Source organism: Rufibacter sp. DG15C, assembly GCF_001577755.1.
GTDB lineage: Bacteria > Bacteroidota > Bacteroidia > Cytophagales > Hymenobacteraceae > Nibribacter.
Genome location: NZ_CP010776.1, coordinates 3,744,503 through 3,975,188, shown reverse-complemented (window position 1 = coordinate 3,975,188; position 230,686 = coordinate 3,744,503). Strand labels below are relative to the sequence as shown.

The following is a 230,686-nucleotide window of genomic DNA, read 5'->3' as shown; positions in this document are numbered from 1 at the left end:
AATCAAGGGAGAGCCCGGCATGATCATCACCTCGGTGAGGTACGTCTTGATGTTGTATTTGGTGGTGAGGGCCTGAGTCTGACCTTGGGGTAGCATACGCTTGCCAATGGTCATCATGTAGACCACGCCCACCACGAAGATGATAATACCGATGCCAGAGAACTCAAAGAACCCGAACGGCTCATATCCGGCCTTGGCCATGTAGCCACTTACGGCTACGTTGGTGGACGTCCCTATCAACGTACACGTCCCGCCCAGAATGGAAGCGTAGGCCAAAGGCATCAGGAACTTAGAACTGCTGATCTGCATCTTCTTGGCCACGCCCACAATAGGCGTCACAAAGAGGGCCGTCACGGTGGTGTTGTTCATGAAGGCAGACACCAATCCCGGTATCACCATGATGAACAGCAGAAGGGAGTTGGGTTTGTTGCCTACCTTCCTGATGAGCCAATTAACCAGAAAGTCAAGAACACCTGTGTCTTCCAGCGCGGCGCTGATCACGAAAATGGAGGCCAGGATGATGATAAAGTCGCTGCTAAAACCATCAAAGGCTTCTTCTGGACTGATGATCTTGGTGCTGGTGAGGGCAATAAGCAGGAGAAGGGTAATAATATCTACTGACAGCTTTTCTGTGGCAAAGAGAACAATTGCCACCAAAAGCAAAATCAGGACGAAGGCAATCTCCATAAGGGCAGCGCTGGTTAATCTAAGAGAAATGTAAAAAGGAGGGAAGGACTACTCACTAAAAAGAGTGCCTTCCTCAATCCTCGTGTTGTACTCTTGCCAGCCAGAAAAGGTTAGCGGCCTTTCCTAAATACCCGTTTTTGGCCTGTTTTCCGGAAAATAGCCTAAAAATGGACGTGCTCTTCAATGGCCTCTAAGATGATGTCGCAGGCCAAGTCAATCTCTTCAAAGGTGATAGTAAGGGGAGGAGCCAGGCGCATGGAATTGTCACAGAAGAGGAACCAGTCGGTAAGCACTCCTTTTAAGATGGCTGTATCAATCACGGCTTTCAATACCTCAAACGACTCCATCTCAGCGGCCATCATCAAACCCAGGTTCCTGATGCTCTTGATGGCTGGATGCGTGAGGCGTTGCTTAAAGCGTTCAGCCTTGGCGTTGACCTGATTCAGCAGGCCTTCTTCTTGAATAACCTTAAGCGTAGCCAGAGAAGCCGCGCAGGAAACCGGGTGCCCGCCAAACGTGGTAATATGCCCCAGCATCGGGTCATTCTTGAAGCTGTGCATGATTTCTTGTCTTGAGATGAAAGCCCCAATGGGCATGCCGCCGCCCATTCCTTTGGCGCAGGTCAAGATATCTGGGGTAATGCCAAACTGCTCAAATGCCCAAAACGTGCCTGTTCTACCAAAGCCACACTGAATCTCATCTAGGACCAAAAGAGCGCCCACTTCGGTGCATCTGGCCCTCAAAGCTTTCATATAATCTTTGCTGGGAACCCGTACGCCGGCTTCGCCTTGGACAGTTTCTATTACAACGGCTGCAGTTCTGTGGGTGATTTTCTCTAAGTCGGGTAGGTGGTTGTGTTGAAGGTGGTTTACGTCTGGCAGCAGTGGCCGGAAGGACCGTTTAAAGCTCTCGGCGCCGTTCAAGGACAGGGCTCCCTGAGTGGAGCCGTGGTAGGCTTTGTCAAAAGCGATAATCTCCGTGCGGCCTGTAAAGCGCTTGGCCAGTTTCATGGCACCTTCTATGGCCTCACTGCCCGAGGATACAAAATACACGTTATCTAATCCAGCTGGAAGCGTCTGCGCCAAGGCGTGGGCCAACTGCGCCGGCGGGGCCTGCACAATCTCGCCGTACACCATTAAATGCAGGTACTTGCCCAACTGATCTTCAATGGCGGAGATGACCTTCGGGTGCCGGTGGCCCACGTTGCTTACGCCAATCCCCGAAATCAAGTCCAAGTACTTTTCGCCGTTAGGACCATACATGAACACGCCCTCGGCGCGCTCCACTTCTAGGAGTAGCGGAAAGTCTGTGGTTTGGGCTTGGTGTTGCAAAAAGAGTTGACGGGCAGAAAGCATAGCAAACGGATTAAGCCGCAAAGATAGCTTTTATAGTCTTGAGTCTAGAGTCGCGAGTCTTGAGTCTGGTGATTTTTAGAATTCGTTTTTAGCCTGATTCCCAGAAAACAGGCCAAAAACAAAAGGGAGGCCATAGACCTCCCTTTCATAAAACTAAACCAAACGAAATGTTACTTGCTTGCCGTCTGCAGACGCTGTAATAAGAGTTGGGTAAACTCGCGTTCTGCGCGGTAAAATTGAGCCAACTGGCGCGGCGTAATTACTCTAAGGTACCGCTCCATGTATTCTTTTTCGGCGTCTAGTTCCCGCTGGCGGTTGGCTAGGCGGCTTTCCAAACCGGCTTGAATCTGCTCATCGGTCATGGAGCCAATGTTTTCGTCTCTGAACTGCTTAGCCTTGTGACGCAGTTCGCGCTTACGGGACTCGTGCTCAGTATAAATAGGCCAGAACCGCTGCGCCTGCTCCGTAGACATTTTTACATTGTCTGTGATGAAGGCAATCTTGGCGTTGTTGATTTTCTCGTAACGGGCCTTGCGCTCCTCAGGGGTTTCCTTTTTTGTCTGCGCTTGTACCTGCGTGAAAGCCGCCCAGAAAAGCAGGACGCACAGGGTGAGAATACTCTTGAATTTCATTCTTATTGATTAGGGGTTGTTTCCATTTGTTCTTCCAGCATCTCCTGGGTGACTATTTCGCTCACGTCCTCGGTGCGCACGTCCAGGAACTCCAGAGACTGGGAAGGGTTCACGGCGGTCACTTCAGCTAAGTCTGCGGTTTGCAAGTCTTCCTGGTTAACTAAGTACTGGTAAATATCTTTCTGCGACACCTGGGCCATGGCCTCTTGGGTAGAAAGCGTCTGGTCTGTGTACTGCGTGATTAAGAAAGAAGCTGCAAACACCAAGGCCAAGCCCGCACCGGCAAACGCGGTCTTCAACTGCCAGAACCAGGCAGTCTGCGGTTGGGCTACCGGGGCTGCATAGGCCGTTCTTTGCATGATGCGCAGGGGCAACTTGTCAAAGTAGTCCTCTGGCACCTGGTAGCCATGATGCTTAGGTAAGCTATTTAAATCAAACTCTTCTTTCATACTCAAGGGTTTAGATGGGTTTTGGCAGGTAGGGTTTAATCTGCCTTCAAAAACTCTTCAATTTTTTTCACGGCGATGTGGTAGGAGGCCTTTAGTGCGCCCACTGAGGTGCCAAGAATCTCGGAGATTTCCTCGTACTTCAGCTCGTCAAAATACTTCATGTTAAAGACCAGCCGCTGTTTGTCAGGCAGACGCACCAGGGCCTTTTGTAGTTTCAATTGGATCTCATCGCCAGAAAGGGTGTCTGAGTTGTCCAGCTTCTCTGCCAGTTCGGCGGCCACGTCATGGATGGGCAGGAAGAAGCGCTTCTTTTTGGCGTTCAAGAAGTTGAGGCACTCGTTGGTGGCAATGCGGTAAATCCAGGTGTAGAGTTGCGCGTCCTGCCTGAACGTCTCCAGTTTCGTCCAGATTTTCACGAATACCTCTTGGGTCAGGTCATCGGCGTCGTCATGGTCCACCACCATCTTCCGGATATGCCAATACACCTTCTGCTGGTACTTGCGCACCAGTTGGTTGAAGGCCAGGTTCCGGGAGTCCGGATTCTGGAATTTGGAAAGTATCTCGTGGTCTTCCAAGAGGACAGTGAACAGTTAGCAGTAAACAGTTTTCAATAAAAATAAACCGCTTAAAGAAATCATGTAGCAAGTTACTAAGGTTGGCCAGAACTCAGTTTCGTTTTTGGCCTGTTTTACAGAAAACAGCCTAAAAACGAAAAATGGCTGTCCAAAATATGAACAGCCATTCTGTATATTCTATCTGTTAACTATATGTCAATAACAGACTACTGCTTTTTTCTCGAAATTACTTTCTCAACGGCGGCTACGATGGCCTGCTCGGTTAAGCCGTATTTCTCCATCAACTGGTCTGGCGTGCCGCTTTCCCCGAAGGTATCTTGCACGGCCACAAACTCCTGCGGCGTTGGCAACTCCTGGGACAATATGCGGGCTACAGATTCGCCCAGGCCACCGTGGTATTGGTGCTCCTCGGCGGTCACTACACAGCCTGTTTTGCGCACAGACTCCAAGATGGCTCTGGCGTCTAGGGGCTTGATGGTGTGGATGTTGATGATTTCGGCGTTGATGCCTTTCTCTGCCAAGATTTTTCCGGCTAGGATAGACTTCCAAACCAGGTGACCGGTGGCCAGAATGGTCACGTCGGTGCCTTCGTTTAGCATCAAGGCTTTGCCGATTTCAAACTTCTGATCAGCAGGGGTGAAGTTAGGCACTACCGGGCGCCCGAAGCGCAGGTACACCGGACCTTCAAAGTCAGCGATGGCCATGGTGGCGGCTTTGGTCTGGTTGAAGTCGCATGGGTTGATGACCGTCATGTGCGGCAACATCTTCATCATGCCTACGTCTTCCAAAATCTGGTGAGTAGCTCCGTCTTCGCCCAAGGTTAAACCCGCATGGCTAGCACAGATTTTCACGTTCTTGCCAGAATACGCCACAGACTGACGGATCTGGTCATACACGCGGCCGGTAGAGAAGTTAGCGAAGGTACCCGTGAATGGAATCTTTCCGCCAATGGTCATGCCGGCGGCCAGACCAATCATGTTGGCCTCGGCGATGCCTACCTGGAAGAAGCGCTCTGGGAATTCCTTCTGGAAGGCGTCCATTTTCAGGGAACCGGTCAAGTCGGCGCAAAGGGCCACTACGTTCGGGTTGGTACGGCCCAGTTCCAATAGGCCAGCCCCGAAACCGGAGCGAGTATCTTTTGATTCAGTGTATGGGAAATCTTTCATCCTATTAATTGAAAAGTTTAACCGTGGTGGTTTGATTAGATTTAATGGTAAAGTCCTTTACATCTGTGAACTTGCTACTGCTGGCGTTCTTTACTCTGAATACCAGCCGGTAACGGCCCGGTTGTAAAGGTAAATTAATTTTACTGCCCGTCTCGGGGAGGTTTTGAATCCAGCGCTGGCTTCCTTCGGCTTCCAGCACATATAAACTACCGTAGCCAGAAAGGGCCTGGGTCACGCTCATGATGCCGGGCGCCGGAAAGTTGAGCACCGTGGTTTGGCCTTGCTTGATGGTAATTTGCTCTTTGATCCTAGGCAAGGTGAGCATTTCCACGTCATAAGCGCCTGCCAAGTACTTGACCTTGCTAGGGAACGGCTGAGGTTGTAACAAAGCGGTACTGCCTTTCGGCCTAATTAAAGCATCCACTCGTCCGTAGGCCGTAGGCGCAATCTGCTGTAAAAAAAGAGAGCCTTGCGGTGCCTTTACTTTGATGACATTGTTCTGCCCGGGCTTAATGTCCAAGTTGCGCACCATCACTGCCGGAATAGTGTTCACCACCAGGTCATAGCTGAGCAAAGCGTCTACTTCTACCGCGTCAGCCTTGCCGTTTGCGTCCATATAGTGCACAAAGTTGTACTCGGGGTGGTCGGTGACGTTGTTCAAGAAGGTCATGTTCACGTTGGTCTCCACCGGCTTGCCCGCCTCATCGGTTAACTGCACCGTGACGGTAGTTTTCTTGAGCGCGATGGAAATCACGTTGTCCAAGACCTTCCGGAAAGTGCTGATGTCTGAGGCATTGTAGAACTGCCCCATGCAACTGAACGCCTTCATGTACTCAGGGTCGTCGCCTAAGCCAATGATGAACGGCTTTAAAAAGATGCGCTTTTTCTGCAAGGCAATAGACGTGGCACAAGGGTCACCGCCGCAACTCTCCACACCGTCTGTGATGATGATGACCACATTGCGTACGTTGTCGCTCACCGGAAAATCATTAGCCGACTGTTGCAGAGAATACGTGATGGGCGTGTTGCCTTTGGGCGTGATGGTCTGTAACTTCTGCTTGATGGCTTTCGCGTTCTTAGGCGCAAACGGTACCTCCAGCTTAGAGTCCTTGCAGTTCTTCAAGGCCACCGCGCTTTGGTGCCCGTACACCCGCAAGGCAATCTCCAAGTTTCCGTACGAGTCCAGGGAGTCCGCCATCTTAGCGAGCATGGTTTTGGCCACCTGCCAGCGCGTGCTTTCTTCCCATTTGGCTTGCATACTACCCGAGGCATCTAAGAGAAACAGCAGACGCGTTTTCTTGAGAGCCACCGCTTTGTTTTGCGCAGACGTCGGCACCGCCATCCCGCAGAGCAGGAGACAGAGCAGACAACTATACAAAGCGCGCGACAAAGCCATGGGCAGTAAACCTACTTAATAAGAGACTAGTAGTCGTTCAGGGTTTCAGACAGCTGTACCAAGGCTTGCTCTAACTGAGCGTCGTTTGGTGCCACGCCGTGCCATTTGTGTGAACCCATCATGAAGTCCACCCCGAAACCCATTTGCGTGTTCATCAAGATGATAATAGGCTGTTTTTTACCGGTCAAGGCTTTGGCTTGCTCCAAGACAGGAACCAGTTGCACAAAGTCGTTTCCGTTCTCGCAATGCAATACTTTCCACCCGAAGGCTTCCCACTTGGCGCGCAGATTGCCCAGGCTCATTACGGCGTCTACTGGACCATCAATCTGCTGGCCGTTGTAGTCTACGGTGGCAATGAGGTTGTCTACTTTGTGGTGAGCGGCGTACATGGCGGCTTCCCAGATCTGGCCTTCCTCCAATTCACCGTCGCCCATCAACACGTATACCAACTTGTCATCATTGTTCATTTTCTTGGCCTGCGCCGCGCCGGTGGCTACAGATAAGCCTTGACCTAATGAACCAGACGCGATTCTGATGCCGGGCAAACCTTCCTCGGTAGCAGGGTGTCCTTGCAAGCGTGAATTCAGCTTACGGAACGTGGCCAATTCTTTCACGTCAAAGTAACCAGAGCGAGCTAATACGCTGTACCAAACCGGTGAGATGTGACCATTGGACAAGAAGAAAAGGTCCTCGTTGGAGCCGTCCATGTTAAACTCAGACTTGTGGTCCATTACTCTAAAGTACAAAGACACCAAGAACTCAGTACAGCCCAAAGAACCACCCGGGTGACCGGAGTTCACGGCGTGTACCATTCTAACAATGTCTCTTCTTACCTGGTGGGCCACGTCATGCAACTGCTCAGGATTGTAATTGAAAGGGTTCATTTTATAGATTTGAAGATTAGACGATTTGAAAATTTGAAGATGTTCCTTTTAATTTCGTTTTAGGCCTGTTTTCTGGAAAGGAGGCCAAAAACGGGAAAGGCCATCTGCTTCTGGGGCAGATGGCCTTTGGGTTATTTTAGCAATTGGGCGGCGTGGTTTTTGGTGTCCACCTTTTTGATGATGTCCTGGATAATCCCGTCCTCATCTATCACGAAGGTGTAGCGCATGGTGCCCATGTATTTGCGGCCGTACATGCTCTTCTCCTGCCACACACCGTATTTCTCTACTACTTCTTTCTCCGTGTCTGCTAGTAGCGGGAAGGGGAGGTCGTATTTCTGAATGAACTTCTGGTGAGATTTCTCGCTGTCTATGCTCACGCCCAAGACCACGTAGCCTTTGTCCAGCAGAATCTGGTAGTTGTCGCGCAGGTCACAGGCCTGGGCCGTACAGCCCGAGGTGTCATCCTTCGGGTAGAAGTAAAGGGCCACTTTCTTGCCTCTGAATTGGCTCAGCTTCACCAAGTTTCCATCTTGGTCCTTTACCTCAAAATCTGGGGCTACATTCCCGACTTCTAGCATGTGTGTTAGTTAGGAGTTAAAAGTTATGAGTTAAGAGTTATTGTTGTGTAAAAGCATGTGTTTGAAAGTGGAACTCCAAATGCCGTTTTTGGCCTGTTTTCCAGAAACTAAGCTAAAAACGGTTTTTGTTAGACCAACTTTTAACTCATAACTTTTAACTCCTAACACTTAACTTAGATTTTAGTGCGGTACACGGTCTCATTGCCCATGGCGTCTTTGACCGTGAGCACCACGTCTCCAGACAAAGGTACAGTTTTATCTAGACGCTCTGAGGTAAGGGTGGAGTTTTTGTGTTCCCATTTCAATAGGACCCATTGGCCGTTCACCTCGCAGCGCCAGGAAGCCATGCCAGACAGGTTGTCCCAAACTTTAAAACTGATTTGAGAAGGAGATTTCTGCACCAGCTTCACGGTGGGGCCCACGGTATCGCTCAATACCTTGAACTTGCCAAAATCCCGTGCTGAGAAGGTGATGGCATCGCCGTTCCAGGTGCCGCCCAAAAAGCCCGTAGACTTTCCCCAGCCCAAACCATACACCGCCGCCTTGGACTTGTCTGCTGGAATGTTCTTGGGCCTGATGGTTACTTTGGCCGGTTTGAAAAGCGTGGTCAACGGATTGTTGATGCTCACTACGTCTTGGGCATCCTGGCTGGTCTGCAAATAGAGTGTGTCATACAAAGACTCCTTTTGGAAGGTGATGTCCAGGTAGCGGTTAGAGTAAAACAGTTCTGTATTGGGTGGCACTGTTTGCTCAAACTTAAAGCGCGCTTTGGTACCGCCAAGGTCCACTGAATCAGGGAGGCCACCAATCAGGTTATAGAGGTACACAGATCCCGCTGCTGTGGTGTAAGAGGGAATGACCGCGTATTTGTAATTGCCAATGTACAGATCCAGGTTTCTGGCGGTTTTAGCGGTATCAGCCACGGTTACCTTTAAAATGCTTTCCAGCACTTCATAATTAATCTTAGGTACAGTGACTTTGGGCGTGCCGTTGCTGTAATAGCCATTGCTTTCGCCGCGCATCATAAACCGAAGCTGAGCCGTGTTTTTATAGGAATCTGACAGATCAATTAGTACTTCATAGACCTTGCCTTCTTCAATGTTGAATTTGCCTTTGCTTTTGTCCGTTTCATAGAGCGGCAGCACGTTGCCATCTGCCACATACAACCGCTGGAAGGCTTTGTTGCTCAGTTTCAATTCCTGGTAATTTATGTGCGCAGAAACCTGGCGCTGCAAATCAAAAGGAACGCCGTCAATGTTGTGCTTGTAAATTGTCTGACCGTTCACGGTCAACTCCATGGCTTGCACGCCATTTCTATTGGTGGCACCGTCATACTGGTCAATGGCTTGAATCTCCAGCCCAAGTAAGCCTGCCGCCGAGATGGTGTCTGCCAAGGTGTAGACATTACCCTGCTTCACGGGCGTAAACATTTTGCGCTGGTACTGTCCCTGCACCCGTGACTTGATGCCCTGCGGCACCAGCGCGAAGTTATAAACCGTGGGCGCCACGTTGTCTTTTATTTCAGCGAAAGTGTAGCGCAAAGGGTTAAACAGTTTGTCGTTTTTATCACGTACCTCAAAGTGCAAATGTGGGCCACCAGAACCACCCGTGTTTCCAGAATAGGCAATGATGTCGCCTCGTTTCACCGGGAACTGGGTCTCTGGTAAGTTCACTTCCACGTCAAAGGCCTGCTTTTGGTATTGCACCTGCAGCATGTACTGGGCAATGGTAGGAATGAAATGGTTTAAGTGCGCATAGGTAGTGACCAAACCGTTGGGATGCGTGATGTACATCATCCAACCATACCCGTAGCTGGATATCTTAATGCGGGATATGTAGCCATCCTCGGCGGCGTACACGGGTAGGCCAATGCGGGCATCCGTTTTAATGTCTATACCTCCATGAAAGTGGTTGGGACGTATCTCGCCCATGCTCCCGGACAAGTAGTTCTGGGTGCCTGGTTTGATAGGGAAAAACAGCGGACTAACGGCCGGCGTGGGCGCCGTGGTAGCTGGAGCGGCGGCCGGAGCCTGTGCCAAGGCCATGGTGCCACTTCCTACCAGGTAAGCTATAATAAGGGGACGAAATCTATTTAACTTCAAAATTCAATATGGTTTTATCTTCTACAAACGCCTCTAACCGGTCTCCAATTTGAATGGGGCCAACCCCTGCCGGCGTACCGGTAAAAATAAGATCACCTTTTTTAAGCGTGATGAACCGCGACATGTACGCCAGGATAGCCCCAAAGTTATGGATCATCATCCCAGAGTTGCCTTGCTGTTTTAGCTCGCCGTTCACCTTCAAGCCAAAGTTGATGTTGTCCCAAGCCGGGAAATCCTCAATAGGCAGCATGTCAGAAACAGGGGCAGAACCGTTGAATCCTTTGGCCAGCGTCCATGGCAATCCCTTGGCTTTGGCTTTGGACTGCAGGTCACGGGCGGTAAAATCAATCCCAATTCCCAGCCCATCAATGTACTTGTCAGCGAACTTAGCCTGGATGTTCTTGCCTTCCTTGCCCACACGCAGCACCAGCTCTACTTCATAATGGATGTCTGTGCTATAGTCTGGGTAATAGAACGGCTCATTGTGGCGCAGAATTGCCGTGTCTGGTTTAAAAAAGATGACCGGCTCATCTGGCACTTCGTTCTGGAGTTCAGCGATGTGTTCTGCGTAATTGCGTCCTATGGCTAGTATTTTCATATCTTTTTTATTTCCAAAGATAAGGGAAATACCTGTGAGAGGGAATCTTAGAAGTGCAATCTGCCTGATTCTCAAAAATTGGCATGGAATTGTATATAGGATAAAATAGATTTGCGGCTGAATCTTGTGGCAACAACACTTTGTGACCGTACCTACGTATATGGGTACGCTCCTACGTAACGGCTGTGAATGTCGCTGGGAACTCAGCTTTTGTATCACTTAACCCTATACATACTATGAATACCTTAAAAACCGCAATACTTTCCTTGACTGTGTTGCTTACCGTTGGTTGTTCTACTGTTCCAATTACCGGGCGTAGACAATTGTCCCTTGTGAGCGACCAAGAAGTAATTGCTATGTCTTTCCAGGCATATGATGAGACCATAAAACAAAGCAAACTGTCTACCAACGCCTCGCAAACGGCCATGGTGAAACGCGTGGGCCAGCGGGTGCAGCGCGCCGTGGAGCAGTACATGTCGGCTAACGGGTTTTCTGCCCAACTAGAAGGCTACCAGTGGGAGTTCAACCTGATTCAGGATGACAAGCAGCAAAACGCCTTTGCCATGGCGGGAGGTAAAACTGCGGTCTATACTGGTATTCTGCCTATCACACAGGATGAGACAGGCCTGGCTGTAGTAATGGGCCACGAGATTGCCCACGCTATTGCCAAGCACTCTAATGAGCGTATTAGCCAGCAGATGGCCCAGCAGTACGGTGGTGCCGCATTAGGTGCCGTGGTAGGAGCCAAGTCTGGCGCTGCCCAAGAGGTAGCCAACGTGGTGTACGGTATTGGTACCGGCGTAGGGATGTTGAAATACGGACGTGACCAAGAATCTGAGGCCGACCAATTAGGCTTGATCTTCATGGCCATGGCTGGTTACAACCCAGAAGCGGCTCTTTCTTTCTGGCAGCGTATGGCGGCCAACGGCGGCGGCGGCACTCCTGAGTTCTTAAGCACTCACCCTAGCAGCGAGACCCGTATCAGCAACATTCAGAAGCACTTGCCAGAAGCCAAGAAATATTACAAAGGCCGATAAGCCATGAAAGCCCCTAGCAAATGGTTTGTTTTTGGAGCAGTGCTCATGGCCCTGTTGCTAAAATCTGATAAAGCCAAGTAAAAGGCTCTTCTTTAAAAGAAGTCTTGACAAGTTATAAAGCAAGAGAAGCCGCCCGTGTAAAACGGGCGGCTTCTCTTGCTTTATACGTATATACTGATTGTTCCCAGACATAAAATTGGCTGCCAAAAAAGATGGATTGACAAATGCGCACTTAGTATGACCAAGCTTGTTCAAATTTACAAAGATGAGACTATTCTGGCAGAAGAGGACCCAGCCAAACGGTTTATGAAAGTTACATGGCTTAAACATCCAAGAAGTGCGCAGTTTAGGGAAGCCGCCTTGCTCATAGTCCAGTTTGTCATGGAAAGGCAAATCCAATACCTGCTTTCTGACAGCCGTAAAGTCCAGTACTTGGACATCTCTGACCAGAATTTCCTGTTTCAGAAGGTGTATGCTACTATGCCCAAAGACCATGCCCTCTACATCTCCTATATTTTAAACCAAGCCAGTTATAACCTAATGGACATTTACCGCATTGGGGAGATGGTGCAGGCAGACGCATCCCTGAACATGCACTTAAAAACCAATATCTTCTTAGACGAAGCCGCAGCCCATTACTGGTTGTTGGGCTCAGAAGCATGATAAACGCTTCTATGAATCTAGGTGAAAAACACTAAGTCCTTTTGAATATCAAGGTAAAAATTATGGTGAATTAGTAGATTCCATCCAACTCATGAATATAAAAACGAAGAGGCCGCTTCTGGTAGGAAGCTGCCTCTCCATTTTTGTCCTTTTTTCTGGAAAACAGGCCAAAAACAAATTGAATCTAATGTATTGAATCTAAAAAGTGGTTTGCTGCAAGGCACCGCGCAGTTTAATACGGGTAAGTACTTTCTTGGTATAAAGCGGAAAATCGCCTTTCATCATCCAGTCATAGTAGCTAGGCTCTTTTTTAAGCACATCGGCTACAGAGACGTTCTTATGTTTACCGAAGTTGAAGACCTCCACACCTGCGTTGTTAAACACAATGCGACCGGACAAATCTGCGGTTTTTTGGAACGTGAATTGGTGCAGCTGCTGCATGTCATTCTGCACTGGAAATTTGGCCTGGTCCTCGGCCCCGGGAAGGGGAACGCCTTCGTATTTCTCCAGTTGTGACTTTAGGATCTCATAAGTTGCAATGGTGTCTGCCTCTGCAGAGTGGGCATTCTCCAGTGGTTTGTCACAGTAGAACTTGTAAGCGGCAGAGAGGGTGCGCTGCTCCATCTGGTGGAAAATGCGGCAAACATCCACAATAGAGCGGTTCTCAATGTCAAAGTCCATGTCTACGCGCAAGAACTCCTCGGCCAGCAAGGGTATGTCAAATTTAATCAGGTTGAAGCCACCCAAATCACAGCCCTTCAAGAAGTCGTCCAAGCCCCGGGCCAATTGCGCGAAGGTTTGGCAATGAGCCACGTCATCGTCGTAGATCTTGTGGATCATGCTAGACTCAATAGGAATAGGGATGGTAGGGTTCACCCGCTTGGTTTGGAGAATCTCCTCGCCAGACGGCAAAACCTTTAACATGCTTATCTCCACGATGCGGTCCTTGCAGATGTCAACGCCGGTGGTTTCAAGGTCAAAGAAGACAATGGGCTTGCGTAGGTGTAATTTCATAGGCACTGGTTTGAACGCTGATGTTACACAGATTCCCTGGAATTTGCGTCTTCTTGGATAGATATTTTTGAATATTCTCTGGCCCACGTAGTAGTGAGCCTGAGAAATGTTTATGGTCCTAACTTAGGAAGTTGTGATGGTGTCTGCCAGTTGCTGCAGGTCCAGGTTCCCGAAGTTGCCTGACGTCATCATCAACAGGTTTTTGTCCTTCCAGTTGTTGCTCAGTAAGAAGTCCTTCAGTTCCTGGCTGTCAGTGTAGACTTCAATTCCCTCGTCGCCAAACGCTTTCTTCAAGTCTGCGGGGTCCAAAGCCGGCATGCGCTTGTGCTCCAGCGTCTTCGGGTTGAAGTACACAATCTTCACGTCCGGCGACAGGAAAGTGCCGTTGTACTGCGGTAGAAAATCCTTGTTCAAACTACTGAAGGTGTGTAGTTCCAGGCAGGCAATCAATTGGCGTTCTGGGTATTGCTTCTTTAGGGCCTCAGAAGTGGCTTTCAGTTTAGAAGGTGCGTGCGCGAAGTCCTTATACACCAGCGTGTGCTCGTTCTCCCCAATCTTCTCTAGTCTTCTGGCTGCGCCTTTGAACGTGGCCAATGCCTCATAGAAGGCTTGTCCTTTGATGCCTATCTGCTTGCAGACTTCCTTGGCCGCCGAGATGTTGCGTAGGTTGTGCTCCCCGAACAGCTGAATTTCTACGTCGTCCTTCTTGGTCTTCAGGATGGTTTTGCCGCTCTTCTTGATTTTGTGCTCATGAATGGTGTAGCCAATATAATTCACATCAGAATTGTTGGGTACACACACTTCCTGCACCTGCTCGTCATCCTGGTTGTAGATGAGCGTACCAGCCTTGGGCGTCATGTCCACGAATATCTTGAACTGCTCGCGGTAGTTCTCCTCGGTGGGGAACACGTTGATGTGGTCCCAGCTGATGCCAGAAATCACGCCAATGTGGTGGTGGTATTTATGAATTTTGGGTACGCGTTGAAAAGGAGAGGAGAGGTACTCATCGCCTTCAATGATAATGATGGGTGCTTCTTCGGTGAGTTTCACCATCAGGTCAAAGCCTTCCAGCTGGGCGCCTACCGCGTAGTCAAACAAGCGGTTGTGGTACTTGAGCACGTGCAAAATGATGGACGTGATGGACGTTTTGCCGTGGCTGCCCGCTATGACAATGCGTTGTTTGTTCCTGGACTGCTCATAGATAAACTCCGGGAACGAGAAGATGGGAATGTTATGCTCCTGGGCGTACAGCAGCTCGGGGTTATCTGGACGGGCGTGCATGCCCACAATCACAGCATCTGGTTTGTCATGCAGCTTTTCTGGGAACCAGCCCTCGGCCTCGGGCAGGAGTCCGTCGGCGGCCAAGCGGCCTTTGGCAGGTTCAAAAATCTCATCATCAGAACCGGTGACCTTCAGGCCCTTCCGGTGCAATGCCAGCGCCAGGTTGTGCATAATGCTACCGCCAATGGCTATCATGTGAATGTGCTTGTATGCTGTTGTACTCATGCCGTCCAAATTCAAAGAGAGCAAATGTACTAATTTCTGTACACGTGCCACCCCTTGCCACCTTACGGATTTTTGGATATGCAGGCACAAATTTGGGAATAGCAGGACAGTGAGCAATGAACGGTAATAAGTAATATGACATCAGGAAAAGGAACTAAGATTGTCGTTTTTGACCTGATTTCTCAGAAACAGGCCAAAAACGACAATCTTCTGAAATAGAATTACTTCTTCTTGCTACTATAGAAATTGTGAATAAGTGGCCGTTTTTGTGGATTACCTGAGTGCGTTGTTTCCTTACATTTGCTAGTATGGAGGAGATGAAAACGAAAGCGACCAGAGGCAAGGCACCTTGGACCCCCAAGCAAACCATGTCGCCGGGTTTAGGAAAGCTTCCGCCCCAGGCTCTTGAGCTGGAGGAAGCGGTGTTGGGTGCGCTCATGCTGGAAAAAGACGCCCTGACGGCGGTTATTGACCTTTTAAAGCCCCAAAGCTTTTACAAAGACGCGCACCAGCGCATTTTTAAGGCCATTCTGAGCCTCTTTGACAAATCAGAACCCATTGATATCCTAACAGTTACCCAGGAGCTGCGCGAGCAGGGCGAACTGGAGTTTGTAGGCGGTGCCTTTTACGTGACGCAACTCACCACGCGCGTCAACTCGGCGGCCAACATAGAGTTTCACGCCCGAATCATCACAGAGGCGGCCATCAAGCGCGACCTCATCAGCATTTCTTCTGAAGTCCTGGGCCGCGCCTATGAAGACACCACCGACGTGTTTGACCTGTTAGACAGCACTGAGGCAAAGTTGTTTGAGGTGTCTGAGAGCAACATTAGAAAGAACTTTGACGACATGCAGTCCTTGATGCACAAAGCTATCAAGGAACTGGAGGCCAAGAAAAGCCAAAAAGAAGGGTTGACGGGCGTACCAAGTGGTTTCAATGCACTGGATAGAGTGACCTCAGGCTGGCAGCAGTCCGACTTGGTGATTTTGGCAGCACGTCCTGCCATGGGTAAGACGGCGTTCGTGGTAAGTGCCATGCGCAACGCTGCTGTGGACTTTGGTAAAGGTGTGGCTATCTTCTCTCTGGAGATGTCCTCCATTCAGCTGGTGAATCGTTTGATTTCTGCCGAGGCCGAGCTGGAAGGCGAGAAGATCAAAAAAGGAAACCTGGCAGACTACGAGTGGACCCAGCTGAACCATAAAATCACCAAGCTGAGCCAGGCACCTATCTTTATTGATGACACGCCTGGCCTTTCCATCAGGGAGCTCCGGACCAAGTGCCGCCGCTTGAAAGCCCAGCATGACATCCAGATGATCATCATTGACTACTTACAGTTGATGAGCGGCAACACCGAAGGCAAAGGCGGCGGAAACCGTGAACAGGAGATTGCCTCTATCTCACGAGCTCTCAAGCAATTGGCCAAGGAATTGAGCGTGCCGGTGATTGCTCTTTCGCAGTTGAGCCGTGCCGTGGAGACGCGTGGTGGTGATAAGAAACCCATGCTTTCAGATTTACGTGAATCTGGTTCCATTGAGCAGGATGCGGACATGGTATTGTTCTTATACCGCCCTGAGTATTACGGCATCACTGAAGACGAGATGGGCAACCCAACCCAGGGTGTAGGCGAAGTAATCATTGCCAAGCACCGGAATGGTGAGGTGGGTAGCGTAGCCCTCAAATTCATAGGCAAGTACACAAAGTTCGGTAATCTGGAGGACGGCTTTGGCGGTGGTGCTGGTTTTGACAGCGGGCACGGCTTCCCAACCTCAGACTTTGACGGTCCTAGCCCGGCCGGCGGGCCTAACACCATACGCTTAGGCAGTAAAGTGAATGACAACGGCGGCGGCTTCCCACCGTCAGGCTTTGATGACGCGCCTCCTTTCTAAGAACATGATATTTAAAAACACAAGTGCCACTTCCTGCATAAGGGAGTGGCGCTTGTCGTTTTTGGCCTGTTTTACAGAAAACAGCTCAAAAACGATGATTAATAAAGTCCAAAACTAATCAAGATGCTCCTTTATAAATGACTCATTATTGTTTGTTGCGGTGATCATATTCATATGATGTTAGATAAGCTTATAATAGGATGCTCCTAGAACCCCTAGTACACAAGTGTTATAGAAAATTTAGTAAAAAGTACTATCAATTATGCGTAAAATACGTATAAGAAAGAAATGAGACCGCTAGGTACTTCTAGAGATAAATAGCTTTAGTGGTTTCAGCTTTGAAAGGGATTTTATGTCTTTGATGTAAGATCTGGAGTGAAAAGAATGCCAGTGACAGGGAAAATTGCTTTAAGTGCATGAAGGCTGAAAGTAGTTTCCTTGTGAGTTTCAAAAAAGGAGCATTTCCTTTTCTTAACATTGTTCTACCGCTTGTTCTTAGCGCGTAGGTTCCATCCAATCTTTCAATTCCCTTGCCCTAATTGGGTTGATGCGGTAATTGGTCTAACATTCGTCAATTTTTCTAAACTGGCAGTAATTGGGTTGTCTTGCTTGGCCCCAATAGCTGTTCAAAACAGAAGCTTTGATTGAATTGGCAATTGTATCTGTATCCCTGACAGAACGCTTGCTCTTGCTGAATTTTAATGTTCAGTTTATGAATGACATCCTACCTATATCCTATGTAATTTAAAATTTAAAGCCATGAAACGGTCTAAAATTTTAGTTGTGATTGCCACCCTTGCCGCCATTATCTTCGGTTTTCCGTCATTCAGTTATGGACAAATTGTCTTCCCTGAAGTAAAAGTAGGTGCAGTTAATTATAAGTACCTAAGTTCTGTAGATAATAAAGAAGTAGCTGAACCAGTAAGACGTTTACAGCAAGAGGCTGCCGTCTTTGATGTGAAAGATCCTAAATACTTTGAAGACGAATACAACACCTATCTAGTCACATTTGAGCTGCCTGAGGGCAAAATATTAGCGGCCTATGACAGTGAAGGTAAGCTATTGCGCACTGCCGAAAAGTTTAAAAACACCGTCTTGCCAAAAGCAGTTGGACAGTCTGCGTTGCAGAAATATCCCGGTTGGCGCATAGCAGAGGACGTGTACTTAGTAAATTTCCATGATCGGAAAGGTACTACTAAGACTTATAAGCTTTTACTTGAAAAAGGAGACAAGCGCATGAAAGTGAAAATGAATGAAAAGGGTGAAGTAATTTAATAACCAATCCATCCATGTAGTTATGAAAGGCATATACCTACCATATTAGAAAGATGTATGCTTTTTTACCACCTATATAAATCAATAGCGGCTGCCAGTTTTATGAACTGGCAGCCGTTTTTTTACTATGCCGTAAAAGTTAAATGATTCATCGGGTCATACATGTAAAGGATTAATAGTTTAAACCTTTCTATTTAAGCTAAGCCTGTCCACTAAGTTATAGCAATCGCAATGGAGAAGAAGATTCACTTTCCAGCGTTTTTCATTGCCTTGCTATTATTCTGCGCGATCCTATATTTTCCGGTACTGGAGCAGCCCGATGCGCAAAAAGCCTTAGCACTGTTGGTATTTGTAGCCTTGTTATGGATTACGGAGGCTATTCCGCTCTCCCTAACTGCTCTGTTGGTGCCGGTGATAGCGGTATTATTGCAGCTATGTTCTCCTAAAGAGGCATTCAAGGAATTTGCCAACCCGGTGATTTTCTTGTTTATGGGAGGTTTTGTCTTGGCGGGGGCTTTGTCCAGGCACGCTTTAGACAAATTGCTGGCCCAAAAACTTACCAAACTGGCCAAAGGAAATTTTTATAGGTCATCTGTACTCTTAATGCTGGCAACGGCCTTGGTTTCCTGGTGGGTGAGCAATACATCTTGTGCCGCCATAATGCTTCCTTTAGGCTTGGGCATGCTGGTATTGGTAGAAAAGCAGAAAGTGTCACCAGAGTCAAAGTTCTTGATGTTGGGCATTGCCTACTCCGCAAATATTGGAGGCATTACTACCTTGATCGGGAGCCCGCCCAATGCCATTGGAGGGGCTTTGCTCAAGATTTCCTTCTCTGAATGGCTTATGTATGGCGTTCCTGTCTTTCTGTGCACCTTTCCGTTAATGGTCATAGTGCTGACCTTGTATTTTAAGCCAGACAGGACCTTGCGGATGATTGATATGAAGGAACTTCCAGTAAGTAGTAAACCTCTTTATGTTTTGAGTGCCATTTTTAGCGCTGTAGTCCTGCTTTGGTTGCTTGAGGCTAATTTGGCACCTATCTTCCACATTGCAGACAACTTTAGCTCTTTGGTGGCAGTCATCGCTGTTTTCCTGGTGTTTGTGACCGGCACTTTAACGTGGGAGGAAATCCTTAACAGCATTCAATGGGAAGTGCTTTTGCTTTTCGGGGGCGGGCTTACCTTGGGTATGTTGATTGATAAAAGTGGATTGGGTGCGTTAATGGTAGGGCAAGTGTCAGAATTGATCGATTTCATTCCGCTCATCGTGTTTCTTTGGATTATTGTGCTGTTTAGCATTCTGCTAACTGAGTTTATGAGCAATACGGCCAGTGCGGCGCTAATTCTGCCAATTTTGTACACCATGGCCACTCAGATGCAGATCAACCCGATGTTGTTGGTGCTTCCAGCTACCATTGCCGCAACGTATGGTTTTATGATGCCCGTGGGCACGCCCCCCAATGCCTTGGTTTTTTCCTCAGGATATGTGCCGCAGCAGGACATGATGAAAGCAGGACTGGTTTTGAATATCACCTTTTCCATCATTTTGACGGCAATGTTCTATTTTCTATTTAGGTAAGGCTTTAAGAACCAGACTTTAGAGAGAATATCATAAAAAAACGCCTGACTGGATAGTACCCATCAGGCGTTTTTATGAATGTAGACTAAATCTAGTAATCTAATTTGCGGGATTTGCTGCTGTTTTTGCCAGCCATAAAAGCCACAATTCCACCAATCAATAAACCGCCTATCACGGCTTTCTTGATAAGGCCGGCACGGTCGTGTTGTAAATCGGCTTTCATGCCCTTCTCTGCGAAGATGTTAGGCACTTTTCCGTTCTTGAAATCTTCAATGAAGCCTTCCACCACGTTCACGCGGTCTGCCAGCAACAAGGGTAACCAATGCGGGTACACGTTCTCGCTGTATTTAAAGGCCATGCGTCTAATCATACCGCTCAATCCAGAGGGTGGAGTAGACGTTCCAAAAACCGCCGTGAGGTTAGGTCGCTCAATGGATTGCAGAATCTCCACCGTTTCGGCTTGTTGCGTTGGTCGTTTCCAGCTATACCCGCGGTGCTCCTCATTGGTGCGCTTTTTCATGGGGTACGTGGGGTCATTCTTTGGGTCTGCGTCAATGCCCCAGCCATTGATGTGAGAATAATCTCTAGTTGTATTTTCCATAATATGTTATGCTTTAGACATTAGCTCTTGGTGGAATAAGGATTGGTTTTATGCAACCATCCAGTTTCTGAGAGAACATTCGGTACGCCTCAGACACTTCTTCTAACGGAATGCGGTGCGTGATCAAACCTTTAGGGTTTAACCTACCGGCCTGCACGTGCTCAATCAATTTGGGCAACAGTCGTTTCACAGAAGCCTGATTGGCTCTAATGGTCAAGCCCTTGTTCAGCACGTTGCCAATTGGCACTAGGTTATCCGTAGGACCATAAACACCCACAATAGAAACGATACCACCTTTTTTAACCGAGTTGATGGCCCAATGCAAGGCAGTGGCAGAGCCCGCCTGCAAGAGAAGCTTTCTACCGGTAATGGTTTGCAGGGCATTACCAGTGGCCTCAGCCCCAACGGCGTCAATCACCACATCAGCGCCCATCCAATCCGTAGCTTTCTTTATGAATACCACCGGATCGCCTAAGGATTCATAGTTGTAGGCCTCACACTGAGAGTAGTTTTTGGCAAACTCAAGGCGGTACTCTAATTTGTCAATGATCATCACGCGGCCCGCGCCAAATAACCAAGCGCATTTGGCCGCCATAATCCCAATGGGGCCCGCTCCAAATACCACCACTGTGTCGCCTTTTTGAATACCAGCCATCTCGGCGGCTTGATAACCAGTCGGCACTACGTCTGTTAGGAGAACGGCATCATCTGGGTCCATGCCCTCTGGGATGATGGTTGGGCCTACGTTGGCGTAGGGTACGCGCACATACTCTGCCTGTCCGCCGTCATAACCACCCGCCGTATGCGAATAGCCAAAAATGGCGCCCACCGCCGTGGCCATGGAGTTGGATTCATGGCAATTGCCGTACAGTTCCTGTTTACAGAAAGCGCATTCACCACAGGAGATATTGAAGGGCACCAACACGTGGTCACCCACTTTTACTTTGGTCACCTCTGGCCCAACTTCTTCTATGATACCAGTAAACTCATGGCCAAAGGTCATGCCTACGCGGGTATCTGGCACGTTGCCGGTGTAAAGGTGTAAATCTGACCCACAGATACATGAGCGGGTTACCCGAACAATGGCGTCCTGCGGATGCAGGATTTCGGGCATAGGCTTCTCGTCAATCCGGACCCGGAGAGGTCCCCGGTAATTCATAGCTAACATATGTATTCTCCTCTGGTGGCTTTAGTGAAACAAAATGAACTTTGACAAAAACGGGCAAGCCGACGATGATAGGTCAGAAACCGCTGCTATTTGTACTTATCTAATCCTGTAAAGTTTCAAACCAATTTTTAAAGTAAGCTTGGCGCGCTTTAAGAGATGGAGCCTAATCACAAGTGAAAAGATGAACTAGAAATTGAGTTTTAGTATAAATACTGATGCAGAAAACAGGCTTATGGTATAGAAAAGCATACTGGGCTACCGCACGGGAGGGTGCCTGTTATCAAACATTCTATACCTAACTTAGTATAAAAGAAACGGTAGCATCTAGAAATTAGCCTGATAATTGGCCCTTTCTTACTTCTAAAACCCAAATATCTAGATATATGAAAGTTGAAATATGGTCAGATGTGGTTTGTCCCTTCTGTTACATTGGCAAACGTAAATTTGAGAAGGCGCTGGAGCAATTCGGGCCGAAGGATAAAGTAGAAGTGGTTTGGCGAAGCTTCCAGCTGGACCCAGAAATGAAGCATGTGCCCGGCATGAGCGTGCACGAATACTTGGGCAAACGCAAAGGCGGCACCACGGCAGACGGCAAGCGCATGAACGACCAAATGGCCGAGATGGCCAAGGAGGTGGGCCTAACATATGACTTTGACAACGCCGTCATCAACAATACCCTGCTGGCGCACCAGTTGCTACACCTGGCCAAAACCCACCAAAAGCAGGACCAAATGAAAGAGCGCCTGTTTGCCGCCTATTACACCCAAGGTCAAAATATTGGTGACATAGACACGCTAGTTAGATTGGGCGAAGAAATAGGGTTGGATGGCCCAGAAATCAAAGAAGCATTAACCAAACAGACCTACCTACAAGAAGTGCAGGAAGATTTCATTCGGGCACAGCAAGTGGGCGTACGCGGGGTACCTTTTTACGTGTTCAACAACAAATATGCGGTTTCTGGCGCCCAGCCTACCGAGTTGTTCAAAGAAGTATTGGACAAGGTTTGGGAAGAGGAAAAGCCTCCAACCGTTCTAGGCGAGGTGACCGGCGGCACTTGTACCCCAGACGGCGTCTGCGATTAACTAGTATCAACCTTAAAGGCAAAGTATGAAAATAGCAATGGTATTGACCTCGCACAGCGAGTTAGGAAACACCGGCGAGAAAACCGGGTTTTGGATAGAAGAATTTGCAGCCCCCTACTACGTTTTTAAAGAAGCAGGCGCAGATATTACTTTGGCTTCGCCTAAAGGCGGACAGCCTCCCATTGACCCCAAAAGCGACGCCCCTGAAAATCAAACCGAAGCCACTAAACGTTTTAAGCAGGACAAAGAACTACAGCAACTACTGGTCAATACCAGCAAGCTGTCAGATGTACAAGCAGACCAGTTTGATGCCGTCTTCTATCCAGGCGGGCACGGCCCGTTATGGGATTTGCACAGTGATAAAGCTTCTCTTAACCTCATAGAAACCCTCTGGAATAGCAACAAACCGGTAGCCGCCGTGTGCCATGCGCCGGCCGTGTTGCTCAATGCTAAAGATGCCTCTGGCCAAGCGCTGGTGAAGGACAAAAACGTCACTGGTTTCACGAACACCGAAGAAGAAGCAGTGGGCCTAACCCAGGTAGTCCCTTACCTGTTGGAAGATGAGCTGAAGAACAAAGGCGGTAAGTACTCCAAGAAAGAAGACTGGGCCGTGCATGTGGTCAAAGACGGTCTCCTGATTACGGGACAAAACCCAGCCTCCTCAGAAGAAGCCGCCCGTCAATTAATTTCTCTCTTAAAGGAAAATAAGCAAGCCTAAGTTGTAGGGAGCATTGGTGAATAGTCTTCGTTTTTGGCTTACTTTCCAGGAAATAGGCCAAAAACGGAGGCTATTTTCTTGATGGGGACCAGCAGGATTGCTAGGCAAGTAAACGCAACGCAAATTGTTTGTATGCACTTAGAAATGTCTAAGGCCTGAAAGCGAAATGCTCCACGCTCACCCTTAAAGAGGCACCAAAGAAAAGAACAGGAGACGAACAAACGACCCAGACTAAATTGAAGGACGCGTGAACCGTACCGGCATGGTGTTGAAAGCCAGCTTTCTAAACAAAGTATAGATAAGCGCCTATTCCTTCGTCCAGATTTTAAATTAGTCGCTACATATCAATCACATAAAAAGCCCTTTGTTATGACAAAACCTGCAACAGGCTATTCTAACAAAGGGCTTTAGTACTTCTAAGATGGAAGATTAGGTAAGCTTAGTGCTTTTTGCCCTTCTTGCCTTTTCCTTTATTCTTTCCGTTGCCTTGTCCGTTGTGTTTTTTCTTCTGCTGCCCAGGGGCATACGCTTTGGCAGACTTGTCACCGTATACTTTCTTGGCTTGTCCCGGAGGCATGCCTTTGGTAGATGATGTTGAGGAGCCTGGCAGTGGAATAGGGAAGCCGTCTGGATACCGCGAGCTACGCTCAGAGCCTTCTCGTTTTACGCCACCCGGAAAACGGGAAGTGACGCTGCCTGTTTTTCTGCTGCTTGAACACGCCACAGAGGCCACCATCAGGGCCAATAAGAACGTGAGACGAGTAATTGATCTAAGAGTCATGAGTAGGGGTTAAGAATAAGTGACCTATTAAACAGGAAACACTACTGCAAATATAATGCTAAAGCCACTGCCGCTTACAAATTCCTTTTAAACTTAGTTACAAAGCAGTGCCCGTTTTTAGCGTATTTTCCAGAAAATAGGCCAAAAACGGATGCATTTCGCGTTGAAATATTTTTCATCAGAAAGAAAATAATCCAGCAATGGCACTTAATGGTAGATTTGTCGTACAAGCGCGTAATATAGAGTTCGGCTAATGGTTTGTGATCATATTAAGACATTGGCGGGTAGCTGCACGCTAGAATTAATACTGGACCGTTCAAATTATACACGCATTTACGTCTGCTCACCGCCTAGGCCTTTTCCATCCCCATGATACACGCGTACCCTACCAAGATGAGTGCAAGTTTTTCCCTCAAACCCTTAAGAGTGCTTTTTCTATTACTGCTGGGCTTCTGCTTAGTTGGTGTTCACAAAACGCAGGCGCAGGATAGTCTGGAAGTAGACACAGAGAAGCATTTGAATTTTTACCGCATCTGGGGCTTTGTGAAGTATTACCATCCGGCCTCGGCGGAAGGTCGCCTGAAAGCCGATTCCCTGTTTTTTCTGTACCTGCCCAAGGTAGACTCGGCTAAAACAGAGAAGCAGGCCAACGCGGTCTTCAAAGCTATGTTGCAAAGCATTGGACTGCCCGAAGGAGAGAAGATCAAGCCCCAGGAAGACAATCCCAAAGGAGCGTTTTTGTTGAAGAACGTGGAGGATAGCTGGCGGCATAAATCCAAGTACCTGAACAATGATATTAGGAAGCACCTGGAGAAGCTCTTTGAGCGCCGTTATACCGGTGGTAAGCACCATTACACCTATGTGCGTTACAATCCTTATGGCGGTACCGTGCCGCACGAGCTGGAATATGTGCGCAAACCCCATGAGAATCTTAGTTATCCGCTAAGAATGCTGGCCCTGGCCAAGTTCAAGACCTATGTAGATTACCTTTATCCATACAAGTACCTCATGGATGTGCCTTGGGACGATGTCATCCTGCAGGCCATCCCCCTGTTTGCCAAATGCGACAGCCGCCAGGAGTATGAGCGGTTGCTGCTGACCGTGAATGCGCGGCTAGATGACACGCAGGCTTTCTCGTTTTTCAGGCAATTGCACCACCGCGAAAAGCTGTTCAAAAACCATTACTTTCCGCCATTTGACTACCGCATAGCTGAAAAGAAAATCATTGTAACTGCTATCATTGACCCCGTGCTTTGCCGCCAATCCAACATTAAGCGGGGTGATGTGATTGAGGCCCTGGACAGCGTAGCCATTGAGGAATGGGTGAGCGCGCTTAAGTCTGTCTTGGCCGTATCTAACAACCAAGCCTTATGGGCTAGGGTAGGAGAGTGGGGTGATAACCTGTTGTTCCGGTCAGAGGATGACAAAATGCAGGTGCGCCTGACCCGCGGCGAAGAGCAGGTTTCCACCACCCTCAGGCTCATGAACCCCAGTACGCCCGCCAAAGCCAAATTGATAGACATCTTCTTCAAAAAAGAGCATACCACCACGGCCAAGAAGAGCAAGAATCTGGCGTATGCTGCCAAGGGCATTGTGCACTTTAAGATTGATGACACGTATAGGTTTATCAATGATGAGACGCCAGAAGAAGACGCCGTTCTCATGGACTCGTTGCTCAACAAAGCCTCCAGGGCCAAGGGAATAATTTTTGACATGCGCGGCGAGCCAGACAATAGTGACTTTGTGTACCAGTACCTGTATAAGAAGTTCGGGAAGAAGAACCACTACTTTGCGCGCTACTACCAGTTAAACCCATACCAGTTGGGCACCTACCGCTTGCTCACCCAGCCCGAAGTCTATTTCCCGGCTACCCTTACCCCAGAAGAGGCCGTCTACAATGGCAAAGTGATTATACTGGTGAACGGCCGCACGCACAGCATTGGGGAATGGAACATCATGAGCCTGCAGCGTCTCTTCCCCAACAGCATCACCTTGGGAGAACAGACCGCCGGCGCCGACGGGGATGTGAAGAAGTTTCCGTTACCCGGCGGCTATGAAGCCACCTTCTCTGGCAATGCCATCTACTATCCCAACAATACGGCCACCCAGCGCCAAGGCATTAAACTAAACGTACCCGCGCAACCCACCTTAAAAGGCGTACTAGCCAACAAAGACGAATTATTGCAGAAGGCCATTGCCTTGATCAAAGGGGAAGAGCAAGCAGCAGAAACCGAAGAGTAGGCGTAATTAGCTCAGAATCCATAAAGCCGTTTTTGGCCTGTTTTTGAGAATCCAGGCCAAAAACGGCTTTATACGTTATACTAATTTATTCCTTCTTTAATCTTTTGGCTGAATAAGTGAATTACCTGATTTGCTTTGGAATAGCTTTGGATCATCCTTAGGGACTTACCATCTGGCCAAAGAGCTTTACCTTTACTTACCTTAACCGTCTAACCTTATGCAAAGAGAAGCATTCACCGCCCGCGGTGCCGTATCTGTAGGACCTTATTCGCATGCGGTGGCCACCTCAGACCTTCTTTATCTTTCCGGGCAAACACCTATAGCGGCAGAGACCGGTAAATTGATTGAAGGAGACATCAGCGCGCAGACTGAGCAGTGTTTCAAAAACCTGTTCAATGTGCTGGCTGCGGCAGGCTTGACCCCCAATCATGTGGTCAAAGTCAATGTGTTTTTGACGGACATGGCCCATTTTGAGGCCATGAACACAGTGTACGCCCAGCAGTTTTCAGCCCCATATCCGGCGCGCACTACCATTGGCGTGGCGTCTCTGCCGTTGGGTGCCCAGGTTGAATTAGAAATGATTGCCAGAAGAAGCAAGCTACAGGATTTGCTGCCAGTTGCAGGCAGGATAACCATTCAAAAACAAAACTTATCCGCCGGACTTTCATTTCCAGATTATCATTGAAGACAAATAACGTACCTCATGCTTCCTAAAAAGAAAATCCATCCCGAAGAGAAGTTTGAGTTGCATCCCAGAAACAAGCACCGGGCCCGGTATGATTTTAAAAAACTCATCAAAACCAACCCTGAATTGGAGCGCTATGTGCGGTTGAACGAGTACAAAGACGCTTCTATAGATTTCTTTAATCCGGCTGCGGTCAAGGCCCTGAACAAGGCCTTACTCCAACACTTTTACAAACTAGCCTTTTGGGACATACCTGAAGGATATCTATGCCCGCCCATTCCGGGAAGAGCAGACTACCTCCATCACATGGCAGACCTGCTAGCCGAAAGCGCCGCACGTGTTGGTCTAAACCAAAAAATCCCCAAAGGAGATAAAATTACGTGTTTGGATGTGGGCGTGGGCGCCAATTGCGTGTACCCTATCATTGGGCATCAAGAATATGGATGGGGGTTTATAGGCGCAGACATTGACCCGGTATCCCTTTCCTCTGCCCAAAAGATTGTAGCGCAGAACCCAGCCTTAAAAGGGCATGTAGAAATCAGGCGCCAACCCAACCCAAAGGATATTTTCAAAGGCATACTACCCCCAGGGGAATATGTGGATGTGACTGTCTGTAACCCGCCATTCCATGCATCGGCGGCAGAAGCGCAGGCGGGGTCTAAGCGCAAGGTGAGCAACTTGAAACAGCAGCGGGTCTCTAAAGCAGTCCTTAATTTTGGAGGACAGAGCAATGAGCTGTGGTGCGCGGGCGGCGAACCTGCTTTTATTGACAACATGGTCCGTCAGAGCAAGGAGTTTTCCTCTTCCTGTTTTTGGTTTTCTACCTTGGTTTCTAAGCAGGCTAATGTTGCCAGGGTGCATAAAGCGCTACAAGCGGCAGGTGCCTTAGAAGTGAAGACCATTCCTATGAGCCAGGGGAACAAAGCCAGCAGGGTCATTGCCTGGACCTTTTTAACCCCAGCCCAACAAAAAAACTGGATAGAAACCAGATGGAAGTAGAGATTATTATCCTTTGCTAATTTGCTAGGCGATCGCAAGAATCAAACATGCTCTAGGATGGTAAAGCCTAGTTGTAATTCGCTTTTCCCTACTTGTCTGTCAGTTCAATCCATACAGGGGCGTGGTCGCTTGATTTTTCCCAACCCCGGGTATCACGGTCCACGCCGGCGGCTTTCAGTCTGTCTTTTAAATCGGGGCTCAGCAGGAAATGGTCAATGCGAAGCCCGGCGTTTCTGGCAAAAGCATTCCTGAAGTAATCAAAATAGGTATAGATGGTTTCTGTTGGGTGCAAGTACCTAATAGCATCTGTCCAGCCCTGTGCCAGCAACTCTTGAAAAGCGGCCCGGGTCTCTGGTCTAAACAAGGCATCTTCAACCCAGCGCTCAGGTTTGTAGGCGTCTACTTCTGTAGGAATCACGTTGTAGTCGCCGGTTAACACTACGGGTTCTTTTGAGGCCAGAAGAGTGGCGGCGTGCTTGGTAAAATGCTCCATCCAGCGCAACTTGTAGTCAAACTTTGGGCCGGGGGCGGGGTTGCCGTTGGGTAAATACAGACAGGCAATGATGACGCCATTTACCTTCGCTTCTATGTACCGGCTTTGGTCATCCTCATCGTTGCCAGGTAGGCCTTTACGCAGTTCTTCTGGTTTGCCAATCTTAGATAGAATGGCCACTCCGTTCCAGCTTTTTTGTCCGTGCCAGATGGCTTCATACCCAGCATCCTGAATAGCCTGTAAGGGAAACTTTTCTTCGGGTGCTTTAAGCTCCTGCAAGCAGGCCACATCTGGTGCAGTTTCTTGCAACCATCGCAACAAGACGGGCAGGCGGGCACTGATTCCATTCACATTATAGGTAGCAATCTTCATGGCAAGACGTTGGGGTTATGGCAGCTTTTGCAATTTAAAAGAGGCCGTTTCTGAAAACTGTTTTACCATACGCACACCCGTGAAAATGGATAGGCAAGTGAACCCTATTCCATCAAAAAGAAGGCAGGATAAAATAATTACGAGACTATTCTCTAATAACGATACCTTGAAGAAAGACAGCCAAAATTGTTTACATTCGTTTAAGGCCTTACTGTAAGGCAATTAGAAAGCCCAACCAACTATAGAAACTATGAAAAGCAAAATGATGGCCTTGGCCACGTTAAGTGTACTGGCCTTTGGCTGCACTGAGAAGACCGAGAAAAAGGTGAACACCACAGAAACCACCGTCACAGACCAGGCCACCACGGTGGTAGATTCTACCAAAGTGGAAACCACCACCACCGAAATTGAAACCGCCACTGAGGAAGTAGACTCTTTGTTAAACGATTTGTAACCAAGCAACCCTATGAAAACGAACCAAAAAGTAATACTGGGTTTGGCCCTAGGTGCCTGCCTTACAGCGTTTGCTCCGTTTGTTTCTTCTGCCCAGCAGGGGAAAGGCCAGAATAAGAAAGAAGCCAACCAAGGCCATGACGACCAGGACAAGAACTTGAAACAAAAAGGCAAGTCTGACCAAGCCAAGGAGAAAGGCCGCGGTAACAATGCTAATTCCCTTAAAAACAATGGCAATCAAAACAGGGACAAGGCAGGTAACAACAACAACAACAACAACAACCAAAATCGCGACAAGGACAAAGTAGCCCAGGACAACGAAGGCAACGCTTACGGTAAAGACAAAGGCGATTTGTCTGGACGGGAGTTTGGGCAGCAGCGTGCCACGCAAGCCAGACTGACCGGCGAGCAGCGCAGAGAACGCTTGGACAATTCTGTAGTGGAAGGCGATAAGAAAGTTAAGGACGCCAGAACCAAAATAGCCAAAGCCAGAGAGGCCCTTGAAAAAGACCGTTCAGGCAAAAAGCTGACAGATGCGCAGTACAATGAGAAGAAGGCCCGGATTGAACGCACTGAGCGTGCCGTGCAGGTCTTGGAAGAAAAGATAAACGAAGGCAGAGCTTTGGGCGCGTTGCAAGACTAAACCCTTTCAACTACTACAAGAAAGCACAATTGCTTCCATCTACTCCCGCAGCAGCCACATTGATTCTTGTGGCTGCTGCGGGAGTTTTGCGTTTACCATTAATTGTTTAGTAATATCTTAAGCGAAAGGTGAAGCAGCCGGTATATCTTCTTGCTCATATCTACAACAAGATTTTATTTTCTAATCATCTAAAAACATGATTCTTAAAAGCCAAAATTGGATCCTTCTCGTTTAAGTAAGCATGGAAAAACAGCAATGGCCAGAACTGTCTTATGAAGAAGCCAAGGACACCTACCAGACGCTTCACCTTTGGTGCCAGATAGTGGGTAAAATCAAACTGGGGCAGCTGCCTTGGGTAAACCATTCCTGGCACGTGACCCTGCAATTGACCCCTTCGGGTTTTACCACCGGCGACCTGCCCGCAGGCAAAAAGCATTTTCAGATTAACTTTGATTTTAGGGTGCACCAAGTCCAAGTGGTGACCAGTTTGGGAGAACAGCGGGCTTTTGACCTGGCCAACCTGTCTGTGGCTGGTTTCTATGCACTGCTAATGAGCACCTTAGAAGAAGTAGGCATTCCCATCCAGATCAACACCACGCCCAATGAACTAGAAAATGCCATTCCGTTCCCAGAGGATAATATACATGCCACCTATAACCCAGCCCAAACCACACAGTTGCACGCGGCTTTCTTGCTGGCCCAAGAGATTTTAGCAAAATTCAGGGCTGAATTTACCGGCAAATGCAGTCCCGTACATTTGTTCTGGGGAAGTTTTGATTTGGCGGTCACGCGCTTTTCTGGGAAACCGGCGCCAAAGCATCCCGGCGGCGTTCCTAACCTGCCTGACTGGGTGGCCCAAGAGGCGTACTCCCAAGAGGTAAGCAGTTGCGGCTTCTGGCCAGGCAATGAGTCGCTGCCTTTGCCAGCCTTTTACAGCTACCATTACCCAGAGCCAGAGGGTTATAAAACGGCTTCGGTGCAGCCCCAGGAAGCTTATTACCATCCTACCTTAGGTGAATACATTTTGCCCTACCAAGCAGTGCAACAAGCCGAAGACCCAGAACAAATGGTCTGGGACTTTCTGCAAAGCACCTACCGCGCTGGCGCAAAATTGGCCAACTGGGACCGGAAGAATCTGGAACGAGATGAGTCTCTGCTTCCTAAAAAAGTAACTACCAAAGCTTAGAATTACAGATACTTGCATTGCGCTAGCCTTCTTCCATTATCTAATCCACCATTAAAAGCATAAAACACCTATGGGAATTTTCTCCGCAATTTTGGGCAACGCCGGTGCTGTGTCCAAAGAGAATCTGTTAAAGGACTATGGTAAACTTTTAACCCCAGACGAGGACATTGAGCTGGGCTTTAAACTGCTCAGGGATACGTTTGTTTTTACTACCAAACGCCTTATCCTGGTAGACCACCAAGGTCTTACCGGCAGTAAAGTAGAATACCTCTCCATTTCCTATAAAAGCATTTCAAGGTTCAGCGTGGAGACCTCGGGGACGTTTGAGCTGGACGCGGAACTCAAAATCTGGATTTCCAGCGAAGCCAATCCCAGCATCAGGAAGAAGTTTAACAAGAGCGTGAACGTCTATGACGTGCAGAATGTCCTGGCGCACCATGTTTTATAATAAGCGTCACCACTCATCCTCCTTTAAAACAAATGCCGTTTTTGACCTGTTTTCATAGAAATAGGCCAAAAACAGACTAAATCTGCGTTGGTATCTTTCAGGATACGCCCCAAAAGCAACGCCTTTTACCATTCTGCAGTAGTATTGTACAGGAAAACACACGTCATGGAAAACGAAGAAAAGAAATACAACGACCTCACCCCCGAAGAAGAATACGTCATCTTGCGCAAAGGAACGGAACGCCCGTTTACGGGCAAGCTTTACCACGTCAAGGAGCCAGGTACCTATGTCTGCCGAAGATGCAACGCGCCTTTGTACCGCTCAGAGGACAAGTTTGATGCGCATTGCGGCTGGCCCAGCTTTGATGATGAGATACCCGGTGCCGTTACCCGCGTCCCAGACGCCGACGGCAGCCGCACTGAGATTGTTTGCTCCAACTGCGGTGGTCACTTGGGCCACGTCTTTTTAGGAGAGCGCTTCACTGCCAAAAACACCCGCCACTGCGTCAATTCCATCTCCATGGCTTTTGTGCCAGAGAAGAAGGAAGTCTAAAATTGAAAAATTCATCAAAATCACAAAAGCCCCTGGTAAGTATTTGCCAGGGGCTTTTGTGATTTGGCAAGCACTCGTATCAATTCCCTTCTAGGGTATTTATTACCTGGTGGCTTCTAACATTAACGATGGCCAAATTACTCATATACTATGTTTGAGAACCGCATAATAGACTGGGAAAAGCAAGGAAAAGAGCGAGGTATTTATGTGTGCAGTTCTTGCGGTGAAACCCTGTTTTCTGCTGCGCAGAAGTTTGACTCCAAGACAGGGTTTCCTAGCTTCTGGGGACACTTAGAAGATCACGTCCAGCAAAAACTACTTCAAACATATGACCGCGAACGAATTCAATTGCTTTGTCATAGGTGCGGCCAGCACCTGGGCCATTTATTCCCGGACCTCAGAACGCAAAGCCAAGTGAGGTACTGTATCAATGGTGAAGCCATTCAGTTTATGCCTATTGAAACTTTAAAAGTAAAAACTTCAATGGATGAGAATTAATAATCTTTGTTTTTAGGCTGTTTTGGTGGAAATAGGTCAAAAGTAGAGTGTGAGTTTAATATAAATTTCATTGAATATTTGGATTTGAGGAAAGTGTCAATACTTTTGTAGTGTACTAGGTAAGTAATACACTTAATGTTTAGGCATGATACATATAGAAAACCTCAGTTTTGGATATAAGAAAGACAAGCTGCTCTTTCATAACCTCAACCTGATTCTCTCCCGAGGCCATATCTATGGTCTCTTAGGCAAGAATGGGGCGGGAAAATCCTCTCTCCTTAAAAACATGGTCGGGTTAGCCTTTCCCCAACAAGGAACCTGTCTGGTGCAAGGTTATACCTCTTCTGACCGGCTGCCTTCTATGCTAGAAAACGTGTTTTTTCTGCCAGAGGAGTTTCATGTCCCATCGCTGAGCACCAAGAAGTACGTGCATTACACAGCTCCTTTCTACCCAAGCTTTGATTATGATGCTTTCTATTCTTACTTAAAGGAGTTTGAAGTGCCTTCAGAAGCCGTCTTGAGTGATTTGTCTTTTGGACAGCAGAAGAAAATGATGATCGCCTTCGGGTTGGCGGCAAATACAGATTTGCTAGTGTTAGATGAGCCTACCAACGGATTGGATATTCCTTCTAAAGTACAGTTCAGAAAGTTGATTGCGGGAGCGCTCACCTTAGAAAGATGCATTGTCATTTCCACCCACCAGGTGCGGGATCTGGACAGTCTCATAGACACCGTGGTCATCCTGCATGACCGTGAGGTGGTGGTGAACCAGGAGATGGATACCATAGCCGAGAAGCTTCTCTTCACCACCGTGCCCACCAGCCAAGGAGTACAGGTGCTCTATGCCGAAGAATCTGTCAGGGGGATTACCGCTATTCTTCCTAACCCAGAAGGCGCTTACAGCAGAGTGGACTTGGAACTGCTTTTCAATGGCATCATTTCCGGTAATAAAGAAATCACACAAATTTTAAACACGTCGCACTATGCACCAACTATTTAGTTTCAGACGCTTCGGGTTGCTGTTTAGGAAGCATACCGCTGAGCATTACAAGTATTACCTCATGGCCACGCTGGTATTGGTTGGCCTGCTCTTTCTGATTTTGGCATTTTTTGCTAAAACAGTGTCAAGTGCCCCATTAGGTATAAAAGAACAGGAAGGTATTTTTATTTTAACGCTCTTATTTAGCGGTGCCGCCTTTACCAGTACAATTTTTAGTGATTTAGGAGACGGTAAAAAAGCCAGTGGTGCATTGACGTTGCCAGCATCACACGTAGAAAAGTATCTTGTAAATTGGGTCTACTCTTACCTTCTTTTTCAATTGGTTTTTGTAGGGGCGTTTTACTTAGCCCTGTTAATAGTTGGTTTCTCGCAAGAGTATAAAGAAGGGCATGTGTTTGAGGCTATGAGCCTTTCTAATTCCTTTGATTTTAAAAGTGCTAAAAGTGATTTAACAGCCGCCTGGATACTGTATGCCTTTTGGCATGCCATCATGCTTTGGGGGGCCATTACCTTTAAGAAGTGGCATTTTATTAAAACCGGGATGGCCTTCATACTATTTATAATTCTACTGGCCTTCTTAAACTACTTCATACTGGATACCTTATTAGGCTCCTTCGGCCATATTGTTACTTATTTCCCCTTCTCTAATGTCCTCATAGAAGATGGTACAGACTTGGGATTAAATGTGAGATCAGGTAAAGAATGGCGATATTTCCCTTTTTTGGTATTACTGTGCATGGCTAGTTTCTTCTGGGTCATTTCTTATTTCAAACTCAAGGAAAAGCAAATCTGAGGAGCGCGCTATGGAATTTAAAAACAACGAAGCCATTTACCTGCAGATTGCCGCGTACGTGAGTGAGCATATTCTGGTGGGGAAATGGCTGCCAGACCAGAAAATACCCAGCGTGCGAGACTTGGCCATAGAACTGCAGGTGAACCCCAATACCGTCATGCGCACCTATGAGCATTTGCAGAATCGTGAGGTCATTTACAACAAGCGCGGCATTGGATTCTTTGTAGCCCCAGAGGGAGTAGCCAAGGTGAAAGAGCAGCGCCGCGAACGCTTCCTGCAGCAAGAAATGCCTGAGTTCTTCCGGACCATTTTCCTGCTGGGTATTGGCCTGGAAGAATTGCAGGAACGCTACCAACAATTTACCAAAGAACAGACAGAAACTAACCCTAAAACCGTATGAAAACCAGTAATAAGCTTTTTATAGCGGCCATGACCACGCTGATTCTTTTATTGGTCATCTATGATTTTGGGCTCAAGGCAGAATACGTAAAGGGTTCGGCTGTTTACACGGGCAATGATAAAATCCTTTTAGACCACAAAGACTTTGACCGTGTGAGGGTGAACAGCGCAGGCGTCATTAGTGTATTCATTGTTCCCGGAATGCACAGAATAGAGGTGTTAAAAGAATCTGCCATGGATGTAAAGATTACCCAGACAGGTAAACTCCTCACCGTTGATATGAATATTCCTGTAGATATTGACTATTACGGCAACCGAAAGGCAGTTTTCATTTACATGCCCAATCTGAAGGAATTGAGCACAGACGCCCAATACACAGTAAAGAGGGTACACCAATTAAGAAGAAGAGTAAAGGATACTGAAGAATTAGGAGTAAAAGTGCAAGGTTTCACGAAAAACTTTTCTTTAGACAGCCTAACAGTTGTACAAGACAATGGCAGCACGGTAAAGCTGATAGGTAACAAGATAGGCTACCTGAAAACTGTCTCTGGAATGAGTACTGGAAGTAAATCTGCCTTGAACATCAAGGAAGGTAATCAAATACAGGCGGCTCACTTTGAGGTGCGCGGAAGTAGTTTGCTTAGCTTAGAAAATGTAGCCATTCCAATCCTCCGGATTAAAGCCTCTGATAGTGCGCAAATAGCGTTGACAGGTGCATCCTCCCTGTCGCTACTTAAGAAATAGACGCATCGCTTATTTAGTTGAACCACTAAAATTCCTCAGATGTCTTATATAGATGTCTGAGGAATTTTGTTTTCGGGCAGTTTTCCAGAAAACAGCTCAAAAACGAGTTGCAAACCATTTCTCCTTTTTAAATTCCTGAAAGGAAACTGTTTCTAAAACCCTTACCTTTGCACCCCCTTTTTGGTGGGAGTAAAAAATCAGGAGAAAGTTTAGATGTTTAGAGGCGGGTTATTGGTGTTTTTGGGCGCGTGCAGTTTTGGCGTGGTGTCTACGTTTGTGAAGCTGGCTTACAAGCAAGGCTATACTCTGGGTGATGTGACTGGTTCACAGGCCTTCTTCGCCATGTTGATCCTGTGGCCCCTCTATTTCTTGCAAACTAGGTCCAAAGCGTTTAGAGACCAGCAAAAGCCCCAAACCACACCCACCTGGAAACTGCTGCTGGCCGGTACCACCAATGGATTGGTGAGCATGGCGTATTACCAGTGCGTGCAAATGACGCAAGCTTCGGTGGCTATAATTTTACTCATGCAATTCACCTGGATCAGCATTCTCATTGAAGCGATCCTGTTCAAGAAAAAGCCTACGCTCCTGCAAATGTTGGCGGTGGTATTGGTCTTGGGCGGAACGGTCTTGGCCAGCGGCATGCTAGAGACCCAGGTGGAGAACCTAAGCTGGGCTGGTATTGGATTCGGTATGTTAGCAGCCCTGGGCTACAGCATTTTTTTGATTGTAAACGGACGGGTGGGCAATGAACTGTCGCCGGTGAAGAAAAGCGCCTGGATGCTCACAGGTTCTACCATCTTGGTGTTTGTGGTGTTTCCGCCGGTGTTTTTAATCAATGGCAGTTTAATGCAAGGCTTGGGTGCGTTGGGTATTGTGTTTGCCTTGTTTGCCGCCGTGATTCCGCCGGTGCTGTTTGCCAAAGGCATTCCCAGAGCAGGCGTGGTGTTGAGCTCCATCCTGAGTACCGTTGAACTGCCCGTGGCAGTGGCCATGTCGTATTTTATACTGCATGAGCCCGTGACAGCCATGCGTTGGGTTGGAGTGGGCATTATCTTACTAGCACTGGTACTGCCTAACCTCAAACGCAAAAAGCAGCTAGCCACTTTATAACTACAAAGAAAACCACCTAGAAACAGGTGGTTTTTTTATGACCGTTTTTTGACCTGTTTTCGAGAAAATAGGCTGAAAATGGAAGTAGTTGTCTTTAACTGGAAAACTAAATGCAGAAGAGGTAAAGCGATATCAGTTTTTGCGTATACTTGGCAAGAACCAACGTGCACCGCTTCGGGTATGAGCTCCCTGTACATTCCTTTAACCATTACGCGCATCAAAGAAGAGGTGGCGGGCGTGAGAACGTTTGAATTTGCCGGCGAAGAGGCCAAACAGGTGCACTATCAACCTGGACAGTACCTGACCTTGGTATTAACGCAGCAGCATCACCATACAGAGATTAGGCGTTCCTATTCCATCACCTCATCGCCTGTGACAGGAGAGCCATTGGCCATTGGCGTGAAGCGCCAGTCCAACGGAGCCTTCTCCCGGCATTTAGTGGACCTGGCGCAGGTAGGAGACACGTTGCTGACCATTGGAGCGGCGGGTTTCTTCACGCTGCCAGAGGACCTCACGTCTGTTAGGCAGATCTTTTTCTTTGCGGCCGGAAGCGGCATCACGCCCATTTACTCCTTGCTCAAAACAATTTTGATAGGGCACCCCAGGCTACACGCCGTGTTGGTGTATAGCAACCAGTCAGAGCAAACAACTATCTTTAGAGAAGAGCTTTCGGCCCTGCAAAAGGCTTTTCCGGACAGGTTTCACCTGAAGCTCCTTTACAGCGATGCGCCAAAGCTGGACCAGGCCAGGTTGCATAAATCCTTGTTAGAAAAACTGGTGCATGAATGGGCAATTGTGCCCCCTGAGCAAATCTTGGCATACGTCTGCGGACCAGAAAATTACATGCGCATGTGTACCTATGGACTGCGCGGGGCGCATGTTCCCTTTGAGAACATCAAGAAGGAGACGTTCAGTACGCAGAAGGTGCATCTAAAGTCCTTACCGCCAGACCAGGATCCGCATGCCGTAGAGATTTCCATGCTGGGTGATCAGTTCAGCTTTACCGCCCAGTACCCAGACACCATTTTGCAGGCGGCCCAAAAGGCGGGAGTGAACCTGCCCTACAGCTGTGAAGCAGGTAAGTGCGGAAACTGCGCCGCAGTTTGTACCCAGGGCAAGGTTTGGATGTCATATAATGAAGTGCTCACGCAATGGAAACTAGACCAAGGCTATGTTTTAACCTGTGTGGGGCATCCGGTGGGGGGAGATGTGCGGTTAGCGTTATAATTCAAAGTCTTCTACAATCCAATCCATGGCTTCGGACCGCTTCTGAAAGCATTTTATCTCTACCGGGGTGCCATTGGTATTGTGTAGGAGCTGGTCTTCAAAGACGCGATGCAAGGCGTTGGCAGGTTCTACCACGGCCAGTTTTTTGAAGTTGTGCTCCAGAAACTTAGGCAGCCAGGTGTCGGTTACCCATTTTCGGTCTTGGTCACTCAATTCACGCATCTGCACGCGGTTGGCCAGCCAATAGCGCGCATTTTGCTGCACGGCTAGTTCCAGGGCCTGCTCTAAGGTGGGTTTAAAACGGTAAGAACTTACATAGTCCAGCCATTCCATCTCCAGGGTGTTGGTGTCCTCATGAAACCAGATGTTCACGTAGTCTTCACTGTGCAGTTCTTTGGCTTTCGTTAACATTAGCTAAAAGGTTAGAGGTAAACTTACTTTCCGGTTTGCAGAAGCCATTCCAGGGCCGGCTGCTCCTCATCAAACATCTTAATCTCAAATTGGTCACCAATGTGTTGGTGCAATTGGTGGAAGGACATTTTGCCGTAAATACCGGGGGCCAGCACCTGGCTCATGTATTTTAGGCCCAGTTGCATGACCAAAGGCGTCCATGTCTGCACAATCCAGTCATTGGCAATGTCCCAGGGTCCAATCAACTCTTTGTGGTTGTTGAGCAGGCGCGGACAAGGGTTTTCTCTGAGCATGTTAGTATAAAACGTGCCGCCTTCTTTCACTGTTTCAAGGGTTTGGATGCCAATCCAGCGGGCGTGGATGTAAGAGTTGTCTTCGGCGCGTTCTGCTATCAAGAAAGTGTCACCGTTGGGCTTCTTAAATTCTTTTATGATCATGGATGGGGATTCTCCTTTTTTCATTAGCGCTATACCAAAATGGTTGAGCGGTGGTTGTGTAGTTTGTCTGTATCTGCAAAAGTAGTCATTGATTCTACCTTATACCCAACAAAAAAAACGCCCCACTGTTTAGTGAGGCGTTTATTTTGTTTCAAGCCAAGCTGCCTAGCGCATAGTCTGCGGCTGCGGTTTGTTTTTCACGTACTTCTCCAGCCACTGGTCCATTTCCCAGAGCATGTGCATGATAGACTCTTTAGCGGCATAGCCGTGGCTTTCACTTGGCAATACCACGTAACGGGTGGTGGCGCCATGGCCTTTCAAGGCATTGTAGAAACGCTCGCTTTGGATGGGGAAGGTGCCAGAGTTGTTGTCAGCCTCGCCATGTAGCAATAGGATAGGCGTCTTGATCTTGTTGGCGTAGTTGAAGGGTGACATCTTGCCATACACTTCAGGCGCCTGCCAGAACGTGCGCTCCTCTGCCTGAAACCCGAACGGCGTCAAGGTGCGGTTATAGGCCCCGCTGCGCGCAATACCGGCGGCAAACAGATCTGAATGGGCCAGTAAGTTGGCGGTCATGAAGGCGCCGTAGGAATGGCCACCCACAGCCACGCGGTTAGGATCGGCTATGCCCATCTTGGCTACCTCGTCAATGGCGGCTTTGGCACTGGCTACCAGCTGTTCTACATACGTGTCATTGGGCTCTGCATCGCCTTCGCCTACAATCGGAATATCGGTGCGGTCCAAAACGGCATAGCCGCGGGTTACCCAGAACAGGGGAGAGCCCGAACTGATGCGGGTGAACTCATACGGAGAACTCTTCACTTGCCCGGCGGTGGCAGCATCTTTAAACTCGCGCGGGTACGCCCACAAGAGCATAGGAAGGCGGCCTTGCTCTTTCTTATAGCCTTTGGGCGTGTACAATGTAGCCGTTAAGGTCACCCCATCATTGCGTTTGTAGGTGAGCAACTGCTTGTCTACGCCAATCAACTCTGGCGTAGGGTGCGGGAATTTAGTGACGGCGGTTAACTTTTTAGAACCCACTTGGCGCAGGAAGTAGTTGGGCGGATCATTCTCAGACTCACGGCGCGTAATGAAAGTGCCTTTGTCTGCGCTCAACACGCTCACAGGACGCTCATAATACGGGGCCGATGACCTCCACAGGATGTCATTCTTTTTGGTGGTCAGGTTGAATTTGCTCAAGAAGGGACGGTTGCCTTCTGGGGAACCACCTTCACTGATCATGTACAGGTTTTGGCCAGACTTGTCGGTCAGCAGGACGTAGCGGCCGAACTGGTTTTTCTCCATCATCGGCGTGCCTGGGTCTGAGTACAGGTCCTCATAGGAGCGCTCAATCAAGACCACCGGTGCTGCATTTGGTTGGCTGGGTTTTACTTTGATAGTCCGTTCCTGACGGGTTTTCCACCAGCGCTCGGTAACTAAAGCCAAGTCATTGTTGCCCCAGGCAATGCCCGCATATCTTAGTTTGGTGCCTGCCAAAGCTATGGGTTGGGCGCTAAACGGCGCTGGTTGCATGTACACGATGTCGCGCACCGGCACGTCCTTTTTATCATCGCCGCCGTCCTGGGCCTCTATCCAGAACAGGGTAGCGGGTTGGTCTGGTCGCCAGCTTACGCTTCTTGGGCCCGCGGCCACGGCGTTGAACCCAACGGGAATATTCTCTCCTGACGGGATGTCTGCAATCTGCTTCACCACTTTGCCTTGGCGGTCCCAAACCTGCACAACGTACGGGAAGGAGTTGGCCGGTACCAGGTAGGAATAAGGCCGCTTGGTAGTAGCCACCAGAAGGTACTGCCCATCCGGTGAAGTACTAAAACTCCGGATGATGCCTTGCTCGCCTACCTTGGTTTGTTGCCCGTCTAAACTGATTTGCGTCAATTGGCTGGTGAGGTAGTAGTCAAACTGGGCCTCGTCGCTGCGGTTCTTCAGCAAATCCTGATAGGTGCGGGAGGCGGCGGTCTTACCCAGGTTTTCCTGCACAATAGGACCCGCTGGCGTGGTGTTGGTTTTGGGTGCTTCGCCGCGGTTGGGGTTCACCATTTTCACCAGCAGGTTTTTGCTGTCTGGAGTCCAGGTGACGGCGTTGCCATAAGCGTCATTCACCAGGGCGTTGGTAAGCTTGCGGGCCGTGCGGCTGGCCACGTTCATCACCCATAGTGCCACACCATTGCTGGCGGTGTTCAGGAAAGAGACGTGCTGCTCATCTGGCGACCAAGTTACATCCGTTATTTTAGCATTAGCCGGCAAGCCTTGAATGGCAAACTCCTGCCCGCCGTTGATTTTCTTAAGCTTAAGGTTGTTGCTGGAGGAACCACGGCTAGCTCCGTTCACTGCAGGATTGATCCGCAAGCCGCCAATGCGCAGTTCTGGCGCGGCTATCTCTTCAATAGACGGATAGCCCGGGCGCTCCATCACCAGCATCCACTCGCCTTTGGCGTCAAAAGAAACGGTGGGGGTGGCGGGAGCTTCAATGAGTTTCGCGATGGATTCTGCGGGGCGTTGGTAGGACACGTTCAGGTCTTTGTTGCCCTGTGCCATGGCCGATCCGCTCAGGGAGAGGGCCAGCATCCAAACCGCCACTTTGGAACGGCGCGATAGTATGAAGTTGGACATATGTTGTTTGTTAGGTAAGGAAGGATTTTCTGCATTCAATCTACAAAATCCAAGTCAATTATACCTACTGTCGTTTTTGGCCTGTTTTCTAGGAAATAGCCCATTTTCGCACAGTATTGGCAATCCATCAATTGGGCTAGCAGCTTTCTAGTGAATTGGTCATCCGTCTCCAGGCATTCGTTTCTAAAAGTGTTTTGCTGATTTAGTCGCAATTGAAATATTATCGTAGAATAATACCAGGTTCCTGCGCCTCGGGGAAAGGTGAAGCATCATGCCTTTCACAACTGCTTTTTGGGTTTCGTTAGTCTTGCCGCCATCACTACCAATCCGTTATGAAATCGTTTCTGCCTGTTCTGTCTATAAGCTTCTTGCTGTTTGTTGCCGCAGCCTGCACGCCCCAAAAACCAATTCTCTGGAAAGTAACGCCCACTGGCTTAGCAGGCCACTCCACCACAGTGTTAGGCAACCCCTCCCAGGCCGCTGGCCGAGGAACAGCAACCGCAGTGGCCTTTGACGGCGTAGACGACGGACTTGTCACCAGCTTTAATGAAATTGCAAATGTGGACGAATTCACCGTAGAGGTGATTTTTAAACCCAGAGCCACTACAACTGCCACCAACCGGGAGCAACACCTTGTGCACATTGAAGACCCCGCCAATCCCAACAGACGCCTTTCTCTGGAACTCAGGATCACGGACAAAAACCAATGGCAAGCACACTTCTCTGTCAAGTCAGACAACGGCCAACTCAACCTTATGGACGCCTCCAAAACGCACCCGTTAGACAAATGGGCTACCATGACCTTGGTATACAAAGACAAGAAAATGACCGGCTACGTGAACGGCATGCCCGAGGTGAACGGCGAGCTGGAATTTCTGCCGCTGCCAGCCTCGGCTAAAACGTCTATTGGTGCAAGCGTAGACCAGCGCAACTGGTTCAACGGCGAGATTGAAACTGTCCGGTTCTTTAAAACCGCCTTGCTGCCCAAGAAATACTCAGAGGGAATCCCCAGCACCACTAGGTAATCTGTCAAAAAAATAGAAAGCCGTTTTTAGCCTGATTTCTCAAAATCAGGCCAAAAACGGCTTCGTTGGTCTTAAGGCTGAAGTTGGGTTTACAGGGTCATGTACCTTCTTACTTTTTCTACCATGTCAGCGGAGCCAATCACCAGCGGGCAGCGTTCGTGCAGTTCTGTAGGCTGTTTGTCCAAGATGCGCTCCACGCCGTCGGTGGCTTTGCCACCGGCCTGCTCGGCTAAAAAGGCCAAGGGATTGCACTCATAGAGCAACCTGAGTTTGCCACCGGGGTTTTTAGTGGAGCCCGGGTAGAAGTAAATGCCGCCTTTCACCAGATTCCGGTGAAAGTCTGCCACCAGAGATCCAATGTACCTAGATGAGTATTTTTCTGATTTGCAGTAGGCCAGGTAGTTCTGAATGCCCAGCGGGAAAGAACTCACATTGGCCTCATTGCAGGAATATTGGCTGCCCATGTTGGGCGTTTTGATGTCGGGGTGCGAGAGGAAGAATTCGCCCAGCGTGGCCTCATACGTGAAGCCGTTCACGCCGCGGCCGGTTGAGTAGACCAGCATGGTAGACGCGCCATACAAAATATAACCTGCCGCCACCTGCCTGGTGCCTTGCTGCAGACAATCCTCTAAGGTGCCGTCTGCGTTGGCCTCAGAAAGTCTTCTGTAAATAGCGAAGATGGTGCCCACCGGAATGTTCACGTCAATGTTAGAAGAGCCGTCTACGGGGTCCATGGCCACGATGTACTTGGCATGCTGGTTGCCGGTATGGATGAGGTCTTCCTCTTCCTCAGAGACGATGGTGCAAACCTCGCCGCCGTTGCGCAAAGCCCTTATGAACCGGATGTTGGCAATCACGTCCAGTTTCTGCTGCTGCTCGCCCTGTACGTTTTCCGTGCCCATGTGGCCCACCGTCTCCAAGTCAAACCGACTGATGTCCCGGGCTACAATTTTGGCGGCCAGTACAATGTCCCGCAAAAGCTGCGACAACTCCCCGGTAGCGAAGGGGAAGTCCTCCTGTTTTCTCTGTATGAATCTGTCTAAAGTAGTGCCTACCGGCAGGGCTAATGCATCGTTCATGGTAAAGAAATAGTGACGCTCTCCAGCAAGGGGAAAGTGGGTGGAAAAGAGAGGTTGAAATAGCAGAAAATAGTCCGCTTATCAATTCTACCCCAATTACGGAAATTGAAGCCAAAGAGAGACCTTTTTGTATAAGTACTAAGGCAAAGGAATATAAATGACTTGGACTACCAGGTGTTGCTTTCTTAGACATCCTTCGTTTTTCGCCTCTTTTTTGGAAATCAGGTTAAAAACGAGGTTCATGGATTTTAGTCACCGCCTCCTGAAACCCAAGTCCTTTTTAACCCTGCCAGATACCATGCGTAAACATTAGCTCAACTTATACATCTACCACCATGGCTATACAAGACGAAGAGAATACCAACCCCAACCGCGTGAAGAATGTGAACGATTCTCAACACCAGCGGAACGCCCCGGGCAACAAACCAGACCCATCGGCTAAGCGTAACGTGGGCCTAGGCGGCGACTTGGAACGCAACGATCAGAAGGACCGGTTGGAGAACCTGCACATTGGCGGCAATGAAGTGACGGGCATGGGACACTTAGACAGAAACAGCACTGAGTCTCATAACCAAGGCCCCGGCTTTGAAGCAGAAGGCAGTGACACGTTCATGGGCGGGGAAAACAACGGCATCAGGATGAAAGACCAGCCACTGGACGAAGGCCAGGACCAAGCCTCCAACAACCCGGAACCCGGTAAAATTTAACAGTCGTTTTTAGCCTGGTTCTTGGGAAACAGGTCTAAAACGATTCAGTTTAACAGCACCATAGATTTAATAACAGCAACGCCCGTTTCTTCCATGTGGAGGAAACGGGCGTTGCTGTTTTGGTGATTTTTGCAGTGTATTCTTACTCAGTAGGATACCATTTGCGGAGGCGAACGTCAATTTTCTGGTTGCCGGCGTCTACCTTTTTCTTGAAGGCCTGTACATCGCTTAGGCCGCTTTGACCCCGGTAATGATACGGATACACTACTCTGGGTTTGAACTTGAGTACGGCCGCTGCGGCCTGGTCTACGTCCATGGTGAAGGGCAGGTTCATGCAGACAAAAGCTACGTCAATGCCTTTCAGGTTTTCCATTTCTGGAATGTCCTCGGTGTCTCCAGAGATGTAAACGGTTCTGCCTTTAAAGTCCAGGATGTAGCCATTGCCACGTCCTTTGGGATGGCGGGAATCTGGCGTCTCGGGCAGGTTGTACATGGGCACGGCAATGACGCGCACATTCATGGTGGTGGTGTCTTCGCCGTTGGCCAAGTCTATGGCTTTGCTTCTCATGGTTTCAGGCAGCATGTCTACCACCGCCTGCGGGGCAATAATAGTGGCTTTGTGTAGGTTGAGAGTCTCCAGAGTTTTCAGGTCCAGGTGGTCCCCGTGAATGTCTGTGATGAGGACCATGTCTGGAGCCGGGAGGCCTTTGTATAAATCGCCGCCGCCATATGGGTCTACCAGAATGGTTTTGTTGTTCCAGTTCATGGCAAAGGAACCGTGCAAAATGGGTTGAATGGTGATTTCACCTACCCGGGTAGGAATGGCGTCACCGGCGACCTCTTGGGTTTTACACGCAGAAACCCCCAGCAAGGCGGCCAGGGAAAGGAGTAACAAGTTTTTTTTCATAGGAAGAGTTTTTTCAGGTAGAAATGGATATTGCCCATACGCGAATAACCATGAAAAAGTCTGGATGTTTGCCATGGTCATCCAGAGATGCTATTTATTTAGCCACCAATTCTTTGAAGGTCTCTTTGCCCGGGTGCAGGCGCTTTAGATTAGTCACCAACAACAAGGCCCTGTCAATGCGCAACTGGCTGCTTTTTACACCAGCCACGTATTTCAGCACATACCGCTTCATGCCGTCCTTCAATAGATGGAAACGAGCAGCGCCCTCGGGGTCTTGGAGCAGGACCTCCGCTAGTTCTTCGGGCATTGGAGTGCCATAGGTGCTGTAGTCCTTCTCCAGGGTTACTTCCACCTGGTCTTGGTGGGTCAAACCCAAGTCTTGCATGCGTTTCTTTGTGAGCGTAAGGTACCCAGAACCATTGCCCAGCGCAACCAGCCCGCATTGAAAAGTCAGTTTGTTGCTGATGGTACAAAGTAGCCTCACTTTTAAGGTTCCGCCCAATTCCTGGATAACCTTAGGAGGCACCTCCAGGTAATGCGTATTGACGAGGTGGTCCAATCTTTGGATAGAGGTAATGTATGATATGCCGTTTGGAGATGAAGCCAAGGATGCTGTTTGTTAAAGGTGATTTTAATACAAATTTATGTGGAAGGATAAATTTCTATATGCATCTGTTTTATGCCTCTTTCCTAGAAACTAGCCCAAAATTGGAAAGATAATAACTCGTAATGCTCCAAAAAAAGTAGGTTGAATTGATATGGATTCTTGCGCAGCAAAGTTTGGTTGAGTTTAGAAATGCAAAATAGCTTTTCTACTTGATGCGTTTCTATTACTACAGCATTTGTTTAGAACCTAGTATCTGTTTTTGGCCTGCTTTCCAGAAAACCGTCCAAAAACAGATACTAGAAAGGCCCTGCATTTTTAAAATGCAGGGCCTTTTCTGATAGAAATATTTCTATGGAATATCTATTCTGGATCTCTTGAATTGAGAAGGTTCTCGGGGACAAAGAGTTCACCGGTATGCATGTCTAGCAGGCCGTTGCGTTCGTCTTCAATGTTGGTGGCCTGGGTGTAGACATCACCGGCTACGTTGCGCTTGCGCATCTCTTGTTTGAAAAGTTTAATGCGGTTGGCACGCTCCTCTAGGTCATTAGGCCCACCGTAATCTGAGAAGCCAAAGCCACCCCATTCGCTAATGATCAAAGGGGTTTGACCTCTATAGAAATACGGATCACCTACAACCAGCGGGAATGCCGCCACGCCTTCCATCTGGCCGGCCGTGATTTGATCCAGCACGTGGCACCAGCGGTCCACATCTGGCGTGTACACGTGGGCGGTGAGCAAGTCGGACTTCAATTTACCTTCATAAGAAATGTGCTGCCAGCCGTCATTGTCCACTACCAAGAACTGCGGATACCTAATTTTCATGTAATGGTACACGTCCATGATGTATTGCCGCGTCTCTGGATTGGTGGCAATGTCCTGAGCGCCCCAGTCTTCATTGTACAAACTCCAGATCACCACAGAGGGGTTGGTTTCTATGAGGGCCAGCATCCGAAGCAATTCGGCGCGGTGGTTTTCACGGCTGCGCTGCGTGGAGCTGTGCGGACTTGGTACCTCTACCCATAAGAGCAAGCCAATCTCATCTGCCAGGTTGTAGATTCTGGGGTCAACGCCGGCAATGTGCACGCGTACCAGGTTACAGCCCAGCTTTTTCATGGCATACATGTGGCGGCGCATCTCCTCATAGGTAGCCGTGCCTGGCTGGTACAGGATGCCGTCAATGTATATTTCTTTGTTGTTGAGGTACAGGTGACGGCCGCGCGCACCAAATTTTCTTAAGCCAAAATGGGCTTGGATCTCGGCTACGTACCCGTTGCTGTCAATGAGTTGGGCCACCAGCTGGTAGAGTTTAGGGTTTTCTGGCGACCATTCCTGTGCATTATGTAAGTGTGTGGTGACGTATTGATGCTTTTGGCCAATCTCCAACCGTAGTGGGTAATCAGAGACAGACAGTGGTTCGCCATGCAAGTCTTCGCGGTCATAAATCTTCAGCCGAAGCGTGTATTGGCCCGGGTCATGTATGCGCGTAGTAAGCCCAAACCGCACCAAGGAATCCTCAATGATACTTATCACGCCCACCCTTGATCTCAAGCGGTTGCGCTCCACGGTTTCTAGCCAGATACTGCGCACGGCCCCCGTGTAGGTTTGGTACCAGATGCCTCCGCGCTTGTACACATGGGACTCTTGCTTTCCCCGCGGAATTTCGGCGTCCATGGTATCTGCTACGCGCACGGTTAAATGGTTGACGGGCAGCAGGTGTTCTTCATGAAGCTCATAAGAGAAAGAGGTGTATTCTCCGTAATGGACCTCTTCGCCGTCTACGGTGTGCAACAAGCGGCCATTGAGCCAAACGCGGGTCTCATAGCCACAAGCCCCAAAGGTAATCTGGAACATGGTAGGAGCGCCAGGAGCCGATTTTACCGGACGTTCAAATTCGCGCTCATACCACACCACTACTTTGTCTTGCCAGGCCGGTGTTTGCACATGCCCTTTGGCATTGGCCATGTGTTCTTCTACAGACCCGGGCCAGTGGGCAGTGTGTTGATATTTATACCCCAGGTACCAGGCCTCGCGCAGCCCGCGGTCATCTGGGTCTATGGCAAAATCCCATTCGCCGTCCAGGATGTAGTGTGTATTTGGCCGCAGTACCGCGCGGGGCAGGGGGTTTTTATCTTTTCGGTGCGCGATGATCTCATCTTCCTGTATGCTTTCTGTAACACTTAGGTTAGGTTGGTTGGGCTCCATAGTCAAGGCAATTTTTGAAACTGATGTAAAAGGATTTCATCCTATAAACGGGAAATCTCAAATCACAGCCATATCCTTTTTATCCTAAAGACTAGGATGCATTTTCTAATTGGGGATTTCGGCTTACCACGTCAAAGTTTTAAGATTGGCATTCAGAAAGGCTATGCTTGAGGGGTAAATGTTTTTCAGATAACAAGAAAAAGGCGACACCCAATTGATGGAATGTCGCCTTTTGAATAGAGTAGGAGGAGGCTTATTTTAAGAACTCTTCCAGTTGATTGAAAATACCGCTATAGCTTTGGTGCATGGCCGCATGTCCTTCAAAATAGGTTTGTTCTTCTTGCGGCGTGGCATTGATGGGCTTACCCGTCAAGGTGAGAAGTGTTTTGCCATTCTGTTCTTGCAATGTGACTACATTGTACATCTCTACGGGCCAAGCCTCACTAAAGGGAGCGGCTTGTAAATTGCCTTCTTCGTCTGTGAAAGCGTCAATGTACTCCAAGCGGTTGGGGGCTTCTACTTTTTGGTAAGTGCATTTTCCCCACATGGTGGGCATTCCTTCGGCACTCATCCCATACAGAAAGGTGCCGTTGGGAGTAGGGTTAAACTCTTTAACCTGCAAGTCAAAACCAGCAGGGCTCCACCACTGTTTTAGGTTTTCTGCCTGGGTCCAGGCGTGCCATACCTTCTCAACTGGAGCGTTAATCTCCTGAGAAATGACAAAATCTTGATACGATGCCATACTGGATGCTTTTATAGGTTACCTAGTTTTTCTCACCCGGGAAATCATGGTTTATCATCCAGTTGATGCCAAACTTGTCTTGGAACATGCCAAAGTAGGCACCCCAGAAGGTTTTCTGTAAAGGCATGGTGATTTTGCCACCTTGTGACAGGCCATTGAACAGCTTGTCTGCCTCTTCCTGGCTTTCAGCGTTGATAGACAAATGAATATTGTCCCCCATAGCTACGCTGTTTTTCATAGACTCTACCGTGTCTGAACCCATCAAGACAGAATGGCTGTCAATGGGCAGAGAAACGTGCATGATTTTTTCCTGGTCTGCTGCTGGCATCTGGTCCTGGCCGGGAATATCTTTAAAACGCTGGAAAGTAGCGAACTCCCCACCAAATACTGATTTATAAAAATTAAATACCTCTTCTGTGTTGCCGTTGAAGTTAAGATAAGCGTGAATAGATGCCATTAAAGTGAAAGGTTTAGTGAATGATGGTTTGAGCAAGTAAGGTACAGAGATTTTAAAGGTTTAGCCAACCAGCCATATTAGATTTTATCCACGTACTCCATCCTGTAAAGGTCAAAGCCAGGCGCCCAGTAGTCTTTGACCACCTCCACCAATTGAAAGCCATTCTTCTCGTAAAATCTATACACCACTTGGGAGGTGCGCACGGTAATATGCGTCACTTGGTGCACCTCCAGGAGCCTGGCAATTCTGTAAGTAAGCAGCGCCCGCCCTAAACCCTGGCCTTGGAAATCTGGGTGCAGGATGTCCCAGCTTATTTTGCCGGTCTGCCCGTCCTCAGAGAAGTTAACGCCCCCGCAGCCCACTACCCGGCCTTGGCGCTCTAATACAAAGTACTCCTCTGTTTCATGTTGCAGGTATTGTAGGAAATCTGGTTCTTCTTCTGGCGCAAAATAGCGGGGCGTATTCAGCTGGAGCAACTGAAGGAGCGCTTCCTGGTCTGTCGGTGTGTATGGCCTTATAGTAAGGTTTTCCAAGGGTGATGAGTATGATGAACCGGTAAACCTACAAAAGGGAGATCAAATAGTGGCTGTCTCTTGCTGAGAGACAGCCACTAGGGTTCACCATAAAGGTTCAGTCATGATGCCTGCAGGTGGATTAATACTTCTCTACTACTATGAATTTATGCTTTTTGGAAGGCTTTTTACTGGTGGTGTTCAGGATGTACATTTCTTCTGGAAGGGCAGAAGTGTTGAGGGAAGCGTTTCCTTTTAGGGTTTGGGTTAACAAAACCCTACCCGCCATGTCTGTCACGAAGACCTCAACAGGTTCCGGCCAGGCGGAGTTGATAATTAGGTTTGTCCCCCTTTGCACAGGATTAGGGTAAACCTGCAAGGGTTCACCTCCCAAGTTTAAAGAAGTGCTGCTGCTTGACGCGATGGCTTCAACGTCCACAGAGAATACGTCTGTTAGGCAATTTCTGGGGTCTATGACTTGATACGTGGATGACGTGAAAGGGTTGACTGTAATACTTCTGGTTATTTCTCCGGTGGACCATAGATATTCCCCTACCCATGACGCCGACAATGTGACGGGTTGGCTGGAGGTTGCGGCCACGGTCTTAGATGTATTCACGTCCTTCATGATGGTAAACTGGTCAAAGACGGTTCCATCTTTCCGGAGCATTTTAGAGTCCAGCCTGTTGTCTTCTACCTCCAGGTACACCATGCCCCCATCATTGACCGCAAAGGGCAAGGCATTGTGCGGGTAGCCAGGCTCCACGGTACCGGAGTTACCCGCCGAACCAGCCACTACGTAGACGGTTCCGTGGTTTCCAGTGCCTGAGGTGGTGACGTATGGACAAGAATTCGCGCTTCCATCATATTGGGCGCTGGACGTGCTCTTGGTATGCACGGCAGGGTCAAACGTAAGTTCTGGCCCGTAGAAACGGTCTAAGAGGTATGACCTTTCATAGTCATGGCTATGCCCAGTAAATACCAGGTCTACGCCGTATCGCTCTATGATTCTTATGAAATTATCCCGCAGCCTGCGCATGTCTCCCTCTGTGTCTGAGTTATGACTTCCCATGGAATGGGGTGGGTGGTGCCAATACAGGATGGTCCACTTCTTAGTGTTTGCCTCCAAATCTCGTTTCAGCCATTGCACCTGTACGCCCGTGGTGTCATAGAGCTTGGTATTGTCAGCAGGTTCTATGCCGTACGAGTCAAGGCTTACAAAGTGAATGTTGCCCCAGTCGAAAGAATAATAGGCCTTTGTGTTGGAGGGGATACCCCCAGATTCTCCTTGGGTGGGCATGGAGAAACTGGTGTAATACCCGCTTTGGTCACGGGAGGTAAGCGGCACCAGATGGTAGTCATGGTTACCTGGGGCCGGAAAAAGCACGTGGTTTCTAAGGATGTTGCCACCGTACGGAGCAAAGAACTCCTTCTGGTAATCTGCCTCTGTGCCGTCTTCATAGGCGTTATCACCTAACAGCAGGAGCAGTTCTGCGGGGTTATTGCCCGTGTAATTTAGGTAGGAGTTTAGGGTGCCCGTTCTGTTGCCATTGCTGTCTTTGCCACAATCCCCAAAAATGGCGACCCGTATCTTTGCCTTGCTGGTGTCTGCTGGGGCGGTATGAAAGAAATTGCTTGCGCCGGTCTGTAAAATATGCGTGGTGTTGCCTATTCTGTAATAGTATTTAGTTTGCGGCAAGAGGCCCTCTACCCGCACCTCATGGTCCGTTGTTTTGGCTGTACTGCTCTTCTCTATGGGGTAGTTTCCCAGCAGGGTGCCAACTTCCACCTTTGATTCTGTGGCTATGTCCGTGCGCCATTTTACACTCATAGCCGTTTGGCTTCCCTTTTGCAAAAACGGGCCTCTCACAAGGACTGGGACTTGGGGGGTAGTGGTGCCGCCGCTGCCAATCACCTCCAGGTCAAAGGAGATATCTGAGCTGCTGGCATAATTTTGATGCACCTCCACGGCAATGACGTTGACACCGGCCCTGAAAGCGGTGGCCGGCAAGGTAAAGGATATGGTGGCCTCATTACTGGTAGCGGCTAAGGTGGTATAGGACACGGTGCCTGTGGGCATGTTGCTCCTGAACACCTCAGTCCCATTAACATACACAACAGCTCCGTCGTCACGAACTAACTTTAGGTTATAGGAGGTATAGGCTACGTCGGTTGGGATAGTGATTGATTTCCTGAAGTAGTAGGTGATGTATTTGCTGCTAGTATTGGGGCCATAATTCAAAATGGTGCTTTCATCGCCGTCCCCATAACCAAATTGCCCATTGCCAGATTTCCATTGGCTATCATCAAAAGTGCTGGTCCGCCAGGCTGTGCCCTGGTCCGTACCATTGTCTAAATACTTCCAGGTAGATTTTAAGGTAACGGGCAAGCCGGGCAATGGCGTTACTGGCGGGGGAGAAACAGAGTAGGTTTGCCCACCTGAAAAGCCGTTAGCAATAGGATTGCCAGCTGCGTCATTGACGCTTGCCCCTTCTTTAAGATCCAATCTGAGTACCCCGGTGCCGGTGATGGAGCTGAAGGTAATATCATACAGTGCGCCCTGGGTGCCCACAGCTGCCACCGCATTTGACCCAAATGATCCATTCACCGTTCCAGAAGTGGTAGTGACAGAGAAATCTGATATGTCCACCCCTGTAACCGGTTCTGAGAACGAAGCCCTAAAAGTAAGGGAAGTAGCGTTTGTTGTTTCCGTTAAAGGATTCTGGCGGCTTATACTCAATACCGTTGGCGGGGTAGTATCCACCGGGAGAGCCGACTGGATGGTATAGGATTGACCTGACGTGAATCCTGCAGCTAGGGCATTTCCTGCTATATCATTTATTCCCGTGCCGGTGCCTTTCAAGTCTAGCCTAAGGGTGCCTTCGCCTGTAGTATTAACAGAAATGTCATACGTTGAGCCAGATAAGGGTAGCACGCTGCTTACTGTACCCGTAGTTGAGTTGGTAGTGGTGGTGAGGAAGTCATCTACAGTGACACCTGTCACAGGTTCATTGAAAGTGGCCCTAAAGGTTACAAGCCCAAACGGAGCGGTAAGGGTTAGAGGAGCCTGCCTATTGATACTTACCACAGAAGGAGGTGTAACGTCACCAGATGAGGTCTTTAGGGTGGCTATAAGCGCCAGGTCAAACGCCATATCTGAGGTATTGGCCTTTTGCTGGTGCACCTCCACGGCAATAACATTGGTTCCATTTACGAAAGCGGTGGGTGAAACAGGGAAAGTGGCAATGGCCGTACCGTTATCACTTGCTCCGGCGGCCAAGGTGGTGTAGGAGATGGCCCCAGTGGGCATGTTGTTGCGGTAGACCTCGGTGCCGTTCACATACACCACTACCCCGTCATCCCTTTTCACTTGCCCCGTGAAGGAGGCATACTGTGTAGGGTCTTGGACAGAGATGGTTTTTCTGAAGTACGTAGTGATGAATTTTCTTTTGGCGCTTGTCCCAAAGCTTATAGGCGTAGTTGCATCCAATATGCCGTACCCAAATTTCCCGACACCGGTTTTCCAATTAGTTTCAGCAAAGGATACCGCCCGCCAGGCGGTACCTTGGTTAGAGCCGTTGTCTAGGTATTTCCAACTTGAGTTAAAGGAGAATACGGGGGTTTGAGCTACCGCTGTGCTCGTCAGCGCCATCAAATAAAAGAGGATAATAAATTTAACCATGGCCAACCGTTATAAACTTTTGAATTTTTAAATCGAAGGCAGAACCGGCAAAGATTAACCTGCAACCTTGCCGCTGTAATAAGACCTAAACCAGAAAAGAGTCCATCTGGAAGAGGGGAGAATCAATCCTTTTTTGGCCTATTTTCCAGGAAATAGGCCAAAAAAGGAAACGTGGAGACAAAGCGCCGGGAGGCTTGTCTGCTCATGACGCAGTCAGGTTGTATTAACAGCGCTCATTCCTTCCCGCTGTCTTTTGTCAGCACAAGGCTGAGTTACTGCTGTTCTTAATTGGTGATGATAAATTTCTGTTTTGCAGTGGAACGCTTCCCAATAGAGCTCACCACGTACAAGCCGCTAGCCAGATTTTTTGTCTCCAGAGCAGTGGTGCCCATGAATGCAGACCTGTAGACAATGTGGCCAGACATGTCTGAGACCATGATCTCGTTGATAGAATTGTCGCTAGCCTGTACTGTCACCAAAGAGCCTCTCTTTACGGGGTTGGGGTATATTTTTAATGCATCAAAGGGCGGCTCCTCCATCAGAAGGACTTGCGTGCTGGTGGCTTGCCCACCGGGGACCGGGAGGTTGGTGGCCGGCTTCATGCTTTCATAGGTGTTGGCCGCATTGCCAATCTTCACCTCGTCCACAAACCACACCCGCTTTTTAGATTGGGTGACGCCTTTATTGTTCCAATCACTCTTGTAGAGGCCCATTTTATATTTCCCGAAGGGTCCGTTGTACATGGTAGTCAGGCCCTTGATGTCCAGCCGCAGGTCGCCGTTGATCCATACTTGCATGAAGCCGTCAGTGAGGTGCTGCTTTATGTGAATCACCACTGAGATCCATTGGTCATAAATGATAGGGCCCAGCACATGGATGTTCAAAACAGTGCCGTCTGCGGACCGCCGGCGTACCTCAAACCGGCCGTCCTGGGTTCTCAAAGTGAGCAGGGGAGAGCCGAACTCGCCACCCTGGTGCCATTGGTTAAACGCCTCGTCATCTGAGTCCAGCAAATAGTTCGCCGACGGGAAGTAGCCCGCAAAGGAATGCCAAGTCTCCTCCTGGGCAACTTCATCAGAGAAAAGCACCTCGGCCCGGGTGCCGTCCGCCGCCGGAGGGTCCCCGGCGCGCAGTTCCCATCTTCCGGCCTTTTTGCCGCTGTACACGGTGTCACTCTCTACCGTAAAGCCGTAGGCGGTGCTGGTCTGCATGTGCAGGCCGGCAAAACCGGTGCCGCTCTCAAAGCCTTCATAGTATAGCACCACTGGGCTCTTGTGCGAGGAGCCTATTTGCAGGTCAAAGGCCAGGTCATTGCTATTGGCAGCTTGCTGATGGATTTCAACGGCTATGACATTTTTACCTTTCACAAAGGCAGAATTATGAATAAAGAAGGTCAAGGTCTTACTGCCGTCACCACTGGAACTCACCGAAGCCAAGGTCCTATAGCCTATATTCCCGGTGGGCATGTTATATCTGTATTTTTCCACCCCGTTTACATACAGCACCGCGCCGTCATCCATTTTTATGTTAAAGGAAAAGGTACCATAGTCAGCGGGTTCTGATAAGGAGATGGATTTCCTGAAGTAGGTGGTAATGTACTTGGAAGTGGTGGATGGGCCGTACTGGAGGACGGTGGCGGCGTCTGGAATGCCGTAGCCAAATTTCCCGTTGCCTGTCTTCCAAGTACTTTCGTCAAAATCCACCGCTCTCCAAGCCGTCCCCTGGTCCGTACCGTTGTCCAGGTATTTCCAGGAGGAGCCAAAGCTGAAAAGGTCAGGATACTGGGGTTCTGGCGGACTGATGACGGGTTGTACGGTATAGGTCTGGCCACCTGGGAAACCCTCTTTCAGGGTGTTGCCAGCGGCGTCTTGGATGTTAGTGTCAGCGTCTTTCACATCCAACCGGAGGGTTCCAGACCCGGCGGCGGTAAGTGAAACATCATAGGCAGTAGCACTGATGGCATTTACCCCGGTTACCTCTCCAGACGCAGAGTCAGTGGCAATTAGCTGGAAGTCCTCCAGAGAGACACCCGTGACAGGCTCAGAGAGTGTGGCCCTGAACGTAGCATTGCCCGGCGGAATGGTGGAGGTAGCAGGGCTCTGCCGGTTTATGCTTACCACAGTTGGAGAGGTCACATCTGGCGGGGGTGGGGAGACATAATAGCTCTGCCCGCTGGAGAACCCGTCTACCAAAGCGTTGCCGGCGGCGTCAAGGATGCCTGTATTGGAAGGGTTTAGGTCCAGCCGCAGTTCGCCCTGTCCAGAGACGTTAGTGACCACCACGTCATAGATTGAAGTTGACACAGATTGGATAGAACCTATTTCCCCGGTGGCACTTCCTAGGGTGGCCAGGCTGAAATCTGGACCATCAACTCCCGTAACTGCCTCTGAGAAGGTAGCTCTGAAGGAAATGGTGGTGGCGTGGGTAGAGTCAGAGAGTGGAAGCTGTCTATTGATGCTCAAGGCCGAGGGCGGGGTTTGGTCTGGCGGCGGGGGCAGCTGCAGGGTGTAGCTCTGTCCAGCGGTATAGCCCGTAGTGATGGCGTTTCCGCTGGCATCAGTGATACCCGTCCCCGTGTTTTTCAGATCCAGGCGCAGATCGCCTTCGCCGGAAGGCAGCACCGTCACATCATAGATAAAAGCAGACACAGCTACCAAGTCCGTTACTTGACCGGTGGCCGAGCCGGTGGAAAAGAGTGTAAAATCATCTATGCCCACTCCGGTGACGGGCTCACTAAAAGTGGCTCTGTAGGTGACATTGCCAGACGCCACAATAGCGGTAGCGGGGTTCTGCCGGCTAATGCTGGAGACGGTGGGCGGGGTTACGTCTGCCGGGGGAAGCTGGCCTGTCAGTTCCAGGTCAAAGGCCATGTCTGGGGTGCTCACTTTCTGTTGGTGCACCTCCACGGCCACTAGGTTGGTCCCTTCCACAAACCGATTGCTGCTAAGGCTGAACGTTTGCGCGGTGCCGCCGTTGTCTTTGGCCTCACTGGCCAGGGTGGTATAGCTAATGGTGCCGGTGGGCATGTTGTTGCGGTAGACCTCGGTGCCGTTCACATACACTACTACCCCGTCATCCCTTTTCACCTTGCCAGAGAAGGAAATGTAAGCTGTTAGATTAGTAATGGTGATGGTTTTCCTGAAATAAGTGGTGATGTACTTCTTCTTGGCTGATGACCCGTAGCTGATCACAGTCTTAGCGTCACTGATGCCGTACCCGAACTTCCCATCCCCGGTTTTCCAGCCTGTTTCAGAGAAGGGGGAGGTGCGCCAGGCGGTGCCTTGGTTGGTGCCGTTGTCCAGGTATTTCCAGGTAGAGCCGAAGGGAACAATACTAGTCTGGGCGGCAACGGTACAAGAAAGCAGCATGAAGTACAGGAGCAAAATAAATTTTCCCATGGCTACCTGCGGTAATAATGAAGAACTTTTGCGCGGAATTGAGAATAGACAAGCAGTAGGATGAGGCTTTGTCGCAAAGAACCAGGCCCATTGGGGGGAATTGGATGCCTAGAGAGATTGTGGAGTCATTCTAAAAACACCTAGCTCCTCCTCTGAGTTCTTTAAATTGTGTTTTTAAACTTTATATTATAAAATTTTATATATAAAAATCGAATATTTTACTGAAAAAATCTTATTTAACTTTCTTGTAATTTGTACTGGACTGGTTGTGTCTTGGTGAAATGAAATATTGTTAGACCTAAAAATATTTTGTAATAATCCGTTTTTGGCCTATTTATTAGAAAACAAGCCAAAAATAAAAAGCCTTCCGGGGCTTAACACCGGAAGGCTTTCAAGAATTAGGATAGTAGAGTACCGAACTGTTAAAGCGGGACTTCCTTCTGGCCGCCGTCCACTCCTTTGATGAATTTGATCAATCCCTTAAAATAAGTCTCCTGGTCGTCATACAAGCTCATGTGACTTCCCTTTGGGCAGTACAGGTACGTGCCGTTCTGCACTTTGGCGGCCATCATCTTCATGTGCTCGGGGTCCATGGTGTCAAACTGCGCGCCCACCGTGAGGGTAGGAACCGTTACTTTAGGTAGGTCGGCGGTGCGGTCCCAGGTTTCCAGCTTGCCAGAGATGCCAAACTCGCTGGGGCCCTGCATGGTCACGTACAAGGACTGGTTCATTTTGGAAAAGGAGCGGTTCACGGGCTCTGGCCACTGGTCCAGCGGTAGGCGCAGGATGTGCTTGGTGTAGAAATGGGGCATCAGGAGCTCCATGTAGCGGGGATTGGTGAAGTCTTTGCGGTCTTCAATAGCGCGCACCTCAGCTAGTACTTTAGGGTCCAGTTGCTTGGCCAAAACCTCATCGGCGTATTTGCCATAATCTGGGGCGCTGGCCATCATGTTGGAGATGATGAGGCCTTTGAGGTTGTCCTGGTACTTGAGTGCATATTCCAAGGCCAGGATGCCGCCCCAGGAATGGCCCAAGATGTAGAAATTGTCTTTGGTTAAATTCAGGGCTCTGCGTACCTGCTCTACCTCTTCCACAAAGCGGGGAAGATCCCACATGGACGCATCCTTGGGGTCCTGTGAGTTGCCGCAGCCCAGTTGGTCATAGTAGATGAACTCAATGCCCTCTGCCGGTAAGAAATTCTCAAACGCCTCAAAGTATTCATGGGTAGCACCGGGGCCGCCATTCAGCAAGAGGACCTTCATCTTGGGGTTGTTCCCGAAGCGCTTGGTCCAGACTTTAAACTCGCCTTTGGGAGTCTTGATGGGAATCATCTGCACGCCACCATCCTGCACGCCAGCTTCCGTCTTCTGGAAATAGGCGGCGGTTAAACCCGGTGCAACGGTAGGCAGGGTATCTTCGGTGGTTCGGTCTCGTTGGCAGGAAAAGGAAAGCAAGCCTGCCGCCGCTAGACTCATGGTTAAAATTTGTTTGCAGTTCATAGTGGTTAGTTAGGTAAGGTAGCGCGAATTAGAGGTTTAAGATATTGATAAAAAGCAGAATAGAAAGAGTTTCCCCTTTCTATTCTGCTTTTTAAATACATGGTGTGCTTAGTTCAAAAGAACCGGTTTGCCGTAGCCCAAGTCCTCTAGTTTCTTAAGCTGGGTGGCCGCGTCTCCTACAATCAGGTAGTACATCTTGTCTGGGTTTACATACTGGTTGGCTAGCGTCTTGATCTTGTCTACGGTCATGCCTTTCACCAGTGCTTCGCGCTGTTTGGCGTAGTCATACGGCCAGTTGTAGGCGCTAATGTTTTGCAGCATGTTCAGCTTGGCGCCCATGGTCTCAAAGGCACGGGCGGTGCTTTTCACCAAGAATCCCTTGGTCACGTCCAGATCCTGCGGAGAGAAAGTGGGACCGTAGTTCTTTAGGATCTCGCGCACCAGGCTGGTGGACTCATAGGTCACATTAGAACGAACGCCGCTCTGGATCATGAACGGGCCCGGCAGGGTAGTCCCCGAAAAAGAGGAGCTGATGCCGTACGTGTAGCCCTTGCCCTCGCGGAGCTGCTGGGTTAACTGAGAGGCAAAGCTACCGCCGCCCAAGATGTAGTTCATCACCTGTACCGGGTAATAGTCTGGATGCGTGGCCGGCAAGGCCAGATACCCAAAGCGCAGCACACTCTGCTTGGCGCCCGGCACGTCATAGAAGTAAATCTTAGAAGCGGTTGGCGCAGCCGGAGTAGCAACCGTAGGCATGAACACTTCCTTCGCTTTCCAGTTCTGATTCAAGCCGTTCAAGGCGGTTACAGCCTGGTCTTTCTCCAAAGCACCCACTACATGGAAGGCCGCTAAAGTTGGGGAGAAGTTAGCGTTATAATAGCTCTGCAGGTCTTGTAGGGTGATGGCTTTCAAGGAAGACTCGGTACCCAGGATGTTATTGGCCAGGATATGGTCCTTGCCGTACAGAATCTGCTTGAACTGGTTGCTGGCAATGGAGTTGGGGTTGGCTTTCTGGCCTTTGATCTGGCTCTCAGTCTTCTGCTTGCTCAGGTCAAACTCCTTGGCGTCCCAGCGCGGCTCCGATAGCATCTCCTTCACCAGGGCCATGGTGGCGGCATAGTTGCGGGCCAAGGTTCTACCGTTCACGCTGATCTCCTCATCATCTGCGGAGATGGTGATGGTGGCGCCCAGCGCGTCTATGGCTTCCTCAAGTTGGGCGGTGGTTTTGTTCTTAGTGCCTTTGGTCAGACTTTCGGCTAGAAGATTGGCTACTCCCACTTTGGCAGGATTCTCTAGCAACAAACCCCCTTTGATGCGCAGGTTGAATTGCACCAAGGGCACCTCGCGGTTTTCAATGCCCAGCACGCGCATGCCATTGTCTAACTTGGTCTCCCAGACGGCGGGCACGCTGATCTCAGGGCTTTTGCCATACGCCGGCTCTACCGTTCTGTCAAACTTGGAAGGTGTGCGCTCATAGGTGGTCTTGGCGTTCAGGTCGAATTTCTCTTCGGCGCCTTCTACAATCTTCTCTTCTACCACGCTGGCCTTTTTAGAACCGGCTAGGATCAGGTTGGTCTGGCCTTTAGGCACGAAGCTGGTGGCTACGTAGTGTTTACCTTTGATGTACTGGTTGTACACGCGCTTCACATCGGCTACGCTCACGGCCATCATGTTGGCAATGTCCTTGGTCACAAAGCCCGGGTCTCCTGCAAAAATCTGATATTGCGCCAACTGAAAGCCCTTGCCCTGCACGCTGGCCAGGCCGTTGTAAAAGGCTACTTCCTGACCGGCCTTGATGCGGCTCAAGTCCGCCTCGGTGATACCCTCCTTTTCAAACTTCGCGAAGGACTCTTGGATGGCGCTGTGGATTTTGTTCAAGTCCACTTTGTCATAACCGCGCACGCTCAGCATCAGCTGGCCGGCAATCTCAGAGTTGTTGTTGTAGATGCTCACGCGCGGCGCCAGTTGCTTCTCGTCTACAATCACCTGGTTGAAAGGGGCCTTCTTGCCTTCAGACAAATAGGTAGACAGCACGCGCAGGGCGTAGGAATCTGGATGATAGGTATACACCGTCGGCCAAGCTAGGGTCAGCTCGGGCAGACGCGCGAAGTTGTCTTCATGGTACAGTTTCTTGGTCTCAGAGAGCACGGCGGGGCGCTTCTCCATCTTCGGGATGCTCTCGCCCTTCTTGATCTCCCCGAAGTATTTCTCCACCCACTCCTTGGCCTGACCCGGCTCAAAGTCGCCGCTCACCACCAGGGTCACGTTGTTGGGCGCGTACCAGCGGCGGTAGAATTCCTTCACGTCTGCCAGTGTTGCGTTCTGCAAATCCTCCAGAGACCCGATCACCTGCCAGTGGTAGGGGTGGTTGGCCGGGTAGAGGTTCTGGTCAATCACGTAGGAAGTATGGCCGTAGGGAGCGTTGTCATAGCTCTGGCGCTTCTCGTTTTTTACCACCTGCTTTTCTTTGTTCACCACTTCCTCAGTCACGGTATTGATGAACCAGCCCAGCTTGTCGGCCTCGGCCCAGAGCATTTTCTCCAGGGCGTCATTGGGCACGGTCTGGTAGTAGTTGGTGCGGTCGCGGCTGGTGGAGCCATTGGCCCCAGATCCGCCAATGCGGGCGCTCATTTTGTCCAAACCGCCTTTGCCCAGGTTCTCAGACTCTAAAAACAACAAATGCTCAAACAAGTGGGCAAAACCGGTGCGTCCTTCCTTCTCGCGGGCGGAGCCTACGTGGCTGGTCAGGGCCACGGCCACCACGGGATCAGACTTGTCTACATGGAAGACCACCTGCAGGCCGTTGTCCAGCGTGAATTTCTCATAATCCACCTTGAATTCGGTTTTGTCTGCATTAGACTTGCTCAGCTTCTGGCAGGCAATCAATACCACCGTGAATAACAGGAGATAGCTTAGTTTTTGGATATGTTTCATTCTGACTTCGTTTGTTAAAAAGAGCTGTGTATGAAGAGTAGCCTCCATGGAGACTTGATGATGTGAATATAAGCGATCTGGATTTCCAATATCCTATATGCTTAAAGGAAATGTCCATTCGTTTTTGGCCTGTTTCCTAGAAATCAGGCCAAAAACGAATGGACATCTTATGGGGAATCATTCCCTGCCAATATTCAGCGTTTACACTTTGTTTGTTTAGCTGACTGGCCTTTTACTAAAATCTACTTTAAATACTTAGACACCGGCACCACGGTAAAGTTGGGATCATTGGCTATAATCTTAGGCAAGGCGGCGCCGTGTCTTTGTCCCATAATGACTAAGAGTCGCTTGCCTTTGTTGGCAAGTTGCGTGGTAACAATGTTGGAATAAATCTTCACTTCGCGCTCATAAAACAAAGAAATAAACTCTGCGCCTATGTATTGCTTGCTCACGTGTACTGAGTCATTGTATTGGGCGGGGGCGTTTACAAAGACACTGTTCCTAACCTTAGCCGGGGTTACGTAAAAAAGGTCATAGGCCAAATTGTTTACCTGTGGCGAGTTTAGAAAAATGAGGTAGTCTTTTAAGGATAAGGTCCCTGCTTTAAATGCCTCTGTGGACGCGCTCCCAATGCCATTGAAGGTTTTAAGGGCATCATTGTAGTACTCAATATTCTGCCCCGAAGCCAGAATACGGTTAGACACGCTCTCATAATGGTCTACCCCAAAAATGCGGTCATGGTGCAGTTGCTTGGCCAAATTATAGCCAAACTGATAACGCTCGGCTCGGCCGTAGTTAATATCTTTTAATTCAATTTTACCCGTCTTGAACAAGGTATAAAGACTGTCCACAGAAGCTTGCTCTTCTGGGTTATTCTCTATCATGATCATGTCAGGTTTGTATTGCAGCAACAGCTTGTTGATTTCTGCCACCTCCTTCTGTCTTTCTGCTGTGAATAAGTCTGCCTTGGGAGAGTTTTTGTATAAGTTCTCTTGACCAAAATGGTTGCTGCCCAACACCATGATCTGCACCTTGTCTTTTTCAGGGACAGTAGGTACTTTCTTTAACAGGGACTTGAGGTCTTGTCCATTTAAGTGCATGATGACGCATAGGAACGAACAGGCAAGGAGGAAAATCTTTTTCATGCAATAGGGAGGGAAAAGGGTATTTTTTAATAGGTATTGTCTCATGAACGCTCAACATGCGTTACAAATTACCTTCGGCGAAGATATGGTTTAAATCTGATTCGATTGGTTTTTTAGGAAAATGAGAACTTCTGATTTTTGGCCTGATTTCCAGAAAATAGCCCGAAAATGAAAATCCCTACCTGCTCAATAAGCAAGTAGGGATTTGAAACTGTGAATAAGGTTAATCTAAATTTTAGTCTCCTTATTGTTTGATGAACTTCACCGTCTGTGACATGCTACTATTGGTTACCTGAATAATGTACTGGCCAACTGCCATTTGTTGAACATCCAAAACATGAGACGCCCCCCCCATGAATTTTGCTTGTTTCACCAGCTGCCCGTTCATGTTGTAGATAGTCACTACAAACGTTTCTGCCGGAAGGCTGCTGAGGTTTAAGGTTGGGTTGGCCGCAGATGGGTTCGGGAATACATTTACTTTAACGGTGGCAGGTTGTTTGGCTTTCTGTTGGACGGCAATTACTTTGCTATCCTCAAAGGCTCCGTCAAAATCTACCTGATGCAGTCTGTAATACACTACACCCGTTGGAGCAGTGGTATCTAAGAACTGGTAGCTCACCAGTTGACTGCTGTTGCCCGCTGAAGTTACCTTGCCGATGCTAGTAAAAATTTTGCCATCTGTACTTCTTTGTACTGCAAAATAGGCACTGTTCTTTTCTGATGCCGTGGCCCAATTTAACAATATTCCTTGCGTCTGCGCTTTCCCGGTGAAGATAGTAAGCGTAACCGGCAGCAAGGATGGTTTCGCTTCTGCTTGACCTGAGGCTAGGGCACTGTTGTTGCCGCTGGACGTATTGCCGCCGTTGCTATCAAACTCATTGCCACCAGTTTTGTAAGCGGAATTTGAGAAGAAGCCAATTTCTAACGGAGAAACCACCAGCGTTAAGGTCGCTTTGTTGGAATCGCCAGAAGTCAAATCATTAATGGTCCAGGTTCTGGTAGCCAAGTCATAAGTTCCACCCGCCGAAGGCGTCGCAGACCATTGTTTTAAGCCGGTCAAATCATGAGCAATCTTCACCAAGGTGGCATTGTCTGGGCCTAAGTTAGTTGCTTCTATCACCAGCGTAAACGTCTCTGTAGCATAGTAAGGACCAGAAGGTAAAACGCTGGTCACCACCACGTCTGCCGCTTTACTGGCCATTCCACCTGCCGTGGCTGAATTGTTAGCGGCTATCTGGTCATACTCTGTGGCTGGCTCCAGGATAGAAGCTGTGGTAGAGAAAGCACCAGAACCGTTGATTTTAGCAGTCAACGTCATGGTTTGGGCATGCGAGGCTCCAGATAAAAGGTCAGTGCCTAAAGTCCAAATGCCAGAGGTTGCATCATAAGCACCTGAAGAAGTCTCTGAACTTACATAGGTTAAACCCGCTGGCAAAACATCCTGCACCTTTACCGCAGTGGCTGCATCAGGACCATTGTTCAACACTTTAACCGTGAAGGTGGCAGTACCGCCATTGTAAGGAGAAACGGTCTCTAAGGTGTTGGTAACCGCTACTTCAGCAACGGGTAAAACGTTTAGGAGGGTGACGGTAGAGTTGTTTTCAACAGTGGGGTCATACTGGTCTACGCCAGTGATTCTACCGCCCAAGTTCATGCGTCCAGTGGTGTTAGGAATACCCCTTAACGTAAGGGTGACAGAGTCTCCTGGTTGCAGAGTGCCAATGGTCCAGATGCCGTCTGCATACGAATAGGTTCCTTGTGATAAGCTCAAACCCACAGGGTTGATGTTACCCGTACGGGTGTCTCTTCCTACTAAGTTGGTTACCACGTCTGGCCCGTTGTTCACTACTGTCATGTAGAAAGTGGCAATGGTCTGGTTGTGGTAGAATTTACCATCTGGTCTTTCACTGGTAACCTTCATTTTGGTCACTATATCAGCTTGCTTCTTCACCGTCACATTGACAGAAGAAGTGTTATTCTCAGTGGCGTTGTCTGCTTGTGCAAACGTGCCGGTACGGGCAGCCGTGAAAGTGTAGTTGATATCTGCCGTGGAACTGGTGCTTGTATTCACATTTGGTTTGCCTACCAAGGTTAACTCTGTGAAGTCTCCAGAGGCGAGAGAGGCAACAGTCCAGATGCCATTGCTATAGTTGCCAGAAGCACTCACAAACGTGAAGCCCGCTGGCAGCGGTGCGTTAAAGCTTAGGTTGGTGCCTGCGTCTGGCCCGTTGTTGGTGGCTCTTACCGTAAAGGTAATGGGGCTTTGGGTATAGTAGGTGCCTGCCCCAACCGATGCAGTTACCGCAATATCAGCGGTGATAGTGCCGGTGCCAGCCTGGATAGTGTTGGAGGCACTGTTGTTGCTGGTCACATTGTCAAACTGGTCTAAAGACACCAATGAAGCCGAGGTATTGATAACGGCGCTTTCCTTTACTTTGGCGTTCAGCAATAGGGTGGTTGTAGATCCGCTTGTTAGTGAAGTGATCAACCACTCACCTGAAGTAGCAGAGTAGGTAGACCCACTAGGAGCAGTAAAGGTTATATCTTTCAACGTTGAAGGCAGCAAGTCTTTCACCTTCACATTGGTGGCGGAGCTAGGTCCATTGTTGGTCACGTTTACCTGGTAGGTAACCACCTCATCATTGCTGTATTTTCCTGCTACCACCGGAGTTGAAGTAACTAGGTTTTCAACCTTAATGTCTGCGGTAGGGGCAACGTTGATGGTTTGTGAGGCGCTGTTGTTACCAGTATTGCTGTCATACTCTGTATGTGTCTGAGACATAGAATAAGTGATGGCGCCCACCGTATTGGAAATTGCCGTCAGCACCAAGGTCTGCGTTGTATTTTTCAAGATGAGGCCTGCATTCCATGAAATGGTACCAGCCCCAATGGTGGCACTACCAGAAGTTGGCGTAGCTCCAGAGAAAGTAAGACCAGCCGGAACAGTACCCGATATTACAACATTAGAGGCGTTGTTCGGGCCGTTATTGGTAGCCTTAATGGTATAAGTGAAAGTGGCACCCTGGGTAGGAGTAGTTGTAGACACTGCATTAGTGATGGCAATGTCTGCAGCTGGGCTTATGGTGATGGTGGTAGAAGATGTGTTGTTGTTGGTGTTCAAGTCGGCTTCATTGGTTCCTCTGTCAAGGAGGGTAGCGGTAGAGGTAAAAGAACCCAGGTTAGAAGCAGCTTGTCTCGCTTTTAATATTAGCGTTTTGGTCTCATTCAACGCCAACGTTCCTACTGTCCAGTTTCCAGACAAGGAGTCATAGCCAGACGGCACGGTACCCGAAATGTACAGATTGGTAGGTAGCTTGCTTTGCACCACCACGTTGTTGGCCACGTTTGGTCCCAAGTTTTTAGCAGAGATGGTGAACTCCACCACTTCGCCGCTGTAATACACTGCCTTTGAGGCAACGTTTTTCACCTCAATGTCCGCAGAAGGAACAACTGTGATAGAAGCTGTTTGGCTGTCATTGGTAGTATTCAAATCTACTTCGGCATGGGCCTGTTTGGCCAAGATGGAAATAGTGCCTGTGGCCAATGGTTGGGCTGTGATGGTTAACGTCTTAGAGGCATTGGCTACCAATGAGCCAACATTCCAGGTTCGGTTTGCAGCATCATAGGTAGGATCAGTTGAGGTGATGTTTTGAAACTTGGCAGGGTCTAATAAATCTTTAACCGTAATACCTGAGGCAGCATTAGGTCCAGAGTTGGTCACCATTACGGTGAACGTGAGCGTCTTCCCAACGGTATAGGGACCGCCAGAGGTGGAAAGGGTCACGCCTACATCAGCTTTCGGAGATGCCTGCTGTGAATAGAAGGTCATGTTGCTATTCCATTCGCCTAAGGCCAAGTCTAAAAGCCCATCTCCGTTGATGTCTGTGAAAGCGGGCGTTACCAAGTCACCTATGTCTCCAATCAGCGTTGCGCCTCCGTCAAAAGTCAAGGCATTGGCGGCAGTTTGCTCAAAGTAATAAGTGAATCCATTATACCCGCCAATCACCAAGTCCAGCAGGCCGTCCCCATCAAGATCTAAGACTTTGGGCTGGGCATTGCCGTGCGTACGGTTAATGTCAATGTTGCTAAAGGTACCGGTGGCAGCCGTCCTTCTGGTAAAAGTCAAGCCATTGGCGGCATCCTGCTCAAAGTGCTGCAAGCTACCGTCTTGCATCCCAATCAGGAAATCCAACAAACCATCCCCGTCCAAGTCAGAGACGGTTGGGGCAGCGTATTTGCCAAAACTTGTATTTAAAAAGTCTCCAGCTTGTAGAGTAAAAGCTAGGCTGTTTGAGGCATTCTGTTTATAGTGTTTTAAAAATCCGTCTCCATTCCCTACAATGATATCAAACAACCCATCGCCGTCAAGGTCTGTGATGGTGGGAGAGGTATTTCTTACGCCTGTAGAAGGGATGAATAATTTGTTTACAATGGCAAAAGTACCTGAGTTAACCGCATTTTGCTCGTGTAACTCAATGTTTCCGTCATAGGTACCAATGATTAAATCTATGAGGCCATCTCTGTCAATGTCTGTGAAAGTAGGCGTAGAGTAGATCTGGTTACCATTATAAGCCTGTTGGCTATATGTAAAGGTATTGTTAGCGGTAAACGTGTAGGAATTTGTGGTACGCTGCACCGTGAAAGGGGCGCTCAAGGCAGTTCCGGAAGGCGTAGTCACTCTTATTGGACCTGTAAAGGCGGCACTAGGTACCTTCACTGTGATTTGCGTACCTGAGTTAACGGTGAATCTGGTTGAAATCCCAGAAAACATGACAGAGGTAGCACCAGTAAAGTTAGTACCGGTTAGAACTACATCCGTATTGGGTTGTCCTAAAAGTGGCGCAACCGCAGAGATGGTTGGCCCTGTCTGCGCCCAAGCAGAAAAAGCGAAAGAAATAGTAAAAAATAATAATAAACTAAGGTTGGTAAAAATTCTTGCCATGCTTATTTAACTTTTTCAAGAATTGCCTTGTTCAATTCTGATGGCATCAAGAAGCACAAATTTAAGCGGATAGAAAACTCTATTCGATGAATGAATTCATTTACTCGTTGAATAGAGAAACCCTTGATATATAGGTAAAACCTATATATTTAAACATAAATACTGATGGTTTAGGGCTATAGGATAAATCAAGTGTTAAGTATTAGAAAGTAGACATAGGATTTAAATAATTATATAAAAATTGATATGATGTTAATTTAATAGTATCAAAAAATGTATTTTGTTCAATTAATGGAATCAGGTAAAATTGTATAAAAATTTATAGTGCCTTGTGAGTTATATATAATCTATTAGTAGGTTAATGGCTTATTTAGTGCAAAGCGTTTTTGGTCTGTTTTCCAGAAAATAGGCTAAAAACAAAAATTCCCTCTGAAGTAGAACCTCAGAGGGAATTTTAGATGATACTACTTAGGGTAGCTTATCTCAATTTTAGGTCAGTAATCACCGCGTCTATCTTCTGCTCCAGTTGCTGGCTCACCTTGTCAAAATCATTGGCAGAGGCCAAGGGCTCTTTGACACTAAAGTAGAACTTGATCTTAGGTTCAGTGCCTGAAGGGCGGGCAGATACTTTGGTCCCGTCTTCGGTGAGGTATTGTAGCACATTTGAGCTTTCCAGGCCAGTGGCATGTTCTTCCCTTGTCAATAAATTGCGTCTGAACCCAGTTTTATAGTCACTTATCTCCACCACTTTTGATCCAGCAATGGTCTTAGGTGGGTTCTCCCGCAGTTCCTGCATCATCTCTTGTATCTCCAAGGCTCCTCGGTGGCCCTTTTTGGTGATAGAGATAAGATCTTCTTTGTAGAAGCCAAACTCCTGGTACATCTGGATCATGAGCTCAAATAAAGTCTTGCCTTGGTCTTTAGCCGATGCCGCCATCTCCGCGATCATGGCGCAGGAAGACACAGCATCCTTGTCGCGTACAAAATCACCCACCAAGAATCCGTAGCTTTCCTCGCCGCCGCATATGTATTGGGCCTGGCCCTCTTTCTCGCGCATGATGGTGGCAATGTACTTAAAGCCGGTCAAGGTCTCATAACAGTCTACGCCAAAGCCTTCGGCGATGCGGTTGATGAGGTCTGTGGTCACAATGGTGCTCACAATATACTCGTTGCCCGTCAGTTTACCTGCTTTCTTCCAAGCGCTCAAGACATAGTAGGTCAACAAGGCTGCGGTCTGGTTTCCGTTGATTAAAACGAATTCGCCTTTGTGGTTTTTCACGGCAATACCCACGCGGTCAGCGTCAGGGTCGGTGGCCAACACCAAGTCAGCGTCCAGTTCGCGGGCTTTGTTCATGGCCAGGGTCATGGCCTCTTTCTCCTCGGGGTTAGGATATACCACCGTTGGGAAGTTGCCGTCGGGCGTGGCCTGCTCCTCTACTACGTGCACGTTGGTGAAACCGAAGCGCTCCAAGGCACGCGGAACCAAAGTAATGCCCGTGCCATGAATAGGCGTGTAGACGATTTTCAAGTCCTTCTGGCGCTCAATCACGGCTGGATCCACAGATAGGCGGGCGACTTTGTCCAGATAGGCTTCATCCACTTCCTCCAGAATGTACTCAATCTTAGAAGCATCGCGGGTAAATTTCACCTGGCTCAAATCCTGGATCTTGTTTACCTCTGCTATGATGTTTTTGTCATGAGGGGCCGTTACCTGGCCGCCGTCGTTCCAGTAGGCCTTGTAGCCGTTGTACTCTTTCGGGTTGTGTGAGGCGGTTAAAACCACCCCGCTTTGGCAACCTAGGTGCCGGATGGCGAAGGACAGCTCTGGCGTAGGGCGCAACTCTTTGAAGAAGTACACCTTGATACCGTTGCCCGAGAAGACATCAGCCACCACGTTGGCAAACACATCTGAGTTGTTGCGACTGTCATGCGCAATGGCCACAGAGACTTCCTGGTCTGGAAATGATTTTAACAAGTAGTTGCTTAAGCCCTGGGTAGCCATGCCCACAGTGTAGCGGTTCATGCGGTTGCTGCCTATGCCCATGATGCCGCGCAGACCGCCCGTCCCAAATTCAAGGTCCTTGTAAAAGCAATCGGTGAGGGTGTCTGTGTCCTGGCTAGCCATTAATTGCTGCAGGTGTGCTTTGGTTTCCTGGTCATAGCCACCTTGCAGCCACGTATCAAGTTTGGCCTGTACGGCCGCGTCTAATGACAAATTATTCTCCATAGTAAAAGTGTAAAGGATAGGGCAGGCGTTTTTGGCCTGTTTTTACGAAAACAAGCTAAAAACAGCCGTGTTTAATTTGAAGATTTGGAGATGTGAAAATGTGGAGATGGCAACGTTTAAAACATTTTCACATCTCCAAATCTTCACATCTCCAAATTATTAAAGATTTCCGCGCAGGGCTTGCTCGCGCTCAATAGACTCAAACAGGGCCTTGAAGTTTCCTTTCCCGAAAGATTTGGCTCCCTTGCGCTGTATGATTTCAAAAAAGACGGTAGGTCTGTCCTGGGCGGGCTTGGTGAAGATTTGCAAAAGATAGCCTTCATTGTCACGGTCCACCAGAATGTTGAGGTCCTGCAATGGCTTCATGTCTTCGTCAATCTTGCCTACCCGGTCCGCTAGGTCTGTATAGTAGGATGCTGGCACAGAAAGGAATTCTATGCCGCGTCTGCGCAATTCACCTACAGTGCTCACAATGTCATCCGTAGCAATGGCGATGTGCTGCACGCCCGGGCTATGATAGAAATCCAGGTACTCTTCAATCTGCGACTTTTTCTTGCCTTCAGCGGGCTCGTTGATCGGGAATTTCACGTAGCCGTTGCCGTTGCTCATTACCTTAGACATTAGAGCAGAATACTCGGTAGAGATGTCCTCATCGTCAAAGGTCAAGAGCAACTGGAAGCCCATTACTTCCTCATAAAACTTCACCCAGGTGTTCATTTCGCCCCAGCCCACGTTGCCTACGCAGTGGTCTACGTGCTTTAAGCCAATTGGAGAAACGGGCACTGAGCTTTTCTTGGCCACGAACCCCGGCATGAAAGCACCGGTGTAGTTCTTGCGCTCCACAAAGGTGTGGATGGTCTCGCCGTACGTATAGATGGAAGCCATTTTCACTTCGCCGAACTCATCTGATAAAGTCTGTGGCTCACCCGCCGACTTGGCGCCGCGCTTAGTGGTTTCCTCATAAGACTTATAAGCATCATCCACCCACAGGGCCATAACTTTCACGCCGTCACCATGCAAGCGCACGTGCTCAGAGATAGGGGACTCTGGCACCAAAGACGTTGTTAATACAAAACGTATCTTGCCTTGTTGCAAGACATAGCTCACGCGGTCACGTAAACCTGTTTCTGGACCCGCGTAGGCTACCTGCTCAAACCCGAAGGCGCTTTGATAAAAGTAGGCGGCTTGCTTGGCGTTACCTACATAGAACTCAATATAATCTGTGCCGTTGAGAGGAAGGAAATCTGTGGCCATGGTCATTTTATGTTCTTTAATTAGATGAAATTGTCAGAAAACCGTGTTTTCTAGGTAAAAATAGGAGAAATTGGCAGGAAAGAAAACTAGTATTGGTACGGGAGATTTAGAGCAACGCTTGGAATTAGCCGTAGATGTTATAAAATTTGTAAAAAAACCGACAGACGGCATGAATAATGAAGAACTGAACAACTCGCTGGTAACGCTTATCCAAAAGAAGCAAGAACTCAGCAAGCTTTCCTATAATGATGAGCGCTACGATGACGTAGAAGAAGAACTGCACGACCTGGAAGACGAGTTCAACGACAACTTCGGGGAGTTCCTGGAGGACGTACTAGGTGATGTGCACGCCCAGGTTTGCCCAGACACGGACGTCCTACTGCCCACCGCTTACCTGCCAGATAGCATGAATGGTGATGGCCAGGTGGAGATTACCGGCAAAGAAGGCGTATGGGTAGAGGCAGACGCTTATCCTAACAAAGAGGCCCGTTTGCTATTGGTACCCAACCCTATGCGCATCTTCTTAAGCGTAGGCAAAAACGTACGCCAAGAAGTCTGGAAGTCTGAGTAGTCTGTAAGGACGCTAGAAATTAAATTTTAGATTTTAATTGGAAGCGGCTTTTGTGCGGATTTATTCTGCGCAGGAGCCGTTTTCGTTTTCGGCCTGTTTTGGTGAAAATAGGCCGAAAACGATTTTAATTAGGTAGCATAAATTGTGTTGGCTAAAATCTCTTTAAACAGAGAAGCCGAGACATCTTGCCTCGGCTTCTCTGTTTATCAAAAGTCTAAAATCTAATATCCAACCACCAGCGTCTTTCCTAAAACCCCAACTTTTCCCGCACACGCTTCAACACGGGAGCGCCAATGGCGCGGGCTTTGGCGGCGCCTTCGGCTAGTTTGGCGTCTATCTCTGGCAGGTTGTTCATGTAGTACTGGAAGCGTTCTCTTGGCTCAGCGTATTTGGTGATAATCAAATCATACAGCGCCTGCTTGGCGTGGCCGTACCCGAAACCGCCGTTCAGGTAGTTCTGGCGCATGGTCTCCAATTCCTCCTCAGAGGCCAACAAGGCGTACAGCTTGAAGGTCGTGTCTGTGGCTGGGTCTTTTGGTTCTTCCAGGCTCTTGCTGTCAGAGACTATGCTCTTCACGCGTTTCAACAATTCTTTGTCTGGCAGGAAGATGTCAATGGTATTGCCGTAGGACTTGCTCATCTTCTCACCGTTAATGCCGGGCACGGTCATCACGCTCTCGTCCACTTTCACCTCCGGAATGACAAAGGTCTCGCCGTAGAGGTGGTTGAAGGAAGAGGCCACGTCGCGGGTGATTTCCAGGTGCTGCACCTGGTCTTTGCCCACGGGCACGAAGTTGGCATCATACAACAGAATGTCGGCGGCCATGAGGATAGGGTAGGTGAACAAACCTGCGTTCACGTCTGCCAACCCGCGGCGTGCGGATTTATCCTTGAACGAGTGCGCGTTGGCCAGCATGGGAAACGGCGCGAAGCAGCTCAGGTACCATGTCAACTCGGTCACCTCTGGAACGTCACTCTGTCTATAGAAGATGTTGTTGTCTGTGTCAAACCCGAAGGCCAGCCAAGCCGCCGCCACTGCGTACGTATTCATGCGGCGCTCCTCGGCGTCTCTAATGGAGGTGAGCGAATGCAAGTCTGCGATGAAATACAACGAGTCATTGCCGGCTTTCTTGGAAAGCTCAATAGCGGGAAGGATGGCGCCCAGCAGGTTGCCCAAATGCGGGCGGCCACTGCTCTGGATACCGGTAAGAATACGTGCCATGGAGTATAGGTAATTACCCTGCAAAGTAAGCGATTGACGGGCAAACGAGAAAGGGATTCCGTTTTTAACCTGATTTCTAGAAAACAGGCCAAAAACAGACTAGTCCAGGTATTGGTTTATCAAAGCACTCACCTCTTCGGCCCGGTTTAAGACCACCAGATGCTCGCCGCCTTTGAGCACGTGGACGTTGGGGTGCTGGGGCACGGGCAACACTTTGTCAGCGTCTCCGTGGATGACCACCATCTCAAAGCCTTTGGCCTGGTGCTTCCATTTCAGAATCTGGGTGAGGGACCAGCGCAGGAAGTGGATATCGGTATCCTGGACTATGGAGTTGAACAGCTTCCGTTCCTCTGGGTCATCCACCCCAAACAGCCAATACCCTGGCACCGGCCATTTCTTGGCCAGGTTAAATGGAAGCCACTCCTGTAATTTCAAAAAACCGCCTAACCTGAAGTGCCACGGCAAGGCATTGGTATCTGCCAGGCTGGAAAGCAAAATGACCCGCTTGACCGGAATGAGTTTGGCTATCTCCTGGGCCACCATGCCGCCAAAACTCAGCCCAACCAAGATAGGCGGTTGGTCAGACGGCTCCATCTGGGGCAGGAGGCGCTGCGCGTAATGGCTTAAGGACTCGGCAGGTTCTGGCTTAATCCATTTTATCACCTTCGGGGAGGGGTGCTTCAGTTTCAAGTTATGAAACAAGCGCTCATCGGCGCCCAACCCACTCAATAAATACACCGGTGCCTGCTGACTCATGGTCTGTAAACTGAATTAGCGTGAAGTAGGTTTTGCCCGAAGGACTGCGGTTTGAATACCGTTTTTGGCCTGTTATCCAGAATATAGGCTAAAAACGAACTCAGTCGTTGGAGATGAACGTGTCCATGGGAACGTCGTGGTGGTCGCCGGCCAGGTAGCGGTCAATGATGGGATGCACCAGATACAACAACGGGGTTAAAATGATGGCCACCGTGAATTTGTATAGGTAATTAATGACCGATACTGAGAGCACCGTCTTCAAATCCCAGTTCCCGAAGACATAGAATGCAATAAACAGCACCACCACCGTGTCTACCAACTGGGAGATGAGCGTGGAGCCTGTGGCGCGCAGCCAAAGCTTCTTGCTGCCGGTCAAATGCTTGAGTTTATGGAACACGTAGGCGTCCAGCAACTGCCCCACCAAAAACGCTACCAAAGAACCGATGATGATGCCCAATCCCTGTCTGAACACGCGGTTAAAGGCGAAGTCCATGTCAAAGGCGCTTCCGTTGGGGCCTTGGTTGTTCACATCCAGCCAGAACTGCGCCGGAGGCAAGCCTGTGGCCGCCACAATCACCAGAAAGCCGTAGGCAATGAGAATGGCGGTAAGCACGCTAATCTTCTTCACGCCGTCCCGCCCGAAGTACTCATTGATGATGTCTGTGGTCACAAACACAATGGGCCAGATGATGACCCCCGCGGTCAAATTGAAATCAAGGGCGGCCCCCAACACCGGAATCTGCGCACCGGGTAGACCAAAAAGCGCCTCGCCTGAGAAAATCTTGACGCCAATCAGTTCTGCCAGCAAGGCATTGGTCAAAAAGATGCCGCTCAACACCATGAAGAGCTGTCTTTTTCTATAGCCCATGGACTGGGCAGCGGTGGCAATGGACATGGGCTTTGTTTGTTAAATAGTGTCGCAAAGATAGTGCTTATGCGATATTGTTAGTTAATTAACTGCCAGACTTGTAATTGGTTGGTGATGTCTCGTTTTGGACAGTTTTCAGGAAATGAGGCCAAAAGCGAAATATGGTTCATGCCTGATTGTCAATTGTCTCAATGTTCTAATTCTACTAATGTCAACACCCCTCTACGCTCCCCTCAAGGGGAGAATCTGCGAGTAGTAGAAGTCCTTACTACTAGCACCAAAACCAGTCTTCCCGACGAGCCGCCTAAGCAGATTGCTGTGTCTGACTAGCCGGCGGTCCCGACAATTCAAGGAAGTGTAAAGAACCGGAGGTGGTACTATGCAAAAGAGGCAAGCTGGTACAGCGCGAGGCGGGAAGACGGGGCCCCGCGGCCGCGAGCGCTTGGCGGAGACAATGCAACGAAGGAGCATAAGGGCACCGGAATAGAAGACTTTCTTAGGAACAGCCAATGGGAAGGCACAAAATCTTGCTTGCAGAAAGGCAGTCATGGTCGTTGTTGATAACATCAGCAACGGCAAGCAAATTTATGGGCGATAAGGCAGTTTCTGTTTTTGATTATAACAACCAAAGATATAGGTGACTACTCCAAGACATTAATAGTCTTTCCTTCAACTGCCAGATTCGTATTCGGAAATACGGCCTGCGCCTCTGCTAGAAGCGGGGTTAAGTCCTTGTAGCGGGCCGAGAAATGGCCGATGAGCAGACGCTTTACCTGAGCCTTCAACGCCAGTGTAGCCGCCTGCTGAGCCGTACTATGAAAGGTGTAGTCCGCGCGCTGGGTCATGTCACTCAGGAACGTAGACTCATGGTAGAGCAGATCCACTCCTTTAATCAGGGGCAGAATATCTTCTTTGTACTTGGTGTCTGAGCAGTAGGCGTAACTGCGGCTATGCTTGGGATTGGTGGTTACATCTGCGTTCCGCACCAATATCTTACCGGCTTCATCCAAAACATCCTCACCCCATTTCAAGCGCACCAGCTGAGGCGGCGTCAAGAAGGCGGGAAGTTTGCTTTTAAGCAGGTGGCGGGGCTTTTGCTTTTCCTTGAACAGGTAGCCACAGCAGTTGATGCGGTGTTGCATGGGCAAGGTGTGCACCGTGATGGTTTTGTCCTCAAAAATCTTCCGGGAGACGGTGGTGTCTACTTCATGGAAGTTGATCTTGTAAGGAAGCTGGGTGCCGGCGTACTTAAACTGGAGAGATAGAATCTCAGCTAAGCCTTTAGGTCCAAAGAGGTTGAGGGAGGCGGTGCGCTGCTGCAAATGCATGGTAGACAGCAAACCGGGTAAGCCAAAATAATGGTCACCGTGGAGGTGACTAATGAAGATGTTACAAATGCGCTGATGCTTTACTTTGTAACGCATCAGCTGCATTTGTGTACCTTCTCCGCAATCAATCAGGTTTAATTGATTGCCAATTGCCAAAAGTTGGGCGGTATGATGTCGGTCAAAAGAGGGCGTAGCAGAAGAACTGCCAAGGATTTTTAACTCAAAGTCCAAACCGACGCCCTTTTAGACTATTCTTCTTTCTTGGTAAGATCGCTCTCAATCTCGTGTAAGAACACACGGTCAATACCTTCTTCTACCGTAGGCAAGATGTTCAACACAGACTCTAACTTAGAGATAGTGATCAACTTCATTACGTGCTCCTGCAAGCCAGTCAAGATCAATACTCCTCCAGAAGAGTTGCAAAGACGGTTAGCAATCAGGATAGAAGAAAGCCCTGATGAATCTGTATATTTTACGTTGGTAAGATCTAGGATCAAATTAGTTATACCTTCTGCGTTCAATTTCACAAACTCTGACTTCAGATCTGGCGCGATCGTGGTGTCAAGCTTCTTTTCATCTATCGTGATGACGGTATAATTCTCTTTTTTATCAATTGTGTACTTCATAAGTAACAGCAAAAAGGTTTAGAGTGCGAATCTACCAAAAATTGGTGGAATATCTGTAACAAACTAGGTTAAAAAATGTTGGCGGCAATGCTCTTCTGCAAAGCTTCCAGGTCCTGGGCGTAGGGCTGGGGGGAGAACGTTTCGCCTAGGACTTGCTCGTATAATTCAATGTAACGCTGGGATATTTCGGACACCTTCTCATCGGTCATCTCGGGCACCTGCTGGCCGTCCTTCCCTTGGAAACCTTGTTCTATCAGCCATTGACGTACAAATTCTTTAGAAAGTTGCCGTTGCGGCTGGTTGGCATCTTGTCTCTCTTGGTAACCCTCTGAGTAAAAGAACCTTGAAGAATCTGGGGTGTGTATTTCATCTATCACATAGATGACCCCGTCTGCCTTCCCGAACTCATATTTAGTGTCCACCAAAATCAAGCCTCGCTCAGCCGCCAACTCGGTGCCTTTTTGAAATAGCGCCCTGGTGTAAACTTCCAATTGTTGGTACTCTTCTTCAGAGACTATGCCTTGGCGGATGATTTCCTCTCTAGAGATGTCCTCGTCGTGGCCTTCGGCAGCTTTGGTAGTGGGGGTGATGATGGGCGCAGGCAGTCTGTCGTTCTCTTTCAAGCCTTCGGGCATAGAAACGCCGCACACCGTACGCTTGCCGGCGCTGTACTCGCGCCAGGCATGGCCGGCCAGATACCCGCGTATTACCATCTCCACTTTATAAGTCTCACATTGCTTGCCAATGGTCACGTTGGGTGCCGGATGACTGATGACCCAGTTGGGCACTACGTCTTTGGTAGCTTCCAGGAATTTGGCGGCAATCTGATTTAAGACCTGTCCTTTATAAGGAATGGCTCTGGGCAGAACCACGTCAAAGGCAGAGATGCGGTCGGTGGCCACCAGGGCCAGCTTGTCTTGAAAGTAATAGACGTCCCGCACCTTGCCCCGGTAGAAGCCGGTCTGCTGCGGAAAATGGAAATTGGTTTCTTTGAGCGCTTGCATGGCGTGGGCTTAAGGAGGCAAAGTTAGAAAAGGATGCGAAGGGGGCAAGCAGAAAAAGCGGTTTCCGTTTTTGGCCTGTTTTCCAGAAAAGAAGCCGAAAACGAAAGTGCACAAACCTGCGTAGAGAAAAAAAGAAAAAAATAGACGAATTTTTGTTTTTGTCCAATTCGTCTATACATTTGCGTCATCAAGTCAATTATTCCGGTAGTTGATTTATAAAGAAGAGTGGAGAGACAGGCTCTGTGAAGCTCTAGCAACCTACCTTGGTGTAAGGTGCTAATTCCTGAACCCAACCGCATAGTGCGCTGGGGAATATAAATTGATACAATGATGGAAAAGCAATTCCAAACCATTCGTCAAATCACAGCAGAGCACTTTCAAGTGTCCACCCAGACCCTTGTGTCTGCAATCCTCACTTTCTTGCCTAATCAGCAGCGAATGCCCGTGCTGGGTTATTGTTGCTGTTGTTGCCGCTAATCCAGCTTTTTCTCCTTCTTGTTTTCAGGGCTAACCGCGCGTAGCCAACTGGTTCTGCGCGTCCATATTTAGCCTCCTGTCTTGTTTTTGTTCAATTTTAAATTGTAACCTGGAATTCCCATGTCCTTATCCTACCATTTTGATACCCTTCAGCTACACGCTGGCCAAGAAATAGACGCTACCACCCGCTCCAGAGCGGTTCCTATCTATCAGACTACCTCTTACGTGTTTGAGAACGCGGCCCACGGCGCTAATTTGTTCGCCTTAAAGGAGTTTGGCAATATCTACACCCGCATCATGAACCCCACCACCGATGTGTTTGAGAAACGCATTGCTGCACTGGAAGGGGGCGTGGCTGCTGTAGCAGTCGGGTCTGGTCAGGCGGCCCAGTTCATTGCATTAACCAACATCCTGCAGGCCGGCGACAACTTTATTGCCTCCAGCAACCTGTACGGCGGTTCTTACAACCAATTCAAGGTGGCTTTCAAACGCCTGGGCATAGAGGTGCGCTTTACTAAAAATGACGAGCCAGCCTCTTTTGCCAAACTGGTGGATGAAAATACCAAGGCCTTCTACCTGGAGACCATTGGTAACCCGCGCTTTAACGTTCCAGACTTTGAGGCTATTGCTGCGGTGGCTCTAGGGCACAAGCTTCCATTAGTAGTTGACAACACCTTCGGCGCGGGCGGTTACCTGTTTAGGCCGCTGGAGCACGGCGCCAACGTGGTCGTGGCTTCGGCTACCAAATGGATTGGCGGGCACGGCACCAGCGTGGGCGGCGTGATTGTAGACGGTGGAAACTTCAACTGGGGTAACGGCAAGTTTCCGCAGTTCAGTGAGCCGTCAGAAGGTTACCACGGACTCAACTTCTGGGAGGTGTTCGGTGCCGACGGCCCGTTTGGGAACATTGCCTTCGCCATCAGGGCCAGAGTAGAAGGTTTGCGAGATTTCGGTCCAGCCATCAGCCCGTTTAACTCCTTCCAATTACTGCAAGGCCTGGAGACGCTCTCCCTGCGCGTGGACCGGACGGTGCAGAACGCCCTGGCCCTGGCCCAGTGGCTGGAAGAACACCCGGCCGTGGAAAGCGTGAACTATCCGGGCCTGTCTTCCAGCCCTTACCACCACTTGGCCAAACGCTACCTCAAACGCGGCTTTGGCGGGGTCTTGAGCTTCAATTTGAAGGGCGGCAAGGAAGAGGCTGAAATCTTCGTGAACAACCTGGAACTGGTGAGCCATCTGGCCAACGTAGGCGATGCCAAGACGCTCATCATCCATCCCGCCTCTACCACCCATCAACAGCTCTCAGAAGAGGAGCAACTATCTGCGGGAGTGAACCCAACGCTCTTGCGCGTGTCAGTGGGCATTGAGCACATTGATGACATTCAAGCAGATTTTGAACAGGCGTTTGCCAAGGTGAAATTGGCTCGTCCGGTCGCCGAGGCGCTTAATTAAGAGAACCATGTTGAAAGGAAGAGTTTTTGAATACAAGGAACCCTTTGAGTTGGAGTCTGGGCGGCATCTGCCCGGCTTCCAACTTTTCTATACGACCTGGGGCACGCTCAATGAGTCCCGTGACAACGTCATCTGGGTATGCCATGCCTTCAGTGGCAACACATTTGTAAAAGATTGGTGGGGCGGCCTCTTCGGCGAAGGCAAAACCTTTGACCCAGCCAAACATTTCATTGTCTGCGCCAACACCTTGGGCGGTTGCTACGGTTCTACGGGACCCTTGTCCGTGAACCCAGAAACAGGTCGGCCTTATTATCACCAGTTCCCAGCGCTCACCAACCGGGATGTGGTGAAAGCCTTCCATCTACTGCGCGAGCACCTGGAATTGGACACCATCCAAGTGCTGATAGGCGGTTCTTTGGGCGGACAGCAGGCCTTGGAATGGGCGATTGCATACCCGGAGGTAATTCAGCGCTTGGTGTTAGTGGCTTCCAACGCGGTACAGTCACCGTACGCCATTGCCCTGAACGAGACCCAGCGGATGGCCATAGAGCTGGACGTGACCTGGCAGTTGAACACAGACGGCGCCGGCGCGCAGGGTTTGCAGACGGCGCGGGCCATGGCCATGCTGTCATATAGAAGCTATCAGGCGTATCATCTGGGACAGCGCGAGCAAAGCTCAAAGTCTTTGGAAAAGTACAGAGCCGCTTCTTACCAGCGCTACCATGGAGATAAGCTTGCCCAGCGGTTCAACGCCTTAACGTATTGGCACCTTACTAAAATGCTAGACTCGCATAATGTAGGCCGGGGAAGAGGCAGCGTGGAAGAAGCCTTGAACCAAGTGCAGGCGCAGACCTTAGTGGTGGGCGTAGATTCAGATGCCTTGTTTCCCTTGAAGGAGCAGAAGTTTGTGGCCCGCTACATCCCAAATGCTACTTTTCAAACCATACAGTCTGAACTAGGCCACGACGGATTTCTGCTGGAAACCGATCAGCTAGAACAAATTATCACCTCCTTTCTGGAGCAAAAACCGCAGAGAAAGACATGGATACCAACCGTATTTTAAAGATAGGCTTGTTTGGGTTTGGGTGCGTAGGGCAGGGGCTCTACGATATTCTGCAACGGCAGCCCGGTTTTCCGGCGCAAATAGTGAACATCTGTGTGAAGGACCCTTTGAAAGAGCGCTCATTGCCTGCCGACTGTTTCACCTTTGATGCCCAGGAGCTTCTCAATGACGACAGCTTGGACATTCTGGTGGAAGCCATCAGTGACGCCCATGACGCCTATGACATTGTCACCTCGGCGCTTCGCCAAGGCAAGCGGGTGGTGACCGCCAACAAGAAAATGGTGGCCCATCACCTGGAGAAGCTGTTGCAGTTGCAGGCCGAATATGGCGGCGTGCTATTGTATGAGGCGGCAGTGGCCGGGGGCATTCCCATTGTGAGAACCGTGGAAGAATACTTTGGTCAGGAGCCGGTGAGCAGAATCTCCGGAATCTTGAACGGGTCTTCTAATTACATCCTCAGTCAAATTTTCAAGGAGCAGAAACCCTATTCAGAGGCCTTGCAGGAGGCCAAGGACAAAGGCTTTGCTGAATTAGACCCTTGGTTAGACGTGAGCGGAGCTGACTCCCGGCACAAACTCTGCATTTTGGCGGCCCATGCCTTCGGTAGAGTCCTCGCGCCGGAAGAAGTGCCGTTTATCGGCATCAATGCCTTGGCCAAAGCAGACTGGGAGTTTGCCAAACGCCGAGGGGCGGTCATTAAATTGGTGGCTTCCCTTCATAACACCGAGGAAGGCAATCTGGTGCCCTTGGTGTTGCCCACCCTGGTCAACCCCATAGACGACCTGTACACGGTGGAGCAGGAATTCAACGGCATTGTGGTGGAAGGGGCCTACGCAGGCGCACAGCTGTTCAAAGGAAGAGGAGCAGGCGGTCACCCAACAGGTGCGGCGGTATTGTCAGACATCACGGGTCTTTTGAAGAGCTATCAATATCAGTACAAGAAACTGCATGAGCAGTTGGAAGAAGCCGGGTTAGATACTGATTTTGAATTAGAGGTGTATGTACGCACCGAGAATGTCGCCTTGTTGGGAGCACTCGGCCTAACTCAAATAAAACTTCTTCAACGGCAGGGAGAGTCCATCATCCTGGTAGGGAACGTGACGCTGGGTGCGCTGGTCAAATACCAGGAGAAACTCAGGGAAACAGGCTCAATTGTGATGGCCACCTCTTTGCACTACATTGCCGCTCAAGAAAAGAAAAAAGCCACGCCAGAGTTGGCAGTGGCCTTGTAAGATAATGCTTGTTAATAGTTCGTTTAATCACGTAAAGCGCCCGACATCTAAGTTGGGCGTCTTCGTTTAAAAACTATTTTAATAAAATCGTTTTCGGGCTGTTTCTTGGAAAACAGCCCGAAAACGGAAGTTAATTTACATACACCGCTTGTACACGGTTGCGCAGGTTGTATTGGTTGGCCATCACCTCGCCGTAGGCACCGGCGGTTCTAATGGCCATTAAGTCGCCGCGTTTGGTTTCTGGCAGCTGGATGGCTTTAGAGAAACTGTCTGTAGACTCGCAGATGGGTCCTACCACGTCATAGGTCTGGGCGGGCAACGTGCTGCTCAGGTTGTCTATGTGATGATAGGCCTGATACAAGGCAGGGCGCATCAATTCTGTCATGCCGGCGTCTAGAATCACAAAGTTGGTTTTTTGGCCGTGCTTCATGTAGAGCACCTTAGAAACCAAGGTTCCGCTGGCGGCTACCAGCGCACGGCCCAATTCAAAATGCACCTGCTGGCCTTCGCGCTTTTCCAGCAACCTGTGGAAGATGGCAAAGTAATTGGCAAAGTCTGCAATGGTGTTGGTGTCTGGGTTCTTATAATCCACGCCCAGGCCACCGCCCACATTCAAATGCGGAAACGTATAGCCCTTGTCCTCAAACCACTGCTGTATCTCATTCACGCGCGTGCACAGGTTCTCAAAGGCCCGCAAATCTGTAATCTGCGACCCGATGTGGAAGTGCAGGCCAATCAGTTTCAAGTTGGTCCATTGGGCAAGCTGCGGTAATAAGGCGTCCAGTTCCCAGGCGTTTATCCCGAACTTGTTTTCTTCCAGACCGGTGGTAATGTTCTTGTGCGTATAGGCGTCTACGTTCGGGTTAATGCGCAGGGCCACCTGGGCCACTTTGCCTTTGGCGGCCGCCAATTCATTAATGACTTCCAGCTCCTGGCTAGACTCGCAGTTAAAGCAAAAGATATTGTTGTCAAGCGCCAGGTTGATTTCAACGTCAGACTTGCCCACTCCGGCAAACACCACATGCTCCGGCGTGAAGCCGGCATCCAAGGCACGTTGCACTTCGTTGCCGCTCACGCAGTCGGCCCCGAAACCGTGGGCAAGCACTTCTGCCAGAATAGGCGCGTTGGCATTGGCTTTGAGGGCGTAGTGCACCTGGTACCCGTATTTCTGGGCTTCAAACTGCGCCGAGGCCAAGGTTTGGCGCAACAGGCCAAGGTCATACAAGTAAAAAGGCGTAGGGTGCTGGCTTATCTCAGAAAGATGGTTCTGCAACATTAGTTTAAACTCCTTTCTAAAAACACGCCCTCGTTGATAGCCAGCAAGGCATCGTTCTTCTGACTGGTGTTCACCAGCAGGCTGATGTTGTTCTTGCTTCCGCCGTAGGATATCATGCGCAACGGAATCTCCTTCAAGGACTGAATCACGCGCAGGGCATCCCCAGGCTTGTCTTCCATGAAATCTCCCACCACGCAAATGATGCTCAGGTCTGTGTCAATTTCTACATTCCCGAAGCCTTGCAATGCATCTATTATGCTGGACAGGTTAGTATCATTGTCAATGGTCAGAGACACCGCCACCTCAGACGTGGTAATCATGTCAATGGGCGTCTTGAAACGCTCAAATACCTCAAACACGCTGCGCAGGAAACCATAAGCCAACAGCATACGGCTGGACTTGATTTTGATGGCCGTGATGCCGTCTTTGGCCGCCACCGCTTTAATGGTGTTGCCTGTTTTCTTAGACGAAATCAAGGTACCCGGCGCTTCTGGCTGCATAGTGTTCAACAGCCTTACCGGAATGTTGAACTGCTGGGCCGGCAGTATGCTGGACGGGTGCAGAATCTTCGCGCCAAAATAAGCTAACTCCGCGGCCTCGTCAAAAGACAGCTCGGCAATAGGGTAGGTGTTCTTGACAATGCGCGGGTCGTTGTTGTGCATGCCGTCAATGTCGGTCCAAATCTGGATTTCCTGGGCACGCACCGCCGCACCAATAATGGAGGCTGAATAGTCACTGCCGCCGCGCTTCAGGTTGTCAATCTGGCCCTGGGCATTGCGGCAGATGTAGCCTTGGGTGATGAACAGTTGGTTGTCTGGGTATTGGGCCAACTGCTGTTGCAGGTGCTCCCGGATGTAGGCCTGGTCTGGCTCTTCATCCTGGGTGATGCGCATAAACTCCAAGGCTGGCAACAAAACAGACTGCTTGCCCTGCTCTTCCATGTAAATCTGGAAAAGTTGGGTAGACAGCAATTCGCCCTGCGCCAGAATGATTTTCTCAGAGGCAGGAGAGAACGAAGAAGTGAACGTACTTCTGATGTCCTGGAACGTGGTGTCTATGACCTGTTTGGCCTTGTGTTTAGAAGCGTCCTGTTTATATAACTCAGAAATCACCTGTTTATAGCGATTTTCCAGTTGACTTGTGAAACGTTCAGCCTGCGCCACGTCTTGTTGCGCCAGCTGCTGCCCAATCTGAACCAGGCTGTTGGTAGTGCCAGACATCGCTGACAAGACGACCATCACCGGCTCCTGTGTGGGGAGGAGTTGTGAGACGGCACCCATGCGTTCTGCTGAACCCACAGACGTGCCCCCAAATTTCATGATTTTCATAAAACGTAAATAAAACCTGCGAATTTACTAAACAAAGTCTAGATACCGGTAAGCCAGAGTGGATTAGACAAGATTTATTCCTCTTTTTATGCAGGGCGTTTTTGGGCTGTTTTCTGGAATTAAGGCTAAAATCGACATTGCATTTGCTATTAGGCATTGTTTACTTCTAACAGTATTCTTTTTCCCTATTGTCATCCTGAAAGGACCTTGTGGGCATGCTGTAGACACGCTTACTAAAGAAGAAATACCTTAGATTGAAAAGGAACGAGCACTTTGTTTCAATGCCTTTGCCTACTTAGTTCGCCCACAAGGTCCTTTCAGGATGACAAAGGTGGCTATGGGCTTTATGTAAGTACTATTTCCTGCTGATCTAAAATCCTGCAAAACCTAAGAAGGATTTTAAAGGGTTCGCAAAATCACGCTGGCCGAGTTACCGCCAAACCCAGCGGCATTGACCATCACCGCTGTAGGAGCTAGAGGAGCACTAGAAGCATAAGAAAGTTGAAGCCGTTTTGAGATGGATTGCTTCTGCAAGAGCGCCAAGGCCAGAGAGAGACTCAAGGCCCCAGAGGCTCCCAAAGTATGGCCTATCTGATTCTTATTGGTGAATAGGGAAGGTTGATGTTCACCAAAAACACTGGAAACCGCTGCTACTTCGGCGGCGTCACCTGCCTTGGTGCCGGGGGCATGCAAGACAAGGGCGTCAATTTGCTCAGGAGAAAGTTGCGCCTGTTGAAGCGCTTCTCGCATGGACCTTTGAAAATGCTGACCGTCCTTGGAAACCCCGGTTTTTGAGGGCGTCTGCTCCAACCCCATGCCCACGCCCGCCACTATTATCCGCTGGTGGGTGGGCAGTAGGGAAATCTCTGCTCCGGTCATGCGCTCCAAGGCAAAAATTGCGGCGCCTTCACCTAGGACAAAGGTATTCTGTTGTCCGTTCAAGGGGCGGCAAGGCTGGTCATTGGCTGCAATATGGGAATAGATGCCAATCGCCCGCATCTGGGCCAAGGTGAAGTCGGTGAGCGGCGCCTCGGTGCCGCCTACCAAAAAACGCTTCGCCATGCCGGCCTTTAACCAGGCCACCCCATTGGCTACTGCCTGCAACGCCGTACTGCACGTGACTGAATGACTTATCAACGGGCCTTGCACCGCCAAATCCTGCGCCACCCAACTAGCCAGATTGCCTAAGGTTGTGCTAGGGGAGGCCATGGGAGAAAGCCGCTGCTCTGGATGGTTTAGAAAATCCGCATGGAACTGCTCAAATAAACCCGTCGCCCCTCTGGAGGAGCCAAGGTTAATGCCAATGGAATGTTCATTGGTATCCCAACCTGCTTGGTGAACTGCTTGCCTGGCGGCCGCAATAGCTAACAGGACTGAACGGTCTAAGGAGGCGTATTTGGGTTTCTCTGCCAACAGCGCTGTGAGCATTTCTTCAGAGGAAGCAGAAACCGGCGAAACAGCTAGGTTCTGGTTTCCTTTCAAAGAAGTGAAGCAAGACTTGCCGGTGGCATAGGACGCAGCCACTTCAGCCTCCGTACTGCCCAGGCCCGAAAGCGAACCCATGCCTCTTACCACAATCCATTCCTGTTGCATCTCTCTTCCGTTTTTGGCTTGTTTTCTGGAAATCAGGCGGAAAACGATTTTACCACCAGTTTCCGCATGCCGATAATGACCGCGTACACTTTCTCTAGCTCTTCTTGGGTAACGCAATAAGGAGGCAATACATAGACGATATTGCCCAAAGGCCTCAGCAGGACTCCATTGTCAATGGCAAAATTATAGAGCGTATCCCGTAGGTTGTTGAAGTAAGAGGTAGTATGCGTGGCGAACTCAACAGCAAGAATAGTCCCCGTCTGCCGGATGTCTTTAATGCCAGGTTTGCCTTGTAAACTCTGCGCGAATGCCTGATGAGAATCCGTAATTCTGGCTAAATCCTCTAGGAAAGTCGCTTGCTCCACCAAGTCCAAACTGGCCAGGGCCGCCGAGCACGCGATGGGGTTGGCGGTGTAGGAGTGGCCGTGGAAGAAGGTTTTGGTTTTGTCTTCGCTTAGGAAAGAACTGTATATCGTGTTCGTGCAGGTGGTTATGCCCATGGCCATGGTGCCGCCGGTCAAACCTTTGGAGAAGCACATGAGGTCGGGTTGCTGGCGCAGGTAATCACAGGCAAAGCGCTTACCCGTCCGACCAAAGCCCGTCATCACCTCGTCTGCGATTGTAAACACCTGCTGCTCCTGGCAGAGCTTCATCAATCGGTCCAAAACAGCTGGCTCGTACATGACCATGCCGGCGGTGCCAAGCACCAATGGCTCAAAAATGAAGGCCGCTATGTCTCCCGTCGACAAGGCGGCTTGTAACTGCGAAACCGTCTGTTCCTCCTGGCCCGCCACTGGCACGTCAATGAAAACCACGTCAAACAGGTATTGGTGAAAAGGCCTCGTAAAGGCAGAACGCTCGCTCACCGACATGGCCCCGAAGGTGTCGCCGTGGTAGCTGTCTTTGAAGGCGATGATTTTGGTTCTAGGAACGTTGCGGTCGAACCAGTACTGCAGGCACATCTTCATAGCCACCTCCACCGCCGTAGAACCGTTGTCTGAGAAGAACACCCGGGCTTGGTTGTTGGGCAGCAGCTTCAACAAACGCTCTGATAATTCCACCGCTGGGGCATGGGTGAACCCCGCAAAAATCACGTGCTCCAGCGTGCGTAATTGTTCGCTGACCTTTTCAGCGATGTGCGGATGTGCGTGCCCATGGATGTTCACCCACCAGGAAGACACCGCGTCAATAAAGGTATGGCCATCCTCAGAAAACAGCAGAGTACCTTCGCCGCGCGTGATGCCGATGGGCGGGGCGGCGGTGTGCATCTGCGTGTACGGATGCCAGTTTACCAGGACATCTCTCTCGGATAAATTCGGCATGACTATAAGGCGTTTCTGAAAAGTTGGACGTATTTCTCCACCACTTCGGGCATAAATTCTTCTTCTTCCAATACCGCTGGAAGGACTTTCAAATGTGTGTAGTTACTGATGAATTCCTCGGTGCTTGGGTTAGATGTTCCGTTGAAGATGATTCCCGCAACGGGGATGTTCCTGGACTTGAGCACTTCCACAGTGGTGAGCGTGTGGTTGATGCTCCCTAGGTAATTTCTGGACACGAGAATCACCTCTAGGTTTAACTTAGATATCAAGTCAAGCACCAGTTCCTTTTTATTGAGCGGAACCATTACGCCGCCGGCGCCTTCTACTATTAGATGGTTTTCTGTTTTAGGAAGCTGGATGGCCTCTAAGTCTATTTCAATGCCTTCCTGGGCAGCGGCCAGATGAGGAGATGCGGGCAATGCTAAACGGTAGGCTTCTGGATGAAAAACCGAAGTAGGATTATTGATTAAACTCTGTACCCGCATGGTATCCGTGGCCTCCAGGCTTCCGGCTTGAACGGGTTTCCAATAATCTGCTGAAAGTGCTTGGGTGAGGATGGCCGAGACGATGGTTTTACCCACGTCTGTACCGATGCCGGTTACAAAATAACGCTTGGGCTGTGCTGAAGGAGAAGACTGCATAGTTGTTGTAACTGCTCTTGGGTGTTAAAGGCATGAAGCACAATCCGGAGGCGCTCAGTGCCCACTGGTACAGTAGGAGAGAAGATGGGCCGTACGTCAAATCCCGCTTCCTGCACAGTGCCCGCAAATTGTTTTAATGCGACTGGGTCTGCCAGATGCCAGGATTGGATGGGGCCGTTTTTAGTCCCTTTTCCAGAATTTAGGCCAAAAACGCCTGATTCTGTAAGTTGATTTTGGTATTGTTTAGCCAGTTTCTTTAAGGTTTCTCGGTCTTGGTCCAAGCTTGGTAGTAACTGATAGGCAGCTTTGATGGTGGCTAGGGAGGCGAATGGCAAAGCAGTGGTGTAGATGAAAGCTCTGCTGAAGTTCAGCAAAAACTCTTGCAAGGCTTTCGGGCCAATGACCGCGGCGCCGTGGCCCCCCAAGGCTTTTCCGAAGGTCATAATACGCGCAAACACTTTTTCCTCCAAGCCCAGTTCAACTACCAGACCTTCACCGTTGAGACCATAAATGCCGTTGGAATGCGCCTCGTCCACTACCAGGTACAATCCGTGCTCTTGGCAAAAAACCGCTAACTCTGCCAAAGGAGCCGTGTCTCCGTCCATGGAATAGAGAGACTCCACCGCCACGTAGACATCGCCATGGGCGCGTTTCAGTTTGGCTTTAAGGTCATCCAGGTCATTGTGCCGGAACGCAAAGCTCTGCGCGAAGCTCAACCGGATGCCGTCTTTCATGGACGCGTGGCTGGCCTCGTCATAGAGAATGGTATCCCCGCGCTGTGGCACAGAAGAGAAAAAGCCTACATTGCCCGCGTAGCCAGAGTTGAACAGCAAAGCGGCCTCGGCGCGGTGAAAATGCGCCAAAGCCGCCTCTAAGTCTTGAGCATATACGCTGTTTCCGCTGAGTAATCGTGAACCAGTGGCACCGTGCAGGTGGTTTACTGCCAGTTCGGCCTCCACCAATTGGGTCAAATCTGTAGAGGAAGCCAGACCCAGGTAGTCATTGGAACAGAAGTCTACCAAACCCGTTGTCGGTTTCTGGAGTTGACGCAAAATTCCCTTCTGAGCCCGGTCCTCTAACTGACGCAACAGGCGTTCTGGCATCATGTAGTAAGAGTTATTCTGCCGCTAAAGCTCCTTCAGGAGCCACCACTTTTACGCCGCAACCTGAGTTTTCCTTGAATGATTTTCTTGGGGTCAAGCCCAGCAATTGGAACATGGCCTGGTCATCGTTGAAGCCCGGGTTAGGCGTGGTCAACAGCTTGTCACCAGAGAAAATAGAGTTGGCGCCGGCCAGGAAGCACATGGCCTGCTCCACCGTGCTCATCTCTTGACGGCCCGCCGACAGACGCACCATGGTTTTTGGCATGAGGATACGGGCGGTGGCAATCATTCGCACCATTTCCCAAACGCTCACGCGCGGCTGTTCGGCCAAAGGCGTTCCTTCTACGGGTACCAAGGCATTCACCGGCACCGACTCAGGATGCTGTGGCAAATTGCTCAACACATGCAGCATGGCAATGCGGTCACCGTCGGTTTCGCCTAAGCCAATGATACCGCCACTGCACACCGAAATACCAGCTTGACGCACGTTTTCAATGGTTTGCAGACGATCATCATAAGTACGGGTAGTGATGATGTTGCTGTAGTTTTCTTCGGAGGTATCCAGGTTGTGGTTGTAGGCGTACAGACCGGCTTGTTTTAGGCGCTCGGCTTGGTATTCGTTCACCATACCTAAGGTACAGCAAACTTCTAAGCCCATGTCGTTCACGCCTTCTACCATTTCCAGCACGCGGTCAAAGTCGCGGTTGTCGCGCACTTCGCGCCAGGCGGCGCCCATGCAGAAACGGGTAGAACCGGCGTCTTTTGCTTTTTTAGCGGCGTCAAACACCACCTCGTTGCTCAGTAGTTTGTGCACGGGCACGTCTGTATGGTAGCGGGCGGCCTGCGGACAATAGGCACAGTCCTCGGGGCAACCCCCGGTTTTCACTGACAGCAAAGTACATACCTGCACTTCGCCGGTGGCTTGATATTGTTTGTGTACCTGGGCGGCTTCTACAATCAGTTCCAGCACAGGTTTATGGTAAATCGCGCGGATTTCGTCCATGCTCCAGTCATTGCGAAGCGGAGTAGTGGTAAGGGCGTCCTGCATAGTTTTGCGTTTCTAGTTTAGGCGACTAAAGTACGGCACAAAAACCAATCACCGAAATTTAAAGAACGGTTGTTAGGCAAAGATTTGGCGTTTTTGGCCAGTTTTCAGTAATCTAGGCTAAAAACGCATTTCTGAAAATGTCAATTGCTACTTGTTGACTGTTGGAGGGAGACCAAATTATTCGTCTAAATACTTAAAATAGGCTTTTTGTAAATCGAAGAAAGGGTATAAAAAGAATCCGTTTTTGGCCTGTTTTCCAGAAAACAGGCCAAAAACGGATTCCTCAGTTTAAAACAACTAACAACCAATTAGTGCTTCTTGTCTGACTCAATCTTCCCGAACTTGTATTCCACGGTTCTGGTGTTCTTGCCGCTTTCGTCGAAGTACTTCCAAGTGCCGTTCTCGCGGTTGTTGCGGTAGGTGCCGGCCAGTTGGGTTTTGCCGTTCTCATAGAGCTGCTTGAAGGTGCCGAATTTGAGTCCGTCTTTGTAAAGCGTCTCAGTCTTCACCTTGCCAGATGGGTAATAGGTTGTTTCGGCGGAGATGATTTTGCTGTTCAGATACGTGGCCTTGGAGGCGAGTTGTCCGTTGTCATGGTAGGTGAGGCGCTCGCCGGTGATTTTGCCGTTTTTGTACGGCTCTACGGTTTTCACTTTTTTGTTGGGGTGAAACTCCTGCCAAGTGCCAAATTTCTTGTTCTCTTTCCATTCCTCTTCGGCAGCCACTGCGCCATTGGGATGGAATTTGGTGACTTTGCGGTCCTTTTCATTGTTGGCGTATTTTATCTCCTGCGCTAACTGTCCTTCTTCGTTCCAGGTTTGGGCACTGCCGGTCTTGACTCCTTTTACAAATGTCTGGCTACTGCGTTTCTTACCGTTTTCATGGTAAGCGATGGAAAGTCCGTCTGGTTTGCCTTCTTTGAGAGAGCCTTCGGTTTGGAGTTTGCCGGAGGGGTAATAGCTCTTGAACCTAGCCGACTTGCTTTTGGCGTCACTGATAGTCTCATTCTGCAGTTGGCCGTTGTCATAATAGGTTTTGTAGCTGCCCTCAATCATGCCGTTGCGGTAAACCGCCTCAGACTCTAGCGCGCCGTTGGGGTGAAACGTCTTGGCCGGGCCGCTCTGTATTTTGCGCTGGTAGGTAATCTCTGCTTTGGGCTTACCGGTTTGGTAATACTCTTTGACTATGCCATCCGGGTAGCCGTCTTTGAAGGTAGTCTCTTGCTTCAGTTGGCCGTTCTCATAGAAGGTTTTGAAGGTGCCGCTCTGCAAGTCGTTCACGTACTGTCCTTCCTGGGACTTGTTTCCGTTGGGGTACAAGGCCACGAGTGTTCCGTTCTTCTTGCCTTCTTTGTAGGGGATAATAAGTTTGGGTTTCCCGTTGGGGAAAAACTCAGTGTAAAGACTGTCACGCTGACCGTTGTTCACCTTCACCAAAGCCTCCAATTCGCCAGTTTTATAGAACTTGCGGTAGTAGCCATGGATGACGGTGTCTGGGTCGGTTTTGATGAAGTAGACCTCCTTGATGGCCGTGCTTAGAGAATCATGGTAGGTGACCACGCGCGACGTCTGGGCCTGGCTAGAAGAGAGGCCTAACAGTAGAAAAAAGAAGGAAAATATAAGTAGAGGAAGGATGCGTTTCATAAATACAAAGCAATAAAAAAAAGCCTTACATAGAACGTAAGGCTTTTTAAGGTTAGTATAGTTCAGAAAACTTACACGCGCTCAATCACAATGGCAGAGGCACCGCCGCCGCCGTTGCAGATACCGGCTACGCCAATCTTTCCGTCTTTCTTGTTCAATACGTTAATCAAAGTAGTGACAATGCGCGCGCCAGAGGCTCCCAGTGGGTGACCCAAGGATACCGCCCCACCAAACACGTTTACATTGCCGCCTTCTAAGCCCAGCTTCTGGTTGTTGGCAATTGAAACCACCGAGAATGCCTCGTTGATTTCATAGAAGTCTACCTCAGACGCCTCAACGCCAGAAACCTTCAAGGCCTTTGGAATAGCTAGGGCAGGGGAGGTGGTGAACCACTTCGGCTCCTGCTCTGCATCCGCGAAACCTCTGATTTTAGCGATAGGTTTAACGCCCAATTCCTCAGCCATCTCTTTGCTCATCAACAGAACCGCAGCGGCTCCGTCATTCAAAGTTGAGGCGTTGGCGGCCGTGACCGTTCCTTCTTTGTCAAATACCGGACGCAAGCCCGGGATTTTATCGAAGTTCACTTTGGTGTATTCTTCGTCTTCGGTAACAAAGATGGAGTCTTTGCCGCGCTGCGGAATCTCAACCGGGATGATCTCGTCTTTTAACAATCCACCTTTGGCGGCCTCAGCGGTCTTGCGGTAAGACCCGATGGCGTATTCATCCTGCATCTCACGCGTGATACCCATTTCTTTGGCGGTGTTCTCAGCCGCAGAGCCCATGTGGTAGTCATTGTACACGTCCCAAAGGCCGTCACGTACCAAGCCGTCAATCATTTGGCTATGACCCATCTTGGCACCCCAGCGCGCTTTGTCCAGGTAATACGGCACATTGGACATGCTCTCCATACCTCCCGCCACTATCACATCTTTATGACCCAACATGATGGCCTGCGCCGCAAACATGATGGCTTTGGTACCAGAAGCACATACCTTGTTGATGGTAGTACACTCCACCTCATAGCCAAGACCAGCGAAGATGGCGGCCTGGCGGGCAGGAGCCTGACCAACATTGGCAGACAGCACGTTGCCCATGATCACTTCCTGAACCTTGCTTTTATCTATGCCGGCTTTCTCTACAGCACCTTTAATGGCGATGGCGCCTAATTGGGTGGCAGAAAGACTGGCTAAGGCACCGCCAAAACTCCCAATAGGAGTACGCACGGCAGAGATTACATATACTTCTTTGGTCTGCATGTCAGTTGGTTTTTCAAAGTTTTGTGGGATGAAATTACTTTTTCCCTCGCAATTAAACAAACACTTGTTAGGTAAGAGTTCGATTGCGCCAATAAGCCTAGCGTCAAGTAAAAGGACATTGGCAAATTCAACTCACTTGTTTTTGGCCTACTTTCCAGAAAACAGGCCAAAAACAAGTGAGTAGCCTTTTATTACCAATCTGGTCCGTTGGTGCGTTTGGCGCGTGGTCGTTTGCTGGGGAGCTGTTGCAGGTACTGGGCTTCCTCGGCGCGCATGGCATCCAGCAATTGACGTGCTTTCTCTGGGCTAAGCTTCATTTTCTGGAGCCTTTTGAATCTGGTTTGCAGCAAGGCATCACTGGTTCCAGCGGCTTGATTGCTACCCTTGTTCGTAGAAGCGCCATCTGTGCCATCCCCTCCTTCATTGCTTTGCCCGCGGGTATTGCCTGGCGTGTTACCCACGGCTTGTTCCTGAGGAGCACCCGTTTGTCCCAATTTAGAAGTGTCTGTGCTGCCAGCAGCCGAGCCGTTTTGTCCCGTGTTTGTCTGGCCGTTTACACCAGATGGAGCTGGGGTTGAGGTAGAGTTTCCGGCTTGGGGGCTACCGCCCGCACCCTGTTGTCTTTGCTGCCTTTGAGGCGGTGGCAGGCTTTTTCGTTTTTCGGGGTGAAGTAGGAGGTATTTTTGAAGCAGCTCAAAATTATAGCGTGCAAACTGGTTGGCCTCATCTAGTTTCAAGGCTTGCTTGCACAGGTTTAATGCCTTGGTGTAATTACCTTCTTCGGCTTCAATGACGGCTAGTTGGGTATTTATGACAGCTTGTTGTTGCGGATCTGACTTTTGGAAAATCTGACGATACAAAGGAGCAGCCCTGCTATAATCACGTAGATTAAAGTAAGAGTGGGCCAAATTCAATTGCACCGAATACGAGACGGCTTCGCCCTCGGCTTTCTTCACTTTTTCAAACAAGGCAGCTGCCTGCAAGAATTGTTTTTTAGAATAGGCCTCTTCTGCTTGTATGGCATACTGGTTACGCAGTCTTATGCGCTGAAGTCCGTCTAAGGGCGCGAAGGAGAGGAGTAACACCAGCCACCAAGCTTTCATATGCGCAACACTTGAAGGGTCCACAAGACATCTAAGACTATCAGCAGGAAAGCTAACAGCAAAGGGTAAAAGTATTTGTTGGCGGCCACTTCCACTACTTTGGTTTGGCGGACCTCGCTCTCTATGGCATTGACAGCGCTTACCAACCTAGGTAGTTCATTGGTGGTTTGGTTCATCTCAAAATAAGCGCCATCCGTTTTGTCTGCCACTTGCTGGAGAAGTTCAGATTCTAGTTTAGTGAGGATGACTTCACCGTTTTTATCTTTTTTGAAGGACCGTCCAAGGGGCATTTTTCCGCCGGCAGTTGTACCCACACCCACGCAGAAGACATGGATTCTGGCATTTTTCAATTGCTGAATAAGGGGTTGTAAATTCTCCCCGAAGGTTTCGCCATCAGAGAAAATGACAAGGATTTTGGTGCGTTCAGAATCTCTACTGTCTTCCATGGCCTGAAACTTCTCTTGGGCTATTTTCAGAACTGGTTCCAGTTTGGCCGCTTCTGGGGCAGCTTGGTTTGTTTTTAAGGATTGAATAAAGAGCTCCAGCGCGCTATTATCATAGGTGAACGGGCTGATCATAAAAGCACTGGAAGAAAACCCCACCAAACCTATCCTATCTGAATTAGCCTGCTCCAGAAAGGAGGGAAGCTGCAGTTTCACCTTTTCCAATCTGGAAGGAGACACGTCCGTGGCCGTCATGGACTGTGATAGGTCCACGGCTAATAGAATGTCTTTGCCGTTGGTTCTTATCTCTTTGGTCATGGCCCCGAAGGACGGACCTAATAACGCCACCATCAAAAGTGCTCCATACACGGTGCGTACGGCAGTTTTAATCCAGATGGTATTGGCTTTTTGAGAGAATTGATGGGCTAGCCTTTTTATTCTGTAGAGATAGCCGCCGTACAGCACCGCAAATAGCAGGCACAGCATAAGCTCTAACAAAGTAAAAGGCAGGTACCAAGTCATACGTAGGAAAATTGACCATTGCTGAGTGGCCGTTCAAAACAAAGATACAAAACCACAGCGAGAGTGCCTTATTTGGCCTTGGTAAGGACCAAAATGATACAACTGCCGTCTGAGTAGAATATTTTTGGATGCGTATTGAAAATTTAATCCGCTGTGTGTGAAGATACTTGAGGCTAAGGGAGGACCGGGTGGATAATTTTTTTGGGAAGGCCTTTGGTAAAGTGCGGCCTATTCGCCTATATTTGCACACTCTTTAACCGAAAGAGCAACCCGGAGAGATGGGTGAGTGGCTGAAACCAGCAGTTTGCTAAACTGCCGTACCTCTAAAGGGTACCGGGGGTTCGAATCCCCCTCTCTCCGCGAAATATTCTTGAAAATTAATTTTGGAAAGAAGATTTCAATTTATATCTTTGCACCGCAATTACCCAGAAGGATGGGTTTGGTTAGTTGGTTTTACTAGGTAATTGCAGGACTCGGGGTGTAGCGTAGCCCGGTATCGCGCCACATTTGGGATGTGGAGGTCGTAGGTTCGAATCCTGCCACCCCGACGAAAGAAGATGAGTAATGTTGGATGTACAAACATTCTCCATTACTCATTTTTGTTTCGATGGTCTCATAGCTCAGCTGGATAGAGCAACTGCCTTCTAAGCAGTAGGTCTTTGGTTCGAATCCAAATGGGATCACCACACGGGAAAGAAAACCCTCTTTAGATGTTTCTAGAGAGGGTTTTTTTATGCCCCATTGTTTTCTAACTCTCCTTTTACCCCTTAGTGTATGCTTTTACTAATTCTCTTTTATTACTGAAAAATAAATATATAATCTTTAAATATTTACGTTTGAGGAATAATATTTATAAAAATCACAGATATTTATATAACCTTTCTAGTATTTATCAGTAAAAGCAATTATCAAGGCTTTTTTCTGGCCTTTAAACATCAATACTATTGGAATGGGTTGAAGGCTTTTTGGAAGCCTATCGTGGGGGAACTACCATCACAACTATTCTTGGCCACTTTGTGCACTTTTTAGTGTTCACACTTGTGTTTTCAGCTCTATTGTATCTCAGTAGCAACTAGTTACTGCATCCTGCTCTCTTGTCGCGTCCTTCTTGGCGTGGGTTTCCCCCATATCTTTCAGAACAACTGCCATTCTTTTCCTTAAAGTTCATGAGAAACTTTACTCAATCTTTTTCAAAAAGCTTGCAGGACAGCTTTGTCCAAAAAAAACATAAACCGCTAGAAGGCGTCTCTACGCTTCAGCGGTTTTTAGCCGTGAGCCTTACCCTATGGGCCGTCTTTTCTTTCTGCACCCTTGGATTTGGGGCAAGTAGAACCTCCAATGAGAATAGGATTAGTATGGTGCAAACCATAGATGCTTATGCCAGTGCAGGACTGCCAGCGCCCAAGGTCACCTCAGACAAAGATGACTACGCTCCAGGGGAAGTAGCCCACATTTCAGGTAGTGGCTGGACCTTGGACCAACAAGTTCATGTAGAGTTTAAAGAAGAACCTGAGTACCCAGACTACCATGTGTATGATGTGGTGGTTAACCCAGATGGGACCTGGAATATAGATTATCAGGTAGAGGAGAGACACTTGGGTGTAAAATTCACAGTGACTTCAGTGGGTAATAAAACTGGCACAAGAGTTTCATATATTTTTACTGACGGAAATTCTAAGCTAAGCCTAGCTAATTTAGAAGGAGATTACAAAGGGACAGTAAATTTAGTAGCCACTTTACTTGTTCAAGGTACCCAATCTAATAACAACCCCATTCCTAATAGGACTATTTACTTCAAAATGAACGGGGCAGACATAGGTTCTGCAAACACTGGGACGGATGGAAGGGCTTTTCTTAATAACGTAAGTTTAGGTGCTTTAAATGCTGGGAATCATGCTAATGCCTTTACTGCAGAGTTTAAGACAGACCCAGGTGCAACTCAGTCATCTACTAGTTTGTACTTTGGGAGTATTGGATCAGCCAATCTTAAAATAAATAAACTAACCCCACAGTTCTCAAATCTGTCGACTAGCAATACAGTATCATTTGGCACTGCATCTCTTATCTTGACTGGCAAGCTGGCTACTATTACTGGGGAGCCGGCAATAGGTGCAGTAACTGCCACTATTAATGGAATAATTTCACCTTCAGCAAGTTTAGATGGGACAGGAAATTTTAGTATTGCTTTTAACCCAGCTAGTATTCCAGCAAACACCACTGCATATACCATCAACTATAGCTATGGTGGGTCCACAAATTTTAATGATGTGTCCAATGCTTCTACCACCTTGATGGTGACCAAAGCATCAGCTTCAATGCTGTTAAATAACCTAGTCCATACCTATGACGGGAGTGCCAAAACAGCATTAGTGACCACTACGCCTCAAGGGCTTAGTGGTATTACTGTTTCCTATACAGGGATAGTAGGAACACCTACAGAGGCAGGAAGCTATATTTTTACAGCTACTTTAAATAATACCAATTATTCAGCAGATCCAGTTTCAGGGACCTTAACAATCCTTAAAGCTACACCCACCATCTCGTTAACAGTTGGTAACAATCCTACCTATGATGGCCAGGCACATTATGTTGCCAATGCCACTGTGACAGGGGTTAATGGATCATCCTTAGGGAATGCCGCCGTAGCATATACTAAAGGCTCTCCCGCTGTAGCAGTCTCTGATCCAACTGAAGCAGGAACGTATTCCGTCACTGTCACATATGCAGAAACTGCCAACTATACGGCAGCTACTCCTAAAACAGGTTCTCTTACCATTGACAAAGCGAATGCCGTAATTAATGTAGCGGGGTATACGGGCATTTATGATGGCCAAGCCCACGGCGCCTCAGGAACGATTATTGGCGTGGGCAACGAAAATATAGGCAGTAGCCTTACCCTAGGCGATACATTTACAAATGCGCCAGGCGGAACCGCCAACTGGACTTTCAATGGTGGTAATAATTACAATGACCAGAGTGGTTCTGTTGCAATAGTTATTAATAAAGCGCCCGCGACCTTGTCGTTTGGCCAAATGGATTACACATATGATGGCAACGAGAAGGTAGTGACTGCTTCGGTTTCACCCAACGTTGACGGATTGACTGTGAGTGGCAAAGGAACCAATGTAGGTAATTATGCCGCTACCGCCAGCCTATCTAACCAAAACTATGAGGCTACTTCTATCACTGAATGGCTTCGGATCACAGTTGCACCTTCATTAGTCACCATGGATGATGTGAGCACTACCTATAGCGGACAGGCGCATGCAGCTTCAGCGAAGGCTACGGGAGTAGGGGGCTTAGAAACAACCTCAGGTATAGCGTATAGCTATGTAGGGGATGGGACAACCACCTATGGCCCAAGTGAACAGGCGCCTAAAAATGCAGGGAGTTACCTGGTAACGGCTACATTTGCTGGCGATGAAAACCACTCAGGGAACATGGCCACTGCAAAAGTAACCATTGCCAAAGCGCTGGCTACTATCTCTATGCAGGGCAAAACAGTAGAATATGATGGCCAGGCCCACAAAGCTACGGGATCTGCCAATGGGGTGGAAGATGAGGATTTAACTGCCTTGTTGAATGTAGGGAATGCCTTCACCAACGTTCCTGGTGGTACTGCCAATTGGACCTTTGCAGGGAATGGAAACTATGAACCCGCCTCAGGATCAAAAGGAATTGTCATAACACCTAAAGCCGCTTCTGTGACCGTGGCTTCTCTCTCAAAAACGTATGGAGACCAAGACCCAGAATTGACCGGTGCAGTTACTGGGTTTGTACCAGCAGATAACATTTCCGCTGCCTACAGCCGACTAGGTGGTGAAACAGTAGATGATGGTCCTTATGCCATTTCAGCTATTCTTAGCCCTTCAGAGAAACTGGGTAATTACACCATCACAAATACACTGGGTAAGCTCACCATCCTCCCTCGGGCAGTAACGGTGGCGGCAGAGGCTAAGTCTAAAACCTATGGCGATGCTGATCCTGCTCTTACGTATGGAATAAAAGCTGGGAATCTTGTCAATGGTGACGGGTTTGTGGGTTCCTTAACAAGAGCCGAAGGCGAAGATGTGAAAAGCTATGCCATTGGCCAGGGAAGCTTAGCCCTTAGCTCAAATTACAACCTCACCTATGAAGGTGCCAATTTAACCATCACCAAGCGCGGTATTGCAATCGCGGCGGTGGCTAGCTCCAAAACCTATGGTGACGATGACCCTGCACTCACTTACAATATAACCTCTGGGAATTTAGTATATGATGACGCCTTTACCGGTTCTCTTTCTAGAGAAGGGGGTGAAAATGTTGGTTCATATTCCATTAACCAAGGATCATTGGCGGTATCCAGTAATTATCACGTATCCTTCACCGGGGCAAACTTTGAAATTGGTAAACGGTCTGTTACAATCACCGCAGATGCCAAATCTAAAACCTATGGAGAGGCTGACCCAGCACTCACCTACCAGCTGACCGCAGGAAGCTTAGCTTTCATGGATAAAGTGACAGGCGGCTTGTCTAGGGTTCCTAATGAAAATGTGGGCGACCATGATATTCAGCAGGGTAGTGTAGCGTTAAACGACAACTACAATCTTACTTATGAAGGAGCAACGCTTACCATTGGGGCCAGAGCCATCACTATAACGGCAGATGCCAAGTCTAAGGTGTATGGGGAGAATGACCCGGAGCTAACCTATAAGATCACGGCGGGCAGCTTGGCCTTTGAAGACGCAATTAGCGGTAGCCTTTCCAGAGCCACAGGGGCTAATGTAGGGACTTATGCCATTGGTCAGGGAACGGTAGCCTTAAACGCAAACTATGCTTTGAGCTATCAAGGCGCGAACCTTACCATCACTGCCAGACCAATCACCGTGACTGCAGACGCGAAAGCCAAAATGCATGGTCAGGTAGATCCAACTCTTACCTATCAAATTACCTCGGGTAACCTAGTAGCGGGTGATGGGTTTACCGGCGCTATCTCAAGGGAGGGTGGCACCGAGCCAGGTGTGTATAGTATTCAGCAAAATACGTTGACTGCGGGTACCAATTATGGCTTGACGTATGTGCCCGCCAGCTTTACCATTCATGCCATACCAACGGTGGTCATCGCGAATCCGGCCCCTACAGAGATAGGCAAAGTGGTGAATGTGTCTGCCGCCTTCACCAATGATATCTTTGAACCGAAATGGGTTTGGGGCTTCATCTCACCAACCAACGGGACCGTGACTGGTACTACCATCAATGGCTCAACCACCGTTCCAACCAACACCGGGGTGTATACGCTTACTTTACAATATAAAAACGCAATAGGCGAAGTGAAAACCTCTCCAGAAGCGTATTTAGCAGTGTATGACCCAGCCGGCGGATTTGTGACCGGGGGTGGTTGGATTAATTCTCCAGAGGGAGCCTTAGTGAGTTCACCTGGCACGGTTGGCAAAGCCAACTTCGGGTTTGTGTCTAAATACAAAAAAGGGACGAACACGGTAGAGGGCAACACAGAATTCCAGTTCACAGCCGGTAATGTCAACTTTAAAAGTGCTAGCCATACCGCCGGTACTTTGGTGATAGCTGGTTCCAAAGCCACGTACAAAGGCACCGGTTTTATCAATGGCGGGACAGATGCCCATGATTTCATGGTAGTGGCCACAGATGGTCAGGTAAATGGTGGCGGCGGTTCAGACAAGTTCAGAATCAAGATCTGGAAGCGGGGCGGCGAGGTAGTGTATGACAACCAAATGTCTACCGCTGAAAACGCTGAGCTTGCGCCAACTACCATCTTGGGCGGCGGATCCATTGTAATCCATGAAGTGGTGAAAGGTACTAAGACTTCCAGCGTGGTGGCACTGGCTGACCAGCCTTCGGCAAAAGGCAAGTTCATCAGCTATCCTAATCCATTCTCAGACAGAACAACCTTTGAGTTCGCCTTTGACCAAGATGAGGAATATAGCCTAATGGTCTACAGCATGAATGGTGCATTGGTGAAAAACATCACGGCCGGAAAAGCCTTGGCCAACACGCCGGTGCAAGTGCAGTGGGGAGATAACTCTGTGAACGTGGGCGTGTACTTGGTACGCTTGGTGACTTCTAAAGGCACCCAAACGCTACGGGTAATCCGCAAGTAAAAGTTAGGCTGAGCGTTTTTAGCAAAAAGCGTTTTGACTAACGTTAAAGTAAAAAGTCCCTAACCGGTGAAAACTGGTTAGGGACTTTTTACTTTACTCAATTTCTTTAAATACCCACTTTAAACCAATACATTGGGCCTACACTAAAAATAAAAAGGACAGAATATGCTCACAAAAGGCTGGTGGACCAAGGACGAGGAAGGATTCATGGAATTTGAGACCGCCCAATTGCAACGGTTATACGAGGCCATCACAGAGCAGTACCATGCCGTGTATGAGCAGCACCTGCACGAAACTCAAGACGAAGAGCTGGCGCATGAGAACGCCCTGCAAGAAGGCTATGAGATGGTCACCAACACCAAGCTCATAAACGACGAAGAAGAATTTGCCACCTCCTACATCACCCCGACCTTTGTCTTGGATATTTGGTATGAGAAAGATGCCTACACGCAAAAGCGGGTGTATGACAAAGGATACCTTCAGGTGTTGAAAAAGTAATCCAGTTCAAATAAACACCTTGATACACCGTAGAGAACAGCACTATGCATTTGATGGCTGGGTTAAGGATTCATCTTCGTTTTTGGCCTGATTTCTGGAAAACAAGCCAAAAACGGCTGTATGGACTCGCTAATCCTTGGGCAGTTCAATGTAAAAAGTAGTGCCTTTGTTCTCCTGGCTTTCAAACCAGATTTTGCCCTGGTGCCATTCCACAATGGTTTTGGCTAAAGACATACCTAAACCCACAGAAGGTTCGCCTTTTAGACCGTTGCGCCGGGCCCGAGTAAACTTATCAAAGAGCTCGTCATGGTATTGCTCAGGAATGCCAATGCCGTCGTCTTTCACGGTTATCAAAACAGTATCTTCCTGCTCAGTGAGCGAAAGGTCTATGTGGGCATAATCCTTACTGAATTTGATGGAATTGGAGATGAGGTTGTTGACGACCTGCATCAGTTTATTCTGGTCTATTGAAACATAAATCTGTGGTGAGGAGGCGGTAAAGGTGAAGTGCTTGTTGATGTGGCTTTCTCCTTCTTTGTACTGGTCTACTACCTCTTTAAGCTTCTCTACCAGGTTCAGGCGCACCTTAAACATGTCTGCGTTGGAGGACTCTAGGAACTCCTGCTTTACAAACTCACGTATCATTTGAATGCTGCGCGCGCTGGTCTTATAGATAAGATTGATTAGGTTTTTATCTTCCTCGGCCAGGGTTCTATTTTCCAAAGATTCGGCCAATGAACCAGAAATGGACTGGATGCTGGCCAGCGGCCCCGCCAAGTCATGGGACAATATCTCCAGGATGGAGTTTTTCTTGGCGGCAAACCTCTGAAGGTTGGCAATGTTGTCCTTCTTGCTGGTGATGTCCTCTGCCAATCCTGTGACCACCACATGGCCCCGCTCATCCTTTAAGACCAGCGGCGAAAGCAAAAGTGACTTCTCTTCATTACCCGACACCATAATCCTGAATTCTAATTCTTCCTTCGGTTCACCATTAAGCAAGTCCTGTATTTCATTTAAAAGGAAGTCTTTGTCTTCTGGGTGGATGGTGTCTAACAGCAGGCCAGGATTAGCCAGCAGTTGCTCCTTGGTATGGTTCCAGACCAGTTCAAAGGCGCTGTTGATGTAGGTAAAAGCGCCGGCGTCCACGTCAAAAGAAAAAACCAATTTGTGGGTCTTCTCTAAAATCTGCTCCAGAAGGTGATACTGATTATGCTCTGACATCGGTTTGTACCATTAAGCCATTAGTAGCTAGGTATAAATACTCATGCCCTGCCTTTAATGTTGTCCAACCAAATCAAATTGCTAATCTCCTAAAAATTTAATTTCCCTTACGGTTGAGATAATGTCGTTTTTGGCCTGTTTTCCAGAAATCAGGCCAAAAACGAAGCTAGGCAGTTAGTGCTTCGAAGTCCTCAGACTTGGTAACTTCCATAAACTTGGTGGCTACCTCTAGGGGCAGGCCAGTAAGTTTTCGCTGCCGAAGGTCTAGCCAGGCGCCATCCACATTTATGACAGCTGCCTTTACGCCATCGCCGCGGTACAAGTCATGTCTTATAGACCAACGCGAACCGTCCTCTCGGGCCTTGGTGAGAAAGGAAAGGATTTTGATGTTGTCATTGATGCCTACCTCGCGCAGGTACTGTAGCTCTTCTCTAAACAGAATAGGACCCATCTGCAGCTTCTGGAAAACTGAAAAATCCAGCCCCAGGTCATTCAACAGCATAATACGGGCCTGCGCCGCAAAGTCTGCATACGCCGAGTGGCGCAAATGCATGTTGGCATCAACTTGTGACCAAATCACGTGGCCGTGGTATTCATTTTTCATAGGGTAGGTTGTATAAATTATAAGCGCGTAAAGTGTTGAACCGCTCAAAAGGTAAATGTATGTTCTTACGCTCAGTCACAAAACTTTGGTGCTGATAGGTTTCTCATTTTTACAGGGAAGCCACAACTCATTAAGCAATGCCAGGTGATTAAAAGATTGTTAACCAGATAGTTAAATGCAGAGTTAATATTCATCTAAGAAATACTCCAGAAGGAGCAATCATTTTTGCTCTATATTCGGTAAAATAGGCCAAAATCCATTTGTTATGCCATACTCTACCGCCTCACCACACCTGTTAGAAATTGCCTGGGAAGCCTGTAATCAGGTAGGGGGAATTTACACGGTCATTCGGTCCAAAGTGCCCGCCATGATGGAATACTGGGGCGATCAATATTGCTTGGTGGGACCCTATTTTCCGCAGCAGGCCGCGGCAGAGTTTGAACCGACGGAGGATTACTCAGACGTGTTTGGCAAGGCGGTGTTGCAGCTGCGCGAAGAAGGTGTGGAGGTCTATTATGGTACCTGGCTGATCACGGGCCGGCCGCGCATCGTGCTCATCAACCCCAACAGTGCCTTTTTAAAACTAAACGAGATCAAGCACCAGCTCTGGGAAAACCACCACATTCCCACCTCAGACGAGCATCTGTTGCACCAAGTCCTGGCCTTCGGAGATTTGACCAAGCGGTTCATCAAGCTGGTGGCCAATATGTCTAAGGTGGTGGCGCACTTCCATGAATGGATGGTGGGTTCGGCCATCCCGGATCTACGACGCGAGCAGGTGCCGGTAAAGATTGTTTTTACCACGCACGCCACCTTGCTAGGCCGCTACCTCGCCATGAACGACCCTAACTTCTATGACCAGCTTACCGCCGTGGATTGGCAGAAGGAAGCGCGCCATTTCAACATTGAGCCCGCCGTCTCCATAGAGCGCGCCGCCGCGCATGGGGCCCACGTATTTACCACGGTAAGCGAGGTGACGGTGCGCGAGTGTATTTACCTGCTGGACCGCATTCCAGACACGGTCTTGCCCAACGGCTTGAACATACGCCGGTTCACGGCCATGCACGAGTTCCAGAACCTGCACCTGACCTACAAGGAGAAGATCCACCGGTTTGTGATGTCGCACTTCTTCCAGAGCTTCCCGTTTGCGCTGGACAAGACCTTGTACTTTTTCACCTCCGGTCGGTTTGAATACCGCAACAAAGGCTTTGACTTGACGCTGGAGGCTTTGGCCCGGTTGAACTACCGCATGAAGAAGGCCCGCATGGACACCACGGTGGTCATGTTCTTTATCACCAAGCAGCCGTTTCATTCCATCAACCCTGAGGTATTGCACTCCAAGGCCTTGATGGAAGAGATCCGGGAGACGGTAGATGCCATCAGCAACCAGGTAGGGGAGCGCCTGTTTTATGAGGCTGCGGCCAGCTCAGAATACAAACTGCCTAACCTGGAGAACTTTGTAGACGACTACTGGAAGCTCCGCTACCGCCGTACGTTGCAGTCCTGGAAAACGCACCATCTGCCATCAGTGGTGACGCATAACCTGGTCAATGACAAAAGCGATGAGATTCTGGAGTTCCTGCGCACGTCCAACCTAGTCAACAATGCTGATGACCGGGTGAAGATCGTTTACCACCCAGATTTTATTTCGCCAACCAACCCGCTGTTTGGCATGGAGTACGGCCAGTTTGTGCGCGGTTGCCATTTAGGTGTTTTCCCGAGCTATTATGAACCGTGGGGCTATACGCCTTTAGAGTGCGTGGCCAGCGGAATACCGGCGGTGACCAGTGATTTGTCAGGCTTCGGGGATTACGTGAAAAAGCACGTCAAGAAGTACACCGAGAAGGGTATCTATGTGATTAACCGGCATGATAAAGGCTTTGAAGAATCTGCTGAGCAATTGGCCAAGCACTTGTTTGACTTTGTAGAGTTCTCTAGAAGAGAGCGCATTGCCCAGCGGAATAAAGTGGAAAGCTCCTCTGAGATGTTTGACTGGAAGAAGCTGCTGGTGCATTATGAGCGCGCCTACCACTTAGCACTCAATGCGGAGGAGTAAATATTCCTCTATGTAAGAATCAAAATATTCGGGGTGCGTTTTTGGCCTGTTTTACCCAAAACAGGCCAAAAACGCACCCCGACTCATACAATACTTGGTATTTACTCTGGGGAAATAACCGTATGCAGGCTTAGCAACTGGAAGGAACTTGGGACTACCACGGTTAAGGTGGCAAAATCCTCAGAAGCTTCAAACGCTATTTCCTCATTGTCCACCAGTACGGTAGCAGTGGCCGCCGGCATTCCATGGAAGATAACACGGAACGTTTGATGTTGAGATTCGCCTTTGCCCTTGCTGTGCTGCGTTAAAAAATACGTGGTTAAAGAGGTGGCCGTTTGGAAGGTTTTCTCCAAATACTGTCCTTCTTCGTAGCCGTAGCCATCCCCGCCGTCTTCATACAAGACACTCTCACAAGTAGTAGCGCTGTAGTACACGTGCAAGGTAAGCTCAGGGATTTCTTTTTCGCCTACAAACTGCTGCACTGGGTAAAATGGAATGACCGCGCCGGCCCGTACAAACATAGGGATTTGGTCTAATGGGGCAGTAGCCCAGAATTCCTGCTTGCCCAGCAATACCTTGTCCGTCCAGAAGTCATACCATTGGCCCTGCGGCAGGTACATGACGCGGCCGTCTACCCCGGCTTGGGTGATAGGGCAGATGAGCAGATGGTCTCCCACGCAGAATTCGGCCATGCGCTCATAGCACTCAGGGTCATTCTGGTCCAGTAAAGCCAGCGGCCGTAGCATGGGCGTGCCATGGGTCGTGTATTGCCAGAACGTAGTATAGAGATACGGCAACAGTTGGTACCGCAGTTCTATGAACTTGCGGGCCAGGCTGGTGAACGGCTCGCCAAACGACCAAGGCTCTTGCTCGCCGTGGTCCCCGGAAGAGTGCGTGCGGCAAAACGGATGGAAGACGCCCAGCTGCAACCACCTGATGTAGAGTTCACCGTCTGGCGTCTCAATAAAACCACCAATGTCTGAACCTACAAACGATATACCAGAGATGCTCAAGCGCTGGCATTGGATGTTGGCTAGCCACAAATGCTCCCAAGAAGCGATGTTGTCACCGGTCCAAACCGAGGCGTAGCGCTGCACGCCGGCATAGCCTGAGCGGGTTATGGTAAACGGACGGTCTGGGTAGGAAAAGCGCTTGACGCCTTCATACGTGGCACGTGCCATCTGCATGCCGTAGATGTTGTGGGCCTTACGATGACTACCCGGCTCGCCGTCGAAATGGTGGCGCACATCGTTCGGGAAGGTGCCAATCTCAAATACGGCCGGCTCGTTCATGTCGTTCCAGACGCCTTTCACGCCTACCTCAGAAATCAATCCTTTAAACAAGCCAGACCACCACTCACGCACATCCTCCCGAGTATAGTCAGGGAAGTGGCACAAGCCCGGCCATACGGTTCCTTTGTATAATGGCCCATCAGCGCGGCGGCAGAAGTAATCATTCTCCACGCCTTCTTGGTACACCCAATAATCTGGATCAATCTTAATGCCGGGGTCAATGATCACCACCGTTTTAAAGCCGTCGTCTTTCAGTTCTTTGACCAAGCGCGCCGGGTCTGGGAAATGCTCTTTGCTCCAGGTAAAGCACCTAAAGCCCTCCATGTAGTCAATGTCCAAATACAAGGCGTCACAAGGGATCTGGCGCTCTCTAAAACCCTTGGCCAGGTCTTTCACCACCTTCTCTGGATAATAGCTCCATTTGCACTGGTGATAACCCAAAGACCAAAGTGGCGGCAGTTCGGGGGTGCCCGTCATGACCGTGTACTTCTGCACCACTTCCAGCAGGGTTGGACCGTAGATGAAGTAATAGTCCATGGTGCCGCCCTGCGCCCAAAAGCTGGTGACGTCCTTGCGCTCCCGCCCAAAGTCAAAAAACGACCGGAATGTGTTGTCAAAGAAGACCCCGTAGGCGTTGCGGTTGTGCAAACCCATGAAGAAGTTGATGTTCTTGTAAAGAGGGTCTGAGCCCTTGCCATAGCCGTAGGTGTCGGCGCCCCAGTTCTCAAAGCGCTCACCCCGCAGGTTCATGTTGTTGGCCTTGTCGCCTAGGCCATAGTAGAACTCGTGCGGTTTGGCCACCTTGCTCATCTTCACAATGTCGCCGCCGTAATCTTTGTGCTCTTCCCAATGGAACCCTTTCTCATCTTCGTTGAGTAGAATGCCGGAGCGGTCCAGCATTCTGGCGCGCATGCCCACTTTAGAGATGGTACAGATAAGGTCCTGGGTGGTGACGCGGTAATGGTCTGTCAGTTCTTTGAATTCAAAGGAAGGAGGCGAAGGCTTGCGCTGCGGCTCCACGGCGTAGGAGAAATCCCGTCCAAACGCGCCCTCAGTGGCAAACCTAAACCGGAGGATGCTGTCTGTGACCACTTCCAGCCGAAGCGCGACGCGGTTGTCACAGATGAATATGATATGATGGTCTGCCTGCTGAACTTGCTGCACCGTGCCCGGAAAAAACTCTTCCCGCTTGGCGCTCAGCTCATTGAGCATGTAATTATGGTCCTGAATTGAATTGTCCATTCTAAAAAACTGGGAAAACTATTCGCAAGTAAGAGATTCCGTATTTCACTCTGAAATATTTTGCGCGAAATACTGTAAGTTTCTTTTAACCTTCCTATTCTTATCTAAGTAGAGGATAAATAAATAAATTTACTGATTCTATCTTGGCATAAGAAACACTACCTTCCGGTAAAGGAGGCATTGCCGTCTTCCAGGATGAATTAGAGGGTACCATGGAAAAACTGCGCGTATTGATGTTGGGTTGGGAAGACCAGCCTGTCTTGAATGGAGGAGTGGGCAAAGCCTGCTTTCACCTAGCCGAATCACTTTCTAAAGAGGTTGACTTAACCTTAATTGTGCCGCAGGCCGAAGGTCAGGCCCTGTCCCAGAGAACCAACGTGGTGGGCCTGAATGATTTGGACCTGGCCACCATTACGCAAGCGCCGGTTAGTAGAACCTATGAGCGCTTTGCTAAAACCTATAGAGTGCCCGCCAACCTGTTCCCTTATGAGAACGAAGAGGAATATTATTTAAAGGAAGCTCTAGCCAAGGAACAGGCTGAAAAGGAAGGTGGTCTCCAAGAAGAAATTATAGACCAAGAGCCAATAACACCTAAGCCCCAGCCTGAAATTACCATTGCCACCGGCCCAAAGGGTACCTTGAACTTTGAAGTGATCCAGTTTGCCCGGTTTGCCGCCCGGTTGGCCTCTCATAAAGAGATTGACATAGTATACGCCCATGACTGGATGACCTTTCTGGCCGGTACTGAGATTAAAACTCAACGCAAGGTGCCTCTGGTGCTGCATGTGCACAGCCTCACCTTTGATAGACAGGTGGCGCAGCCTTGGGGATGGGTCTATGAATTAGAGGCCAAAGCCATGCACCAGGCAGATCTCATTCTGGCCGTAAGTGAACGCACTGCTAATATGATTGCCACACGCTATGGCGTAAGCAAAAACAAAATCAAGGTCATCTACAACGGCTGCTCTGAGAATAATTTTGAACCAACGGTAGATCCTCAAGCCAGACAAGTAATATTCCTGGGCAGGCTAGTGCCGCAGAAAGGGCCGTTGCAGTTTTTACGAGTAGCCAAGTGCATTAACAGAAAAGACCCCAGCGTAAAATTTGTGATAGCCGGCCATGGTCCTTTATGGGACGAAGCCCAGCAACTTACCAAGAAACTTGAGTTGGAAGAGGTAGTGACCTTTACCGGTTTCTTGCCGCAGGAGGAGGCCAAGGCCCTTTTGCATGATTCCAGCGTTTTCTGCCTGCCAGCCGTATCAGAGCCTTTTGGACTGGCAGCGGTAGAAGCTACGCAGGCGGGCATACCCGTGGTGATTACGCGGCAGACCGGGGCAGGTGAGGTATTACCAAATGCTTACTTGTCAGATGCCCATGATACCGAAGGCCTGGCTGACCACATTCTGCAACTGTTGAATGACAACACGCTGCGCACCAAAGCCGTGCTGGCCAACCAAGAAGCCTTGAAGCCTTACACCTGGGAGTCAACGTCCAGCAAAGTCTTCCAGGCTCTGTTTGAAGTATCCCATTCGGCTTCCTGATTTTATTGCATTTTACAAACCAGAGCGGCCCTGCCAAGATTCAAAGTCTTGGCAGGGCCGCTCTTTTTAAGATTGATGGACAGGAAATTCGTAGCCTTCGTTTTTGGCCTTATTTCCAGGAAACAGGCCAAAAACGATATTATCAAGTCTAGTATTCCCTAATTACTTATTATAGCCTAAGAAGCTATTTTCTAGTCTACTTGTTTCAATACCAAAGCCGTGCGGTTGGGGAGGTAAATGCTTAGCCTAGGGCCGTATTTGGTGGGCTTGGTGAAATAGGAAATGGTTGTGTCCACGCGGTCATGGCCTCCTGTTTGGGGCGCGTCTGAGGATAAAACAATCTGATAGCTTCCGGCTTGGTACACTGGTAGGATATAGTCAGGGATGGAGTTTTTGGTGTGGAAGTTGAAGAGGAACAGCAAGCCTGCCCGCTCAAAAATCAACACGTTGTTGGTAGTGTCCAGATGCAGCATGTTGGCCGCGCCTTGGGTCAAGAGTTGAGTTTTCTTGGCCAAAGACAGCATGTCTTTTTCAAACTTCCACAGCTGGCGGTATTTGAGCTCTTCATTGTCAACTAAGGACCATTGCCGGCGCGCGTACTGGTAGCTCCAATTGTTGCCCTCCCTCGGGAAATCCACCCACTCCGGGTGTCCGAACTCATTCCCAATGAACGTCAAGTAGGCCTCACCGCCCAAGGCTAAGGTGATGAGCCGTATCATTTTGTGCAAGGCCATGCCCCGGTCAATGACGGCGTTCTTGTCCTGCACGTGCATATGAAAATACATGTCCTTGTCCATGAGCCAGAACGCCAGCGTTTTATCGCCTACCAAGGATTGATCATGGGACTCGGCGTAGGCCACGGTTTTCTCTTGCAAGCGGCGGTTAGTAAGCTCGTGCCAGATTTCGTGCAGGTTCCAGTCTTCGTCGCGCTTGTGCTTAAGAATTTTTATCCAGTAATCCGGAATGCCCATGGCCAGCCGGTAGTCAAACCCAACGCCGCCCTCTTCATGCGTCCGGCAGAGGCCCGGCATCCCGCTCATGTCCTCAGCAATCAAAATGGATGCAGGCTGGATGGAATGCGAAAGCTGGGTGGCTAATTGCAGGTAGAGAATGGCGTCCAAGTCCACGCCTGCGTCAAAGTACTTGTCATAATGGTCAAAAGCGACGCCCTCGCCGTGGTGGTGGTAGAGCATGGAGGTGACCCCGTCAAACCTAAAACCGTCTATGTGAAACTCCTCCAGCCAATAACGCAGGTTAGAAAGCAAAAAACGCCGTACCTCTGGGGTGCCGTAGTTGAAGAGTTTGGAGTCCCAGCCGGGGTGGTGGCCGCGCGGCCCGGTGTGGAAGTACTGCCCGCCGGAACCGTCAAAGTTTGCCAGCCCCTCAGCCTCATTCTTAACGGCATGCGCATGAATCAAATCCATGATGACGGAGATACCTCTTTTATGTGCTTCGTTGATGAGGTATTTCAAGTCCTCTGGTGTCCCAAACCTGGAGGAAGGCGCAAAGAAGTTAGACACGTGGTAGCCAAACGAACCGTAGTAGGGGTGCTCCGCCAAGGCCATCAGCTGCAGACAGTTGTAGCCGGTCTCCGCAATCCGTGGCAGGACTAAATCGGCGAACTCCCGATAGGTGCCCACCTTGTGTTCTTCGGTGGCCATGCCTACGTGGCATTCATAGATGAGAGGCGCCGTCTGAGTGTCTACCTGGAAGCTGTTGTCTGACCAAGTAAATTCTGCTTGGGGGCACCAGATCTGACCTGCAAAGTCATAGGTCTGTGGATCTTGCACCACCCGCCGGATGTAGGCAGGTATTCTGTCCTGACCCTTGCCCTGCTGGTCTACCACGTGCACCTTGCACCGCTGCCCATGTTCAATGGGGTAGGCGTCTGCCGGCACAAACACCTCCCAGATGCCCTCCTTGATTTTGGAAAGCGGGTGTACAGACCGGTCCCAACCGTTAAAATCTCCGATGAAGGCCAAGGATTGTGCGGCCGGGGCCCACTCTCTGTACCACCAGCCTGATTTGTCAGGGGCTTGGTGCACGCCCAGGTACTCATGCCAAGCAGCGTATTCCAGAAGGCTGACGTTTTCCTGCTCTATTTTCTGGACTTCGTCTTTAAACCGTTGCTGTCTTTTGAGGAGATGAGGTAGGTATGGCTCCAGATAGACGTCAGATTGCACAAGAGCCAGGACTTTAGAAGAGGTTACCATAGGGTAAGGTTGGGCAGAAAATAATATGACAATAATTTGAATTTAATCCGTTTTTGGCCTGTTTTTCTTGAAAGATGCCAAAAACAGGGCCTTTCATTGCGGAACCGTTACTAATTTATCAAGGAAAACGATTGCGTAAACCCATTAATTCTCCGTAAATTTCTCTTTTAAAACTATTTATCGCGTTCGCATGAAACATACTTTACGATTGCTGTGCCTCTTATGGTTGGCTCTGCTGGCAAAAAGCGGCCAGGCGCAAGTAGTCGCCTGGACTCCAAACTTCCCCACCGAGACCGATAAGGTAACCATAATTTTTGACGCCACTAAAGGAAACCGCGGTCTGGAGAACGTGACCACACCCATCTACGCGCACACCGGGGTGCTGGTGAACAACGGCACCACTTGGACGCACGTGAAAAGCGGCTGGGAAGTGGGCATTGAAGCCACTAGAATGGTGCCTTTGGGCAATAACAAGTACCAACTGGTCATTGACAACCCGCGTGCTTACTACGGCGTGGCCGCCAACGAAGAAATCACCGCTTTGATGTTTGTCTTCTGGAGTAAAACCAGCACCGGCACCAAAGAAGGGAAGGACACCGAGAATAAGGACATCAAGGTGCCTATCTTTAAATCTGGGGCTATCAACGTGACCATTACGCAGCCAGCGGTGGGTATGAACCCTTACTTTGTGGATCAGAACCAGTCTATTCAGGTGAAGGGAACGGCCTCCAGCAGCACTGCGCTCAAGTTGTATGTGAACGACCAGAAGGTTTCTGAGGCTACTGGCACAGCCTTGGAGGCGAATGTGATAGCCGCCTCTGCGGGCTACAACAAAGTGAAACTGACGGCAGAAAATGGCGGTACGGTGGTAGCGGCAGACTCCTTCGGGTTTGTGGTGAGAACCGCCACCCAGGTACAGGCCATACCGGCTGGCGCCAAGGACGGCATCACCTATTTGAGCCCTACCAGCGTGTTGCTAAATTTATTTGCGCCCAACAAGACGAGTGTTTACGCCATCGGGGATTTTAACAACTGGCAGGCGAGCACGCCTATGTATAAGACCCCAGATGGTACCCGTTTCTGGACTCGTATTGACAATTTGACGCCAAAGCAGGAATACGCCTACCAATACCTGGTAAATGAGAGCTTGAAAATAGCGGATCCGTATACTGAGAAAGTGCTGGACCCCAACAATGACCAGTACCTGGAATCTACTACCTACCCTAACCTGAAAGCCTACCCAACGGGCAAGACCACAGGCCTGACCAGCGTGTTGCAAACCGATCAAACAGCCTATGCTTGGCAGGTAACCAACTTCACAGCGCCTAAAAAGACCGACATGGTCATCTATGAGCTATTGGTGCGGGATTTCCTGGCCAACCATAACTACCAGACACTCAAAGACACACTGGATTATTTGAGCCGCCTCGGCATTAACACCATTGAACTGATGCCCATCAATGAGTTTGAGGGCAACCTAAGCTGGGGCTATAACTCCAGTTTTTACTTCGCGCCTGATAAATATTACGGCTCCAAAGACATGCTCAAGCGCTTCATTGATGAGGCGCACAAAAGAGGCATGGCCGTCATCATTGACATGGTATTGAACCACTCGTTCAGTCAGTCGCCTATGGTGCAGTTATACTACAACAGCGCCACCGGTCAGACCACGCCAGAAAGCCCTTGGTTTAACCCCACGCCTACGCATGATTACAATGTAGGCCATGACTTCAACCATGAGAGCCTGGCCACCAAGTATTTTGTTGACCGCGTAAACGAGTTCTGGCTTAAGGAATATAACATTGACGGCTACCGCTTTGACTTGTCTAAAGGCTTCACGCAGAAACAGACACTGGGCAACGTAGGGCTTTGGGGCCAGTATGACCAGTCAAGGGTAGATATCCTGAAGCGCATGGCAGACCACATCTGGAGCGTAGACCCTTCTGCCTATGTCATCCTTGAGCACTTGGCAGACAACTCAGAGGAGAAAGTATTAGCCGACTACGGCATGATGCTGTGGGGCAACTTGAACCATAACTACCGCCAAGCCGCCAAAGGAGACATGAACAACTCCAACTTCGACTGGATCTCATACAAGCGCCGCGGTTGGAACAGTCCGCACGTAGTGGGATACATGGAAAGCCATGACGAGGAGCGCATGATGTTTGATGTGTTAAGAAACGGCTTAAGTTCTGGGTCTTATAGCACTAAAACCTTGACCAATGCCCTGAAGCGCATGCGTCTGGCGGCCGGTTTCTTCTTCACCATCCCGGGTCCTAAAATGATTTGGCAGTTTGGCGAGGTAGGCTATGACATTTCTATTGACCAGAACGGTAGAACCGGCAACAAGCCCATTCTTTGGGAATACTACCAGGACGCTGAGCGTAAGAAACTCTATGATGTGTATGCGGCCTTAATCAAATTAAAAGTAGAACAGCCGGCCTTTGAATCCAATGACTTCACTCTGGACTTAGGAGGAACCATCAAAAGAATCCATATCCAGGATCCTAGCATGAACGTGGCCATTGTGGGTAACTTCGGGCTGACGGCCACTACGGCAGACGCCAAGTTCCAGTATACCGGTACCTGGTATGATTACATGTCTGGAGAAGCGTTGACGGTGACCAACGTGAACCAAGGCATCACCTTACAGCCCGGCGAAATGCGCTTGTACACCTCTATAAGAATCTCGAACAGTGGCATTATCACGGGTGTGTTGGAAGACAAAGACGCCTTAGCGAAACAGCTAGTGGCATATCCAAACCCAAGCTTTAATGGTCAGGTAACGCTCAAATACCAATTAACTACAGCCTCTGAGGTGAGCATTCAGTTGTATGACCAATTAGGCAGGTTGGTGAATGAACAAAACTTAGGCCGCCAAGCAGCAGGACCGAAGGCCATTCAACAAGCCTTGACTACTCCAAGCGGCGGACGTCTGGCTCCAGGCCTGTACATCTGCAAAGTAATCACCGGCGCCACGGCGCAGTCTGTACAAATTGTAGTGCAGTAACTTATATAACTTTAGAATTGAAAGGCCAGCTACAGACCTGTAGCTGGCCTTTTTTTTGGTAGGACGGCAATCATTTTTAGCTTGTTTTCTAGGAATCAGGCCTAAACGGGCTGTATTCATATTAATTCGTTTGCTTGAGCAAAAGCGAGATACATTTATCAAGAGCGTTATGTCAAACGCAAGTTAATTATGAAGGCGGCTGTTTCCGAAGGGAGACCTAGTTTGTGCACCTGCTTGCCAGCTTTACAAGTTGATTGTTTATTCTATGTTCACTATCTGTGGTATCCATAAGAGTTATCTCTATAAGGAACCGTTCTCGTTTTTGACCTAATTCCTAGGAAATAGGCCAAAAACGGATAGGTAAAAGCGTCTACCTTATATTTAAAGGAGAGTAAAAGATTTAAAGGAGAGTAAAAGGCAACAGAAAGGGCGAGTAGATTCTACTCGCCCTTTCTGTTGATAGCAGGATTAAAGAAGGATTAGTGACCGCCTTCAGCCTCTAAGTTCTCAATGTCATGGCCTTGCTTTTTCAGGATGTCAGACACTTTCCAGGCAAAGAACGTCAAATACCCGAAGCACAACACCGCCACCCAGTAAGAAGAGTGGATGTCTGTAAAGTCAGCGATACCGCCTTGCAACGGTGGAATAATCGCGCCACCCAAGATCATCATGATTAGAAGGGATGAGCCTTGGCTGGTGTATTTGCCTAATCCTGTAATGCTCAAAGCGAAGATGCTAGGCCACATGATAGAGCAAACCAAACCACCGCTTATAAACGCAAACAAGCCCAAAGTGCCAGTAGTGAACAAGCCCACCAACATGGCTACCACGCCTAGTAAGCCTAAGCCCATCAACAGCTTAGCTGGCTTGCCTTTGGCCCAGAAGTTGGCCGCAATCATAATGGCAATACAGATGGCGTAGATGTATAGGTCGCTCACATCATTGCCAGAGATATAATTCACAAACAGCACCACTGCAAAGGCTATGTACGGCACCAGGATGCTCAATACCAGTTTTGCGTTTCTGCTCACATTGAAAACAGTCACGGCGCTCATCCAACGGCCAATCATTAAGCTTCCCCAGTACAAAGAGATGTAATGCGATATTTGTGATTCATTATAGCCCCCAAATTCTGGGGTGCGCAGCAAGGCGCCCAAGTTACTCTGAATGGTTACTTCCACGCCCACGTACACAAATATGGCAATCATGCCTAGGGTGAGTTGAGGGTATTTCATAGCGCCCCAGCCTTCACTGTTCTTTTGGGCAGCCAGGTTGGACAGAACTAAAATTAGAATCACACTTACCAAGGCCAGGATCAATAGAACCATGGTAGAGGTGCCGCTTTCGCTTTCAGGTAAGAAGTTTCCAATCACAGCCAAGACAATGATGGAGCCCGTGATGGCCAGCAAAGAAATGGTAGCCTTACCGCTGCGCTCTGGCTCTTCATCTGAGGTAACTCTTGGCATTTTACGTGCCGCGAAGATGCCCGCAACTAACACAAATACACCTGCTAGAATCAGGTAAAGAGTATTGATAGAGCTGATGGGGGCAGTCTCAGTTTGTTCCTGTGTGGCTGCCACTGTCCCGAACAAAACTAAGGTAATGATGATGGGTCCAATGGTAGTACCCAAAGAGTTGATACCACCTACCAAGCTCAGGCGGTGTGAGCCCGTAGCTGGATCTCCCAAGGCCACCGCAAAAGGGTTGGCGGCGGTCTGTTGTAAAGAGAATCCTAAGGCAATCACGAAGAAAGCCAACAAGATGAACAGGTATTCACCGGTGTTCACCGCCGGAATCATCACCAAGGCACCCACCACAGAAACCAGCAAGCCGTAAATGATGCCTTTTTTGTAGCCAATCTTGTTCAGGAAATCATAGCCTACGCTGGTAGAGTACAGGTAGAGCAGGAGGGAGCCGATAAAGTAGGCGCCATAAAAAGCAGAGTCAATCAACTGCGACTGAAACTGGCTTAAATTAAAATGAGACTTACAAAAGGGGATGAACACCCCGTTGGAGGCGGCCAGAAAGCCCCAGAAAAAAAACACCATGGCCAGCGTGTACAACGCCGAACTGTAACTTTTACTTGAATGTTGCTCCATAAAGCGGGATTTGTTTGGGTTAGTCAGGTTTTGGAGAGGTAATATAGGAAGAAGATAATACAGCCGGAAACCTTCTTGCTTTCAATTCAACGGTTAATGAAAATTAACCCTGTGTAAAAGTGGCTTGTATCGATTTCTCTTCTGCCTAGAATGCAATCTTGTGTAGCCGGGATGGCCGTCTTTATAAGTCTTTTACTTCTATAGAATTATCTTCCATCAATAATTAGGAATAAGACGGAAAACTATAGTAACAAAAAATCTCCTGTCTTTTTTGGCCTGTTTTTTAGAAAACAGTCCAAAAAAGACAGGAGAAGTAAATGGAATAGGAAACTTAGAAGTAGTTGGATTGCGCTAATTATTGCAATCATATGCTGGCCTTCTGGAAGAGGACTCTCTGATGATTAGAACTGGGTCTAATACAATTTTAGGAATTGACTCCGTGGCGATATCCGGATTGTTGATTTGGTGCAGGAACATGTTGAACGCCTCTTCGCCCATTTGAGCAGCCTGTTGATCTACCGTTGAGAGACCCGGCGTGATAAAGGGACTAAAGGATTCATTCCCGAAGCCAATCAAGCCAATCTGCTGCGGAATTTTGTAGCCGTTTTGCTTGATGATCTGCTGTGCGCCCAGAGCTGTGAAGTCTTCTACCGCAAATACCGCATCTGGAACCTTAGCGCTGTCTAATAAGGCTTGCATACACGCCCTTCCAGATTCAATAGAGTTCTTACCGTATTGAATGAGGTCATCGTCTACCGTAAGGTGATTGGCACGCAGGGCGTCTACGTATCCACGCAAACGGTCATTGAAAATCTTAACGTGTTGCGCCCCAGAGATGTGGGCAATACGGGTATAGCCTTGCAAAATCAAATGCTCGGTGGCCATGTACGCCCCTTTGTAGTCGTCAATTACTACAGAGGGTACGCCTATCTCATCCTTGGTTCGGTCAAATAGCACCAGTGGCACCTTGCGCTTTTTTACTTCCAGGTAATGGTCTAGGGTGGTGGTGTCTTTGGCAATGGAGGCAATAATGCCATCTACGCTTGAGTGCAACAAGGTCTCAATCCCTTCCACCTCATACTCACCTAATATATTAGACTGAAACAACAGCACATTGTAGCCGTGGTTGCGGGCCACCTTCTCAATGCCATGCACCACGGTAGCAAAGAAACCAATCTCTGAACTAGGGATTACGATGCCAATAATGTTGGTTCTACCTGACCTTAGCGAAGAGGCTAACCTGTTCTGGCGGTAGTTCAGGTTTTGGGCCGCCTCTTTGATGAGTTCTTTGGTGGCAGTACTAATGGAAGGATGGTCATTGAGCGCCTTGGAAACAGTTGAGGCGGTGGTGTTTACCTTTTTTGCTATATCATGTATTGTAACTCTAGCCATGGAGAACCATCGATTTCGTAAAAGGGAGAAAAAGCCGTTTCATAGGATGATTTTAAGGCCTCAATCAAACAAAGCTAATTAAACAAATTTTAATAAAGGGCGGTTTAGAACAGGTATTTTTAAAAATGCAGTAGGATTAAGGGAGATTTTTGGTAAATTCTTAAAATATATTCCTTTTTTGTAGGCAAAACGCTTTGCAATTAGCCAATAAGTTGGTAAATCGCTAAAGAAATCGATTGCCAAAAGTTGCTGTTCAATGTAACTAGTTGGAAAACAATTATTTGCCATAAAGGCAACAGATTTGAACCATTAACTTTTAAACTATCATTCCTAAACCTTTATCTATGTTTAAATTACTACTCAAAAATTTGCCTCCCAGTCATGGACCTCAGGGCAAACGGCTGTTTCAGAAATCTTCGTTTCTGGTAGTAGCCACTGTCTTCTTCTTTCTATGCAGCGGCTTGGTGCAAGCCCAGCAGAGAAACATTTCTGGTACCGTAACAGGAGAGGGCAATAGCCCATTGCCAGGAGTAACCGTAGTTTTGAAAGGGTCCACGAATGGCACGTCTACAGATGCAGAAGGACGCTTCTCTTTATCTGTGACAGATGCGCAAGCCAATGGCACGTTGGTATTCTCTTTCATTGGATATACTTCTAAAGAGGTAGCTATTGCGGGTCAGTCTACTATTAATGTGAACTTGGCAACAGATGCCAAAGCATTAGATGAGATTGTAGTGGTTGGGTATGGTACTCAAAACAAAAGAGACGTAACAGGTTCTGTTGCCTCTTTAAATGAGAAAGACTTTAACGCGGGTCCAATCACCAGCCCACTACAGCAGATTAACGGTAGAGCGGCCGGGGTAAACATTAACCAAGTGGGTAGTGAGCCAGGTCAAGCGCCAAGCATCCGTATTAGAGGTATAACTTCACTTATTGGTGGTAATGACCCGTTGGTGGTAGTTGATGGTATTCAGGGTGACTTGAACCTTTTAAAACAAATCCCACCAAGTGAAATCAGCAACATTGAAATCCTGAAGGATGCTTCTGCCACAGCCATTTATGGTTCTAGAGGTGCAGCTGGTGTGGTTTTGGTGACTACCAAAAAAGGTAAGGCCGGTGAAACTACGGTTGAATATAGTGGGGTGGCTTCTGTTGAAACCATTGCTAAAAACTATGACCTGCTTAGTGCTGCCGAATACAGAGAAGTTGCTGCTGCAAAAGGCATTAACAACTCATATGATTTTGGTGGTGACACTGACTGGGTAGATGCTATTACCCGCAAAGGTTACACTACCACCCATAACTTGGCTGTTTCTGGTGGTACTGAAAACTTCACCTACAGAACATCTTTGACGGGTATTTTGCAACAAGGTATCATCAAGAAGTCAAATTCTGAAAACTACATTGCCCGTTTCCAGGGTATGCAGTCTGCTTTGAACGACAAGTTGACGTTAACCTTCAACCTAAATACTTCTGTTCTTAGCAACGACTTTAATAATGGCGGTAGAATAGGAGAGGCTATTAACCGCAGACCTACAGACCCTATCTATACAGAGTCTCCATTGAACAAAGACACAGGTCCTTATTTTATTGACCCTAATGGCTTTAACTACCAGAACCCGGTAGCGCGCACCAATGAGATTGTAGACGGCGACAGAACTAACAACTTGTTTGGAAGCCTTCGTGCCGAATATGAAATCTTGAAAGGCCTTACTGCCACTGGTTTTGGTTCTTGGCGTAAAACTGACCGTTTGTATGAAAACTACATTTCTGCCAGAACAACGCAAGAAAACGCTAGAAATCTTGGAGTAGTCCCTGCCAACCTTACAGGAGCTGAAAGAGAGCTTTACATCCAGAACTTGCCGGATGGTATTGCTGCTAAGGAAACCAACAATTCTGATGAAAAACTTTTCAACTTCATCTTGAATTATAAGAAAGAGTTTGGCGACCACAGCATAGATGTAATTGGTGTAAATGAGTGGCAACAACAAGTGTATGGTGGCTTTAGAGCTTCTGCAAGAGGTTTCACAGTAGATTCTGAGAATAACCTTAGTACTTTGCAATCTTCGGATCCTACCTTGTTCCAACAAGGAAACATCACATCTTATAAAAACGACAGAACGCTAGCCTCTTTCTTAGGACGGGTAAACTACGCTTTTAAAGAGAGATACATGTTAAGCGCAAGCTTTAGACGTGACGGTGCTTCCGTTTTTGGAGCCAACAACAAATGGGCAAACTTCTTTGCCTTCTCTGGAGCCTGGAGAATCTCTGATGAAGCCTTTATGTCTGGCTTATCTGTTATCAACGACCTTAAATTAAGAGCTGGTTACGGTGAAACTGGTAACCAAGGTGGTTTAGGACCATTGAACTCTGTGCGTTTGGTGAACAACGACGGAACCGTATTCTTTGGGGGTTCTGTAATCCCTAACTTCTCTATCACTCAAAATGAGAACAGAGACCTACGTTGGGAAGTGAAGAAAATGTACAACGCTGGTTTAGACTTCGGATTAATGGAAGGCAAATTGTCTGGTACATTGGATGCTTATTATGGTCTAACAAGCGACTTGTTATTTGATTACCAAGTTCCTCAGCCTCCTTATCCTTTTGGAACTATCAAAGCCAACATTGGTGAGATTATGAACAAAGGTCTAGAAGCAAGCTTAAGCTATGCTTTAGTAGATAAGGAGTTTGTAGGTGTTACTTTAGGTGGTAACGTTGGAACTACTAAAACTGAAGTGAAAAACCTGAATGGTTCTTTGAACGGACTGCCATTAACTACTGACTATGTGGTTTGGGGTTCTGGCGGGACGACAGGGGTTGCTTCAACTAACAATGCCATCTCTCACTTAATCATTGGTCAGAGCTTAGGAACATTCTATTTGTTCAAGCATGCTGGTGTTGACGCTAACGGAAACCAAATCATTGACGATTTAAATGGTGACGGTGTTATCTCTGATGGTAACAGAGAAAATCCAGACCGTTACGTAGCCGGACAAGCGTTGCCAAAGTTCACGTGGGCTTTCACACCTTCAGCCCGTTACAGAAACTTTGATTTAAACATGGTGCTTAGAGGTGCTCATGGCCATAAAATCTTTAATGCCAGAAGAGCTACTTTAAGTGCACTTGGTGGCTTAGGTCAGAACAACGTGTTAAAAAGTGCCATTGGTGACAATATCAACAGCTTAACCTATGCTACAGACTATTGGTTGGAAGATGGTGATTTTGCCCGTATGGAGAACTTGACTATAGGTTACAACCTGCCTTCTGGTAAACTAGGAGTCGTTAAAAACCTACGCTTCTCTGTAACAGCCAACAACCTTTTTGTAATCACTGACTACTCAGGAATTGATCCTGAATTGAGCACTAGCGGTGGCAATGGATTTGGTATTGACTACGGTATTTATCCACGTACCCGTAGCTTCGCATTTGGTATTAACGCAACCTTCTAAAAATTGAACCAAGTGGCTCTGTTTTAGCTTCTAAAGCAGAGGCCGCTTGGTAATAACTCTAAGATCATTTTATGAAAAAGATATTTTATTCAGTCTTGATTTTTGCATCTGCCACGTTTGTGGGATGTACAGATTTGGATGAGGGTATTTACGGCCAACAAGTAGCAGATGATTTCTATGCTACAGAGGCTGGTGTAAATGCTGCCCTAGCCAACATCTACAATGAAGTGAGAGGCGACTGGAATGGCAAAGGAATTGCCGGAGCAGACAGAGGTTGGTATGACTTAAATGAGTCATCCACAGATGAGATGATGATTCCAAGACGTTCTGACGGGGCTTGGGATGACAACGGTATCTGGCGTGCCATGTACCAGCATACCTGGACGGGGTCTCAGGAGTTCATTGGTAATACTTGGAACTGGTTGTACAGAAGTATTTTCAAAGCCAACCTTGCAGTTGAATTATTAACGAAGGCCAATGCAGATCCATCAAGAATTGCAGAAGCTAAAGTTTTAAGAGCTTATTTCTATTATATGTTGATGGATGGATGGGGAGATGTTCCTTTCTATACTGAAAACAATGTAACGGTTGAGCAAATTCCGCAAACGCCTCGTGCCGAGATTTTTAAATACATTGAGAACGAGTTAAAGAGCAACATTGATCTATTGCCAACTACCAAAGGTGGCCAGTTCTATGGTCGTTTTAACAAGTGGGCTGGTTATGCTTTGTTAGGGAAAATTTACCTTAATGCGCAAGTATACACAGGTACCCCTCGTTGGGCAGATGCAGTTGCTGCTTCAGACAAAGTTATCAATGAAGGTGGGTTCTCTCTAGTGCCAAACCTTTATGATAATGCTGGGTCTCAAGCTATTTTTGGTGATAAGCTTCCAGACCAAGAGGTGATCCTTTCTGTATATGTAGATGCTTTAAGTGCTCCACGTAACATTATTGGTATCAGGACCTTACACGCTCCACACTCCAATGCTCTATTTGGTTTTGGTGGATGGAATGGCGCTACAGTGCATCAGGACTTTGTTAACAAATACAATGATGCAGATAAGCGTAAAGACCAATGGTTATTTGGTCCTCAGCCAGGTGGCGTAAACTATAGCCTTAACATTTCATCATTGGACAACGCAGGAATTACTGATGGTGCCAGAAACGCTAAATTCTTCCCAGTGCCTCCTTTTGATGGTAGCAACAGTACTTCAAATGACTTCCCGGTGTATCGTTACGCTGACGTACTTTTAACCAAAGCTGAGGCATTGGTAAGAAGCGGTGGTGATGTCGCAACGGCTACCTCATTAGTAAACCAAGTTAGAAATCGTGCTGGTCTGGCTAACCTTACGGGTTCAGTAACCTTGAACGAAATCTATGATGAAAGAGGACGTGAGTTAGTTTGGGAGGGTCACCGTCGTCAAGACATGATCCGCTTTGGTACTTTCACCGCGGCCCGTACTTTCAAAGCAGCCAGCAGTGACAAATACAAATTGTTCCCAATCCCGGCTCAGGCAATTGCTAACAATAAGACCTTGAAACAAAACCCAGGTTACTAAGCTTCTAACTAGTTTAATATATGAGAAATTTTAAAAATCCTTTCGTATTCTTCAGCCTCCTCCTGAGCTTTTTTGTCTGGGGTTGTAATGAGGAAGAGGTTGATCCAATGTTCCAGGAGTTACGGAACCAGGCCTACGATTTAGTGGTGCTGTCTGATGCTAGCCCTAACGTGCCAGTATCTTTTACAGCAGCAGGAACTGACTTGGAGAAAGTAATTGTAGAAGTAGTAAAGCAGGGAACTTCAACTGTAATCGCTACCAATACGCTTTCAAACATCAAGGCAAACAGCCTGAACCGTGTAAATATGAATGTTGCCTTTCCTGGGAATGATAAGGCGCCATCAGGAATCTACACGGTTAATTACAAGATGGTAAGCAAAGATGGAGAGCAAAGTGTAGGTACCTATGACATCAACGTAATTAATAACATGGAACCTGTTCTTTGTAACTTTACTAAAACACTTCCAGCTGGTAAGACTGTATGGATCAGATTATACGTTCCAAATGGTGCAACTTTACCAGCAGCCGACAGAACAGTTTATTTAACTGGTAGCTTTGGTTCCCGTGAAGGCGGATCTGACTGGGATGGCGGCGGCGGACCTCATAAGTTCACCCAATTAAGCCCTACCTGTTATGAGATTGCCATGAACTTGGTTTCTGGTGATAAATTCAAAGTAACGCGTGGTACCTGGGATAAGCAGATGACTACTGCTACTGGCGCTGAATATTCAGATTTCACGTATAACGGTGAGTCTGCTTTCAATGCTACTGCCTTCAACTGGAAAGATTTACCAACAGTAACACCTACAACTCCAACCAGTGAAGTTTTAAACATTCCAAGTGAGGCTGTTAAAGCTGGTATGTTAACGGTAGTAGCTACACTAGATAATAGCATTGACGCAAAAAGCGGCGACTATTACGTGGTTGAAAAAGGTGCTTCTAGCTTAACGGGTGCCTCTAAAATGGTGGCTTTTGAAGGTACCAACAAAGTGGCTGCCGCCGTAGCAAAAAAGACTGGCGTTGAATATGTAGTGGTAAAAGGTAGTGCTACTGCCACTGGTAAAAACAGATACGGTTTTGTGCAGTCTGCTGTATGGGATGGCAAAACAAACCCGGTACGTGTTAATATTGGTACTTTTGGTGACGCTGCTTTTACCTTAGGTAATAAAATTGTGATAGTTGGTGGTGCTACTCCAGGTGACTGGGGTGTTTCTTCTGGCCAAGACTTTACTAAGACTGCGCCAGGTAAATACACCATCACCATTGATCTGAAAGCTGACAGTGAGTATTTGTTGTTGCCAGAGTACAACCAATGGGGAGATAAGTGGGCTTTTGGATCAGGTACTGCTGCTCAAGGTACATTTGATGCACAAGGCAATGGCTCCAATTTATCTACCAAAGGCCTAGCTGCTGGTAAGTATAAAATTGAAGTGGACTTTACCACAGGTACTGGTACTTACAAATTGACAAAAGTTTAAATCTTATTCTATTGAGATTAAAACTCTAAATACTTGAAAAATGGGATAGCCTAAACCTGTCAGGGTGAAAAAGCTATCCCATTTTTTATTATGGCTTATTTGGCTAATCCAGCTAGGAATAGGGAATATGTGGCCCCTAAATGAATTTTTATGAACCAGCTATTAAAGAATTCCTACTTTTTACTCCTCATTCTCTTTTCATTTGCTTGCAAAGAAGACGAGGTACAGCCCAATAAGCCTTCTAATTTGACAATATCTGAGCTTATTAGCTCAGATGGTACCGGCAAGGTGAATTTTACTGCATCAGCCCAAAATGCGGTGAGGTACAGCTTCTTATTTGGGCAATCCATAAATGAAACCCCAACAGAATCTATAGATGGGAAAGCTAGTGTTACCTATACCGCAAGTGGAGAATACACTGTAAGGGTAACAGCCTATTCAGCAGATTATGGTGCTACGTCCATCAGTAAAAAGATAAACGTTGTGGTACAGACGGCACCAGTCTCTTATTATACAAGGTACACTCAATTCGGAATACCCTTCTCTTCTGTCCCAGATGCAAAAGATGTGGTCATGTATGAGGTAAACCTCAGAGCTTTTAGCACTGCTGGTAACCTAAATGGAATCACCGCAAGGCTTGACTCCATTAAAGCGATGGGGACAAACGTGATCTGGCTTATGCCTATCTATCCCATAGGTAAAATTAAATCTGTCAACTCCCCATATTCCATTCAAAACTATAAGGAGGTTAATCCTGAATTCGGTAATCTGGAAAGTATTAGGAACCTTACCACAGAAGCCCATAAGCGGGGAATGGCCGTAGTTTTGGATTGGGTGGCTAACCATACTTCCTGGGACAATCCCTGGATAAATAACAAGGAATGGTACACCCAGGTTAACGGTCAAATTGTATCGCCTGTGGGAACCAACTGGCAAGATGTAGCAGACCTTAATTTTGACAATCAATCTATGCGGGGTGCCATGATTGACGCACTCAAATACTGGGTATTTGAGGCCAATATTGACGGCTACCGGTTTGATGCCGCTGATTATGTTCCATACGATTTCTGGAAGCAAGCCTTAGATTCCTTACAAGCGATTCCAAATAGAAAATTGGTGCTTCTGGCAGAAGGTGAACGTAATGATCACTTTACAGCCGGTTTCCAAATGAACTATGGGTGGAGCTTCTATGGTAAATTGAAAGAAGTATTTGCTGGGCAGGCAGCTACTAACCTGTATAGTACTCATTTAGCGGAATATGCAAATATTCCTGCTGGTAAACACAAACTTAGGTTCACCACCAACCATGATGAGTCTGCTTGGGATGCAACGCCTATAGTGTTATTTAATGGTAAAAATGGTGCATTGGCCGCCTCAGTGATAGCTACCTATATGGGTGGAGTACCATTGTTTTACGGCAGTCAGGAAGTAGGGACACCAGAGAAAGTCCCTTTCTTCTATAACTCTTCCATTAACTGGACTTTAAACCCAGACATGTTTAAAGCTTACCAAAGCTTAATGAAATTTCATGGGCAATCTAATGCCTTGAAGGAGGGAGCGCTTAAAGATTATTCTAATCTAGATGTGGTATGTTTTACTCGCACAACAGGTACAGAAGAGGTGTTAGTAGTGGTTAATGTCAGAAACAAACCTATTGATTTTACTTTACCGGCTGCCTTTAAAAACTCAACTTGGATGAATGCCTTAAGTGCTGACAATGTCGCATTAGGTACCGCCGTCACATTGAATAATTACGCTTACCTCGTTTTAAAAAAATAAGTACTTAAGGTACTCTTTGTTATTGCCATAGGCAAATAGGTTTATTCTATTTTTATTCCCCTTTGTTATGAAACTGATTTTTGCCTTTCTAATTTTTACTCTCCCCACTATACTAACCCTGCAAGCCCAGCAGGTCCAACTCACTTTTAGAGTGGACATGAGCCAGCAGACTGTTTCTCCTAATGGCGTGCATATTGCAGGCTCTTTTCAGTCTGAGGCAGGATTGGGGGCAGACTGGAATCCAGCAACCACGTTATTGACAGACCCAGAGAATGACAAAGTGTATGAGATTACTGTTTCTGTTCCAGCGGGGGTTTACCAATATAAATTCATCAACGGCAGCACTTGGCAAACGCCACAGCCAGAATTGGTCCCGGTTGTTTGTGGGTTGGATGATGGAACAGGCAATGTAAATAGACAGGTGGTAGTTGGCTCAACCAATGTACGCCTGCCGGTGGTTGGATTCTCCTCATGCAATTCCCAGATAACTTTTACGGTTGATATGAAACAACAGACGGTATCTTCTGCAGGAGTGCATGTGATGGGTAATTTTCAAGCATTAGCGGGATATGGTACTGACTGGAATCCTAGTTCTATTCCCATGCAAGACCCAGATGCAGATGGCGTGTACACAGCCACCGTGTCTTTACCTACCGGAGGCCTGTTTCAATACAAGTTTGTTAATGGGAATACAACTACTGCGGCGGAGAGCGTACCTGCAGCTTGTGGCGTGTCTGGCGGCAATGGCGTATTCAATAGATCCATAGATGCTACCACTTCAGTGAAAGCGCCAGAATATTTGTTCGGTTCATGCTCTACTACCGGGCTAACTACTGAGGGCACAGATTACGCCACCTTCTGGTGGAATGACGCGGTTTTCTATGAAATATTTGTTCGCAGTTTTTATGACAGCAATGGTGACGGCAAGGGCGACTTTAAAGGGCTCATCCAAAAGCTGGATTACCTGAATGATGGCAACCCCAACACCACTTCAGATTTAGGGATTACAGGTATCTGGCTTATGCCCATGATGGAGTCACCTAGCTACCATGGCTATGATGTTACCAATTACTATGCCACCGAGCCTGATTACGGTACCATGGCAGAGTTTGAGGAATTTCTAGCTGCTGCTCACGCCAGAGGAATCAAAGTAATCATTGACTTTGTAATGAACCACTCCTCAGAACAACACCCATGGTTTCAGGAATCGGCCAGCAGTACCACTAATGCTTATAGAGACTGGTATGTATGGTCAGACACCAACCCTGGCTTTACCGGGCCTTGGGGACAGGGAGTTTGGCATCAAAAAAACGGGAAGTACTATTATGGGATTTTCTATAGCGGCATGCCAGACTTGAACTGGAGCAATGCCCAGCTAAAAAGCTCTATGTGGGACATCACGCGCTTCTGGTTAAACAAAGGAGTAGATGGTTACAGAATTGATGCAGTAAAGTATTTAGATGAAGACGGGCAAAAAGTAGAAAACACCCCAGAGACGTTTAACATCTTGCATGAGTTTAACCAAGTATCCAAACAAGCAAAAGCAAGTGCTTTCACGGTAGGGGAGGCCTGGTCTAATACCGCCTCAGTGGTGCCCTATGTTCAAAACGACCGCTTGGATGTATGCTTTGAATTTGATTTAGCGTCGGCTATTATAAACTCTGTGAGAGGCAATAATCCGGCAACACTCAAGAACCAATTGAATTTGGTCAACAGATTGTATCCTCGTTTACAGTACGCTACCTTTTTGACCAACCATGACCAAGTTAGGGTTATGGATGAACTGGCCGGAAATGTGGCCCAAATGAAACAAGCTGCCGCCTTGTACTTAACTATGCCAGGTGTGCCGTTTCTGTATTATGGAGAAGAAGTTGGCATGCTAGGTTCTGGCGTTGATGAAGACAAACGCAAACCCATGCAATGGACGCCAGGAGCCAAGTCTGGTTTTACCACGGGCACTCCTTGGCGATCACTAAATTCAAATTTCGCACAGTACAACGTGCAAACGCTGGCAGCAGATCCAGCTTCCCTGTTAAACCATTACAAAAAGCTCATCCAAATTAGAAATGCCCAGCCAGCCTTAAGAAAAGGGTACCACGCCGAACTTTCCACTGGAAATGCCTCGGTTTTAAGCTATGGAAGAATATATGAGCAAGAGGGCGTAGTAATGGTTTCAAATTTTGGCAGTGATGCTGTTTCGGGTCCAACCATTACTCTACCTGTGTCTACCTTGGCTGCGGGTAATTACAATGTAACAGATCTATACTCTGGCGCCACCATGGGAACTGTGAGTGTAAACGCACAAGGCGCATTTGCAAATTGGTCTAGCAATGGAGCTACTTTGGGCGCAGATCAAACCTGGATCCTATTGCTATCCAAAGGCACAACTACAGGAATTGGTGCCGAAAAGGTGGAGTTGGTGATGCAGTTATTCCCTAATCCGACGGGTGGCAAGGTAACTTTGACTTTAGGCAAAAACGCAGGAAGAAACGGCAACGTGCAGATGTATGATATGACTGGCAAACTACTGTCACGAACACAATTTACTGGAGCTACCTATTCTTTTGACACGCAATCTCTAGCCAACGGCACATATTTTATTAAAGTCCAATCCGGAGAATTGGTGACAGTGAAACGGTTAGTTGTAGCGCATTAAGTAGAATAAAGCATATACTTTAAAATTTGGGTCAATATTCAACCTATTCTGGTTAGTGACTATACTTTTTGAGTCTCAAATTCAGTCCTTCTATGAAAAAACAACCTATTAACTATTTTCTAGCTGCTATAGCCGTAGCCCTTTGTGTAGCGGGTTCTAGTGTCACAAGCTTTGCCCAATCCAATAAAGCCAGCAAATGGCCTAGAGGTATCACCTATGAAATCTTCGTGCAGTCCTTCGCCGATTCAAATGGAGATGGCATTGGTGACATCAAAGGCATGACCTCTAAGCTGGACTATCTGAAAGACCTGGGCGTGGAAGGCGTGTGGCTCATGCCCATCAACCCATCGCCGTCTTACCACAAGTATGACGTCACAGACTACTATGGCATTCATCCAGATTATGGTACCATGGCAGACTTTAAAGAGTTTGTGAAGGAAGCCCATGAGCGAGGAATCAATGTGGTGATGGACATGGTCATCAACCATTCCTCTGATAAACATCCATGGTTTATTGACGCAGCAAAGAATGAGAACAGTCCCTACCGGGATTATTACGTTTGGACCCACAAATCAGACCCTCAGGCTCAAAAGGAAGGAAAACCCACTGGAGCAGATTCAGACAACACCCGCCACTGGCACAAAGTAAATGGCAGTGACTATCTATATTATGGCTACTTCTACAGTGGCATGCCAGACTTGAATTTTGATAGCCCCAAGCTGCGTAATGAGATTTTCAAGATTGGTACTTTCTGGTTGAAGGAAATTGGCGTAGATGGATTCAGATTAGATGCGGCCCGCCATATCTTCCCAGATGAGCGTCCCTATGACAACCACCGCTGGTGGGAATATTTTAGAAGTGAAATGCTGAAAGCCAAACCAGACGCCTATCTGGTAGGTGAGGTGTGGGCGCCTTCTGACATTGTGGCACCTTATATGAAGGGTTTGCCAGCCTTGTTCAACTTTGAAATGAGCTGGGACATCCTGAAAGCCTTGAACCAAGGCAAAGGTGATTCATTGGCCATCAAGCATGCTAAAATCACTAATTTCTATAACTCAGTAAACCCTGAGTTTATTGATGCCACCATCTTGAGCAATCATGATCAGAACCGCATCATGAGCGAACTGAATGGGGATAAGAACAAAGCAAAAGTTGCGGCGTCCATTTTATTAACCCTACCAGGTTCCCCTTATTTGTATTATGGCGAAGAACTAGGTATGACTGGTAAAAAGCCCGACCCTAATATTAGAGAGCCTTTCTTATGGGATATTGATTCCAAAGACAAAAGCCGCACTAAGTGGATGAAGCCAGCCTATGTCACAGAGAAAACAGTTACGCCGGCTGCTGGTCAAATCAAAGACAAGAACTCCTTATTTAACCATTACAAGCAGTTCATCAAACTAAGAAACCATAGCCATGCCTTGACTTACGGCGACTTGGTACCAGTAACCTTGAGCGAGCCTGCATTAAGCGCATTTACCAGAACCCATGCACAAGAAGCCTTATTGGTGGTGCACAACTTGTCAGGCAAAGAAGTTTCTGTCATCCTTCCAGAGAATGTGCAGGCCTTTAATAAGGTGCACCATGCTACCGGTAAGGCAAAATTAAACAAGAATACTCTCACCATTCCAGCTTACAGCAGCGTGTTGCTGAAGAAGTAAATAATAGTAGAGTTAAACGATTTTTAAGGTATAAAACATGAAAAAAAGGTTCTTTTCTTGGTTTGCTATGCTAGTGTTGGTGCTGGTAGCCTTTCCAACTTTGGCGCAGGATGACTTCACTCCAGATTGGAGCAAAGGCGTGGTCTGGTACCAGATTTTTCCGGATAGGTTTCACAACGTGGACAAAACCAATGACCCCAAAGTGATTGACCTGCGCGGCGCCTATCCCTTCAATGACTCCTCTGCTTTTCAAATCCATCCTTGGACCAGTGATTGGTATAAACTGCAGCCCTATGAAGTGGAGAACAAGAAAGACGTATACTACAATTTGCAGCGCCGCCGCTACGGAGGCGATTTGCAAGGGGTGATTGACAAACTGGATTACCTTCAATCGTTGGGTGTGAACGCCATTTACATGAACCCCGTGTTCTGGGCGCCGTCTTCGCACAAGTATGACGCCTTGTCCTACCACCACGTAGACCCCACCTTCGGGCCAGACCCAGAAGGCGACAAGAAGCTTATTGCCAAAGAGAACCCCTTAGACCCAAAGACCTGGGCATGGACCAGCGCCGATAAACTGGCCCTTAAGCTGATAGAGGAAGTCCACAAGCGCAAGATGTACATCATCTTTGACGGCGTGTTCAACCACATCGGGTTAAACAGTTTCGCTTTCCAGGATGTAGTGAAAAACCAACAGGCCTCTGCCTACAAAGACTGGTTTATAGTGCAGAGCTGGCGCGATGAGGCCAAAGGCACCCCTTTCAAGTACAAAGGCTGGTTTGGGGTAAGCACGCTGCCAGAGTTCAAGGAGGACAGCACCGGCATAGTGGCCGGCCCTAAGGAGTACATCTTCAACGCCTCCAAGCGCTGGATGAACCCGATGGACAAAGGCATAGCCCACGGCATTGACGGCTGGCGACTGGATGTGGCGTATGACGTGGGGCATGCCTTCTGGAAGGACTGGCGCAAGCACGTACGCAGCCTCAACCCGAACGCCTACATGACCGCAGAACTGGTATTTTCCATTGACGAGACCAAGCCCTACTTAAGCGGTGATGAGTTTGATGCCACCATGAACTACAACTTCGCCTTCATTGTGCATGATTTTATGGTACAGGATAAGAAGGCAACCACTGTCACTCAGTTTGACGCGAAACTAAAGGAACTGCGCGAGGCCTTTGGGCCGGGGGTGGCCTTGAACATGCAAAACCTGATGGACAGCCATGATGCCACCCGCTTGGGCAGCGCCGTGGCCAACCCAGACGGCGAGCGGTTTGGCAACTGGGGCAAATACTTTAACTGGAGCCAGAAGAGCAACAATAAAAGCTACAATGCCCGCAAACCCACCCAAGAGCAGCTGAAAAAGCAAAAGTTGATTGCGGCCTTCCAATTGCTGTACGTGGGCGCACCTATGATTTACTACGGCGATGAGGCCGGCATGTGGGGAAGCAATGACCCAGACTGCCGCAAGCCCATGGTGTGGCAAAACCTGAAGTATGAGTCAGAGACCCACAACCCCGACCAAAGCAAGCATGACCCGGACGCGGTGGTTTTCAACCAGGACCTGTTCAACTGGTACAAGAAGTTCATCTCTTTGCGCCAGAAGCACAAGGCCATCAAGCTGGGTAGCTATACCACCCTGGCGGTAGATGATGCCAACCAGATGTATGCCTTCAGCCGAAACCTTGGCAAGGAAGAGGTGTTTGTAATACTAAACCGCGGCGCTAAGCCCATGACCTTTACCCATGCCTTATTGAAGAAGAACGCTTATAAAGACGCCTTTACCAACGCCCAAGTGAAAGATGTAAAGGTGAATGGGATGGACGTAGTGGTATTGGTCAAAAAGTAATTGACTACATAAATAAGGATATATCATTTGAATTAAAACAGACCCGGCCAGAACTGGGTCTGTTTTGTTTACATGTTAGATTACAGCTCAAGTCCTTCTCCTATTAATTTTTAGACAAGACCTAACCTCTTCATAGCGCATGAAAAAAGTTTTACTCCTTATCTTATTCATAGCTCTTAACCTGGAATCTGTAAAGGCGCAAACCGCGCCGGCGTTTTGGCCAGATATAGTATCCTTTAAAAAGCAGGATGAGAGCCAGCGCCCTCCGGCCAATCCTATTCTGTTTGTGGGGAGTTCCTCCTTCACCAGATGGAATAACCTCCAGAAAAGTTTCCCGGGCTATCCCATCCTAAACAGAGGTTTTGGCGGCTCAACCTTGGTGGATGTGATAAGGTACGCCTATGACATCATCCTGCCATACCAACCCAAGCAGGTGGTCATTTACTGCGGCGAAAACGATTTGGCTTCGGCAGACAGCATTTCCTCAGAGGAAGCGGTACGCAGGTTCAAGACCTTGTTTGGCATTATCAGGACCAATCTGCCAACTGCCAGAATCAGCTATGTCAGTATCAAGCCCAGCCCCAGCCGCGCCCTTATACAAGGCAAGGTAAAACAGGCCAACAAGGACATCAAGCGCTTCCTCAGAAAGCAGAAGAACACAGACTTTATTGACATATATGGCGCCATGCTGGACAAGGAAGGAAATATGCGCGAGGAACTCTACGTCCAGGACCGCCTGCACATGCAACCCGAAGGATACACCATCTGGCAATCTATCATTGCTCCCTATCTCCTTAAATAAGAATTGCTTAGTCTTCAAGGTTAAGCAGGTTTAAGGTAGAAGCAGGGATAATGTTCGTTTTTAGCCTGATTTCCAGAAAACAGGCCAAAAACGAAGAAGCCCCAGATAAACTCCGGGGCTTCTTCGTTTTACCATTGTTGAATGAAGTCTAGTCAACTGCTTCGTCTACGTCTTTCACAAACAGCGTCAGCAGGCCAGCCAAAACCATAGAACAACCGCCTAACACCAACACATAAATTGATTCGCCGCCAAACACATCTTTGTTGAAGAAGTCCAGCAAAGACCCAGCTACAATCTGCGGAATCACGATGAAGAAGTTGAACACGCCCATATAGTAGCCCATCCGGTTGCTCGGTAGGGAGCCCGCTAGAATGGCGTACGGCATAGACAAGATGCTGGCCCAGGCAATGCCCACGCCCACCATGGAGAAAATGAGCATCTTAGGGTCGCTTATAAAGTAGAAGGAGATAAGACCCAATCCGCCAATTACCAGGCAGATAAGGTGGGTCATTTTGCGGTTGGTTTTTCTGGCCAAGGTTGGCAAAAGAAGCGCCGCAATGGCCGAAACACCGTTGTAGACGGCAAACAAGATGCCTACCCAGTCAGCGCCTTCGTTGTAGAGCTTGGAGGCTTTGTCTGTGGTGTGGTATAGGTGGCTGGTGATGGCAGGGGTGGTGAAAATCCACATAGAGAACAGCGCGAACCACGTAAAGAACTGCACAATGGCCAACTGCAACATAGTCTTCGGCATTTTGAAAATGCCCGATACAGTTTCTTGCATTCCGGTCCAAAAAGAAGTCTCGTTTCTTTCGCGCTCAAAGGCGTCCATGTCCTCCGGCGGATATTCTTTGGTTTTGATGACCGTCCAAAGCACCGTCAAAAAGAACACCACACCACCCAGATAGAAGGCCCACTTCACCGAAGGCGGAATCTCACCGGCCGGAGCGGTATTGGGCACATCAAACCAATTGGTCAGTACCCAAGGCAGGGCAGAAGCCACCACGGCGCCCACCCCAATAAAGAACGTCTGGAACGCGAAGCCCGAGGTACGCTGGCTAGAAGGCAACAAGTCACCCACCAAGGCTCTAAACGGCTCCATGGAGATGTTGATGGAAGAGTCCATAATCCAGAGCATCCCCACAGCCATCCAAAGGACAGACGAGTTGGGCATAATCAGCAGGGACAAGGAGGCCAGCAGAGCCCCAATCATGAAGAAGGGCTTGCGTCTGCCAAACACCGGGTGCCAGGTCCTATCGCTCAAATAGCCTACAACGGGTTGTACCAGCAAACCCGTTACCGGGGCGGCCAACCAGTACAGGGCAATCTCGGTGCCGCCCAGGGTTTCAAAGATGCGGCTCACGTTGGCGTTCTGCAGGGCAAAGCCAAATTGGATGCCCAGGAACCCGAAGTTCATGTTCCAGATTTGCCAGAAACCCAGCCTAGGCTTGGTAGAGGCGGTCTGTAAAGTTTGTGCCATTAGCGGAGGTTCGTTTGTTAGGTAAAGGGTTAGGTCAGTTTTGTCTTAATTTGGGAAAAATAGCCGAGAATCGGGGCCTCTTTCTACTTTTTCTGCAATAGAAACAGGTGCGCGCTCAAAGGCGCCAGGGTAATATTGGTTTTCACCGAAGGCTCCAAAAACAAAGGCGGCATGCTGGTGAGCAGGTCCTGCAGGATAAGCGTGCCTTTGTTGTCCATTCCCACCGCAGACAATGATTGAGCCGGTAATGCCAAGTTGAAATCTGCCGCAGTGCGGTTGAAGTTGACTACTACCAAGATACGTTCATGGGCAGTATGCCGGATGTAGGCGTAAGTGCCCACCGGAGCAACCCCTTCTTGCACGGTCAAGGCATACATTTTCCCTTTCCGGATGGCTTCGCGGCTGGTGCTGACGTTGAGCAGTTTGGTGTAGAACTCGCGCAGGCGTTGTTGGTCTTCGGTGAGCGTGCCACCGTCAAATTTGCCACCGTTCATCCAGGCCTGATGCGCGGGCACGCCCCAGTAGTCAAAAATGGTGGTGCGGCCGTCCTCGCCCTGAAAGCCCTCATGGCCTTTGCCCGGCTCCCCAACTTCCTGCCCAAAATAAACCAGTACCGGCCCGCTGCCTAGGGTGGCGCTTACGGTCATGGCAGGTACCCCCGCCCAAGGCGTGCCGGCAAACTCAGCAGAGGCCAGGCGCTGCTCGTCATGGTTTTCCAAGAAGCGTAGCATCTGGCTGGAGATGCCTTTGCTTTCCTCTTGCCACACTTTGGTGATGTCATGGGTATTGCCTTTGCCTCGGTTTTCCATCAAACGGCGCACGCCGTCATAGAGACCCACTTTGTCATAGAGGTAGTCAAAGCCGCCGGTCTTAATGTAGTTGTGGTACTCTTTGGGGTTGTAAATCTCCGCGATGAACTTGATGTCTGGGTGCTTGGCCTTCACCTGCGGAATGACCCAGGCCCAGAACTCCACGGGTACCATCTCGGCCATGTCGCATCTAAACCCATCCACGTTTTTACCTGCCCAGTACAGGAGAATGTCGCGCATCTTAAGCCAGGTGTCTGGGGTGGGAGAGAAGTGCTTGGTGCGGTTGTTCTGGTAGTCTACGCCGTAGTTCAGCTTCACGGTCTCAAACCAGTCATCTACACTGGGCGTAGCGCTAAACACGTCATTCCCCGAAGCCTTGGCCGGATTCTCATTGAACTTGCCGTCCTCCTGCGGACCCTTGAATGAAGCGCTCAAGGCATTGTACCCAGAATGCACTTGCAAGGGCTGGCCGGGCAGATAGTAAAAATTGTTGCTCGGCTTAAAGCCAACGGTCACATCATCCTTCGCCCCGAAATCCTCCACGCCTGCTGGCTTGGCGTCTGACTGGTACTTGCGGGCCACGTGGTTGGGCACAAAGTCAATTATCACCTTCAGGCCGTTGCCGTGGGTACGTTTTACCAGCGCCTCAAATTCCGTCATCCGCTTGCGCACGTCCACGGCCAAGTCTGGGTTCACGTCATAGTAATCCTTGATGGCGTAGGGTGAGCCGGCGCGTCCTTTGATGACATCCGCGTCATCCAAGGGAATCCCGAACTTGGTATAGTCAGTCATGAGCGCGTGCTCCAAGACGCCGGTGTACCACACGTGCGTGGCGCCCAGTTTCTTGATTTCCTGCAGGGCCTTGTCCGTGATGTCATTAAACTTGCCCACGCCGTTTCCCTGCAGAGTGCCATAGGTTTTGTTCACCGTTTTCTTGTTCCCGAACAGGCGGGTCATCATCTGGTAAATCACCAGTTTCTGGTCCGTCACCTCCTCGTTGGTCGTGAACCGGTTAATGGCCTCGGTGGCACCTTCAGAAGTAGTCATGGTGGTAACAGAAGTTTCGGTGTCTGGCAAGGTTGTGTTGCTGGGCGCCGATGATTTACACGCAACCGCTAACGTGGCCAGCAAAGCCAAGGACAAGAATGAACGCTGAGAATGTATCATGAAACAGAGGTCTTCAATGGGTTCAAATGTTTAACTCAGCCGATAGGAATAGTTATTAGCCGAGCGGTAAAAAAGCTTCCGTTTTTGGCCTAATTTCCAGAAAACAGGCCAAAAACGGAAGCGGCATCTTTACGCTACCTGATGCGCCAGTTGCACCTTGCCATTGGCCTCAATGGTCTGGGGCTGGTCAAAGATGGTAAGCGACAGCGGCTGGATGTGCTGGTTCTCAATCTCCACGCCTTCCTTGTTCACTTTCACATTCAATAGATGGCCTCTGAACCTAATCTTGAAAGAGTAGCTGGACCAACCCGCCGGAATAAAAGGATTAAAATGCAGTATGTTGTCTCGTACGCGCATGCCGCCAAAACCCTGCACCACGCTCATCCAGGTGCCGGCCATGCTGGTGGTGTGGCAGCCGTCCTCGGTGTCGTTGTTGTAGTCGTCCAGGTCCAGGCGCGCGGTGCGCAGGTAAAACTCATAGGCACGCTCTTCGTCGCCTAGCTTGGCCGCCAGGATGGAGTGTACACATGGGCTCAACGAAGACTCATGCACCGTGCGCGGCTCATAGAAGTCATAATTTCTCCGGATGGTCTCCAGGTCATAGCGGTCCTCAAACAAATAGATGCCTTGCAAGACGTCGGCCTGCTTGATGAACACCGAGCGCAGGATTCTGTCCCAGGACCATTTCTGGTTCAGCGGGCGGTCTTGGGATGGAAGGTCCTTCACCAGAGTCTGTTCTTTGTCCAAGAAGCCGTCCTGCTGCAAGAAGATGCCCAGGTCTTTGTCCTCGGCGTAGAACATGTGGTCAATCACGTGTTGCCACTGCTCGGTTTCCTTGGCTACGTCCAGGTTCATGACGCCTACCAATTCCTGATAGCGCGAAAGGTTGGTTTCCTGCACGTGCTTCAAGGCCTTGAGCGTGTACTCCAGCGTCCAGGTGGCAATGGTAGACGTGTACCAGTTGTTGTTAACGTTGTTTTCGTATTCGTTAGGACCCGTCACGCCCAGCATCACGTACTGGTTTTTGGCCGCCGACCAGTTCACGCGCTGTGCCCAGAAACGTGAGATACCTACTAACACTTCCACACCGTATTCGGCTAGGTACGCGTCATCTCCGGTGTACCGGATGTAGTCATATATGGCGTGCGCGATGGCGCCGTTGCGGTGAATCTCCTCGAAGGTGATTTCCCACTCATTGTGGCACTCCTCGCCGTTGATGGTCACCATGGGGTACAAAGCGGCACCATTTGTAAAGCCCAACTTCTCTGCGTTCTCAATGGCTTTCTGCAAATGCTTATAGCGGTACACCAAGAGGTTGCGTGCCACTTGTTGGTCGGCGGTGGCCAAGTAGAACGGAAGGCAGTACGCCTCGGTGTCCCAGTAGGTAGACCCGCCATATTTCTCGCCGGTAAAGCCTTTCGGACCGATGTTTAGGCGTTCATCCTCGCCAGTGTAGGTTTGGTTGAGTTGGAAGATGTTGAACCGGATGCCTTGTTGGGCGGCGGCGTCTCCTTCAATGACAATGTCACTTTCTTCCCACTTGGCGGCCCAGGCGTCTATCTGCTCTAACAGTAACTGCTGGAACCCCTTAGCATAGGCCTCAGCAATAACTTGTTTGGTGTTGGCCAGCAATTGCTCCTTTGGGTGGTTTTCTGAGGAAAGGTTGGCGGCAATTTTATAAATAATCAGGTCCTTGTCTTGGTTGGCAGCCACGGTAAAGGTAGAGGCCACATACTTGGAGCGCTCTGTGTTGGTGGCGTCCACAGCAACTTCCTCGCCGTCCAGCGTCACCTTGATTTTCTGGCCGGTGCAGACATGAAAAGCGGTCTTCTTGGTCTCGGCGGTAACATACCCTTCCAAGCTTTTGACTTCTTTCTGCACCTCGTTCCAGAACTTCTCATCGTAGTTAGAATCGGCGTTCATCACGTCCACGTCCACGAAAGGAGTGAAGGTGATATTGCCCGAGAAGTTCAACGGGGTGAGGCAGTATTTGATGGCGCCTACCTCATCGTCCACAATGCTGGTAAAGCGCTTGGCCACGACGCGCACTTGTTTGCCGCTGGGCAGCTGGGCCGTGAAGGTGCGCTCCAACCAGCCTTCGCGCATGTTCAGCTCGCGTCTGAACTCCAGCACCTGGCAGTAGTGCAGGTCAAGGGTTTCGCCGTCAATGGTCACGTCAATGCCAATCCAGTTGGCGGCATTCAATACCTTGGCGAAGTATTCTGGGTAGCCGTTCTTCCACCAGCCCACGCGGGTTTTATCTGGGTAATACACACCGGCCACATAATTTCCTTGCAGGGTTTCACCGGTGTAGGTTTCCTCAAAATTGGCGCGCTGGCCCATGCGCCCGTTGCCCAAACTGAAGACGCTCTCCGATATTCTATTATACTCCGGACGGAAGCCTTCTTCTATGATGGACCATTCGTCTATGGTAAGGTATTGCTTCATGCTTTTAAGATGTTAGTAGCTAGATGCTAATAGCTAGTCTTTTTAATTTCTTATCTGATGTTCGTTTTTGGCCTGTTTTCTGGAAACTAGGCCAAAAACAGTTATTTATTTAGGTACTTCTGCGTCCCCCTTTGAAGGGGGTAGGGGGATGATTACCTTCTGCTGATGACTAAAAAATAATCAAGATTAAGTATTAACTCCTTTTAGGGAAGCTATTCAAACTTATAACTTCTTTGTCATCCCCCAACCCCCTTCAAAGGGGGACGAAGGGCGTGGTGTTTTTCTTATGCTCTTACTTTTCTAATTCTCTCAATTTGGCGACAGACATTTCGGTCATGTCTTTCACCACGATGTCTGCCAGCGCCAAGGTCTCTGGTTCACCTACGCCTACGCACAGCATGCCTGCGTTCTTGGCAGCCTCTACGCCGGCTACGGCGTCTTCAAAGACTACGCAGTTTTCAGGCTGTACGCCCAAGGCTTCGGCGCCTTTTAAGAACACCTCTGGGTCTGGTTTGCCGTTGATGACATGACGGCCGTCAATGATGGCGTCAAAATAGCCTAGCAAACCTGTACGCTCCAGAATTAACTGGGCGTTCTTACTCGCCGAACCTAAGGCAATCAGAATTCCTTCTTGCTTAAGGGCCTTCAGGAAATCCACTACGCCGGGCAGAATCTCGGCGGGCGTCATTTGGGCCACGTCTTTCAAGTACTCGGTGTTTTTCTGCTCGCAAAGGGCCAGCATCTTCTCCTGCTCCAGGGTCTGGTTGCCAATCTCTAGGATAATCTCCAGGGACCGCACGCGGCTCACGCCCTTCAAGCGCTCATTGTCCTCTTCGGTGAATTCTATGCCCAGGCTGTTGGCAAGGTCCCGCCAGGCTTTGTAATGGTACACGGCGGTGTCTACTAAAACGCCGTCTAAGTCAAAAAGGCACGCTGTTATCTGGCTCATTTACTTCTTTTCTTGTAAGGTTATACCTCTCAATGGAGGGTTGAAGGTAAGGGCGTTTTCGGCCTGTTTTCCAGAAAATAGGCCAAAAACGGTTTATTTCTGTAGCTCCAGCACCAAGGCGGTCTTGGCCGGAATCTTAATACTGGCCAGGCTGCTTACCGGCTGGTTGGTGATGACGTTCTGGGCTTTGGTGAAGCCGGCCGTGCGCTCTGCAAAGCGCTCGGTTTTTAAATCAACCTCTTTATCGGTAGTATTGGTGGCCACCATCACGGTCTTGTCCTGGTTGTACCGGAAGTACACGTAGATACCGTCCTGCGGTACAAACTGCATCAGTTTACCAGAGTGCAGGGCAGGGGTGTTCTTACGGTAGTTGGCCAGGGCCTTTACAAAATTGAAGGCGTCATTCTCACGCTCATTTCTCCCTGAGGCCAAGAACTTGTTCTCCTTGTCACCGGCAAAACCACCCGGGAAATCCTTGCGCACTTCAGCGTCTGAGGGGTCCTTGAAGTTCTTCATCAGAATCTCGGTGCCGTAGTACAGGGACGGAATACCGCGCGTGGTCAAGAGCCAGGTCATGCCCATTTTGTATTTGTTCAGGTCTTCGCCAATCACGGAGAAGTAGCGGTTCATGTCATGGTTGTCCAGGAAGGTCACCAGTTTCATAGGGTCTGCATACACGGCATCCTGGGCCAAGACCTGATGTACTTTGCTCACGCCCTCGTCCCAGCCAAAATTCTGGTTGAGCGCGTCATTAATGGCGTTGAACAGGACGAAGTCCAAGGTGCCGGGTTGGTTGCTCTTGAACGGGAAGTTGATGTTGTTGCGCACAAAGCGGGACTGCGCGATGACATTGTTCACCCAGCTCTCCCCGAAGATGTGGATGTTGGGGTACTCGTCCAGCAGAGCCTGGTTACAGCGGTTCATGAACTGGTCCTCATTGTACATGTAGGTGTCAATGCGCCAGGCATCTACGCCGAAATGCTCGACCGTCCAGATGGCATGCTGAATGAGGTAGTTCTCCACCAACTTGTTGTCATGGTTCAGGTCGGGCATGAAGGGCGTGAACCAACCGTTGAGCATGATGCTCCAGTCTGCTTTGGAGCCGTTGGGGTCAATGATGGGCTGGAACTTGTGCGAGGTGTTGGTGTAGCTGGGGAACTGGTGCACCCAATCTTTGCTGGGCAGGTCTTTGATAAACCAGTGGTTGATGCCCACGTGGTTGTACACGGCGTCCTGCACAATTTTCATGCCTCTCGCGTGCGCTGCCTGGGCTAGTTTTTTGTACGCTTCGTTGCCACCCAAGCGGCGGTCTACGTTGTAATGGTCGGTGAAGGCGTAGCCGTGGTAGGCGCTGCGTTTGGTGCCGCCCTCATCCGTCAATGGTTGGTTGTTCTCAATCACCGGGTTCAGCCACAGCGCCGTCACGCCAAACTCCTGAAAGTAGTCTAAATGGTTCTGAATGCCCTGTATGTCTCCGCCGTGACGCAGGAACGGGTTGTTGCGGTCGGCGCTGGGGTCGGCCATGTCCTTGAACTTGTCATTCTTGGGGTCGCCGTTGGAGAAGCGGTCAGGCAGGACCAGGTAAATGAAGTCAGAGCCGTTTAGGCCTTGGGCCTTTGGTTCTGCGGTGCGCGCCTTTAGCTCATAGGTGCGTTTGATGGTCTTGCCGCCTTTTTTACCAGTCAACGTGAAGCTGCCCGCTTTGGCGGTAGGCGCAATGGTCACATCAATAAAGGCATAGTTAGGGTTTTCCACTTTGTTGGTCTTCACCAGCGTCACCCCCGGATGGCTCAAGGAGTAGTCATAGGTACCAGCATTGGGGCCGTACACCAACAGTTGCAGGTTGGGGTTTTTCATGCCCACCCACCAGAAGGTTGGGTCAATGCGTGTAATGGCGTCTTTTTTCTGGGCCTGCGTGGTGGAGGTGACCAACAAAAGAAGAAGCAAAACATTGAGTCTATTTGCCCAACCGAAAGTAGAATTCCGCATATATCTGTCTCTATGGTTTAAGTCAAGTTTTAATATTCGTTTTCAGCGTGATTTCTAGAAAACAGGCCAAAAATGGAATCCTTTTCTCTTTTATACTCCAACGGTTCTTTTGCTTAAGAAATCGTTTACTCTAATTCATTTCCTGGTGCCTGAGCAAGTAAGGTGTTTACGGTGACCCTTTGGCAAAAGTGAAACACTTATGACTTGATACAGAAGTAGTTCAAAATTTAAATCTAGATTTCAACTGATCTTAAGTTTTACGGTGAGTTCCTTTTTGAAAGCCCGCTGGTGGTAGAATATCTTTAGGACTAGCGATTCTTTGCTAGTTTTATAATATTTACACCAAAAATAATAAGTTTTGTGAGAGGGAAATCGATTTCCTTGATTTAAAAATGCCAAATTATGAAAAACAGCTTCAAAACTAAGCTGATGATCCTTCTGTTGATGGGTGCCGGCGTGCAAGCAGCCTCGGCGCAAATCACTTTTGAAGTAACCAAAATGCCTTCCAAAACCCCGGCGCTGGATACGATTTTCCTGGCGGGCAATCATAACAATTGGAACCCCAGAAGTCTGGCTCATACGTTTAAAAAAGCATCGAACGGCCATTGGTACCTGACCATGCCCTCTGGCAAGGACGAGCTGGAATATAAAATTACGCGGGGCAGTTGGGCCACCGGCGAGGCCTTGGTCAGCGGCGCCCCTAAAAACAACAGAACCTACCTGGCCAAAAAACCAACCGACACCGTACGCGTGGAAATTGAAAGCTGGTCAGATTTCCATGCTAGTCCAGACAAAGTGCATACCGCCTCTGCCAACGTGAAGGTGTTGAGCCACGAGTTCTGGATGCCCCAACTTAACCGCAGCCGACGGGTCTGGATTTACCTGCCGCCAGACTATGCCACTTCGGGCAAAAAGTACCCGGTGCTGTACATGCATGACGGGCAGAATTTGTTTGACGCCTTTTATGGTTTCAGTGGGGAGTGGGGCATTGATGAGTCCATGGACAAGTTGTTCATGGAGAAAGGCCTGAGCGCCATCATTGTGGCCCCAGACAACGGCGGCGACCAACGAATGAACGAATACACTGCCTGGAAGAATGATAAATATGGCGGCGGACAAGGCGAAGCCTACGTTGATTTCCTGGCCCAGACCTTAAAGCCATACATTGACGCGCATTATAGAACCAAGCCCGAGAAAAAGTACACTGGCGTGGCCGGCAGCTCTATGGGCGGCCTGATTTCTTTGTACGCGGTAATGAAGCATCCACAGGTTTTCGGGAAAGCAGGCGTCTTTTCACCAGCGTTTTGGGTGTCTCCAGAGATGTATGATTATGTTTCAAAAAACAAAGTACCCAAAGATGTGAAAATAGTGTTGCTGGCCGGCGAGAAGGAAGGGAAGGACATGGTGCCAGACATGGCCAGGATGCGCGACTTGCTGTTGCAAAAAGGCTTGAAAAAGAAGAACCTGCAATATGAGGTGCACGCAGACGGAGAACACAAAGAATCCTTCTGGCAACGCGAATTCCCAGACGCTTTTACCTGGCTGTTTTCAAAGAAATAGTCTTTGGATAAGGGATTGACATTTTATATAGTCGTTTTTGGCCTGATTTCCTGAAAATACCCCAAAATTGAAGACCTTGTAAGGAGAGTTTGCATCCTGAAATTTGATATTAAAAAAAAGAAAAGTCCTTGCTTCGTTTTTAGCCTGATTTCTAAGAAATACGCTAAAAACGAAGCAAGGGCTTTTTAATGGGCATTAGTTCATCCACCGAGGGCACAAAACCTTGCCTCGGTTAAAGAGCCGCACCCCCACGGTTACCTCATGTGAGCCGGAGTTGGCTATGTTAAGGTTGGAGGTGTTGTAGTCATAGGCATAGCTCGCCTCCAGAAAATACGTGAGGTTAAGACCCAGCATGGCAGCGTAGGCATCTTTGGTGCGGTAGGTAGCGCCCACCCAGAACCTGTCTGCGTACACGGCGCGCAAATTGGCGTCTATGGTGGTAGGACTAGGCGAGGCAATCTTTACCAAGACAGAAGGTATTAGCGTCACCGCAGGGCCCACTCTAAATTTATAGCCTGCCATCCCGAAGAAATGCCGTTGCACAATCCCTTCGGTGACGGCTCCTTCAGAGGCGCGCAGCTCAGTGTGTAACAATTGCGCGCCAGAAAAGCCCGCGTAGAAATTGGGCGCATAAATCCAGGTGCCTAAGCCCACGTCGATATAATTCCTGTTCAGAAAATCACTGCCCAGAGCTGGCTCTGCGGGGTTGGAGAAGGTGGCCTCGCTTGAATTGAAGCTGTTTCTTAATATGCCGCCATGAGCACCTACAGACACGGTGATGCTCCTGGTCACGGGTAGGTGGTAGGCATAGGATAAGTTGACGTTGGTTCTGCGCAAGGGCCCGGCCTTATCAACCACGGCCATAATGCCCACGCCATGGTGCGGGTACGCCGGCACAAACTTATTCTTGTTGACCGTCCGGACGCCGCTAGGACTAGAGGCGCTTCGTACACTTCCTACGGCTTTATTCAGAGGCGTATGGGCACTGAAGTAATACGTCTTGGGTGCGCCCTCTAAGCCTACCCACTGTTGCCGGGATCCCAGCTTAATGTCTGTGTAATCTTCAATGCCGGTAATGGCGGGATTTAGGAGGTAGCTGTTAATCATGTACTGGGTGTACTGGGGCCGTTGCTGCGCCCAACCCGTTGTGGTGACTACCAGCATCAAAACCCAAAGCGATAGTGATTTTTTCATCATGGTTTATTTGATAATGGTGACACTGCCTTTCAAAGGATTCTCATCCTGGTTCAGCCTGATGATGTAGTAGTAAGTGTCTACCGGCAGGGCCTTGCCATTGTAGGTGCCGTCCCAAGGCGTGGCATAGCCCTTGGACGTGTAAATGCGCTGGCCCCATCTATTGAAAATCTCAATGCTGATCTCAGGGAAATTGCTCACGTTGCCCAAGTCCCAGGTTTCATTGATGCCATCGCCGTTCGGGGAGAAGGTGTTCACAATTTTAAGACCACCTATCACGTTTACCGTGACTTCATCAGTGTCGGTGCAGCCGTTGGCATCTGTTACTTGCAGGGTATACGTGGTGGTCACAATAGGGCTGGCTGCTGGGTTAGCGGCGGTGTTACTGCTTAGGCCCGTGGCCGGCGTCCAGAGATAAGTGGCACCGCCGCTTCCGCGCAGGGTAGCCGCCTGGCCTTCAATGATGGTGGCGTCTGGCCCGGCGTCTGCTACGGCGTTGCTCACGGTCACCTTCACCTGGGTGCGGGTCACGCTCACGCACTGGTTGGTGTTTTTGGCCTGCACATAGTAGTTGGTGGTAGCCGTCAAAGGTCCGGTCTGGAATTCTGGCCCTATGAATACCGGTGTGCCGCCTTCTGGCGTAGTAAACCACTCAAACACGCCACCCGTCCCAGAAGCCCGCAGTGTCACGGATTCGCCAGCGCAGGAAGTCACATTGGCAGACTGTACGGTTGGGGCCACGGGAGATGGCTCCACTGAGATGAGAATCACGTTGGAGATGTTAGCCGGGCACGTGTTGCCTGACGAGGTGACCAGTCTTCTATACCAGGTGTTTAGATTGGTAGGTGGCGGCGTGTAGTTCTGTGAAGTGGCTCCCGCAATGTTCTGGAACCCATCACTGCCGTTGGTGGTGCTCTTCTGCCATTGGATGCTTAGCGTGCCAGAGCCCCCGGTAGGAACAGACCCAGAAAAAGAGGTGCTGGTATTTTGGCAAACTGAAGTCTGCGTAGCCGAAATGGTGTTGTCATTGATGGTGGCGCTCACCGTAATCTTGACAATATTACTTACCACAGAATCACAGCCCCCAGAAGAAACCAATCTTCTAAAATACGTGGTCTGGGTAAGAACGCCCGGGGAATAATTCTGGCCTGTGTTGGTGCCGGCGGCCGTCTGGAAGTCTTCAGAGTTGCCGGTCAGGCTGCTTTCCCATCGATAGGTTTTGGCCAGCACTCCACCCGTAGGAATGCTTCCAGTCAGTGGGGAAGGGGCGGCGCCGGTAGCGCAAATTTCCTGGTTGCCCTCAATGGTATTGCCTGTCAATTTAGGGGTGACGCGTATCTCTACCACAGAGGCAGAAGCCTGGTCACAAGCAGAACTAATCACACGCCGTCTAAAGAACGTGGTTTGGGTTAAAATGCCTGGGCTGTAGTTCTGCTGCGTGTTGACGCCCGGTGCGGCAGTAAACCCATCGGTGGCATTGTTGCTGCTTTCCCATTGGAAGGTAACGCCGGCGATGGGGGTGCCAAGTATCTCTGGGGCAGTGACGCCCTCGCAGATGGTGCTCAACCCGCCGCCGCCTACGTTGATGGTATTGCCTTCAATGGGCGGGCTCACCACCACCACCACCACGTTGCTGGTATCTGGGTTGCAGGAGAAATTGGAACGGGCAATCCTTCTAAACCACGTGGTAGCGGCCAGAGCTCCCGGCGCATAATCCTGAGAAGTCACACCCGAAACGGTGGTAAAACCGGTGGTTTCACTGGTAGTGCTTTTCTGCCAGAGATAGGTAGGCGTAGCGTTTCCTTCTTTGGCAGCCGTGCCGGTAATGGTGCCCGGTTCTGAGCCTGCGCAGATCTGAGCATTGGTGCCTTCCACGGCAATGGTATTATCCGTTATGCCAGGAGTGACGTTGACGGTGAAGGGCGTGCGGGTTGCGCTTTCACAGCCTTTGTCTGTCACGGCAGAAACATAGTAGGTCACCGATGCGCTCAAGGTGTCTGTGGTGTAGTCTCTTCCGGTTTTCAAGGGCGTACCGCCGGCAGGATCACTGTAAAAATTAAAGGACACACCCGGGCCTGTGGGTCTAATCAAGGCTGCTGTTTCATTACAAATTTGCGTGGATGTGCCACTGAACGTAGGAGCCGTGGGTATGTCATTGATGGTGATGGTAGCAGTGGCCATCTGTTGTTCCACCTCGTCTGAGGCGCCGCATTCGTTCTTGACCACCACCGTGACTGTGTACACGCCCACGTTAGGGAACCTGATTTCCGGAGCCTTGTCTTGCAGCGTTGTGCCGTTCACAGCCGTTGCCCCTGAGGCCCCCGAAACCGTCCAGGCATAAGAACTGATGGTGCCCAGGTTGGCGTCAAACTCCACCAAGTCCCCGCTAAACTTGACGGTGGCCGGCGCGCCGCAATAGGTAGAGTCTGCCTGCATCCGGACTTCGGGTAAGGCAATGAGCACGCTCTGCTCCGTGGAGTCCTTTCCGCAGGAATTAGACACGAAGAGTTTGATGGTGAACCTGCCAATGGTCTTGAAGCTGAAGATGGGGTTTTTAGACGTGTTATTGGTCTGCTCCAAATATTCTATATCATTGGCACCTGCCTCTTGCCCGTTCTTGTTGAGCACCTGCCATTCATAGGCCAAGTTGCCGCCGCTGCTGCTGTCAGTGTCTACAGTCACTTTCACGGGCACACACTCACTGGGGTTTATGCGCTCCTTGTTTGGGGTAAAATGCGCCTTTGGTTTTCGGTTTACCTGATAGTCAATGGTATAGACAGAATCACAGCCGTTGGCGCCAATGGCTCTAATGGTGATAGGAAAGGCACCGGTAGTGTCATAAGGAACGGTGTTTCTAATGGATTTGGATGCCGTGAAATCACTGGGTGTAAACACCTTCGGCCCGGCCCCGTCTCCAAAGTCCACCACATACGAGGAGATGTTATTGGGTACTGGGGTTTGGTTGAGCAGCGAGGCAGTCTGTTTGATTACCTTTTGGCTGTCCGGTACACAGACAAGGAAATTACTGCTGTCTTTGGGCGGCGTAAAAGCCGGAATCTGCGCCACTGAAATACTGGCTGAACGCGTAGGGGAGTTACAGCCATCAGCTGTCACGGCGTACACTTGCGCGGTAAAATTGACGGTGCCGGTTCCTACTGAATAATAGGTATGCTCCACCGTGGTGCCAGAGGCCGTTCTGCCATCTCCGAAGTCCCAGACATACGAGGTGTTGGGTAATGGACTGACAATGGAAAAAGACACAGGCTTGCCCGCGCACTGCGTATTATTGGGGTTGACTAGAAAAGTAGGCTGGGCCGGTTGCGGCGTGATGGTAACGGTGACGGGCGTGGAGGTTTTGGTAGTACACGTAGGGGCACTTACCCGCACAGTATAGCTGCCAGAAGTAGACGCAGTAAAAGTTACGCCGGTGGCATTTGGAATATCTGTGCCGTCCTTCTGCCATTGGTAGGTGAGGCCAGGCCCGCTGTTGGCGGCCAGGGTCACGGCATCTGGCTGGCAGACCGCCGCTGGGTTAGAGGGCGTGATGACGGCAACACAGTCCTGCGCCAACACGTGCGCGAGGTTCAGAAAGAAAACGCAGCAGACTAGGAGACAGAATTTGAAATAGTACATCTTATTTCATAGAAAAAGTAAAGTCTTTAAAGGGCTGGCACAGGCTTCGCCCTGAGATGTTTTTGAAAGAAATATCTTGGTTTATCTTGGTGTGATTATATAACCTATCGATTTATCAGTGCAGATGGTTTTCTTTAAAATGTTTGAAAACCAAAGCTTTGTACACAGAAAGCGCGAAAGGTAGTATTAGGTAAGGCTTGAAGTATAGCGGATTTATAGCAACGAAACGCCAGTCATTATCTCTTCCTATAAGAGGAAGCGCAGGAGGCAGAGCACTAAACGTATGAAGGAGGAATTGAAAGCTGATCTGGTAAACGTCCCCATGCTGCCAGTATCTAGACAGATAGGATATTTGTAAATACTAATATTCTAAAGAAATGTTGCTATAAAGTGTGATGGCGTGTTTTTAAAAGTTGCCCGGTTAGTAGTTTGAACAAACCCGAACTTCGTTTTCGGCTTGGTTTCCAGAAAACAGGCCAAAAACGAAGAAGGCGCTACCATGTAGCGCCTTCTTCGTTTTTAAAAGATAAGTATCCTGATTATGCAGTGGCTCCGCGTTCAATTTCATTCCAGGCCAGGGCGGCCGCGCCCATGATGGCGGTGTTGTTCAAGCCTAGGCCTGAAGGAAGAATCTTTACCTTGTTTTTGAAAACATGCAGCAGGTTTTTCTCCATGTGGTAACGTACAGGATCAAACAGGAACTCCTCTGCGCGCACCAGTCCGCCGAACAAGAAGATGGCTTCTGGGCTCAAGTGGGCTACGGTGTCGGCTAGTTTCATGCCCAGCACCTTGCCGGTGTATTCAAAGGCGTCAATGGCAATCTTGTCTCCGCGCTTGGCGGCTTGCGTGATCATTTCAGCGGTAAGGTCATTGAAGCTCACGCTGCGCAACTCACTGTAATCGGTAGAGTCGGCTAGTAATTTATACACGGTGCGCTTAATGCCTGTGGCAGACACATAGGTCTCTAAGCAGCCTTTTCTGCCGCAACCACACATGCGTCCGCGTCCGTTCACGTTTACCAGGGTGTGGCCAATCTCTCCGGCAAAACCGTCATGGCCGTACACCAATTGTCCATTCACCACTAAGCCGCTACCTAAGCCAGTGCCTAGAGTGATGACCACAAAATTGCGCATGTTCTTGGCACCGCCGTACACCATCTCGCCTATGGCGGCGGCGTTGGCGTCATTGGTCAGGAAAACGGGCATTTTGAAGTACTGGTGCAAAAGCTCCACCAAGGGAACGCTGCCGTGCCACTTCAGGTTAGGGGCCTCTTCAATGGTGCCGGTGTAATAGTTGGCATTGGGTGCGCCCACGCCTACGCCAATGAGCGTGGCCTCATCTTCAATCTTCTTGAATTTGGTTTGAACCTCTTGGTACAGCGTGCGCAAAAAATCATGCACCGTTTCGCCTTCATTGGTAGAAAGCTCACCTTGGGCCAAGCTGATGCCATCACGGTCTAAGAAACCAAATTTGGTGTTGGTGCCCCCAATGTCAATACCTAAAATTACGTCCTTCATGTGCGTTTGTAGAGAATATAAGCGGAAGACAGGGCAACCAAAAAGGGCGACTGTCTAGGGTGATACAGCAATAAAGCACGAAACTTAAGAAGAATAGTGCATTTACCCAAATAGCGGCCCTTGGTATTTATACTGGCAAGGCTCGTAACTCGCTCAAAATGAAAGTCTTCAAATATTAATTAATCCAAGATTGCCATGTGAAAGCTCATGCCTATTATTGCCTAAGGATGATTTTGCCAGTGCGGGATAAGCGTTGCGTTTTTGGCCTGTTTCCCAGAAAAGAGGCCAAAAACGGCAGATAGAGGAGTCCGTTGCCTTGTTGGGGTGAACATAAGGCGGCAGGTGAAAATTTGGCTTTAAAAATTATTAAATTTCTCCTATATTTCAGGCAGTTTTACTGGCAAAAACGGATAAAATTCGCTATTTTTGCATGTTAATAACCCACCGATTACACCATGAGTGACATCGAACAAAACAATAACCTTAATTCTTCTTATTCAGCAGACAGCATCCAGGTCCTAGAGGGTTTGGAGGCAGTACGTAAGCGCCCGGCCATGTACATTGGCGACATCGGCGTGAAGGGTCTGCACCACTTGGTATGGGAAGTAGTTGACAACTCCATTGACGAGGCCCTGGCCGGTCACTGCGACGAAATCAACGTGACCATCAATGAGAACAACTCTGTTACAGTGTCTGACAACGGCCGTGGTATTCCGGTTGATTTCCACCAGAAAGAGGGCCGTTCTGCCCTGGAGGTGGTAATGACCGTGTTGCACGCCGGCGGTAAGTTTGACAAAGATTCTTATAAAGTTTCAGGCGGTTTGCACGGTGTGGGGGTTTCCTGCGTGAACGCACTCTCCACTGACCTGCACGTGACCGTTCATAAAAACGGAAAGATCTATGAGCAGCACTACAACATTGGTGCGCCCGCTTATCCGGTACGTGAGATTGGCACTACAGACAGAACGGGTACTACCGTTACGTTCCAGCCAGATGCCAGCATATTCACCGTTACGGAGTACAAGTATGAGACCGTGGCCAGCCGCTTGCGCGAGCTTTCTTTCTTGAACAAAGGCATCAGAATCAACTTGACAGACCGCCGCGAGGTGATCTCTGAAGGTGAATTCCTGAACGACTCTTTCTACTCACAAGGTGGTCTGCGCGAGTTTGTGGCCTATCTGGAAGAAACCCGCGTGAACCTGATTCCTGATCCCATTTATGTGGAGAGCGAAAAAGGCGGTATTCCGGTAGAGATTGCCTTGAACTACAACACGTCTTACACGGAGAATATCTTCTCCTACGTCAACAACATCAATACCCATGAAGGCGGTACCCACGTGGCCGGTTTCAGGAGAGCGCTTACCCGTACTTTGAAAAGCTATGCAGACAAGTCTGGTATGCTAGAGAAGGCCAAGGTGGAAATTCAGGGTGATGACTTCAGGGAAGGCTTGACCGCGGTAATTTCTGTGAAAGTGCAGGAGCCGCAGTTTGAAGGCCAGACCAAAACCAAACTGGGTAACTCAGACGTGATGGGTGCCGTGGACACGGTGGTAGGAGAAATCCTAAACCAATTCCTGGAAGAAAACCCGAAAGAGGCGCGCATCATCATCCAGAAAGTAATCTTGGCGGCGCAAGCCCGTCTAGCGGCCCGTAAGGCCCGTGAGATGGTGCAGCGCAAGAACGTAATGGGTGGATCTGGTTTACCAGGTAAACTGGCTGACTGCTCTGACTCTGACCCAGAAGTGTGCGAACTGTACCTGGTAGAGGGTGACTCTGCGGGTGGTTCGGCTAAGCAGGGACGTGACCGTAAGTTCCAGGCTATTCTGCCATTGCGTGGTAAGATCTTGAACGTAGAGAAGGCGCAGGAACACCGCATCTATGAGAACGAAGAGATCAAGAACATGATCACCGCCTTGGGTGTGAGCTTCGGGACCCCGGAGGACGACAAGGCATTGAACATGAACAAGCTGCGCTACCACAAGGTGATCATCATGACGGATGCGGACGTGGACGGTTCCCATATTAGAACCCTGATTCTGACGTTCTTCTTCCGGTACATGCGTGATTTGATAGACTCTGGCTACGTATACATCGCCTTGCCACCGTTGTATCTGGTGAAGAAAGGCAAGGAAGAGCGCTACTGCTGGACCGAGCAAGACCGAGCTGAGGCTGTGGCTGAACTGGGCAAAGGCAAGGAAGACAGCGTAGGCGTACAGCGTTACAAAGGTTTGGGTGAGATGAACCCTGAGCAGCTATGGGAAACCACCATGCGCCCAGATACTCGCTCTCTTAAACGCGTTTCTGTTGAGTCTGCCGCCGAGGCGGATCACTTGTTCTCCATGTTGATGGGTGATGAAGTGGCCCCACGCAGAGATTTCATTGAGCGCAACGCCAAATACGCCAAAGTAGACGTGTAACCTGCAAAAAGCTTCTGTTTCTGACAACCTTAGGTCAGGTTTAGAAGTTGAAATACTAGACAAACAGAAAAGCCTGCAGATCTGCAGGCTTTTCTGTTTGTCTTCATGCTGGCAAGCAAAAAGCTAGTATCTTAGCACAAGGCAGAAACGGGATGTACCACGTTTCAAAAAGTGATGATTCATCTGCTATGAACCCAATAAAAGTCTCTGACCAAATCCGGAAAAGTAATTACATCTCACGTGACCTGAGCTGGATGCGGTTTAACTTTAGAGTGCTGGACCAGGCACGCAACCCAGACACCTCCGTCTTTGACCGCCTTAAATTTCTGGCCATTACTGCGTCCAACCTGGATGAGTTTTTCATGATCAGGATTGGTAGTTTGTACAACTACATTGACTACGGAAAGGAGCGCATAGACTACTCTGGCATGCGCGAGGTTCCGTTCCGCAAGAAGCTGCTAGATTTTTCGCATAGGTTTGTGACAGACCAGTACCAAGTGTACCAGGAGCTGGTGAAGGAGTTCCCAACTAACGGCCTGGACATTTGCCAGGTAAAAGACCTCACAGAGACAGAGCAGCGCAAAGTGGATGCCTATTTCAAGGACACCATCTTTCCGCTGCTCACGCCCATGGTGTATGACAGCTATCACGGCTTCCCGTTAATGATGAACCAGCTCCTTATTTTTGGAGTGGTCACCAAAGTGGACGAAGAGGTGAAGCCAGTTAACCGCTTGACCTTTATTCAGATACCATCCAATTTGAATAGGTTCATGGAGATTCAGCGCAAGGACAAAATCATCTTTGTGCCCATTGAAGACGTGATACGGGAGAACATGCCCAAGCTGTTCCGGAACGTAGAGATTCTGTCGGTGAGCCTGTTCAGGATTACCCGTAACGGGGACTTTACGCTGGAGGAGAGTGATGACATGGACCAGGACTTTGTCCAGGAAGTCAAGCTCAAGTTGAAGACTCGCAAGAAGGGGAGAGTGGTGCGTCTTGAGATGGACAAAGAGCCTTCGCCTCATATGCTCAAAATTTTGAAAGAGCGCTGGATCATAGACCAATCTAACCTGTTCCAGATTAACGGACTGGTAGATTTACGTGGCCTGTGGCAGATCATCAAGCATCCGCTGTTCAAGAATAAACTGATGAAAGCGCCGTCGCCGGTGCAAGCGCCAAGTTTGCCACGCGGCGCCGAGGAGAATCTCTTTGAATACCTGAAAGAGCACGACGTACTTCTGCATCACCCATATAACAGCATAGAGCCGGTGGTGAGTCTCTTAGAGAAAGCCGCCGAGGACCCGTATGTACTAGGTATCAAGCAGACTATTTACCGTCTGGCAGATAATTCCAGAGTGACCGCCGCCTTGCTCAAGGCCGCCGAGAACGGAAAGCACGTTTCTGCCTTGTTTGAGGTGAAAGCCCGTTTTGACGAAGAGAAGAACATCAAGGAAGGCGAGCGTCTGGAGAAAGCCGGGTGTTTTGTGATTTACGGCATCAGCAAGTACAAGACCCATACCAAGATGATGATGATCATCCGGAAGGAAGGGGAGAAGGTAACGCGCTACGTGCACATTGGCTCGGGTAACTACAACGAATCTACCAGCCGCCAGTACACCGACATCAGCTTACTGACCACCGACGACGTGTATGCGCATGACGTGTCTGACTTCTTTAATGTAATCACCGGCCACTCGTATCCTGAGGATTACCAGTACCTGATTACGGCGCCAAAAGACATGCGCCAGCAGTTAATTGAATTGATCAGGCACGAGGCTGAGAACGCCAGAAAAGGCTTTGAAGCAGGCATTGTCATCAAGATCAATTCCCTGGAAGACAAGGAGGTTATTGACGAGTTCTATGCCGCCTCCCAGGCTGGTGTGAAGATTAAGTTAATTGTACGCGGTATCTGCTGTCTGCGTCCGGGCCGTGAGGGATTAAGTGAGAACATTCAGGTGAGCTCCATTGTGGGTGAATACTTGGAGCACGCGCGTTTGTTTTACTTCCATAACAACGGCATCCCGACGGTCTTGGGCGGATCTGCTGACATTATGGTACGTAGTTTTGAGCGACGCATTGAAGCCTTGTTCTACATTGTGAATGACGAGTTAAAACGGCAAGCCATCAACATCCTGCGCTTTAACCTCATGGACAACCAGAACTCTTACATGATGCGCGAAGACGGCACGTATGTACGCCGCCATCCGGCAGAAGGCGAGGCGCCGTTCAACGCCCACCGCGAGTTCTATCACCTCACCAATGAGATGACCAAAGAGGCGTGCCTATTCTAAAATGGCAAGTTTTATAAAACAGAAGAGCCCGCTAGGTAAAACTGGCGGGCTCTTCTGTTTTTAGGCTGTTTTCTGGAAAATAGCCTAAAAATGATCTTTTTAAGGACCTAAAAATCTATTTTAAAATGGTGGTGGATGCCTTCCTGGTGGCGCTCCAATAACGCTTGCAGCATGCCATCCTTCAAACCCACCTGCGGGACCAGCATGCTTTCAATGTGTGCCCATTTCATGGCAGAAAGGTAGATTTCGGCAGCGGGCACGATGACGTCTGCCCGGTCAGCGTTGAGGAGCAGGACTTTCACGCGCTCTTCCATGGTTAAGCTGGAGATATGGTCTACCACTTCCTCAATCTGCTTTTTGAAGATGGGCTTGCCTCCGGTTTTGCGGGCCATGTCATAAATCTTGTTGATGTTACCGCCGGTACCAATAGCGCGGGTAACATGGTGCAACTTGGCTTTGTCTGTGACCCAGTCTTGCATGGCTGACCACATCTCTTGTGATTCATCACCTTGCATGTGCCTGATGGAACCTTGCTCAAATGAACGGGAAGCCACCTTCATGCGGTTCACATAGATGTTGAATTCGGTGCTGCCGCCGCCCACGTCAATGTGCAGGTAGTTTTTGTCATCCAGTTGCTGGCGGATGACCATGTTGATCAGGTCAGCCTCAGTAGTGCCGTCAATCACTTGTATGTCCATGCCCAGCTTTTTGTGCACTTCCTGGATGATTTCGGTGGCATTGGTGGCAGAGCGCATAGCTGATGTGGCGCAGATCATGTAATCCTGCACTTCATGCACGTCTATCAAGAGTTTGAGCGCGTGCAACAGCTTAATGAATTTCTCCGTTTTCTTCTTAGAGATGACGCCACTGGCAAACACGTCCTCGCCCAGACGCATAGGGTAGCGGATGTATTCTACCCGCTTAAAGAGGGTGTGTTGTTCATACCTGAACACGTTGGAAATCTGGCAGCGGACCGCATTAGAACCAATGTCAATGGCGGCCAATTTTATGAGGGGTTCGGTGGCTTCTGTCATAGAGGTAGAAACAAATATAGCCAAAATTGTATAGGCAGGCTAGGCTATATACTGCGTTTTTGGGCTATTTCCTGGAAATCAGGGCAAAAACGGAAACCGCCAGACGCGTATTATTCGTTCTTACTCTTGATGGTTTAGCAGGCAGGACAGGAGCGGCAAATTATTGGCTAGACTCCATGTTTTTTAGAAAAATAATACTACCTTAGCATAAGAACGGTCTCCAAACGGAAGGCCGTTCTTCTTTTTTACCACAGTGCTCAACTTTTACATATGTCAGTATCATATTATACCCCAGAAGGATTGCAACGACTCAAAGAAGAGTTAGCAGAACTTAAGACCAAAGGACGCGCCGAAGCCGCTCGTCAGTTGGCAGAGGCGCGTGACAAAGGTGACTTAAGTGAGAACGCAGAATACGACGCCGCCAAAGACGCACAGGGCCACTTGGAACTGAAAATCTCTAAACTAGAAGAAGTGGTGGGCAACGCCCGTCTGATTGACGACTCCAACTTGGACCCTTCCAAAGCCTTGATTCTCTCTAAGGTGAAGCTGAAGAACCTGTCCAACAACATGGAGGTGAACTATACCCTGGTAGCAGAGGAAGAAGCCAACCTTGCCGCAGGAAGAATCTCAGTGAAATCTCCCATTGGCAAAGGGTTGCTGGGCAAGAGCGTAGGTGACATTGCTGAAATCACCGTGCCCGCCGGCACCATCAAGCTTGAAATCATAGAAATCTCTAGATAACTTACTGCCGCGCTATGGAAGAAACCATTTTTTCTAAGATTGTAAAGGGCGACATTCCGGCCTACAAGGTGCTGGAAGATGATCGGTTCCTGGCGTTTTTGGACGTTCGCCCTTTGGTGAAAGGCCACGTGTTGGTGATCCCTAAAGAGCCCGTTGACTACATCTTTGATTTGGATCCAGACACGCTAGGTGACCTGCATAAGTTTGCCCGAAAGGTAGCCGTGGCCATTAAGAAAGCCGTGCCCTGTGAGCGCGTAGGAGTGGCAGTGATTGGCCTTGAGGTGCCGCATGCACACATTCACCTTATTCCAATCAACCAGATGTCTGACATGAATTTCAGCAATCCTAAGCAGAAATTCTCCTCAGAGGAAATGGAAGACGTAGCCCACAAGATTGGGAAAGAGGCGATAAGCTAACTTTTGGACGCAAGACTCAGGACATATAACTGAAAATAAAGATCTGCCGTTTTTGGCTTCTTTTCTAGAAAAGAAGCCAAAAACGGCAGATCTGTTTAGCCCTATTGGAGAAAAGTCTAGGGTCTTGTCTTCTGTGTCTTATGTCTGGGTAAGTCTATTTGATTCTATCCGGATTCTCAGTTAAAAACGCTTTCCAAGACTTTCCGCCGGCTTTCTGGTTACTGCCTTGGGTGTAATGGTGGCAGAGGGCTACGGCCAGGGCATCTGTGGCATCTAGGAATTTAGGGGCTTCCTTGATCTTCAGGATTTGCAGGAGCATGGCAGCTACCTGTTCTTTGGAGGCGTTACCGTTGCCTGTCACTGACTGCTTGATCTTTTTGGGGGCGTACTCCACATAGGGGATGTCTCTGGAGAGGGCGGCGGCAATGGCAACGCCCTGGGCCCGTCCCAACTTTAGCATGGACTGTACGTTAGTCCCGAAGAACGGTGCCTCAATGGCCATCTCATCAGGGAGGTACTCAGTGATGAGTCGCAGGGTGGCGTCAAATATTTTCTTTAATTTCACCGCATGGTTGGGGTAACTTTTCAGTTGCAAAACCCCGTACTGTAGCACGTTGATTTTAGAGCCGTTTATTTCAATTAGGCCATAACCCATCACGTTGGTGCCGGGGTCAACGCCTAGAATCAGCTTATTATTAGGAAGCGGTAAGTTAGAATGAATCATAAAGCACAAAATTACAAACAAACTGCCAGTCTTCGGCTACCCGTCCGCCTTTTGGTGTGGGGAGGTAAGCTGGCGGTCTTGTGCCTGACGCTTTATTATTTACGGCAGGCCTTGCTAGACGCCGAGAACCAAACCGCCTTCTCCTGGGCCAGATGGCAACAAGTTTGGGCTAACAGTGGTTGGGTGGCAGCCTTGGCCGTGGTTTTACTGCCAGTGAATTGGGGAGTGGAGGCACTTAAATGGCAGTTCCTTTCTGAGAAAATTGAAAAAATATCTTTCTTAAAAGCCTATCGGGCGGTGTTGGCGGGGCTTACCTTGGGCTTTGTTACCCCCAACAGAGTAGGTGACTATGCCGGGCGTATCTTGACCATGCACCAAAAGAACCGGGTAGACGCTATTGGGGCAATTTTGCTGGGGCGCTTGTGCCAGTTGTTTGCCACGGTGTTGGTTGGTTCTGCTGCGCTAGCGTACTTTTTCTATAGCTATTATATACCTCTGGCCACGCCCGTGGGGATATCAGTAGCGTTTGGATTGCTGCTGTTGAACGGTTGGATGCTGGCCTTACTGTTTAGTTTTCATTGGGCCATTGCGGTGCTAGAGAAGGTGCCGGTGCTCAAACGCTGGGTGCATTACTTTGCCGTGATTGGGGAGTACACGCCAGAAGAGCTGAACAGGATGATCCTGCTTTCTGGCCTTCGGTACGCCGTGTTCATGGCGCAGTTCATTGCCCTACTCTGGGCGTTTGGGGTGGACTTATCCCTGGACCAATACGTTTGGGGCGTGGCTGGCACATTCTTGTTAAAATCTATGGTGCCGTCCATCAACGCGCTGGCAGACATTGGCATGCGGGAGTTGAGCGCCATGCACTTCTTTGGGTTAATGGGGCAGGACCCGCTGTTGGTACTTGGGGCCAGCCTATCCTTATGGGCCTTGAATATTGCTTTGCCCAGCGTTGTTGGGTTGTTGTTTGTTCTTCCGCTTAAACTCACCCGCACCCGTTGATCCTTTATTCCTTTCTGCTTCTGGTGGTAGGAGTATATGCCCTGGTTTTGCTGGCATGTGCCTGGGCGTGGTTTCATCTGCCTTCCCTTCATAACAATCCTCCAGCTCCAAAGGCGTTCTTCTCGGTGATTATTCCGGTGAAAGATGAGTCTGCCAATATTCTAAACTTGCTACAGGATTTAGAGCGGCAGATGTATCCTAAAAGTAGTTTTGAGGTTCTTGTCATAGACGACCATTCCTCAGATAAGACTCCAGATTTGGTAGAGGAGTTTCAAAGGTCCAGCTCCCTAAATCTTCGGCTTTTGTTTTTGGCCTCTTTTCCAGAAAACAGGCTAAAAAAGGGTGCCATCACTTTGGGAATTTCCTTGGCAAAAGATGATTGGATTGCCTGCACAGACGGAGATTGCAGGGTAAAAGAGAATTGGTTGGAATCTACCAACCAATGCCGGTATGAGCAGAACGCCAAACTAGTAAGCGGCCCGGTTACCTTAAGCACTGATGCCAGCTGGTTTCAAAAGTTGCAGGCACTGGAGTTTGCTGCATTGATTGGAGTGGGAGGAGCTTGCATTGGACTGCAGAAGCCTACCATGTGCAACGGTGCTAACATAGCTTATGAAAAAGCTGTTTTTCTGGCGGTGAATGGTTTTGAAGGGAATGCAGATATTCCTTCTGGTGATGATGAGTTTCTAATGCATAAGGTGCATCAAAAATATCCGGGGCAAGTAGCGTTCCTTAAAGACCGGCAGGCCATCGTTTCTACCAATGCATTGGCGTCCTTCTCCGGTTTTATTGAACAACGGAAGCGATGGGCCAGTAAATGGAAGCATTATACTTCTTTGATGCCGCAGGCGCTGGCTTTGCTGGTGTTAGGTGTCAACGTAGCTTTATGGCTGGCGATTGGATTAGCGCTGAGCGGTATTATCTCCTGGACCAGTTTAGCAGCCATGGTTTTGTTAAAACTGCTACCAGATGCGTTGTTGCTAATACAGGTGCTGGGCTTCTTCCAGAAACGAAAATTAATACTCCTTATAGGTCTTTTGCAGATAATGTATGTGCCCTACGTTTTAGTAACTGCCATCCTTGGCTGGCGGGGAACGTATGCCTGGAAAGACCGTCAACACGTGGCCTCATGACTGATCAGGAATTTGATATCATTGATGAATTGTACTTTGTAACGCCTTTTCTAGACTTGCAGGAAAAGGTAGGTTTGCCAGAGGATGAATTGACCAAGTCCTTGGTGGATTTAATTAGCAAGGGCTACGTGAAATGCCTTTTCCCTGACCAAGACACCGAAGTGCCATTTGAGGCAGAGCACTTCCAATCATCTTATACGGCTTACTTTTTTCTGGCCACCAAATCAGGGCTTTTGGCGCATAATACAATTGTCTAGTGGATTGCTCTTAGAACAAATACTGAATCTGTTGGTTGTAGCATTTCGGGCCACAGAGTTTATGGGTAGATGCGTGCGGGGCTGCTTTATTTTCGTTATTTTGCCACTTGAATCTTCCGGAAAGGAGCATCAGGGTTTTCCTGAGCAACTCAAAGATCATTCATATTCCCCATAAATTGAAGACGATGTCTGAGTTGAAGTTCCCAACGGTAGAACAGGAGTTGAACTTGAAGAAGTTGGAGTTGGCGGCATTGCTGGAAATCACCAAAGCCATCAACAACAACCTGCCAGAAGAGGCCCTTTACAAGATTTACCATTTCACCTTACTGGCCCAGCTGCATATTAGAAGGCTAGCGCTATTCATCCATGATGAGGCCTGGGAGTGCAAAGTGAACTTTGGGACGGAGCATAATTTCAGGGAAATAGAATTGCCCAAAGAGGTAACCGAGCTTAGGCAAATCACGGCCATGTCTAAGCTGCACATTGACAAGCGCTGGCAAGACTTTGAAACCATCATCCCCATCATCCATAACAACCGCATATTAGCCTTTGTGATGATTGGCAATGTGCATTCCTACTACACCACTTTAGGCGCATTGAGCTTTGTGCAGACCCTGAGCAACATCATCTTGGTGGCCATGGAGAACCGACGCCTGGAGCGTCATAGGCTTGCGCAGGAAGCCATCCGGAAAGAGATTGAAATTGCCAGAGAGGTGCAGAACATGCTCTTCCCCAAGAGTCTGCCCAACAATGAAAAGGTATCCATCCATGCCACCTATATTCCGCATTCTTCTATTGGCGGCGACTACTATGACTTCATTCAGATAGACAAAGACCAGTTTCTGTTTTGCGTGGCTGACGTTTCTGGCAAAGGTGTACCGGCATCCTTGTTGATGTCTAACTTTCAGGCGGGTTTGCGCACCATTTTGCGCCAAACCACAGACTTGGGCACCATTGTCAAAGAATTGAATTACCTCATCTACCAAAACGCGATTGCGGAGAAGTTTATCACCACGTTTTTAGGTTTGTACAACTCTGAAACTCGTGAATTATCTTACGTGAATGCGGGCCACAACGCCTCTATCTTGCTGCTGGAAAACAATACCTATCAGTTGTTAGAAGAGGGGTGTACCATGCTGGGGATTTTTGAGGATCTGCCTTTCTTGACGGTAACCAAGGTAGAGATTCCGCCCAAGTCATTCATATTCTGCTACACAGACGGCCTCACGGAGGTATTCAACAACGATGAGGACGAGTTTGGTATTGACAATACCATTAGAGTGCTGCAGTGCTGCCGGTACGTGAGTTCGCGTAACATCCATACGCAATTGCTGCAAGAGATCAATACCTTTAACAGCAGTGCCACGTACTCAGATGACATTACCTTGCTGTCTTGCAGGTTTAAATAATCAGCCTCAAAAGCTGTGTTTATTCAGCGCATTTTAACGCCTTATACAAGTGCGATTCTACCAAACTCCAGCTTTTGTTACTTGGTTGTTTCCAAAGATTTGGTGGCGCAAGAAAACGTCTGAGAAGGTATTATACCTAACGTTTGATGACGGTCCCATTCCGGGAGTTACAGAGTTTGTCTTGACAGAGCTGGAGAAGTACCAGGCAAAAGCTACTTTTTTCTGTGTAGGTGAGAATGTGGAGCGCCACCCAGAGATTGCCAGAAAAGTGGCGGCAGGTGGGCATGCCCTCGGCAATCATACCCATAAGCATGTGCAAGCGTTTAAAACCAATGTACCTGACTATTGGATGGAAGTAGACCGTTGCCAAAAAGCTTTGGAGACAATAATCACCCAGCCAATCACCAAGCTATTTAGGCCGCCACATGGCCAATTGACCTTTGCTCATCTCCGTAGGCTTCAAAAGAAGTATCAAGTAGTGATGTGGAGCAACCTTCCATATGATTTTGACCAATCCCTTCCGCAAGAGGCGTGCTGGCTAGAAACAAAGTCGCGGGTAAGGCCAGGTGCCATTGTGGTATTGCACGACAGCCTGAAAGCTGAAAAATCTTTAAGGTATGTTTTACCTAGACTACTGGAGCATTTCTCAGGCCTTGGGTATACTTTTAAAGCATTGTAGGCCATGGTTTTCTCTCTGGTCTATTTTTCCCTGTACTTTCTAGTTTTCCTTTGCCTGCTTTTCTTCTGGGTGTTCAGGTTCAAAGGCGCCTCAGGTTATACTTACATAGAGAAGGAACTTCCCAAAGTTTCCATTCTTATTGCCGCCAGAAACGAGGAGGCTAATATTATCAATTGCCTAACTGCCATAGACCAGCTGGATTATCCTAAAGATAAGCTAGAGGTACTGGTAGGAGATGACCGTTCTCAAGATGCTACCATGCGGTTGGTGCAAGAATTTATAATAGACAAGCCATACATTCAGCTAGTCTCTATTAAGCAGGATCTAGGAGGCATCAAAGGGAAGGCGAACGTGCTGGCCCAGCTAGCCCGCCTAGCTACCTCAGGTTATTATTTTTTTACCGACGCTGATATTGAAGTACCTGCAGCTTGGATTGCAACCCTGCTTTCTAAAATCAAGGGTAAGACCGCGATAGTAACCGGGATCACTACCGTGAAAGGAAACCGCTGGTTTTATAGAATGCAACAATTGGACTGGTTGTATTCCTTGGGACTGATGCAGGTTGTGGCAGACAGAGGTTTGGCTGTTTCTACCATGGGCAACAACATGGTCATTACCCGGGAAGCATATGAAGCAGTAGGCGGTTTTGAAGGAATACCCTTTTCCATTACAGAAGATGTTCAATTGCTAAAGCATGTGTTGCAAAAGGACTATTCCTCTAGCCACGTGTATGACGCTTCTGCCTTAGCGCTTAGCATGCCTGCCTTGTCCCTCCTAGATTTATTGCACCAACGCAAACGCTGGATGAGCGGCGCCAAGCATTTGCCTTGGTATATGTGGACCTTGTTTGTGTTCAGCTTTATGTATTATCCCATCTGGGTGCCTTTTTTCTGGTACACCTCTATAGGCGCAGCGGTGTTGATTGGGTTATTGAAAGTTGGCTTGCAAAGTATTTTCATTAAGATAGCTGTTGCCAGAGCTGGTAAAACCGTGAAGTGGATGGATCTACTTTCTCTTGAAGTTTATTTGGTCAGTATTTCCATCCTTCTGATTGTATTTTACTTTTTGCCTTTTAAGATTACTTGGAAGGGACGGCAGTATTGAAAACAGGTTGAAGGTAATCTGTTATATTTGTCGTTTCTGGCCTGTTTTCTGGAAAATACCCCAAAAACGGTGTCTAGCATTTACAGTTCCTTTATGAAACTTATAGATACCCACGCCCATATCTTTGCCCCTGAGTTTGCCGAAGACCAGGAGGACATGGTGCTGCGGGCCAAACAGGCGCAGGTAGAACAGATTTTCATGCCAAACATTGACAACACCTCCATTGAGGCGATGTTGGCGCTGGAGGAGAAACACCCAGGTATGTGTCATGCGCTCATGGGGCTGCACCCTTGCTATGTCAAAGAAGACTACCAGCAAGTGTTGTATGAAATTGAAAGCTGGTTTCATAAAAGGACTTTTAAAGGAATAGGGGAGGCCGGCTTGGACCTTTACTGGGACAAAACGTTCTTTGCGCAACAGCAAGAGGTTTTGCGCACTCAATGCCAGTGGGCCAAGCAGTACCAGATTCCCATTGTCCTGCATACCCGTGACGCCTTTAAAGAAACCCTTGACATTGTACAGCAGCAACAAGATGGTAGCCTTACAGGAATCTTCCATTGCTTTTCGGGTACTGTAGAAGAGGCACATTTGGCCATAGAGGCGGGCTTTTTATTAGGGATTGGCGGCGTGGCTACCTTTAAGAACGGGGGTTTGGAGCCTGTCTTGCAAGCAGTAGATTTGAAACATCTGGTCTTGGAAACGGACAGTCCTTATTTGGCGCCTGTTCCCTATAGAGGCAAGCGAAATGAGCCTTCCTACCTGCCTAAAATTGCCCAGCGCATCGCAGAAATAAAATCCATCTCATTGGAAGAAGTTGCCTTGGCCACCACTACCAATGCCACCCAACTATTCGCCTAAAGCCTATGAAGTTTTTTAAGGTAAATATCAACACGGCCGCCCCACGCAACCCGGAGGCGTCTATTTTGCTTATTTACACGGGTGGTACCATTGGCATGGTGTCAGACAAACAGGATGAACACCTAGTGCCATTTGACTTCAGTGAGGTCATCCATAGAGTGCCTGAGATGCGCCAATTCAAGGTGATGCTTACGGTGTTGAGCCTGGATCCGCCTATAGACTCATCTAACATTGGTGTTGAGCATTGGATAAAGCTGGCCCAGATCATTCAGGTAAACTATGAGGAGTATGATGGATTTGTGGTGCTGCACGGGACAGATACTATGGCCTACAGCGCTTCGGCCATGAGCTTTCTGTTAGAGAATTTGTCCAAGCCCGTCATCTTCACTGGGGCCCAAGTCCCCATTGGGCGCATGCGCACTGATGCCCGCCGCAACCTCATTACTGCCTTGGAAATTGCTTCTGCCCACTTAAAAGGAAAGCCCTTGGTGCCAGAGGTTTGCATTTTCTTCAATACCCAGTTACTGCGCGGCAACAGAGCTACCAAGGTAGAAAGCAGAATGTTCAACGCCTTTAATTCGGGCAAGTTTCCGCCGCTGGCGCATGTGGGCATTGACATTGAATACAACCAGACACTAATCAAGGCCATTGCTGAGGCTCCCTTAAAAGTATACCAGGCTTTAGAGGAGCAAGTAGCCGTTTTGAAACTATTCCCGGGCATAAGTCCTGCCGTGGTAAAAGCCGTATTGCAAAGCGAAGGCTTGAAAGGGTTGGTTTTAGAAACCTTCGGGTCTGGCAATGCACCCACCTATCCTTGGTTCTTAAAGCTTTTACAAGAAGCGGTAGACCGTGGTATAGTAATCCTGAATGTGTCTCAATGCGAAGAGGGAGAAGTACGCCAAGGCCAATACGAGACTAGTTTGTACTTGCGCCAGATGGGAGTAGTAGGAGGAACGGATATGACCACCGAGGCGGCTATCACCAAAATGATGTTTGTCTTAGGACAAAAACTGTCCATTGAGGAAACTAAGAAGCAATTACAAACCAATATTAGGGGAGAACTTACTTTTAGAGGTTAGAAAAGCGGGGAAAAACAGGCATGCGCTTGCAAAAGCGTTAGCTTCTGCCTTTCTTTGCAACCTGTTAACCGGAGAGGTGTCAGAGTGGTCGAACGAGCACGCCTGGAAAGTGTGTATACTGGTAACGGTATCGAGGGTTCGAATCCCTCCCTCTCCGCATATAGGAAGCCCTAAATAGCTGTTAGATAGCGGTTTAGGGCTTTTTTGTTTTTATTTTGGTCAAGTTTTAGTCAAAAAGTAAAATTTTTCTAGTTGAACTATGGCTGAATATGACATTTGACTTCTACCTCGGTGGCTACGGCCGAGATACGTATAGACTGAAGCTTGAAGGCTCCATGCTTCGCTGTTCAGAGTATATGGGCGTTCCATCTGAAAATGATAAGTTCGTTAACGTGGACGGAAGCAAAGACTGGGAGATGGTGCTTGTATTTCTTAAAACCTGCGCATGGCAGAAGAGATACTATGATAATTTCATCTGCGATGGCACGCAGTGGGAGTTGAAAGCAAAAGGAGTAGGTTTCAATATCAAATCATACGGTTCTAATTCTTACCCAGACAACTTTAAGGAGTTCGTGGCTACCATCAATAAATTATTGGCGGTGGCGGGTATTAGAATCGCTTAAATGTATCCTTAGTTAATCCCAGAGTCCTAGCCTAGCGAATTGAAGCGTTTCCTTTTTGCATTTCGGGCAGTGCCAGAAATCTTTGGATTGAAGGTAGTCTGAAGGCGGGAAGTCCGAATCACCACCGAATTGGTCTTCCATACCCTCGAAATAGTATTTCGTATCCCTGGCGCAATTGGGGCATTTAGACTCGGTCTTGCTCATATCGCTACCTACCACGATGCCACAATGGTCACAGTAAGCAGGCTCTAGCCTTACCCTGGTGGTAAAGTAGTTGAATCCGATTCCCTGGTATATTTTCTTGGATTCTAGCCCACATCCGCACTCTGCCTTGATTTTATAACCCATGGATTGGTTTGTGAAAAAATGGTATCATATTCATTGGTAAAGTGTATACACCATTTTGCATTCAACGGTCTAGTACGTTGTTTATAAAATGTTATACATCGTTTTTCCCCTTTTGTGAGTTTACTTCCTTAAAAGATTGGTGATGAGCCTCTAAGAAATTCCTATTCTCCTTTTCATATTCCTCAATTGAATATGATTCTGTTCTACCAGTCAGATAATTCTTATATAGTTCATTCTTCATGTCATTAATGTCGTTGAGGCTTTGTGTTGTGTAATTTTCCGTTAATCTTATTCCATTTTCATCTTTAAAATGATAAGCTTGCATTATTGAATATGTGTCACCACTAGAATTATCTGAACCTATATTAAACACATCATAATCAAACATCTGTTTGTCAATCCGTCCCACCACAAGAGTAATGTAAAGCTCAGATTTGCCTAAGTTATTCGTTGAACCTGAATAAATCATGTCAATAGATTGTACTTCCTCCTTTGTTATAAAATTTTGTGGCAACAAAGAGGTTATCTGGTCAAAGTCCGCTTTATTATTCTTTTTATTAAATGAATAACATTTAAGTTCTTTGTATGGCTTGAAACTAGACTTAAGTTGGTCGTATTTATATTTTCCTTGATGTTGATATTTGTTTTTCTTTTTCATCTTATTGATTTATTATAAATAGTATAAAATTAATTTTTTGAATATAAATGATTAATTTATTTAAGTTTTTTAACTCATCAACTTACTGCGTTGGCCCAGTGTCCACCTTGCTTTCCAAAAAAGCCTCGATGTCGTCTGGTAGGCGGCTTAGAAGGTCATAGCCCGTTGCTTTCTCAATCTCATCAACGGACGTCCTGTAAATGCCCCAAGATGAATTGATAGTATTAATGTTTGGGGTGTTAACTGCTATCACCCTCGTGCTAGTAGTCACTCTATTGGTATCATCATTGCCCATAGGCAGAACCAGTATCACCTTCCATATCTGGCTCGGCACCGTTACCCGCCCGTTGTCAATGGTGCTTTTTGTGCCATTACTACCAGTGCCGCCAGTTCCATAATTACCCATGATGACATATACCTCATTGCCCGCTTGTACTAAATCTCTTGTGTAGTCTTCTAGTCTAGCCCAGGTTTGTTGATTATTATTCGGGGCTTGTGGCAGCATATTGGTCATTAGAAAGGTGGCCGAGTTGTCTGCTACCGATTTGGTTCTATCGGCCGAGGGAGTGTTGTGGCCACGGTCAAACCCGCTTCCAGTGTAACTACTTGCCGTCACCCTGTACCACCCAGTTGGCAGGGTGTTGTCAGGTCTGAAGTCGTCCTGGCGTGCTGCGCTTCCAATCCAATCTTGGGTAAGGTGCCAACTCACCCAGTTTGGGGTGCCTCGGTCTCGGCTGTAGGAGAGCGCATACTGTGGCTTTTCCATTAAGAAGTTGTTGAAGTTGCTCTCATCTGTGGTGGCGTTGCTTGGGTTGCCTAGGGTGAGATGCTCGCTTAGCGGCAAATCTTGGCTTTGCTTCGGCACCACCTCGGTCTCTTTACAGCCTGCAACGGTTAGCCATACAAGGGTTGAAATGTAGAGAAGCTTTCTCATCGGAATCAATTAATGGTTAAGTATTATTGAGTTAGGATGTAATACATTATGTGGAATCAGAAACGTTTATTCGCTAGAAGGGATGCCGTAATTGATATATACAGTAAGTAGCAGTTAGAGGCTGTTACCGTAAAAACTAAATGAATACGATGCCGAGGTTTGACCAGGATACAGTTGATACATACTTAGACGACTTCCTAGACACATTAAAGAACAAGCAGAGAACCGAGAGAATAGTTGGCGGTATTTACTTTGGACTGCTAGACGATGCTTTCAGAGAAGAGATTGCAAACGGTATGGAAGACGTGAAACAACTTACAATAAAGGCCGAAGAGTATATCGAGGCAAGGCTGTCCGCTAGTGGCGGGTTAGCCCAATAATGTAATTGATGTAAACTCTGTAGAAATATTTGATTGTAAAAGATTTGCCATTTCTTTAAAAAGGGAAATGGTGCTAGTTGATGGCACCCTTTCCCTTTTGCTTTCTTGTTGGCTATTTCTGAATACTGGTTGGCATCTGCTCTATCCGCTCTACAGATAGCCGATGGAAGTTCTCGTCCTTTTCCATGCAGATGAACCGTCTGTTGGTGTTAATACAGGCGGCAGCCAAGCTTCCAGACCCAGAGCATGTGTCAAGTACCAATGCGCCTTCGTTTGTGTATGTCCTTATGAAGTATTCTAAGAGGTCTATGGGCTTCTGCGTCTCGTGAAGGCTTAGCTTCTGCCTATCGGATGCGAACCTCACCACGCTCCTAGGATACCGCTCAGTCGAGGCGTAGTCTATGTGCTTGTCATGCTTATTATATATGGTCGTCTCTGCGGTCTTCCTACTCTCGGCTTTTACCGTCTTGAGTTTATGACCATAGGTCTTCTGTGGATTGTAAACTGGTAGTTTTTTATAAAAAACCAGAATGTTTTCGTGGCTCTTCATTGGCATTTTCATAGCATTTAGGTGACCTGTAGCATGAGTTTTGGACCAGATTATTTCATAACGAAACATTTTCATGTTGCTAGACGCCAATACCTTGTCATAGGGAGCTTGGCTGAACATAAGAATGGCTGAATTGCTTTTAGTGACCCTAATTAGCTCAGACCAAAGTTTATCAAGGTCTAAAGGTATATCCCACTTGGCACGTGTTGTTCCGAACGGTAAGTCTATTAATACCAGGTCAACTGAATTATCTTCCATAAGAGGTAGGAAGTCAAAGCAGTCGCCATGATAGATTTTGTTCACTTCCAGTTGCCCGTTGGTGGTTTGCTTCAGTCACTGCGGCTTGCGGCCACGCCTGGGCTTGTTGTAGGTAGATGGAATAGCCTTGACACTCTTATCAGCGAAATATTGGGCCAGCGCCTCGTTCAGTATGTCCTTCTGTGTTGTGCGTTCCCAGTATGCCTCTTGTTCAAGCTTCTCAAACAGGTCTTCCCTGATGGCGAACGTTCTCTTTACCTCCTGTATGTCTACTTCTTCAATGTAATCTTCCACGATGAGCGTATTCTTGATTTATGATGGGTTATCCCTGTCGCAATTTAAGTAATGGTGGGGTAAGTATGCCCAGTTAGAGGGTGTTAAAAATTTAGTATGGTTTATATGGTTGATAATAATCCCATACCTAAAAAGGGATTACCCATAACGGTATGGATGATTCAATAAAGTCACGAAAGGGGAAAGCAGTATTGAGTTGCTAGTTCATTGATATTCAGCTTTCAGACTACAAGCTTTGGTTTCGGCCAGTTATGACCTTACCATCTCATAAAATTCGTCATTAAGTAATACCTCTGATAATTCAGGTTCAGATACTGTTATAGTGTAATTGTCAGCGTAGGCTAATGCTGACCCTTGGCCATCATAATTGAACTGAATAACTTCTATTATATCAAACCCTAATATGTTGTCTCCGACTTGCTTGAAAATAACGCTCATTCTGTAATTGTTTTAGGTAGTTTATGCTGAGTAAACGGACAACATAACCAATATGTTCACAGTACATTTGGCCATAACCAAGGATAAATAATATGTTTGTTCGTTGCTTTAAAAGTTTATGATACTTCTTATCAGAGTATAATAAGTATAATGCTTTAATGGCATGATGTAGATATGATAACTAAAGCCACCTGCTCTCTGACACTCTAAGGTACTGTTGCATTCGCATGCGCTCACGCAGGTGAAACAGGTAAATCTATGTGAAATTTTAGGTGTTTTGGGTATGGCTTAAAATATGCTTTTGCTGGCTGTATACGATGTTTTACCTATTTAAATGTTCAAGGTCTGGAATCGTAAGATATAGAATAAGAATTTATATAATTAATATATTTAGTGGGAAATTTATACAAGATAATAATATATAGATTAATATTTAATATGTTATAAATGGATAAGATAATAATGCTCTAATTAAATATATAAAAATAAGAAAGACTAAATAGTTAAACCATTCAATTGCTTATTATTGGCTTCTAATATATGTATCCATAACGCAGTGGTAGGATACATGTAATGGATGATGGTATTCAAAACGGTTTTAAAATAATTATTTTATTATAGCAGACTTCATTTTAAAACTAATAGGGGGTTTCTCATATGATATATAAATGAGAAAAAATAATTAGTAAAATGAAGAAAAAGAAAAAAGAAAGGATGCTATATATTCCAGGGAGTGTTGAGTTAGAGAAACTAATACTGTCAAAATATAATACGCAACACAAGTTTGACCACCAAGACAAATACGCCTACGTGTTGTCTAAAATCATAGAGCAGAAGATATTCGCCAAGCCGAAAAGAAATGGGCTTGTATCTCTGAAGGCACGAATGTTGGCTAGGGTCCTAGGAAGCGACTATTACCAGATGGTGCTAAATGATTTGTTGGAATGGAACGTCATCGTCACCGATAACCACTACATTGAAGGAAAGGAGTCCAAAGGCTATGATATCTCCATGGAATACAGTTCGAAGGCGGTGCAGATTATGGTACTGAAGGAGGTGTTCGCTGACAAGCTTGATAGGATGAAGCATAAGAGCGACTCCAAGCCAGCAAACTACATTAAGTCTCAGCTAAAGAACATCCTGATACGCCATCAGGAGGCCCTAGATTACATCAATAAGAAATACGAAGACACTATCACCCTGATAGATTCGCTGCCGCCAGATGGCTTGTATGGGGCATTTAAGGTGGGTATAGAAAATCACCCTGACACGGATTTCTACTCCATATCATTGAAGCACGAAGACAAGTACGACCTATTCTTATTGAATATTCCTGAGAACCTTAAAAAGGTCATGCTAGACAAGTATAACACTGATAGGGTGTCCATCCAAAACATTATGAATAGGGAATTCTGCTTCACGGAGGATTTAAAAACAGGCCGAGTCTTCACCTTCGTGACCAACTTATCTAAGTCGCTTCGCCAGTTCCTGTATCACAGGAACCATCCCCACGTACCGTTAGTGAACATAGACATACGCAACTCGCAGCCGTTCATCTTCTGTAGCCTACTGGTTGATTACTACGGCACCGACATCCCAAAAGACGTCCAGGAGTATATCTCGCTGTGCAGCAGAGGAAGACTGTACAATGAGTTGATGGACGAGATGAACTACATGGGTAACAGGTCAGCCTTCAAGCAGATGCTGTTCGCTACATTGTTTTATTGCAGCAATGGCTGGGCCGATAAAAGTAAGGAATCTGCATACTTTAGAAATAGATTCCCAAACGTCTATGCTGTGATAAGGCACCATAAGATTGCAAGTCATAAAGACCTTAGCAGAAGGATGCAGTTTAACGAGGCGCATATCATAATTGGCAAGGTGACGAAAGCCTTGATGCGTAACTCAGTGTTTCTATCCACCATCCATGATTCTATCCTGACCTTTGACTATAACGCAGGATTGGTGATGGACACCATAACCAAGTACTTCATCCAGGAATTTAACATTATACCATCGCTTGACGCTGAGCAAGTCACTGAAAGCGAGTTTGCTACGTGTTTAGACATGGCGGCATAAAAATGTTGAATTTCTTTTTCTCTGATTTAAACTTTCTTCTAGTCTTATCTATAATGAGGGTATTTAACTTATTATAAAATGAAAAAGAAGAGAAGAACTTCCGAGGAAGTTACAAATGAATTATACTACAAGCTTTCAAAGAAGAATGACTTGGTGACAATTGCTGAATATCCAGAGGATTCAGATTACTGGTGCGAATGCGTTGGGAGATGTGGCTGCGGAAAGCCGTCTAAGAACTTCTATATAAAAGAAGTTGAAATTTCTAGGAGCCTTAGCAAGCCACACCTATGCTTTTATTCTAGTTGGTCTTGTAATGAAGATATTAACCACAGTTATACACTGGATAGGTTTGATTATAAAAACTTAGCCCATGTACTTGAACCAGACATGGTATATGACTCGGCAGAATATAACGCACTTAATAGGAAGCAGAAAATAAAGAAGCTATTAGTTTTATTGAAAGCTAAAGGCTAGGGGGAGACCTTAGTAAATGATTATTAGCTCCTGGTTTTATTAAAAAGGCTCCCAATCCTATCGGACTAAGAGCCTTTTTAATATTCATTGGAAATAATACCTAGCCAAAGGATTACCTTTTAATATATTATTACTCAGTTATGTACTATATGAAAGACTTTTTATAGGCCGTTCCTTAAACCTACGAAGAACCATCAGTTAACGGGAAGTTTAACCTTTTTTGGATATTTAATTGAAGAGATAGTTCAGGATTTTGTTTTTCTCCTTTTCCTTTCTCTCAAGGCACTTATCCAAGCCCCACTCACCGTATAAAGTAGAGTGGTTTTTTACAATAGAGAAGGAGCTAGTCGGGTACCCTTGAATTTTCACCTCGTACGGCTTATTGCTAATCGAGCGGTTTATGGACTGCTCCAGCACCATCAGGTTTCCTAGTGAATTGATGTTATGCTTCCATTCGTCCCATATCTCCTGTCTCAATTCACCGTTGCTGTCATGGTAAGACTGAATATGCTCAATATCAATCTTAGATTCAAACAGCCTCTTCCTAATAGCGTTAATCTGCTCCTTTTGAGTTGATTTATAGTCTTCCTCAAGCATAGCTGACAATCTACAAATGATACCTTTTCTTCTTGGATTATCTGTCAATCTCTCCGAAAGAAAATGGTTTAAATCATACCAGCCACCTGGGTTATGGTCTTTCTCCTTGCCAATCTTGCTGTTGATGATGGCCATGGTTTCCTCGAAGGGCTTGTTGACCAGGGCATCAATAACCTTGTGCATGAAACCATAGAAGATATCGCTTTTGATTTTTTGGTAACGTATGCTGTAGATGGTGAAAACCTTGCTTAGCTGCCTTATGAAAAGTAACAGGTTGTCAGATTCGTTTTCAGTTCCTCTGTACTTGTGAAGATAGACGAGGACTAGATTCCAGTATCTGGTGTATCTTGAACTCCATATGAAGTGCATGGCGCAGGCATCCTCAGCAGTGAAGCCCTCTTTGCTTCTCCATTGCTTTTCCCAGGCATACCTAACGTCAATTATCTGCTCTAAGTCTTCAAGTGATAGTTCTAGCGTGGAGATGTTGTTCTTGAAGTGGTCCCAATGGTTAATGTTGAACACCGTGTCAAAAAGACCCTCGTAAAAGGTTTCTACGCCCTGGTAGTAAAGCGTTGTAGGAAGTCCGTGCCTTGCTACCAATATATATTGATAGATGCGCAGCACTTCGTTTATGTTGATGATATCTGCGTTCAGCTTTGAGTTGTAATCATCTATCTTATGGTAGAGATGGTTGATTCTTTCAAAGGCCGACTCATCCTGGCCCTTTTTGTCGGTCAGATACTCATACATCCTGATTTTGAAGATGTCACCACCGTTCAAGTCAAGGCCCGTGGTGTTAATGGCATTGAATATCTGAAGGGTTTTGGATAGACCTGCCCTTGTCTCTATGACCACAAAGTAGACGTTGCTTAACAGGTGCTTTGTAAACTTGTCAATGTCAATGTTGGAGAAATTGGTCTTTTCATCCATCAGGATGTTCTTCATCAGCATCGCATTGCGGAAATAAGGGTTCTGCGAATCACCGCTCGCTTTTAGGTCGGCTGCAATGAATGCATCCAGATAGTATTGTTGCGTAGGTTTGCTCACCTGAGTGGATAACCAGTCGAAATCCATATCAGCCAGCTCACCGCAATCAGGAAACTCGGATTTCAAAACTTTAAGCAGAATCAGAAAAGTAGTAAGCCTTTGCTGACCGTCTATGATGTCTTGTTTGCCAGACCCGTTGTTGGCTGATAATTGCATGGTGCCAATGAACATAGGCTCTTCCGAGGAATTACCGTCAACTCCCCAGAAGGAGGTGAGCAGGTCGCCTAAAAACTTCGCTATCTGTTCCTCCTTCCACGAATATGGCCGTTGGTAAATTGGGATGACATATTTTACACCGCTGTTAAAAATGGTGGAGTGACCCTCCTGGGAATTATGCTTCAGGGTGCATGTCTTTGCGGCAATGGAGAAGGTGTTGTCTGGATTCATTCGGTAGTAGGTTGTTAGCGATTTAGATGGAATAGGTCCTTGGAGGGTCAAAGGTGTTTACTAAGACTTTTCAAGCATGGCTTGTATTAATAGGCTCTCAGTTTTAATGCACCAAATGCGGATTCTTGGCATGCCAATGTTTGGTGCCTTGAATTGTATTAGTTAATAACCACAGGATTGTAAAGGTTAATCCTCAGATGAAATTTTTATGGGATTGATTTCTAGCGAGGGTTTGGCCTTACTTGCTTTATAAGCCGCATAGCAGGCATCTTTGAGCTTGGTGACATTCTTTACAAACTCTGAAATCTCATAAATCAACTGCTTTTTCTCTTCAACCCGAAGGTTCTCCAGATAGGAGTTAGAAAGCCTTGCCTGTGACCAAGCGCCTACGGTATTGTGGTAGCCGTTCCCGCCTTTGTTAAACTGATAGACAAAATATCCAGGCGTCAGGTATTTGGACTGCTCGCTGTTGTACATTTCAGCCTCGTCCTGGGACAGTATGGCGTCAAGGTAGACCTTGTTCTTTACCTTGTCCATCGTCATGGTGATGCTGTTAGAGCAAGCTTTGATGTGTATGGCACCGTTCTTGAAATAGGCGCTTGACCTGCTCTTGGTATCGTTGCTAAGGTAGTTCTCAAGAACGGTCAGGAACTTCTCCTTGCTGACGTACAGGTCATCTTCACTGGGTTTCTCCTTTACCTCGTTGGTGGTGACGTAGTCCTTGACGAACCTTTTAAGCTCGTCCAACTCTTCCATGGTTTCCAACTTGCACCCTATCTCAATGGAGTTGCTATTACTGCTGCTCAGCAGGTTCATGGATGAGATGACACCGTTCTTCTCGTTGAAGTAGAACTTTGCGTGCAGGTTGCTTACAAGCCTTGGGATGATGCCTAGGCTCTCTACCTGCTCCCAACTAGCGGAGTTGTCAGGCTCGTTGCGAACGAAAAAATCAATCCGTACCCCACGCTTGTTGGCGTTGCTAAGGGCGCTTGCTATGCTCTCCCAGTATTTGAAGTTGACGTAGGGTGAGACGATGATTAGGTATTGTTTCGCCTCATATATGATGTCTAGAATCTCGGTGCTGATTCTGTGCGGTTGAAGAATTTTCATGAAATGGGTAAATCTATAGTAAATCAGTTCTTAGAGAAAACCTCCGCTCCTTTGGTAACCACTTCCTTCACCATATCTGTTGCTGAGTTTACCTCTCTTGAAGGCTTAGAGCCATTCTGGATAGGGCTTCTATATACACCGTAGACGGCTTTCAATATCAGAGCATCTTTATTGGTATCATCCTTTAAAACATCAGAATATGCTTTAATAGTAAGAGCCACTGCGGACTTGAATGCATACTCTTCCTGGAAATTACGCTCCTTGTTATATTGAGAGATAGTATAGTAAAGCAGAAAGAAGAAAGGAAGTGTTTTTAGGGTGTTTACAAATATGGCCTCCCAAGTTAGAATAGGGTTTGATGTTCCAGAAAGGCCAAAAAAATTGGTAAACACTGCGAATATTGCAAGGACTGCTAACAATCCCACTGCCCCTACAGCGTACCGCCATAACTCCAACGGTTTGAACAATTCAGTTTTGCGTTGCTTGAAGGTTTCAAATAGCGAAGCGCCTACCTCACGCCCTATGAGATTGTCTAGATATGTATTCCTGTCTTCAAAATAACTGTGCTTGCTTTCCACGAAGCCTAACTTAGCCTCAAAATCAACATACTGGTCAATAAATTCCTTTTCTTTTGTTGCCATACGGCTAATCAAATCAGTGAATTCGCCTCTATGCTTGTCATATGTTTTATTAAGTTCGTCTGATGTGGTATCTACCCTTAGTTTTTCCTTCTGTACCTGCTCGGCAATTGAATTGACTTGTGAATTTGCCTGAGTAGAACTATTCAGGAGTTGCTGTATCTGGTTTGTATTTGTGTTCGCTGCACTTAGGTTACTTGTAATCTGCTGTAACTCATTTTGCTTTTGGGTTTGGAAATCAGATAAGTCTTTTTTCTGGTCATTAAGCTGTTTGATTAGTTTCCTCTGTTCTTCTTCTAGCTGTTTCAGCTTCTGAGCTTGAAGGCTTATTTCATCTGAGGCTTTTTTTAGTTTCAAAGCATTCGCATCGTGAACTTTGTATTTGGATTTGCCATAAAACCCATTCTGTAATTGATACTGCGCAAGCCAAAGCAGGGTGTTCTCGCTGTTTTGAAATTGCAGGTTTTGGATATAGCTTAAGTGTGAGTCAAGGATATTGAGGATATTATTATTACCCATATCCGTGGAACTGAATGTGGCAGGTAGTATCAGTGCATCGGGGGAATCTATCTCTTTCTCAAGTTGAATAAAGACTCTCTCACTGATATTCAAATAATCTGAGACAGTGAACTTTGATATTAGATTGGATTCCAGGCTTGCCATATCAGGATAGGCTTTACTGACAAGTTCTAGCAAGTCTAAGCCTTTGAAGGTCTCTATTCTGCGTTTTACCTCATTAATTATATTTGATTCCATCGTATTAATTAATTTTTGATATAATAGGGAGTGGTGTTTCTTTAAACAGTAACTGCGGATTTTACCATTACTAAGTCAATCTCCTTCATTAGCCTTCCAGTCTTTGTAAGAGCAACGATTATCTTTTGGTAGTGTAGGATATCATCAAAGCTTAGCTCTCGGCCTTTCCTATCTTTAAGCCATTTCTGGGCAGGTTGGTAGCCACCGATGTAAAACGCCCATGATAGGACAGGGGCTAGTGGCTGTGAAGTATTTTGGGTAGATGGTTAAGGTATCTTAATAGCATCAATTTTTATCGTTTTCCCATCAATCTTAAATTTGAACGAGGTAGCTGTTCGTTCTACTAATAAAGAGTCTCCGTAATGTAGCTGCCTATGGTGGTTGGCACAAACGGTGATGAGGTTGTTTATCCCAAGAACACCCTTGTTTAAAGTGGAAACCTGCTCGACATGGTGTGTTTCAATGTAGAAGTCGCCATTTGGCTTCTTGAATGAATAGGGGTTTTCCTTTAGTGAATCACAGATAAGACACTTGTATCCTGTCAGCTTCTTTACCTTTGATGAAATAGCACCACGTTCAATAAATGAGGCAATTCTCTGTCTTACCTCAGGGGTCTGCTTTGCCATCTTTTTTTCTAGCTCCAATATGCCTTTTAAGGTGTCTGCATCAGCGTCTGAGATAGCATTGTAATAGTCTTCGGAGGTGGCCTGCTCCTTTGTTTCAGCAACCCTTATAGGATAATTTTTTACATAAGCATTAAGCTTGTGATTTTGTTGGTTCAGGCTCTGTGCTTGTAAAAGTATGGTGTATACGTTGTCAGAGTTCAAATAATTGAACCCTCGTTGGGAGATAAGCTTTCCTTCTGGTAACAGACCTTCCTTTGCAACACTTTCATTGCTTATAACCAAAGGTTTGTCAAAGTAAATAATGTCTTCAGGGAGTGCTTTTATATTACCGCCATCATATTTCCTAAATAGCCTATGCTTTGATAAGCGGGGAAATTCCTGGCCAAACTCAGGGTTTCCATAAAACCCAATGATTAGTTTTCTATTAGAGTTCTTATAATCACTACTGCTAAGGAATATAATTTTGACTGAACTTGATTTATCAAAAGCGGGGGGCTTTCTAAGCATAGGTGTGTAGCCTATGTAATAACCATCTTCTTCTGATGGATAGATTTCATGCCCAAAATTCAGACTCTCATGTGTATGTAGTTTATTCTGAACATACGTGTATTTGGAGCGGCCTAAGTCTTCCTTGCTTGGGTCACCTGCCCATTTATTGCTGTTCCATGACATAGAGGCTAGGATACCGTAGTTTTCTATGAGTGTTTCTGTTGCTTCCACTTTGTCTTTAAAAATGCTTTATTCAATCAATTTTTAACGTTCCAGGTGATACAATTTAGGATGCCGCCTTCCTGGGCAATCTCATTGCTTTCAACGGTGGAGATTCTCGTCTTCGGGAATAGCTGACTAAAGAGCTTTACCGCCTCTTCGTCTTCTTTCTGGTTGAAAATAGGAAGGACCAAACAGCCGTCCATCTGCAGATAGTTGATGTAGATTCCGTTGGCCTGGATATTTTGCTTATTGCGGTATGGGTTGTAAGGCACCTCAATCCAGTCCAGACCAGCGTTGTGGAGCGCCATCCTGAACGTTAGCTGAAACTCGCTTTTTTCTTTGGAATAGTCATTTATCAGCACCGTCCTGTAGTCTAGGAAACGCACCATGCCGTCAGCGTGTCCTATCTTATCTGCTTTGTCAGTGGGTATAAAACAGATGTGGTCTACCTCCAAAAGCGTCCTCAGTTCTTTTATAAGGGTTTTCTCTGGCATAGCAGGGTTCTCCCGAAACACTTTGTCGCACATTATCACCCTGTCCTTCCATCGGATGACGTTACCACCGTCCAAGACGATTGTTGACTTCAATGGCTTTATACAAAGTGTATCGCAGATGGAGTAAACGTCAGAGATGGTCTTCCGCAGCTTTACGGTCTGAAGGTAGTCGGGATTGTACCTGAACTGTACGAACCGTTCATCATCAACCTGTATTGGCATGTAGTCAACCGCCCATACGTCCTTCGTCTCTGGGAGCAGGGCGTAGTTTACCTGATTGTCTTTTAGCGTTTGCTCAAACCTCTTGTAAAAGGATGGGTATAACTGCGGCAGAGTGTCAGCTAGATATAGGAAGTTAGAATCTTGGTCAGTTATCATGAAACTTCTGTAAGCTACTGGCTAATTCAAGAACTCAAACTTATTTTGGTAGAAGTCTATCTTGAACTGCCTTACTGGCGTCTCAAATTGCTGATAATATTCAATGTTGTTCAGATAAGGTGGGGTTCGGGAGACACCTACATTGGCGGCATTAGACGGGGAATATAAAACTACACACCTGATTTCCCTGCCAAAGTGCTGTGCGGGAATAGTAAACTCGCTTGTATCACCATTGAATGTATTAGCATAGTCTATATTAAATACTTGGGTGAACAGGCTTGCAGCATTATTGGTCGAAAAACGAGAGGTAAAGTAAATAGTGTCTATAGGTGCATTTTGTAAAGCTTCGCTAATCTGGATATTATTAGGAATTATGTTATATAGAAGGGAGTCTTGGGTAACGGTTTCATCCTCTCTGTCGCATTGCCTTATGATGTCTGTCACCCAAGTATTGTTCTGCTCAAGCATCGTTAATATATTTTCTATTGAGAAATTTTCAGTCCCTGCCTCTCTTATCTGATAGTGAGGAAAGGCATTGTGAAGGATATCCCAGAAGCTTCCGACATTACCATAAAAGAATGGGATGGTGAAATTCTCAACTGAATGTGGGTGGATTGTCCCCACTATCATTTTTGTGTCTGTCTGGCGAACTGGGTATTGGTCTAGGAAATGGTGTATGGTTGTTACAGGCATATATTTTTAGTTTAATCCGTTAGCTCTGGTGCCGAACTTCTCCATATAGAGGAATTCAATCGCCACAATCTCACGCTTAGTTATATTACTTGGCAATGTCTGAAGGATAGAGAAGCGAAAGTTTCTGTGGTATCCAGCCTCAGCGCAAAGCTTTATAAGTTTTTGGTTGCCGCCATGGTGGGATTTTGCGTACTCGCTCCATCTCTGCCAAATTCCTTCGCTGCCGCAGGCGGAGCCTATGTATTGGTTTCCAGTATTGGAGTCAAGAATCATATAGATGCCGTTTACAGCTGAAAGGTGGTTCTTCCAGTCTTGGTTGGCGTCAGGGTTTAGAATGAGCCTCTCAAGTTCTTGGAAGTCCAGCACGAAATTCAGCAGACCAGGAAACGAGCCTAGGTAACCTTTTGGGAGAATCTGGACGACCTCCTTTAATTGAGTATGGTACCATTGGTGCCAGGCTTGGGCATTATTTCCCCAATCAATGATTATTCGGTCATAGAGAAATTCAAGCTCGTGTACCAGATTTAAGTCATAGTAGAAGTGCTTTTCACGCTTCTCCACGCCACTCACTTTGAAAATTCCGAACAGAAGTGATTTGGTGCCTTCCTGACCCAAAAATGATATGATGTAGTCGCAGTCTTTGAATACCTCCTTGCTCTGCTGTCTCTGGTATTCCAGTAGTGATGACTTGTCCTTGATGATGTCACGGTACTCCTTCCTGCTGTCCTTGTGCCGAACGAGTTTCACTTTTGCGTTTTTAAGCAGGTCAGTCTTCAGGTTCAGTATATCTTGGAGCGTGAGCAGGGAATCGGCCTGGGAGACCTTAGCATCTTCTTGAAACTCATTGGAGTAGTTTGGGGCGACTTCTATGGTTTTACCTTGGTAGATGATTTCAATCAAGTCTACCATAAAATTCATAAGCCGTTGCCGCAGGATGTTTTTGTCACTCAAATGGGTGACAGGCTCTGGCGGGCTGTGCAGATGCTTATTGCACAGTTCTAGTTGGTTCTGGCTCATGCCCATCTGTGGAAGCCAGTCTATGTTTCCTTCATGGTAATTTTGGAACAGCTTCATCAACAGACTATACAAGTGTGTGTAGGAGCGGGAGAACTCTACACCCTCGTCCGCATCACGCTTCTCCAGTTTCTTTAGGATGCCCTGGCCGTCAAATTCAATCTTGAAGAATTTGGATTGGCGCTGGTAGGCAAGGGGAGAAGCCTCATATTTGAACTTTACATAGGAGTCAGCCAGGTTTTTTAGGATTAGCTCTTTTTGTGGCTCGACCTCATTATCAAGGTAAGCTCTTAACTCTTCTTCAGACTGGAAGGCAGAGCCGTCCGAGTCTGCCGATGACCCCGCTGAGCGGAAAAGGATGGCTCCGTCAATTTGGTCAGAACCAAATATGGGCCTGTCCCTAAACCGCCCCGTTCCCCTGAACTTCAAGGCCACGGCCTGGATTCCATATACCGCCAACTGAAGGTTGGTTTCAGGACATTCCCAGAAGTCGTCTTTATTGAGACGAAGACTTATGCTTTTGCCGTTGACAAGGCATTCTGGGCAGTACCCATCATTGAGCAAGGTTTCCATAGCTAGGTATCACTTGAATTAGAACTACTTTTCATTCAAATGTAATATAGTCACTATTATATATAAGTGGCTATCTAGTTTTCCTAATTCAGCGAAATTCATTTGCCTAAGATGCGTGAGGAATTTCTGAATGTCAGACTCGTTTAATACCATCAAACGTGCATAGGTAAACGGGCAAGAAGAATCTTGGGAAGTTAATTTAAAGGGCTTCATTATTACTAACAATATAATATTGCTGATAATAATTAAGCCCTATTTTTTGCCTTCTCAGTAGGCCAATGCTAGTCAAGCAGTCTACTAATCTTATACCTCCTTATGGCGAGTAGGTCAATGAAATATCTGTGGTGTTCCATCGCCATACTGGGAACGTCAGCGGGGCTTCTGTCACTGAATATGGCAATACAGTTGCTGTGCTGGTAGGTCAATTCGCATAACACCATTTTTCCTGTGGGTTTGTGCAGATAGTAGTTCGTTGACGAGTCGTTGTCTATGACATATTCCTCCGTCTCATGCCAACCTATAAGAGCTAGTTCATTCATGCGAATCTCTTCTAGCCTACCACCGCTTATTATATAGAGTACGTCCGTGTCTTTGATTGTATATCCATCATCATCCGCAAACATCATCTTGCAGTTGTTCTCCGATGAGTTGGCCAACAGTTCTTCGTCAATCGCCTCGGCCGCCTCCTTTACCTTATCATTCATTTCTCTTTCTATTATTTTTAATGCCTATTGGCATATGGCCTGCGGTACTTCGAGGTGAACTCATAGAAGCCAATGACCTTAGGGGCAATAATATCGCTGAACAGCAAAGGTGAACCCATTTTACTGATGCGTACCGTGTAGAAAAAAATGCTAATACCCATGCTGAATCGCTCGTACACGCATACTTTCAGGTTGTTCTTCATCTCAGCCACCTGCTCTTCATAGGTGTCAATCTCGCCTCTCAGCCCAGGCTCCAGTTCGGCATCTTCCCAGAGATAGTCCGCTGACTGGCATTCACCCTCCTTCGGGGTCAGCTCTATTCTGTACAGGTTCTCTTCCGTCTCGTATTCATAGACCCTGGTGGCGGTGAATTCCCTAAGCCTTCTGAAATTCATTTCGTTGAGTATTTTACCCGCACTGCACATGCCGCAGTCCATCAGCTTTTCGATATCTATTCCGCAGTTGCATAATGAGTTGTTAATGTGAACCGAAGCCCAAAGTTCACCGTCTGTCTCGTTCATGGCCGTTTCATTATAGGCAAGGTCTAGCCAGACGTATTCCCCCTTTTCTGTTATGGCGGGAGCCGTATCGTCATCAATGAAGGGGAAGATGTGCCTGTATGCCGCATCCAGGCATTTCCCGCAGTTTCCATTGGCCGAGTATAGGCCGAATAGTTTTAGCTCTGGGTCATAGGTCTTATAGACCCTCACCTCCCCGCTGTCATATAGTGTCTCGTTGTAGAGTATCTGTTCCATGTTTCCGAATTCGTTTAAAGTATATATCAGAATCGGAAGGCGAAAAGTCGAATTGTGGTAAAGTGGTTTTCGGGGTGCTGTATTTTATATATAAGAAAAAGACAAGACACATGACACACAGTTATCGCATTAGTGAACAAGCAAGCTTTACAATCCAGGAGATACAGCTTATGCTAGCAAAGAAGCTTAAAAAGAGAATCAGTAAGCAATTGATTATAGACAAGGCTGTGCAGGCTCTTCAGGAAAAGATGGAAAATGTAATTGAGCCTAAGCAGGGTGATTTAGAATAGGCATTTCCTGTAAAAAGTGTTTCATCCACTGCCGAAATGAATCTATATTAGGATTTAAAATATTTAATTACTATATTTGTGTAATAAATAAACAATTGTAGTAATGATAGTAATCATTGACTTGTCTAAAGAGACGACACCCTCCAAGTATGCAAAGCGCAAGGGAGTAACAGTAGCGGCAGTGACTAACTGGATTGCCCGTGACCAGATAAAGTACAGGCACATAGAAGAGCTAGGTCTGACCTTGGTGGAGATTGACAGTGAAGAAGAGAAGATAAAGGAGAGAAGGAGAAGAATAATTGAGTCATTCTTGAGGGAAGAAGAAAATGGGCTTTTAGATATTGAAAAAGGTGAAGGTGGTTCAAAATAAAGGTGTCTTTATAAATGGCATCTGATTGACTAGGTTGAAACAAAAAATAAGGGCATAAAGAGTTCACAATAAAGTTTAGCTATGATTGAACCAGTTGAAGCCAAGATTCCCGTTTTAGTTTTTTGCCGTGTCTCTTCAGACTCGCAATCATACTCTTATCAGCTTGACGAGCTTCAGCAGTTTTGCACCGCCAACAACTATGAGATAGTTGAAACCATAGCGAACAACATATCGGGAAGAACAGGAAACAAGCGGCCAGACCTGGACCATTTATTCAAACAAAGTAAGGTTGGTAGATTTAAGAAGGTTATTGTGACTTCAGTTGAGAGACTGGGCAGGGATGCCAAGATGATTCGCAGGACAATCGATTTTCTACATGAGCATAAGATATCTGTAGTTTTCAAGAACCAGAATTTTGAGAGCCTTGATTACAACGGAGAAGAGACTTTCGTGACCAACATTCTCATCTCGGTCTATGCCGAGTTAAGCATGGAGGACAACAAACAACGGTCTGCCAAAATCAAGAGCGGCCTGGCGCATGCGGTCAAGAAAGGAAAAATCATTGGAAGGCCCAAAGGATGGAAAAAGGAGAATGATGTACTGTTGAAAGAGTATGCGAAGCTTGTCAGGGATTTGAATCAAGGTCTTTCCTTAAACCAGTGCGCCAAGTTGCACGGGATAGCAAAGAATACCATAATCAAAGTAAAAAGGGCAATGAGTCTGGACTGAGAATTTTCATTGAACCCTTGGCACCAATAAGATAGAGTGTATGAACTAAGTAACTAAAACCAATTAATATATGATACACCCAGTACAGACGATGAAATTCCCAATATTTGACGGACACTTTTGGGTAGTCAAAGATGGCGTTATAATAGACCCATTCTTTGATGTGTATTACCAGAAAGCCTTGATTCGGAGAGTCCCCACGAAAAGACATTATCATGCAGCACCCGAGGATGTCCAAAAGTTCTTCATGGATTTAATGAAGCCCTATTGGGAAAAGGTAAAAGAGGGTTACGCTATCCTACCTGGTTATTGCTGCTTCAATGCTTTGCATGAGGCAGAGCTAAATGGGGGAGAGGTAGTTTTTGGAAGCATGGGTTTCGGTATGAAGCCTAATGTATTCTGGGAATACGGTGACCCTTCATGGAAGAGGCCAAAGAAATTTCTGAAATCAATTTAGTAATATTGATGAATGAATAATGTTCTAGTGCTAATTAGAGCTTTAAAACAGACATGACCCACCAATCGGTGGGTTTTCTGTTTCTATATCTTTGGAAATATCTTCCCCAAATAATGGTGTAATGGCAAAACGACCTTTTCTCGCATATTTAGAAAGTCATCCTCACCTTTTATCTACCAAATAATTGAACGATTATTTGGTAGATAAAAGGTTGAGAATTAATGTCCCTGAAAAATCATGCCGTAGAATTAAGTTATTTAATGAATTTATACATTAAAGGTTATATCTCATTGGCATATGTTTATGAATAGTCATGTTGGATAAGTAGGAGTATGATGAAATAATTTTAACTGAATTTCAGTTTCTTCAATGTTTCTAGTTTTAATATTCTAAATCACCTATTCCTGAATGTAGCCATTTCCTAAAGTCATATTGGTAATTAAACATAGTTAATCCATTGCTTATTTTGAAGAGAATTTCCATATCATCGTGTTTCACCGATTTGTAGCTACTACTTAATGTGCCTGTATTAGCAAAATATATTTTATTATATTCGTTGAAGAGTGGCTGAAGTAGCCCTTTGTCTTGTAGATATAAGCAAAAATATCTAGCCATGGCATGATTTAAAAGAGGATGTCTATTGAATTCATTAGAATCCATATTTATTAAATTGTCTAGAAAATTCCATCCATAAGTATCTTCATATCTATTTTTAAGTATATCACCCCTTATCACTTCTTTTTCCTCTTCATAAAGATTATCCCTTATGACGTCTCCCCGCCAGTTCGGCAAGCCAATTACTTTGTTGTCTTTCCACTCATTGCTTTCATAAAGCGAGGCTAGGCCTTCATTTACCCAAGGTTTTAAGAAGGGATAATTAAAGTTGAGTAAAAGATGAATTAATTCATGGTTTAAAGTTCCAGTTGTTTGATTTGGGGCATATGATAATATGCTCAAATCATTAGTAACGGAATAACCTATATTGTTTGGGTTTAATGATATTCCATGATGCCTTAATGCAATATCATTCAATTGTGCTTGGCTTTTAACTATAAATGCGTTAATTTTATATGGGGGAATTGTCATTTTATAATAATTGGAATAAAATACTAAATTTCTTTCTAGCTCTTTCGCAAGTTCAATTGTTTTAGAATTGTTATTAGAGACGAAATTGTATACTATGAAGTTTTTGCTTATATAATATGAGTTAATTTTATACTTGTTTTTGTAGTTTATTTTATTTATTGTATTTTGTACTTTTATTTTAGTTAATTCATTACTCCATGTGTAGGGAATTAATTCTTCATTTACTCGAGTTTGAACAATTTTTACAGTACTCGGGTTTTTGTTATACTTTATATGGTCAGAAGGGAAATAAAATTCTTTTCCAGCACTCCATCTAACACTAGCAATTACAGCAAGTGCTTGGATAGGTTTTGAAGGAGAAACTTCGCCAGGCCTGCATTTATTTATTGATTCAGAAATATAATATTGCGTGTTTTTGTTTAAATTTATATACCTGGATTTAATATTGTTAAATTCTGAGACGCCTTCATCATATTTGCCTAAATTGCAATAACAAACTGCAATCAATAAATCGACTTCAAGTTTATTTATTGCTACCCTCCAATTTGCATCTAATAGTTTGATTGCATCCTTATAATGACCCTTGTCAATCAACTCCCTTCCTTCCTTGATGAATGCCTGCTGTGCGGTTGATTCATAGCTGTTTAGTAGAAATGCTAATAAAATGGTGTATGGAATAAAATTTTTCATTATAGTATTAGTTAAAATTTGAGCCTTGATGGTTTGTTGGTATCTTTTAATCCTGCATCTTTTTGTACTTCATTAGGAGTTATTAAGAGTTTTTCATTTTTAATTTCCTCAACTGAGGAATTCCTTTTACCAACATAGATTGCAGTATCTTGTATTTCTCCAATACTTTTACTTTGGAAACTTGCAAGAATCAATACCATTCCGATTAATGATAAAATAATTCCTGGAGATGAAGATTGAAAAGCAATTTTACCAAAATTTGGGGTGTCGTAATTTACGGTTGTATTAAGGTCGTTAATTCTGCCAAGTATAAATATAGAACCAACCATTGTTAATATTATTCCTGTTAAGAAGCTTAAATACTTAATCCATAGTGTCAGCATCATAGATACGTTAGCCTGATGATACCTCCTGTTAATAACATCAGCTTCAAGTTGGGCTAATAGGAGAAGCTCTGCAAGTTTGTGCTTATCTACTATTTTATTGTATGAACTGTCTGCACTAAAGATTGGCTCAATTGTGGACTTTATACTAAAAGTTTTTATGCTTAATATTTGGTCATTTAGCTTGTCAAGCTGAAATGTTGAGATAGCTACAAAAAGAAAAGGAGGAATAATAACCATCCATTTAATGTATTTTTCCATTTAGCATTCGAATCTATTTGTAAATTATATATGGCATTTCAGAAATCACCTCTATATAGAATATAATACTGCTTATAAAATATTAAATTATTTTTATATATAGATTTATGGTTGTTTCTAATATTCAGTACCTTATAAATTTATATTACGTATCATTCTGTAATTAGATTTTGATTAGATTAAATGTAAAGGTTTGCGGATTATAAGATTATTATCATTTTCATGGTAAAATAATTATATATAAAATGCAATTTTTTATTGCAAGTGATGACTTGTATTGTTTTAATTATAATTTATCCTAATAATAATACTCACTTTAAATTTATGTCTATGTTCTATTTCAGAATCAACAAAATCAAAATATTTGATAGCAAAGGTGAAAGAAACCTCTTGGTATTCGGGAAGAAAAAAGCGCAGGTAAAGCTCATAAGCTTCATTATTACAAATAAATCAGGGAATTTGCCTGATATGAAAGAGTACCTCAATGCCAATGAAGAGGTGGTTAAGGAAGGTATTTTGAAGGATGCTGTTCATTCTGTGGTAAGTAGCCGAATTCTAACCCCTATTGAAAATGTCAAGGACAACCATCAGTTAACCTTCGGTGACACTGGTTATGTCTTACACCAATCAGATGAGATTCCAGAGTGCTTTGATTGGCAATTTATAGCTTACGAAAGTGATAGGAATGTTAGAGACACTTCAGACCTTGTTAAGGATATAATAAATGATGAAGGATTTGAAGGTTTTTCAAAAAACATAGGGTCAGTAATTAAAGCAGCTACGAATCCTGCATATTCAGCTTATGTGGAAATCGCTAGATTTGCCATAAATATTATTGCAAAAACTTCAAAAAAGAATAAGGATGATATGATTGGTGTTCTTTATATGTCTTTAAATAGAACAGAGCATTACTTTCATGGAGAAAGAAAGAAGGATGACGTTCCAGACCTGACTAATAATATGACTATTGATTATTCTATTTTTGCCACAAGTAAGAATAATAGTTAATGTTAAGCTATTTGTTATTGTATTTCCTTGTATAATATGTTTCATACTTTCCAGATAGTGCTAGAATCTTAAATTAATTTAGATTTAATTATTAGGTATGAACTTAGTATTCTTATCCATAAATAAGTATTTATAATATATCTATTAGTTATATGGTTCATCGAGATAATTTAGATGAAATAATTAGTGATGAGGAAATACGTCAAAGGGTCAGACAAATGTTTGGCGAACCAAAACAATCAAAAATAGATAAGCTTAGTCGCCATCCACTAGCTACTATGTTTGTTGGGTTCTTATTGACTTGGGGAATAGGAGGAATTCTTACAGGAAAAATTAGTGCATACCAACTTGAAAATCAAAAGAAAATTGAACAAGTTAAAGTTAAAAGAGAAGAGGGGTTAAAAGCAATAAAAGAAATTACTGAGTTGATGTATACAAGATATACTGTTTCTGTTCTTCTAGCCTCTTCGTTAAAAAGGAATGCCCCATTGGAAGAGCTTAAAGAAAGGAAAAATAGATATGACGACATATATTTGAAATGGAATTCAAGTATTCAAAATACGCAGTTTACAATTAGGGGGTTAATGGATGACTCAGCTTATTCAGAGTTAGAATCTGTTCTTGAGTTTGGCCTTGTGGCTCATTTTAATAACGTAGACAAAGTTATTACAAATGGGTATGATATGAGATTAAAAAGAGATTCTCCTGTTTATGATTCTTTGTATATTAAAAAAGAATTAGCCGCTTGCCTTGATTGCAGTTATGCGATTTCAAATTATCTGTGGATGAGAACTAATTTATATGGTAATGTAAAGAATAATTCAATAGAATTTGTGAAAAAAATAGAGCGTGAGCTATATGAAACATGTATGTGACTTTTCAAATAAAAATAAGAAGACTCCCTTTAAATGCATATGCGTAAGCCTTCCTGCTCCAAAAAATGTACTTGTTGATTTAAATAGATATGCCACAAGTTTTGTTGTGAACAAACGGGCTTTTCATATTTAATCACGAAAAAAGTTTTCATCTCGGTTCCATGAGCCGATGAACAGAGTAGTAATGATGCTAGTAAGAAGAATTGGAATAGTTATCCTAATCATTATACTGGCAGGTGTGGCATTTCCGCAAGAATTCACTATGCCAGTTGACGGAGCAACCGAAAGAATTATAATAAAAAGTCATTCTGGTATTACCCATGGGGGAAATCCATTACACACAAAGGCGTAGACATTTTTGCTAATAAGGGAACCACAATCCGTTCCTCTACAGGCGGCCTTGTTCTCTACTGTGGGCAAATCGCAATGGGCGGTAACGTGGTTTTAATCCTAGGCCCTAAATGGCGGCTGCATTACTATGCGCATCTGCACGCCATTAAGACATCAACCTTTACTTGGGCAGATAGGGGTAAGGCCATTGGCACCGTTGGAGCAAGCGGAAATGCAGCAGGAAAACCGCCTCATCTACATTACTCGATTATGACATTCATTCCAAATCCTTTGCGGATTGACTCGGAAGACATGGGTTGAGAAAAATGTTCTATCTAAACCCGATTGACTTTTTTGATTAGGAATGATTCAAGTCAATCTGGTTTCCGAAAGGCTATGTTACCAACCAAGGACTTATTCTGCTTATTCTAACTAAGCTTTTACTCAATGCAAACAATCAAAGTATTCACTTCTCTACTCCTATTATTATTTGTCCTTACCAATCTGCAGGCTCAGACCCCGCCAGTCAGAACCTGGTATTTTAATACCCACGGTGCCAAGACTTCGGTAAAGGAGAGGTGGTCAGAGAATAAAGCAGGAATTAGGCATGGAAAATATATAGAATACCAGGATGGCGGCAATGTGATACAAGAAGGCAACTATGTAAACGGTGTGAGGAATGGGTTTTGGAAGGAGAAAGGCACCAATGTAGATGGGGTCAGGCTGTATATGGAAGGAAATTATGTTAATGGTCAAAAAGTAGGCAGGTGGAATAACGTAGAAATTGATTTTGATGATAAAATATCAAACGACTTCTGCAATGAGAGCTTTTCTGATATGGCAAAACATAATGTGGCAAGCATTAAGAAAGGTTACCATGTGATAATCAAAGATGACCGAGTAGTAGCCGCCTTTGACGACAAAGGAGTCAATCTATTTGAAGAGTGGAAGATTATGCAGAAACAGACTGATAGGATTTTGAAAGAGGAACAACTAGAAAGGGAAAGGATAGAGTCTGTATTAAAAGAACTTTCCTCAGTAGTTGTTACCATAGAGGTTTGAAATAGTTGCCATATTTATTTTTAAGTGAGGTATACATTATACCTTCGTTAACCTAGAATTGGTTTTCATATATTGTATCTGTAAAAACTATAATACAACCTTTGGGTGAGACATAGCTTCCCCATGTATAAATTCAAAATGGGAGACGGTGTTGACAAAGCCGAAAGGTCAGGCAGAGTAATTTTTTGGGGAGGGGGGTATGGTTTTATTCAAACCTCCGATGGGGATGCAGTATTCTTTCATAATAAAAGCAAAGTGCCTACTGGTATAAAGCGGTTTAGACTATTGGATGAAGTCACCTTCACTTTGTCTAAATCTACAGAAGGCAAGTATAAGAATAGAAGCGTTGCCACTAATATAAATATAACTCAAAGAGGGACCCTGTCTGACTACAAGCGGTATGTAGGACGCTTAATAAATTGGGACGGAGACAAAGGATTCATTGAAAGCCCTCAGCAGGAGAAAAAGGTACTGTTCTTTAAATCAAGGATGCTTTATCCTGATGATTCATTAACGGATGGAGATTATTTAGTTTTTCATCAGGTGAAGTCATCAAACTCACCTGACCAACTATTTGCTTTGTTCGCCTACTCACTCCAAAGAGAGAGTAACCTGGTTTTCCTGCGACAGCAATACGTTGACAGCCAACTAGAGCCAATCCTAGACCATATTAAACAACGGATAAGAGAGTTTCCTAAGCTTTCCCATGGTGCAAGGTTCAAATTAGAATTTTTAAAGATTGGCTACGTAGACAACCATAGTTCTTATCTAAGCTTGGTCAAGAAACTAGAAGAATATAAAAACCTAGGATTCCATGCCACCTTACAAATCTTGAAGGAGTACTGTTCTGAAGTTTATTTGATTCAGCTTTGGGAGACAGGCTTAATCTATGAATTCGACCTTAACCTAATTGAAAGGTACTTTTATAAAGCTTCCGCAGACAAAAAACGTGCATTGATTACACGGTTTGATGAAGGCTTCAAAGCCAGGGTACTAGAAAATTATTTTGAAAGCCTTAAAGCTGAAGGCAAAGCCCTCGGAGTCAATAATAACATAAAGACCTTATTAGACATCGTTCATCGTAACCCAGAGAGCAGACACGAAGAAATCTATCAGTCTGTAAAGGGTTATATACTCTCGACATTTAAGTCGGCAGAGATAATAAGCTTATGGCTTAGTGGGTATATAGGTACACCGCCAGAGGATTTTATCCTTGGGAATTTAGACATAGACAATCTCACGAATGTAAAAGCCTTCTTATCTAAGAAAAAACCGAAGGTAACGGAGGCCATCAGGGGAGCTATTGAAGGCTACCTATTAAGTATAAATACCTCCAAGTTTGAAAAGGAGCTTCCACGTATAGTAAATCGCCTCTCGATTTTTGCTAACTCTTTTCCTAAGCAACATGGTCCGCTTTTACTTGCATTAGGAGAAAGATGCAGTGCTTATCAAAAGTTCGTCCTATGGATTTTAAGGACAAATATTGAGTTCAATGCGGTAGAATATTTCAGCAATACCGATGAGTCGATAAATGCCTTTTATAAAGTCCTTTTATTCAACCATCCGTCCATAACCAATGATAGTTTTGACGCTATACAACTCCTTGATGTCGCTCAAGTAACCCAGCAAGGGCTGCTAGACTTTGCCACCTCCTTCGAATGGGACACCCTTATAACTCCTACAATTAGCCCCTCAGAAAACGGTTTCAATAGTTTTTCATTTTTGGATGAAATTGAAAAATTCATAAATGAAAACTGTGTTCAAGAATTAGACTTAGGCGAATTAGCAGTAGAAATTTATAATTCTATCCCTAGATATGAAGTTCATCATCTAAGGCTCTGGCTTTATGGATGGGTTGAGCAACATTATTACGACTATGTAGGCTTCAGAAGTAAGTTTAGCCAACTTCAACCTGAAGAAAAGGTGGACTTCAAAAAACAAGGTGAGGATAACACCTATCAAACTGACGTTGTAGAATTCGAGAGGCAAGAAACAGAGCCATGCACGGTAATTTTATCTGCTGATGAGGATTCCACCCTGTATGATGCGAGACTTTTTAACTTTTACTTTGAAAACGGCAGTTTAAGGCTGCGCACTCAAGACGGTAGTTACACCAGTGAATGGGAAGAGGTTATGGCAAGTTCAGGTTTGAACCGAGTACCTGTAACAAGTCAGTTTAATCAATCACAGATTAGAGTTGAGGTAAATGCTGATAACTGCATTATACAAATTGAGGGTTTGACGGAGTTGTTTACATTCATTCACACGGGGGAAATCGAAAGGACTTTTGGAAAAATTGGCGAATCACTCAGCGAAAGAAGGAATAGCTCCAAGGCATATGCTGAGGACTGGAGCGCACGAAAACTGATAATTGACTACCTGAATGAAAACCAAGTGCCAGGGGTAGAACCAATTTATGTACAAGAACCCAAGAACTTCTTCAGGAGGCTAGACACAAACTCAGGGGTGGATTCCATGGAACTAACCACTCTTTATACTCTGGATGCCTCAGATGGGAAAGCCATTGTGTGGGAGAATAGTGATTTCAGCGAAGACAGAGCAACTTATGTTTTCAAAAGCACCGACACTGACCTTGATTTTAAGCTACATAAAATAGCTGACGCCATAGTTTCAATCGCCCAACTCAGGTCGGCTTTAATTAGCAATAAAGAAGACCCTAATCTCCCTGTATTTAGGGCAAACCTAGGCTTTGTCGGTACCATAAGGAAAAGAAGAGGGAAGCATTACTCATTTGAAAACTGGAAAGAGAAGCTCGCTGAAGCACTTAGTAAGCCTATAATTCCAATTCCATCTGATGATGAACTAGTGCTGTTGGAAAACTGGTCTCCAGAAATTCCACACTCTCCTAAAATCCCACATTTACCTAAAACCAAAGTGTCGCCTAAAAAGATTAGGGACTCTGACATAGATTACGTTAAAATTGGATTTAGTAATGAGCAACAAATTAAGGTGAAAGAAGAGCCAATAGCGGAATCTTCAAGACGAAATGTTAGCACTGGTTTCAGTATTGGGCAACAGATAAAGGTCAGGGAAGAGCCACTGCCTAAATTTTTGAAACGAAATCCACTCCTGGAATCTCTGAAATCATTCAATAATTATTTTTTACAAGGTCTTGAATTATAAAAAATGGAATCCTTAACCACTGAGCAGGAAATTCAACAGCAGCTAACCGAAGAATTAAGCAAGTTAAAAAAGGCGGTAGCATACATTGAAGAGGCGAAAGAGGCGGCATGCAGTTCATCTAAGCTTTTGGAAGAGATGAATGAAAAGGTCGTTGAGATGCTAGAAACCAAAAGCAACTTCCGAGAATTGATAGTTAACTATAATGAAAGGTTTAAAAGGCAGGTTGAAGATAATAAGAAGTTAATCAGTGAATTAGAAAGGAAGATTCTTGAAAAGACTAATACAAAACTGCTCGAAGAAAAAACCACAAACATGCAATCTAATCTTGAACGATTAGATTCTTCTTTCAAAGCAGAGGTTTTAAAGTTAGTGGAATCCAATGGCATCTTTCGGTTCATGAGTATGCTTAGTTTTGTGTTAGCCATTATCGCTCTTATTATCAGTGTTTTAAAATAATTCTTTTCCAAGAAGGTGGTGTTAGCTTTTTCAAGCCCAACATATGAATGTGTAATTGAAGATTTAAGGGGCAGTCTTTACCTGAAATAAAGGAAACCTCACTTCGCATTGTTTAATGAAAAATTTTACCCTAATTTTTTCGAGTCGCTCTTCTCCCTTCACCCTGATAAGGATTTTGACGCACGCTTTTGCCATGAAGCTCGGTATCACCACTAAGGTTTAGATTAACATATGGATATAGATGACAAGTTTACCTTCGGTAAGTACCAAGGGCTTACTTTAAGGGATGTATACCAGGGCAATAATAAGCTAGATAGAAATTTTGTTGAGCAATTCCTGAGAGAAAAGCTATCCAACGACTATTCCGTAAGCCCCGCAAGCATGATTGGGGAATTACTGAGTTTTGAGGTGAGCGATACTTTGATTAGAGCAACTTCGATTGATAAGGAACCATACCGTAACTATCAGAGGGATATAGCCTACTTGTTCGTATATGATTCTAATTTTTTGAGACGTGAGGCGGGTAATACCTTCATTGGTGATTTTGTCGGCATGAAAAAAGATGAAAACGGTTGGGATAGGGTGCTGATATGCGGAGGAAAGCCAGAGTACATAGCCTGGTGTATTAACACGATTGAATGGTTCTTCGTTGAGCCATCTGCCTTGGAAGAGCTTCAAACGATGCCTGTCTTCAGATTCAAGGAAATGGAGGTTATGTTTAAGATTGAGGACATCTATACCTATCGCCCTATTTTCATTTCAGAGCCATACCAATTCCCAGTAAGTGTCTTACACAAGAACTCCCAGAAATATGATTCGCTGACAGAAGAGAGCCAGAGTTATGACAATGATTTTACTTCTTCTGCCGATTCAAACAGAGATTATTTTAATGCAATGACTGATGGACAATTGGGCGACTATGGTGATTTTCGTGGCAGTTCAGACGATATAGATAATTGGTCAGGTAGATAATTGTATACATTTAAAAGGCATAAATAAAGACATTCACTTTTGTATTTTGACTAATCAAAAATACGGAAGAGGATAAATGCCCTCAATGCAGCGTTGTTGCTTTTATTAAAGTTTTATGATAAGTAGTGCAGAGCTTAAAGTTGATTTCCGCTCAACCCTTACTTCCGAGAGGCATGAGATTGAGCATCGTCTTGAAGCCATAAAGGACACCTTTGAACGGATAGCGTTAGGTGAAAAAAGTAAAATTGAGGTAGGCTCAAGAGTTATAATAACCTATGACTATGATGGGTCTACACAGGAAGGAAGAGTTTGGAATGTCAAGAGCGATGGCACCATCCAAGTAAACAGGGATGGATACAAATCACTTATCAACGTAACAGCATCCCAGGTTCAGAACCTATCTGTGGGAACCTATGGTTTGCTAGAAAAGGAAATATGGCTGATGGAAAATAGGTTAGAGGCGATAAATGATATAATGGGTGCTTCTAATATTCCAGGGATATTCTTAAAAGTCCGAGACAATATGGTGTATGCCTCAAACTCTGTAAATCACGACTATTATCAAGTGGTTGAGTTTGTACATGCCAAGGACCTGAAGTCTTACACACTGACGCTTCCAATTAACACAATCGCTAGACCAGGATACTTTCACATAAGATGCAGTGAGGTTGATATCCTTTCGGTGAGTTTGTCATCGGAATTTGCATTCAAGGAGTTCTATAAAAAAAGCTAATCATTGAGGCTTTTATATTAGGAAGCGGGAATTAACTACTTCAAACTACAATAAAGTGAAAAGCTTATCTTTAATAAACTAAGATGCTAGACTTTAAAGCCATCCTTCGGCAAAGCCTGGGCAGGCTGTGATATAGCCAAACATCTATTTCTAATCTTCATGGACTCTTCAAAATTAAATCCTCTTCGCAAAAATGGTAAGGACTGCTTGCTTTGCGTTAATAGGAAAAAACTAATTATCGCTACCCCTGAGGAAAAGGTTAGGCAAAAATTCGTCACCGAACTTATTGACAGGTATGGCTATCCAGAAGAGATGATTCGTGTGGAGTTTCCATTGTCAGCCTTCGATAAGTCTCTTAAAGGTAGAGTTGATATACTTGTTTTGGGTAAGAACAAGGTAGACGATAACTATCACTCACTGTTGTTGGTGGAGTGTAAAGAGCCTAATGTCCCCTTGACTGAGTCCGTGTTTGAGCAAGCGTTGAGTTATGACGATGTATTGGCACCGAAAGTGACAGTGGTTACTAATGGCAATGAAACAGTAGCCCTGCAGTGGGACGACAAAGAAAATGAATATGTTGAAATCAACCTGATACCGAGTTATGCTGATTTAATTGAATTAGACTATTTCAATCCAAAAGAAGTGGTAAATCTAAACTGGGTAAGACCGAATCATTTGGAGCCAGAAAGCAAGGCTTTCAAAAGCGTACTTGATAATTTCGGGGAAGACAGCAGAACAGAGTTGCATTCTTTCTTTGCAAACCTCATCGGGTTGTTTTATGAGGAAAAGGAAGAGATTTCATCTTTGAATGTTGGCACAGTTACATTTAACAAGGATTGCCTCATCAGATTTACGACCTTCGGCAATGCATCAGGCGGGGGATTCACGGGTGAGTACCGTTCCGTCCTAGTCACAGACGATGCAGGGGACAGCCAGATTGTTAGCATGAGTTTAATGGGTAGGATTAAGACAACGAATCATCCTAAATATGGCAACTCGAAAGGGCATACCTTGCTATTAGTGGCAGTTGATGACTTTGACAAGAGCCACCTCTCGTTAGAACTTGCGCTTGACAGGTATATTAAAATTGAAGGTGGAATGTTTTCCATCTGGCACGATGGTACGTTGACCGTTGGGAAAAAGGGCAGGGTGAAAAACCAGAGCGTGATTGATTTTATCCAACATGAGAAGCCGAGCTTAATCAGAGACAACAAGGTGTTTCTAGGTAGCCTGGATAACTCCAAATCCTTTACTTGGTCAAGTCAGGAAGTAAATGAGTTCATTTCAAACGTCATTGACTATGCCCTTCTACGTGACAGGTTTAGGAGGACACAGTAAGGTTACACTGTTTTAGGTATCGTTAAGGGGCTAGGAAATTAATAGAGATTTATATGGACGAGGAAATACATTACATAGTAGAAGACGCAGCGGAGGTGGTTTATGAAAACCTTGGAAGGCTGATGCAGATAAAGTTTCCTGTGGCCGACATCATCAAAATTCTGGACTTAGAGTTTGAGTACCAGAAACTGGTAGGTGTGGCCAGTGAGAAAAAGTCAATCAGCAACTACCCCGTGACCTTGGACACAGAGGAAATAACGGCTTTTGTTCTTCGGAAATGCAAGGACATCGGTATCGTCATCAGAGAAGACGAGTTAGAAGAGATTTTTGAGAAGGAGTTCATCTATCTTGAGATGATTGGGCTTATTGATGATGAAGATGGACTGCCTCACTTGAACTGAAAGTGATTTTAAATTTACATATTTTATTATAACCTCAAGTTGATAACTTGTTTTTGGAGGTCATTTTAATCTAGTTTAAGTTTTAATTAATAAAGTTATAAAAACCATATGTCACTTACAGTAGATTGCCCTGAATGCCATGAAGAAAATGCCTATTTCAATGGTAGGTATTATGAATGCCCCGACTGTGGCTCTGAATGGGATGAAAACTTAAAGAAAGAGCCGAATTTAAGTAATGATAAAAAAGAGTATGAAAGGCTTATAAAACTAAAAGAGCCTTTTTTTACTCTTGAGCAGGGCAAGTTATATGAATGTGCTTTGGAATTTCCAAATGGGGAACTTGAAGATACTACAATCATTCCTTTGGCATTTGAAGAAGGAAGAAACAGGCAGTTTATCCTTACCGATGCAAGAAGGTTTATAAATGCACACCCTCAGGATATCAGTGAAATCATCAAAATGGATTTTTTAACATTGTGGAATGATGGATTGAGTGATTACCCAGAAGGATTTGAAACAATGAGTGCTGTTTTTACAACCCAAAAGGATGGAACAGGATTAGATGGTTTAGGAATTTACTATTACGAGTTCAAAAAAACTCAAGAACTATAACTACTCCATCAAAATGGTAAATAAATCTGTTTCTCTTAGAGATAAAAATTAGACCATTTATGCAGCGTCTATTAGATATTGGTTTTGAAGAAATAGGTGATTGGAATCTCAATCATGGGTCTCTTACTCATAGCATACCTTTTGAACGTCATAACCACAGGGACCTACTTTATGCCTTCGTTAATGTGACACAGGTGATGTATATCGGTAAGACTGCAGATAAGCTAAAGAACCGAATGAGAGGCTACAAGAATGCAAGTGGTACTCAAAGGACTAATATCCGAATAAGGAATAATATTGTCAGATTGCTAGAATCGGGGCAGGATGTTATGATTCTAGCGTTAGTTGGTTCCAATGAATCTGATTATATGGGATATAGGTTGAGTCTAGCATCTGGGTTAGAAGATGCCCTGATTGCACGAATACAACCGCAATGGAATTATAGAGGTACGAACAGAATATTGGAACAACAGATGCCTCCAATAGAGAGCGAGACCTTAGTGGAAAATAATCTACACATGATGGAAGAAGCCAGGTCAGTTGAAATCACCCTTGGACCAGAGTACTTTACCAAAGGCAGGTTTAACTTCAGAATTGCTGATTTGGACCATTTGCCTGATGAAAATGCTTACGTTACTTTGTTTTTAGGCGAGGATGCCGATTTCTTCATTCAAGGTAGATTCCATTTCGCAGACTCGAACAAGCGACAGGCAAGGGTTGATGGAAATAAGGCATTAAGAGCATGGTTTCAAGATAACTACCGTGAAAATGACACCATTCGTGTAGATATTATAGATGCCTATACGTTTCGCCTACATTGATGGCACCATTACATATTCCGTCATTTTATGCCACTTGAAAGAGTATACATTTCAGATTCATTAGGTAAAGCTGAGACAACACTTAAATCTGGCGAGGAAAAGCTGACTAGCTGTGGCCAAGAGCAGAATTACTCGCTTCTTAACTTTTGGAGATGGAGCGTTTCAGACATACTAAGCAATGCAACCAGAGGACGTCTGGCCGAATTCATCGTGGCAACCGCAACAAACATTGATATAAAGCAGGTGCGGGATGAATGGGGTGCCTATGATTTGGAAACACCTGAAGGGGTAAAGGTTGAGGTGAAGTCCGCAGCGTACCTTCAGTCATGGGAGCAGAACAGCCTCTCTAAGATATCCTTCAGCACAAAGCTTTCAAAGCCTTGGGACTGGGAGATAGACAGACGCTCAAACGTGGCTGTTCGCAGTGCCGATGTATACGTCTTCTGCTTGTTGCACCATGTAGATAAGCAGACGGTAAACCCATTGAATATGGACCAGTGGGAGTTCTATGTACTGGCCACGGAAGAATTGAATAATTATAAAAGGAGCCAACACTCCATTACATTGAATTCACTGCGCAGATTGACCAAGTCTGTTTTATATAATGAACTTGAACAGGAAATCAGGGAGAAGGATAAGTTGAAGCAAAAAAATAAAGATTAAAACTAGATTGCCTTTTTTAAACGCATAAACTATTAATTTCCTTTGCCTATCGTCAAGTTGAACTTAATAAAGATAAACCTAGTTTAATCCTTTTAAAGATAATACGCTTTATAAAACTAGGTCTGGGTAAATGATTTGAATACACATTTTTATTAACAGATTATCAATACTTTATAAAATGAAGAAATTACTACTAATTGCATTTTTACAGTTTTTAACAGTTACCTTATTTGCCCAATCTGTTATCGATAAAAAAAATGGGTTTAGGCATTACAAAATTGGAGCAGATTATTCTCTTTATGCAAAAGAGATTTCTTCTAATGCAAGTGGAATTAATAGCTCAACTAAACATTACGGTGTAAAAGAAAAAATTCAGGTAGTTGGACATCCTGCATCAGTTGATTTAGTGTTCGTAAAAAACAAACTCACTGGAATCAATGTAAGGTTTTTAAAAATGGATTCAGATGATTACGATGAAGTTTTGAAAGCCTTAGAGACAGTTTACGGCAAGGCAAAAAATACGGCCTTGGACAGTAATAGACCTTCATATCTAAAAGATGAGGTTGTCAATGTCTGGAATGGTAAGTTGGTAGGCTTGCAATTTAGCCTAGACCAAACGAATTATGAAGGTACAATCACCATTTGGGGTATGAATAAAGTAAAAAGTAATTATGAAGGTGAGTTTTAGGGATTGTAATTAAAAGTACTCTATAATTCATTATAGATATTGCTTATTGTTCTCTTTAATCTTGTCTCATATTCATAAATTGTATGAATACCTTCCATTGAGATTAGTGAAATAAGTAAATGGTTCTCAGAGTCTAGGATGTCCAGAACATCATAATCTTTAATTTCTTCGGTAACGGAAAGGAAACTCATTAAATCGCTCTTATAAGCTTCCAGGCTCCAAGACGGTATTTGCCAATTCCTTTGGTTTATCTTTTTAGTAGAAAGAATTTCGCTATTTATCAAATCTCTAACCTTAGTAGGTGAGACATTGAGTACTTTGGCGGCTTCTGAGGTTGTATAGAACTGTTTATTATTAGTAATGAACAAAGGGTTAGATTCGTGCAGTCTAATTTCAAGTTTTAAATCACCACACAGAATAGAAAGCTTATCTATATTGGTAGATACAAGTTCAAGCATCTTGACCTTGTCTATTGCCACCCCAATTCGGTTGTTTAAAAAGGTGATAGCGTCTGACTTTTGGATACTGTAGTTTTCTAATAGCTCCGTTAAGATTTCTTTTTTATCCATTATTGTAAAACTTAAAGAGTCATGAGTGTGGCAAAGTCTTCCTTGTCTTGTTCTGGTTCAAGTTGGATATACTTATCAAACTCTTTTTCACTGGTATGTCCAGTAAATTGCATAATAGCCCTTTTTGTTTTACCACTTTCATGGTACGCAATTGTAGCGAACGACCTTCTGCCACTATGGCTTGACGCAAGTGTGTAATATTCAACATATTCGACTTGTTCATGATTGCCTCGTCTTTCAATTTGAACAACCATTTTGTCTTTTTCTTTAAGTAGGTTATGATAAAACTGTTTCATAACTACTTTAATGCACTTGTTATACTTACTGTCTGGCATTTTAATGTCGTATTTGTGTTTTTCAAGAAGCTGTATAGCTGATGCATTAGAATTTAAGAGAAATTGGTTTTTTGTTTTCTTGGCTGTTTGTTTGCCCAAGAATACATGGTGTTCTTTTATGGCTTTTAAATCTGAGAGCCTATTTCCAGTAAGGATGCTTATTAGGAAAAAATCTTTCGCTCTTATAAGTATGTCTCTTCCAACGCCTCTTTCCTTAATACTGCCATTGTTTAGTTCTTGATAGGAAGCGTCTTTTATCATAGATTCAAATTCCTCAGAACCAAGCTTTCTAACATCTACCATCCTTCTGAAAGCAAATTCAATGTTGCTGTATTCTCCTATGTTCTTTTCTTTAATAACTGACTTAAATGATTCTATGATTTTGGGGTAGTCAAGGCTGACATGTTTTTCTCTCATCGCCCAAATAATAAAAGACCTGAAGGTGTCAATCCTTTTAAGCAATGTATTGTTGTTCATACCAAAACGAGCATCAAACTTCACTGATTTGCCTAATTCGTGCAGTGGTGTTTCGCCTGCCTGGGAATTAGACTCTCTTTTTGGTTTTAGAAACAAAAGGTAATCAATGAATTCCTCAATGAACTTCCTGTTTATCTCAGTAAAGTAATATTTTCTATTTTTGTAGGTGAAGAATTGAAATAGTGCAGAACTGAAAGCTAAATACAATGATTTCTCATTCCTTTCATCTTTCTTTTGGTATGTAAGGGCATATTCTGAGAGATAATCCCCAATAAAAGTGTAGACTCTTTGTTTTTTATCTTTATAATTTAATAAAAGTGAGTCAAGCTGAACTTTGGTAGGCTTCTGAAGATGTTCCTTTTCAAATTCTTCTATGATTTCCTCAATCTTTAACTGGAAATCGTAAATTTTCTTTTTATCATCTTGGAAGCTTAGTGGGTTAATAGCATTGCTCTTCCTAAGTTCATTATCTTTCAGAAAGGTAGATTTATCTTTAACGTAAACATTGGTTTTGAACCTGCTGACTCCCTTTCTTGAGTAATATACTTTGATGTGATTTTTATCTCCTTCTTTTACTACTATAAGTGATGTGTGTTCACCGACACGTGCCATATCTTCGTCTAAATTTCGTCAAGATAGTCAATATTTAGTCAAAATAACATGTGATAAGTTGTTTAGACTTGTGAGTGAATATAACATAGCGTAATTCGTAAGTGATTGAAAATCAGTTATGTGAATAAATACATCTGGTTTGTATTGTTACTGGTTGTTGTTAAAATGCAGTACCTCCCTCTCCGCAGAATAAAAAAAGAGCCTTGCAACTTAATTGGTGCAAGGCTCTTTTTTATTCAAACGATTTCATTCAAATGCTAGGCATCCTTTGACCGTGGTAAAAAAATTGCCTGCCGTTGACAAGACGGCAGGCAGACAGACAAACAACAAAAAACTAAATCAGGATAAAACACTTTTGCCCGGGGGTAGACGCTAGTGCTTAATGTGACCCTTTATTGATTCTTCGGTGCAAAGCGTTTCACTTAAAGTTCGTGCTTTGTACTGTTACAAAAGTAAGGAGGCCTTGATCTGGGAAAAAGGAAACAATGTGAAAATTATAACTTGGATAAAACATACAAGCCTCTGCACTTTATAAAGTAAACATGCCTTAAAGGCTTAGTTATGAATTGAGTTGTAAGGAAATGATTTATGATCTGTAACGGAGCTTAGACTTTGGTTTTTGAATAATTAGCCCCAAGAGTTTGAAGGCTTAAAATAGAACCGATCAAAAGAATAGCTGGAAATAGTAAAAGCCACCAGCTTTCCAGAGAATATCTGCTTAAGGCAAACATCTTGCCCCATGAAGGTACATCTGCCGGAAGCCCTATCCCTATGAATGCTAACGTAGACCCAATGCCTAGCAAGCCAGAAGCGTTAAAACAAAAGTTGGTGATTAACGGCCTTTTCATAGATGGCCAAAGGTACTGGAGCAACAATCGTGATTTAGGAAGACCCAATGCTCGGCCGGCTTCAAAGAAAGGTTCGTTACTAATTTGCAGTATTTGGGCTCTTGATAGGCGGGCCGGTAGTACCCAATAAGTTACCAAAATCCAGAATCCCATACTCCACAAGGAAGGTGCAGCCAAGGCAGACAACAACAATAGTAGCAACAGTTTAGGGAAGGTGGTCCAAAGGTCCATTATTCTCTGTAAGAAATCATCTACGGGAATATCTAAGCTGTTCCTGGAATCTTGTTTAGTGTGGTATTTTCTAATTAATTGGTAGACACTAAATAGTATCAACAACATGCTTGCTGCCATTAACCAAAAGGAAGTTGGACCTAAGGGTGAAGTCACTATCCAATTAATTTGAATGTAGATGAGTGTGATTATAAATATGCTAGTTACAATAAGTAAAAGCAGGGAAGTAATCCGGATACGCAAAGGTTTTTTAGCGAAGTAAGCCGAAAGGCTTCCAATCAGTAACCCAATGACTGTGGCCCCTATCAACGGCGGGAAAGTTAGCATCCAAGCCGTCTTAGCGCTTGCAAATAGATACCACAAAAGATCTCTTCCTAGCTGGTCTGTCCCTAACCAATTCAGTGAGTTTTGAAAAGGGTATAAAAATGCTTTTTCTGGATGCGCGTTTAGGGAGTTAGGTGGAATGGGGCTGATGGCAATTAACGTGGAGGCACTCATCCAAGCAATAGCCAATAATAATGGCCATGACTTCTTCGCTTTCATTGGAGCTTTGGATAAGGTAATTGCCATTATATAGTTCGCTTTCTAGGATCTAGCAGGGCATTGGTAATATCTGCCAACCACATAAGAACTGTTCTGAACACAAGTAGGAATACAGTGAGCCCTATCACTGTGGGAAAATCCTGCGTCAACAAGGACTGCGCTAACAGACTACCTGTGCCTGGTAAAGAAAAGGTAACTTCTACTATGAGAACCCCCGCTATTAGACTTGCCAGAATATCTGCCACCACTACAACAGCAGAAGCAATGGCATTAGGAATTGCGTGGATGAGTAGGACCTCATGATAGGACAGTCCCTTCGCCAAAGCTGTTCTTAAATACAGTTTACTCTGTTCTTGAAGGATGCTTTGATGAAAAAACAGCGTGAGGTAGGGTAGTAGAAACATGGCTACGCAGAAACTCCCTAAGCTTGTAACCCCCGAAAATGCCAGCGACTCTCCCATGTAGTTGGAAGACAAATCCCCTCCTAGAGTAAGATACAATGCAAAAAATCCTAAGGTTATCATAAAACCGGGCAAGCTGTCCAAGACATACAAGAGCTGAGTAACGCTACTTTTTAGAATAGTTTTCTTGGGTATACTCAACCAAAATCCTACTCCCAAAGAAAATAAGATGGCGATAGCCAAACCAGGCAATCCAATGGCAGCCGACACTTGTAGGGATTCCAAGACTTTATCAGTGACAGGTCTGTAGTCCTTGGCTGAGATTCCAAGGTCACCAGAGAATATTTCCTTTATCCATCTGTTGTATTGGTTGTTGGAGCCTTCCCAATGCAGAATGGGTAGATAATACCAGACAGGAGATGAATCAGCAAGAAGATCCTGCCAGGCCTTAGCTAAAGAAGTCAATCGTTTTTGGCCTGTTTTCTGGGAATTAAGCAAAAACTGGGCTTCTAATTCTCTCTTTTTTGATGGAGTTTGACTGTTAACCCATCCATTTAATAGTTGTGATAACTCTTTAATTTTCACCCTTCCTTGAGGTAAGGCGCTTATTTCTGGAGTGGCTAGCCTCCATTCCTTCAAGAAATTGTCTGTCGCTTTTTCACCATGCCATAATGTGGCCTTGCCGCTAAATGGAATAAGGGTAGTAGGTTGATGTTGATGTAATTGTTCCCCTTTTTCTATTCCATAGGGCTTTATGCTAAAGTAAAACAAGGGTAGGTGGTAGCCCATCCTTTGTTGATATTGGTCTTTAACCTGTTGCCTTATTAAAGAAGATGAATTTCCATAAACCGCAGCATCTACCTCTGACATCCCTTTAGGAGAATGAAAGGCGGGCACCAGCTGGCTTAAAAAGAATAGCGCAGTGACGGTTCCCCAAATGGCTAGTGCCAGTCCAGCAAGCTTTAGGAACAGACGCTTCAGAGGCATGCCTTATTTTTTTAAGACAAACTTTGGCAAATCATAACCTGGCTTTAGGCTAGAAATGATCACTGAATCCACTCTGGTAGAAACGGCTATTTTGTTCTGCTGAAAATAAAGAAACACCATGTTGCTTTCCTTCTGCATTTCTTCCTGCAACTGCTTTAACAAAATGGCTTTGCTTTCTCGTGCGTCTTCCTTGGCAATCTTTTCTAAAAGTTGATCTGTAGTTGCGTTCCCGAAGGATGTAACATTCCCGCCATCTGCGCCACTGCTGGACGTATGCAGTATGGGCATAAGGTTGTAAGAGAAAGGGTTGCCCACAAAGGTTCTTATATACAGGTCATAGGCGCGCTCTTGAAGCCTCTGGGTAATTTGGCTACTCTCAATTCCCTGTAAGGAGACTGGAATGCCTATGGCCTTAGCGTTTTGCTGAAACAGCAGGGCTATGCTCTCAAATTCAGAATTGCCGCCTCTGTACATGAGGGAAAGTTTCAGTTTTAGTTTTTCTTTGCCATTATCCTTGAACCAACCGTCCTCGTTTTTTTGCCAACCGGCTTTCTTTAAGAGTTCTTGGGCTTGTGTCAAGTTAAACGTGATAGGTGCCAGGGAGGCATTGTAATAATGTTTTTCCTCTGGGTGTACCATCCCCACTGTCGGGTTTGCAAATCCTCCCTGTACATTTTTTATGATCACAGGAATGTTCACCAAGCGGCTTAAAGCTTGCCTCGTGGTTTTATCATGCAATTTCTGGGAATCTCCATTCATCCCTAGAAATACCAAGTCAAAGGTTGGCGCCGTGAAAAGTGAAAAGTGCTTTTTGAAGTCGGCATCCTTTTCCATTTCCTGAAAACTTGGCAAAGGGATATTGTCCATCACATCAATCTGTTTGGCTTTCAAGGCCAGTGCCGCTGCTGCATTGTCTTCCAATATCTGAAATTGGATGGTTTGCGGATTGGCTTTATAGGAGGGCGAGGTAGCTTGTAGTGCATCTCCCCACCACTCTTTCTTTTTGGCAAGGGTGAGGTATTGCCCATTGTTCCAAGATACTAACTTATAAGGACCACTGCCCCGCACCCAGGCCGTGTCTCTGGCCATTCTAGGATGACTTATTTCTTGGGCAAGTGCTTTAAATTCGGGGCTGCTGGCTAGTGAGTCATACTTACTTTTTAGCAACGGAAGAGAAAAATCTGCCAATCTGCCTTTTGCGTCGAATTTATGCGCTGGCAACACAAAAAAGTCTCCCGTAAGCAGTTTCATTTCTGGCGTATAACCAGAACATACAATGGCAAAGGCTAACGGATCCTCCTTTGATAGCTGTAAATCCTTAATGAAATGATACTGCGCACGCCAACGCTCATTGTCAAGCAAAGGGCTGTATAGGAGTTTAAGTGAAAAGGCAACGTCTAACGCTGTTACTTGTCTGCCATCATCCCATCTAGCCTCTGGCCTTATTTGATAAGTAAAATAGGATAGGCTATCCTCTATCTTGACAACCGGGAGGCCTTTAGCCAACAAAGGTTGTATTTCTTTGGACCCTATCTCTACCGTAAGTAGGCTTTGATAAATAAGGTTGATAAGTTGCAGCGCGTGTGCATTGCCGTAGCTTAGCGGATGCAATGATTCTGGATCGTGGGGGAGCCTGATCCGGAGAGGTGTTTCTTTATTAGAGGAAGAAGTACAGGCCAGCTGGTACAAAAGCAACCAGAGTAAGCCTAAGGAAAGAAGTTTTTTCATTGATTGCAGATGCATGGATGCCCTGCTCAATATTACAAAACTTGATTCAAATTAAGGGTACAGAATAGATAGAATAAAGAAAGCGGACGGTGGGGAAGGCCCGCTCTCCTTGATTAGTCTTTGTTATCCCAGGTACCCGTGCCACCATAACTTTCAGTGCCTTCAGATTCTTCAGAATCATTTGTTGTATCACCAGTAGTATTGGTGTTAGTAGTTTGGGTGGTATTGGTGCTAGTAGAGGAAGTGTTATTGGTTTGTTTTTGAGCGGTGCCACCTGTCAACAGGCCTAATTGTAAGAGCAGAGCAATTAATAATTCTACCATGTTTCGTTTTATTTATTTGTCTATATCAAAGATGAATGATATATGTACTCAATAAAAGGAAAGGATGTTGTGTTTGGTAACTAGCAAAATTATGGGCATAATTATGATAATTAACAGTAAGCCCTTGTAATTGCCTTTCTAAAAGGATTTTGATATCAAATAATAGACCTTAATTTAGTAAATTGTAACCAAGTGTTTGATTCTTATTTTGTTAAATCTTATACAAAGTAATTACTAAGGTCTGAAGTTCCCAATTTACCATGTATAAGAAAATACAAGAAGCAAATGGAAGAGCTGAAAAAACTGGTACAGATTATTCAAAAACGGGGAGCGTCTGATTCTCAGCTATTGAATTTTAAACTGAAGCGTCCTAACAAGGAGTGGCTTCTTTTTGATGGTTTAGCCAATGGCCTCATCAAAAGTGAAGAAGATGCCTTGTCTCTCCTTTATCCAGAAGACAGTTCTACTGCTGCTTTTAAAATGGTGAAGTCAAGGTTAAGGAAGAAATTGATGAATCAATTATTCTTTCTTGATTTCCAGGGGAATAGCATCAAGAGCTCTCATACTTTGGAGCAGGAGTGTTTGGCCAAATTATACCAAGCCAGAGTGCTCATCAACTCAGGGGCCTATGATTTATCATTGCCTCTCTTAAGGCAAGTGCTAGCTACAGCTCAAGACTATGATTTTAATGATATAGCTTCCTTGGCCTTAAGGTCCCTGCTTCATACTTATACCCACTTAGGCGAACGTACTCTTTTTTACAAGGTAAATGAGCAACTCAAAGAACTGGTTCCAATCCTATCAGCCGACCAAGAAGCTGAGCGGTTGTTTCTTGAGTCTAAAGTAGAGCTAAATCATTCCATATCTGCCAGAAAAAACCACCTGGCAAAAGTTGAATCTGTTTTAAAGAGGTTAGAAGAATTATGGTTGCAGGCACAATCGTACCCTACGTTTGACTATTACTACCTTCTCTCCATTTGGGCACAGGAACTCTCTGGTAACTTCCATGAAATAGTAGAACTGACCAATGCTTCAGAGGAGTTGCTTCAATCCAAAAAAGTGAATGCTGAACGGTTTGACCATAGGTATAACAAGTTTATACAGGTATATGCCCACTTAAGAGCCAAAAAGCTAGAGGAGGGCATAAGATTGGCGAGCCAGTATGAGGCTTCTTTTAACCCGTCCAGTAATAACTGGTTTGCTTTTATGGAGAACTATACCCTCTTGGCATTGCATGCACGTCAGTATGAAATTGCCCATATGGTTTTGCACAAAGTGTTAAGCAACCCCTTTTTCAAGAAGATTACCAGAATGGCCCAAGAGAGATGGAGCTTGTTTGAGGCTTATTTGCATCTAGTGGCTCCACAGCGGGACAAACCATTTAAATGGCAAAACCTAGTCCAAAATGTACCCAGTTACAGCAAGGATAAGGAAGGATTCAATGTGGCTATCTTAATTCTGCAAGTGCTTTACTATGTAGATATGCTAGATACAGAGGCACTAGAGTATAGGATGGAGGCCTTGAAGAAATATGCTCATAAACACTTTAAGGATAGTTTTAGTGAGCGTAGCCGAATTTTCTTTAAGCTACTAGCTTTAGTGGTGAAAGCAGATTTTGATTACATAGTGGCTCAAAAGAAAGGGGAAAATTTGTGCCTTAAGCTACAGAATACCAATCCACCCGGTGATGCCTATGCTGAGATAGAAATTATTCCTTATGAGCACCTGTGGGAATTAATCATAGAACGACTAAAAAAACGAGAAGAATAAGTGAAGGTATCAAAACTGGATTCGGTACCCTAAATAAGGATAGATACCTAATTGGTAATAGATTTTAGCTTTGTTCTCCTCCAAATCCCAACTATAATAAAGCTCATTTCTGGTGTTGAGGAAATTGTCTGCCGCCGCAAAGATCCAATGAGTGGTCTTTTGAGTATTCAATTGATAAGAAAGCCTTACATCTGCCCTAAAGTAGTCTTTGAGTTGAGGAAGGTACGCATTGGCCACATCATAATGCAATCTGTCAGTGGGCTCATTGATGGTTCTTTCCTCATCAATAGGGATGTACCTTCGGCCGCCAGAGAAATTTATTCGCAGGTCTAAGGATAGGAGATGTCGCTTCTCCAGGTCCAGTTGGAACTCCTTACCCAGCAATACATTAGAAATATAGCCTACGCTGAAGGTGGTAGGCCGTTCTTTTCCGTCCCCACCCGTGAACCTGGACTGCATCAAGGTAAGGTTGCCTAAAGCATAGAAGCCCTTTTTTAAAAATCGTTCCAAGGTCAGTTCTAGGCCATAGTTTCTGCCATAGCCTTCGCTTACCACACTGTCTACAGTCACAAAACTATACTCCGTCCCTTGGTTGACCATGGAGAAGGCTTCTTCACCGGCGCGTTTGCTTATGGGAACATGATAATGTTTTTGGTAATAAGCTTCTGTCTTAAAACGCCAAGCAGTGTTGATGCTATAATTATACCCTGCCACCACCTGACTGCTTCTGGTGAAGTCTAACTTGTTATACGGCTGGTTGAACCGCTCCCCAGAAGGATCAAAAAATTTGTATTCATAATACACCAAAGGCTGGGTCTGGCTATGTAATCCAGCTGCTACATACACCCTATGCGCATCAGTTATATAGTAATTGGCAGAGATTCTAGGTTCTAAGGACCATTTCCCTCCAATTGAGAAAAGCTGACTGTGCAACCCCACCTGAACATCAAACATAGGGGAGAAGGAGTAACGGCTTTGCATATATCCTTGCCAAATAGCAGCTGATCCTTGGGCATCTAATGGGATCTCATAGGCATCACGCAAGTCATAGTACACAATCTCCTGATTGTTGTAGTACATCTTCTGCCAAGAGGCACCTGTCTTGAAAAGCAGTTTTTGAGAAAATTTGTGCGTGAGGTTCCAGCGGGTAATATACTGTTGCTCATAGTTGCGAAGATAATAGGAGAGCCTGGTCGTTCTGTTTCTAAAGGTAGCGGTGGTGGTAGCTTCTACCTGACTACCAGAACTTGAAAAAATGAGCTCTGAAATGGTCTTTGGGGTGAGGGTATAGATATGCCGTAAGCCCGAGGCATACATTCTATTGGTAAGGGTAGGTTCTGTTCTAAATCGCACTTTTCCCCAGGTGGTTGTATCTGGGTCAAAGTCCATGACTGTTATGTTACTGGTTCCCCCAATTCCCCATAAGGTAAACGTGCCTGCCTTGGGTGTAGGCATTTCTATTTTAAAGGAACCGTCCTGGTATTTGGGTAGTCCGTTGAAACCAATATCTATTCCCAGCTTTTCTAAAGGCTGAAAAGTGAAAAGCCGCATACTTCCCAGAAAGGAACCACCCCATTGTCTACTCAAAGGGCCCTCGGTAACAATCTCCAACCCATTCAATCCAATTTGCAGGGTGTTTTCAAACTTTTGATTATTGCCTGTGCGCATCTTCACATCCATAACGGCCCCTATGCGGTTGCCATATTCTGCGGGAAAAGCGCCTGTCAGAAAATCTGAGCTGGCCAACAAATTGTTATTCAATAAGCTAAAGGCCCCACCAGAATTGGGAGTGAAGGTAAAGTGATTGGGGTTAGGGATTTCAACGCCCTCTAATCGCCATAGAACGCCTAAAGGGGAGTTACCTCTCACAATTAAATCATTCCGTTGGTCAGAGGCATTTAGGACGCCTGCATAATTGGCAGCCATTCGGCTAGGGTCCTGCCTAGAACCGGCAAACCTGTTTATCTCATCAGTTCTGAGTGTATGGACACTAGAGACTATCAATTGATTTTGAGGCAAGGATTTGTCGCTTTCCGCCTCAATGACAATTTCCATCCCGGGCGTTAGGCTCTCTTCTAATGTAGCCGTTACAACGGCCTCTTTGCCTGCCACCACCAGTAGGTTGGAGATTTCAGCTTCTTGGTAGCCAATATAGGAGATGCGCAAGATATGCCGGCCAATGCCCACCTTAGGAATAAGGAAGGAGCCATCATCCCGGGTGCTTACGACACGGATGGGTGTCTCAGAAGCAAGAATTACGGTAGCGCCAACCAATGGAGTTTGAATGGCCGCATCTAGTACCTTCCCCCGGATACTTTGAGTATAGGGTTTGGGTGTGCTGTTTGCTAGTGCTTCTACGTCTTGCCGAAGCACCACCTGGTCACCAATAATCTGGTAAGTAAGGTTTAAACAAGAGGTGAGTTGCCTTAGGGCTTTATCTACGTTAACAGGATTGGAATTGCACGTTACTAAAGTGGAGAGATCTACCTGTTCATTGCTATAAGAGAAATGCAACTTATAGCGGTCTTCCAAATCCTGCAAGACTTTGGATAGAGGTACCCGGCTGTACTGGAAACTGATTTTTTTTGGAGTGCCCGTTTCCAAGGCTTGTCCGGCAACATCCTCCCCAATTAACAGGAGAAGAAGCCAGAACATAAAAAGCGTCTTGAATTTCGGCAGACCCATAAATACTGGAGCAGAACTAGGTGCCGGGGGCGGCAAGGGATTTACCGCAAATTGAGATTTTTAATGAAAAAATACAACAGCAGAGAGGTGCCTAATCTAGAAAAGAACCAGTTTTTCTTTGGGCCTTTTGCTACTTATTGCTGTCTATCAATTTGCCCGAACTGGTGGTGTAGATAGAGAGGTAAAGGGGTTGGCCTGTATAGTAAACATTTCCACTTCCTGTGATTATTACGTCAAAGTGATCCTTCACCCAAACCTGCTGATAACCAGAACCGGTTAAAGTGGTTTTTGCCGTGTCACTTGCCATGGAGAATCCTCTTATTCGGCCGGATCCGCTGTGGGTGGTTTCTAAGTAAGAAGTGCTTCCAAACAAGTCAATATCACCAGAACCAGAGTGCAATAAGTACATCTCCTTGAGGTTACCAGAGTAGTCTATTAAACCAGAACCAGAAAGGCTAACTCTTAACTTAGAGGATGTAGGAACAGACTTAACATATACCTGGCCAGAGCTTTTAAGCTCAACGCTCTCCACATCTGGCATGTTCACAAAGATTTTGGCCTCTTCATCCATGTATTCTAAACAGGAGGCAGAGTTGATGACCAATGTCTTGCCTACTACCTCCACCTTTATCTCTTTGCTAATGTTTTGGTAAGTCTCTACCGTCACATGTTGAGGTCCCTGTTGAATGAACACCTTGCCAGGAATGCGCATGTCCACCCCAGTAAAATAAGGCACGTCCCGTACTTCTTCCCTCATTTCCCCATCGCCTTGTAAGCAAGGCCCTTCCCCCATAATGTCACAAGAGGAGAGCGCTATTACTAAGCCAAGACAAACACTCAAAAAAGGGGAAGAAGGTAATTTCATGGGAATGTACTTGACGTAAGCTTATTGACAGCCTTGGCCAGAGATTAGGTAATTATTAGGCGAAGTTTGTGAAATGGCAAAACCGTTAGAGGCAGCCAGTACCGCCAAAACCTCCTTCAATTCAGGATGGAGGAAAGTGCCTGTAAAGGTACATGCCTGTAAGCCTTTGTTGGCAAGCGTAATGTCAATGTTGAAGTAATTCTCTAGAGTTGATTCAATGTCTGATAGAGACGCACTTTCAAACTGGATGGTTTGCCAAGAAGTGGCTAAGTCACCAACGGTTTTTGTTTTCTCCACACTACCATTTGACTGAATTCTACCCGTAAAGCCAGGCGTCAAAATCACTTTCTTGTCAGTGACTAACGAAGCGAATGACACTTTACCCGTGGCAACAGTCACTATTACCTCTTTAGCTTCTTTTAAGGCTTTTACATTAAAAGAGGTCCCTAATACCTTGGTTTGGGTTTGGTTGCTATTGATGAGGAAGGGTTGTTTTGGGTTTCTCTTTACGTCAAAAAAGCCTTCACCAGTAAGTTCAACTATACGTTCATCACCTTTGAAAGCTGCCTGGTAGCGTAACGTTGAATTCTCGTTCAAGACCACTTTGCTACTATCTGGCAGGTAGAATACTTTTCTTTCACCAGTAAGGGTGGCTACTTGCGACCAAGATTCAGAAGAACCAAACTGGGTGTATCCTAGCCAGGCAAGGCCCGCTGCTAAAACAAACAATGCCGCATATTTGGTAAGGCTTCCCCAATTAAACATTGGACGCACAACAGCTTCTTGTGGTTGAGCAGCAGCAAGGGTAGGTGGGTTCAATTCCGCTTTTGCACAGAATTTATCCCAGGCCATTGCCACGTTTGGCTCAAAGTTTTGGTTCTGGGCGGTGCCTACTTTTTGCCAAGCCTCCGTAGCTTCTGCCCATTGGATGGCATGCGCCTCCTCTTGGCCAAGCCAGGCGGCGAAGGCTATTTGTTCCTCATCAGACAGCTCTCCGCGAAGGGCTTTCGCCATTAAGACCCATTCTGGGTTTTCATGGGTGACAGGTGTGGTGTGTGTCATGTTGCTTGTAAGACAGATGAAGGTGGGAGCACCCCTATCTTCAAATGGAAAAAATATTGTTTTTCTGCTAACCTAAGTAGGTACAGTTGTTTATACGCCAATGAAAAAAGCCAATAACAGCAAACTCAACAGCCGCTCCCGAAGAATCCTGAGGGCTTTCCCCATTTGGTTTTCTACGGTTTTAGGCGAAATCTGCAGTGATTCGGCAATTTCTTTATAGGTCAATTCCTCAAAACGAGACATTTCAAAGACCAGGCGGCATTGCGGTGGCAATACGGCCAACGCCTGCTGCACTTTGATTTCCATCTCAGAGCCTTCCACCAAGTCCATGGTGGTATTAGCCGAGAATGCCTCCTCAAAAGGTGAAGTGTCTTCGGTCAGCACCATTCGTTTCTGCTTTTCTAGGTAGTTTAAGGATTGGTTGGTGACTGACCGTACCAGGTAGGCTTTATAAGAGGTAGTGACCTCTAGGACTTCGCGGTTCTGCCAGATTTTACAGAACACTTCCTGCACCAGGTCCTCTGCGGCTTCTGTGTCTTTAGTGAAGCGCACAGCAGTACGGCAAAGCAAACCGTAGTATTGCTTGAATAGCGTCTCCATGAACAAAGCCTCATTGGTTTTGAGCAGGTGGTGTAAGTCTTGGTCTGGGTTTGGAACAGGAGAACCCATAAGTAGCATGATTAAAGTAGCTTGCAAAGATAAAAGAAGCAGAGAGGGTTCCTATTTTTGTGAGGATTAAATCGTGGTTTAGGCGTTTAAAAGAAAGATTTTACGTAACTAGCTTTACTATGCGCTTGGCGGGTGCCAGCTACTTCTCTATGGATAAACTAATTAAAAACGACCCCAAAATCACGCGGGCCTGGTGCTTTTATGATTGGGCCAATTCCGTCTATTCACTGGTTATTACCACGGCAATCTTTCCTATCTATTACGTGGCGCTCACCAAAAAGGAAACCGGTGACCAAGTCAGTTTCTTTGGTTTGGACATATCGGCTTCAGTGCTCTACAGTTATGCCTTGACGGGGGCTTTTTTGATAATTGCATTTCTAAGTCCGTTGCTTACGGCCTTGGCAGACTCTGGTGGCAATAAGAAATCCTTTATGCGATTTTTCTGTTATATGGGCTCCATGGCGTGCATGGGCTTGTTCTTTTTTACAGAGCAGACGTTTTCAATTTCGGTCTTGCTGTTCATGATTGCGGCCATTGGCTACAGCGGTAGTATTGTGTTTTACAATGCGTATCTACCTGAGATAGCAACTGAGGACCAGTTTGATAAGCTTAGTGCCAGAGGCTTTTCCTTGGGTTACATTGGCAGCATGATTTTGCTGATCGTGTCTTTGGTTTTGGTTCTCTTTCCTGAAACCGTTGGCATTTCTGATTCTGCCTTGCCTGCCCGCATATCGTTTCTGATGACGGGGTTGTGGTGGTTTGGATTTGCGCAATACTCCTTTGCGTACCTGCCGCACAACCCTTACCAAAAAGAGACCAAAGGCAATTTCCTGCTGAATGGATTTAGAGAATTAGGTATTGTCTTACGACAACTCAAGCACCTGCCCTTGCTCAAGCGCTTTTTATTAGCCTTTTTCTTTTACAACATGGGCGTGCAGACGGTAATGTACGTGGCGTCTTTGTTTGGTTCTAAAGAGCTTAACCTACCAACCGAGTCCTTAATTACTGTATTGCTGATTATACAAGCAGTGGCCATTGGCGGGGCGTATTTCTTTGCCTGGCTTTCTGGCCGCATTGGCAATATTAAGGCCATTGCCATAACTGTGATCGTGTGGGTGGGAATTACCATTGCCGCTTATTTCATCACGACAGGGACCCAGTATTACGTGCTGGCTTTTGTGGTGGGCGCCGTGATGGGAGGGATACAGGCTTTGTCCAGGTCAACATACAGCAAACTGCTGCCAGAAACCACCGACCATGCCTCTTACTTCAGTTTCTATGACATCTGTGACAAGGTGGGCTTGGCCTTGGGAAGTTTGGCGTTTGGGGTAACCCAACAGATCTTCGGGTCTATGCGCAACAGTATCTTGACTTTGTTGGTCTTCTTTGTGATTGGGCTGATCATCCTGCTTACCATCAAAAGCCGGAAACTCTCTGGAGTGGAAGAGCAGGTGCCGGTCTTAGCTTAAAGCTCGATAAACTTTTAAAGCCTCCGTTTTTGGCCTACTTTCCAGAAAGTAGGCCAAAAACGGAGGCTTAATATTTGGTATCAATATCAATTAATTTGACAGTTGTAAGTCGCTGATTGGAATCTTGATTAAGAATTGAAACGCTTACCTATGCGTATACTGGAGGCTTTTGCAGGAGTACGAAACTTAAGTCTGTAAATAAAAACGCCACTCTTTACGAAGTGGCGTTTTTAGCTTGTTTTCTGGAAAAGAGCAGAAAAATGAGATTACTTTTTGCCGTAAACCCTTTCGCCGTTCACATAGGTGGCGAGCACTTTCACGTCGCGTAGGGCTTCTGGTTTAGCGGTCATGATGTCCTGCTCAAGAATCACGAAGTCAGCAACTTTCCCTACTTCCAGGCTGCCTTTCTGGTTTTCCTCGAAGTTGGCGTAGGCGGCCCATATGGTGGTGCCACGTAAGGCTTCTTCTCTGGTCAGAGCATTGTCCATCTGGAACCCGCCTTTCGGGTAATTCTTAGCGTCTTGTCTGGCCACGGCCGCATGGAAACCAAACAACGGATTGATATGCTCTACCGGAAAGTCTGAGCCCAACGGAATCATGTTGTTCTGCTGTAGCAATGCTTTGAATGCATACGCATGCTTCAATCTGTCCATGCCTAGACGGTCACCGGCCCAGTACATGTCTGAAGTGGCGTGCGTAGGTTGCACGGATGGCAGGATGCTGTATTTGCCGAACAAAGGAACATCAGCCGGGTTTACGACCTGCGCGTGCTCTATGCGCCAGCGTCTGTCGTTCTTGCCTTTTAGCAGGTTACCGTAAATCTGCAAGATGGTGCGGTTGGCAGAATCCCCGATGGCGTGCGTGTTCATCTGAAAGTTGTGCTTGTACAACTCATCTGCCAGGTCTTTGTACTCTTGTAGCTTCAACAACAGAAAACCGGTCTCGTCTTTTTTATCTGCGTACGGGTGCAACAGACAAGCGCCCCTGGAACCCAATGCACCATCACCGTACACCTTGAAAGACCGCACGTTCAATCTATCTGTGGTGTATGGGCCGTTTTTGAAATAATGCGCTTTGTTCTCTGGGGTAGGACTTAGCATCGCATACACCCGAATCTTCAACTCCTCCTTTTTCTGAAGCGAATCAATCAAATCCACGGAGGCCTTAGGCAAACCGGCATCCACCACAGACGTTAAGCCCACAGCGAACAAGTTCTGCTCCGCTTCCTTCAAAACCTGGGTGTACTCCGCAGAAGTTAAGGCCGGAATCTTTGATACCACCAGATCCGCGGCACGGTCCACTAGTATACCGGTTAACTTTCCATCCTTGATTTCAATCTTGCCGCCCGTCACTTGTGGAGTCTTGGCCGTTACGCCTGCCAGGTCCAAAGCTTTCTGGTTGGCCAGGGAGGCGTGTCCGTCCACGCGTTCAATGATAACCGGGGTGTCTGGGAATAGCTTGTCCAGTGTATCTTTAGTTGGGAACTGCTTTACCTGCCAGTCGTTCTGGTCCCAGCCGCGTCCCGTCAACCAAGCCGCCGATGGATATTCCTGACGGTGCTTTTGCAAACGCTGCACTACCTCAGAAAAGGAAGTGGTACCTACCAAGTCAGCTTCGCGCTGGTTGGTGGCATAGCCTACAAAGTGGGCATGTGCATCTATAAAGCCCGGATAAAGGGGATTCCCTTGAGCATCTATTTCCTCAGTGGCTTTGTATTTAGCTTTCAGCTCATCATTGGTGCCAACAGCTACAATCTTCCCGTTTTTCACGGCGATGGCTTGGGCTTTGGCAAACTCTTGGTTGACCGTGTAGACATTGGCGTTGTACACCAATAAATCAGCCTGGTCACCGCTGGTGCCTTTGCAGGAGGAGAGGAGCGAAGCGGACAAAAGGGCCCCAAGGCCCCAATGCGTCAGTTTCTTAGTCATAGCGCAAGTGTTTCACAGACTCACCAGAGTCTCTAAGCTCTAACAAGGAATCAATGCCAATCTGCAAGTGACGGGTCACGTAATCTGCGGTTACCTTCAAGTCGCTTTCAGAGGTTTTCACGCCGTCTGGCGTCATAGGGTTGTCAGAAACCAGCAAGAGCGCGCCATGCGGAATCTCATTGATAAAGCCCACCACAAAGATGGTAGCCGTCTCCATGTCCACGCCCAATGCTCTGATGGAGCGTAAATACTCCTTGAACTTCTCATCATGCTCCCAAACGCGGCGATTGGTGGTGTAAACCGTACCCGTCCAGTAATCCAGCTCGTGCTTTTTGATCATGGAAGAAACCGCACGCTGTAAACGGAAAGAAGGCAAAGCCGGAATTTCTGGCGGAAGATAGTCATTGGACGTACCCTCGCCTCTGATGGCCGCAATTGGCAGGATCAAATCACCTAGCTTGGATTTTTTCAAACCACCGCATTTGCCTAGGAACAAAGCAGCCTTTGGCTTAACGGCAGAAAGCAAATCCATCACCGTGGCGGCCATAGCGCTTCCCATCCCGAAGTTGATGATGGTGATGTTCTCTGCGGTGGCGGTTTGCATGGGCTTGTCCAAGCCTTTCATCTCTACGCCGAACTGCTCAGAGAACATGACCACGTAATTCAGGAAGTTGGTCAACAGGATGTATTCGCCAAACTCATCTAATGGCCTGCCCGTGTAGCGGGGCAACCAGTTCTCTACAATGTCTTTTTTTGTCTTCATAGTCTATTTTTTGCTCTAATTCAGGAAAACACCCGGTAAACGGAATCTCAACAAATGCTACCTTTGAGGGATGGAGCAGCTGACGTTACCGGCGTTTAATTACAAACTTAAGGATTCTGGAGGTAAAACCTGTATTTACGACATAGTGCGTAAGAAATGGTTAGTCTTAACTCCAGAGGAATGGGTACGGCAGCACGTGGTTCACTTTCTGCACCAGCACCTCCAATACCCCTTGGGCCTCATGGGCCTGGAAAGAGGCACTACTTACAACAAACTCCAGAAGCGTACCGATCTCTGTGTCTTTGATCAGCAAGGAGCCCCTTTGCTACTAGTGGAATGCAAAGCCCCGCACGTGTCCTTGACCACCACTACCATTCAACAAGTGGCCGTCTATAACCAGACTATCAAAGCCCCCTACCTCTTCATCAGCAACGGCCTGCATCACTACTGCTGGCAAGTAGCCGATGACGGCACCAGTCTGACTGCCCTTGAAACACTCCCAACATTCTCCCAGCTCCAAATTGAGTTGGATGCCTTACGGAAATAATTAGCCTAGTGTTGACAGAAGAATCATTTTTGGCCTAATTCCCAGAAAACACGCCAAAAGTGAAATCCTTACCTCTTTATAAATACAGAAGCGCCTCCCAATTCTCATTAGGAGGCGCTTCTTGTATAACTAAGGCAAGCTTATGCTAAAACTTCCTCCACTTTTACCAATGGTAGGTTAAAGGCCTCTGCTACACCTGGATATACTACTTTGCCGTCCACTACGTTCAAGCCAAGTTTCAGCTCGTCGCGCTCTTGGCAAGCCTGCTTCCAGCCTTTGTTGGCTAGCAACAAAGCGTAGGGAAGAGTAGCGTTGGTCAAGGCTAGGGTAGAGGTGTAAGGAACCGCACCTGGCATGTTGGCTACGCAGTAATGTACTACGTCGTCAATGATGAAGGTTGGATTCTCATGGGTAGTTGGCTTACAGGTTTCAATGCAACCTCCTTGGTCAACGGCAACGTCCACCAGAACGGTACCTGGCTTCATGTCTTTCAACATGTCACGTGTAATCAAGTGAGGAGCCTTCGCGCCTGGGATCAATACCGCGCCAATGATCAAATCAGCGGTTTTGATGGCCTCTTTGATGTTGTAATGATTAGACATTACGGTGGTCACGTTGGCTGGCATGAAATCATCCAGTTCGCGCAAACGCTTCAAACTGATGTCCATGATAGTAACACGGGCCCCAAAGCCAGCAGCAATCTTAGCTGCCTGGGTACCTACAATACCACCGCCCAATACCAATACATTGGCTGGAGGAACACCTGGTACGCCACCAAGCAAGATACCGCGGCCTTTCAATGGCTTCTCTAAATACTTAGCGCCTTCCTGCGGAGCCATACGGCCCGCCACTTCGCTCATTGGAATCAACAAAGGCAAAGAACGGTCTTTCAACTCAACGGTTTCATAAGCCAAGCAAGTTGCTTTACGCTCAATCATGGCGTGCGTCAAGGGCTCATAAGAGGCAAAGTGGAAATACGTGAACAGCAACTGGCCTTCTTTGATCAGGCTGTATTCCTGCTCAATCGGCTCTTTTACCTTCACAATCATCTCCGCGATGGCATACACTTCTTCAATGGTAGGAAGAATGGTGGCGCCGGCGCCTACATACTCTTCATCTGGGAAGCCGCTTCCGTTACCGGCAGTTGCCTGCACGTACACAGTGTGGCCGTTTTTAACAAACTCTGCCACGCCACCCGGGGTAAGGGCCACCCGGTTTTCGTTGTTTTTAATCTCCTTTGGAAGACCTATTATCATTATATGAAAAATTTAAAAGATGTAGAATTTGCGGCAAATATACGCCAACCCTCTAGCAATTTTGCAAGTAACCGCCCATTTAATAGCAGTTTAAAATTTTGGAGGTCGTTTTTAGGCTATTTTCTCAAAAACAGGCTAAAACCAAAAATGGCTTTAAATAAAAAAAGGCAGAAGCTGCGCTCCTGCCATTAGTACAAAATAAAACTATGAAAAAACTATTTAAAAGGGACACTGCCCTTGTTAACCTTTACTGCGCTTTGCTTAGCTAAGCTTTCCACCACTTTGGCCTTTAAGGTAAGTTTGTTGGTTGAGCCGGTGATGTCATTAGAAGTCAATGTTACCGTCTCTATTCTGTCTTGCAACACCTGCGGATTGTAAGTTAGTTCCAACTTAGCAGATTGTCCTGGCTTTACAACGGCAGGAGCCAACTTGTAAGTTACACAGTTGCAAGCAGTTTGTACGCCCGTTACGTTTAAATCACTTTTTCCAGTGTTTTTCAAGGTAAACTTGGCAGTTACTTTTTGGCCTTTCTCTACCTTGCCAAAGTCATAAGTAGAACTGGTCAATTCAATTTTTGGGGAGGCCGCCAATTGCTCTGGGGTATGCGCCGGAGCGGCAGGGGCACTTGACACTGTTCCTTTAATGAACAGCATCTGCGTTTCTGGGTTGGCGTTAGAAGTAATGGTCAAGGCTTTGTTAAAAGCACCTGGACGACCAGCGGTATTGTAACCCGCTTTGATTACGCTGGTGGCACCTGGCACAATGGGGTCTTTAGACCACTCTGGCGTAGTACAGCCGCAAGACGCCTGCACATGGCTGATGATGACTGGAGCGTTGCCCGTGTTCTTTACTTTAAATTCATAGGTAGCCACACCGCCTTCTTTGATGGTGCCAAAGTCATGCGTCTCTTTCTCAAAAGACAAGACTCCTTGCGCAGAGGCAAAACCCTGTGTCAGCACTACCAGTGCCAGCGCCAGAAAAAGATAGATTTTCTTCATAGTAAATAAGTGTTAAGTTCCTTTAGGAGGCCTTGTTAGGGGCAAAACAAAATTACGAAAAATTAGTTCGATGTACTAACAATGAAACAGCAGACTGTGCGTGAAAAGGCTATAATTCTTGAATATGGCACAAAACTTACGTAAGTTTGGTTGTAAAAATCCATACAGGACACATAGAATCTTATCCTACAGAGCATGCAAACCGTTGAACGGACCAATCAGCTTTCCTTGTCAGTAGATGAAATGTTGCAAGACTACCGCATTGCCTGCGAAAGCCGCCAAGCCAGCCTAGCCGGCCGCAAGGAAGTTTTTATGGGCAAGGCCAAATTCGGGATCTTCGGAGACGGCAAAGAAGTGGCCCAGTTGGCCATGGCCAAATTTTTCAGGCCCGGTGATTTCCGTTCTGGTTACTATCGTGACCAGACGTTCATGTTTGCCATTGGTGCGCTTACTCTTCAACAATACTTTGCCCAGTTATACGCCCACACAGACGTAGAACAGGAGCCTTCCACAGCCGGAAGAGCCATGAACGGTCACTTCGGGACGCGTTTGTTGGATGATGAGGGCAACTGGAAACGCCAAACCGACACCAAGAACTCCAGCTCAGATATTTCCCCTACGGGCGGGCAGATGCCCCGGTTGTTAGGCTTGGCTTATGCTTCAAAATTATACCGTCAGAACGCAGAATTGCACCAGTTTGATGATTTCTCCATCAATGGCAATGAGATAGCCTACGGCACCATTGGCAATGCCTCCACTTCTGAGGGCATGTTCTTTGAAGCCATCAACGCCGCGGGCGTGCTGCAGGTACCTATGCTGATGTCGGTGTGGGATGATGGTTATGGTATTTCGGTGCCGGCCCATTACCAAACCACCAAAGGCAGCATCTCAGAGATTCTGGCCGGTTTTCAGCGCAATGCGCCGGGTGAGCAGGGTTATGAAATTTACAAAGTGAAAGGCTGGGATTATGCTGGTCTGTGCGAAGTCTATCAAAACGCTTCTTCGGTTTGCCGCGAAGAGCACGTGCCGGTGTTGGTGCACGTAGAAGAAGTAACCCAACCACAAGGCCACTCCACCTCAGGCTCGCATGAGCGCTACAAATCACAAGACCGCTTGGCCTGGGAAAGTGAGTTTGACTGTTTAAAGCAAATGCGCATCTGGCTACTGCAAAACGGTTTCGCCACAGAGACAGATTTAGACCAAATTGAAGCTGAGGCCAAAGAAGCCGTAAAAGTAGCCCGCGTGGCCGCTTGGAACGCGTTCAATGAAGGCATCGTAGCCGGTCATAAGGACTGTGTGCATTTGCTGGAGAATCTATCTGGCAGCATTGAAGCCCACGCTTCTGAGGTAGCCGCCATTAAAGAAGAATTGGAGAAAACCACCGTTCCTATTCGTTCTGACGCGGTGAAAGCCGCTCGCAAAGCGTTGCGGTACGTGCGTAATGAAAAAACCGCGGCTAAACGGGAGTTGGTAAAATGGTTAGAAACCGCCCAAGGAGAGAACGCGGATCGTTTCAACTCTTATTTATATAGCCAGTCAGAAGAATCTGCCCTATTGGTAGAGGAAATCAAACCAGAATACACCGAGGACAGCCCCACCGTAGATGCCCGTGAGGTACTACAAGCCTGCTTTGACGCTATGCTGGCCCGTGACCCACGCGTGTTTGCCATTGGTGAGGACGTTGGCAAGATAGGCGACGTGAACCAAGCCTTCGCTGGTCTGCAAGATAAATATGGTGATTTGCGCGTCACGGACACGGGTATTAGAGAATGTACCATAATAGGGCAGGGCATAGGTGCCGCTTTACGTGGACTACGTCCTATCACTGAGATTCAGTACTTGGATTACCTATTATATGCCATCCAGATCTTGTCTGATGATGTAGCCTGCTTGCAGTACCGGACCAAAGGCGGACAGAAAGCGCCTTTAATTGTGCGTACGCGTGGCCATAGACTGGAAGGTATCTGGCACTCGGGTTCACCTATGGGCATGATTCTGCATAGCTTAAGAGGCATGCACGTGTTGGTGCCCCGTAACATGACCCAAGCCGCTGGATTTTACAACACTTTGTTGAAATCAGATGAGCCAGCCTTGGTGATTGAGTGCTTGAACGGCTACCGCTTAAAAGAGCGCATTCCGGCTAACATTGGCGAGTTCACCGTTCCTTTGGGCCAGCCCGAGGTACTGCGTGCTGGTACAGACATTACCATTGTGACCTACGGTTCAATGTGCCGCATTGTCATGGACGCCGCCGAGCAGTTACAGGAGTTCGGGATTTCTGCCGAGGTGATAGACGTACAGACCTTGTTGCCATTTGACATTCACCATACCATCACGGATTCCATCAGAAAGACCAACCGTGTGTTGTTCGCAGATGAAGACGTGTCTGGCGGAGCCACGGGCTTTATGATGCAGAAGGTGGTTGACGAGCAGGAGGCATGGCGCTGGTTGGATTCTAAGCCACAGGCCTTGTCGGCGCATGATCACCGTCCGCCATATTCTTCAGACGGAGACTACTTCTCTAAACCAAATGCTGAGGACGTGTTTGAAACAGTCTACGCTATCATGCATGAGGCAGACCCAGAAGCGTTTCCGGCCATAATGTAAATTGCAATGATATAAAAGAGAAGGGCCCGCTGGTAATCCAGCGGGCCCTTCTCTTTTATGGCTATCCAAATATTACTTGTCAAACTTTAAGATGATCTCCGGTGACTCTACTTTGTTGCTGGAGTTGCCGGTCCGGTCTTTTATGTAAAAATCAAACCTCACGGTATCTCCCGTTTTAAGGGCGTCACGCATATAATCATTGTTCACAAAATAATCAAAAGGCGTTCCTTTTCGCAATCTGATTCCGTATTTAATGTCACCTTCCAGTGGTTCAATACGGTCGCTGGTGTTAAGCACCGGAATACGGCCGTAGTACCGTATGGGCGTAGTGGGCCTAGGCGTGATACCTGCGTAAATCTGGTAAAAAATGCCGTTCCGCTTTAAATACAGCTCACTGAAATAATCATTGAGGGCGGGGTCATCCTTATCAGAGAGGCCAATGTTTCCATCCCCATCGGTGAACCGGATCACATGTTGAATAGTGTCCCAGACCAGCCCGTTCTGATCTTTGAATGAGTAGTGCGTATTGCCGCGGTACTCAATATTTGGAGTGTTAGAGAAATCTGGCGAGTCCTGACAAGCAGAGAAACCCAGAAGCCCTAACACCACAATAAACGGATAGAAAAGTTTGTGACGGATCATGGCGCAAGAAATAACACCTTAGTTAGATTTCCTAACGCTTAGTTGCGTACTTTGTTGTAGTAATTTTAATGCCTGCCATGGCTTTCATTTCTGAGTTTAAATCCCGTATTTCTTCCCTTACGCCAGACAACTTTGAGGCCGCGGCTTTAGAGTTGTTTCAGTTCCAGGCCAAAGAGAACCTGGTGTATGCAGAATTCCTGAACTTTCTAAACCGAGACTCTCAGCAAGTAGAAAGCCTGGAGCAAATTCCCTTTCTGCCCATAGAGTTCTTTAAGACTCATACGGTAGTATCGCATATTTTCACTCCTAAGGCCACCTTCCTAAGTAGCGGTACCACTTTGCAACAACGCAGCAGGCACCTGGTAGAAGACCCTTTTTTCTATTGCCAGCACGCCCAATCCTTATTTGAAGAAACCTACGGTCCGTTAAAAGGTGCCGTGGTCCTAGCCCTATTACCCTCTTACCTGGAACAAGGCGATTCTTCTTTGGTCATGATGATTGACCATTTCATAAAAGCCACAGGGCAACAGGAAGAAGGGTTTTATTTGCAAAACCACCAAGAATTGCGGCAAGCCATTTCTAAAGCTAAAACGGCTAATAAGGACATCTATCTGTTTGGCGTGACCTATGCGCTTCTAGATTTAGCCGAAGAAGTAACCATTGGGGAATTCGCGGGGCTCACCATCTTTGAGACGGGCGGCATGAAAGGCCGGCGCCGGGAAATGGTGCGGGAAGAACTGCACCAAGTTTTAATGGCCGCCTTTGGGGTTGAGGCCATCCACTCTGAATACGGCATGACCGAACTACTTTCGCAGGCCTACTCCAAAGGACAGGGGATTTTTCAACCATCCATGACCTTACGGGTGCTGGTGCGGGATGTGAATGACCCGTTTGCGGTGTCTCTTGGTCCTGCCTCGGGCGGTATAAATGTGATAGACCTGGCCAACGTGGACTCCTGCGCCTTCCTTGAAACCAAAGACCTGGGCAAACTCTACGCAGACGGCTCCTTTGAAATCTTAGGCCGTTTTGACAATTCAGACATTAGAGGGTGTAACCTGCTAGTGGGATAGTTCCTTCCTTTGCATAATTTCCTGCTAGATTTTTCGCCCATGTTGGGGCAATTCATATTTCGCTTTTGAAATACGTTTTTGCCCTGATTTCCAGAAAATAGGTCAAAAGCGCATTCACCTCTCCGCTCACCTAGCAGAAGACGAGACTATTCTACTTGTTAGAACGAAGCGCCCCGCAACAAAAACCACCTGAGACTGTTCTTCCAGCGTAGAATGTGTAGGTCTTTTTCTGGATCGACACTATGTTCGGTCGCAGCCTAAACACGCATGAAGATTCTCTTAACAGGAGCCACCGGTTATATTGCCAGAAGATTGTTACCTGTCCTTCTGGAGGCTGGGCAAGAGGTGGTGTGCTGCGTACGGGACAAACAACGCTTTGAGGCAGAGCAGTATCCAGCCACCGCCCTTACCGTCATTGAAGTAGATTTCCTGAAGAAAGAGACCTTGTCAGCCATTCCTCCTGACATTGAGGCAGCCTATTACCTCATCCATTCTATGGCCACCAGCACAGGAGATTTTTCTACTATGGAAGCCACTGCTGCTCAAAACTTTGTGGATGCCTTTACATCTACCAACGCGCAGCACATCATTTACTTAAGTGGCATCGTGAATGAGAGACACCTGTCCAAGCATCTAAAATCCAGGCAGCAGGTGGAAGAGATTCTAGCCACCAGCCAGATTCCCTTGACTACGTTGCGGGCGGGGATCATTGTGGGCTCAGGCAGCGCGTCCTTTGAGATTATCAGAGATCTGGTAGAGAAACTGCCGGTCATGATTGCTCCCAAATGGTTAAACACCCTTTGTCAGCCCATCGCCATCAGAAATGTGATTGAGTTTCTGGCGGGAGTCTTGGTTCGGCCCTCCACTTTTCACCAGAGTTTTGACATTGGCGGACCTGATATTTTGACCTACAAACAAATGTTGCTGCAATTTGCGCAGGTACGGGGACTCAAGCGCAGTATCTTCATTGTCCCGGTCATGACGCCCAGGTTGTCTTCCTACTGGCTTTATTTTGTAACCGCCACGTCTTATCCCTTGGCCCGAAATCTGGTGGACAGCATGAAAGTGGAAATGGTCAGTGCCCCCAATAACCTAGCCTCAGAGTTAGGCATCCAACTCATCCCATACAAAGAAGCCATAGCCATGGCCTTTGACAAGATTGAGCAGAACGAGGTGATTTCTAGCTGGAAGGACGCCTTAAGCAGCAACATCTTAACCAAAGGAATAGCCCACCACATTGAAATGCCCGTCAATGGTTGTTATAAAGACGTGCAAAGGGTACAGGTGCAAGACCCGGACCAAGCACTGCAAAAGATATGGGCCATTGGGGGAACCAACGGCTGGTACTATGGCAACTGGCTGTGGGTCATTAGAGGCCTGCTAGATAAACTAGTAGGAGGCGTTGGCTTGCGCCGAGGCAGGAAAAGCCCCACCAAGATTCAGGCCGGCGACTCTCTGGATTTCTGGCGCGTGCTATTAGCCAGTAAAAAGCAAAAACGCCTTTTACTCTACGCCGAAATGAAATTACCTGGAGAGGCTTGGTTAGAGTTTAAAATCAATGACCATACCTTAGAGCAGACCGCTACGTTTCGGCCGCTGGGTCTTTGGGGAAGGTTATACTGGTATGCCGTTCTGCCATTTCATGGCTTTATCTTTAAAGGCATGATCAACCAAATTGCCAAGGTAGAACCTGCAGGAATTTCGGCTAAAGACTGAGGTCTGATTGCAAACGTAGAGTAGACAGGTTTTTCTAAAAAATGCTGGGTTCTTCTAATTCTATTCCTTGGAGCATGTGCGCTAGGATAGGCGCGCATTTTTCCTGGCAGGAAGGGTAGAAGTGGCCATGTTCCCAATAGGCAGACTTAGGCGAGAGGCCCCACCAGAATTCAGCCAAGGCCAGCGGTTGTAAATCATTCTGAAAGGCATAGTGCAATAGCTTAGGCGCTGCACATTCTCCAGCACCTGCCGGCGGGTTCTTACCAGATGATTTTTGGAATAGGTAGCGAAGGCTCTTTTCTTCACCAGACCTATTCAGGAAATGGTACTGGTCAAACAGCATTTCTTGCAAAGCCATTGAGTGGTTTTTCCTGCGTTCCATCAACAGCTCAATCTCTCCAAGGTTCTCTTTGGTGGAATCTGCTTGCAAGGTCTTAATCGCTTGGCTTAATCGGGTTAATTCTTGCATGCCCACGTTCAGGAAACTGCCTTGCGTAAGGCTGTCATACACCGGGGGCACGAAATATGCATGTTGGTTGCTGCTGGCTAACTTTCCGGAGAAGGCTGCCAAAAAACCAATCTGTCCTTGTTTCGTCTTCACGACCAACACCCCAAACATCTTCCCGATAACGGTACCTTTTTGGTTAGGCGCTAACCCAAAATTATGCTGCCAGTCGGTTTGAGTGGTTAGATATTCCTGTACCTGCCTGGCAGCGGCAATGGCAATGGCAGGCGGCTGTTTTTGGAAAGGGGAATGGAATCTCCCAGGAACTTCCAAGCCAACGGGTATATCCTTAAAGGGAATGAGGTATTCTGGCGAAGGCAAAAAAGGTGACACCTAGTAAGTATGAAAAGAGAGAAAGGCTGTTGTGTTAAGCACACGCAAAAGTACGAAAAGCATTTCAATCCAATCTGTCAGGTTCTTCCGGAAAATCCTTCAACCTCCGTTTTTGGCCTAATTTCCAGAAATTAACCCAAAAACGAGAAGAGCATCAATTAGTGTCACACCTTAAGACATCCTCTAAAGGCCCGGGCGGCGTAATAGGACTGGGCTCCGTTGTGGTAGACAAACACGCGGCCATACCGGTAATCCCCGAAAATGGCGCCACCCAGCTTTCTAACCTCAGGTGGAGTATTCAGCCAACTGGAGGTCTTAGCGTCAAAGTGTCCCAGTTTCTGCAAGTCATGGTATTGCGCTTCAGTTAACAACTCTATACCCATGGCCTCTGCCATATCCACCGCGTTGTTTTCTGGTCTATGCTCTTTTCTGGATTCTAAACCTTCTAAGTCATAACAAACGCTTCTTCGGCCTTTGGGGCTTTCTGGGGAGCAGTCAAAGAAAAGGATTTCCCCCGTTTTTTCATCCAAGCCCACCACATCTGGCTCACCGCCGGTTCTTTCCATTTCTTGCAAAGACCACAACTTGTCAGGGTTGGCTTCCAGCTTGGCTTGCACACTTTCCCAAGCAATCCCATTATGACGATCCTGGTTCTTTTTGAAACGGGATTGCAGAATGGTGAATAATTCTTGCTGTTGCTCTGCAGATAAGTCTCTATTACGTGCCATTGGGTTTGCTTTGAAAAGTGGTTGTCTGGCAAAATACCAAAGTTTTAATAAAATGAATGGCTTGCTTTAAATGGAAATAAAGAAATCTTCTCTTGATCTTATCGGAATTGGAAAGAGAAATATATGTTAAAGGAAGAGGGGGTGTTTTTGGCCTCATTTCCAGGAAACAAGCCAAAAACGAAAGCGCCACCTAAAACACTTAGGTGGCGCTTTTAAGAAATTCAAGCTACTTGTTACTTGGCAAACTGTTTGGCGTCTTCTTCGGTGATGGTGTCTTCACTCATGATGACCAGGCGTTCCACCACGTTTCTTAGCTCGCGCACGTTACCGCGCCAATCCAGGTTTTGCAAATAGGTCATGGCCTCTGGGGTGATGGCTTTGGGTTTGTTGCCATAGTCGCGGGCCACATCTTGCAGGAACTTTTCTATTAGGTCGGGGATGTCTTCACGGCGTTCGTTCAAGGGCGGCACATGAATCAAGATCACGCTCAGGCGGTGGTACAAATCCTCCCGGAAGTTCTTGGCTTCAATTTCCTCCAACAGGTTCTTGTTGGTGGCGGCTACCACGCGCACGTCTACAGTGATGTCTTTGTCGCCGCCCACGCGGGTGATTTTGTGTTCTTGCAGGGCGCGCAACACCTTGGCCTGGGCCGATAGGCTCATGTCGCCAATCTCGTCCAGAAACAGGGTACCGCCGTTGGCTTGCTCAAACTTGCCTATCCGTTGCTTCACCGCCGAGGTAAAGGACCCCTTCTCATGCCCGAACAATTCGCTCTCAATCAGCTCACTAGGAATGGCGGCGCAGTTTACTTCTACCATGGGGCCTTGCGCGCGGCTACTTTGCTCATGTAAGGACCGCGCTACTAATTCCTTACCTGCGCCGTTGGGGCCGGTAATCAGCACGCGGGCATCTGTGGGGGCTACTTTGGCAATGGCAGATTTTACCTTGCCCAACGCCGGCGAGGCGCCCACCATCTCATACGTTTTGGAGATTTTCTTTTTAAGTGTCTTGGTCTCTGTGACTAAATGGGCTTTGTCCAGCGCGTTGCGCACAGAAACCAATAGCCTGTTCAAATCTGGCGGTTTTACCAGAAAATCATACGCCCCTTTCTTGGTGGCCTCTACGGCCGTGTCAATGGTGCCGTGCGCCGAAATCATGATGAAAGGCGTGTCGGGCACCAATATGGTAGCGCGCTCCAGGACTTCCATGCCATCCATCTTCGGCATTTTGATGTCACAGAGCACCACGTCATACTTAGATTTCTGGAGCATGTCCAGGCCGCGCTCACCGTCTTCGGCCTCATCCACTATATAACTTTCGTATTCCAGTATCTCTTTGAGCGTGTACCGTATGCTGCGCTCATCGTCTATGATTAGAATCTTAGGCATGTTTTTCTATTTTGCTTTGCGAACGATTAATGTACGCGATTATTTCTATTGCTTTTGCAGATACACCAATTTCGCCGTTTTTGACCTGATTTCCAGAAATTAGGCCAAAAATGAAAATTCTGAAGTCTGGTACTGCCTACAGGCGCTTAGTACGACCTGTCTGTTTGTTCAGATTATAGAGAATGCCGGCGCTAACCGTGTGCAACCGCAAGTTGGCCGGTATCATGACAGAACCCTGCTGAATCTGTTCTTTGATTAGGTTGGAGAACAAGTAATTATAATCCAGCGCCAGTGAGAAGTTGCCGGTCAGTTTAAACGAAGTACCCACCTGCATCTGCAAGCCTACCAGGTTGTATTTGGTGTCTTGGAAGGTGTCCATGGACGCCTGGGCATTGGCATCTGACGGGGTCAGGTCTTCTTTGTGGTACAAGAGGGCATAGGGCGTCAAGCCATAGTTGATCTTGAAACGCTCGCCAAACCTATTCTCCAGTAAAAGAGGCACCGTGAGCATGACCAGCGTTTGAGTTCCTTTCCATTTGGCCTCCATGGCTTGGTTCTCAATGGAGTAGCCAAACTGACTTACGCGCAGGCCAGCGCCGCCTTTTACATAGAAACTTCCTGCCAGGTAGCTGCTTAAGTAGACTTCTGCCGCGCCGCCGGTCTTTGGGCTGAACGTGTATTGATGGATGGTTGGGTCATTGGCCTCCAGCTCGTCTTTAGAGAAGGTCTGGTTGATGTTGATTTTAAGTTCTCTGTCAAATAAGGGTTTTTGCGCTTGGGCAAAGCCTGACAGTAAAAGACAGCAGGCAAGAAGTAATCTTTTCATAAAGAAGTTGAAGGCCGCGCATGTTCTTGAATGGGTTAGAATACGGCCTGTGTGGGTAACGAACGGTGGGTATACGTACTTTTACAGAAACAGGACGCCTTCCAGCACAATTTGCGCGTGGCTTCTCACCTCTACCTGGTTTTTTGCTGGCATAAGGGCTAGGTCCATGCTGCCGCCCCGGGTAGAGGCCTGGTAGGCGCGCAATTCTGTCTTGCCCAGAATAAAGGCCCAAAAAGGAGCCAAGGCACTATGCGCCGACCCGGT

Annotated in this window: 187 protein-coding genes, 4 tRNA genes and 1 riboswitch (2 of these 192 cut by a window edge); of the genes, 87 read left to right on the top strand and 104 right to left on the bottom strand. The window is 46.9% G+C overall.

Features of this window, described 5'->3' with window-relative positions; genetic code table 11:
• The 11 genes from TH61_RS17030 to TH61_RS16980 all read right to left on the bottom strand — a co-directional run.
• Window positions 1-687: the start of an SLC13 family permease gene (locus TH61_RS17030; RefSeq protein WP_066511995.1), read on the bottom strand. Its footprint begins 1,071 nt before the window's first position; only the first 687 of its 1,758 coding nucleotides appear in the window; its start codon is at window positions 685-687; its stop codon lies off the left edge, out of view.
• A 161-nt stretch (window positions 688-848) separates the two neighbouring features.
• Complete coding sequence (locus TH61_RS17025) at window positions 849-2,042, bottom strand: aspartate aminotransferase family protein (protein ID WP_066511989.1); 1,194 nt, start codon at window positions 2,040-2,042, stop codon at window positions 849-851.
• A 170-nt stretch (window positions 2,043-2,212) separates the two neighbouring features.
• A complete protein-coding gene (locus tag TH61_RS17020; protein ID WP_066511982.1) occupies window positions 2,213-2,674 on the bottom strand; it encodes a hypothetical protein in 462 nt (153 codons plus the stop codon).
• A 2-nt stretch (window positions 2,675-2,676) separates the two neighbouring features.
• On the bottom strand, window positions 2,677-3,123 hold the full coding sequence (locus tag TH61_RS17015; protein ID WP_066511978.1) for a hypothetical protein: 447 nt from the start codon (window positions 3,121-3,123) through the stop codon (window positions 2,677-2,679).
• A 35-nt stretch (window positions 3,124-3,158) separates the two neighbouring features.
• Window positions 3,159-3,698 (bottom strand): RNA polymerase sigma factor, encoded by a 540-nt coding sequence (locus TH61_RS17010; protein ID WP_066511975.1) that lies wholly within the window; start codon window positions 3,696-3,698, stop codon window positions 3,159-3,161.
• 206 nt (window positions 3,699-3,904) lie between these two features.
• The gene (locus TH61_RS17005; RefSeq protein WP_066511973.1) at window positions 3,905-4,864 is read right to left on the bottom strand and encodes a transketolase family protein; all 960 of its coding nucleotides are present in this window, start codon (window positions 4,862-4,864) and stop codon (window positions 3,905-3,907) included.
• A gap of 4 nt (window positions 4,865-4,868) precedes the next feature.
• Window positions 4,869-6,173, bottom strand: coding sequence for a VWA domain-containing protein (locus tag TH61_RS17000; protein WP_231862250.1), 1,305 nt, complete (start codon window positions 6,171-6,173; stop codon window positions 4,869-4,871).
• 113 nt (window positions 6,174-6,286) lie between these two features.
• Window positions 6,287-7,144: a transketolase gene (locus tag TH61_RS16995; RefSeq protein WP_066511965.1), complete on the bottom strand. Its 858-nt coding sequence runs from the start codon at window positions 7,142-7,144 to the stop codon at window positions 6,287-6,289.
• 131 nt (window positions 7,145-7,275) lie between these two features.
• Window positions 7,276-7,722, bottom strand: a complete 447-nt coding sequence (gene bcp / locus TH61_RS16990) for a thioredoxin-dependent thiol peroxidase (protein ID WP_066511962.1) — start codon at window positions 7,720-7,722, stop codon at window positions 7,276-7,278.
• 173 nt (window positions 7,723-7,895) lie between these two features.
• The gene (locus TH61_RS16985; protein ID WP_082780417.1) at window positions 7,896-9,767 is read right to left on the bottom strand and encodes a M23 family metallopeptidase; all 1,872 of its coding nucleotides are present in this window, start codon (window positions 9,765-9,767) and stop codon (window positions 7,896-7,898) included.
• Window positions 9,768-9,810: 43 nt separating this feature from the next.
• On the bottom strand, window positions 9,811-10,422 hold the full coding sequence (locus TH61_RS16980; RefSeq protein ID WP_066511958.1) for a fumarylacetoacetate hydrolase family protein: 612 nt from the start codon (window positions 10,420-10,422) through the stop codon (window positions 9,811-9,813).
• A 236-nt stretch (window positions 10,423-10,658) separates the two neighbouring features.
• On the opposite strand from TH61_RS16980, the gene TH61_RS16975 reads away from it, so the two are divergent.
• Window positions 10,659-11,459 (top strand): M48 family metallopeptidase, encoded by an 801-nt coding sequence (locus TH61_RS16975; RefSeq protein WP_066511955.1) that lies wholly within the window; start codon window positions 10,659-10,661, stop codon window positions 11,457-11,459.
• A 237-nt stretch (window positions 11,460-11,696) separates the two neighbouring features.
• Window positions 11,697-12,122, top strand: coding sequence for a hypothetical protein (locus TH61_RS16970; protein WP_066511953.1), 426 nt, complete (start codon window positions 11,697-11,699; stop codon window positions 12,120-12,122).
• Window positions 12,123-12,320: 198 nt separating this feature from the next.
• Here TH61_RS16970 and TH61_RS16965 read toward each other — a convergent pair whose 3' ends face one another.
• Window positions 12,321-13,136, bottom strand: coding sequence for a 3'-5' exonuclease (locus TH61_RS16965; protein WP_066511951.1), 816 nt, complete (start codon window positions 13,134-13,136; stop codon window positions 12,321-12,323).
• A gap of 123 nt (window positions 13,137-13,259) precedes the next feature.
• Window positions 13,260-14,642, bottom strand: coding sequence for a UDP-N-acetylmuramate--L-alanine ligase (gene murC, locus TH61_RS16960; RefSeq protein ID WP_066512997.1), 1,383 nt, complete (start codon window positions 14,640-14,642; stop codon window positions 13,260-13,262).
• Between the two features lie 308 nt (window positions 14,643-14,950).
• On the opposite strand from murC, the gene dnaB reads away from it, so the two are divergent.
• From dnaB to TH61_RS16945, 3 genes are all read left to right on the top strand, one after another.
• Window positions 14,951-16,528 (top strand): replicative DNA helicase, encoded by a 1,578-nt coding sequence (dnaB, locus tag TH61_RS16955; protein WP_066511944.1) that lies wholly within the window; start codon window positions 14,951-14,953, stop codon window positions 16,526-16,528.
• Window positions 16,529-17,287: 759 nt separating this feature from the next.
• Window positions 17,288-17,803, top strand: coding sequence for a nicotinate-nucleotide adenylyltransferase (locus tag TH61_RS16950; protein WP_066511941.1), 516 nt, complete (start codon window positions 17,288-17,290; stop codon window positions 17,801-17,803).
• A gap of 231 nt (window positions 17,804-18,034) precedes the next feature.
• Window positions 18,035-19,381, top strand: a complete 1,347-nt coding sequence (locus TH61_RS16945) for a DASS family sodium-coupled anion symporter (protein ID WP_066511939.1) — start codon at window positions 18,035-18,037, stop codon at window positions 19,379-19,381.
• Window positions 19,382-19,472: 91 nt separating this feature from the next.
• Here the strand turns inward: TH61_RS16945 and TH61_RS16940 are convergent, their stop codons facing one another.
• Window positions 19,473-19,982, bottom strand: a complete 510-nt coding sequence (locus TH61_RS16940) for a hypothetical protein (RefSeq protein ID WP_066511937.1) — start codon at window positions 19,980-19,982, stop codon at window positions 19,473-19,475.
• Window positions 19,983-19,995: 13 nt separating this feature from the next.
• Entirely contained in the window at window positions 19,996-21,150 is a 1,155-nt protein-coding gene (locus tag TH61_RS16935; RefSeq protein ID WP_066511932.1) for a zinc-dependent alcohol dehydrogenase, read from the bottom strand.
• Between the two features lie 383 nt (window positions 21,151-21,533).
• On the opposite strand from TH61_RS16935, the gene TH61_RS16930 reads away from it, so the two are divergent.
• Both TH61_RS16930 and TH61_RS16925 read left to right on the top strand, forming a co-directional pair.
• Window positions 21,534-22,232 carry a DsbA family protein gene (locus TH61_RS16930; RefSeq protein WP_066511929.1) on the top strand — a complete coding sequence of 233 codons (699 nt, stop codon included), beginning with the start codon at window positions 21,534-21,536 and terminating at the stop codon, window positions 22,230-22,232.
• A gap of 25 nt (window positions 22,233-22,257) precedes the next feature.
• Window positions 22,258-22,950 (top strand): type 1 glutamine amidotransferase domain-containing protein, encoded by a 693-nt coding sequence (locus TH61_RS16925; RefSeq protein WP_066511928.1) that lies wholly within the window; start codon window positions 22,258-22,260, stop codon window positions 22,948-22,950.
• 439 nt (window positions 22,951-23,389) lie between these two features.
• Here the strand turns inward: TH61_RS16925 and TH61_RS16920 are convergent, their stop codons facing one another.
• On the bottom strand, window positions 23,390-23,731 hold the full coding sequence (locus TH61_RS16920; protein ID WP_157600747.1) for a hypothetical protein: 342 nt from the start codon (window positions 23,729-23,731) through the stop codon (window positions 23,390-23,392).
• 369 nt (window positions 23,732-24,100) lie between these two features.
• On the opposite strand from TH61_RS16920, the gene TH61_RS16915 reads away from it, so the two are divergent.
• The 3 genes from TH61_RS16915 to rlmF all read left to right on the top strand — a co-directional run bounded on the left by TH61_RS16915 (window position 24,101) and on the right by rlmF (window position 27,656).
• Window positions 24,101-25,972 carry a S41 family peptidase gene (locus TH61_RS16915; protein ID WP_082780416.1) on the top strand — a complete coding sequence of 624 codons (1,872 nt, stop codon included), beginning with the start codon at window positions 24,101-24,103 and terminating at the stop codon, window positions 25,970-25,972.
• A 217-nt stretch (window positions 25,973-26,189) separates the two neighbouring features.
• Window positions 26,190-26,657 (top strand): RidA family protein, encoded by a 468-nt coding sequence (locus TH61_RS16910; RefSeq protein WP_082780415.1) that lies wholly within the window; start codon window positions 26,190-26,192, stop codon window positions 26,655-26,657.
• 18 nt (window positions 26,658-26,675) lie between these two features.
• Window positions 26,676-27,656, top strand: a complete 981-nt coding sequence (gene rlmF, locus TH61_RS16905) for a 23S rRNA (adenine(1618)-N(6))-methyltransferase RlmF (protein WP_066511921.1) — start codon at window positions 26,676-26,678, stop codon at window positions 27,654-27,656.
• Between the two features lie 88 nt (window positions 27,657-27,744).
• Here the strand turns inward: rlmF and xth are convergent, their stop codons facing one another.
• Window positions 27,745-28,521 carry an exodeoxyribonuclease III gene (xth, locus tag TH61_RS16900; protein ID WP_066511920.1) on the bottom strand — a complete coding sequence of 259 codons (777 nt, stop codon included), beginning with the start codon at window positions 28,519-28,521 and terminating at the stop codon, window positions 27,745-27,747.
• A 250-nt stretch (window positions 28,522-28,771) separates the two neighbouring features.
• Between xth and TH61_RS16895 the strand changes: the two genes are divergently transcribed.
• The 12 genes from TH61_RS16895 (at window position 28,772) to TH61_RS16840 (ending at window position 37,577) form a co-directional block, all read left to right on the top strand.
• Entirely contained in the window at window positions 28,772-28,975 is a 204-nt protein-coding gene (locus TH61_RS16895; RefSeq protein ID WP_066511918.1) for a hypothetical protein, read from the top strand.
• A 12-nt stretch (window positions 28,976-28,987) separates the two neighbouring features.
• Window positions 28,988-29,617: a hypothetical protein gene (locus tag TH61_RS16890; RefSeq protein ID WP_066511915.1), complete on the top strand. Its 630-nt coding sequence runs from the start codon at window positions 28,988-28,990 to the stop codon at window positions 29,615-29,617.
• A 241-nt stretch (window positions 29,618-29,858) separates the two neighbouring features.
• Window positions 29,859-30,803 carry a DUF5996 family protein gene (locus TH61_RS18405; RefSeq protein WP_066511912.1) on the top strand — a complete coding sequence of 315 codons (945 nt, stop codon included), beginning with the start codon at window positions 29,859-29,861 and terminating at the stop codon, window positions 30,801-30,803.
• A 70-nt stretch (window positions 30,804-30,873) separates the two neighbouring features.
• The gene (locus TH61_RS16880; protein WP_066511910.1) at window positions 30,874-31,251 is read left to right on the top strand and encodes a PH domain-containing protein; all 378 of its coding nucleotides are present in this window, start codon (window positions 30,874-30,876) and stop codon (window positions 31,249-31,251) included.
• Window positions 31,252-31,416: 165 nt separating this feature from the next.
• A complete protein-coding gene (locus tag TH61_RS16875; RefSeq protein WP_082780414.1) occupies window positions 31,417-31,803 on the top strand; it encodes a methionine-R-sulfoxide reductase in 387 nt (128 codons plus the stop codon).
• 150 nt (window positions 31,804-31,953) lie between these two features.
• The gene (locus tag TH61_RS16870) at window positions 31,954-32,301 is read left to right on the top strand and encodes a peptide-methionine (R)-S-oxide reductase (protein ID WP_066511908.1); all 348 of its coding nucleotides are present in this window, start codon (window positions 31,954-31,956) and stop codon (window positions 32,299-32,301) included.
• Window positions 32,302-32,446: 145 nt separating this feature from the next.
• Complete coding sequence (locus TH61_RS16865; RefSeq protein ID WP_066511905.1) at window positions 32,447-33,301, top strand: ATP-binding cassette domain-containing protein; 855 nt, start codon at window positions 32,447-32,449, stop codon at window positions 33,299-33,301.
• 61 nt (window positions 33,302-33,362) lie between these two features.
• Window positions 33,363-34,094, top strand: a complete 732-nt coding sequence (locus tag TH61_RS16860) for a hypothetical protein (RefSeq protein ID WP_197464062.1) — start codon at window positions 33,363-33,365, stop codon at window positions 34,092-34,094.
• A 10-nt stretch (window positions 34,095-34,104) separates the two neighbouring features.
• Window positions 34,105-34,494: a GntR family transcriptional regulator gene (locus tag TH61_RS16855; protein ID WP_066511900.1), complete on the top strand. Its 390-nt coding sequence runs from the start codon at window positions 34,105-34,107 to the stop codon at window positions 34,492-34,494.
• The gene (locus TH61_RS16850; RefSeq protein ID WP_066511898.1) at window positions 34,491-35,237 is read left to right on the top strand and encodes a hypothetical protein; all 747 of its coding nucleotides are present in this window, start codon (window positions 34,491-34,493) and stop codon (window positions 35,235-35,237) included. Before TH61_RS16855 ends, TH61_RS16850 begins: the two co-directional genes overlap by 4 nt.
• Before the next feature lie 213 nt (window positions 35,238-35,450).
• Window positions 35,451-36,350 carry a DMT family transporter gene (locus tag TH61_RS16845; protein WP_066511896.1) on the top strand — a complete coding sequence of 300 codons (900 nt, stop codon included), beginning with the start codon at window positions 35,451-35,453 and terminating at the stop codon, window positions 36,348-36,350.
• Window positions 36,351-36,530: 180 nt separating this feature from the next.
• Window positions 36,531-37,577, top strand: a complete 1,047-nt coding sequence (locus TH61_RS16840; RefSeq protein ID WP_066511894.1) for a 2Fe-2S iron-sulfur cluster-binding protein — start codon at window positions 36,531-36,533, stop codon at window positions 37,575-37,577.
• On the opposite strand, the gene TH61_RS16835 is transcribed toward TH61_RS16840, so the two are convergent.
• The 3 genes from TH61_RS16835 to TH61_RS16825 all read right to left on the bottom strand — a co-directional run bounded on the left by TH61_RS16835 (window position 37,572) and on the right by TH61_RS16825 (window position 41,056).
• Complete coding sequence (locus tag TH61_RS16835) at window positions 37,572-37,988, bottom strand: hypothetical protein (protein WP_066511892.1); 417 nt, start codon at window positions 37,986-37,988, stop codon at window positions 37,572-37,574. The genes TH61_RS16840 and TH61_RS16835 overlap by 6 nt on opposite strands.
• 23 nt (window positions 37,989-38,011) lie before the next feature.
• Window positions 38,012-38,449: a hypothetical protein gene (locus TH61_RS16830; protein ID WP_157600746.1), complete on the bottom strand. Its 438-nt coding sequence runs from the start codon at window positions 38,447-38,449 to the stop codon at window positions 38,012-38,014.
• Window positions 38,450-38,590: 141 nt separating this feature from the next.
• Window positions 38,591-41,056, bottom strand: a complete 2,466-nt coding sequence (locus TH61_RS16825) for a prolyl oligopeptidase family serine peptidase (RefSeq protein WP_066511889.1) — start codon at window positions 41,054-41,056, stop codon at window positions 38,591-38,593.
• Window positions 41,057-41,388: 332 nt separating this feature from the next.
• Between TH61_RS16825 and TH61_RS16820 the strand changes: the two genes are divergently transcribed.
• A complete protein-coding gene (locus tag TH61_RS16820) occupies window positions 41,389-42,081 on the top strand; it encodes a LamG domain-containing protein (protein ID WP_066511886.1) in 693 nt (230 codons plus the stop codon).
• Between the two features lie 89 nt (window positions 42,082-42,170).
• Here the strand turns inward: TH61_RS16820 and fbp are convergent, their stop codons facing one another.
• Window positions 42,171-43,160: a class 1 fructose-bisphosphatase gene (fbp, locus tag TH61_RS16815; RefSeq protein ID WP_066511883.1), complete on the bottom strand. Its 990-nt coding sequence runs from the start codon at window positions 43,158-43,160 to the stop codon at window positions 42,171-42,173.
• Window positions 43,161-43,495: 335 nt separating this feature from the next.
• On the opposite strand from fbp, the gene TH61_RS16810 reads away from it, so the two are divergent.
• Window positions 43,496-43,867: a hypothetical protein gene (locus tag TH61_RS16810; RefSeq protein WP_066511881.1), complete on the top strand. Its 372-nt coding sequence runs from the start codon at window positions 43,496-43,498 to the stop codon at window positions 43,865-43,867.
• A 142-nt stretch (window positions 43,868-44,009) separates the two neighbouring features.
• Here the strand turns inward: TH61_RS16810 and TH61_RS16805 are convergent, their stop codons facing one another.
• From TH61_RS16805 to TH61_RS16750, 12 genes are all read right to left on the bottom strand, one after another.
• A complete protein-coding gene (locus TH61_RS16805) occupies window positions 44,010-44,774 on the bottom strand; it encodes an MBL fold metallo-hydrolase (RefSeq protein ID WP_066511879.1) in 765 nt (254 codons plus the stop codon).
• Between the two features lie 94 nt (window positions 44,775-44,868).
• Entirely contained in the window at window positions 44,869-45,381 is a 513-nt protein-coding gene (locus TH61_RS16800) for a YdeI/OmpD-associated family protein (protein WP_066511876.1), read from the bottom strand.
• 360 nt (window positions 45,382-45,741) lie between these two features.
• Window positions 45,742-47,583: a glycoside hydrolase family 2 gene (locus TH61_RS16795; RefSeq protein WP_066511870.1), complete on the bottom strand. Its 1,842-nt coding sequence runs from the start codon at window positions 47,581-47,583 to the stop codon at window positions 45,742-45,744.
• A gap of 253 nt (window positions 47,584-47,836) precedes the next feature.
• Window positions 47,837-48,325, bottom strand: a complete 489-nt coding sequence (locus TH61_RS16790) for an SRPBCC domain-containing protein (protein WP_066511868.1) — start codon at window positions 48,323-48,325, stop codon at window positions 47,837-47,839.
• 22 nt (window positions 48,326-48,347) lie between these two features.
• Window positions 48,348-48,782 (bottom strand): VOC family protein, encoded by a 435-nt coding sequence (locus TH61_RS16785; RefSeq protein ID WP_066511866.1) that lies wholly within the window; start codon window positions 48,780-48,782, stop codon window positions 48,348-48,350.
• Window positions 48,783-48,859: 77 nt separating this feature from the next.
• On the bottom strand, window positions 48,860-49,315 hold the full coding sequence (locus TH61_RS16780) for a GNAT family N-acetyltransferase (RefSeq protein WP_066511864.1): 456 nt from the start codon (window positions 49,313-49,315) through the stop codon (window positions 48,860-48,862).
• 121 nt (window positions 49,316-49,436) lie between these two features.
• Entirely contained in the window at window positions 49,437-52,976 is a 3,540-nt protein-coding gene (locus TH61_RS16775; protein ID WP_066511862.1) for a metallophosphoesterase, read from the bottom strand.
• 284 nt (window positions 52,977-53,260) lie between these two features.
• Window positions 53,261-56,374, bottom strand: a complete 3,114-nt coding sequence (locus TH61_RS16770) for a heparin lyase I family protein (RefSeq protein WP_066511860.1) — start codon at window positions 56,372-56,374, stop codon at window positions 53,261-53,263.
• A 422-nt stretch (window positions 56,375-56,796) separates the two neighbouring features.
• A complete protein-coding gene (locus tag TH61_RS16765) occupies window positions 56,797-57,873 on the bottom strand; it encodes a proline iminopeptidase-family hydrolase (protein WP_066511853.1) in 1,077 nt (358 codons plus the stop codon).
• Window positions 57,874-57,981: 108 nt separating this feature from the next.
• A complete protein-coding gene (locus TH61_RS16760) occupies window positions 57,982-60,807 on the bottom strand; it encodes a pitrilysin family protein (RefSeq protein WP_066511849.1) in 2,826 nt (941 codons plus the stop codon).
• 242 nt (window positions 60,808-61,049) lie between these two features.
• Window positions 61,050-61,952, bottom strand: a complete 903-nt coding sequence (locus TH61_RS16755; protein WP_066511848.1) for a DUF5694 domain-containing protein — start codon at window positions 61,950-61,952, stop codon at window positions 61,050-61,052.
• Between the two features lie 244 nt (window positions 61,953-62,196).
• Window positions 62,197-66,669: an FG-GAP-like repeat-containing protein gene (locus tag TH61_RS16750; protein WP_197464061.1), complete on the bottom strand. Its 4,473-nt coding sequence runs from the start codon at window positions 66,667-66,669 to the stop codon at window positions 62,197-62,199.
• 52 nt (window positions 66,670-66,721) lie between these two features.
• Between TH61_RS16750 and TH61_RS18265 the strand changes: the two genes are divergently transcribed.
• A complete protein-coding gene (locus TH61_RS18265; RefSeq protein WP_066511846.1) occupies window positions 66,722-66,904 on the top strand; it encodes a hypothetical protein in 183 nt (60 codons plus the stop codon).
• Between the two features lie 468 nt (window positions 66,905-67,372).
• Here the strand turns inward: TH61_RS18265 and TH61_RS16740 are convergent, their stop codons facing one another.
• Both TH61_RS16740 and hppD read right to left on the bottom strand, forming a co-directional pair.
• Complete coding sequence (locus tag TH61_RS16740; protein ID WP_066511843.1) at window positions 67,373-69,121, bottom strand: phospho-sugar mutase; 1,749 nt, start codon at window positions 69,119-69,121, stop codon at window positions 67,373-67,375.
• Window positions 69,122-69,280: 159 nt separating this feature from the next.
• The gene (gene hppD / locus TH61_RS16735) at window positions 69,281-70,375 is read right to left on the bottom strand and encodes a 4-hydroxyphenylpyruvate dioxygenase (protein ID WP_066512993.1); all 1,095 of its coding nucleotides are present in this window, start codon (window positions 70,373-70,375) and stop codon (window positions 69,281-69,283) included.
• Window positions 70,376-70,544: 169 nt separating this feature from the next.
• Here hppD and TH61_RS16730 point away from each other — a divergent pair, with 169 nt between their 5' ends.
• Window positions 70,545-70,946, top strand: a complete 402-nt coding sequence (locus TH61_RS16730) for a hypothetical protein (RefSeq protein WP_066512991.1) — start codon at window positions 70,545-70,547, stop codon at window positions 70,944-70,946.
• Between the two features lie 247 nt (window positions 70,947-71,193).
• On the opposite strand, the gene trpS is transcribed toward TH61_RS16730, so the two are convergent.
• The 6 genes from trpS to TH61_RS16700 form a co-directional block, all read right to left on the bottom strand.
• Window positions 71,194-72,168 carry a tryptophan--tRNA ligase gene (gene trpS, locus TH61_RS16725; RefSeq protein WP_066511841.1) on the bottom strand — a complete coding sequence of 325 codons (975 nt, stop codon included), beginning with the start codon at window positions 72,166-72,168 and terminating at the stop codon, window positions 71,194-71,196.
• A gap of 99 nt (window positions 72,169-72,267) precedes the next feature.
• A complete protein-coding gene (locus tag TH61_RS16720; protein ID WP_066511840.1) occupies window positions 72,268-72,924 on the bottom strand; it encodes an alpha/beta fold hydrolase in 657 nt (218 codons plus the stop codon).
• A 100-nt stretch (window positions 72,925-73,024) separates the two neighbouring features.
• A complete protein-coding gene (locus TH61_RS16715; protein ID WP_066511834.1) occupies window positions 73,025-73,819 on the bottom strand; it encodes a queuosine precursor transporter in 795 nt (264 codons plus the stop codon).
• 614 nt (window positions 73,820-74,433) lie between these two features.
• Window positions 74,434-75,351, bottom strand: coding sequence for a ribonuclease Z (locus TH61_RS16710; protein WP_066511831.1), 918 nt, complete (start codon window positions 75,349-75,351; stop codon window positions 74,434-74,436).
• Window positions 75,352-75,368: 17 nt separating this feature from the next.
• Window positions 75,369-75,746 carry an STAS domain-containing protein gene (locus TH61_RS16705; RefSeq protein WP_066511830.1) on the bottom strand — a complete coding sequence of 126 codons (378 nt, stop codon included), beginning with the start codon at window positions 75,744-75,746 and terminating at the stop codon, window positions 75,369-75,371.
• A gap of 68 nt (window positions 75,747-75,814) precedes the next feature.
• Window positions 75,815-76,750 carry a phosphoribosylaminoimidazolesuccinocarboxamide synthase gene (locus TH61_RS16700; protein WP_066511829.1) on the bottom strand — a complete coding sequence of 312 codons (936 nt, stop codon included), beginning with the start codon at window positions 76,748-76,750 and terminating at the stop codon, window positions 75,815-75,817.
• Window positions 76,751-76,960: 210 nt separating this feature from the next.
• Window positions 76,961-77,071, top strand: a riboswitch (SAM riboswitch).
• A 276-nt stretch (window positions 77,072-77,347) separates the two neighbouring features.
• Between TH61_RS16700 and TH61_RS16695 the strand changes: the two genes are divergently transcribed.
• Genes TH61_RS16695 through TH61_RS16685 form a run of 3 tightly spaced genes read left to right on the top strand, consistent with a single transcriptional unit; the run spans window position 77,348 to window position 80,974 of the window.
• Entirely contained in the window at window positions 77,348-78,679 is a 1,332-nt protein-coding gene (locus TH61_RS16695) for an O-acetylhomoserine aminocarboxypropyltransferase/cysteine synthase family protein (RefSeq protein ID WP_066511825.1), read from the top strand.
• 7 nt (window positions 78,680-78,686) lie between these two features.
• Window positions 78,687-79,742, top strand: a complete 1,056-nt coding sequence (gene metX / locus TH61_RS16690; RefSeq protein WP_066511821.1) for a homoserine O-acetyltransferase — start codon at window positions 78,687-78,689, stop codon at window positions 79,740-79,742.
• Window positions 79,721-80,974, top strand: coding sequence for a homoserine dehydrogenase (locus TH61_RS16685; RefSeq protein ID WP_066511818.1), 1,254 nt, complete (start codon window positions 79,721-79,723; stop codon window positions 80,972-80,974). The genes metX and TH61_RS16685 overlap by 22 nt, the downstream gene beginning before the upstream one ends.
• Window positions 80,975-81,104: 130 nt before the next feature.
• Here TH61_RS16685 and lysA read toward each other — a convergent pair whose 3' ends face one another.
• The 11 genes from lysA to TH61_RS16630 all read right to left on the bottom strand — a co-directional run bounded on the left by lysA (window position 81,105) and on the right by TH61_RS16630 (window position 94,252).
• A complete protein-coding gene (lysA, locus tag TH61_RS16680) occupies window positions 81,105-82,250 on the bottom strand; it encodes a diaminopimelate decarboxylase (protein ID WP_066511815.1) in 1,146 nt (381 codons plus the stop codon).
• Window positions 82,250-83,578, bottom strand: a complete 1,329-nt coding sequence (locus tag TH61_RS16675) for an aspartate kinase (protein WP_066511814.1) — start codon at window positions 83,576-83,578, stop codon at window positions 82,250-82,252. Before TH61_RS16675 ends, lysA begins: the two co-directional genes overlap by 1 nt.
• A gap of 399 nt (window positions 83,579-83,977) precedes the next feature.
• Entirely contained in the window at window positions 83,978-85,171 is a 1,194-nt protein-coding gene (locus TH61_RS16670) for a beta-ketoacyl synthase N-terminal-like domain-containing protein (RefSeq protein WP_066511813.1), read from the bottom strand.
• Between the two features lie 32 nt (window positions 85,172-85,203).
• Window positions 85,204-86,493: an adenosylmethionine--8-amino-7-oxononanoate transaminase gene (gene bioA / locus TH61_RS16665; protein ID WP_066511811.1), complete on the bottom strand. Its 1,290-nt coding sequence runs from the start codon at window positions 86,491-86,493 to the stop codon at window positions 85,204-85,206.
• Window positions 86,494-86,495: 2 nt separating this feature from the next.
• Window positions 86,496-87,134 carry a dethiobiotin synthase gene (gene bioD / locus TH61_RS16660; RefSeq protein WP_066511805.1) on the bottom strand — a complete coding sequence of 213 codons (639 nt, stop codon included), beginning with the start codon at window positions 87,132-87,134 and terminating at the stop codon, window positions 86,496-86,498.
• Complete coding sequence (locus tag TH61_RS16655; RefSeq protein ID WP_066511803.1) at window positions 87,092-88,240, bottom strand: 8-amino-7-oxononanoate synthase; 1,149 nt, start codon at window positions 88,238-88,240, stop codon at window positions 87,092-87,094. The genes bioD and TH61_RS16655 overlap by 43 nt, the downstream gene beginning before the upstream one ends.
• Before the next feature lie 10 nt (window positions 88,241-88,250).
• Window positions 88,251-89,285: a biotin synthase BioB gene (gene bioB / locus TH61_RS16650; protein ID WP_066511796.1), complete on the bottom strand. Its 1,035-nt coding sequence runs from the start codon at window positions 89,283-89,285 to the stop codon at window positions 88,251-88,253.
• A 308-nt stretch (window positions 89,286-89,593) separates the two neighbouring features.
• Complete coding sequence (locus TH61_RS16645; protein ID WP_066511794.1) at window positions 89,594-90,928, bottom strand: toxin-antitoxin system YwqK family antitoxin; 1,335 nt, start codon at window positions 90,926-90,928, stop codon at window positions 89,594-89,596.
• Between the two features lie 71 nt (window positions 90,929-90,999).
• Window positions 91,000-92,184 (bottom strand): acetyl-CoA C-acyltransferase, encoded by a 1,185-nt coding sequence (locus TH61_RS16640; RefSeq protein WP_066511791.1) that lies wholly within the window; start codon window positions 92,182-92,184, stop codon window positions 91,000-91,002.
• Between the two features lie 191 nt (window positions 92,185-92,375).
• Complete coding sequence (locus tag TH61_RS16635; protein WP_066511788.1) at window positions 92,376-93,287, bottom strand: lipopolysaccharide assembly protein LapB; 912 nt, start codon at window positions 93,285-93,287, stop codon at window positions 92,376-92,378.
• A complete protein-coding gene (locus TH61_RS16630; RefSeq protein ID WP_066511782.1) occupies window positions 93,284-94,252 on the bottom strand; it encodes a VWA domain-containing protein in 969 nt (322 codons plus the stop codon). The genes TH61_RS16635 and TH61_RS16630 overlap by 4 nt, the downstream gene beginning before the upstream one ends.
• A gap of 272 nt (window positions 94,253-94,524) precedes the next feature.
• Here TH61_RS16630 and TH61_RS16625 point away from each other — a divergent pair.
• From TH61_RS16625 to TH61_RS16600, 5 genes are all read left to right on the top strand, one after another.
• Window positions 94,525-94,612: transfer RNA gene (locus TH61_RS16625), tRNA-Ser, on the top strand.
• 114 nt (window positions 94,613-94,726) lie between these two features.
• Window positions 94,727-94,800, top strand: a tRNA-Pro gene (locus TH61_RS16620).
• Between the two features lie 61 nt (window positions 94,801-94,861).
• Window positions 94,862-94,938 (top strand) — tRNA-Arg (locus tag TH61_RS16615).
• A 669-nt stretch (window positions 94,939-95,607) separates the two neighbouring features.
• Window positions 95,608-100,368 (top strand): MBG domain-containing protein, encoded by a 4,761-nt coding sequence (locus TH61_RS18045; RefSeq protein WP_197464060.1) that lies wholly within the window; start codon window positions 95,608-95,610, stop codon window positions 100,366-100,368.
• A 165-nt stretch (window positions 100,369-100,533) separates the two neighbouring features.
• Window positions 100,534-100,866: a hypothetical protein gene (locus TH61_RS16600; RefSeq protein ID WP_066511778.1), complete on the top strand. Its 333-nt coding sequence runs from the start codon at window positions 100,534-100,536 to the stop codon at window positions 100,864-100,866.
• A gap of 129 nt (window positions 100,867-100,995) precedes the next feature.
• On the opposite strand, the gene TH61_RS16595 is transcribed toward TH61_RS16600, so the two are convergent.
• Both TH61_RS16595 and TH61_RS16590 read right to left on the bottom strand, forming a co-directional pair.
• A complete protein-coding gene (locus TH61_RS16595; protein WP_066511773.1) occupies window positions 100,996-102,087 on the bottom strand; it encodes an ATP-binding protein in 1,092 nt (363 codons plus the stop codon).
• 166 nt (window positions 102,088-102,253) lie between these two features.
• Complete coding sequence (locus TH61_RS16590) at window positions 102,254-102,691, bottom strand: thioesterase family protein (protein WP_066511769.1); 438 nt, start codon at window positions 102,689-102,691, stop codon at window positions 102,254-102,256.
• A gap of 265 nt (window positions 102,692-102,956) precedes the next feature.
• On the opposite strand from TH61_RS16590, the gene TH61_RS16585 reads away from it, so the two are divergent.
• The gene (locus TH61_RS16585) at window positions 102,957-104,747 is read left to right on the top strand and encodes a glycosyltransferase (protein ID WP_066511766.1); all 1,791 of its coding nucleotides are present in this window, start codon (window positions 102,957-102,959) and stop codon (window positions 104,745-104,747) included.
• A gap of 101 nt (window positions 104,748-104,848) precedes the next feature.
• Here TH61_RS16585 and TH61_RS16580 read toward each other — a convergent pair whose 3' ends face one another.
• Complete coding sequence (locus TH61_RS16580; protein ID WP_231862245.1) at window positions 104,849-107,281, bottom strand: TIM-barrel domain-containing protein; 2,433 nt, start codon at window positions 107,279-107,281, stop codon at window positions 104,849-104,851.
• Window positions 107,282-107,493: 212 nt separating this feature from the next.
• Between TH61_RS16580 and TH61_RS16575 the strand changes: the two genes are divergently transcribed.
• The gene (locus TH61_RS16575) at window positions 107,494-108,822 is read left to right on the top strand and encodes a glycosyltransferase family 4 protein (protein WP_066511763.1); all 1,329 of its coding nucleotides are present in this window, start codon (window positions 107,494-107,496) and stop codon (window positions 108,820-108,822) included.
• A 191-nt stretch (window positions 108,823-109,013) separates the two neighbouring features.
• Here the strand turns inward: TH61_RS16575 and TH61_RS16570 are convergent, their stop codons facing one another.
• On the bottom strand, window positions 109,014-111,035 hold the full coding sequence (locus TH61_RS16570; protein WP_066511760.1) for an alpha-amylase family glycosyl hydrolase: 2,022 nt from the start codon (window positions 111,033-111,035) through the stop codon (window positions 109,014-109,016).
• A gap of 190 nt (window positions 111,036-111,225) precedes the next feature.
• On the opposite strand from TH61_RS16570, the gene TH61_RS16565 reads away from it, so the two are divergent.
• Complete coding sequence (locus TH61_RS16565; RefSeq protein WP_071887866.1) at window positions 111,226-114,045, top strand: alpha-amylase family glycosyl hydrolase; 2,820 nt, start codon at window positions 111,226-111,228, stop codon at window positions 114,043-114,045.
• A gap of 479 nt (window positions 114,046-114,524) precedes the next feature.
• Here the strand turns inward: TH61_RS16565 and TH61_RS16560 are convergent, their stop codons facing one another.
• The gene (locus tag TH61_RS16560) at window positions 114,525-116,144 is read right to left on the bottom strand and encodes an MFS transporter (RefSeq protein WP_066511754.1); all 1,620 of its coding nucleotides are present in this window, start codon (window positions 116,142-116,144) and stop codon (window positions 114,525-114,527) included.
• 351 nt (window positions 116,145-116,495) lie between these two features.
• Entirely contained in the window at window positions 116,496-117,536 is a 1,041-nt protein-coding gene (locus TH61_RS16555) for a LacI family DNA-binding transcriptional regulator (protein ID WP_066511753.1), read from the bottom strand.
• A 344-nt stretch (window positions 117,537-117,880) separates the two neighbouring features.
• On the opposite strand from TH61_RS16555, the gene TH61_RS16550 reads away from it, so the two are divergent.
• The 8 genes from TH61_RS16550 to TH61_RS16515 all read left to right on the top strand — a co-directional run bounded on the left by TH61_RS16550 (window position 117,881) and on the right by TH61_RS16515 (window position 132,766).
• Complete coding sequence (locus TH61_RS16550) at window positions 117,881-120,985, top strand: TonB-dependent receptor (RefSeq protein ID WP_066511752.1); 3,105 nt, start codon at window positions 117,881-117,883, stop codon at window positions 120,983-120,985.
• A 71-nt stretch (window positions 120,986-121,056) separates the two neighbouring features.
• Window positions 121,057-122,541, top strand: a complete 1,485-nt coding sequence (locus TH61_RS16545; protein ID WP_066511749.1) for a RagB/SusD family nutrient uptake outer membrane protein — start codon at window positions 121,057-121,059, stop codon at window positions 122,539-122,541.
• A gap of 20 nt (window positions 122,542-122,561) precedes the next feature.
• Window positions 122,562-124,019 (top strand): hypothetical protein, encoded by a 1,458-nt coding sequence (locus TH61_RS16540; protein ID WP_066511748.1) that lies wholly within the window; start codon window positions 122,562-122,564, stop codon window positions 124,017-124,019.
• A gap of 150 nt (window positions 124,020-124,169) precedes the next feature.
• On the top strand, window positions 124,170-125,798 hold the full coding sequence (locus tag TH61_RS16535) for an alpha-amylase family glycosyl hydrolase (RefSeq protein ID WP_066511746.1): 1,629 nt from the start codon (window positions 124,170-124,172) through the stop codon (window positions 125,796-125,798).
• A 67-nt stretch (window positions 125,799-125,865) separates the two neighbouring features.
• Entirely contained in the window at window positions 125,866-128,454 is a 2,589-nt protein-coding gene (locus tag TH61_RS16530; protein ID WP_066511744.1) for an alpha-amylase family glycosyl hydrolase, read from the top strand.
• 92 nt (window positions 128,455-128,546) lie between these two features.
• Entirely contained in the window at window positions 128,547-130,115 is a 1,569-nt protein-coding gene (locus tag TH61_RS16525; protein WP_066511741.1) for an alpha-amylase family glycosyl hydrolase, read from the top strand.
• A gap of 37 nt (window positions 130,116-130,152) precedes the next feature.
• On the top strand, window positions 130,153-131,964 hold the full coding sequence (locus TH61_RS16520) for a glycoside hydrolase family 13 protein (RefSeq protein WP_197464059.1): 1,812 nt from the start codon (window positions 130,153-130,155) through the stop codon (window positions 131,962-131,964).
• Window positions 131,965-132,103: 139 nt separating this feature from the next.
• On the top strand, window positions 132,104-132,766 hold the full coding sequence (locus TH61_RS16515; RefSeq protein ID WP_066511739.1) for a GDSL-type esterase/lipase family protein: 663 nt from the start codon (window positions 132,104-132,106) through the stop codon (window positions 132,764-132,766).
• A gap of 148 nt (window positions 132,767-132,914) precedes the next feature.
• Here TH61_RS16515 and TH61_RS16510 read toward each other — a convergent pair whose 3' ends face one another.
• The 5 genes from TH61_RS16510 to TH61_RS16490 all read right to left on the bottom strand — a co-directional run bounded on the left by TH61_RS16510 (window position 132,915) and on the right by TH61_RS16490 (window position 141,605).
• A complete protein-coding gene (locus TH61_RS16510) occupies window positions 132,915-134,243 on the bottom strand; it encodes an MFS transporter (protein ID WP_197464058.1) in 1,329 nt (442 codons plus the stop codon).
• A gap of 83 nt (window positions 134,244-134,326) precedes the next feature.
• The gene (locus TH61_RS16505) at window positions 134,327-136,012 is read right to left on the bottom strand and encodes an alpha-amylase family protein (protein ID WP_066512986.1); all 1,686 of its coding nucleotides are present in this window, start codon (window positions 136,010-136,012) and stop codon (window positions 134,327-134,329) included.
• A 336-nt stretch (window positions 136,013-136,348) separates the two neighbouring features.
• A complete protein-coding gene (locus TH61_RS16500; RefSeq protein WP_066511737.1) occupies window positions 136,349-138,667 on the bottom strand; it encodes a glycoside hydrolase family 65 protein in 2,319 nt (772 codons plus the stop codon).
• A 292-nt stretch (window positions 138,668-138,959) separates the two neighbouring features.
• Window positions 138,960-139,616: a beta-phosphoglucomutase gene (gene pgmB / locus TH61_RS16495; RefSeq protein WP_066511734.1), complete on the bottom strand. Its 657-nt coding sequence runs from the start codon at window positions 139,614-139,616 to the stop codon at window positions 138,960-138,962.
• Between the two features lie 93 nt (window positions 139,617-139,709).
• A complete protein-coding gene (locus TH61_RS16490) occupies window positions 139,710-141,605 on the bottom strand; it encodes a glycoside hydrolase family 13 protein (protein ID WP_066511732.1) in 1,896 nt (631 codons plus the stop codon).
• A gap of 402 nt (window positions 141,606-142,007) precedes the next feature.
• Between TH61_RS16490 and TH61_RS16485 the strand changes: the two genes are divergently transcribed.
• A complete protein-coding gene (locus tag TH61_RS16485; RefSeq protein ID WP_066511730.1) occupies window positions 142,008-143,165 on the top strand; it encodes an alpha/beta hydrolase in 1,158 nt (385 codons plus the stop codon).
• 195 nt (window positions 143,166-143,360) lie between these two features.
• On the opposite strand, the gene TH61_RS16480 is transcribed toward TH61_RS16485, so the two are convergent.
• From TH61_RS16480 to TH61_RS16470, 3 genes are all read right to left on the bottom strand, one after another.
• Window positions 143,361-144,362, bottom strand: a complete 1,002-nt coding sequence (locus tag TH61_RS16480; RefSeq protein WP_231862244.1) for a type IX secretion system membrane protein PorP/SprF — start codon at window positions 144,360-144,362, stop codon at window positions 143,361-143,363.
• A 3-nt stretch (window positions 144,363-144,365) separates the two neighbouring features.
• Window positions 144,366-147,932 (bottom strand): gliding motility-associated C-terminal domain-containing protein, encoded by a 3,567-nt coding sequence (locus TH61_RS16475; RefSeq protein ID WP_231862242.1) that lies wholly within the window; start codon window positions 147,930-147,932, stop codon window positions 144,366-144,368.
• A 599-nt stretch (window positions 147,933-148,531) separates the two neighbouring features.
• Window positions 148,532-149,509 (bottom strand): ROK family protein, encoded by a 978-nt coding sequence (locus TH61_RS16470; protein WP_066511720.1) that lies wholly within the window; start codon window positions 149,507-149,509, stop codon window positions 148,532-148,534.
• Window positions 149,510-149,964: 455 nt separating this feature from the next.
• Between TH61_RS16470 and gyrB the strand changes: the two genes are divergently transcribed.
• Together gyrB and ppk1 are read left to right on the top strand one after the other, a co-directional pair.
• On the top strand, window positions 149,965-151,926 hold the full coding sequence (gyrB, locus tag TH61_RS16465; RefSeq protein ID WP_066511717.1) for a DNA topoisomerase (ATP-hydrolyzing) subunit B: 1,962 nt from the start codon (window positions 149,965-149,967) through the stop codon (window positions 151,924-151,926).
• A 188-nt stretch (window positions 151,927-152,114) separates the two neighbouring features.
• A complete protein-coding gene (ppk1, locus tag TH61_RS16460) occupies window positions 152,115-154,217 on the top strand; it encodes a polyphosphate kinase 1 (RefSeq protein ID WP_066511714.1) in 2,103 nt (700 codons plus the stop codon).
• A 107-nt stretch (window positions 154,218-154,324) separates the two neighbouring features.
• On the opposite strand, the gene TH61_RS16455 is transcribed toward ppk1, so the two are convergent.
• Window positions 154,325-155,227, bottom strand: a complete 903-nt coding sequence (locus TH61_RS16455) for a phosphatase (protein ID WP_066512985.1) — start codon at window positions 155,225-155,227, stop codon at window positions 154,325-154,327.
• A gap of 294 nt (window positions 155,228-155,521) precedes the next feature.
• Between TH61_RS16455 and greA the strand changes: the two genes are divergently transcribed.
• Together greA and TH61_RS16440 are read left to right on the top strand one after the other, a co-directional pair.
• The gene (gene greA / locus TH61_RS16445; RefSeq protein WP_066511709.1) at window positions 155,522-155,992 is read left to right on the top strand and encodes a transcription elongation factor GreA; all 471 of its coding nucleotides are present in this window, start codon (window positions 155,522-155,524) and stop codon (window positions 155,990-155,992) included.
• A 14-nt stretch (window positions 155,993-156,006) separates the two neighbouring features.
• Window positions 156,007-156,408, top strand: a complete 402-nt coding sequence (locus TH61_RS16440; protein ID WP_066511707.1) for an HIT family protein — start codon at window positions 156,007-156,009, stop codon at window positions 156,406-156,408.
• Between the two features lie 154 nt (window positions 156,409-156,562).
• Here TH61_RS16440 and ruvC read toward each other — a convergent pair whose 3' ends face one another.
• Window positions 156,563-157,132, bottom strand: a complete 570-nt coding sequence (ruvC, locus tag TH61_RS16435) for a crossover junction endodeoxyribonuclease RuvC (RefSeq protein ID WP_066511704.1) — start codon at window positions 157,130-157,132, stop codon at window positions 156,563-156,565.
• Here ruvC and TH61_RS16430 point away from each other — a divergent pair.
• The 10 genes from TH61_RS16430 to TH61_RS16385 all read left to right on the top strand — a co-directional run bounded on the left by TH61_RS16430 (window position 157,124) and on the right by TH61_RS16385 (window position 165,276).
• Window positions 157,124-158,134 carry a lysylphosphatidylglycerol synthase domain-containing protein gene (locus TH61_RS16430; RefSeq protein WP_066511701.1) on the top strand — a complete coding sequence of 337 codons (1,011 nt, stop codon included), beginning with the start codon at window positions 157,124-157,126 and terminating at the stop codon, window positions 158,132-158,134. The genes ruvC and TH61_RS16430 overlap by 9 nt on opposite strands.
• On the top strand, window positions 158,131-159,267 hold the full coding sequence (locus TH61_RS16425) for a glycosyltransferase (protein WP_082780410.1): 1,137 nt from the start codon (window positions 158,131-158,133) through the stop codon (window positions 159,265-159,267). The genes TH61_RS16430 and TH61_RS16425 overlap by 4 nt, the downstream gene beginning before the upstream one ends.
• A complete protein-coding gene (locus tag TH61_RS16420) occupies window positions 159,264-159,524 on the top strand; it encodes a hypothetical protein (protein WP_066511697.1) in 261 nt (86 codons plus the stop codon). The genes TH61_RS16425 and TH61_RS16420 overlap by 4 nt, the downstream gene beginning before the upstream one ends.
• 107 nt (window positions 159,525-159,631) lie before the next feature.
• Window positions 159,632-160,933, top strand: a complete 1,302-nt coding sequence (locus TH61_RS16415; protein WP_231862241.1) for a PP2C family protein-serine/threonine phosphatase — start codon at window positions 159,632-159,634, stop codon at window positions 160,931-160,933.
• A gap of 49 nt (window positions 160,934-160,982) precedes the next feature.
• Entirely contained in the window at window positions 160,983-161,612 is a 630-nt protein-coding gene (locus TH61_RS16410) for a polysaccharide deacetylase family protein (protein ID WP_071887865.1), read from the top strand.
• Window positions 161,613-161,615: 3 nt separating this feature from the next.
• Window positions 161,616-162,716 (top strand): glycosyltransferase, encoded by a 1,101-nt coding sequence (locus tag TH61_RS16405; protein ID WP_066511690.1) that lies wholly within the window; start codon window positions 161,616-161,618, stop codon window positions 162,714-162,716.
• A 93-nt stretch (window positions 162,717-162,809) separates the two neighbouring features.
• Entirely contained in the window at window positions 162,810-163,574 is a 765-nt protein-coding gene (locus TH61_RS16400) for a TatD family hydrolase (protein ID WP_066512980.1), read from the top strand.
• Window positions 163,575-163,579: 5 nt separating this feature from the next.
• Entirely contained in the window at window positions 163,580-164,653 is a 1,074-nt protein-coding gene (locus TH61_RS16395) for an asparaginase (protein WP_066511688.1), read from the top strand.
• A 70-nt stretch (window positions 164,654-164,723) separates the two neighbouring features.
• Window positions 164,724-164,810 (top strand) — tRNA-Ser (locus TH61_RS16390).
• A gap of 178 nt (window positions 164,811-164,988) precedes the next feature.
• Window positions 164,989-165,276, top strand: coding sequence for a hypothetical protein (locus TH61_RS16385; RefSeq protein ID WP_157600745.1), 288 nt, complete (start codon window positions 164,989-164,991; stop codon window positions 165,274-165,276).
• A 439-nt stretch (window positions 165,277-165,715) separates the two neighbouring features.
• On the opposite strand, the gene TH61_RS16375 is transcribed toward TH61_RS16385, so the two are convergent.
• Both TH61_RS16375 and TH61_RS16370 read right to left on the bottom strand, forming a co-directional pair.
• Window positions 165,716-166,282: a hypothetical protein gene (locus tag TH61_RS16375; RefSeq protein WP_066511681.1), complete on the bottom strand. Its 567-nt coding sequence runs from the start codon at window positions 166,280-166,282 to the stop codon at window positions 165,716-165,718.
• Between the two features lie 82 nt (window positions 166,283-166,364).
• On the bottom strand, window positions 166,365-167,216 hold the full coding sequence (locus TH61_RS16370) for a DNA/RNA non-specific endonuclease (RefSeq protein WP_066511678.1): 852 nt from the start codon (window positions 167,214-167,216) through the stop codon (window positions 166,365-166,367).
• A gap of 140 nt (window positions 167,217-167,356) precedes the next feature.
• Between TH61_RS16370 and TH61_RS16365 the strand changes: the two genes are divergently transcribed.
• Window positions 167,357-167,596, top strand: coding sequence for a hypothetical protein (locus tag TH61_RS16365; RefSeq protein WP_066511675.1), 240 nt, complete (start codon window positions 167,357-167,359; stop codon window positions 167,594-167,596).
• A gap of 112 nt (window positions 167,597-167,708) precedes the next feature.
• Here TH61_RS16365 and TH61_RS16360 read toward each other — a convergent pair whose 3' ends face one another.
• On the bottom strand, window positions 167,709-168,404 hold the full coding sequence (locus tag TH61_RS16360) for a site-specific DNA-methyltransferase (protein ID WP_066512979.1): 696 nt from the start codon (window positions 168,402-168,404) through the stop codon (window positions 167,709-167,711).
• Window positions 168,405-168,479: 75 nt separating this feature from the next.
• On the bottom strand, window positions 168,480-168,698 hold the full coding sequence (locus tag TH61_RS16355) for a hypothetical protein (RefSeq protein WP_066511668.1): 219 nt from the start codon (window positions 168,696-168,698) through the stop codon (window positions 168,480-168,482).
• Between the two features lie 1,323 nt (window positions 168,699-170,021).
• On the opposite strand from TH61_RS16355, the gene TH61_RS16345 reads away from it, so the two are divergent.
• A complete protein-coding gene (locus tag TH61_RS16345; protein WP_157600744.1) occupies window positions 170,022-171,215 on the top strand; it encodes a hypothetical protein in 1,194 nt (397 codons plus the stop codon).
• 78 nt (window positions 171,216-171,293) lie between these two features.
• A complete protein-coding gene (locus tag TH61_RS16340) occupies window positions 171,294-171,689 on the top strand; it encodes a hypothetical protein (RefSeq protein WP_066511662.1) in 396 nt (131 codons plus the stop codon).
• A gap of 228 nt (window positions 171,690-171,917) precedes the next feature.
• On the opposite strand, the gene TH61_RS16335 is transcribed toward TH61_RS16340, so the two are convergent.
• From TH61_RS16335 to TH61_RS16295, 10 genes are all read right to left on the bottom strand, one after another.
• Window positions 171,918-173,720 (bottom strand): DUF262 domain-containing protein, encoded by a 1,803-nt coding sequence (locus tag TH61_RS16335; protein ID WP_066511658.1) that lies wholly within the window; start codon window positions 173,718-173,720, stop codon window positions 171,918-171,920.
• A gap of 186 nt (window positions 173,721-173,906) precedes the next feature.
• Window positions 173,907-174,830 carry a phospholipase D-like domain-containing protein gene (locus tag TH61_RS16330; RefSeq protein WP_066511656.1) on the bottom strand — a complete coding sequence of 308 codons (924 nt, stop codon included), beginning with the start codon at window positions 174,828-174,830 and terminating at the stop codon, window positions 173,907-173,909.
• Between the two features lie 23 nt (window positions 174,831-174,853).
• A complete protein-coding gene (locus TH61_RS16325) occupies window positions 174,854-176,224 on the bottom strand; it encodes a hypothetical protein (protein WP_066511654.1) in 1,371 nt (456 codons plus the stop codon).
• Window positions 176,225-176,265: 41 nt separating this feature from the next.
• On the bottom strand, window positions 176,266-176,433 hold the full coding sequence (locus tag TH61_RS18260; protein ID WP_231862344.1) for a hypothetical protein: 168 nt from the start codon (window positions 176,431-176,433) through the stop codon (window positions 176,266-176,268).
• A gap of 57 nt (window positions 176,434-176,490) precedes the next feature.
• A complete protein-coding gene (locus TH61_RS16320; protein WP_066511651.1) occupies window positions 176,491-177,570 on the bottom strand; it encodes an HNH endonuclease in 1,080 nt (359 codons plus the stop codon).
• Window positions 177,571-177,596: 26 nt separating this feature from the next.
• Complete coding sequence (locus tag TH61_RS16315; protein ID WP_066511643.1) at window positions 177,597-178,433, bottom strand: agmatine deiminase family protein; 837 nt, start codon at window positions 178,431-178,433, stop codon at window positions 177,597-177,599.
• A gap of 21 nt (window positions 178,434-178,454) precedes the next feature.
• Window positions 178,455-179,126, bottom strand: coding sequence for a hypothetical protein (locus TH61_RS16310; protein WP_066511641.1), 672 nt, complete (start codon window positions 179,124-179,126; stop codon window positions 178,455-178,457).
• Between the two features lie 6 nt (window positions 179,127-179,132).
• The gene (locus TH61_RS18040; protein WP_066511638.1) at window positions 179,133-180,713 is read right to left on the bottom strand and encodes a GIY-YIG nuclease family protein; all 1,581 of its coding nucleotides are present in this window, start codon (window positions 180,711-180,713) and stop codon (window positions 179,133-179,135) included.
• A gap of 281 nt (window positions 180,714-180,994) precedes the next feature.
• Window positions 180,995-181,417 carry a hypothetical protein gene (locus TH61_RS16300; protein ID WP_066511635.1) on the bottom strand — a complete coding sequence of 141 codons (423 nt, stop codon included), beginning with the start codon at window positions 181,415-181,417 and terminating at the stop codon, window positions 180,995-180,997.
• Between the two features lie 17 nt (window positions 181,418-181,434).
• On the bottom strand, window positions 181,435-182,172 hold the full coding sequence (locus tag TH61_RS16295; protein ID WP_066511633.1) for a hypothetical protein: 738 nt from the start codon (window positions 182,170-182,172) through the stop codon (window positions 181,435-181,437).
• Window positions 182,173-182,282: 110 nt separating this feature from the next.
• Here TH61_RS16295 and TH61_RS16290 point away from each other — a divergent pair, with 110 nt between their 5' ends.
• The 4 genes from TH61_RS16290 (at window position 182,283) to TH61_RS16275 (ending at window position 184,018) form a co-directional block, all read left to right on the top strand.
• Window positions 182,283-182,462: a hypothetical protein gene (locus tag TH61_RS16290; RefSeq protein WP_066511630.1), complete on the top strand. Its 180-nt coding sequence runs from the start codon at window positions 182,283-182,285 to the stop codon at window positions 182,460-182,462.
• A 103-nt stretch (window positions 182,463-182,565) separates the two neighbouring features.
• A complete protein-coding gene (locus tag TH61_RS16285; RefSeq protein ID WP_066511626.1) occupies window positions 182,566-182,832 on the top strand; it encodes a hypothetical protein in 267 nt (88 codons plus the stop codon).
• Window positions 182,833-182,913: 81 nt separating this feature from the next.
• A complete protein-coding gene (locus TH61_RS16280) occupies window positions 182,914-183,561 on the top strand; it encodes a recombinase family protein (RefSeq protein ID WP_066511624.1) in 648 nt (215 codons plus the stop codon).
• A gap of 70 nt (window positions 183,562-183,631) precedes the next feature.
• Entirely contained in the window at window positions 183,632-184,018 is a 387-nt protein-coding gene (locus tag TH61_RS16275) for a hypothetical protein (RefSeq protein WP_066511621.1), read from the top strand.
• Window positions 184,019-184,399: 381 nt separating this feature from the next.
• Here TH61_RS16275 and TH61_RS16270 read toward each other — a convergent pair whose 3' ends face one another.
• Window positions 184,400-185,794, bottom strand: coding sequence for a hypothetical protein (locus tag TH61_RS16270; protein WP_066511619.1), 1,395 nt, complete (start codon window positions 185,792-185,794; stop codon window positions 184,400-184,402).
• A gap of 11 nt (window positions 185,795-185,805) precedes the next feature.
• Window positions 185,806-186,438 carry a hypothetical protein gene (locus TH61_RS16265; RefSeq protein WP_066511618.1) on the bottom strand — a complete coding sequence of 211 codons (633 nt, stop codon included), beginning with the start codon at window positions 186,436-186,438 and terminating at the stop codon, window positions 185,806-185,808.
• Window positions 186,439-186,762: 324 nt separating this feature from the next.
• Here TH61_RS16265 and TH61_RS16260 point away from each other — a divergent pair, with 324 nt between their 5' ends.
• The 14 genes from TH61_RS16260 (at window position 186,763) to TH61_RS16195 (ending at window position 199,541) form a co-directional block, all read left to right on the top strand.
• Window positions 186,763-187,446 carry a hypothetical protein gene (locus TH61_RS16260; RefSeq protein WP_157600743.1) on the top strand — a complete coding sequence of 228 codons (684 nt, stop codon included), beginning with the start codon at window positions 186,763-186,765 and terminating at the stop codon, window positions 187,444-187,446.
• 152 nt (window positions 187,447-187,598) lie between these two features.
• Window positions 187,599-188,321: a hypothetical protein gene (locus TH61_RS16255; RefSeq protein ID WP_066511612.1), complete on the top strand. Its 723-nt coding sequence runs from the start codon at window positions 187,599-187,601 to the stop codon at window positions 188,319-188,321.
• Window positions 188,322-188,654: 333 nt separating this feature from the next.
• Window positions 188,655-188,972 carry a M23 family metallopeptidase gene (locus tag TH61_RS18510; protein WP_197464148.1) on the top strand — a complete coding sequence of 106 codons (318 nt, stop codon included), beginning with the start codon at window positions 188,655-188,657 and terminating at the stop codon, window positions 188,970-188,972.
• A 126-nt stretch (window positions 188,973-189,098) separates the two neighbouring features.
• Window positions 189,099-189,713: a toxin-antitoxin system YwqK family antitoxin gene (locus tag TH61_RS16245; protein WP_066511606.1), complete on the top strand. Its 615-nt coding sequence runs from the start codon at window positions 189,099-189,101 to the stop codon at window positions 189,711-189,713.
• A gap of 123 nt (window positions 189,714-189,836) precedes the next feature.
• Complete coding sequence (locus tag TH61_RS16240) at window positions 189,837-192,857, top strand: cold-shock protein (RefSeq protein WP_066511604.1); 3,021 nt, start codon at window positions 189,837-189,839, stop codon at window positions 192,855-192,857.
• Between the two features lie 3 nt (window positions 192,858-192,860).
• The gene (locus TH61_RS16235) at window positions 192,861-193,313 is read left to right on the top strand and encodes a hypothetical protein (protein ID WP_066511602.1); all 453 of its coding nucleotides are present in this window, start codon (window positions 192,861-192,863) and stop codon (window positions 193,311-193,313) included.
• A gap of 231 nt (window positions 193,314-193,544) precedes the next feature.
• Window positions 193,545-194,285 carry a hypothetical protein gene (locus TH61_RS16230; RefSeq protein ID WP_066511600.1) on the top strand — a complete coding sequence of 247 codons (741 nt, stop codon included), beginning with the start codon at window positions 193,545-193,547 and terminating at the stop codon, window positions 194,283-194,285.
• 115 nt (window positions 194,286-194,400) lie between these two features.
• Window positions 194,401-195,018 carry a hypothetical protein gene (locus TH61_RS16225; RefSeq protein WP_066511599.1) on the top strand — a complete coding sequence of 206 codons (618 nt, stop codon included), beginning with the start codon at window positions 194,401-194,403 and terminating at the stop codon, window positions 195,016-195,018.
• A gap of 159 nt (window positions 195,019-195,177) precedes the next feature.
• Window positions 195,178-196,356 carry a type I restriction enzyme HsdR N-terminal domain-containing protein gene (locus TH61_RS16220; RefSeq protein ID WP_066511597.1) on the top strand — a complete coding sequence of 393 codons (1,179 nt, stop codon included), beginning with the start codon at window positions 195,178-195,180 and terminating at the stop codon, window positions 196,354-196,356.
• A 53-nt stretch (window positions 196,357-196,409) separates the two neighbouring features.
• A complete protein-coding gene (locus TH61_RS16215) occupies window positions 196,410-196,757 on the top strand; it encodes a hypothetical protein (protein ID WP_066511595.1) in 348 nt (115 codons plus the stop codon).
• Window positions 196,758-196,865: 108 nt separating this feature from the next.
• On the top strand, window positions 196,866-197,369 hold the full coding sequence (locus TH61_RS16210) for a hypothetical protein (RefSeq protein WP_066511592.1): 504 nt from the start codon (window positions 196,866-196,868) through the stop codon (window positions 197,367-197,369).
• A 59-nt stretch (window positions 197,370-197,428) separates the two neighbouring features.
• Window positions 197,429-198,190: a GIY-YIG nuclease family protein gene (locus TH61_RS16205; RefSeq protein ID WP_066511590.1), complete on the top strand. Its 762-nt coding sequence runs from the start codon at window positions 197,429-197,431 to the stop codon at window positions 198,188-198,190.
• 27 nt (window positions 198,191-198,217) lie between these two features.
• Window positions 198,218-198,853, top strand: a complete 636-nt coding sequence (locus TH61_RS16200) for a hypothetical protein (RefSeq protein ID WP_071887863.1) — start codon at window positions 198,218-198,220, stop codon at window positions 198,851-198,853.
• 178 nt (window positions 198,854-199,031) lie between these two features.
• Window positions 199,032-199,541 (top strand): hypothetical protein, encoded by a 510-nt coding sequence (locus tag TH61_RS16195; RefSeq protein ID WP_066511588.1) that lies wholly within the window; start codon window positions 199,032-199,034, stop codon window positions 199,539-199,541.
• 20 nt (window positions 199,542-199,561) lie between these two features.
• Here the strand turns inward: TH61_RS16195 and TH61_RS16190 are convergent, their stop codons facing one another.
• The 6 genes from TH61_RS16190 to TH61_RS16165 all read right to left on the bottom strand — a co-directional run bounded on the left by TH61_RS16190 (window position 199,562) and on the right by TH61_RS16165 (window position 206,595).
• Window positions 199,562-200,110 carry a helix-turn-helix domain-containing protein gene (locus tag TH61_RS16190; protein ID WP_066511586.1) on the bottom strand — a complete coding sequence of 183 codons (549 nt, stop codon included), beginning with the start codon at window positions 200,108-200,110 and terminating at the stop codon, window positions 199,562-199,564.
• Between the two features lie 11 nt (window positions 200,111-200,121).
• On the bottom strand, window positions 200,122-201,534 hold the full coding sequence (locus tag TH61_RS16185) for a phage integrase SAM-like domain-containing protein (RefSeq protein ID WP_066511584.1): 1,413 nt from the start codon (window positions 201,532-201,534) through the stop codon (window positions 200,122-200,124).
• A gap of 605 nt (window positions 201,535-202,139) precedes the next feature.
• Window positions 202,140-203,183, bottom strand: coding sequence for an ABC transporter permease (locus tag TH61_RS16180; protein ID WP_066511583.1), 1,044 nt, complete (start codon window positions 203,181-203,183; stop codon window positions 202,140-202,142).
• The gene (locus tag TH61_RS16175; RefSeq protein WP_066511582.1) at window positions 203,183-204,544 is read right to left on the bottom strand and encodes an ABC transporter permease; all 1,362 of its coding nucleotides are present in this window, start codon (window positions 204,542-204,544) and stop codon (window positions 203,183-203,185) included. Before TH61_RS16175 ends, TH61_RS16180 begins: the two co-directional genes overlap by 1 nt.
• Before the next feature lie 3 nt (window positions 204,545-204,547).
• Window positions 204,548-206,272, bottom strand: a complete 1,725-nt coding sequence (locus tag TH61_RS16170) for an ABC transporter substrate-binding protein (RefSeq protein ID WP_197464057.1) — start codon at window positions 206,270-206,272, stop codon at window positions 204,548-204,550.
• Window positions 206,273-206,385: 113 nt separating this feature from the next.
• Window positions 206,386-206,595 (bottom strand): hypothetical protein, encoded by a 210-nt coding sequence (locus TH61_RS16165; RefSeq protein WP_066511578.1) that lies wholly within the window; start codon window positions 206,593-206,595, stop codon window positions 206,386-206,388.
• A 285-nt stretch (window positions 206,596-206,880) separates the two neighbouring features.
• On the opposite strand from TH61_RS16165, the gene TH61_RS16160 reads away from it, so the two are divergent.
• Window positions 206,881-208,365 carry a hypothetical protein gene (locus tag TH61_RS16160; RefSeq protein ID WP_066511577.1) on the top strand — a complete coding sequence of 495 codons (1,485 nt, stop codon included), beginning with the start codon at window positions 206,881-206,883 and terminating at the stop codon, window positions 208,363-208,365.
• Between the two features lie 9 nt (window positions 208,366-208,374).
• Here the strand turns inward: TH61_RS16160 and TH61_RS16155 are convergent, their stop codons facing one another.
• From TH61_RS16155 to TH61_RS16140, 4 genes are all read right to left on the bottom strand, one after another.
• Entirely contained in the window at window positions 208,375-211,020 is a 2,646-nt protein-coding gene (locus TH61_RS16155; protein ID WP_197464056.1) for a carboxypeptidase regulatory-like domain-containing protein, read from the bottom strand.
• A gap of 160 nt (window positions 211,021-211,180) precedes the next feature.
• A complete protein-coding gene (locus tag TH61_RS16150; RefSeq protein ID WP_066511573.1) occupies window positions 211,181-211,807 on the bottom strand; it encodes a head GIN domain-containing protein in 627 nt (208 codons plus the stop codon).
• A gap of 129 nt (window positions 211,808-211,936) precedes the next feature.
• Entirely contained in the window at window positions 211,937-212,977 is a 1,041-nt protein-coding gene (locus tag TH61_RS16145; RefSeq protein WP_082780407.1) for a FecR domain-containing protein, read from the bottom strand.
• A gap of 90 nt (window positions 212,978-213,067) precedes the next feature.
• The gene (locus TH61_RS16140) at window positions 213,068-213,646 is read right to left on the bottom strand and encodes an RNA polymerase sigma-70 factor (protein ID WP_066511569.1); all 579 of its coding nucleotides are present in this window, start codon (window positions 213,644-213,646) and stop codon (window positions 213,068-213,070) included.
• A gap of 149 nt (window positions 213,647-213,795) precedes the next feature.
• On the opposite strand from TH61_RS16140, the gene TH61_RS16135 reads away from it, so the two are divergent.
• Complete coding sequence (locus TH61_RS16135; RefSeq protein ID WP_066512971.1) at window positions 213,796-215,115, top strand: MFS transporter; 1,320 nt, start codon at window positions 213,796-213,798, stop codon at window positions 215,113-215,115.
• A 266-nt stretch (window positions 215,116-215,381) separates the two neighbouring features.
• Here the strand turns inward: TH61_RS16135 and TH61_RS16130 are convergent, their stop codons facing one another.
• Together TH61_RS16130 and TH61_RS16125 are read right to left on the bottom strand one after the other, a co-directional pair.
• The gene (locus TH61_RS16130; RefSeq protein WP_066511568.1) at window positions 215,382-217,043 is read right to left on the bottom strand and encodes an amidohydrolase; all 1,662 of its coding nucleotides are present in this window, start codon (window positions 217,041-217,043) and stop codon (window positions 215,382-215,384) included.
• Entirely contained in the window at window positions 217,036-217,806 is a 771-nt protein-coding gene (locus TH61_RS16125) for an AMP nucleosidase (RefSeq protein WP_066511566.1), read from the bottom strand. The genes TH61_RS16130 and TH61_RS16125 overlap by 8 nt, the downstream gene beginning before the upstream one ends.
• 145 nt (window positions 217,807-217,951) lie before the next feature.
• Between TH61_RS16125 and TH61_RS16120 the strand changes: the two genes are divergently transcribed.
• The gene (locus TH61_RS16120; protein WP_231862240.1) at window positions 217,952-218,353 is read left to right on the top strand and encodes a type I restriction enzyme HsdR N-terminal domain-containing protein; all 402 of its coding nucleotides are present in this window, start codon (window positions 217,952-217,954) and stop codon (window positions 218,351-218,353) included.
• A gap of 140 nt (window positions 218,354-218,493) precedes the next feature.
• On the opposite strand, the gene ald is transcribed toward TH61_RS16120, so the two are convergent.
• Both ald and TH61_RS16110 read right to left on the bottom strand, forming a co-directional pair.
• On the bottom strand, window positions 218,494-219,609 hold the full coding sequence (gene ald / locus TH61_RS16115) for an alanine dehydrogenase (RefSeq protein ID WP_066511563.1): 1,116 nt from the start codon (window positions 219,607-219,609) through the stop codon (window positions 218,494-218,496).
• A 215-nt stretch (window positions 219,610-219,824) separates the two neighbouring features.
• On the bottom strand, window positions 219,825-220,607 hold the full coding sequence (locus tag TH61_RS16110) for a DUF1573 domain-containing protein (protein ID WP_066511561.1): 783 nt from the start codon (window positions 220,605-220,607) through the stop codon (window positions 219,825-219,827).
• A 195-nt stretch (window positions 220,608-220,802) separates the two neighbouring features.
• Between TH61_RS16110 and TH61_RS16105 the strand changes: the two genes are divergently transcribed.
• Window positions 220,803-223,214, top strand: coding sequence for a thiamine pyrophosphate-dependent enzyme (locus TH61_RS16105; protein ID WP_066511560.1), 2,412 nt, complete (start codon window positions 220,803-220,805; stop codon window positions 223,212-223,214).
• A gap of 72 nt (window positions 223,215-223,286) precedes the next feature.
• On the opposite strand, the gene TH61_RS16100 is transcribed toward TH61_RS16105, so the two are convergent.
• Window positions 223,287-223,856, bottom strand: coding sequence for a hypothetical protein (locus tag TH61_RS16100; protein ID WP_066511558.1), 570 nt, complete (start codon window positions 223,854-223,856; stop codon window positions 223,287-223,289).
• A 77-nt stretch (window positions 223,857-223,933) separates the two neighbouring features.
• On the opposite strand from TH61_RS16100, the gene TH61_RS16095 reads away from it, so the two are divergent.
• Window positions 223,934-224,926, top strand: a complete 993-nt coding sequence (locus TH61_RS16095) for an acyl transferase (protein ID WP_066512968.1) — start codon at window positions 223,934-223,936, stop codon at window positions 224,924-224,926.
• Window positions 224,927-225,193: 267 nt separating this feature from the next.
• On the top strand, window positions 225,194-226,642 hold the full coding sequence (locus tag TH61_RS16090; protein ID WP_066511557.1) for an SDR family oxidoreductase: 1,449 nt from the start codon (window positions 225,194-225,196) through the stop codon (window positions 226,640-226,642).
• Window positions 226,643-226,676: 34 nt separating this feature from the next.
• Here the strand turns inward: TH61_RS16090 and TH61_RS16085 are convergent, their stop codons facing one another.
• From TH61_RS16085 to TH61_RS16065, 5 genes are all read right to left on the bottom strand, one after another.
• A complete protein-coding gene (locus tag TH61_RS16085) occupies window positions 226,677-227,480 on the bottom strand; it encodes a pseudouridylate synthase (protein WP_231862239.1) in 804 nt (267 codons plus the stop codon).
• 164 nt (window positions 227,481-227,644) lie between these two features.
• Window positions 227,645-228,208, bottom strand: coding sequence for a DUF4256 domain-containing protein (locus tag TH61_RS16080; RefSeq protein WP_066511556.1), 564 nt, complete (start codon window positions 228,206-228,208; stop codon window positions 227,645-227,647).
• Window positions 228,209-228,441: 233 nt separating this feature from the next.
• Window positions 228,442-229,596, bottom strand: coding sequence for a sigma-54 dependent transcriptional regulator (locus TH61_RS16075; protein WP_066511555.1), 1,155 nt, complete (start codon window positions 229,594-229,596; stop codon window positions 228,442-228,444).
• A 136-nt stretch (window positions 229,597-229,732) separates the two neighbouring features.
• Window positions 229,733-230,422 carry an outer membrane beta-barrel protein gene (locus TH61_RS16070; protein WP_066511553.1) on the bottom strand — a complete coding sequence of 230 codons (690 nt, stop codon included), beginning with the start codon at window positions 230,420-230,422 and terminating at the stop codon, window positions 229,733-229,735.
• A gap of 81 nt (window positions 230,423-230,503) precedes the next feature.
• Window positions 230,504-230,686, bottom strand: partial view of a PhzF family phenazine biosynthesis protein gene (locus TH61_RS16065; RefSeq protein WP_066511551.1) — the 3' end only. The gene runs 642 nt beyond the window's last position; the window shows 183 of its 825 coding nt (coding positions 643-825); the start codon falls outside the window, past its right edge — the gene reads right to left on this strand; its stop codon occupies window positions 230,504-230,506.

What these genes read in the sequence shown, in the direction of transcription:
- TH61_RS17025 (WP_066511989.1), bottom strand. Translation starts at nt 2,042, where the DNA reads ATGCTTTCTGCCCGTCAACTCTTTTTGCAACACCAAGCCCAAACCACA.
- TH61_RS17020 (WP_066511982.1), bottom strand. Translation starts at nt 2,674, where the DNA reads ATGAAATTCAAGAGTATTCTCACCCTGTGCGTCCTGCTTTTCTGGGCG.
- TH61_RS17015 (WP_066511978.1), bottom strand. Translation starts at nt 3,123, where the DNA reads ATGAAAGAAGAGTTTGATTTAAATAGCTTACCTAAGCATCATGGCTAC.
- TH61_RS17005 (WP_066511973.1), bottom strand. Translation starts at nt 4,864, where the DNA reads ATGAAAGATTTCCCATACACTGAATCAAAAGATACTCGCTCCGGTTTC.
- TH61_RS16995 (WP_066511965.1), bottom strand. Translation starts at nt 7,144, where the DNA reads ATGAACCCTTTCAATTACAATCCTGAGCAGTTGCATGACGTGGCCCAC.
- bcp (WP_066511962.1), bottom strand. Translation starts at nt 7,722, where the DNA reads ATGCTAGAAGTCGGGAATGTAGCCCCAGATTTTGAGGTAAAGGACCAA.
- TH61_RS16985 (WP_082780417.1), bottom strand. Translation starts at nt 9,767, where the DNA reads ATGGCCTTGGCACAGGCTCCGGCCGCCGCTCCAGCTACCACGGCGCCC.
- TH61_RS16980 (WP_066511958.1), bottom strand. Translation starts at nt 10,422, where the DNA reads ATGAAAATACTAGCCATAGGACGCAATTACGCAGAACACATCGCTGAA.
- TH61_RS16975 (WP_066511955.1), top strand. Translation starts at nt 10,659, where the DNA reads ATGAATACCTTAAAAACCGCAATACTTTCCTTGACTGTGTTGCTTACC.
- TH61_RS16970 (WP_066511953.1), top strand. Translation starts at nt 11,697, where the DNA reads ATGACCAAGCTTGTTCAAATTTACAAAGATGAGACTATTCTGGCAGAA.
- TH61_RS16965 (WP_066511951.1), bottom strand. Translation starts at nt 13,136, where the DNA reads ATGAAATTACACCTACGCAAGCCCATTGTCTTCTTTGACCTTGAAACC.
- murC (WP_066512997.1), bottom strand. Translation starts at nt 14,642, where the DNA reads ATGAGTACAACAGCATACAAGCACATTCACATGATAGCCATTGGCGGT.
- dnaB (WP_066511944.1), top strand. Translation starts at nt 14,951, where the DNA reads ATGGAGGAGATGAAAACGAAAGCGACCAGAGGCAAGGCACCTTGGACC.
- TH61_RS16950 (WP_066511941.1), top strand. Translation starts at nt 17,288, where the DNA reads ATGAAACGGTCTAAAATTTTAGTTGTGATTGCCACCCTTGCCGCCATT.
- TH61_RS16945 (WP_066511939.1), top strand. Translation starts at nt 18,035, where the DNA reads ATGGAGAAGAAGATTCACTTTCCAGCGTTTTTCATTGCCTTGCTATTA.
- TH61_RS16940 (WP_066511937.1), bottom strand. Translation starts at nt 19,982, where the DNA reads ATGGAAAATACAACTAGAGATTATTCTCACATCAATGGCTGGGGCATT.
- TH61_RS16935 (WP_066511932.1), bottom strand. Translation starts at nt 21,150, where the DNA reads ATGTTAGCTATGAATTACCGGGGACCTCTCCGGGTCCGGATTGACGAG.
- TH61_RS16930 (WP_066511929.1), top strand. Translation starts at nt 21,534, where the DNA reads ATGAAAGTTGAAATATGGTCAGATGTGGTTTGTCCCTTCTGTTACATT.
- TH61_RS16925 (WP_066511928.1), top strand. Translation starts at nt 22,258, where the DNA reads ATGAAAATAGCAATGGTATTGACCTCGCACAGCGAGTTAGGAAACACC.
- TH61_RS16920 (WP_157600747.1), bottom strand. Translation starts at nt 23,731, where the DNA reads ATGACTCTTAGATCAATTACTCGTCTCACGTTCTTATTGGCCCTGATG.
- TH61_RS16915 (WP_082780416.1), top strand. Translation starts at nt 24,101, where the DNA reads ATGATACACGCGTACCCTACCAAGATGAGTGCAAGTTTTTCCCTCAAA.
- TH61_RS16910 (WP_082780415.1), top strand. Translation starts at nt 26,190, where the DNA reads ATGCAAAGAGAAGCATTCACCGCCCGCGGTGCCGTATCTGTAGGACCT.
- rlmF (WP_066511921.1), top strand. Translation starts at nt 26,676, where the DNA reads ATGCTTCCTAAAAAGAAAATCCATCCCGAAGAGAAGTTTGAGTTGCAT.
- xth (WP_066511920.1), bottom strand. Translation starts at nt 28,521, where the DNA reads ATGAAGATTGCTACCTATAATGTGAATGGAATCAGTGCCCGCCTGCCC.
- TH61_RS16895 (WP_066511918.1), top strand. Translation starts at nt 28,772, where the DNA reads ATGAAAAGCAAAATGATGGCCTTGGCCACGTTAAGTGTACTGGCCTTT.
- TH61_RS16890 (WP_066511915.1), top strand. Translation starts at nt 28,988, where the DNA reads ATGAAAACGAACCAAAAAGTAATACTGGGTTTGGCCCTAGGTGCCTGC.
- TH61_RS18405 (WP_066511912.1), top strand. Translation starts at nt 29,859, where the DNA reads ATGGAAAAACAGCAATGGCCAGAACTGTCTTATGAAGAAGCCAAGGAC.
- TH61_RS16880 (WP_066511910.1), top strand. Translation starts at nt 30,874, where the DNA reads ATGGGAATTTTCTCCGCAATTTTGGGCAACGCCGGTGCTGTGTCCAAA.
- TH61_RS16875 (WP_082780414.1), top strand. Translation starts at nt 31,417, where the DNA reads ATGGAAAACGAAGAAAAGAAATACAACGACCTCACCCCCGAAGAAGAA.
- TH61_RS16870 (WP_066511908.1), top strand. Translation starts at nt 31,954, where the DNA reads ATGTTTGAGAACCGCATAATAGACTGGGAAAAGCAAGGAAAAGAGCGA.
- TH61_RS16865 (WP_066511905.1), top strand. Translation starts at nt 32,447, where the DNA reads ATGATACATATAGAAAACCTCAGTTTTGGATATAAGAAAGACAAGCTG.
- TH61_RS16860 (WP_197464062.1), top strand. Translation starts at nt 33,363, where the DNA reads ATGGCCACGCTGGTATTGGTTGGCCTGCTCTTTCTGATTTTGGCATTT.
- TH61_RS16855 (WP_066511900.1), top strand. Translation starts at nt 34,105, where the DNA reads ATGGAATTTAAAAACAACGAAGCCATTTACCTGCAGATTGCCGCGTAC.
- TH61_RS16850 (WP_066511898.1), top strand. Translation starts at nt 34,491, where the DNA reads ATGAAAACCAGTAATAAGCTTTTTATAGCGGCCATGACCACGCTGATT.
- TH61_RS16845 (WP_066511896.1), top strand. Translation starts at nt 35,451, where the DNA reads ATGTTTAGAGGCGGGTTATTGGTGTTTTTGGGCGCGTGCAGTTTTGGC.
- TH61_RS16840 (WP_066511894.1), top strand. Translation starts at nt 36,531, where the DNA reads ATGAGCTCCCTGTACATTCCTTTAACCATTACGCGCATCAAAGAAGAG.
- TH61_RS16835 (WP_066511892.1), bottom strand. Translation starts at nt 37,988, where the DNA reads ATGTTAACGAAAGCCAAAGAACTGCACAGTGAAGACTACGTGAACATC.
- TH61_RS16830 (WP_157600746.1), bottom strand. Translation starts at nt 38,449, where the DNA reads ATGAAAAAAGGAGAATCCCCATCCATGATCATAAAAGAATTTAAGAAG.
- TH61_RS16825 (WP_066511889.1), bottom strand. Translation starts at nt 41,056, where the DNA reads ATGTCCAACTTCATACTATCGCGCCGTTCCAAAGTGGCGGTTTGGATG.
- TH61_RS16820 (WP_066511886.1), top strand. Translation starts at nt 41,389, where the DNA reads ATGAAATCGTTTCTGCCTGTTCTGTCTATAAGCTTCTTGCTGTTTGTT.
- fbp (WP_066511883.1), bottom strand. Translation starts at nt 43,160, where the DNA reads ATGAACGATGCATTAGCCCTGCCGGTAGGCACTACTTTAGACAGATTC.
- TH61_RS16810 (WP_066511881.1), top strand. Translation starts at nt 43,496, where the DNA reads ATGGCTATACAAGACGAAGAGAATACCAACCCCAACCGCGTGAAGAAT.
- TH61_RS16805 (WP_066511879.1), bottom strand. Translation starts at nt 44,774, where the DNA reads ATGAAAAAAAACTTGTTACTCCTTTCCCTGGCCGCCTTGCTGGGGGTT.
- TH61_RS16795 (WP_066511870.1), bottom strand. Translation starts at nt 47,583, where the DNA reads ATGGAGCCCAACCAACCTAACCTAAGTGTTACAGAAAGCATACAGGAA.
- TH61_RS16790 (WP_066511868.1), bottom strand. Translation starts at nt 48,325, where the DNA reads ATGGCATCGTATCAAGATTTTGTCATTTCTCAGGAGATTAACGCTCCA.
- TH61_RS16785 (WP_066511866.1), bottom strand. Translation starts at nt 48,782, where the DNA reads ATGGCATCTATTCACGCTTATCTTAACTTCAACGGCAACACAGAAGAG.
- TH61_RS16775 (WP_066511862.1), bottom strand. Translation starts at nt 52,976, where the DNA reads ATGGTTAAATTTATTATCCTCTTTTATTTGATGGCGCTGACGAGCACA.
- TH61_RS16770 (WP_066511860.1), bottom strand. Translation starts at nt 56,374, where the DNA reads ATGGGAAAATTTATTTTGCTCCTGTACTTCATGCTGCTTTCTTGTACC.
- TH61_RS16765 (WP_066511853.1), bottom strand. Translation starts at nt 57,873, where the DNA reads ATGAACTGCAAACAAATTTTAACCATGAGTCTAGCGGCGGCAGGCTTG.
- TH61_RS16760 (WP_066511849.1), bottom strand. Translation starts at nt 60,807, where the DNA reads ATGAAACATATCCAAAAACTAAGCTATCTCCTGTTATTCACGGTGGTA.
- TH61_RS16755 (WP_066511848.1), bottom strand. Translation starts at nt 61,952, where the DNA reads ATGAAAAAGATTTTCCTCCTTGCCTGTTCGTTCCTATGCGTCATCATG.
- TH61_RS18265 (WP_066511846.1), top strand. Translation starts at nt 66,722, where the DNA reads ATGACAGAGGTAGCACCAGTAAAGTTAGTACCGGTTAGAACTACATCC.
- TH61_RS16740 (WP_066511843.1), bottom strand. Translation starts at nt 69,121, where the DNA reads ATGGAGAATAATTTGTCATTAGACGCGGCCGTACAGGCCAAACTTGAT.
- hppD (WP_066512993.1), bottom strand. Translation starts at nt 70,375, where the DNA reads ATGGCCACAGATTTCCTTCCTCTCAACGGCACAGATTATATTGAGTTC.
- TH61_RS16730 (WP_066512991.1), top strand. Translation starts at nt 70,545, where the DNA reads ATGAATAATGAAGAACTGAACAACTCGCTGGTAACGCTTATCCAAAAG.
- trpS (WP_066511841.1), bottom strand. Translation starts at nt 72,168, where the DNA reads ATGGCACGTATTCTTACCGGTATCCAGAGCAGTGGCCGCCCGCATTTG.
- TH61_RS16720 (WP_066511840.1), bottom strand. Translation starts at nt 72,924, where the DNA reads ATGAGTCAGCAGGCACCGGTGTATTTATTGAGTGGGTTGGGCGCCGAT.
- TH61_RS16715 (WP_066511834.1), bottom strand. Translation starts at nt 73,819, where the DNA reads ATGTCCATTGCCACCGCTGCCCAGTCCATGGGCTATAGAAAAAGACAG.
- TH61_RS16705 (WP_066511830.1), bottom strand. Translation starts at nt 75,746, where the DNA reads ATGAAGTACACAATTGATAAAAAAGAGAATTATACCGTCATCACGATA.
- TH61_RS16700 (WP_066511829.1), bottom strand. Translation starts at nt 76,750, where the DNA reads ATGCAAGCGCTCAAAGAAACCAATTTCCATTTTCCGCAGCAGACCGGC.
- TH61_RS16695 (WP_066511825.1), top strand. Translation starts at nt 77,348, where the DNA reads ATGTCCTTATCCTACCATTTTGATACCCTTCAGCTACACGCTGGCCAA.
- metX (WP_066511821.1), top strand. Translation starts at nt 78,687, where the DNA reads ATGTTGAAAGGAAGAGTTTTTGAATACAAGGAACCCTTTGAGTTGGAG.
- TH61_RS16685 (WP_066511818.1), top strand. Translation starts at nt 79,721, where the DNA reads ATGGATACCAACCGTATTTTAAAGATAGGCTTGTTTGGGTTTGGGTGC.
- lysA (WP_066511815.1), bottom strand. Translation starts at nt 82,250, where the DNA reads ATGTTGCAGAACCATCTTTCTGAGATAAGCCAGCACCCTACGCCTTTT.
- TH61_RS16675 (WP_066511814.1), bottom strand. Translation starts at nt 83,578, where the DNA reads ATGAAAATCATGAAATTTGGGGGCACGTCTGTGGGTTCAGCAGAACGC.
- TH61_RS16670 (WP_066511813.1), bottom strand. Translation starts at nt 85,171, where the DNA reads ATGCAACAGGAATGGATTGTGGTAAGAGGCATGGGTTCGCTTTCGGGC.
- bioA (WP_066511811.1), bottom strand. Translation starts at nt 86,493, where the DNA reads ATGCCGAATTTATCCGAGAGAGATGTCCTGGTAAACTGGCATCCGTAC.
- bioD (WP_066511805.1), bottom strand. Translation starts at nt 87,134, where the DNA reads ATGCAGTCTTCTCCTTCAGCACAGCCCAAGCGTTATTTTGTAACCGGC.
- TH61_RS16655 (WP_066511803.1), bottom strand. Translation starts at nt 88,240, where the DNA reads ATGATGCCAGAACGCCTGTTGCGTCAGTTAGAGGACCGGGCTCAGAAG.
- bioB (WP_066511796.1), bottom strand. Translation starts at nt 89,285, where the DNA reads ATGCAGGACGCCCTTACCACTACTCCGCTTCGCAATGACTGGAGCATG.
- TH61_RS16645 (WP_066511794.1), bottom strand. Translation starts at nt 90,928, where the DNA reads ATGAAACGCATCCTTCCTCTACTTATATTTTCCTTCTTTTTTCTACTG.
- TH61_RS16640 (WP_066511791.1), bottom strand. Translation starts at nt 92,184, where the DNA reads ATGCAGACCAAAGAAGTATATGTAATCTCTGCCGTGCGTACTCCTATT.
- TH61_RS16635 (WP_066511788.1), bottom strand. Translation starts at nt 93,287, where the DNA reads ATGAAAGCTTGGTGGCTGGTGTTACTCCTCTCCTTCGCGCCCTTAGAC.
- TH61_RS16630 (WP_066511782.1), bottom strand. Translation starts at nt 94,252, where the DNA reads ATGACTTGGTACCTGCCTTTTACTTTGTTAGAGCTTATGCTGTGCCTG.
- TH61_RS18045 (WP_197464060.1), top strand. Translation starts at nt 95,608, where the DNA reads ATGGTGCAAACCATAGATGCTTATGCCAGTGCAGGACTGCCAGCGCCC.
- TH61_RS16600 (WP_066511778.1), top strand. Translation starts at nt 100,534, where the DNA reads ATGCTCACAAAAGGCTGGTGGACCAAGGACGAGGAAGGATTCATGGAA.
- TH61_RS16595 (WP_066511773.1), bottom strand. Translation starts at nt 102,087, where the DNA reads ATGTCAGAGCATAATCAGTATCACCTTCTGGAGCAGATTTTAGAGAAG.
- TH61_RS16590 (WP_066511769.1), bottom strand. Translation starts at nt 102,691, where the DNA reads ATGAAAAATGAATACCACGGCCACGTGATTTGGTCACAAGTTGATGCC.
- TH61_RS16585 (WP_066511766.1), top strand. Translation starts at nt 102,957, where the DNA reads ATGCCATACTCTACCGCCTCACCACACCTGTTAGAAATTGCCTGGGAA.
- TH61_RS16580 (WP_231862245.1), bottom strand. Translation starts at nt 107,281, where the DNA reads ATGGACAATTCAATTCAGGACCATAATTACATGCTCAATGAGCTGAGC.
- TH61_RS16575 (WP_066511763.1), top strand. Translation starts at nt 107,494, where the DNA reads ATGGAAAAACTGCGCGTATTGATGTTGGGTTGGGAAGACCAGCCTGTC.
- TH61_RS16570 (WP_066511760.1), bottom strand. Translation starts at nt 111,035, where the DNA reads ATGGTAACCTCTTCTAAAGTCCTGGCTCTTGTGCAATCTGACGTCTAT.
- TH61_RS16565 (WP_071887866.1), top strand. Translation starts at nt 111,226, where the DNA reads ATGAAACATACTTTACGATTGCTGTGCCTCTTATGGTTGGCTCTGCTG.
- TH61_RS16560 (WP_066511754.1), bottom strand. Translation starts at nt 116,144, where the DNA reads ATGGAGCAACATTCAAGTAAAAGTTACAGTTCGGCGTTGTACACGCTG.
- TH61_RS16555 (WP_066511753.1), bottom strand. Translation starts at nt 117,536, where the DNA reads ATGGCTAGAGTTACAATACATGATATAGCAAAAAAGGTAAACACCACC.
- TH61_RS16550 (WP_066511752.1), top strand. Translation starts at nt 117,881, where the DNA reads ATGTTTAAATTACTACTCAAAAATTTGCCTCCCAGTCATGGACCTCAG.
- TH61_RS16545 (WP_066511749.1), top strand. Translation starts at nt 121,057, where the DNA reads ATGAAAAAGATATTTTATTCAGTCTTGATTTTTGCATCTGCCACGTTT.
- TH61_RS16540 (WP_066511748.1), top strand. Translation starts at nt 122,562, where the DNA reads ATGAGAAATTTTAAAAATCCTTTCGTATTCTTCAGCCTCCTCCTGAGC.
- TH61_RS16535 (WP_066511746.1), top strand. Translation starts at nt 124,170, where the DNA reads ATGAACCAGCTATTAAAGAATTCCTACTTTTTACTCCTCATTCTCTTT.
- TH61_RS16530 (WP_066511744.1), top strand. Translation starts at nt 125,866, where the DNA reads ATGAAACTGATTTTTGCCTTTCTAATTTTTACTCTCCCCACTATACTA.
- TH61_RS16525 (WP_066511741.1), top strand. Translation starts at nt 128,547, where the DNA reads ATGAAAAAACAACCTATTAACTATTTTCTAGCTGCTATAGCCGTAGCC.
- TH61_RS16520 (WP_197464059.1), top strand. Translation starts at nt 130,153, where the DNA reads ATGAAAAAAAGGTTCTTTTCTTGGTTTGCTATGCTAGTGTTGGTGCTG.
- TH61_RS16515 (WP_066511739.1), top strand. Translation starts at nt 132,104, where the DNA reads ATGAAAAAAGTTTTACTCCTTATCTTATTCATAGCTCTTAACCTGGAA.
- TH61_RS16510 (WP_197464058.1), bottom strand. Translation starts at nt 134,243, where the DNA reads ATGGCACAAACTTTACAGACCGCCTCTACCAAGCCTAGGCTGGGTTTC.
- TH61_RS16505 (WP_066512986.1), bottom strand. Translation starts at nt 136,012, where the DNA reads ATGATGACCCGCCTGTTCGGGAACAAGAAAACGGTGAACAAAACCTAT.
- TH61_RS16500 (WP_066511737.1), bottom strand. Translation starts at nt 138,667, where the DNA reads ATGAAGCAATACCTTACCATAGACGAATGGTCCATCATAGAAGAAGGC.
- pgmB (WP_066511734.1), bottom strand. Translation starts at nt 139,616, where the DNA reads ATGAGCCAGATAACAGCGTGCCTTTTTGACTTAGACGGCGTTTTAGTA.
- TH61_RS16490 (WP_066511732.1), bottom strand. Translation starts at nt 141,605, where the DNA reads ATGCGGAATTCTACTTTCGGTTGGGCAAATAGACTCAATGTTTTGCTT.
- TH61_RS16485 (WP_066511730.1), top strand. Translation starts at nt 142,008, where the DNA reads ATGAAAAACAGCTTCAAAACTAAGCTGATGATCCTTCTGTTGATGGGT.
- TH61_RS16480 (WP_231862244.1), bottom strand. Translation starts at nt 144,362, where the DNA reads ATGATGAAAAAATCACTATCGCTTTGGGTTTTGATGCTGGTAGTCACC.
- TH61_RS16470 (WP_066511720.1), bottom strand. Translation starts at nt 149,509, where the DNA reads ATGAAGGACGTAATTTTAGGTATTGACATTGGGGGCACCAACACCAAA.
- gyrB (WP_066511717.1), top strand. Translation starts at nt 149,965, where the DNA reads ATGAGTGACATCGAACAAAACAATAACCTTAATTCTTCTTATTCAGCA.
- ppk1 (WP_066511714.1), top strand. Translation starts at nt 152,115, where the DNA reads ATGAACCCAATAAAAGTCTCTGACCAAATCCGGAAAAGTAATTACATC.
- greA (WP_066511709.1), top strand. Translation starts at nt 155,522, where the DNA reads ATGTCAGTATCATATTATACCCCAGAAGGATTGCAACGACTCAAAGAA.
- TH61_RS16440 (WP_066511707.1), top strand. Translation starts at nt 156,007, where the DNA reads ATGGAAGAAACCATTTTTTCTAAGATTGTAAAGGGCGACATTCCGGCC.
- TH61_RS16430 (WP_066511701.1), top strand. Translation starts at nt 157,124, where the DNA reads ATGAATCATAAAGCACAAAATTACAAACAAACTGCCAGTCTTCGGCTA.
- ruvC (WP_066511704.1), bottom strand. Translation starts at nt 157,132, where the DNA reads ATGATTCATTCTAACTTACCGCTTCCTAATAATAAGCTGATTCTAGGC.
- TH61_RS16420 (WP_066511697.1), top strand. Translation starts at nt 159,264, where the DNA reads ATGACTGATCAGGAATTTGATATCATTGATGAATTGTACTTTGTAACG.
- TH61_RS16405 (WP_066511690.1), top strand. Translation starts at nt 161,616, where the DNA reads ATGGTTTTCTCTCTGGTCTATTTTTCCCTGTACTTTCTAGTTTTCCTT.
- TH61_RS16400 (WP_066512980.1), top strand. Translation starts at nt 162,810, where the DNA reads ATGAAACTTATAGATACCCACGCCCATATCTTTGCCCCTGAGTTTGCC.
- TH61_RS16395 (WP_066511688.1), top strand. Translation starts at nt 163,580, where the DNA reads ATGAAGTTTTTTAAGGTAAATATCAACACGGCCGCCCCACGCAACCCG.
- TH61_RS16385 (WP_157600745.1), top strand. Translation starts at nt 164,989, where the DNA reads ATGCTTCGCTGTTCAGAGTATATGGGCGTTCCATCTGAAAATGATAAG.
- TH61_RS16375 (WP_066511681.1), bottom strand. Translation starts at nt 166,282, where the DNA reads ATGAAAAAGAAAAACAAATATCAACATCAAGGAAAATATAAATACGAC.
- TH61_RS16370 (WP_066511678.1), bottom strand. Translation starts at nt 167,216, where the DNA reads ATGAGAAAGCTTCTCTACATTTCAACCCTTGTATGGCTAACCGTTGCA.
- TH61_RS16365 (WP_066511675.1), top strand. Translation starts at nt 167,357, where the DNA reads ATGAATACGATGCCGAGGTTTGACCAGGATACAGTTGATACATACTTA.
- TH61_RS16360 (WP_066512979.1), bottom strand. Translation starts at nt 168,404, where the DNA reads ATGGAAGATAATTCAGTTGACCTGGTATTAATAGACTTACCGTTCGGA.
- TH61_RS16345 (WP_157600744.1), top strand. Translation starts at nt 170,022, where the DNA reads ATGTTGGCTAGGGTCCTAGGAAGCGACTATTACCAGATGGTGCTAAAT.
- TH61_RS16340 (WP_066511662.1), top strand. Translation starts at nt 171,294, where the DNA reads ATGAAAAAGAAGAGAAGAACTTCCGAGGAAGTTACAAATGAATTATAC.
- TH61_RS16335 (WP_066511658.1), bottom strand. Translation starts at nt 173,720, where the DNA reads ATGAATCCAGACAACACCTTCTCCATTGCCGCAAAGACATGCACCCTG.
- TH61_RS16330 (WP_066511656.1), bottom strand. Translation starts at nt 174,830, where the DNA reads ATGAAAATTCTTCAACCGCACAGAATCAGCACCGAGATTCTAGACATC.
- TH61_RS16325 (WP_066511654.1), bottom strand. Translation starts at nt 176,224, where the DNA reads ATGGAATCAAATATAATTAATGAGGTAAAACGCAGAATAGAGACCTTC.
- TH61_RS16315 (WP_066511643.1), bottom strand. Translation starts at nt 178,433, where the DNA reads ATGATAACTGACCAAGATTCTAACTTCCTATATCTAGCTGACACTCTG.
- TH61_RS16310 (WP_066511641.1), bottom strand. Translation starts at nt 179,126, where the DNA reads ATGCCTGTAACAACCATACACCATTTCCTAGACCAATACCCAGTTCGC.
- TH61_RS18040 (WP_066511638.1), bottom strand. Translation starts at nt 180,713, where the DNA reads ATGGAAACCTTGCTCAATGATGGGTACTGCCCAGAATGCCTTGTCAAC.
- TH61_RS16300 (WP_066511635.1), bottom strand. Translation starts at nt 181,417, where the DNA reads ATGAATGATAAGGTAAAGGAGGCGGCCGAGGCGATTGACGAAGAACTG.
- TH61_RS16295 (WP_066511633.1), bottom strand. Translation starts at nt 182,172, where the DNA reads ATGGAACAGATACTCTACAACGAGACACTATATGACAGCGGGGAGGTG.
- TH61_RS16290 (WP_066511630.1), top strand. Translation starts at nt 182,283, where the DNA reads ATGACACACAGTTATCGCATTAGTGAACAAGCAAGCTTTACAATCCAG.
- TH61_RS16285 (WP_066511626.1), top strand. Translation starts at nt 182,566, where the DNA reads ATGATAGTAATCATTGACTTGTCTAAAGAGACGACACCCTCCAAGTAT.
- TH61_RS16280 (WP_066511624.1), top strand. Translation starts at nt 182,914, where the DNA reads ATGATTGAACCAGTTGAAGCCAAGATTCCCGTTTTAGTTTTTTGCCGT.
- TH61_RS16275 (WP_066511621.1), top strand. Translation starts at nt 183,632, where the DNA reads ATGATACACCCAGTACAGACGATGAAATTCCCAATATTTGACGGACAC.
- TH61_RS16270 (WP_066511619.1), bottom strand. Translation starts at nt 185,794, where the DNA reads ATGAAAAATTTTATTCCATACACCATTTTATTAGCATTTCTACTAAAC.
- TH61_RS16265 (WP_066511618.1), bottom strand. Translation starts at nt 186,438, where the DNA reads ATGGAAAAATACATTAAATGGATGGTTATTATTCCTCCTTTTCTTTTT.
- TH61_RS16260 (WP_157600743.1), top strand. Translation starts at nt 186,763, where the DNA reads ATGTCTATGTTCTATTTCAGAATCAACAAAATCAAAATATTTGATAGC.
- TH61_RS16255 (WP_066511612.1), top strand. Translation starts at nt 187,599, where the DNA reads ATGGTTCATCGAGATAATTTAGATGAAATAATTAGTGATGAGGAAATA.
- TH61_RS16245 (WP_066511606.1), top strand. Translation starts at nt 189,099, where the DNA reads ATGCAAACAATCAAAGTATTCACTTCTCTACTCCTATTATTATTTGTC.
- TH61_RS16240 (WP_066511604.1), top strand. Translation starts at nt 189,837, where the DNA reads ATGTATAAATTCAAAATGGGAGACGGTGTTGACAAAGCCGAAAGGTCA.
- TH61_RS16235 (WP_066511602.1), top strand. Translation starts at nt 192,861, where the DNA reads ATGGAATCCTTAACCACTGAGCAGGAAATTCAACAGCAGCTAACCGAA.
- TH61_RS16230 (WP_066511600.1), top strand. Translation starts at nt 193,545, where the DNA reads ATGGATATAGATGACAAGTTTACCTTCGGTAAGTACCAAGGGCTTACT.
- TH61_RS16225 (WP_066511599.1), top strand. Translation starts at nt 194,401, where the DNA reads ATGATAAGTAGTGCAGAGCTTAAAGTTGATTTCCGCTCAACCCTTACT.
- TH61_RS16220 (WP_066511597.1), top strand. Translation starts at nt 195,178, where the DNA reads ATGGACTCTTCAAAATTAAATCCTCTTCGCAAAAATGGTAAGGACTGC.
- TH61_RS16215 (WP_066511595.1), top strand. Translation starts at nt 196,410, where the DNA reads ATGGACGAGGAAATACATTACATAGTAGAAGACGCAGCGGAGGTGGTT.
- TH61_RS16210 (WP_066511592.1), top strand. Translation starts at nt 196,866, where the DNA reads ATGTCACTTACAGTAGATTGCCCTGAATGCCATGAAGAAAATGCCTAT.
- TH61_RS16205 (WP_066511590.1), top strand. Translation starts at nt 197,429, where the DNA reads ATGCAGCGTCTATTAGATATTGGTTTTGAAGAAATAGGTGATTGGAAT.
- TH61_RS16200 (WP_071887863.1), top strand. Translation starts at nt 198,218, where the DNA reads ATGCCACTTGAAAGAGTATACATTTCAGATTCATTAGGTAAAGCTGAG.
- TH61_RS16195 (WP_066511588.1), top strand. Translation starts at nt 199,032, where the DNA reads ATGAAGAAATTACTACTAATTGCATTTTTACAGTTTTTAACAGTTACC.
- TH61_RS16190 (WP_066511586.1), bottom strand. Translation starts at nt 200,110, where the DNA reads ATGGATAAAAAAGAAATCTTAACGGAGCTATTAGAAAACTACAGTATC.
- TH61_RS16185 (WP_066511584.1), bottom strand. Translation starts at nt 201,534, where the DNA reads ATGGCACGTGTCGGTGAACACACATCACTTATAGTAGTAAAAGAAGGA.
- TH61_RS16180 (WP_066511583.1), bottom strand. Translation starts at nt 203,183, where the DNA reads ATGGCAATTACCTTATCCAAAGCTCCAATGAAAGCGAAGAAGTCATGG.
- TH61_RS16175 (WP_066511582.1), bottom strand. Translation starts at nt 204,544, where the DNA reads ATGCCTCTGAAGCGTCTGTTCCTAAAGCTTGCTGGACTGGCACTAGCC.
- TH61_RS16170 (WP_197464057.1), bottom strand. Translation starts at nt 206,272, where the DNA reads ATGAAAAAACTTCTTTCCTTAGGCTTACTCTGGTTGCTTTTGTACCAG.
- TH61_RS16165 (WP_066511578.1), bottom strand. Translation starts at nt 206,595, where the DNA reads ATGGTAGAATTATTAATTGCTCTGCTCTTACAATTAGGCCTGTTGACA.
- TH61_RS16160 (WP_066511577.1), top strand. Translation starts at nt 206,881, where the DNA reads ATGGAAGAGCTGAAAAAACTGGTACAGATTATTCAAAAACGGGGAGCG.
- TH61_RS16155 (WP_197464056.1), bottom strand. Translation starts at nt 211,020, where the DNA reads ATGTTCTGGCTTCTTCTCCTGTTAATTGGGGAGGATGTTGCCGGACAA.
- TH61_RS16150 (WP_066511573.1), bottom strand. Translation starts at nt 211,807, where the DNA reads ATGAGGGAAGAAGTACGGGACGTGCCTTATTTTACTGGGGTGGACATG.
- TH61_RS16145 (WP_082780407.1), bottom strand. Translation starts at nt 212,977, where the DNA reads ATGACACACACCACACCTGTCACCCATGAAAACCCAGAATGGGTCTTA.
- TH61_RS16140 (WP_066511569.1), bottom strand. Translation starts at nt 213,646, where the DNA reads ATGGGTTCTCCTGTTCCAAACCCAGACCAAGACTTACACCACCTGCTC.
- TH61_RS16135 (WP_066512971.1), top strand. Translation starts at nt 213,796, where the DNA reads ATGGATAAACTAATTAAAAACGACCCCAAAATCACGCGGGCCTGGTGC.
- TH61_RS16130 (WP_066511568.1), bottom strand. Translation starts at nt 217,043, where the DNA reads ATGACTAAGAAACTGACGCATTGGGGCCTTGGGGCCCTTTTGTCCGCT.
- TH61_RS16125 (WP_066511566.1), bottom strand. Translation starts at nt 217,806, where the DNA reads ATGAAGACAAAAAAAGACATTGTAGAGAACTGGTTGCCCCGCTACACG.
- ald (WP_066511563.1), bottom strand. Translation starts at nt 219,609, where the DNA reads ATGATAATAGGTCTTCCAAAGGAGATTAAAAACAACGAAAACCGGGTG.
- TH61_RS16110 (WP_066511561.1), bottom strand. Translation starts at nt 220,607, where the DNA reads ATGAAGAAAATCTATCTTTTTCTGGCGCTGGCACTGGTAGTGCTGACA.
- TH61_RS16105 (WP_066511560.1), top strand. Translation starts at nt 220,803, where the DNA reads ATGCAAACCGTTGAACGGACCAATCAGCTTTCCTTGTCAGTAGATGAA.
- TH61_RS16100 (WP_066511558.1), bottom strand. Translation starts at nt 223,856, where the DNA reads ATGATCCGTCACAAACTTTTCTATCCGTTTATTGTGGTGTTAGGGCTT.
- TH61_RS16095 (WP_066512968.1), top strand. Translation starts at nt 223,934, where the DNA reads ATGGCTTTCATTTCTGAGTTTAAATCCCGTATTTCTTCCCTTACGCCA.
- TH61_RS16090 (WP_066511557.1), top strand. Translation starts at nt 225,194, where the DNA reads ATGAAGATTCTCTTAACAGGAGCCACCGGTTATATTGCCAGAAGATTG.
- TH61_RS16080 (WP_066511556.1), bottom strand. Translation starts at nt 228,208, where the DNA reads ATGGCACGTAATAGAGACTTATCTGCAGAGCAACAGCAAGAATTATTC.
- TH61_RS16075 (WP_066511555.1), bottom strand. Translation starts at nt 229,596, where the DNA reads ATGCCTAAGATTCTAATCATAGACGATGAGCGCAGCATACGGTACACG.
- TH61_RS16070 (WP_066511553.1), bottom strand. Translation starts at nt 230,422, where the DNA reads ATGAAAAGATTACTTCTTGCCTGCTGTCTTTTACTGTCAGGCTTTGCC.